The organism is Cellulomonas timonensis (assembly GCF_900046455.1).
Lineage (GTDB): Bacteria > Actinomycetota > Actinomycetes > Actinomycetales > Cellulomonadaceae > Cellulomonas_A > Cellulomonas_A timonensis.
Genome location: NZ_FCOT01000012.1, coordinates 680,552 through 907,318, shown reverse-complemented (window position 1 = coordinate 907,318; position 226,767 = coordinate 680,552). Strand labels below are relative to the sequence as shown.

Genomic DNA, 226,767 nt, shown 5'->3' with positions numbered 1-226,767 from the left:
CCCCAGGTCGTCGGCGGCGGCTGTCGAGAGCACCACCGAGCCGTCGGCGACGTGGCGGTCAGGCGCCAGCGACGACCCGGGCTCGACGCCGAACGCGGCGACGCTCGCGGCCTTGCCGCCGTCCACGGCCGCCCGCGTCATCGTGATGGCGAGGGGCTCCGCCGAGGTCACCCCCGGCACGTCGGCCCACGCCTGCCACGTGGCGGCGTCGACCTGCGAGTCGGTGAACGAGACCTTCTCGCCGTCGGCCGGGGCGGTGAACGCGAGCCGGTCGGCGCGCAGGTCGGTGATGGCGGAGATGTTCTGATGCGCGAGCCCGGCGGTCAGTCCGGAGACGAGCCCGACGAGCACGGTGATGAGGACGACGACCACCCCCATGAGGGCGAAGCGGCCCTTGGCGAACCGCAGGTCTTTCCAGGGGACGAACACAGATGACGGCCTTTCCTACGAGTGGATGCAGGCGCCGGGACCGGGGCCCGGCGACATCCCCCACGCTCCCCGGAACGACCCCCCTCGGGCATCGCGCTCGCGGTGGCACTGTGATGGCCGGAAGGCGCAGGCCCGCTCCGCCTTTTGATCGATGCCGCGGCTCGGGCAGCGACCTAGCCTGGGAGGACGTGAGCGCCCGATCCCTGACCCCCGTGCTGCTGCGCGCCTGCCTGCACCTGCTGGTGGTCGCGCTCCTCGTGCTGGCCGGGGTGCGGGCGGTCGTCGACCAGATGGACGACGCGGGCGCCGTGGCGGCGACGGCCGTCGCGCTCGGGCTCGTCTACCTGGCGGGCCAGCTCGTCCCGGCGGTGCGGCGCTCGCGCGGCGCGGCGACGGTGTGGCTGGGCGTGCTCATCGCCGTGTGGCTGGTGTTGCTCGCGCTGACCCCGGACGGCATCTGGCTCGCGTTCCCGCTGTTCTTCGTCGAGATGCACCTGCTGCGCACCCGCTGGGGCGTGGTCGCCGTCGGGCTGACCACCGTCGCCGCGATCGCGGGCTTCGGCTGGCATCAGCACGTGTTCACCGCCGCGATGGTCATCGGCCCGGTGCTCGGTGCGGCGGTGTCGGTGGCGGTGGTGCTCGGCTACCAGGCGCTGTACCGGGAGAGCGAGGAGCGCCGCCGGCTCATCGAGCAGCTCCAGGAGGCGCGTGACGACCTCACGGCGGCCGAGCGCACCGCGGGAATGCTCGAGGAGCGCGAGCGCGTCGCCCGGGAGATCCACGACACCCTCGCGCAGGGGCTGTCCAGCATCCAGCTGCTGCTCCGCGCTGCCGAGCGGCGCCTGCCCGACAACCCCGACGAGGCGCTGGCGCACGTCGAGCGGGCCCGGGTGGCGGCGGCCGACAACCTCGCCGAGGCGCGGCGCTTCGTGCGTGACTGGTCGCCCCCCGACCTCGAGGCGGGCGACCTGCCCAGCGCGCTGCGGCGCGTGGGCGCCACCACCGCCGACACGGCGGGGATCGCCGTGCACGTGCAGGTCTCCGGCGAGCCGACCCCGCTGCCGTCGGCGCATGAGCTCGCCTTGCTGCGCATCGCGCAGTCGGCGCTCGCCAACGCCGTCCAGCACGCGCATGCCAGCCGCGTCGAGCTCACGCTGAGCTACATGGGACCCGAGGTGGCGCTCGACGTGGTCGACGACGGCCAGGGCTTCGACCCGGACGCCGTCGACGCGCCCGGTCGGGCAGCCGACGGCGCGGGCTTCGGGCTCGCGGCCATGCGGGCGCGCGCCCGGTCGCTCGGCGGCTCCCTCGCGGTGGAGTCCGCGCCCGGCTCCGGCACGGCCGTGGCCGTGACCCTCCCCGTGGAGGCCGGCGCATGAGCGAGCGCGTGCGCCTGCTGCTCGCCGACGACCACCCGGTGGTCCGCGCCGGGCTGCGCGCCGTCCTCGAGACCGAGCCCGGCTTCGAGGTGGTCGCCGAGGCCACCACCGCCGAGCAGGCCGTCGAGCGCGCCGCCCATGGGGACGTGGACGTGGTGCTCATGGACTTGCAGTTCGGCGCGGGCATGCACGGCACGCAGGCGACTGCGCAGATCACCGCCCAGCCCGGCGGGCCCCGGGTGCTGGTGCTGACCACCTACGACACCGACGCCGACATCCTCGCCGCCATCGAGGCGGGCGCCACCGGCTACCTGCTCAAGGACGCCCCGCCCGAGGAGCTCGCAGCAGCCGTCCGCACCGCCGCGGCGGGCCGCTCAGCCCTCGCCCCCGCGATCGCGATGCGGCTCATGGACCGCGTCCGGGCGCCGGGCGGCGTGCTCAGCCCCCGCGAGACCGAGGTGCTGCAACTCGTCGCCGAGGGGCTGTCCAACCAGCAGATCAGCCAGCGGCTGTTCCTGAGCCAGGCCACCGTGAAGTCCCACCTGGTGCACATCTACACCAAGCTCGGCGTCGACTCCCGCACCGCGGCGGTGGCCGTCGCGACTCAGCGCGGCATCATCCGCCGCTAGGCCGCGCCGCCCCGACCTCGCGGGTCTCCGCGCCGGGACCGGTCGGGTGGCTCCCGGGCCGCGCCGGCCCATCCGAGCCCAACCTCTGCGCGCCCAGCGTCGACACCAGCACGATCACGAGCCCGACCCACCCGATCGGGGCGAGCCGGTCGCCAGCCAGCGTGACGCCGACGAGCGCCGCCCACACCGGCTCGGTGCCGAGCAGCAGGCTGACCCGGCTCGGCGACGTGCGACGGACCGCCCACATCTGGACGACGAACGGGAACACGGTGCAGACGATGACCAGGAACACCATCGCCGCCACCTGCCCGGCGTCCATGCGGGGGACGAACGAGGCCACCGACTGAGACGTGAAGAATGAGGCCGCCACGAAGGCGACGCCGCACACCGCCATCTGCACGAACGTCAGGTTGAACGAGTCGAGCGGCCTGCCCCGCGGCAGCCGGTGCATCATCGTGACGTGGACCGCCCGGACGACGGCGGCGCCGAGCACGAGCCAGTCCCCGAGGCCGAAGGTCGTGACCTCGCCGCCCGCGGTGAGCAGCGCGACCCCGAGGATCGACAGGACGCCCGCGACGTAGTAGATCCCCGCCAGCCGGGTCCGGTTCACCACGGACTCGAGGACCGGCGTGAAGATCATCGTGAGGCTGATGATCAGTCCGGCGTTCGTGGCGCTGGGGCCGGCAATGCCGAACGTCTCGAACGCGAAGACCGCCGTCAGGATCACGCCCAGCGTGACGCCGACCGTCAGCTCGCTCCTCGTGACCCGCCGACGGGACAGCAGCAGGCCCGCCCCGAGCAGCACGGTCGTCAGGCCCATCCGCACCCCGAGGACGGCGAGCACCGCGCCGCCGGCGACCAGGTCCTTGGCCACCCAGTAGGTCGCGCCCCAAGCGACGGCCACCGACATGACGAGCAGGTCGACGCGCAGACTGGCCCTTCCGGCAGGGCGGGCCGTCGTCATCTAGGTAACGACCATGGCGTCAACTAATGGCCGTGGCGCTGGAACAAGATGATGACTACGTTCGTCGGCGATCGATTCCCGCTCCCACTGCTCTCGGTCACGCACGTATAACGGTCGGTCGGCCACAATGGATACGGTATCCGCGGAATGAGGTGATAGTTTCCAGCGCACGGTACCTTCAATCGGGTCGAGTAGCTTCGCGAAGAAGTGGTCCAAGCTCTCACGAAGGCCGCGATACCAGCGTCCTTCGAGTGCTTCCGTCACCCACGTCTGCTCGAGAGCCATCTTCTCTCTGACGGCGTTCTCTGGAAGAGTCGCTAGCTCTAGGTGGCGACGGCTCCTCAAGATTATCCAAGCGGCAGGCATCTCCCGTACTTCCAGGACCTTCTGTCCCCCGTCGAGGTGTTCAAGTCCGCTGTACCGACCGAATCCGAATCGCCCGACTCGGCTGTTCAGTTCGCCGATCAATTCGACGAGTCCCATCGGCCGACCATCGACCGCCACAGGGATGCCCTGACTGAACGTGATCGCGACATCATCTGACATTGCTAACGCGTCGGGACGTGTCCATTCGAACGGGGCAAGTCCTAGATCGTGGCTCTCGGGGTCGTCGAGGCCGCCGGACTCGTACTCGCGGCACCAGAGATTGGAATCACCGCTGATAAGGCGGGCTGCCGATCCGGTGATGCCCGCCGCCGCTAGCGCCGCAACCTTCTGGGAGCGGTCTACAGGGTCCAAGTCGTACGGGCTGCCAAACGAGCCGAAATACTCCAGGTCCGAAATTGCCCCGTTAATGCGACGCAGCGTGTTCTGCGAACGGTTCGCCGTGTGGAGCACTGTGGATGCCCCAAGGTCGTTCGCTAGGGCTACTGCTCGCGCCGCAATTAGCGGCCGCGATAGCGACGAACTGATCGGATGCGTGTCGAGGTAAACCGCGTGCGCCAATATCGCTGGACGGACGAACTTCTCGGCGAACTCCGACCTAGCATCGACAAGATGAAGCGTGGCCCCCATCGCTTCCGCAATCTGCTGCTTTGCTTCGGTGCTCTCATGGTCGCCGATGTTGACCGAGAGTGCGTGTACCTCACTCACGCCGTACTGGAGCAGGCGCAGGAGGAGATAGCTGCTGTCTAGACCGCCGCTGAACAGGGTTACCACAGGTCGTCCGCGATCGGCGACCTCAGTGTGGAGTTGGGAGAAGGATCTGATCTTTCGGTTCACGGACCTCAGGCCTTGCCGTGCGACGTAAACATGACGATCAGAACGTCACGGTAGCCAGTGTCTGCAGCGGGCCGAAGGAGAACGGGTGTGACGTCATGGAGAAGGCGATTATCGTCGAGGAAGATGTATTCACCGGAGTCCTGAAGCTGGACACTCGCGAGTTTCTGCTCGTCGCGCGTCCAGGTGCTGCTCTCCCCGCCGTCTGCTCCGACGCGAGCGACGAATAGCGTGAGCACAAAATCGACGCCGTCGCGATGACGGCCTTCGGGTGCAGGCCTACCTGACTCATCTGGCGTCGCCACAATCCGATTCTGAAAGCACTGAGCGAGCCAGTGATGTCCGGGTCGTGCCGACTCGAGGAACTGGCTGCATGTGGCGATTATTCGAGCGAAACTCCCGCTCTGGACCATCGCGTTCGTAATCGGCTCATACCAGCGCTCGACCCTCCGTTGAGGTGGTTGACATCCGTGGTTTGCGAGTAAGCAACGTGCGGTCGACGAGTGAATGTTCCCGTAGGTGCTTCCACGTCGAATTCCGAGTATCGCCGATAGCGGTATCGACCTCCATCTGCCATGTACGTGTCTGGGTGCAGATCGTCCCATGTGCGCGTGAAGGTGGTCCAATCGGCAGTCGACTCGTCGATCTCTTTCTGTGTGCTATCTGCAAACTCTAGGTACCCATGGACGAATCCGATATCTGCAAGATCGTTTTTGCGCACGCCAATGTTGGTGTCGGTCACGGTGCAGGCCCCCTGCGGCATCAAGTGGAGATCGAAGATCGGAGCGATTCACTGTCGCTGTGTGTACCAGCAAAACGGTATCTACAGCCCGTGAAAATGGCCACTATGTCCGAATTGTGAGATCCGCGATGTCGAGCCTTCTCTGGGCTGCCCACGTCGCCCTCGGACAAAACATGGGCGGTGGCGCTGAGCGGGGTCGGGGCATGGCAGGTGGGCGACGAGGAGGCTCATGGCGGCCATCGACGGGATCTGGCTCCCGGTGGCTCGTGCGACGTCGAGCGCTCGCGTGTGTGTCGCGGTCTCACGAGGCGGAGCATCGCGGTCGCGGCCCGAGCGCGTGATGCCCTCCACGGCCTCCGGCCCTTCAACGCTAGCCCGACGGTATGACCGCATGACAAGTCCGTCGGGGCGGTGGTGACGCGCCTCGAGCGGCTGACGCCGACATTCTCGCCGCCATCGAGGCGGGCGCCACCGGCTACCTGCTCAAGGACGCCCCGCCCGAGGAGCTCGCAGCAGCCGTCCGCACCGCCGCGGCGGGCCGCTCAGCCCTCGCCCCCGCGATCGCGATGCGGCTCATGGACCGCGTCCGGGCGCCGGGCGGCGTGCTCAGCCCCCGCGAGACCGAGGTGCTGCAACTCGTCGCCGAGGGGCTGTCCAACCAGCAGATCAGCCAGCGGCTGTTCCTGAGCCAGGCCACCGTGAAGTCCCACCTGGTGCACATCTACACCAAGCTCGGTGTCGACTCCCGCACCGCGGCGGTCGCCGTCGCCACCCAACGCGGCATCATCCGCCGCTAGGCCGCGCCTTCAGCGCAGCGGCGACCACCCGAGCGCGACCAGGAGCGGCGCCAGTTCGCTGAGGGCGGCCTTGTAGGTCAACTCGGGCGCTCTGGACCACGCTGAGTTGACGCGGTCCCAGAGGCCGAAGCCCGTGGACGTGAAGACAAGCGCCAACCCAGGTACGCACCCCTCCTCGTATGGCAGGACAAGGTTCGAGACAATCAGCGAGTAGGCATCGATGGCGTAGAGCGCTCCCGGGATATCAGACTCGCTGACCGAGTCGGACCCATAGATGCTCCACCAAGGGTGTCCGCGTTGAGGCGCAAGGGTCAGCACGCGCTGCAGGTCGGCGAGCTTGGCCTCGGCGAGCAGGTGCGGAATGGTCAAAGTCACCGCCACGACCGCCGCGTTGACCTGAGCCCACGGCGACACCCACTCGGCCAGTGCGGCTGCGGCGCCCGTCTGCCATGGCCGCCCCCAATGCCGAGTCATCAGCTCCTCGAAGTACGCGCCAGGCGTCTCGTCAGACCCTTCGGCAGCAATCCAACATGGCGCACCGCGCAGGTTGAACGCCACTTCCCAATGAGAGCTGGCGACCCCCAGCCCGAGGACAGGGCCCTCGACCTCTCGCTCGATCTCCGTGATGGGCGGTAGCAACTCGCCTCCGTAGAACTCCCCTTCGGGCGCAAAGCACTGCCGGCCGTCTGCGCGAGCCCACGAGAACCCCTCATCCGCGCCGAGGTGCTCAAGGGCGGCGTTGGCGCGCAGTTCGGTCAGTGGACGGTCCCACTGGGCAACGACGTAGGTGTTGAACGTTCCCATGCCGGAACTCAACCACGGGACATTTCCGTACGGATTCGTCTGGGCGCCCGACCGCCCTCTGGGCACCCAGCCCGGGCACGCAGTGGACGCCGGTAGCCTGGCCTGGTCTTCCGACGGACCCCGCGGACCCAGCCGTCCGGGCCACCCACTCGAGGGAATCGATGACCAGCGCGCCTCAGCACGACCCCGCCACGCATGCCTCCGACGCCCGGCGTCACTCGGACACGGTGGAGCACGCCGCCGCGACCCCGGATCAGGAGCAGCCCTTCGCGGAGCTGGGCCTCAAGCCCGACGAGTACCAGCGGATCCGCGACATCCTGGGCCGGCGCCCCACGGCCGCCGAGCTGGCGATGTACTCGGTGATGTGGTCTGAGCACTGCTCGTACAAGTCGTCCAAGGTGCACTTGTCGCAGTTCGGCGAGAAGACCACGCCGGAGATGAAGGAGCACCTGCTGGTGGGCATCGGCGAGAACGCGGGCGTCGTGGACATCGGCGACGGCTGGGCTGTCACGTTCAAGGTCGAGTCGCACAACCACCCGTCGTATGTCGAGCCGTACCAGGGCGCGGCGACGGGTGTCGGCGGCATCGTCCGCGACATCATCTCGATGGGCGCGCGCCCGGTGGCGGTCATGGACCAGCTGCGGTTCGGCGCGATCGACCACCCGGACACGGCTCGTGTGGTGCACGGCGTGGTGGCGGGCGTGGGCGGCTACGGCAACTCCCTCGGCCTGCCGAACATCGGCGGCGAGCTGGTGTTCGACGCCTGCTACCAGGGCAACCCGCTGGTCAACGCGCTGTGCGTGGGCGTGCTGCGCCATGAGGACATCCACCTGGCGAACGCGTCGGGCACAGGCAACAAGGTCGTCCTGTTCGGGGCCCGCACGGGCGGCGACGGCATCGGCGGCGCGTCGATCCTCGCAAGCGAGACCTTCGATGACGAGAAGCCCTCGAAGCGCCCGTCGGTGCAGGTGGGCGACCCGTTCATGGAGAAGGTGCTCATCGAGTGCTGCCTCGAGCTGTACGCCGCGCGCGTCGTCGAGGGCATCCAGGACCTGGGCGCCGCGGGCATCTCCTGCGCGACGAGCGAGCTGGCGTCCAACGGCGACGGCGGCATGCACGTCGACCTGGAGAACGTGCTGCTGCGCGACCCGACCCTGACGGCCGGCGAGATCCTCATGTCGGAGTCCCAGGAGCGCATGATGGCGGTCGTCACGCCGGAGAAGCTCGACGAGTTCCTGGCCATCACCGGCAAGTGGGACGTCGAGACGGCCATCATCGGCGAGGTCACCGGCACGGGCCGCCTGACCATCGACCACGACGGCGAGCGCATCGTGGACGTGGACCCCAAGACGGTGGCGCATGACGGCCCCGTCTACCACCGCCCGTTCGCCCGCCCGTCGTGGCAGGACGCGCTGAACGCCGACTCGATCAGCGGTGACGCGGCCGACCGCGCCGCCCGCCCGAGCGCTCCGGAGGAGCTGCGCGCGACGCTGCTGAGCCTGCTCGGCTCCCCGAACCTGGCCTCCCCGGCGTGGGTGACGGACCAGTACGACAGGTTCGTGCAGGGCAACACCGCGCTGGCCCAGCCCGACGACGCCGGGGTCATCCGGGTCGACGAGGAGACGGGCCTGGGCGTGGCGCTCGCCACCGACGCGAACGGCCGCCACACCAAGCTCGACCCCTACACCGGCGCGCAGCTCGCGCTCGCGGAGGCGTACCGCAACGTCGCGACCACGGGCGCCCGCCCGCTCGCGGTGACCGACTGCCTGAACTTCGGCAGCCCCGAGGACCCGGACGCCATGTGGCAGCTCGTCGAGGCCATCCGCGGCCTCGCCGACGGCTGCCAGGTGCTGGGCGTCCCGGTTACCGGCGGCAACGTGAGCCTGTACAACGGCACCGGCGAGCCGGGCAAGATCGACTCGTCGATCCACCCGACTCCCGTCGTCGGCGTGCTCGGCGTGCTGGACGACGTCGCCGACGCGACCCCGTCGGGCTGGACCGCCGCAGGCCAGGCCATCTACCTGCTGGGCACGACGCGTGACGAGCTGGACGGCTCGGCCTGGGCCGATGTCGCGCACCAGCACCTGGGCGGGCTGCCGCCGAAGGTGGACCTGGAGGCCGAGCGCCGTCTCGCCGAGGTGCTGGCCCACGCGAGCCGGGACGACCTGGTCGACGCCGCGCACGACCTCTCCGAGGGCGGCCTCGCCCTGGCGCTCGTCGAGTCGAGCCTGCGGTTCGGCGTGGGCGCCCAGGTGAGCCTCGCGGGGCTGTGCGAGCGGGACGGGGTGACGCCGTTCGCGGCGCTGTTCTCCGAGTCCGGCGCCCGCGCGCTCGTGGCGGTGCCGCGCAGCGAGGAGGTCCGGTTCACGGACCTGTGCACCGCGCGCGGGGTCCCGGCGCTGCGCATCGGGATCACCGCCGAGACCTGCGCCGCAGGCGCCGGCGCGGCGACGGGCGCCCATGACGACCAGCACGCCCACGTGCCGGCCGTCGAGGTGGAGGGGCTGTTCACGCTGCCCCTCGACGAGGCCCGGACGGTCTCCGCCCAGACTCTCCCCGCATACTTCGGGTGATCCAGCCGGGCACGAGAGGCCTGCGGGCGCTGCGGATGCGACGCTCAGAGGGCGGACGTCCCAGGCGGGTGCGGGTCATGAGCCCTAAGGTGCGCAGGGTTTTGTGTGCCGTGGGTACGAACGCTGTGGAGGCATGATCGTGAAGGTTCAGCTCGAGTCGGTCCTGGAGCAGGTGCTGCACCGCAACCCCGGGGAGCTGGAGTTTCACCAGGCTGTCCGCGAGGTGTTCGACAGCCTCGGCCCGGTGCTGCACAAGAACCCGCAGTACGTGGACGCGGCGGTGCTCGAGCGCATCTGCGAGCCTGAGCGGCAGATCATCTTCCGGGTGCCGTGGGTGGACGACAAGGGCCACGTGCAGAGCAACCGCGGGTTCCGCGTGGAGTTCAACTCCGCGCTCGGCCCGTACAAGGGCGGCCTGCGCTTCCACCCGTCGGTGTACCTCGGCATCGTGAAGTTCCTCGGCTTCGAGCAGATCTTCAAGAACTCCCTGACGGGCATGCCCATCGGTGGCGGCAAGGGCGGCTCCGACTTCGACCCGCGCGGCAAGTCCGACGGCGAGGTCATGCGCTTCTGCCAGTCGTTCATGACGGAGCTGTACCGCCACATCGGCGAGTACACGGACGTCCCGGCCGGCGACATCGGCGTGGGCGGCCGCGAGATCGGCTACCTGTTCGGCCAGTACAAGCGCATCACCAACCGCTACGAGTCGGGTGTGCTCACCGGCAAGGGCGTCTCCTGGGGCGGCTCGCTGGTCCGCACCGAGGCCACCGGCTACGGCACCGTGCTCTTCGCGCAGGACATGCTGCGCACCCGCGGTCTGGCGTTCGACGGGCGCCGCGTTGTGGTGTCGGGCTCCGGCAATGTCGCGATCTACGCGATCGACAAGGCCCAGCAGCTCGGCGCGAACGTCGTGGCGTGCTCGGACTCGACCGGCTCGGTCGTGGACGAGAAGGGCATCGACGTCGCGCTGCTCAAGCAGATCAAGGAGGTCGAGCGCCGCCCGATCTCGGTCTACGCCGAGCGCCGTGGCAACGGGGCCGTGTTCCGCCCGGGCGTGCGGGTGTGGGACATCCAGGCCGACGTGGCGCTGCCGTGCGCGACCCAGAACGAGCTCGACGCGAACGACGCGCGCCAGCTGATCGAGTCCGGCGTGCTCGCCGTGGCCGAGGGCGCGAACATGCCGACCACCCCGGACGCGGTGGCGATGTTCCAGGACGCCGGTGTGCTGTTCGCGCCGGGCAAGGCCGCGAACGCCGGCGGTGTCGCGACGTCCGCCCTGGAGATGCAGCAGAACGCCAGCCGTGACGCGTGGTCCTTCGACTACACCGAGGACCGCCTCTCGGCGATCATGTCCGGCATCCACGACCGTTGCGCGTTCACCGCCGACGAGTACGGGCACCCGGGCAACTACGTGATGGGCGCGAACATCGCGGGCTTCACCAAGGTGGCCGACGCGATGCTGGCGCTCGGGGTCATCTGACCCGCACGCCCCCGCAGCCCTCGGAGCCCCCGCCACGACCTCCTGGTCGGCGGGGGCTTCGTCGTCCGCGGTCCGCACGCGCTCTGAATCGTTTAGGGCGGAAGAGAAAGCGCTCACCTTCTGGCGCTGGCGACGCTGACCGGGTTGTGTCGTCCCGACACGAGCGACCCCCGTGCACATCGTCGTCACGTCGGTCGCGCCCTCGAACGATGGAGAGACGCATGTCCCACCGCAGGAAGGCCGCAGCGCTGCTGAGTGCGAGCCTGCTCACCGTGACCGGCATCGGCCTGGCCACAGCCACCACGGCCCAGGCCGCACCCGCCTGTCGCGTCGACTACGCGATCACCAACCAGTGGCCCACCGGCTTCGGCGCCGACGTCACGGTCACCAACCTCGGCGACCCGCTCACGTCCTGGACCGTCGACTGGTCCTACACCGCAGGGCAGAAGATCTCGCAGCTCTGGAACGGCACGCTCACCCAGAGCGGCGCGAACGTGACGGTCGCGAGCCTGCCGTGGAACGGCAAGCTCGCCACAGGCGCCCGCACGAGCTTCGGGTTCAACGGCTCCTGGAGCGGGTCGAACCCGATCCCCACCTCCTTCCGCGTCAACGGCACCACCTGCACCGGCACGACGCCGACGTCGAGCCCGACGACAGTGGCGCCCACCCCGACGGTCAGCCCCACGGTGACGCCCACTGTCACCCCCACGGTGACGCCCACCACCAACCCCACGACGCCGCCGCCCCAGACGGGCGACTTCTACGTCGACACCGACACCCAGGCGTACCGCGCCGCCGCAGCCGCGTCAGGGGACACCAAGACGCTGCTCAACAAGATCGCCCAGACGCCGCAGGCCTACTGGGTCGGCGACTGGGACACCCCGGCGGAGGCGCAGGCGGGTGTCCGCGACTACACCTCGCGGGCCGTGGCCGCGGGCAAGACGCCCGTGCTGGTCATCTACGCGATCCCGGGCCGTGACTGCGGCTCCCACTCGGGCGGCGGCGTCGCCGAGAGCGAGTACGCGCGCTGGATCGACACCGTCGCCGCGGGCATCCAGGGCAACCCGTGGGTGGTCCTGGAGCCGGACGCGCTCGCCCAGCTCGGGGACTGCAGCGGGCAGGGCGACCGCGTCGGGTACCTGAAGTACGCCGCGAAGGCCCTGACCCTCAAGGGCGCCCGCGTGTACCTCGACGTCGGCCACTCGGGCTGGCTCGGCACAGCTGAGGCGGCGCGCCGCCTGAACCTGGTGGGCTTCGAGCACGCGGTGGGCTTCGCGCTCAACACCTCGAACTACCAGACCACCGACGCGTCACGGTCCTACGGCCAGACGATCTCGGGCCTGACGGGTGGCAAGACGTTCGTCATCGACACCTCGCGCAACGGCAACGGCTCCAATGGCGAGTGGTGCAACCCGCGTGGGCGGGCGCTCGGCGAGCGGCCCGTGCGTGTGGGCAGCGGCGGGCTCGACGCCCTGCTCTGGGTGAAGCTGCCCGGCGAGAGCGACGGCGCGTGCAACGGCGGCCCGGCCGCCGGCCAGTGGTGGCAGGAGATCGCGATCGAGATGGCGCGCAACGCCCGCTGGTGAGCGCTGGCGTCAGCCGCTGAGCGAGTACTCCTGACGGGCGTCGGTCGGCCTCTTCCCTGCGGATGAGGCCGGCCGGCGCCTGTCGGTGGTCCCGCCGTGCCGTTGGCCGGCGGCACGGCGGGTCAGCGGAGCCAGCGCGTCAGCGGAGCCAGCGCGTCAGCGGAGCCAGTGCTGGCGGCCCACTAGCGAGCCCCACCAGCGGCCCAAGCCCCACGTGTCGCCTGCGTAGAGCACGGCGCAGACGATCATCACCAGCGCGTAGATGATGTGGTAGTCGACGATCGGGTTGCTGGAGCCCTCCAGCGGCGGCCACTCGGCCGCCCACATGCACAGCATGAGGATGGTGCCCGCCACGGCGGTGATCCGCAGTGCGACGCCTGCCATGAGCCCGATGCCGATGCCCAGCAGCGCCGCCATGAACAGCCAGTCGGTGAAGGTGCCGGCGATCGATGCGAAGAAGTCCTTGAATGGCCCCACCGCCGCGAACTTCATGAAGCCCTGGCTGGGCGTCCCGCCATCGATCCAGGCGACCGACGGCGTGCCCCCCTCGACAGGCGCCCCGGTGCTGTAGTGCAGCCCGAACGTCTTGTCGAGGAACGCCCACAAGAAGATGAACCCTGTCGCGAGCCGCAGCACAGCGAGCCATCGCCGCCCGGACCCTGAGGTGACCACCCGGCTCTGAGCCGACATGGTGGAGCCCGCGGCGCCCGCCACGGGTGGTGTGCTGGCCATGATGCGCCCCCTGATCGCTCGTGGAACCTGCGATTCCCCCAGTTTCCCCCCGTATCGGCCAGAGCGCGCCGCGCCAGCGTGCGTCGCCTCTGTGGCGCCCCGCGGGACAGCGCGCGGGCTCGGGCATGATCGAGCCATGGGTGTGAGACGGCGGACCGATCCGGCGCAGGGGCGCGAGGCCGTGTGGCAGTGGCGCGACGCGGGTGGGGACGTGCCGGTGGCTGTGCGCCGCACCGCTGTGCGGTTCACGCTCGAGGAGCTGGCCGACGTGGCGCCGGGCCGCTCAGTGGAGGTGCGGGTGCCGCCCGACGGCGCCGTGCAGGCCGTCGAAGGGCCGCGCCACACGCGCGGCACCCCGCCCAACGTGGTGGAGACCGACGCGCAGACGTGGCTGGGGCTCGCGACCGGCGAGCTCACATGGGAGGACGCGGTCGCCGCGGGCAGGGTCTCGGCCTCGGGGGAGCGCGCGGACCTGGCGGCTTGGCTGCCGTTGCAGGCGACGCGCCGACGCGCCTGACCGGGTGCCAAGTGGCCAGGGCGTGTCGCCCCGATGACGCGCGGGTCACCGCTCGGTGACGAGTTACCGACCAGTCCGTTCTGGGGGTAGCGGTGGGCGATTCGCCGGGTTTAGCGTGCGAGCACGCCAGGTGCCACCCGCACCGACGGCATGGCTCGGCCAAGGAGGACCGTCCGATGCTCACCCCACGGCGCCACACCAAGCGCCTTCTGCTCCCCGTCTCCACCCTCAGCGCCCTGGCCCTCGTGGTCGGGGCGCTTCCCGCGTCCGCCGATCCGGCGCCGGACGGCTCGGCAGCCGCGTCCGCCGACGAGTCGGCCGTCACGGCGGCCGTCGCCGCCACCCACACCATCGCCGACGTCCAGGGAACCGGCGCCGCGTCGCCGCTGGTCGGCCAGGAGGTGACTGTCGAGGGTGTCGTCACCGCCGACCACCGTGCCTCGGGCTACCGCGGGCTATACGTGCAGACGGCAGGATCGGGCGGCGCGGAAGACGCCACGCCAGGGGCCTCCGACGGCGTCTTCGTCTTCCTGCGCGCGGGCACGACCGACGCGGTGCTCGGCGATGCCGTGAGCGTCACCGGCACGGTCTCCGAGTACTTCGGGCTCACGCAGATCGGCACGTCCACCGTCGGCGCCACCGTCGCCGTCGTCGGGGGCGACGCCACTCCGCCGCAGCCCACCGAGCTGCCCGCGACGCTTCTGGGCGCGGATCGCGAGCAGCTCGAGGGCATGCTCGTCGTCCCGCAGGGCGACTACCGCGTGACGTCCTCCCACCAGCTCCTCAACTTCGGCACGGTGTGGCTCGCGGCGGGCGACGAGCTGCCCGTCAAGGCCACGGACGTGCTGCGGCCCGGCCCCGAGGCGCAGGCGCTCACGGCCCAGAACCTCGCACGCCGGCTGCTGCTCGACGACGGCCGCAACGTCACCCTGAGCGACCCCACGGCCCAGCCGTACGCCACGCCCGACGCGCCGGTCCGCAATGGCGCGGCCGTCGCCTGGCCGCAGGCGCCGTACGTGCTGAGCTACGGCTTCGACGACTGGCGGCTGCACCCGACGCTGCCGATCGACGCCAGCACCCCGGCTGCCCAGAAGGCCGCCTTCACCGGCGCCGAGCGCCCGGCAGCGCCCGAGGCCGTCGGCGGCGACCTGCAGGTGGGCGCCTTCAACGTGCTCAACTACTTCACCACCCTGACATCGGTGGACCCGGACGCCCGAGGGGCCGCCACCGCGGCGCAGTTCGCGGTGCAGCGGTCCAAGATCGTCGCGGCGATCAGCGGGCTCGGCGCCGACGTGGTCGCCCTGCAGGAGATCGAGAACTCCACGCAGTTCGGCGACGGGACGCCCGATGTGGCGCTCGCGGACCTGGTGGCCGGCCTCAACGACGCCGCCGGCGCCGAGGAGTGGGCGTATGTGCCGACCCCCAAGGCGCTCGTCGGGCCGGGAGCGCCCGCCACCGACGTCATCCAGAGCGCGATCATCTACCGCCCCGCGGCGGCGACCCCGGTGGGCGACAGCGCCACCCAGGTCGACGAGACGGTGTGGGGCAACGCGCGCGAGCCCATCGCGCAGACCTTCGTCCCGACGGTCGCGGGCGGCGCGGGGGAGGCCCAGCCGTTCACGGTGATCGCCAACCACTTCAAGTCCAAGAGCGGCTCCGGCACACAGCCCGCCGACGGCCAGGGGTTCTTCAACGCCGACCGGATCGCGCAGGCGCAGGCCGTCGTGGCCTTCGCGGACGCGCTGCGGGCGAACAGCGGCTCCGACGACGTGGTGGTGCTCGGCGACCTGAACTCCTACGGCCAGGAGGACCCTGTGCAGGTCTTCGCCGACGCCGGGTGGGTCGACCTCGTCGCCACGCTGGCGCCAGGGGAGGACACCTACACGTTCGACGGGGAGCTCGGCTCGCTGGACCACGCCATCGGCACGCCGTCCTTCGCCGAGCGGGTCACCGGCTCGGATGTGTGGACCATCAACGCGCCCGAGTGGCTGGGCCTGGAGTACACGCGGCCGTGGGCTGACGCGGCGTCGGTGTACCGATCCTCCGACCACGACCCGGTGCTGCTCGGCCTCGACGCCGGGGGCGGTCCGGCCACCGGCACGGCCACCATCGACCTGCTGACCTTCAACGACTTCCACGGCCGGCTCGAGGCGGGCGGCGGCACCAGCCCGGTGGCGGGCGCCGCCGTCGTCGCGGGCGCCATCGAGGCGTTCCGGGCGCAGAACCCGGCGACGCTGGTGGCCTCGGCGGGCGACTCGATCGGGGCGTCCACGTTCACGTCCTTCGTCCAGCAGGACACCCCGACGCTCGACTTCCTCGACCTGATCGGTGTGGACGCGTCGGCGCTCGGCAACCACGAGCTCGACCAAGGGCGCGCGGACATGGACGATCGCGTCATCCCCAGCACGGACTTCCCGTGGTTGGCGGCCAACCTCTACGACCGGGCCACGGGCGCGCCCGCATTCGATGAGTACGCGCTGAGCGACGTCGACGGCGTGACCGTCGGCTTCATCGGCGCCATCACCGAGGACCTGCCCACACTCGTCACCCCGGCGGGCATCGCGTCGCTCGAGGTGCGCCCGGTGGTCGCCGAGGTCAACCGCGTCGCCGCCGGGCTCACCGACGGCGACCCGGCCAACGGCGAGGCGGACGTCATCGTGCTGCTGGTGCATGAGGGCGCCGCGGGGACGGATCTCGCGGACGTCACCGACGACTCGGCATTCGGCCGGATCGCCACGCAGGTCAGCGGCGAGGTGGACGCCATCGTCGGCGGCCACACCCATCAGCGGTACCTGCACCGGCTTCCCGTCGAGGGCTGGGCGGAGGGCCTGACCCGTCCCGTGATCCAGTCCAGCCAGTACGGCGAGGCGCTGGGCCACCTCACGTTCACCGTGGACCGGGCCACCGGCGAGGTCACCGGCATCGACGCGGAGAACGTCAGCTTGGCCCCGGGCGGGGTGGCGGCGTTCCCGGCCGACCCGGCGGTGGCCGCGCTGGTCGCCGACGCCGTCGCGGCGGCGAGCGAGCTGGGCTCGCGGTCGCTCGGCACGATCGCGGCCGACTTCAACCGGGCCCGTGACACCCCGACCTCCACGAACGCGAACGGGCCGGAGAACCGGGGCGGCGAGTCCACCCTGGGCAACCTGGTGGCCGACGTGCAGCTGTGGTCGACGCGCGAGCTCGGGGCGCAGATCGCCTTCATGAACCCGGGTGGCCTGCGGGCGGACCTGCGCTACGCGTCCACCGGCGCCGGGGACCCTGATGGCAACGTCACCTACCGGGAGGCCGCGACGGTGCAGCCGTTCGCGAACACCCTGGTCACCACGCAGCTCACAGGCGCGCAGGTACGCCAGGTGCTCGAGGAGCAGTGGCAGCCCGCAGGGTCCAGCCGGCCGTTCCTCAAGCTCGGCGTCTCGCAGGGCCTGAAGTACGTGTACGACCCGACGGCCCCCGCCGGGCAGCACGTCACCCAGATCACCCTCGACGGCGTCGCCCTGGACCCGGCGGCGGTCTACACCGTCGTGGTGAACTCGTTCCTCGCGTCGGGCGGCGACAACTTCGCCACCCTGGCGCAGGGCGCGGGCGCACGGGACTCCGGGCGGGTGGACCTGCAGGCGTTCGTGGACTACCTCGCGGCGTCCTCGCCGGTGGGCCCGGACCTCGCCCAGCGGGCTGTGGGCGCACGGGTGACGAGCGCTCCCGCGGGTGGCGTCTACGCGCCGGGCGGCACGGTCACGGCCGAGCTGTCGTCATTGCTGTTCAGTGGCGGCGAGACGCAGGCGCAGACGGTCGACGTGACCGTCGGCGGGGTCGCGGCGGGCGCGTTCCCCGTCGACCCGACGCGCGTCGACGGCACTGACGAGGTCGGCAGGGCGTCGATCTCAGCGACGATCCCCATGACGGCCACCACCGGGCCGCTCGACATCGTCGCGACGGTCCCCGGCACCGGCACGAGCGTCACCCTGACCGTGCAGGTGCAGGCGGCGCCCGTGGCCACGTGCACCGTCGACTACCGGAAGGCGGGGCTGTGGCCGGGCGGGTTCATCGCCCTCGTCACCCTCACCAACGACTCGGCCACCACCCTGAACGGCTGGGAGCTGGGCTGGACGTTCACGAAGGGCGAGCGGGTCTACGACGCCTGGAACGGCCGGCTGACGCAGCACGGCGCCCAGGTGACGGTGCGCAACGAGTCGTGGAACCGCACCGTGCGACCGGGACGCTCGGTGAGCTTCGGCTTCCTCGCGTCGGCGCCGCGCACCGGGCCGGGCACGCCCACCGGGTTCACGCTCGGCGGGACGCCCTGCACGGTGTCCTGAGAGGTTGATGGCGGTCGCGGCCCCGGGTGAGAGTCCGGGGCCGCGGCGCGCTGGCCTACGATCGTCAGGTGTCAGACCAGCAGCCCTCGCACGGCCAGCCGCAGACTCCGCCGCCGTCGCAGCCCGAGCCGCAGACCCGGCCCGAGCCGGATGTCGAGCACCCGAAGCCCGTGCCCAGCGAGGCCGAGCTCCGACGGGTCGCGACGCCCGCCACGGTGCGCCGGGCGCCTAAGGTCAGCGTCTTCATGGCCGTCGGCGCGCTCGTCGGCATCGTCGTGGCGCTCGTGCTCGTGCAGCTGAGCGCGGAGGACGGCACGCGCGGCTCGGACGGCGCCGGCTTCATCTCGTTCCTCGACGGGCTCGGCTCCGTGCGGTTCCTCGTGGGCCTCGCGCTGGGCGTCCTCGGGGCCTTCGTCGGCGGCGCGATCGCCGTCCTCCTCGATCGGCGTAGCGGCCGCACGCGCTGACCCGCGCCTCCCAGGCCCGCCGGGCCGCCCATCCACCCGCCTCCAGGCGGGTTCGAGGCGGTTCGGCGGGCTTTGCGCTGTGCGTCCTCGCAGGTCAGGGCGTTGTCGACGACCTGTGCCCGGGTCGCCCGTCGATGGATTCCGTATGTCACCCGAACGATTCCGTGTCGCGACACGCCGAGCGACTGAATAGTTGATCGGGTGAACATATTGCTGGACGCTTGTCTGAATGTCCGAGTTCTGCGTAGATTCCCAGGTCACTAACCATGTCAGGGTGCGCAAAGGAGCGTCGTCGTGGGTCGGACTCAAGGAACTCGCAGGTTTCTGCGAACCCTCGGAATTAGTTTGGTCATCGGCGGCGTCGCGTCCGCTCAGATGCTGGGGTCCCCCCGCTCCCCGCGAAGGCGGCCGGGCCGGTGGAGGTGCTGTCGGCGAACTTCGACGACGAGACCCTCGGCTCCCTCCAGCAGAGCGGCAGCCCCACGCTCGCGTACGTCACGGAAGGCGCCGGCAAGGCGCTGAGCGTGACCAACCGTGCGAACACCTGGGACTCGGTCGGGTCGGCCGAGGGCGTGCTGGAGCACGGGGTGGCCTACACGCTGTCCGCGCGCGTCAAGCTCGTCGACGCTGACGCCGACGCGATCGGCCGGTTCACGATGTACGACGGCAGCTACACGCCCGTCGGCGCGGCCGCCCTGAGCACCACGGCCTGGACCACCGTGTCCGGCTCCTACACCCTGCCGGCGGCAGCGGACGCGGCGACGGTCAAGTTCGCGCTCGAGGCCGGCTCGTGGGCCGGGTCCAAGCCCGGGTTCCTGCTCGACGACGTGCTCGTCACGAAGGCCGCCACCGGTGGCGGCATCGTGATCGACCCGGCCTTCGTGCCCGGCGGCGCCGTCTCCCCGGTGCTCGCGCCCTCCAAGCTCGCGCGCGGCACCGGCAACGTCTCCGCGCTGACCTTCGACGACGGCCCCAACGGCGCCTACACGACGGACCTGCTGGACTTCCTGGCCGCGAACGACGTCCAGGCCACGTTCTGCGTCATCGGCCAGAACATCCAGGCCACCGGCGGCGGCGACATCCTCAAGCGCATGGTCCGTGAGGGCCACACGCTCTGCAACCACTCCACCGGGTACGCCGACATGGGCTCCATGACGCCGGAGCAGGCCCAGGCCGACCTGATGGCGAACCTCGAGATCATCCGCACCGCGCTCGGCAACCCGAACGCGCAGGTGCCGTACTTCCGGGCGCCCAACGGCAGCTGGGGCCAGACCTCGGCCGTCGCGGTCGCGCTCGGCATGCAGCCGCTGGCTGTCGACAACCTCATCGCCGACTGGGAGACGCAGGACGAGGCCCTGCTCACCACGCGGCTCCGCGCGGCCATGAAGCCGGGCGAGATCGTCCTCGTGCATGACGGTGGCGGCGCCCGCGCCGGCTCCGTCGCCGCCACGAAGGCTGTCGTCGCCGAGCGTCTCGCCGCTGGCTGGACCTTCACGCTGCCCGTCGGAGGCGCCCCGGCGCCCGCGGCCCCGTCGCTGCAGGCTGACTTCGAGGACAACACGCTCCAGGGCTGGGGCCCGCGGGACGACGGCAACGGCGACCCGACGGTGGCCGTTGTCGCCGATGGCCACAACAGCACGTACGCGGCCCGCGTCAGCGACCGCGTGTCCCAGGGCCAGGGCATCTCGTTCGACGTGTCGGGGCTCCTCACCGCGGGGACTGCCTACGAGCTCGAGGCGTGGATCAAGTTCGATTCCGCCCCGGGGGACATGACCTTCAGCTCCGCCACGACGTCGGGCGGAACCACCACGTACTCCAACCTCGTCCAGCTCACGGGCCTGACCACCGGGTGGACCAAGGTCACGGGCACGTTCACGCTGCCGCAGTTCACCGACTCCGCGTCCGTCTACTTCGAGACGAAGTGGGCGAACAACGCCGCGGGCAACACCTCGACGTTCCTCATCGACGACATCACCGTCCGTCAGCCGGCGCCCAGCGTCATCGAGGACCTTCCCGCGCTGATGGACTCGGTCGGGGTGCCCCTCGGTGTCGCGATCGACAGCCGGGAGACCACCGGATCGGCCAGCGACCTCCTGCTGCGCCACTTCAACCAGATCACGCCTGAGAACCACATGAAGCCCGAGGCCTGGTACGCCGCGGACGGCACGTTCAGCCCGCACGTCGAGGCTGACGCGCTGATGAAGTACTCGCAGGACAACGACCTGCGGATGTACGGCCACGTGCTCGTCTGGCACAGCCAGACGCCGGACTGGTTCTTCCAGGACAGCGCCGGGGCCCCGCTCCCCGCGACGCCTGCCGGGCAGCAGATCCTCAAGGACCGGCTGCGCGACCACATCTTCAACGTCGCCGAGTACCTGTCTGACGAGTACGGGGAGTTCGGCTCGGCCACCAACCCGCTCGTCGCCTGGGACGTCGTCAACGAGGTCGTCTCGGACGGCGCGGAGAACGCCGACGGCCTGCGGCGCAGCGAGTGGTTCCGCATCCTCGGCGAGCAGTACATCGACCTCGCGTTCCAGTACGCGGACGAGGCGTTCAACGACGAGTTCGCGTCGGCGAGCGGCCCCGCCCGGCCGGTGGCGCTGTTCATCAACGACTACAACACCGAGCAGAGCGGCAAGCAGCAGCGGTACTTCGACCTCGTCGAGCGCCTGCTCGAGCGGGGCGTGCCGCTGGACGGCGTGGGCCACCAGTTCCATGTGAACCTCGACATGCCGGTCTCCGCGCTCGAGTCCGCGATCACGCGATTCGAGGGAATGGGCGTGACGCAGGCGGTCACCGAGTTCGACGTCACGACCGGCACCCCGGTCACGCAGGCTCGGCTGATCGACCAGGGCTACTACTTCCGCGACGCGTTCGAGATGTTCCGCGCCCACGAGAGCTCGCTGTTCTCGATCACGGTGTGGGGACTCACGGACGGCCGCAGCTGGCGGGACTCCTCGGGCGCGCCCCTGGTGTTCAACGACGCGATGCTGGCCAAGCCCGCCTACTACGGCGCCGCCGGGGCCTCGCTCCCGGCCCGCCTGCGCACGGCGGACGTGTTCGGCGGCGACGTCGCCCTCACCCCGGAGGCGACCAGCTCGCCCGAGTGGGACCGTCTGCGGCTGCGGGCTGTCGACGAGAACTCGGCGTTCCAGCTCCGCTGGGCGCCGGACCACCTCACGGCGTACGTCAAGGTCGCCGACAGCGTCGTGGACGTCGCCGACAAGGTGACGCTCGTCGTCGGAGGCGACACCTTCTCCTTCCACCGCAACGGCAGTGGTGACGTCGACGGCGTCGCGACTGAGGTCGACGGCGGCTGGGTCGCCGTCGTGCACCTGCCCCTCAACGGGGCGGTCGAGGGCAGCACGCTCCAGTTCGACGTCCGCGTCGCCTACGGCTCGTCGACGGGCGCCTGGAACACCCCGGGCGCGATGGGGACGCTCACGCTCCTGGAGCCGATCTCGTACCTCGACGTCGCGCAGGCGTCGGCGGCGCCGGCGATCGACGGCGCGGTCGACGAGGTGTGGGCCGACTCCGGCGTCATAGCCACGGACAAGCAGGTCCAGGGCGCGGGCGGCGCCATCGCGCAGGTCCGCACGCTGTGGAAGGGCGACACCCTGTACGTCCTGGCGGACGTGACCGACCCGATCGTGGACGTCACGGGCTCCGACCCGTGGATCCAGGACTCGGTCGAGCTCTTCGTCGACGCGGGCAACCACAAGAACGGCGGCTACCGCGCCGAGGACACGCAGATCCGGATCAGCGCCGACAACGTGGTCTCGTTCGGGACCGGTGACGAGAGCGCCCAGAGGGCTCGCCTCGAGTCCGCTGTGGTGCGGACCGCCACCGGCTACCGGGTCGAGGCCGCCGTCGACCTGCTCGGCGAGGGTGGCCTGGCCACGTTCCACGGCCTGGACTTCCAGGTCAACGACGCGTCCGCCGGGGCGCGCACCGGGATCACCAACTGGGCCGACCCCACGGGCGCGGGCTACCAGTCCACCGCCCGCTGGGGCGTGGGCCAGCTCGTCGCGGCGATCGACTCGCCCGTCGGCCCGCAGGAGCCCGTGCCGTCGATGTCGCTCAGCGACGTCACGGTCGCGCCCGGCGGGGCGTTCGAGGTGCGGCTGGCCGGCTTCACCCCCGGCGACGAGGTCACGATCCAGCTCATCGACGGGACTGCCGAGAACGCTGGAGCCCAGAGGCGTGCCGCTCGGGCACGCGTCGCTCCGGGGCTGACGATCGGCACGGCAGTGGTCGGCGCCGACGGCAGCGCCGTCGTGGCCGCCCAGGTCCCGGCGGACACCCCGTTCGGGGTGTACCGGATCGGGGCTGCGGTCAACGGCGTGATCTTGGTGGAAGCGAGCCTCACCGTCGCCGCCGCGGACGCCGGCACACCGGGCGCGCCGGGCACGTCGCCGGGCACGACGCCGGGCACGACTCCGGGGGCGACCACCCCCGGCGGCTGGCTCGCGTCGACGGGCATGGGCCTCGGACTCGGGCTGCTGGCCCTCGTCCTGGTCATGGCTGGCGTGGCGTTCGTCGTCGTCTCGCGCCGGCGCGACGCGCTCCAGCCGAGCGGCTCCTCGGGGTCATGACCTCGAGGTGAACCCCGGCTGGGGGCGCCCCACGGCGCCCCCAGCCACCCCGAAGCCCCACGGGTCTGCCCTGGCTCCCGGCCGACCCGTGGGGCTTCGTGCTGCCCGTCGCCGGCCCGCGATCCGCGACCCGGATCGTCGCCCCGGGCAGCCGGGCACGTGTGCAACCATGGTGGCGTGGCCCTTCGCGGAGACGGACTCCTGACCCACGACCTGCTACCGGATGAGAAGGGCCCCCAAGACGCCTGCGGCGTCTTCGGGGTCTGGGCTCCGGGTGAAGAGGTCGCCAAACTCACCTACTTCGGGCTCTACGCGCTGCAGCACCGCGGCCAGGAGTCGGCGGGCATCGCGACGTCCAACGGCGAGCAACTGCTCGTCTACAAGGACATGGGCCTCGTCTCGCAGGTCTTCGACGAGACCGCGCTCAACGCCCTGACCGGCCACCTGGCCATCGGGCACACGCGGTACTCCACGACCGGCGCCAGCACCTGGGAGAACGCGCAGCCCACGCTGGGCGCCACGGCCTCCGGAACCCTCGCCCTGGGCCACAACGGGAACCTCACGAACAGCGCCGAGCTCGTCGACCTGGTCGCCGAGCGGTACGGCCCGCAGCGTCGCGGCGAGCTGGCCCGCGGCAACACCACCGACACCGCGCTCATCACCGCACTGTTCGCGGGCGACCCGGACCACACCCTCGAGGCCACGGCGCTCGAAGTGCTGCCGCGCCTGCGAGGCGCCTTCAGCCTCGTCTTCATGGACGAGCACACCCTGTACGCGGCACGCGACCCGCAGGGGGTGCGCCCGCTCGTCCTCGGCCGCCTGGAGCGCGGCTGGGTCGTCGCCAGCGAGATCCCAGCCCTCGACATCGTGGGCGCGTCCTACGTGCGCGAGGTCGAGCCCGGCGAGTTCATCGCGATCGACTCCGACGGCCTGCGCACGCAGCGCTTCGCCCCCGTGGAGCGCGCGGGCTGCGTGTTCGAGTACGTCTACCTGGCCCGGCCCGACACGACCATCGCGGGCCGCTCCGTGCACGCCGCGCGCGTCGAGATGGGCCGCCGCCTCGCCGCCGAGCACCCCGTCGAGGCAGACCTCGTCATCCCCGTGCCCGAGTCCGGCACCCCGGCCGCCGTCGGCTACGCGGCGGCGTCGGGCATCCCGTTCGGACAAGGGCTGACCAAGAACGCCTACGTGGGCCGCACGTTCATCCAGCCCTCGCAGACCCTGCGCCAGCTGGGCATCCGGCTCAAGCTGAACCCGCTGCGCGAGGTCATCCGCGGCAAGCGCCTCGTGGTGGTGGACGACTCGATCGTCCGCGGCAACACGCAGCGCGCCCTGATCCGGATGCTCCGCGAGGCCGGGGCAGCCGAGGTGCACGTGCGGATCAGCTCGCCCCCGGTGAAGTGGCCCTGCTTCTACGGCATCGACTTCGCCACCCGTGCCGAGCTCATCGCCACCGGCTTGGGCGTCGAGGAGATCGGCGCGTCGCTGGGCGCCGACTCCCTCGGCTACATCTCCCAGGAGGCGATGATCGAGGCGACTGAGCAGCCCGCGTCGCAGCTCTGCACCGCGTGCTTCAGCGGCCACTACCCCATCGAGCTGCCGCCCGAGTCTCGGCTCGGCAAGCAGCTGCTCGAGCAGAACGAGCTCCCACTGGGAGCCCCAGAGGACGGACTGTCGACCTTGATGAGCACCTCGGGTGGCGCGACCGCCCTGGAACACCCGTGAGCGCCGCACAGGGCGCCGGCGTCACCTACGCCGCCGCCGGAGTGGACACGCACGCCGGCGACAAGGCCGTCGAGCTGATGAAGGACGCCGTGCGCGCGACCCACGGGCCGCAGGTGCTGGGCGGCTTCGGCGGGTTCGCCGGGCTCTATGACGCCTCGGCGCTGGTGGGCTACCGCCGTCCGCTGTTGGCCACGTCCACTGACGGGGTCGGCACCAAGGTCGCGATCGCGCAGGCGATGGACATCCACGACACGATCGGCTTCGACCTGGTCGGCATGGTCGTGGACGACATCGTGGTGGTCGGCGCGAAGCCGCTGTTCATGACGGACTACATCGCCTGCGGACGGGTGGTGCCGGAGCGGATCGCGGACATCGTGCGCGGGATCGCGGCGGCCTGCGAGGTCGCGGGGACGGCGCTGGTCGGCGGGGAGACCGCCGAGCACCCGGGCCTGCTCGGGCCGGAGGAGTACGACGTGGCGGGAGCCGCCACCGGAGTGGTCGAGGCTGACGAGGTGCTCGGCCCGGAGCGGGTGCGCTCCGGTGACGTGCTGATCGCGCTGGGGTCCAGCGGCCTGCACTCCAACGGGTATTCGCTGGTGCGCAAGGTGATCGAGGTCGCCGGCTGGGGCCTCGAGCGGCATGTGCCCGATCTGGGCCGCACGCTCGGCGAGGAGCTGCTGGTCCCGACCCGGGTCTACGCCTCCGACTGCCTGGCCCTCGTGGAGCGGGCGGCGGGCGGCGTGCACGCGTTCTCGCACGTCACCGGTGGCGGCCTGGCGGCCAACGTCGCCCGGGTGCTGCCCGCCGGCCTGGTGGCCGAGGTGGCGCGCGGCAGCTGGTTGCTGCCCCCGGTCTTCGACCTGGTCCGGACGCTCGGCGGGGTGCCGTGGAGTGACCTGGAGAACACCCTCAACCTGGGCGTGGGGATGGTCGCGATCGTGGCCCCCGAGGCCGTGGACGGGGTTGTGGCGCACGCTGCGGAGTTGGGCCTGCCCGCCTGGGATCTCGGCACGGTGAGCCCGCTGGAGGCGCTGCGGGACGTGCTGGACGTCGAGCTGGTGTCGGGCACCAAGGGTGTGCAGGCGGGCGCTGTGCGGATGACGGGCGCCTACCGGACGGCCTGAGCCTGCGGGTCGGCGTCACCCCGGGCCTGCGCATGCGGGCTCGGGGGCGATGCCCGAAGTGGGGTGGTGCCCGAAAGTGGGGGCGGTGGCGTCGCGATCCCGTCCAGCACACTCGTGCTCTGGGGATCGCGACGTGCCCTTGCGCTGACGCTGGAGGCGTCAGCGCTCGTCTGCCCACGGGCGGTAGTCGCCCGACCCGTCCGCATCGTCGTCTGTGTCCACAGCACGGCGGCTGTCGGTCACGACATCGTTGTGGCCTCGCGACGTGAGCTCTTGTTCGAGTGCTCTGTAGTTGGTCTCCGGGCTGAAGTACTTCAGCTCCCGGGCGACCTTCGTCTGCTTAGCCTTCTGACGGCCGCGCCCCATGGCATCGACCCCCTCTTACGTGGATGCGGGGCGGCACCGTGCGTACACGTGCGGCCCCGGGGTGCTGAATCGTCTCTTCGTGGGGCAACGGTACATGCTCGGCTGCTATTCCGACCACTCGCGTCCCGAGGGCGCCGGTGTCGATGCCTGGGTGGTGGTCGAGGCGTGGTCTGGGGCTGCACCGACCGGACGGTAGGGATTACTCTAGTTGTGACCGATACGCACCGTCTGCATGAGACGTTCGTGAGAATCAGCCGCGCAGCCCGTGAACCTTATGCGGCTTTCGACCAGGTACGCCATGCTAGACGACAGCGCTGCAGGGGGCAGGGCATCACCTGGCTTCCGCTTGCGGACGCTGCGGTGACGCCTCGGTCGGAAGCACGACACACGAGACTGCACGGCCCACGGGACACACGTTCCGGAACGCGGGCCGTGCGCCACCTGGAGGCAGTCGATGTCCGCACACCCCGCAGAGTCCGAGGCCCTGCTCACCCCATCCGAGGTCGCGACGCTGTTCCGGGTCGACCCGAAGACAGTGACGCGGTGGGCGAAGGCGGGCAAGCTCTCGTCGATCCGCACGCTCGGCGGACACCGCCGATACCGCGAGTCCGAGGTCCGCGAGCTCCTCAACGGCGTTCCGCAGCCGCGTGAGGGCAAGGCCTGACGTTCTCGGCGCCGCACGTCCCGCTGAGCACGATGAGCGCCCGGTCCCGCCATGCGGCGGCCGGAGCGCAACGGTCCACACTCTTCCCCCAGGCCGTCCGCATCATGGACGGTGCGCGGCTCAGGGATCGACCGGTCGTGCTCGCGGTGCGGAACAGGCTGCGGAATGGGCGCCGGCCGGGCGCACGCCCGTCGCTGACGTGACACTGACCACAGCAGACGGCATTCGGCTGCCACTGCCGCACCGGCAGCCGTTCGACGCCGTCGCCTGGTACCGGCACGTCAGCGATCGGGCGATACCTGGCCTCGAGATCGCCGCAAGCAGCGCCTCCACCGACGCCTCGCCCTCACAGGGGCAGCACGCGGTGACACGGCTGCTGACGGGCAGCGCTGGACCAGTGCGGGCGACCGTGGTGCTGGCCGCCGACGGCTCGCACCTCGAGGCCGTGGTGGCTGGCGCCGCCGAGGGGGACATCCCCACGGTGACGGCGCGCCTGCGCCGCTGGCTCGACCTCGACGCCGACCCGGCAGCGATCTCCGCCGCGCTCGGCGACGATCCGCTGATCGGGCCGTTGATCCAGGCCAGGCCCGGGCTCCGGGTGCCCGGAACATCAGACCCGTTCGAGCTGGCCGTGCGTGCGGTGCTCGGCCAGCAGGTCTCCACCTCCGCGGCCCGCACGGTCGCAGGGCGCCTGGTGCGTGCCTTCGGGGAGCCCGGCAGCCACGGGCTGTGGCTGTTCCCCGGGCCGGAGCGGTTGGCGGCCCTGCCCGTCGACGCGCTGCGCGCGCTCGGGCTCAACACGGGGCGAGCCGCCGCCATCGGCGTGCTGGCCCGCGCGGTCGTGGACGGCCTCTCGCTCGAGCCCGGCCCGGACGTGGACGTGGCGCAGGTCAGGGCCCAGTTGGTGGCGCTGCGGGGCATCGGGCCGTGGACCGCTGACTATCTGGCGCTCCGGGCCCTCGGGGCGCCGGACGTGTTCCCTGCCGGCGACCTCGTGCTCCGCCGGGCGCTGGCCGAGCTGCCCGGGGGCGCCGGCGCGGCAGTCGGCGAGCGGACCGCCGAGCGGATCGCTCGTCGCTGGAGCCCGTGGCGGTCCTACGCCGCGCAGCACCTGTGGTCGGCCTGGTCCGCCCGGGCCGTCGAGGCCCGCGCGTCACGGCTGCCGCGCTAGAGCTTGCGGACGATCCCGGCGACGACCAAGCCCACGGCGGCGCCTGCGACTCCGAGGATCACCCGGGCCCGCTGACGGGCGTTCGGGTCGGTGTGCGGGTCATTGCCGACCGCGTCACGCACCAGGCGCCGGCCGTTCTCGACAGCCTCGGAGGCTTGACGGCGCGGGTCCAGCCGCGTCGTCAGCTCGTCCACTGTCGCGGCCAGTTGCGCGCGGGTGGCGCGGAGCTCGGACTCCAGCGCTGTGATCTTCGGGTCGGTCATGACCGGATGCCTCCCTTGACTGCCTCGACGTCGAGCTTCAGGTTCTCCTTGGCGGCCTCCGGCGTGGGCGGCATCCCCGCCTGCAGGCGGTTCTTGCCGAGCAGCCCGAGGATCGCGGTGATGACCAGCAGCGCCACCCCCACGATCAGCGCGGCGAGCCATGCGTCGAGCGCGGTCGCCAGGCCGAGCACCGCTGTGGCGATGAGCGTGGCGAACGCGAAGAAGCCGAACAGCCCTGCGCCGACCAGCAGGCCGATCCCGATGCCCGCCTGCTTCGCTCGGGCCGCCATCTCCGCCTTGGCGAGATCGATCTCCGCGCGCACCAGGCGCGCGCCCTGCTCGCTCAGTTGGCTGACGAGCCGACCGATCGAGTGGCGATCCTCCGTCTCGCGCTGCGATCCCGTGACCATGACCTCACCCTCCGTCCGCACCAGGCTTGCGTGCCATGCCCCAGTCTGCTGGTCACAGGCCCGACATGCGCGTTCAGCGCGCCGTTCGGCCTCAGTCGGCCCAGGGGTGGACCTGCTCCTCGATGACCGGGTCCGGGGCGGGCGGGGCGACACGGGCCGGTTGGGGCAGGTGGCTGCGGCCCCATGCGGCGAATCCCGCGGCGAGCAGGATGACCGCTACGCCGACCAGGATGAACGACAGCCACAGCCACACCACATGCGCGAGGCCCACCACGGCGCCTCCGAGCAGCAGCGCGGCGCCCAGCACCGTGAGGAGCGCGGCTGCGGCGAACGCGAGGGCGCTCGGCCGGACCTCGACGGCCTTCGCCTTGACCGCGCGGGAGACCACGTCGATCTCGGCTTGCACCGAGGCGCGCACCTTGTCCTCGACCTGCCCGATCTTGTCGCGGGCCATCCCCGCGATCGGCTCGGTGAATCGATCGAAGAATCGGCCGGAGCGGGTGCGCTCGGGGCCGGGGGACTCGCTCACGGAAACCTCCGCCATCGGCATGGTGCGCCGGCGTCGTCGCCGCGCGCGCGACAGCCTAGGCCCCGCGTGCGCCCGTTCCCCGTATAGACGTGCAGGTAAGACGCGGAAGTCCACCCGGCGGGACGGCGCCGGCGGGCGATGGGGATGCCCAGGCCCGGTCCAGATCCGCCCGGAGCGCGCCGTGCGGCCGGTTGCAGCCGCCGGTGGCCCGCCTTCAATGGAGTGCAGAGGTGTTGATCCCAGCGCCTCACGACCGCGACGGAGCCACGTCATGCCACTGGACAGCTACGTGATCATCATCAACACCTACGACGACACCGACGCCGCGCTCGCCGACTACGACGCCGCGCGGACGCTCTACGAGGACTGGGACCTGGGGGACACCTACGACGCTGCCGTCGTCACCCGCCGTGATGACGGCAAGGTCAAGATCGTCAAGCGCCACGAGCAGCCGGTGATCCAGGGCGGCGTCGCCGGGCTCGGCATCGGCCTGGCGGTGGGCGCGCTGAGCGCGCTGTTCCCGGCGGTGGTCATCGGCGCGGGGCTGGCCTGGGGCGCCGGCGGGGGCCTGGTGCTGGGCGCCCTGACCGGGCACGTGGTCGGCGGGGTGAGCCGCAAGGACCTCAAGGAGCTCGGCGAGGAGCTCGACAGTGGCCAGAGCGCCGTGCTGATCGTCGCCGCCGAGGACGTCGAGGCCCGAGTCGACGCCGCGTTGTCGCGGGGCAAGAAGATCCTGAAGAAGCAGCTCAAGGCCGACAGCAAGGAGTTGGAGAGGGCGATCGCCGAGGCCAAGGCCGAGGAGAAGGCGGCGGCCTGAGCCTGACGCCGTGACCGGCGCGAGTGGTGGCCGAGACATCGCTGCCGGGACGATCGTCCCGGCAGCGATGCCGTCGATCCCTGGTTGCATCGACGGATGCGACAGACCCCGCTCTACTACTACTCGAGCGCCAGCGGGCTGGTGCGCTCGTTCGCCGAGCGGCTGGAGCGGCCCGTGTTCAACCTCGCGGAGCGCGAGCACCGCCTGAGCGAGGTCGACGGGCCGTGGGTGTTGCTCACGCCGTCCTACAAGACCGGGAACGACAGCAACGACACGATCCCGGAGGCCGTCCGGCGCTTCCTGCGCTCGGAGGCGAACCGCCGGCGGCTCGTCGGGGTGATGGGATCAGGCAACCGGAACTTCGGACAGCACTACCAGATGGCCGCACGGGAGATCGCCCGCCGCTCGGGTCGGCCGATGCTCTTCGAGTTCGAGCTGGCCGGCACCCCCTGGGACGTGGAGGAGGGGCGGGCCATCCTCGAGCAGCTCGACGCCGCCCTCGTCACCGCGCACCAGCCTGTGCAGCCGGACTAGCGGCCGGACGAGCGGCGGGCGACGCGGAGGCGACCCGGGCGAGCCACTCCTGGAGCAGTGCCGCCACGACGGCGGGCTGGTCGAGGTGCACGTTGTGGCCGGCGTCGTCCAAGAGCGCGAACGTCGACCGGGGGTAGTGCGGGAGCAGGGCCAGGGCGTCGCGGTAGCCGACGACCTGATCGTGCCGTGCGGTGACGACCAGGGTGGGGCCGGTGAACGCGTACCCCGCGGGCTCGACGGTGTGAGAGAGCGCGTACTGCGCCCGGATGCGCGCCAGCGTGGGCTGGTCGGCGGCGCGGATGCCCGGCAGGGCGTGGTCCCGGAACAGCGCCCAGGCCTCAGGCGTCTGGCGGACGGCCATCGCTGCGAACTCCGCCGCGTCCGCCGGGTTGAGCCGGGCGAGCAGGGCCGGGTCCGCGTGGGCGACGTGCTTCGGTGGCGCGTCCGGGTCGCCGTCGGTGGCGAGGGGCGCCAGCAGCGCCAGACCGGCCACCTGGTCGCCGAGCCGCGCGGCGAGGGCTCGGGCCATCAGGCCTCCGTACGACGAGCCCAGCACCGCGAACGGCTCGGCGAACTGGACGGCGGCCAGGTCGGTGAGGGCGTCGAGCACGTCGTCGGAGCTGGAGACGGGGTCGGTGCTCAGACCCATGCCCGGCAGGTCCACGTACACCCGGCGCCACGGCCCGGCGGCGGCGACCGCCCCGTCGAGGCTGGTGAGCAGGCGATGGTCGACGCCGAAGCCGTGGATGAGCAGGATCGGGCGGCCCTCGCCACGTGTCACGGTGTGCATGTGCGCACCGTAGTGACGGGCGCCGACATCGCCCGGGTGGACGACGCGCGCCGCAGGCCCTCAGGCCAGCACGACTCCGCCGTCCGCGGTGATCTCGTCGGCGTCGGCGTCGTCGAACCAGAGCCCGTTGTCGCCCAGGTACCGGAACCGCACAGTCGTCCCGACCGGGACCGTCACGGACGTGCTGGCCGTCCCGTTGGAGCGGCGGCGCAGTGGGTGCGCCCCCGGCGTCCAGTCGTTGAACGTGCCGACGACGCTCACGGGCAGCGTGGACGCCGGCAGGGCGAAGGTGAGCGTGCGGGTGGCGGACGCGGCGGAGCGGGACTTCTTGAGCACGGGCGGACCACACTTTCCCTCGGACGAGCGAAGCGGACAAATGCATCGTGGCGTGCCGATGTTTCCGGGGCCACTCGGGCAGATGAGCGCCGTGTGACGGGACGGGGTGGGCGCCGCGCCCGTCGCGGGCCGGCCGCGTGATCCGGAGACGACGAAGCCCCGCACCGGGACTCCGGGCGGGGCTCGTTCTGTGGCCACTGGCAGGGTCGAACTGCCGACCTTTCGATTTTCAGTCGAACGCTCTACCAACTGAGCTAAGTGGCCGAACCGACAACGCCCGGCCAAATGACCGGGCGTATATCGAGCGACCCCGACGGGACTTGAACCCGCGACCTCCGCCGTGACAGGGCGGCGCGCTAACCAACTGCGCTACGGGGCCTTGTGGTGAGACAAGGTTCCTGCAGTACTGCTCGTACCCCCAACGGGATTCGAACCCGTGCTACCGCCGTGAAAGGGCGGGGTCCTAGGCCGCTAGACGATGGGGGCGGGACTGCCCCTGACGTCGAGGCGTCTTCTGACCGGTGATAACCATAAGGTGTGGGAGCCAGGAACACCAAAACCGCAGGTCAGAAGGGGTGTGACCCCCTGTTGCGCCGTGGTTCCGGAGCCCGGTGCGGCGCGGCAGGATGGTCGTCATGGTGGAGATGTCACGCGAGGACTTCGAGGTGGCCGTCGGCGATGCGCTCGACCTGATCCCTCCGGAGCTGGCCGCGCAGATCGACAACGTCGTGGTGCTGGTCGAGGACGACCCGCCCGAGGGCGAGCCCGACCTGCTCGGAGTCTACGACGGGACGCCGCTGACCGAACGTGGGGAGTGGTGGGCCATGGGCTCGCTGCCGGACCGCATCACGATCTTCCGCAACCCGACGCTTGCGATCTGCGAGGACCGCGACGAGGTGGTCGAGGAGGTCGCGGTGACGGTGGTGCACGAGATCGCCCACCACTTCGGCATCGACGACGCGCGCTTGCACGAGCTCGGCTGGGACTGAGCGGCTGGGACTGAGCGGCTGGGGCCGAACGGCGGCGGCGTCCACGGATAGCGTGAGTCCCATGAGCGAACCGTTGCGCCTGGGCGTGGTGCTGCTGCCGCAGGACCGTTGGAGCGAGGCGCGCGAGCGCTGGCGGCGTGTGGAGGAGTACGGCTTCGACCATGCCTGGACCTACGACCACCTTTCGTGGCGGTCGCTGGTCGACGAGCCGTGGTTCGCGACGGTCCCGTTGCTCGCGGCGGCCGCGGCGGTGACCGAGCGGATCGGGCTGGGCACGTGGGTGGCGTCGCCGAACTTCCGGCACCCGGTGCCGTTCGCCAAAGAGGTGATGGGCCTCGACGACATCAGCGGTGGGCGGTTCCTGCTGGGCATCGGCGCCGGCGGGGAGGGTTTCGACGCGTCGGTGCTGGGTCCGCCGCCGACGCGGGGCGTGCGCACTCGGCGGTTCGAGGAGTTCGTGGGGCTGCTGGACCAGCTGCTCACGCAACCCGTCACGGAGCATGTCGGCGAGTTCTACGAGGCGCACGACGCCCGGATGCTGCCCGGGACGCTGGCCCGGCCCCGGACGCCGTTCGTCGTGGCGGCCAACGGTCCGCGGGCGATGCGCGTCGCGGCGCGTCACGGGCAGGGGTGGGCGACCTTCGGCCCGTCGTTCGGCCCCGAGGAGGAGGGCCTGGCGCCCGGGGTGGCGCAGGAGCACTGGTGGGCGGGGCTGGCGGGCATGGTCGCCGACTTCGACGACGTCCTGGCCCAGGAGCGGGAGGCCGCCGGGCCGGACGTGGGGCCCCGCCGGCGCTACCTGAGCCTGGACGGCGCCCCGATGTTCTCGCTGGCCTCCGTCGACCTGCTGATGGAGGGCGTCGAGCGCGCGGTGGCGCTGGGCTTCACGGACGTCGTCGTGCACTGGCCGCGGGCCAGCGGCGTCTATGCCGGGTCGGAGCGGGTGCTGGAGCAGGTGGCCGCGCGGCTCGACGACCTGCGGAAGTAGCCGGTAGCGGGCGCCGCGCCCGGCGGGTCAGCGGGTGTGGGCCCGCCAGGCGGACGCGACCATGTCGGCGAGCGTGTGGCGCATCTTCCAGTCGAGGTCCCGGGCGGCCAGGGCGCCGGACGCGACGATGCGGGCCGGGTCGCCGGGGCGGCGCGGGGCGACGTCGGGGGTGAACTCGATGCCGGTGGCGTCGGCCATCGCCGTCATGATCTGCCGCACTGAGACGCCGTCGCCGCTGCCCAGGTTGTAGACGGGCTCGAGCGCGCGCCCCCCGGCCAGCGCCTGGGCGGCCGCGACGTGCGAGACGGCCAGGTCGGCGACGTGCACGTAGTCGCGCACACAGGTGCCGTCGGGGGTGGGGTAGTCGTCGCCGTTGATGCGGGGGGTGCGGCCTGCGGCGAGCGCGTCGAGCACCAGCGGGAACAGGTTGTGCGGGCTGGAGTCGTACAGCGTGGGGGAGCCGGATCCGACCACGTTGAAGTACCGCAGCGACGTGTGGCGCAGGCCGGTGGCCCGGCCCTGGTCGCGCAGCAGCCACTCGCCGATGAGCTTGGACTCGCCGTAGGGCGACTCGGGCGCGGTGGCCGTCTGCTCGGTCACCAGGTCGGTGTCCGGGGTGCCGTAGACGGCGGCGCTGGACGAGAAGACGATCGCGTCGACACCAGCGGTCGCCATCGCTGCGAGCAGGTGGCTCGTGCCCGTGACGTTCTGCTCGTAGGTGTGCAGCGGCCGGTCGACGGAGACGCCGGCGTACTTGAACCCGGCGAGGTGCACCACGCCGGTGACGTGGTGCTCGGCGAGGGTGCCGGCGACGAGGTCGGTGTCGAGGATCGAGCCGCGGATGAGGGGCACGTCGTCGGGCACGAACTCGGCGTGCCCGCTGGAGAGGTCGTCCAGGACGACAGCGCCGAGGCCGACCTCCCGAAACGCCTGGACGACATGCGATCCGATGTACCCGGCGCCGCCGGTGACCAGCCAGTTCATGCCGCCACCCTACCGCTGGACATTTCGGGCCTGCCGAGGATCGCCGCAGGTGGGAGCCTGGAGCACGGGCTAGCGATCTACGCCATGCTCAGTATGCTGAGCATTCCGATGTGGGGAGAGGGGACCGTGAACGAACAGGTCAGCACCGCCGAGTCCCACACCCGTGTCCACGAGCAGGCCGACCCGGACGGGCTCGCCCGCCGAGTCGACGCCGCGATGGCCGCGACCACAGCCGTGCTCGACAGGTACCTCGCCGGCAGGCTCGAGCGCGCCGCGCACGTGGCCCAGCCCTACGCCCAGCTCTGGTCGGCCGTTGCCGACCAGGTGGGCGGCAAGCTCATGCGCCCCCGGCTCACCGTCGCGGCCTACCTGGGCCTCGGCGGCACGGACCTCGAGGCCGTCGCGCCGGTCGCCGCCGCGCAGGAGCTCGTGCACACCGCGATGCTCACCCATGACGACCTCCTCGACCACGACGAGGTGCGCCGAGGCCAGCCCAACATCGCCGGCGCCCACCGCGCCCGGCTCGCGCAGGCCGGGGTGGCTGGACCCGCAGCGGACGACCAGGTGCTGGCCGCAGGCCTGCTGGGCGGCGACCTGGCCCTGGTGTCCGCATTCGAGCTCGTCGCCGCGGCGCCCGTCGACCCGGCGCTGCGCGTGGCGGTCGTCGCGCTGATGGCCCGCACGCTCGGCGCCACAGTCGCGGGCGAGCTGCTCGACATCGACGCGGAGCTGCGCGACCCGTCCGACGTGGACCCGCTGCGGATTGCCGAGCTGAAGACCGCCGCCTACTCATTCACCGGGCCCCTGTCCGCAGGCGCCCTGCTCGCGCGCGCGCCCGCCGGTGTCCACGGACGGCTCGAGCAGTTCGGCAATGCGCTGGGCGTGGCCTTCCAGCTCGTCGACGACGACCTGGGCGTGTTCGGCGACCCGGCGCGCACCGGCAAGTCCGCCCTCTCCGACCTGCGGGAGGGCAAGCGCACCGAGCTGCTGCGCCTGACGTACCTGCTCGCCGACGACGCCGGACGCGAGCTGCTGGACCACCGCGTGGGCGACCCGGGCCTGGACGAGGACGGCGCGGCCCAGGTGCGCGAGCTGATGACCGCGTGCGGGGCCCGAGACCGGGCGCTCGCCCTGGCCGGCGGCGCGGCGCGGGCCGCGCGCGAGTGCGCGGTGCAGAATCTGCCCGCACCCCTCGCGGGGCGCCTTGTCGCGATGGTGGACGAGCTCGACGGGAGGGGGAGCTGATGCGCGACACCGCCCTGGCCCTCTACGACCGGACCGCGGCCCGCGCCAGCAGCGTGGTGCTCGCCGGCTACTCGACGTCCTTCGGGCTGGGCGCACGCCTGCTCGGGCGCCAGGCACGCCACGACATCGAGGCCGTCTACGCGCTGGTGCGGATCGCCGACGAGGTGGTCGACACGCACCGCGGCGCGGACGCCGGGCCGCTCCTCGACGAGCTCGAGGCGCAGACGGCCCGCGCCCTGGTGTCGGGCTACTCCACGAACCTGGTGGTGCACACGTTCGCCGCCACGGCCGCGCGGACCGGCATCGGGCATGCCGAGCTCGACCCGTTCTTCGCGTCGATGCGCGCCGACCTGACGGTGCGGGTGCACGACCAGGAGAGCTACGAGCGGTACGTCTACGGCTCCGCGGAGGTCGTGGGGCTCATGTGCCTGGCGGTGTTCCTCAACGCCGACCGGGCCCCGGGCGAGCCCGTGCGGCGCCCCGACGCGGGGCTGGTCGCTGGCGCGCGGGCGTTGGGCGCCGCGTTCCAGAAGATCAACTTCCTGCGCGATCTGGGCGTGGACTCCGGCGAGCTTGGCAGGTGCTACTTCCCGGGCGTGCGGCCGGGGGCCCTGGACCGCGCCCAGCTGGACCGCATCCTCGACGAGATCGGCCGGGACCTCCGGGTGGCGCGGGGCGCGCTGCCGCGGCTGCCGCGCCGCGCACGGCTCGCCGTCGCCGCGACGCTCGGGCTCTACGACACGCTGCTGACGCGGCTGGCGGCCACCCCGCCCGACGAGCTGCTGGCGCGCCGGCTACGGGTGCGGGGGCCGCGCAAGGTGGCGGTCGTGCTGTGGTCGGTGGCCGCAGAGGCGCGCGGCGGTGGCGCGGGTCACCGCCTGCCGCAGGACGCGAGGATGGGCGCATGAGCCGGGTGGTGGTGGTCGGAGGCGGCATCGGGGGCCTGGCGACGGCGGCGCTGCTGGCGCGGGGCGGCGCCCAGGTCACGCTGCTGGAGCGGCACGCGAGCGTCGGCGGCCGGGTGGGCGCCGCGTCCTTCGACGGGTTCCGGTTCGACACCGGGCCGTCGTGGTACTTCATGCCCGAGGTCGTCGAGCACCTGTTCGCGCTGCTCGGCGAGCGTGTCGACGACCACCTGGACCTGATGCGGCTCGACCCCGCGTACCGCGTGTTCCCGGAGCCCGTGGGGGCGGGGCCGGCCGCGATGCTGGAGGTCTCCGCCGACGCCGAGCTGAACTGGAAGGCCTTCGACGCGCTCGAGCCCGGCGCCGGCGAGGCCATGCGCGCCTACGCCGCCGAGTCCAGCGAGGCCTACCGGATCGCGCTCGACCACTTCCTCTACACGACGTTCCAACGGCCCGACCGGGCGCTGTCCGCCGACGTGCTCCGCAGGGCCCGGACCCTCGCCGGGCTGCTCACCCGGCCGCTCGCCGACAAGGTGGCCGGCGTCGTCCAGCACCCGGTGCTGCGCCAGGTGCTGGGGTACCACGCGGTCTTCCTGGGCTCGTCGCCATACCGGGTGCCCGCCCTGTACTCGCTGATGAGCCACCTCGACCTGGTGGACGGCGTGCGCTACCCGCGCGGCGGGATGTACACGCTGATCGAGGCGCTGGAGCGCATTGCCCGCGACCAGGGCGTGCGCATCCGCACCGGGGCCGATGTCGCGTCCATCGAGGTGGAGCCCGCCGCGCGCAGCCTGCGGCATCCCCGGCGCACCGGCGTCGCACGCGGCGTGCGGCTCACGTCCGGCGAGCTCGTCGAGGCCGACTTCGTGGTGTCCGGGGCCGATCGGCACCACACCGAGACCGCGCTGCTGGGCCCCCGCCACCGCTCACTGCCGGAGCCGTGGTGGCGGGACCGGGGGCCGGGGATCTCGTCGATGCTGGTGATGGCGGGCGTGCGGGGCGAGCTGCCCGAGCTGGCGCACCACTCGCTGTTCTTCACGCGCGACTGGGCCGGGAACTTCGACGACATCCTGGGCAAGCGCGCCGGCGCGGACCCGTCGACGCTGCGCGTGCCGCAGGTGGCCTCCGCCTACGTCTCGCGGACCACCGCCACCGACCCGAGCGCCGCGCCACCCGGCCACGAGAACCTCTTCCTGCTGGTCCCGTTCCCGGCCGACGCCGCACTCGGCGCCGATCCGGCCTCCCGGGCACAGCTCGAAGCCCACGCCGACCGCTTCCTCGACCAAGTCGGGGCCTGGGCGGGTATCGACGACCTGCGCGGACGTGTCGTCACCCGGCGCGTGGTGGGGCCCGCGGACTTCGCACGGGACTTCTCCGCATGGCGGGGCACGGCCCTCGGCATGGAGCACACGCTGCGGCAGAGCGCCATGTTCCGACCCGGCGACGCGTCGCCGCGCGTCCCCAACCTGCTGCACGTCGGGGCTGGCACGATCCCCGGTGTGGGACTGCCGATGTGCCTGATCAGCGCCGAGCTGGTGGTCAAGCGCCTGCTCGGCGAGACGTCGCCGCGCCCGCTGCCGGCGCCGCTGCGCCGCGGGTTCCTGGACGCGGCGCTGCCCCGCGGCCTGTGGCCCGGCGCCTCGCCGGGAAGGCGCCCGTGATCGGCCTCGCCTACCTCGGCGCCCTGCTGGTGTCCCTCGGCGGCCTCGCGCTGCTGGACCGCGCCCACCGGCTCGCCTTCTGGTCCGACTGGCGACGGTCCGCCCTGTGCGTCGGCATCGGCGTCGCGGGGTTCCTCGCGTGGGACGGCGCCGGGCTGCTGCTCGGCATCTTCGCGCGCGGCGACAGCCCGCATATGACGGGCCTGCTGCTGGCGCCCGAGCTGCCGGTGGAGGAGGCGTTCTTCCTGGCGCTGCTCTGCTACCTGGCGCTGCTCGCGTGGCGCTGGTTCGACAGGTCCGCCGCCGGGCGGGAGCACGGCCAGAGGGCCGAGCCCAGCGAGACGGCGGAGCGCGACCGATGACCAACGCGGTGCTCAACGTCGCAGTGCTCGCCGTGCTGTGCCTGGTGTGCGCGCCGGTGCTGCGCCGTCTGCGCGGCTGGGCGGTGGTCTGGACGGTGGCGCACCTGCTGATGCTCACGCTGATCTTCGACACCCTGATGATCGAGGTGGGCCTGTACACGTACGAGCCCTCGAAGATCTTGGGCGTGTGGGTGTGGGGCGCCCCGCTCGAGGACTTCGCGTACCCGATCGCGGCCGGCATCGCGATGCCCGTGCTGTGGACGGTGCTGGGGCGCCGGCGGCGGGATCGGGCGCCGGACGCGCATGTGTCGGCGCCGGCGCCGGACAGGGCTGACGGGACCGACGGGTGAGGCAGGGGGTCGCCGCCTCACGGCCGTTCTCCTGGATCAACACCGCGTACCCGTTCGCCGCCGGGTACCTCGTCGCCACCGGCGGACGCGTCGACGTGCTGCTCGTCGTCGGCACGCTCTTCTTCCTGGCGCCCTACAACCTGCTGATGTACGGCGTGAACGACGTCTTCGACTACGCCTCCGACCTGCGCAACCCGCGCAAGGGCGGCATCGAGGGGGCGCTCGCGGACCCCGCCGTCGCGCGGACAGTGCACCGGCGCATCCTGTGGGCCTGCGTGGTGACGACGGCGCCGTTCACGGCGTGGCTGCTCGGCCAGGGCTCTGTGGGCGCGGGGATCACGCTGCTGGCGGTGCTGTTCCTGGTGGTCGCGTACTCGGCGCCAGGGTTGCGCTTCAAGGAGCGCCCGGTGCTCGACTCGTTCACCTCGGCGATGCACTTCGTCGGGCCGCTGCTGTACGCGCTGGTGCTGGTGGGCGCGGACCTGGCGGCGCGCCCGGTGTGGCCGGTGCTGGTCGCGTTCACGCTGTGGGGCATGGCCTCCCACGCGTTCGGCGCCGTGCAGGACGTCCGGGCGGACCGCGCGGGTGGCATCGGGTCGGTGGCGACGGTGTTGGGCGCCCACGCCACGGTTGTCGCGGCCACCGTGGCCTACCTGCTGGCGGCCGCCGTGCTCGCCCTGCTGCCGTGGCCGGGCTGGCTGGCGGCGCTGCTGCCACTGCCCTACGCGCTGAACGCCGCGGCGTTCTGGTCGGTGCGCGACGCGGACTGCGAGCGCGCGAACCGCGGGTGGCGCCGCTTCCTGTGGCTCAACCTCGTCACCGGGTTCCTGGTGACGATGCTGCTCATCGCGGACGCGCTCACCTGAGCCACTGGGGCCGCCGGGATCAGCCCGGCAGTGTGACCGGCCCGAGGGGTGAGGTGTCGTCAGACGTGGGCGGGTTGATGAGCGTCAAGGTGGCCCATCCGCGGGCGAGCAGCGCCCAGTCGGTGTCGTCGTCGGGTGACTCGTCAGGGCTGGAGTAGGTCACCACGACCTCGCCGCCGTCCCGCTCCTCCACGTGGGCCTGCGCGGCGCCGAACGCCGCGAGCCGCGCGCGCCGCACACCCCGCAGCCCGGCCAGGGGCAGATCGGGCACGTTGAGGTTGGCAGCCCGGCCGGGGGCCGGGGCGGCGAGCAGCGTGCGCATCGTGGCGATGGCGCACGCCTCGGCGGTGTCCCAGTGCGCGGGGTCGGCGGAGGCCAGCGACACCGCAAGCCCCTCGATGCCATGCGTCGCGCCGGTGAGCACGGCTCCCACAGTGCCCGAGTGCAGCACCGCCCGGCCCGTGTTGGGCCCTCGGTTGACGCCGGAGAGCACCAGATCGGGCGGCAGGCCGAACCTCCCACGGGCGGCGGCGAGCGTGATCAGCCCGGGCGTCGCGTCGACGGCGAGGCACTCCACGCCATCGGGGACGCCTGGCGGCCGGGCCTCCACGGCCTCGACGCGGCCGAAGTGCTCGGCGCCTGTCAACGCCGCGCTCGAGCCGGACGCGTCATGCGCGGGGGCGGCCACCAGCACGTCGCCGCCCAGGGCCTGCGCCACCCGGACCAGCACCGCGAGGCCAGGCGACGCGACCCCGTCGTCATTCGTCACGAGCACACGCACCGCGTGACCTCCCTCCACCATCGCTCCGTCGACCTCACCACGCGCAGCCCGCCCGCGCCCGTGCTGCGCGCCCGTCGCCCAGCGTGCTTACCCTGACCTGGTGACCCTGGCCGCCGCGGTCGACGATCCGAGCGAGGTCTTCGTCCCGGTTCTCGTGCTGGTCGCGTGCGCCATCGGGGCGCTCATCGCGGCTGCGATCGTCTCTGTCATCGCACGCCGGGTGGCGAAGCGGTACGCGATCGCGGCCGACCTGACGAGGAAGTCGCGTGCGCCGCTGCAGGTCACCTTCCTGCTGATCGCCGTGTGGATCGGCGTCTGGCTCTCCACGGACCCGGCGCGCTGGACCCGCATCGTCGGGCACGCGCTGTTCATCTCCCTCGTCGCGTCCGTGTCCTGGCTCATCGGCACGCTCGCGTTCGTGGTCGAGGACGCGATGCTCAGCCGGTACCGCATGGATCTGCCCGACAACCGCCAAGCCCGCCGCATCCGCACCCAGATCACCGTGGTGCGCCGGATCACCGTGGCCGTGCTGGTGATCAGCGCGTTCGCGGGCATCCTCATGACGTTCCCGGAGGCCCGCGGCGTCGGCGCGAGCGTGTTCGCCTCGGCCGGGCTGCTGTCGATCGTCGCGGGGCTCGCGGCGCAGAGCTCGCTGGCGAACTTCTTCGCCGGGGTGCAGCTCGCGTTCACCGACGCGATCCGGGTCGACGACGTGGTGATCGTCCTCAACGAGTGGGGGCGCATCGAGGAGATCACGCTGACGTACGTGGTGGTGCACGTATGGGACGACCGGCGGCTGATCCTGCCGTCGACCTACTTCACCACCACCCCGTTCGAGAACTGGACGCGTCGGGCCGCCGACCTGCTCGGCACCGTCGAGATCGACGTCGACTGGGACGTGCCCGTCGAGGACGTGCGCGCCGAGATGTCGCGGCTGCTCGCCAGCACGCCACTGTGGGACCGCCGGGTGGGCGTGCTGCAGGTGACTGACGCGACGCAGGGCTTCGTGCGGCTGCGCGCCCTGGCGAGCGCCCGGGACGCCGGCACGCTGTTCGACCTGCGCTGCTTCCTGCGCGAGGGGCTCGTCGAATGGCTCCGGAGCGAGGCGCCACAGGCGCTTCCGCGGACCCGGACAGTCGCGCTGGTGAGCGTGGTGGACGAGGACGAGGAGGACACCGGGGCGCGGCCGACGCGTGGCCTGCGCCGATGGGTCCCCGCATCGCGCGCGCCCACCCCGTCGGCGCCCGAGCGGGCCGCCACCCCGCGGGAGGCTGCGCGTGACCAGACCGCCGGCCACGCCCCGCCCGGCATCGTGGGGCGCCGCAGCGCGCGCGTGTCGACCCGCGCGAAGGGCGAGCAGCCCGCTCCGCGCAGCTCGGACGAGACGCAGCGCATCGACCTCACGAGCGACTCGAGCTTGTTCACCGGGAGCATCGAGGCGATCGAGCGCTCGCGGGCTTTCGCCGGCCCGGGCGAGGACGTGATCGCCGAACGCGAGGAGCACGCCGCGCGCGACGAGGCGGCACGGCGTGACGAGGCAGCACGGCGTGACGAGGGCGCCGGGGCGCAGGAGGGCGCCGCGGGGGACGAGGACGCCGACCGTGACGAGGGCGAGGACGAGGGGCGCGACGAGGATCCGGGACGCGACGAGCGGGCCATGGTCGAGGGCCTCCAGTCGCGCCCGGGAAAGCCGCCGGCCGTCCCGCCCTCGGGGCGCCCTGTGCGTCATCCCGCCCTCCCCGAGCGGCGCTCGACGGGCCTGGTGAGGCGACAGGCGACGGGCCGGGGGAGGGGACGGGAGGCTCGGGCGGCCAGGTCTAGCCTTCGGGACGCGGTCTCGCCCAGCGGACACCCGGTTGCGGGGCCTGGCGGGCCTTGTGACCGTGGGACGGTCCGAAGGCGCCTCCCCCCTGCCCGGACCCAGGTGCGTGGCAGGGCGGCGTCCTCACCGGAAACGAGAGGAGCACCCGTGCTCACCCTGACCGAGAACGCCCGCAGTGCAGTCGCCGATCTCACCTCGAAGGCGGGCCTGCCCGACTCGGGCGGTCTGCGGATCGCGGAGTCGCCCGACCAGATCGGCAGCTTCGAGCTCTCGCTCGTCACCGAGCCCGCGCCCGGCGACGACGTGATCACCGAGGGGCCGGCGCACGTGTTCGTCTCCCCGGAGACCTCGACCACGCTCGCTGATCAGGAGCTCGACGTGGAGAGCACGGCGGGCAGCGCAGGGTTCCGACTGAGCCCGCAGGCATAGCCAGCACACGCATCACGAGGGGCGGCGCCCGGTCGGGCGCCGCCCCTCTGCTGTGCGTGGGCGCTGTGCGTGGGCCTCATCAGTCCGGGCTCATGCCGCAGGTGAGGTTCACGATCGCCCCGTTCATGGCGCAGGCGCCCCCCTCGGCGAGGAAGACGGCCATCTGGGCCACGTCGGCGAGGGTGGGCAGCGACTTGCTGCTGGTGAGCGACTCCAGGAACTGGGTGAAGTCCTCGAGAGGCATCGGCAGGTCGGGGGTGTCGCCGATCGTGTCGAGGATGCGCTGCGGCCGCAGGCAGACCACGCGCACACCGGAGGGGCCCACCTCGGCGGCGAAGGTGCGCGTGAGCGCCTCCACGGCAGCGCATGCCGCGGCGAACCCGCCGACTCCGGCGATCGACATCCTCGCGGGGGACGCGGAGAGCGTCAGGATGGTCCCGCTGCCCTGCGGCGCCATGTGACGGGCGGCGGCCTGCGTGGTGAGGAACTGCGTCCGGAGCCAGCTCGTCGCGGGCGCGAGGACGTCGTCGAGGCTGATCTCCAGCAGCGGGACGCCCTGCACCAGCGGGATCCCCACCGCGTTCAGCATCACGTCGAGGCGGTCGGCGGCGTCGACCACCGCGTCGGTGTGCGCGGTCACCGCCGCCTGGTCGTACGCGTCGACCTCGGCGACGTGCACGGGGGCGGTCGTCAGCGCGCGCACGCGGTCCGCTGTCGCGTCGACGGCAGCGGTGTGGCGGCCAGCGAGGAAGAGCTCCGCTCCCCGGCGCGCGAACCCCTCGGCGACGGCGGCGCCGATCGCGCCGCCCGCCCCGTGGATGACGACCTTCTGCGAGGGCGCGCCAGCAGCCATGGGGCCGGTCCTTCCTGGTGGGGATGGTTCAGAGTGGGCCGAGAATCGCCTGGGGCTCCGCGTCGAGCTCCAAGGTGGAGAGGATGTCGAGGAGTTGGCGTTCCTCATAGCGAAAATGGGACTCCATGATCGCGGCGAGCCCGTCCAGGTGCTGCTGGAGCTCTTCCACCGGGGCGGAACGGCCGAGGGCCCGGTCGAGCCGCCCGAGCAGGGACGCGATCGTGTCGTGGTCCTCCCGCAGCCTCGCGATCGTGGGCCGCAGCGCCGGCCAACGCGCGGACAGCTCGGGGAACAGCGCGACGTCCTCGCTGACGTGGTGGGCGCTGAGGGCGGTGCAGAACCCGTGGCAGTACAACAGCAGGTCGGTGCGCGCCGAGCCGGTGTCGCCGGAGTCGAGCGCATCGCGCGTCACGCGCAGCGCGTCGCGCAGCCGCTGATGGGCCGCCGCCAGCTCACGGTTCCAGGCGACGAGCCTGCTCTTCTCCTGCTCGGTCACGTGCCCACCTGCCGGGTCCGACGCCTCCATGCCTGGCGCAGTCCGCCATCGACACGCGACGCTGCGCAAAACGTATCAATCCCACCGGAAGTCGGCACTGGCGGCCTCCCGTCACTGGAATGCTCGCGCCGCTCACCCGTCGCCCTGGCGCCATTCCCGCCCGTGGGCGATGTGGGCCGCGATAAGTTCCGGGCTTTACTCCGACCTCGACCCAGCCGATCCTCGGCCGGCCAGCGGGCATCGGCGCAGAGAGGGCGGTGCTCGTGGGCTGGTTCGGTCGGCGCAAGGGCGAGCAGGAGGGGCCTGCCGACGAGGCCCTGCCGATGTTCACCGTGGAGCAGGCGGCGCGGTTCGCCTCCGCGGCCCAGCGGGCGTTCGCGGAGGCTGGCATGGAGACCGTGCTGGAGGGTGGCGTGTTGCGGGCGTCAGAGGGCGTCCTGCCGCTCCACGGCATCGCCACGAGGGCCGCCGCAGTCCCCGAGCGGGAGTGGCCCGCGCTCCTGGCCCAGCACGCTGGCGTGATGGCGCCTGCCCTGCAGGGCTCGCTCGCCCCGGAGCCCATCCGGGACGAGCAGGTCTACCTGCGGGTCCTCGAGCGCGACGCGATCCCGGGCGGCATGGAGGTGGGCGACGACATCGTCGGCGACCTGGTGGCGGTGCTCGGCATCGACTACCCGGACCATGTGGAGACGCTGAGCGGCGCGAAGGCGATCGACAGGCTCGGCGGGTGGGCGTCGGTCCGCGAGACCGGGCTGCGCAACCTTCGGGCGCTGGCCGCGGAGCAGGTGAAGGTGTACGCCCTCGACAGCGGGGGCGACCTGCACGTCAGCACCGGCGGGTACTTCCACGCCAGCCGGCTCCTGGTGCTCGGGGACGTGCTGGCCGCCGACTTCAAGCTTGAGAGCCCCCGACACGGGGTGCTGGTGGCGGTGCCGAACCGCACCTTGATCATCGTGCACCCCCTCGAGGGCCTCTCGGTGATCGAGGCGATGCGGACGCTGATCGGCATGGCCGCCAACCAGTCCAGCGGTCCCGGCGGGCTCCGCGAGAACGTGTTCTTCTGGCGGGACGGCGGCCTCGAGCAGGTCCCCCGCCGATCCGAGGACGGTGGCGTCACTGTCGCCGCGACGGGGGCGTTCGGGGAGGTCCTCGCCACCTTCGGCTGACGGCGGCGCTCAGGCCTCGGGGATGGGGCGGCCGAACGACTCCAGGGTGATGTCCGGCGGGTCGGGGCCACGGCGTACGCCCTGGTCGAGCGCGTCGACCTCGGCGAGCTCGTCGCCGGTGAGCTCGAAGTCCAGCACGTCGAAGTTCTCCCGGATACGGGCGGGCTTCGTCGACTTGGGGATCGCGGAGCGGCCCTCCTGCAGGTGCCAGCGCAGCATCACCTGGGCGGGGGTCTTACCGTGGGCCTCGGCGATGCGGGTGATCGTCGGGTCGTCGAACGTGCGCGTGCCGGTGTCGCGGTAGGCGGTGATGCCGCCGATCGGCGACCACGCCTGCGTGACGATGCCGCTCGCCGCGTCGGTGGCCTGCACATCGGGCTGCTGGAAGTACGGGTGCACCTCGACCTGGTTGACCGCGGGCGCGACGCTCGCCGACGCCAGCAGCCGGTCCAGGTGCTCGGGCATGAAGTTGCTGACGCCGATGGCGCGCACCCGCCCGTCGGCCAGCAGCGCCTCCAGGGCGCGGTACGCCTCGATGGTGAGGTCGAAGCGGCTCGGCAGCGCCTGATGCAGGATCAGCAGGTCGATCTGGTCGAGCCCCAGCTTGGCCGCTGACTTGTCGAACGCGTGCAGCGTCTGGTCGTAGCCGTAGTCGCTGATCCACACCTTCGTCTCGACGAAGACCTCGGCCCGGTCGATCCCCGACTCGGCGATCGCGAGGCCGACCTCACGCTCGTTGCCGTACGCCGCGGCGGTGTCGATCAGGCGGTAGCCGGTGTCCAGCGCGGTGCGGACGCTGGCGACCGTCTCCTCGGGCGGGGTCTGGAAGACGCCGAAGCCGAGGGCGGGCATGGTGACGCCGCCGTTCAGCGTGAGGGTCGGCATGGAGGTGCTGGTCATGGGTGCTCCGGTGGTCGTTGGTGGTGCTCCAGGACTGAGGCGCGAGCCCCGTCGACATGGGGTGCTCTGTCCAGCACACCAGGTGTGAGGCCCGCCCGCCCGGCGTCCTCACCCGACCACGGCGCCACGACTGGAGGAACGCCCTGCGGATGGGCGTACTCGCAGTGCGTGGCTATGGGCGCCACAGCTCTCGTACCGTCGAGGCATGGGACATTGGGATGAGGTGCGGGACTTCTTGGCCTCCCGTCGCGCACGGCTGACACCTCCCGACGTGGGGCTGCCGACGACCGGGCGGCGGCGGGTGCCGGGGCTGCGGCGCCCCGACGTGGGTGTGCTGGCCCTCGACTACGACGTGATGCAGGTGGTCCAGGAGCCCGGGCTGATGCTTGTCGCCTACAGCGCGGCGCCCGGATCCGCTGATGCGGACGGCCTCGCGCTGCTCGCCTCGCTCGCCGCGACCCGAGACGCGGCAGCAGACGCAGGGGCCACCCCGAACCGCGCGTGAGGCGGGTCGAGGTCACCCGCCGCGACGCCCTGCAGGCCCGAACGGGGCCCACGCCCATGACCACGCCCCCCGGCGGCCGACGCGACCTCGAGGTCGGCGACACCGAGGCGCTCGCGGTGATGATCGCCGGCAGCGCGTTTCGGCGTCACCGCGCGCGTGCGCCCGCTAGCGTCGGCGCCGTGCAGACCATTGCGGCCTCGACCGCGTGTGTGGCCCTCGCGGCGCTGAGCGTCTTCCAGCTTTGCCTGGCGTTCGGCGCCCCCTGGGGGCGGTTCGCCTGGGGCGGCCAGCACGCGCAGGTGCTGCCGACTCGGTTGCGCGTCGGCAGCGCGGTCTCGGTGCTGGTCTACGCGGTGTTCGCGGTGGTGCTGCTCGATCGGGCGGGGATGGCCGACCTGCTGCCGGACGGGTTCGCGCGGCCCGCCGCGTGGGTGCTGACGGCCTATTTCTCGGTCGGCGTGCTGATGAACGGCATCTCGAGGAGCCGGTCGGAGCGCGCCGTCATGACGCCTGCGGTGCTGGTGCTGGCCGTCTGCTCGCTGATTGTGAGCCTCGGGGCCTGACTCCCGGTCACGTCGGGGTCCTGTGTCGGATCCCCGAACCGAGCCCGGCGCGCGCCCGAAACGGGTAGACAGGACAAGGGCCCGAAATGTCCGCCCCCGTGGCCCGCGACGCCCGACGGAGGACCCTCGTGCACATACGGCTCATCCCGCTGGCCCAGGTGACGCAGACCGATGCCGAGGCCTGGCGGCGATTGGCCGACCGGGCGGTGGAGCCCAATGTGTACCTGGACCCGCGGTTCCTCGTCCCCGCCCGCGCGCGCGTCGAGGCCGGTGGCCTCCAGGTCGTCGTGGTCGAGGAGCTCGGGGAGTGGCTCGCGGCGCTCGCGGTCACGACCAAGCCGGTGGCGCGCCGCGCGCCGGGGCGCGCGGCGGCGACGGGCGGGGCGTTCATGACGCTGCACTCCGACCGCCACCACCCGCTCGTGCGCGGTGGCGGGCGGGTGGCCGAGGTGCTCGAGGCCCTGCTGCACGGGATGACGTCGGTGGGCCTGCCCGGGCTCGTCCAGCTCCAGCGGTTCCCGAGCGACGGCGTCCTCGCCGAGGCGCTCGCGACGGCGGTGGGCCGGACCCCGATGCTGATGCATGAGCGGCGCCGGGAGGTCACCGCCTTCGCGCGCCGGAGCAGCACGCCGGTTCCCGCCGACCAGGAGTCCACTGTGTCCGCCGCCGCCGCCGGCGCGCGCGGCGGCTCAGTGGCGGCGTCGATCGTCCGACCGGCTCTCGCCACCGACCACATGCCCACCGACGAGCGACGGAACATGCGCCGCTGCGTGCGCGGGCTGGAACGCGCCACCGGTGGGCCCCTGGAGTTGCACGACCTGAGCGCGGACCCCGCCGCCGACGACGAGTTCCTCGACCTGCAGGCGTCGGGGTGGAAGGGGGATGGCACGCAGGGCGGCGCGGCGCTGCGGCTGGACCCGCCGGGTCTGCGGTGGTTCCGCGAGGTCGTGTCCCAGTTCCGAGAGGACGGTGACCTGCACGTCATCCGGCTCGCCGCAGGCGGCCAGACGCTCTGGATCGGCTACGGCCTGCGCTCCGGAGGCGCGTACTTCGGGTTTCTGGACGCCTACGCCGAGGACCACGCCCGGTACAGCCCGGGGTCCATCGGCCGCATCGCGGCGATGACGCACGTCTTCGGCTCGACGGACGCCCCGTTCTTCGACCCGGCCTTCGAGGCGCGGTACTCCACGGGCGCGCGGATCTTCCCCGACCGGCGCGAACAGGTCGACCTGCTCGTCTCGACCAAGGGGCTCGCCGCCCGCTCGGTGCTGCGCGCGGCGCCCCTGGCCCAGCGGCTGAGCGCGCACGCCTCCAGGGCGCCCGGCCTGCACGGATGACACGTCGGGCGGCCGTCGCCTAGCATCACCCCGGACTCGCTGGACCGGCGCGCGCGCGACCGGGGACGTCGGGGTCAGCGCCCCCATCCCTGGTCGACCACTCCCGCTGCCGTCCATGGCGCCCAGCCACGACCGGGGAAGCACAGTGATCAAGATCGGCATCGTCGAGGACGATGCAGCGAGCGCGGCCCTTCTCGTCGACCACCTGCGTCGGTACGAGGGGGAGCACGGGGAGGCGTTCGACGTCTCGATGTTCACCGACGGCAGCCGGGTGGTGGCCGGCTACCGCCCCGGCTTCGACATCCTGCTGCTCGACGTGCAGATGCCCGAGCTCGATGGGTTCAGCGCCGCGGAGCGCATCCGCCAGGTGGACCAGGACGTGGTCATCATGTTCATCACCAACATGACGCAGCACGCGATCCGCGGCTACGAGGTGGACGCGCTGAGCTACGTGCTCAAGCCCGTGTCGTACTTCGCGTTCTCCCAGGAGATCAAGCGGTCGATCGCCCGCCTGCGCCGCCGCTCGGCGGATTACGTCCTCCTCACCGTCGACGGAGGGCTGGTGCGCGTGGCGACGAGCGACATCGTGTACCTGGAGAGCGCGAAGCACCGCACGATCGTGCACACCGTCGACGGCAGGTACTCGGTGGTGGCGCCGCTCAAGACGATGGAGGCCGAGCTCGAGGGCAAGGACTTCTTCCGCTGCAACAGCGGCTACCTGGTGAACCTGCGGCACGTCCTGGCAGTCCAGCAGAGCAGCGCGGTGATGGTGGGCGGCCACAACCTGCTCATCAGCCGCCCGCGCAAGAAGGCGTTCCTCGCGGCGCTCACCGACTACCTCGGCGGGCGGAACGCATGATCCTGGAGACTCTGCCGGACATCCCCCGGCACCTGACCGGGGTGGCCGAATGGGCGGCCTGCCTGCTGTACGTGGTCATGCGCCGGCACCGGATGCGACGGCCGCGGCTGGCGCTGCTGGCCGTGGGGGCGCTCGTGGCGCAACTGGGAGTGCAGGAGCTCGCGGGCCGGCTCCCCCTGGCCTTCTGGCCCCTGGGGATGGCCGCGGCGGTGGCGTGCATGTACGCGTTCATCCTGGCGGCGACCCAGGTGTCGGTGCGGGACGCCGGGTACTTCTGCGCCCGGGCCCTCGTGCTCGCGGAGCTCGTCGCGGCCCTGCACTGGCAGGTGCACTGCTTCTTCTTCCTGCCCGAGGACCGGCCCGGCGTGGTGTGGCAGAAGGCGTTCTTCGTCGCCGTGTACGCGGCCGCGTTCGGCGTCGCGTACCTCATGGAGTCGCGGCACTTCCGTCGCGCGCAGCCGCTCGACGTGAGCCTGCGTGAGCTCGCCTCCGCGGGGGCGATCGCGCTGGTGACGTTCTTCATGAGCAACATCAGCTTCCTCAACGCGAACACGCCGTTCAGCGGCCGGCTGGGGCTGGAGATCTTCTACATCCGCACCCTGGTGGACCTGTGCGGCTTCGTGGCCCTCTACGCCCAGCAGGGGCACCGGCTGCAGCAGCGCGCACGTGCCGAGGTGAAGTCGATCGACGGGATCCTGCGCATCCAGCACGAGCAGTACCTGCAGTCCAAGCGGAGCATCGACGTCGTCAACCGCAAGTACCACGACCTCAAACACCAGATCAGCGTGATCCGGGCGGAGGGCGACCCGCAGAAGAAGGCGTCGTTCCTGGACGACCTCGAGGCCAGCATCAAGGACTACGGGGCGCAGGCGGACACCGGCAACGGGGTGCTGGACGTCATCCTCACCACCAAGGCCATGGAGTGCGCCGAACGTGGCATCGACCTCACCTACGTGGCCGACGGCTCGATGCTCGACTTCATGTCCGCGATGGACGTCTCGGCGGTGTTCGGCAACGCGCTCGACAACGCGATCGACGGCGCGATGCAGGTGCCGGACCCGGAGCGGCGGCTGATCAAGATGGCGCTGTTCGCACGCGACAGCTTCGTGGTGGTGACGTTCGAGAACTACTTCACCGGCGAGCTGCGGGTGGAGAACGGCGACATCGTGACCCGCAGGCCGGACCGGGACCGGCACGGATACGGGCTCAAGTCGATCCGGTACACCGCGGAGAAGTACGGCGGCTCGATGACCGTCAACACAGAGGACGACTGGTTCGTGCTGCGGATCCTCCTGCCGATGCCGCGGGCGCGCTCAGGCCCCAGACGGCCGCACGGAGCCCAGTCCCTCGGCGCGGCGCCCGCGCCCTGAGCGGCCCACAACCCCCGCCATGACCGTCCCCTGGCTCCAGAGCTGCAACGCCGACGCGATGGCCATGTGCATGTCGAGGTACAGGTAGCTGCCGAGCCGCCCGCCGAAGTGCACGCCAGGCTCGTCCTCCGCGAGCTCGCGGTACTGCCGTAGGCGCTCGCGGTCGGCGGGGGTGCTCACCGGGTAGTACGGCTCGTCGTCGGGCCCGGCGGGGCGGGAGAACTCCCGGGCGATGACCGTCCGGTCCTGCGCGTGCCGGTCCTCGCGCTCGGGGTGGAAGTGCCGGAACTCGTGGATGCGCGTGTACGGCACGTCCAGGTCGGGGTAGTTCATGACGCTCGTGCCCTGGAAGTCGCGCACGGGCAGGGTCTGCGTCTCCAGGTCCAGGGTCCGCCAGGCGAGCGGCCCCGCGCTGTGGTCGAAGTACCTGTCGACGGGCCCGGTGTAGACGATCGGGACTTGCCCGCGCACGCGGTCCTTGCAGAACGGCTGCGCGGGGTCGAAGAAGTCGACGCCGAGTCGCACGTCGATGCGCGGGTGGGACGCCATCGCCTCGAGCCACGGCCCGTAGCCGTGGGCGGGCAGGCCCTCGTAGGTGTCCGAGAAGTAGCGGTTGTCATACGTGTACCGCACAGGCAGCCGGGCGATGACGGACGCCGGGAGTTCCCGCGGGTCCGTCTGCCACTGCTTGTGGGTGTACCCGCGGATGAACGCCTCGTACAGCGGGCGGCCGATCAGCGCGACGGCCTTGTCCTCGAGGTTCGCGGCCGACTCGGCGTCGACCCCGGCCTGGGCGGCCTGCTCGGCGATGAGCGCTTGCGCGGCGGCGGGCCCCATCGCGGCGCCGAAGAACTGGTTGAGCGTGCCCAAATTGATGGGCAGCGGGTACACGGTTCCGGCGTGCGTGCTGTAGACGCGGTGCCGGTAGTCCGTGAACGCCGTGAAGTGCCGCACGTACCGCCACACCCGCTCATTCGACGTGTGGAAGATGTGCGACCCGTAGCGGTGCACCTCGATTCCGGTGGCCTCGTCGACCGAGCTGTAGGCGTTGCCGCCCAGGTGGTCGCGTCGGTCGATGACGACGACGTCGAGCCCCGACTGCGCCGCCTGCTCGGCGATCGTCAAGCCGTACAGGCCCGCGCCGACGACGAGCAGGTCCATCGTGGGGCCTCCGGATCGGTGGGTGGCGGGGTGGGTGCCCGCGCTCGGGCGGCAGCAGTCTAGGTCGCGTCCCGTGGAGCTCCCGCGCCGGCCGAGGGCGACGGCAGAACATGCGCCGGAACTGACAGTTCATGCGCCTCCACGAGGCGCCCCGCGCAGCCTGCTGTGTTCTACTCCCGGCCGCAGCGGCCCCCTGACCCGAACGCCAACGTCGTCGGACCGGGGGACGGTGGAGCCGCGCACCCTCGTCATCCTCCGGGCATTGCTCGCGGACCGGCGGCACATCCAGACAGTGTTCGAAGGAGAGGCTCCTCGTGAGCAGCAACGCGGCGAAGGTGCCGATGTCCAACAAGAAGTTCGTGGCCATCTGGGCCCCGGTGCTCGGGGTCGTCCTAGTCCTCGCGATCACCGCGAACGTCCTCCTGGGAGTCTTCTCCAACTGGGTCGCCTCCCAGCTCGGCACGGGGACCTACACGATCACCAACTCGGACGCCACAGCGGACTGGGACACCACGTACAACGAGCAGGACTTCGCCACCGCCGAGGAGGCCACGGCCGCAGCCGAGGCCCTGGTGGAGTCGATCGAGGCCGAGGGCGTCGTCCTGCTGAAGAACGAGGCGCAGGCCCTCCCGCTCACCGGTGACGGGCTCAAGGTGACCCTGCTGGGCCGCGGCGCGGCGGACCCGGTGTACGGCGGCGCCGGCTCCGGCTCAACCGACACGAGCAAGGCTGTGGACGTGCGCGCGGGCCTGGAGAACGCGGGCCTCGAGGTCAACGGCACGGTCTACGACCTGCTGGCCGACTACGCGGCGGAGACGCCCCGCACCAACATCGTGATGGACAAGCCCGCCGAGTCGATCTTCAACATCGGTGAGATGCCCGCCGCGGACTACACCGACGCGGCCGTCGCGAGCTTCGCGGACTACAACGACGCGGCCGTGGTGGTCATCGGACGCGCCGGCGGCGAGGGCGGCGACCTGGCGACGAGCATGGAGGGCTGGGACGAGAACTACGTCGCCGGCCAGCACCAGCTCGAGCTGAACCTCGACGAGCAGCAGACGATCGCGCTCGCACAGGAGCACTTCGACACCGTCATCGTCGTCGTGAACGCCAGCACCAGCATGGAGCTCGGCCTCGTGCAGGACGACTCGGGTGTCGACGCCGTCCTCCAGGTCGGCTCGCCGGGCCAGAGCGGCTTCAACGCCGTCGGGCAGGTGCTGACGGGCGCGGTCAACCCGTCCGGGCGCACCGTCGACATCTACTCGGCGGACTTCACGCAGGACCCCACGTTCGTCAACTTCGGCGACTTCCAGTACACGGGCCTCGACAGCCCCACCGGCGACGGCTACCTCGTGCAGTACGAGGAGGGCATCTACGTCGGCTACCGCTACTACGAGACCGCCGCCGTCGAGGGCTTCCTCGACTACGACCAGGCTGTCGTGTACCCGTTCGGCTACGGCCTGAGCTACACGTCGTTCGACTGGGATGTCACGGACGTCTCGCTGGGCGAGGTCGACGGCGAGATCACCGTCGACGTCACGGTCACCAACACCGGTGATGTCGCGGGCAAGGACGTCGTCCAGCTCTACTACTCCGCCCCGTACACCCCGGGCGGGATCGAGAAGTCCTCGGTGGTGCTGGGCGCGTTCGAGAAGACCGGCCTGCTGGCACCGGGCGAGTCGCAGACGCTGACCCTGGACCTGGCCGTCGAGGACATGGCGTCCTACGACTACAAGGTGGAGCGGGCGTACGTCCTCGAGGCCGGCGACTACCAGGTCACCGTGCAGAGCGACTCGCACACCGTCGCGGCGGGCGTCGAGCCGATCACGTACACAGTCGGCGAGACGGTCGTCTACAGCGGCGAGAACCACCGGGCCAGCGACGACGTCGAGGTCACCAACCAGTTCGACGACGTCTCCGCGGCGTTCACGGACACCCCGGAAGAGGGCAAGATCCTCAACCTGTCGCGGGCCGACTTCGCCGGCACGTTCCCGACCGCCCCGACAGCCGCCGACCTGGCCGCGTCTGCGGACGTCATCGCCGGATTCGCGGCGTACGACAGCGCGGCGGCCTCGGCGGCCTCGGACGCCGAGATGCCGACGCAGGGCGCCGAGGGCGACCTGGGCCTGATCGACATGCGCGGCCTCGACTACGACGACCCGCAGTGGGAGTCGCTGCTCGACCAGATCACCGTCGCCGAGATGACGAACGTCCTCCTCAACGGCGCGTACAACACCGGGGCGATCAACAGCATCGTCAAGGAGGTCACGGGCGACTTCGACGGCCCCGCCGGATTCAGCTCGTTCATCAGCAACACCATCTCCGGGGTGGCCTACCCGTCCGAGGTCGTCATCGGGCAGACCTGGAACAAGGACCTCGCGTACGAGATGGGCGTCTCGATCGGCAACGAGGGGCTGACCCTCGGCGCCAACGGCTGGTACGCCCCGGCGGTCAACCTGCACCGCTCGCCGTTCGCGGGCCGCAACTTCGAGTACTACTCCGAGGACGCCGTGGTGTCCGGCGAGCTGGCCGCGCAGGTCGTGTCCGGGACGGCGTCGAAGGGCGTCTACTCGTTCGTCAAGCACTTCGCGATGAACGACCAGGAGGCGCGCCGCATCGACAACGGCATCGCCACCTGGGCGAATGAGCAGGCGATCCGCGAGATCTACCTCAAGCCGTTCGAGATCACCCTGAAGGACGCCTCGTCGGAGATCGAGTACATCTCCGACGACGAGGGCACCGTCTCCACCCGTGAGCTCGGCGCCACCGCCGTCATGAGCTCCTTCAACCGCATCGGCAGCACCTGGGCCGGCGGCTCCGAGGCGCTCATGGACACCGTCCTGCGCGACGAGTGGGGCTTCCGCGGCATCGTGATCACGGACTTCAACCTGTACGGGTACATGTACCCCGACCAGGGCATCAAGGCCGGCTCCGACCTGATGCTGACGTTCCAGCCGATGAAGTCGCTCGCCGACACCACGAGCGCCGAGGCCGTCTCGAACATCCGTGAGGCGACGCACAACATCCTGTACGCCGTCGCGAACTCGAACGCCATGAACGGGATCGCGTCTGGCGCGGAGCTCGACTACACGCCGCCGGCGTGGCGCTACTGGCAGATCGCGATCAGCGCTGTCGTCGGGATCCTGCTGGCGCTCGGCACGGTGCTGGTCGTCCGCCGGGTGCGCACGCACCGCGAGCTCGAGGCCGCCGAGGCCGCCGCGCCGCAGGACGGCGCCGCCCCCGAGGCGGAGGAGCAGCAGTCATGATCGACAAGCTGACCCTGCTCGAGAGGGCCGCCCTGCTGACCGGCAAGTCGGTCTGGGAGACGCACGACGTGCCGCGCCTCGGCCTGCGCTCGGTGTGGCTGGCCGATGGCCCGCATGGCGTGCGCAAGCAGGTCGGATCCGCGGACCACCTGGGCCTGCACGGCTCCGAGCCGGCGACCTGCTTCCCCACCGCGGCGACCATCGCGAACAGCTGGGACCCGGTGCTCGCCGAGGAGGTCGGCCAGGCGCTGGGCGCCGAGGCCGCGTGGCAGGGCGTGGACGTGCTGCTGGGGCCGGGGCTGAACATCAAGCGCAGCCCCCTGGGCGGGCGCAGCTTCGAGTACTTCTCCGAGGACCCGCTGCTGGCGGGGAAGCTCGCCGCCGCCTACGTGCGCGGCATCCAGTCCCAGGGCGTCGCGGCGTGCCCCAAGCACTACGCGGCGAACAGCCAGGAGCTGCGCCGCATGGTCAGCGACTCCGTGGTGGACGAGCGCACGCTGCGCGAGATCACGGGCACCATGCCCCCCGCGCCGCGCGACCCCGCGCTGCCGAGCCACCACACGGGCGACATCCGCAGGGTGTCGGATGCGGAGTTCGCCGCGCTGCTCGGCCGGCCCGTCCCGGCCTCCACCTGGAGCGGGCCGCTGGGCGCCAACGACGCGCTCGGCCGGATGGCTACCGCGCGCAGCCCGCTGGCCCGGCTCGCCTACCGGGTGCTCGCCTGGCGCAAGGACCGCAGCGACGCCAAGGGCACGCCCGACCTCAGCATCCTGTTCCTGCTCAACATGCCGTTCCGTGCCATCGGGAAGATGACGAACGGCATGGTCAGCGCCGAGATGGTCGACGGGATCGTCCGCATCGTCAATGGGCGCCACTTCCCCGGGGCGCGCATCGTCGGCGGCGGGTTCCCCCGCAACCGCCGCGCCAACCGTCGCTCCGCCCGCGAGCTGTCCGGCCGCCGCTGACCGGCCGCCACCCGCGAACCCCGCGCCCCGCCGCCGACCGGCGCCGCGCCTCAACGAAGAGAGAGACCGACCCCCCCATGGTCACGCGCATCAAGGAGATCTGGGGCCGCTTCGCCGCCCAGCGTCCCGGCACCGCCCAGTTCGTCGTGTTCCTCGTGCTGAGCAACGGCATCACCGTGCTGCAGCTCGCCCTCATGCCCGCCATCAAGTGGGCTTTCGGCATGACGGCGCTGGTGGACACCAACTTCCAGCTCTGGCAGATCGGGTCGAACCCGGGTGGCTCCCAGTACTTCGTGTTCGACTACGCGGCGGGCGCGCTGCCGGCCGGTGGGGGAGGACTGGCATACTTCTTGGCCGTCCAGATCACCCTGCTGATCGCACAGGTGATCAACTTCTTCGCCCAACGCACCATCACGTTCAAGTCCACCAGCTCCATCGCCAAGGCCGCGTTCTGGTATGCCGTCGCCTACGTCGTCATCACCATCGCCGCCGCCGCGCTCCAGGGCCTGTACAAGGCGCCGGTCTATGACCTGTTCATCGACACCTGGGGCCTGGGCGGCGCCGGCGAGACGCTGGCCGACGTCGTCACCATGATCATCAACGCCGCCATCTCGTTCTGGGTGTTCTTCCCCATCTTCAAGGTCATCTTCAGGTCCGTCCCGGAGACCGCGGCGGTGGTCGAGCCGGCGAGGCCGGCATCGTGACCCCGCTGCTCACCGTCGTCGTCCCGGCGTACAACGCCGAGGCATACCTGCGCCGCAGCCTCGACTCGCTCGTGGGCGCCGGGCCGCTGGTCGAGGTGCTCGTCGTCGACGACGGGTCCACCGACGGCACCGCCGCGCTCGCCCAGGAGTACGTCGACGCGCATCCCGGCGCCGTCCACCTGCTGCGCAAGGCGAACGGCGGCCACGGGTCCGCGATCAACACCGGCCTCGAGCACGCGCGCGGGCACTACCTCAAGGTGGTCGACGCCGACGACTGGGTCGACGCCGACGCGTTCGCCGAGGTGCTCTCCACCCTGGCCGGCTTCGTCGCGGGCGGCCGAGGGGTTGACCTGCTGGTCAGCAACTTCGTCTACGAGAAGCAGGGCAAGAAGAACAAGACCGTGGTGCGGTACCACGGCGCCCTGCCCCGGCGCCGCGAGCTGCGCTGGGCCCAGACCCGGCGGTTCGGCAAGCGGCAATACCTGATGATGCACGCGCTCATCTACCGCACCGAGGTGCTGCGCAGCGCGGGGCTGCGGCTGCCCGAGCACACGTTCTACGTGGACAGCCTCTACGCGCTGGTGCCGCTGCCCCACGTGCGGACCCTGTACTACCTGGATGTCGACCTGTACCGGTACTTCATCGGGCGCGAGGACCAGTCCGTGCATGAGGCCGTGATGCTCCGGCGCCTCGACCAGCAGCTCCGGGTCAACTGGCTGCTGCTCGACCATGTCCGCACCACACCGGTGGCCGACCGGCGGCTGCGCGCGTACCTGCTGCACTACACGGCGATCATCTGCGCCGTGTCGTCCATCCTGCTGATCCGCGCGAACACCCGGCAGAGCCTCGCGGAGAAGGAGCGGCTGTGGCGGGAGCTGCGGGCCGCCGACCTGTGGCTGTACCGCAGGGTGCGGTGGAGCGTGTTCGGCCAGGTCAGCAACCTGCCCGGACCTGCCGGCCGACGGGTGTCGGTGCTGGCGTACCGCGTCGCGCAGCGGATGGTCGGCTTCAGCTAGGCGTCCCTGGATCCATGCCCGGACGCAGCAGCGCCCCCGCACCCGTCACGGGTGCGGGGGCGCTGCCGTCTGCGGTGGTCAGTCGTCGGTGGACGCGTCGATGCGGTGGCGCTCGTCGAGGATGGTCGCGCCCGAGGCGACGAGACCGGGCTCGAACCTGCGGAAGTGGTGGCCGCAGAAGTGGAGCTCCAGGCCGTCGGCGCCCGGGAGCGTCGCCCGGACGTACGCCTGCGCGCCGCAGCGGTCGCAGCGGTCGCGGCGGGTCAGCGTCGCGGGGGCGGACGTCTCGAGAGTCGGAGCAGTCATGGGGACCTCGTTTCGCTGCGGTGATCGGTGCTCGCCGCGGAGCGGTCCGCGGGCGATGCCATTCGAACGGTCGGCCCCGCGCGTCCATTCCGGGTGCGCCGCCCTGTTCGCCGACCGGGGAACCGGGGCCGTGCCCGGTGCGGGCTCAGTCCCGCACGAGCTCGCGCAGCGCCTCGCCCGTCGCGTCCGCGAGGACCGCGGGGTCGGCGACCACGTCCGGGTCGACGACCACCGTCACGACGAGGCGCCCGGCCCACGACAACGCCGCGAACGTGACCGCCACGTTCCCGGGTGAGGACGTCAGTGGGGCGACCTGCCGGACGCGCGCCCCGGCCACGGTGACCGCGTCCACGGGGCCGCGCACGTTCGTGAGGAAGGTGCTCACCAGCCGCTGGTGGTCGATGAGCCACCGGAACGCGCCGACCGCCACCAGCAGCCGGAACACCGGCCCGACGAGCCCAGCGGACGCGCCACGGTCGTCGAGCCGGCGGGCACGGGTGGTCGCGGCGACCTGCGCGAGCCGCTCCGGCAGCGAGCCGCGCACGGGGACCCGGACCCGCATGACGCCAACCTGGTTGCCGAGCCCAGCGGCTCCGACGCGGCCTGTCGTCCCCGACCCTGTGGGCCGCCGGGCGGACACGGGGACGGACACGACCAGCGCGGCGACGTCCTCATCGCGTGCGCGCAGCACGGCGTCCATCGCCGACGTGACGGCGACGAGCAGCAGGTCGTTGACCGTGGCGCCGCGCCGGCGTGCGGCCGTCCGCACCTCCTCCAGGTCGACGTCGACGGTCGCGAGCCGTCGCCGGGCGCCGGTCGGCACGTTGAGCGAGCATCGTGGGGCGCCAGCCCCGCGTCGGTGGCCGCCCAACTCGACGCGCCCGCGCCTCATGCGCGCCAGGCTCGCGGGCAGCGCGGCGGCGGCGCGCGCGAGCCGCCCCGCGCGGTCGGTGAGCAACTCCGACGCGCTCGGCCCAGGCCGCAGCCCGAGCTCACGCGGCGGGAGGTGCGAGGCCGGGGGCGTGCCCGGATCGGCCAACGCAGCGAGCATCGAGAGGCCGCCCACGCCGTCCGACAAGACGTGGTGCATCACCAGCACGACGCCGACGGCGCCGTCCTGCAGCCCGTCGACCACCACGGCCCGCCACAGCGGCCGGTCAGGGGGGAACGGCTGCGTGAGCGCCTCCGCGGCGAGTTCGAGCAGTGCGTCGTGATCGGCGGGCGCAGGGCAGCGCACGCGCGTCACGTGGTCCCGGACGGCGAAGGACGGCTCGTCGAGCCAGTACGGCGGGCCCAGCACCCGCGCGGGCGCCACCAGCCGGTGGCGCAACCGGGTGATGCCCGCGAGCCGGGTGCGGAGGGCCTGCTCGACGGCGGCGGCGTCCGCGTCGTCGAGCACGAGCAACGCGCCGACGTTCTTCGGCGCGGGGCCGACGTCCGAGCGGAGTTCGACCAGGTCGCCCCCGCTCAGCCGCTCGATCATGCCCGGCGTGCTCGCCATCCCGCCTCCCGTCGACACCACCATGGACTCCGGAACTCCGGGCTCCACCCCTGGACGACGGGGCTCCGGGGTGAGTCTGCATGGTCCAGGGCGTGGAGGTGGCGGCTCTCGCTCTGGGCTTCGCCGTTACGCGATGCTCCCGACGCCCGGGCTCGCCTGCTGTGCCGCGCACCACGCGCATGCGACGCCGAGCGCGAGCTCGACCACCCCGGCCACGGCGAGGCCGCCACCTGGCCAGCCGTCGACCACGAGCCCGGAGGTGCGGCCCGCCACGTAGGACAGGTACACCAGCGCCCCGGCGAGCAGCGCGGGCCTGGTCAGGCGGGCGCGAGCAACTGCGGCGAGCAGGAGCAGCCCGGTGGCGAGCACGACGGCCGAGCCCGCGCGCAGTTCGCTCCGCAGGCCGGCGTCATCGCCCGCGACCACGCCCGACGCCTCGTGGAACCCGTCCGGCGCCACGAGCCCGGCGCCGCCCACGACCACCGCGACGGCGCCGGAGGCGACCAGCACGACGAGCGTCGTGGCCCCACGCTGGCGACTCACGGTGGTTCCCGAGCGCCCCACTGCCCCGGGCGGGGGCGCGGGCGAGGTCCGGCGCCCGGCTGTGGCGCTCATTGGTCCCACACCCCCGCGGTCGCCGCGGCACGGCACACGTCGGCGAAGTCCCGGGGCTCGCGGCCCAGGGCGTCCTGCACGCCGTGGGCGAGCGAGGCGTTGCGGCCGTCGAAGACCTCGACGCACAGCCCCGTGATCAGATCGGCGTGCGCGGCTCCCACCTGGTCGGTGAGGGCCTGCCGGAACGTCTCGGGGTCGATCGGCGCGTATGCCAGGGGAGCGCCCGTCACCGCGCTGATCTCCTGGGCCGCCGCGTCGAACGACAGCAGCCGGGGGCCGGTCAGCTCGTAGACGCGCCCGCCGTGATGCGGCTCGGTGAGCGCGGCCACGGCCACGTCGGCGATGTCGTCCGCGTCCACGAACGGCTCGAGGACGTCGCCCGCGGGCAAGGCGACCACGCCGCCGAGGACCGCGTCCAGGAGCTGTCCCTCGGTGAAGTTCTGCGTGAACCAGGACGCCCGCACCACCGTGTGGTCGATCCCCGACGCGCGGACGATGTCCTCGCAGCGCTGCGCGCCCGCCTCGCCACGGCCCGCGAGCAGGACGATCCGCTCGACGCCCGCCTCGCGTGCGGCGGCGGTGAGCGCCTCGATGGCGGCGGGCGCCTCGGGGGCCGCGAGGTCCGGGTAGTACGACACGTACAGCCCGCGCACGCCGGCGAGGGCATCGGGCCAGGTGGCCGGCTCCTCCCAGTCGAACCGCACGGCGGTGCGCCGAGACAGCTGTCGGACGTCGTGGCCGAGGCGGGTGAGCCGCTCGACGATGCGGCGGCCGGTGGTGCCGGTCGCGCCGATGACGGCCAGGTTCGAGTTCTGCATGGGATGCCTCCTGCGTTGGTGGTGGGTCCGGGAAGGACGTCTCCGGCGTCTCTTCCACCGTCGCCGGAGCGGCCGGGGTGGCGCCATCGCCTGGCGTCCGGCGCTGTGTGCCGTTCGTCCACAGGCCTGGATGGCCGGTATATCCACATGCGAAGGTCAGGGAGTGCCTCAGCCGCCGCGCCCGCTGCCCGCCGCCGACCCGCTCGGTGAGTCGCTGCACCTGCTGCGGCTGACCGGCACCCTCTACTGCCGGGCCGAGCTCGGGGCGCCGTGGGGCGTCGAGGTACCGCCCCTCGACTCGTGCATGGTCCTGATCGTCGTCACCGCCGGGCGGTGCCTCCTCGACACCGGCGCGACCGCCCCGCGAACCCTCGAGGCCGGGTCCGTCGCGCTCCTCACGCGTGGCGCCGCCCACACGCTGCGCAGCGCCGCCGGCGACCCCGTGGTCCCGCTGTTCGACATCCCCGTCGACCAGGTGAGCGACCGATACGAGGTCATGCGCGTGGACGGTGGCGGCGCGATCACCCGGGTGACGTACGCGGTGCTGTCCGTCGAGAGCGGCAGCACCCGCAGGCTCGTGGAGCAGCTCCCCGAGGCGATCCAGGTCGACGCCTGGGGCGACGCGAGCGCCGGGGCGTTCCACGACGTGCTCCGCATCGTCGCCGCCGAGGCCGAGACCAGCCGCCCCGGCGGTGAGACCGTCATGACCCGGCTCGCCGACGTGCTCGTCGTGCAGCTCGTGCGCTCCTGGCTCGACCACGCCCCCGAGGCGCGGCTCGGCTGGATCGCCGCGCTGCGCGACCCGCACCTGGGCCGGGTGCTCGGAGCCGTGCACCAAGGCCCCGGGCTCCCGTGGTCGCTCCAGCTGCTCGCCCGCGAGGCGCGCATGTCACGCTCCGCGTTCGCCGCCCGGTTCGCCGAGCTGGTCGGCACACCACCGATGCGCTACGTGACCGCCTGGCGCCTGCAAGTCGCGCATGACCCCCTCACCGCCGGCGCCGACCCGCTCCCCGTCATCGCCCAGCACGTCGGGTACCTGTCCGAGGCCGCGTTCTGCCGGGCCTTCCGCCGCGAGTACGGCGTGTCACCGGGGAGCCTGCGGCGCGCGAAAGACGCCGCCTGACGGGACAGGCATGGACAAGGCCGCCGAGAGGGGAGTACTGAGGGGGCATGCCTCTCATCGGTGAGTACGAGCCCAGCCCCAGCTCCTGGGCCGCCCAGCAGGTCGAGAAGTACGAGAGCTCGGGCGGCACCGAGGGGACGACGATGCGCGGCATGCCCGTCGTCATCCTCACCACCCGCGGCGCCCGCAGCGGCAAGCTCCGCAAGACACCGCTGATGCGCGTGGAGCACAACGGCGAGTACGCCGTCGTGGCCTCCCTCGGCGGCGCCGAGAAGAACCCCGTCTGGTACTACAACGTCGTCGCCGACCCGCACGTCGAGTTGCAGGACGGCCCGCAGAAATGGGACATGATCGCCCGCGAGCTCAAGGGCGACGAGAAAGCCCTGTGGTGGGAGCGCGCCGTCGCGGCATACCCCGACTACGCCGACTACCAGCGCAAGACCGAGCGGGAGATCCCGGTGTTCGTGCTCGAGCGCGCCGAGGGCTGATGCCGCGGCATCGGGCAGACCGGGACGAAAGCCTCATGCGTGCGTCGCTATGGCATCGCTAGCGTGACCGGATGGGCGTCGACGCACAGGCCAGCGCTGGCAGCGCTGACATCGACCTGAGCCGGGCCTGGGCGCCCGCCATGACCGACGCGGCCGCAGTCCGTCTCGTGCTGATCTCCGAGTGCGCCGCCCCCGACCCGCACGACGACTACGACGGCTCACGTGGATCGCTGTTCGACACCACGACCCTCGAGGCGTTCGCCGCCGCAGGCCTACCCGTGCGAACCGCCGCGGACCTGACCGCCCTTGGCATCCACCGCACCGTCGCGGTACGGCACCCCAAGACGGCATCGGGCATCAGCGCGGCCACGGTCCGTGAACACGCCGGCGTCCTGGCCAACGAGCTCGCCAGGATGCCCGCAGCCCGCGCCTACCTGCTCATGGGAGACGTCGCGATCGCCGCCGTCAACCACATCGCCCGGGAACGGACTGGCAAGCGCGCGGTCCCCGCCGGCTCGACGTACAGGATCCGTGGCGGCGCGTACGAGCTGGGCGGCGTTCGCCTGTTCCCGTCCTACCTCCAGGCCGGGCCCGCATGGCGCATCGAGGCCTCCAAGCGGCAGATGATCGCCGAGGACATCGCCGCCGCCCTCGTGGTCGCGGGAATCCCCGCTGCCACCTGATCGGCGCAGAATGGACCCGTGATCGCTCGCCAGCTCGTCGTGCGGGGCGTCGTGCAGGGGGTCGGCTACCGCGCGGCGCTCGTCGCCGAGGCACGGCGGCTCGGGGTGGCCGGCTGGGTGCGCAACCGTCCTGACGGGGCGGTGGAGGCGCATGTGATCGGGGAGGCCGACGCGGTGGAGGCGCTGGTCGGCTGGGCGCGCCTGGGCCCACGGCTCGCGGCGGTGAGCAACGTCGAGGTCAGCGAGACGAAGCCAGACGGCAGCGTCGCGTTCACCGTCGAGCGGTGACCCCAGCGAAGTGCAACATCGCGCAAAGGGCCGAGACCGCGCGCCATCAGCGCCGAAAAGAGGTAGACAAGGGGCAGGGCCCGATTTGTCCGATCCGGCCCTCCACGAAGCCCAATGGAGGACCTCGTGCACATACGGCTCATCCCGCTGTCCCGGGTGACGGAGACCGATGCCCAGGCCTGGCGGCGACTCGCCGACCTGGCAGTCGAGCCCAATCTGTACCTGGACCCGCGCTACCTCATCCCCGCTCGGGCGCGTCCGGAGTCCGACGGCATGCAGATCGTCGTCGTGGAGGAGCGCGGGCAGTGGCTAGCGGCACTGGCCGTCACCACCAAGGAGGTCGCCACCGGGGCGCGGGTGCGCGCGGCGACCACGGGCGGGCCATTCATGACGCCGCACTCCGACCGCCACCACCCGCTCGTGCGGCAGGGCGACGTCGTCGGCGCGCTCACGCTCCTGCTGAGCGGGATGACCTCTGTGGGCCTGCCCGGGCTGGTCCAGCTCCAGCGGTTCCCGGCCGAGGGCGTCCTCGCGGAGGCGCTCGCAGAGGCGGTGAACCAGACCTCCATGCTGGTCCACGAGCGGCGTCGGGAGGTCACCGCCTTCGCGCGCCGGGCCAGCCTGCCAGTCCTGCCGAGCGACGGGCTCGCCACCGTTCCCGTGCTGGTCACCAGCCACCTGACCAAGAACGAGCGGAAGCAGACGGGCCGCTGCGCACGCGGGCTGGAACGCGTCGCCGGCGGGCCGCTCGAGCTACGGGACCGGAGCGCAGACCCCGCCGTCGACGAGGAGTTCCTCGACCTGCAAGCATCCGGCTGGAAAGGCGACCACAGCCGCGGCGGCGCCGCCCTGCGGCTGAACCCACGGAACGAACGGTGGTTCCGTGAGGTCACGTCAAGATTCCGGCGTGACGGCGACCTGCTCGTCACCCAGCTCGCGGCAGCCGGCCAGACCCTGTGGATCGGCTACGTCCTGCGATCCGGTGGCGCATGCTTCGGATTCCTGGACGCCTACGCCCAGGAGCACGCCAAGTACAGCCCCGGGTCGATCGGCCGCAACGCGGAGATGACCCAGGTCTTCCGGGTCACCGACGCGCCGTTCTTCGACCCCGCCTTCGACGCGCGCTACGCCACAGCCACGCGGCTCTTCCCCGACCGGCGCACCCAAGTCGACCTGCTCGTCGCCACCCGGGGACTGGCCGCGCGCACCCTGCTACGTGCGGCGCCCCTGGCTCAACGGTGGAGTGCCGAAGCCGTCAGGCGGCAGGCATCAGCGTCGGCGCCGCGGCCCTGACGGGCCGATGTCCGCGACGACTGAGTGGGCCCCGTGGGGCTCGAACCCACGACCCGCGGATTACACGTCCGAGCAGGTCAGCGACGTCGTGTCCGGCCACTTCCGCCAGCACCACGGCGACGAGTACGAGCGGGCCATCCCCGGCCGCGTCATCCCCGTGCGCTTCCCCCGGCACGCCGGCGAGCCGACGCCGGCGGTCGTCTGATGTCCCGCCGCGTGCAGCTGCCGGCGCTCGTCGCCGCGCCCGCGAGCGCCGGCGTCGTCGACGTCCTGACCGGCGCCGCGCCGCTCGTGCCGCCGGTCGCGCCCGGGCCGCTGTCGGAGCAGGACGCGCGGGCCCTCACCGAGCGGATCCGCCAGACGGCCCGCGACGTGAACGACCGCGTCACGCGGCTGCTGCAGCTCGTCGAGCAGGCACTGACGGGGGAGGCGTGGAGCGCCCTCGGGTACGCGTCCTGGACCGCGTACCTGGCCGACACGCTCGAGCCGATGCGCCTGCCACTCGAGGAGCGCCGCGAGGTCGTCGGCTGGCTGACCGGCCGGGGGATGAGCACGCGGGCGATCGCCCCGATCGTCTCCGTCGACCAGAAGACGATCTCCAACGACCGGCGGGCGATCGCCGCGGCGACCGCAGGTGAGGAGGATTCCTCACCTGCGCCGCTCGTCGTGACCGGCGTCGACGGGAAGACATACACGACCGCCCCGACGCGGCACCTCGCCGTCGTGCCCGTCGTCGAGGCGGTGCCCGCGCTCGGGATGCCCGTGGCCGACGACGAGCGCGACGCGTTCCTCGAGCTGCTGCGCGCGCGCCTCGGGGAGCGCGGGACGCTGGTCGCGGCCGACTGGACCGCGCTGCTCGCCGAGGTGCGTGCGATCGAGCACCGCGCGCAGGCCTGACGGCGTCTCTCCCGTGACCCGCACCACCCCGCCGGCGGCGGGGGCCCAGCCCTTGCGCCTGGTCGGGGCCGATGACCGTCCCATGACCTGGGAACAAGCCATCATCCTGTACGTGAAGTCGCTCCGCGCGGCTGGCAAGAGCAACGCGACGATCGTGCTGTACCGGCACTACCTGCACGTGGCCGCGGACGCGCTGCCGGGCTCGCCGTGGGACGTCGACGCCGTCGCGCTCGAGGACCTGCTCGGCTCGGTGGAGTGGGGCCCGTCCGCGCGCAAGTCGCTGCGGACCTCCGTCGGCGGGCTGTACCGGTGGGGTCGGCGGCGTGGCTACGTCGCGGTCGACCCCGCCGTCGACCTGCCGACCGTGCGCGTCCCGAAGGGGCGGCCCCGGCCCGCCCCCGAGGCGGTCATCGCTGACGCGCTGGTGCGCGCCGACGACCGCGAGCGCCGCATGATCGAGCTCGGCGCCCTCGCCGGCCTGCGCGCCGGGGAGATCTCACGCGTGCACCGCCTCGACCTCGACGGCGACATGCTCCTCGTGCACGGCAAGGGCGGCAAGGAGAGGCTCGTGCCGCTCGCGCACGGCGACCTGCTCGCCGCGATCGCCGCGAGCGACGACTGGCTGTTCCCAAACCGGCTCGGGGGGCACCTGACACCGAACCACGTGTCCAAGCTGCTCTCGCGGCTCCTGCCATCCCCGTGGACGGCGCACACCCTCCGTCACCGGTTCGGGACCAAGGCCTACGCCGGCACCCGGGACCTGCTCGCCGTCTCGCAGCTGCTCGGCCACGCCAGCACCGACACGACCCTGATCTACGTCCAGATGCCCGACGACCACCTGCGCAGCGCCGTGCTGGCGGCCGCCACGATCGGCGGCGTGGCACCGCCAGGCGCCAACGACCTCGAGGAAGCCACGACACCGCTCGCCGCGTGAGCGCCAAGAGCGCCGCGGCGGCGGTCCGGCCGGCGGCGACGTTCCTCGAGGCGTGGGCGGTGTGGATGCGCGCACAGTCCATGTCCGAGCGCACCGTCGACTCGCGGCTCGGGCTAGTCGCCCGGGTCGCCCGCCGGGCCGGCGTACAGCCGACCGAGCTGTCCGGCCTGGACATCGCCGAGCACCTGGCCGACCCGGCGCTCTCGCCCGGCACCCGCCAGACGTACTTCGCGGCGATGCGCGCATGGGTGGGATACCTGCAGCTCGTCGGCGTGCGCACCGACGACCCCATGCGCACCCTGCGCCCACCGCGAGCCCCCGCGTGGGAGCCGCGCCCGATCGAGACCGAGCACCTCGCGGCCCTGCTCGCCCAGCCGCTCCGCCGGCGCACCCGGATGATGGTGCTGCTCGCCGCCTACCAGGGCATGCGCGTGTCCGAGGTGGCCCGGGTGCGCGGCCAGGACGTCGACCGCCTCGCCGGGTTCATCACCGTGGTCGGCAAGGGGCGCCGCGTGCGCCGCCCACCGCTGCACGACGTCGTGCTCGAGGCGGCCGCCACGTGGCCCCGGGAGGGCCCCTGGTTCCCCGGGCGCGGCACCGGCGAGCACGTGCGCGCCGGGTCGGTCTCGGACACCATCTCCGACCTCATGACCCGCGCGCAGGTCCCCGGCACGCCACACGCCCTGCGCCACTGGTACGCCACCACGCTCGTCGAGCAAGGCACCGACCTGCGCACCGTGCAGGTCCTCATGGGCCACTCCTCCCTCGCCACCACCCAGGTCTACGTCCGCGCGTCCACGGCCCTCGCCCGCGCGGCGGTGGCACGGCTGCCCCGGGTCGCGTGACCCCGGACGCACGAACGCCCCCGCCCGGCCGTGTGGCCGAGCGGGGGCGTCGTCGGTGATGCGTCAGCTGAGGATGCGGTCGAGCGCGGCTCGGCCGGGGTCGCCCTCGTCGAGCGCGTCGCGCAGGCTCGCGAGGTTGGTGCGCTCGGCGTCGGCGAGCACGTCGGGCACCCAGGTCGCGCCGTTGAGGTTGGGGGCGACGCGCGCACTGCCCGTGCCGTCGAGGACGAGATGAACCGGGTCGCCGTTCGACCAGTGCCCAGGTCCGGGGCGGGTGACGCTGGGCAGCACCGAAGTGATGACCGCGACGCCGTCGGCGGTGACCGGCGCGGACGACAGCCGGAGCCGGTCGAGCCAGGCGTCGACGGCAGGGATCGCCATGATGCGGGCGATCACCGACGCGATCGCCGTGATGAGCGCGGCCGCGGCGAGCAGCCAGGCGCGCACGCCCGGGGGCAGAGCCTCGCCGAGCTCGTCGAGGAGGATCTGGACGACCACCGGCAGGACCAGGCAGAGCGTGATCAGTGCCGGGATGCCGACCTGGACGGCGGTGCGCAGGGTCGCGCGCCACGGGTGGGACTGCTGAGTGGGGACCACGGTCAGGCTCCAATCAAGGGCGAGAGGACGAGACGGACGGGATAGAGCAGGAGCCACACGACGGCGGCGAGGACGAGCCAGCTAGCGGCCGCGGTGACGAGAACCGCGGCCGCTAGCGTGAGGACCCGGCGGGTCACAGCGGGCGGGTGTAGAGCGCGGTCCAGGTCTGCGGGCCGCCGTCACCGTCGACCGTCAAGCCCTTCTCGGCCTGGAAGGCCTTGAGCACCTTGTCGGTCCCGCCGCCGTGCCAGTCGTCGACGGTGATCCGCCAGCCACGGTCGGCGAGGCGCTGCTGGTACGGCTCGGTGCGGCCCGTGTGGCGGGTGCCGAGCACCGTCACCCCGGGGTAGTCCGGCACGCCGGCGGCCGCGGCCCGGGACTCATCGCCCCACACCCCGTCGCGAGCGATGCCGGCAGCCAGCTGCAGCGCGCGGATCGCGGTCTCGGTCTGCGGGCCGGCAGCGTCGTCGAGCTCGCCCTGGTAGAAGCCGAGCCGGGCGAGCTCGCGCTGAGCGTCGCCCACACCGGGCCCGTAGTCCCCGCGCTGCACGTACTCGCCAGAGACCCGGTAGGACGAGCGGGTCGCCGTCGACGGGGCCGGCACCACCGGGTTGCCGACTGGAGCGGCGCCGCCGAGCAGTGCCCGCGCGCGCGCGTTCATCGCCTCGAGCGGCAGGAGGTAGACCCGGTTACCCGGGCAGCTCGTGGCCTTGATGTCGCGGTGGCCACCGAGGATCAGGCCCGTCCACCACCCCGCGAGCTTGCCGTGCGCGAGCAGTTGCGCGGCCGTCTCCACAGCCGCTGCGCTGGGCTCGGTGGCCTGGTAGTTGCCGGCGAAGCAGATCGACCGCACGACGGAGTTGCGGCCGTCAGTGTGCGCGCCGCGGCGGTGCATCGACACACCTTCGTAGGCCCGCCCCGAGGGGAACACCACGAGGTTGTAGCTGATGCCCTGCCCGAAGGCGCCAAACCGCGAGTAGCCGATCGACTCGAGCTTGCGCATCTCGGCGCACTCCTGCTCGACCGTGGCGTCCTCAGGCAGGTGCGTCGTCACCGAGTGGTGCACGAACACCCCGGCGGCGGCACCGCTGAGGTTCTTGTCGCCGTTCGGGCGGCGAGCGCCCCACACGTCACGCGAGATGACCTCGACGGTCATGGCTGCCTCCTGGCATGGGTCGGGCCCCGACGCCAGGCGGCGCGGGGTGGGTGTGCTGGTGGTCAGGTGCGCGTGCGTGGGCGGCGCTCGAGCGCGCCGACCCTGCCCGCGAGGTCCAGGCGCTCGTCGCGCTCGGTGCGGATCTCCTCGCGTAGGCCGCCGATGTCCCTGCTGGCCTGGCCCTGCGCGGTCTCCACCCGCACGAGCGCACGCCCTTGCTCGCTCTGCTGCGCCTCGATCCGCGAGAGCTGGTCTTTGACGGACGAGCCGTGGTTGGGCGTGAGCTCTGCGACGGCCTTGTCCGTGCGGTCCGCCACCGACTGCACCTCACGGCGAGTGCGCTGCTGCAGGAACACCATCACGGCGGGCCCGATCACCGAGGTGATGAGCGCGATCAGGACCTGTGACGTCATCGAGCTGATACCTCCGCGAGAGTGCCGATCGGGTGAAACGCTCGACCACCCCGCGACGCGTGGGCGCGCACGGCTACGGTGACGAGCATGGAACTCAGGGGTGCACTGATCGGGGCCGGCGCAACACTGCTCGTGATCGCAGGCGGGGTCACCGCCGCGGCGATCGCCAACGCAGACGACGACGCGCCGAAGCCCGTCGCGACCGAGTCCGCGAGCGCGGCGCCCACGGTGACGTCGTCCCCGACCGTGAGCCCCGAGCCGACCCAGGAGGCACCCATGCCCGCGCCGTCACCCACCACACCGCCGGCCGCCCCACCAGCCGACGTGGCGCCGGGAGCGTCGCAGCCCGTCGTGCCGCAGCCCGGGACTCCCGCGGTCGAGACCCCCGTGGATGTCGTCCCTGACACCGGGACCCCGGGGCAGATGCCCCCGCTGACCGACCTGCCGCCGGCCCCGGACCTCCCGCCGCCGCCGCAGGTCGAGCTGCCGCCCGCGCTGAGCGGCAACGCCGGCGACCCGGTGCCCGCGCCCTAGCCTCGGAAGTACAAGGCGACCGAGCGCGTGTAGGCGAGGTTGTCGGCCCTGGGGGCGAGCGGAGTCGACTGCACCTGAATGCGCACAGCTGTGGTGAGCGTCTGCCCGCCGGTGATCCCTGTCAGCGGGATGACGCCGAGCATCTCGTGGGCCGAGTACCCGGCGGGGAGGGGCTCGGGCATGCCGCCGCTGAGCGCGCCGGCTATGCCGCACTCGATGTTCAGCCAGTCGGCGGTGGCGTTGGGGTTGAAGATCCGGACCTTCCCGAAGACGAGCAGGGCCGCCGAGGTGAACCCGGGGGGCACGACGAAGCTCGCCGGAGCCAGCGATGAGAACGCAGTCCCAACGCCGAAGCCATCCTGAGCGTCCGTCGCGTAGCCCCAGCCGACTGGCGTTGCGAGCGCCTCGTTGCCGATGATCCCGGCGGGCAGCGCGAGGGTGCCCTGCACCAGCATGTTGCCGGTGACCGCGAGCGATGAGGCGATCGTCATGCCCTCGAGGTCGACGCCGATCCCGGCCGGCGACAGGATGTTCGCGCCAGTCAGGGCGCGCAGCTGCAGCTCGATCGTCTCGAGCCGCTGGAACAGCGCCTCGAGGCCGCGGGCGGTGGGCGCGAACTGGGACGCCTGGGGGGCGCCGGACCACTGGCTCATCGGACATCCATCGTGGGTGCGAGGTCGATTCTGACGGCAGTGCCGAGGCCTCCGGAGAACCCGACGATCCGGGTCCGGTAGAAGTCGGCCTGTAGGTACTGGGAGAGGTACAGGTGGTCGTCCGGGACCCAGATCTTGGCCCAGTCACCAGCCCGGTAGGACCCCAGGGGAGGGGTCCGGTCGGTGCGCGCGGACAGCGACCAGGTCGTCCACGGGCGCATGTGCGAGATGAGGTCCGAGGTCGCGTGCATGTCCAGGACCCAGGGCGTCTCGACCGTCTGGTGCGCCGACGTCGACTCGAGCAGCGGGTACCCGTGCGCCAGGAGCTCGGTGTCGTCGGCCATCGCCATGAGCAGCGCCTCACCCATGCCCTGCCCTGTCGCCCAGGATCGGTACGCCATGCGGCCTGCGTCACGCGTGACGTCGAGCGAGCGGATCCCGGACCTCGGCGCACGGTTGTCCCAGATCCAGTCTGCGTCGCCCCACGACGTCGACGAGCCCGGCTGGTGCAGCAGCGGATCGAGCGCCGTGCCCGTACGCATCTCCCACACGATGCCCTGCCGGTCGTCACTGAGCCGCGGCTGCAGCGCGATGTCTGGGCCGTCGAGCACCCCGGTCAGCTGACGCAGCCGCTCACCCACCAGGCCCAGCTCGTGGCCCGCGTACGTGCGGGTCTGCGCGCCTCCCTCGTCGACCCCGACGATGATCGGCAGCCCACCACCCACATGCGAGAGCGCCAGGCGCACGAGCTTGCGGGCGATGTCCGCGAACGAGCCCGTGTACGTGATCGCCGTGCCCGCGGGGTTCTCACCCGCTGCGAGGATCTTCATCACGACGCGGTGGTCGAAGACGCTGCGCATCCCGGCCGCGCGGACTGTGAGGGTCCGCTTCGTGTCGTTGTACGAGTGCGACCAGATCGGACCAGCCTCGATCACGTCGTCACCCGCGAGCACCGCGAGGAACGACCGCGCCGGCTCGAGCGCGAGCAGCAGCTCCTTGCGTGCCCGGACCCGCTCGTCGTCCAGCTTGATCGTCGCCTCGATCGTGCCGGCCTCGTTCAGGCCCACCGACCACGGCGCCGACAGCACCGGCAGCTGCGTCAGCCGCCGACCGGTCGTCAGCTGTCCACACATCACGGTCTGCGCCACGAGGCCTCCCTGCTGTCGGAACGGAATGCCGGGAGTGGATGGGACTGGCTCGCGGGTGGGGAGCCCGTGACCCTCGGGACAGCGATACCGACGTCGCAGGCTGTCTCGTCGACCGCCGAGGTGGTCCTGACCGGGTCGGAGTGGATCATCACGCCGTCGCGGGGTGGGGTGCTGACGGCGCGGGCAGAGCTCGACGTGGCCCAGGTGACGGCGGGGTTCGGCCTCTTCGGGTACACGATCGAGCTCGACGGCGTCCCCGTCGGCATCGGCCAGTTCTTCGAGTCGGGCATCACCCGGCTCGGGACCGTGCTGGATTCCTGGCCGGTGCGGGTTCGCGCAGGGGTACCCCGCACGCTGCGGATACGCGGCCGGGTGTTCTCGTCCTCGGGCGCCGCACGCATCAATGCCTCGACCTGGCGCGCCACCATCTCCTGATCTGGAACGGAATGCCGGGAGTGGATGGGTGCCCACCATGACCACGCCGTGGGTGACCTACAACGCCGCCCCGCTCGGGTTTGCCGTCGGCTCGGGGGGGCTCGCCCTCGCGTCAACCGAGTGGCGCCGCGAGAGCGACCTGATTCACCTGCGCAACCTGTGGGTCTTCGGGACCTCAGGAGCGACGTTCCCGACAACGCCGCGGTTCTCGCTGCCCGTCGGTTCCACCTGGACCGGCGCGGGGACGATCACCTACCGGATCACGGGCTGGGGCAGCCTCGTCAGCGGGTCCTCGGGCCAGGTGTACCCGGCCTACCCCGTCATGACGTCCTCCGGCAACATCCAGATCCTCTACGGATCACCGGTGGTGGGGATCAGCCCGACGACCCCCTGGGTGTGGGCCCCAGGCGACAGCATGTTCGTGGACGTCACGTACCGCCCGTCGTGAACCGGCCGAATCCGGGCGAATGACTAGGCCGCCTTGAAGCTCGCACCGAGCAGGGCGATGTAGCCACCCGTCGCCCAGGTGGTCAGACTCCCGTCGGGAAGTTGAGCGGTGATCGACCCATCGACGCCGAAGTTGACCCGGTACAACCCCGAGATGGTGAAGTGCCCCAGCGCTGCGCCGAACAGCGTGCCACCCCCTGGACCCGCCTTCGGGCGCATCCCCGGCGGAAGCATGGCGATGAGGCCCGACGTGGCTTGCCCTGCGAGAGGGGGACCGAGCCGTGAGGCGACGCCCTGCACCGTCACGTCCCCATCGGCTGACCGCGTCGCGGCCAGCGCACCGAACCCTCCCGTAGTCGACAGGTCGCCCCATCCCGGCTCGTAGGTGGGTGCCACGGTGAGCGCCTGGCCCCCAACCCCGACCCACCCACTCCCGGCATTCCGTTCCAACGTCCCGGTATCGAGCCGCTCGACCGTGATCGGGAAGGACGCCGACGCCAGTGACGTCAGCTCGTTCCGCTCGCCCTCGTTCCGGACCCAGATCGGCGAGCCCGCGAGCGCGGTGTATCGCCAGGTCTGGGTGATCGTGTTGCCGGACGAGGCGGTGCTGGTGGCAGCGGAGGTCATGGTGTTGCGCATGAGCTCGTAGGCGCCGGCGGGGATGGTCGGGGGCATAGGGCTGCCCGTGGTGACGGGGGCCCCGTTCGCGACCCCGAACACGGGGTAGGAGTTGGCGTCGCCGTTCTCGGTCTTGGACGGCTGGTGCACGTACACGATGTCGATGCGGGACGCGCCGGCCGTGCCGGGTGCGGCGATCGTGGGGACGGTGTCGCCACCGACGCCGCGGAACACGTGCGCGCCGTCGGTGGCACCGCGGGAGGTGGCGTAGGACGCGGGGGCGACGTTGTACGCCCAGCCAGGGCCGGCCGTGCCGGTCACCAGGGCGGCGGGAGCCCCGGGGAAAACGCCGGAGCGGATGGCCCCGGCCCCGGCTGAGGCGAGCAGCGCCGCCCAGTCGTGCCGGGTGTCCAGGGTCGTGGTGCCGATCGAGTCACTGTCAGGCCGGGCACCCATAGAGCGGGAGAGGGTCATGTGGTCACCACCATCCGGGAGGAGAGGAGATGCGCAGCTGCGCGGTGGAGTGGGCACCGAGGCTGACGAACGCGACCTCGTAGGACTCGCCGGGGGCTGAGAGCCACCAGTCGCGGTACGTGAGGCGCCCGCCGCGGTCGCCGCCACCGGAGATCGTGGCGGTGCCGTCGGCCGAGTCGATCGTGACTGTGGCGCCGGTCGCGATCGGGTCGGCGAACCTGATCCGCTGCTGGGTGTCGGTGCGCACGAGGTCGAACCCCTGAGGGGGGACCGGCCCGGTGATCGCAAACACGGGGGCGACGTCTGCGGTGCCGGGGTTCGACACGGTCAGGCGCCCGGTGGCGGACGGTGGCCCGTAGTCGAGGACGCCTGAGACGACGCCGGCGCCGTTGGTGTAGAGCGGGAACCGCAGCCCGCCGGCGGGCTGCGCGAAGCCGGTCACCAACACGTCCGTGGTGTCCGGGCCGTAGAGCACCGGGTCGGGGGCGCGCAGCTGCAGGTCTGCGGTGGCCAGGCCCATCTCGTACTCGCGGTCGGTGGGGATGTCGAACCGCCGGACCTTCACGCGCGCCCGGCGCGGGGTGTCCCACGTCGGCAGCCGGAACCACGCGTCGACGACCCGCTTGGGCCGGCACGCCCACCGCAGAGCCGTGAGCGCGTCCCGGTAGGTGACACCCATGTCGGCCATCACCTCGAGCTGCAGGGTGATCGTGCGTGCGGACATGGTGTCGTCGCCAGAGAACTCCCCGTCGGACGTCGGGTACGGCTCGTCGTCAGAGAGCACCGGCGGGTGCCCGTCGGGTCCGGCCAGCTCGACGATCTGGTATGGGGTGCCGTCGCCGATGAGCAGCCCGTCGATCTGGCCCTGCCAGTCGCTCAGGGTGGGTGTGCTCATCAGCGCCGGGCCCTCCACTCGATCTCGTCCCACATCTCCGCGGGATCGGCGCCTGTGTTAAGGGTGCCGATCCGCACGTCGACGCGCTTCCCGTTGCCGGCGCCTGCCGACTCCGACCCGTTGGCGGTGCCCTTGCCGGAGAGCGGGATGACCTCGGCGCCCACAGGCAGGCTCAGCAGCTCGGGTCCGGCCTCGCCGACGATGGCCAGGCCAGCGGCGGTGATCTCCCCACCGGAGGCGAGCATCGGGATCCGGGGCACGGAGAACTTCCTGCCTCCGACGCCGGGAACCCAGTCAGGGACGGTGAACCCGACCTTGCCCACAGAGTCGTTCCAGAACCCCGCCACCGCGTTGAACGAGCCCTTGAAGGTCCGGGAGATCGCGGAGCCGATGCCCGAGAAGAAGCCCCCGGCATCCGACCACGCGCCCTTGATCCACTCCCACGCGGAGGCCCCGGCCGCCTTGACGGTGTCCCAGTTCTTGACCAGGAGCACGATGCCGGCGATCAGGGCGGCGATGCCGACGATGATCAACCCGATCGGGTTGGCGGTGATGGCCACGTTCCACGCCCACTGGGCCGCGGTCGCCACCCCCGACGCCACGGCGCCGGCGGTCTTGGCCACGTTCATGGACTGCATCGCGACGACCGCCATGCCGACCGAGCCGACCAAATTGAGGGTGTCCCCGCCGAAGGCCTGCGTCGCCAGTGCCGCGTCGCCCATCGGGCCGGGCAGGTTCACCAGGTCCTGCACCCAGCCCTCGACCGAGCGGCGCATCGACTCCACCGACGACTGCGGGTTGCCGTTGAGCTGCTCGCCCATCGCGGCCGCCGCGCCGGCCGTGTCCCCGAGGCCGGTCTCCGCGGCCGACAGCGAGGCGAGGAACTCGGGGATCTTGTCGGTGCCGATGTCCTCGATCGGCGTGCCGAACAGCGCGATCGCCGCGTTCGCCTGAGCCGCCGGGTCCGTGATGCCCTGCAGCCCGCCGACGAGCTGGGAGAGCGCCTCGGCGCCGACGTCGCCGCCAGCGAGGAACTTCGCGGCCATGTCGGAGGCGGACAGTCCAGCGGCCTCGTACGCCTCGACGCTGGCCTTGGACATGTCGGTCCCACGGATGGTGAGCTCCTTGAGCGCATCACCCGTCTTGTCGATCGCGATGGTCCCGTTCGCCGACGCAGCGACAAGGAGCCCCATCGCCTGGTCGCCATCGAGACCGAGCTGGGCGAAGTACGTCGAGTACTCCTTGGTCGCCTCCAGGACATCGCCACGCAGCGCGACCGGGACCTTCTGCAGTCCAGCAGTGATCAGGTCCAGGGCCTCGGTCGCGTTCCCCGCCAACCCCGACTTGACCAGCAAGCCGGCGGTCGTGGCGGCATCGGCGACGTCCACCTTGAAGGCCTTCGCCACGTCGAGGGCCTGGCCCGTGACGTCGGCGAGGTCCTGCTCAGAGGCCTCGCGCATGCCGTCGATCGAGGACACCACGGTCTCGACCGCGGCCGACACCTCACCCAGGTTCTCCCCGTAGGCATCCCGGTACAGCGCCCCCGCCGCGGCGCCCCACGCCTCGGCCTGGGCAGGGGTCGCACCGAGCGAGGCCGTCAGCTCGTCGTTGATCCGCTCCGCGTCCAGGTTCGCCGCGAGCGCGTTGCCGATCTGCTGACCGGCGAACGCCGCCGCGGCGCCGGCGGCCGCCTTGCCGGCGTTGTCCTGGAACAGCTTGAAGGTCTTGTCGACCCCCTCGCTGTCGCCGAGGATGTTGACCACGAAGTCCTTGGCGCCGCTTGCCGCCACGATTACCTCCTACCGGTGCGGCCGACGCGCTCGGCCTGCTCATGCAGGCGTCGCGTCTCGGCGCGGTACTCGTCGACGGAGAGGGCCATGTACGACCAGGTCAGCCACTCCAGGTCGTGCACCGACTCGGGGGTGACCCCGGGGAACAGGCGCAGGACGGTCAGGAGCCGGCCGCGGACTTGCCCCTCGAGCCACGGCTCTTTGGCGTTGAGGCGGACGACCTCGAGGTCTTCCGCGCCGGGGCGGGCTCGGCGCTGGTGTCGGGCGCCGGGATGTCCGTCCCGGCTGGCGTAGGGACCTCCGCCGCGCCGGCCTCCTCGATTCGCCGCTGCTCGTCGGCGTCCAGGACGTACAGGGGCAGCGGCCGGTCCCAGATCTGCTCGAGGGTGAGCAGGTTGCCGCGGGCCTGCTCGGACAGGAACTCGGTGACCTTCAGCGACCAGGTCTCGGAGTCCGCGTCCTTGCTCTTGGCCCGGTCGACGAGCTCCTGGAGCTTCATGCCGGTCTCGCGCTGCAGCGCCGCCACGGCCCGCCCAGGGGCCGTGAACAGGGTGTGCGCGCGCATCTCCACGCCGTTGGCGGTGATCCTCGCCACAGGGGTCCTCCTCGTGTCTAGGTGGCCTCGCCGAGCGCGTCGGCGATCGCCTTCTCGATCTCGGCCTTGGCCGCCTCCCGGCCGGCCACGGCGGGCCCCCAGAAGTACGGCTGGCCCTTCTGGTCGACGAACTCCTCGCCGCCGAAGACGGGGTGGCGGAACCGGCGGGCCTGCCACTGGATCGCCATGACGCCGGCGACGCGGGTCTCGGCGCGCACGTTCACGCCCTGGCGGCTCGTGCCGGCCACCACCCGCGTCTTGAGCGAGGCCTTGATCGACTCGCGCATGCCGCGCGAGCGGGTGCGCTTGGTGGCCACGTCCTTGTAGACATTGACCCTGCGCAGGTACGCCTTGCGGTTGTCGGACGCGGCGACGAGCTTGAGGCGAGTGCCGGACTTCGCCGCGTTGCCCGGCAGGGGGCCGTCGAGGATGGCCCGCTGGGCAGCGATGATCGCCTCGCCCGACCCGCGCAGCCGCTTGCGCAGCTGGCGGGCCAGGGCGGGCGAGACGTCCTTGGCCGCCTGCAGGACCTCCCGCAAGTTCTTCGCCTCGAGGGTGATCTCCGGCGCGTCGCCGAACTGGGCACGCTGCGTCGGCTGCCGCGACCACCGGACGAACGAGCGGCGTGCCATGGCTAGGGCGCGGTGTCGAGCGAGCGGTACACCGCGTACACCGGCTGCCCCGCCTCGGGGGTGTACCCCTTGAACGGGTGGGACACGGTGATGACGTCCCCGCCGTTGCCGGTCGGCAGGTCCCCGTCGAGGCGGGCCAGGGGCACCGCGATCTGCAGCAGCGCGCGGACGTCCGTCGCGATCGTGGGCCCCTCGAACGTCAGGACCAGGGACAGGTCCTCCTGGTCGAGGTACGCGTCGACGAAGTCCCGGCCCGTGTACTCAGCGGTGAACGAGCCCGTGACCGCGTCGTCCTTCCCGCCCGCGAGCGCCGCCGGCCGGGAGCGCCGGCCAGCGCCGCCGAGGTTGAACCCGCCGGCGTCGAGGTTGTTCTTCAGGGACACGCTCACGTCGCGGATCTCCGCGAGCGCGGGCCCGGCCGATGCGATCGCCGTCGTGGTCGGCGCGGTGAACGCGGCGCCGCCGATCGCGACCCGGCCGTGCACGAATGTGAACAGGTCCACGTCCGCGGGGTAGGACGGGGCTGCGTACGCCTGCTCGAGGGACAGGGAACGCGCGATCCACGAGGTCTTCACCGACACGATCGAGTCGGCCTTGGCCTCGATGTCCAGCGAGCCGCACTGGGCCCCGGCGTAGGTGTAGGCGTCGGTCGTGTCCGAGCCGAGCCGGGGGATGCCCTGCTGGATCGTGTACGAGTCGGCGAAGTCCGTGGCCTTGAGGGTGTGGACCTGCTGCAGGGCGGCGGTGGCCCCGATCGCGGTCGTCGTCGTCGAGCCGAAGAACGCCCCGAGCAGGTACCCCAGCCCGACGGACATGGTGTCCAGGGTGATGTCCCCGGCGGACTCGCGCTTGACGACGGCCCGCCGGGAGGCGCGCGCGACGCGCTGGCCCGGGCGCATGCCCGAGCCCTGCACCGTGGTGATGGACTCCTTGAGGGTGGAGTCCGCCTCGAAGAACCGGGTCGGGGCCACGGGCTGCCCGTAGACCGACTCCTTGCCGAGGCCGACCGTGTAGTCAGACTGGATGCTCACGCGCCCTCACCCTCTCCCTGCGTCGTGGTGGCGCCGTCTGCGGCGTCCTGCGGGCCTGGGACTTCGGCCGGGTCCTGGGTGCCCGGGGCGCCCTTGACGGGCTGCCACGCGTCCGTCTGCCCTGCCAGGTGGCGCGCCTGGGTGGTGGTCACCGTGATGACCTCGCCGCGCTCGACGACCCTCCCGATCAGGGGGAGCTCGAGCGCGCCCAGCGGCGAGATGTTCTTGTACTTCGGCATGGCTGCTCCTCAGCTGCTCACGATGATGCGGGCCTCGTAGGTCGCGGCGATCTCGGTCACACGGCCCTCGCCGGCGTCGTCCTCCGCGGTCGCCCCGTCGGACTGGACCTCACCGCAGAAGCACCACAGGGCCACGCCCCCGAGGGTGGGTTCGGCGCGCATCGCCTGGTCGACGACGTCGAGCAGGCCGAACGCCCGGTCGTGGGTGACCTTCTCGTCGTCGGTCACCCGGTACGACACGATGTTCACGTCGACCTGCACGTCCACCTGACGGCGCCGCTGCGGGCCGAGCGTGTCCTCCTGCGGGGTGGCACGCACCGCGGTGACCGCGATCGTGTCGTCCCACTGCGCCGGCCACCGGAAACCGAACGCGGCGTCGACCTCGTCCTCGCCGGCGGCCGCGAGCGCCGCCACGATCCGGGTGTGCAAGGCGGTCTTGACCGCGTTCACCCCGGCGCCCGCGGTCTTGTGCGTGCCGGTGCCGGCGCTCATCCGAACCCCCCGGACGGGACCTCAGGGCGGATCATCTCCGAGACCCGGCGGGGCATCGCGAACCCCTGCAGCACGTCGCTGCCGTCAGGCTCGGTGCCCCTCGAGCGAGCTGTCGGCGGTCCGACCTTGGACTGCTTGACCCAGGTCGCCGCCAGGACGCGCGCGGCCAGCTCGACGAACTCCGGCACACCGTCGTTCGGTGCGGTCGCGGTGACGACGATCGCGCCCCGGCCGAACCGTCCGTAGACGATGCCTGCCGGTCCGTCCAGGTCGAACAGGCCCACGTCCAGCTCGACGCCTCCGACCGTGACGGAGACCAGAGTGGCGGCCGGCCACGGCAGTACCACTGCCGAGGCCGGCCCCCGGGACCGTCTGAGGACGGGGTGCCCCGACCGTGGGCCGATCTCCGCCTCGATGCGCGCGCATGCCCCGGTGGCGAAAATCGCCACCGGGTCCGGGCCCTCACCCGTGTGGGCTGGCCACTTGAGCTCGGTCCGGACATCGTCTGCGGAGATCGGCCACGGCACGGCTACTCCTTCCCGGCGTCCGCCGGACCACCATTGGCGGCCGTGGCGGCGGCGTCCTTGGCGGCCTGCTCGGCAGCCAGTGCGTCGGCAGCCGCTGTGGCCGCGAGGTCCTCGGCCGCCTTCTTTGCCGCGGCCTCGGCCTTCTCCGCGGCCTTGACCGCCGGGCGCGGTGCGCGCGCCTTGCCGGTCTCGGCACCCACCGGGTCGGAGATCGCGGCCGTGGCCGGGCCCTCGATCGGGGCGGGGGTGATGTAGCCGGCGTTGAGGTAGTCCAGCGCCTCGGCGTCCGGCAGCTCGATCCGCTCGCCGCGGTCGGGCCACGGCTCGCCGTTGCGGGTCCCGGAGATCGGGTACCTGACCAGGTAGTCGCCCATGCTCAGGCGGCCTTGCCCTGGAAGGCCTTCACGGAGTCCGGGATGACCAGGTCCCCGCCGACCCGCACCAGGCCGCGGAACGTCGCCTGGTCCTTGTCGAACGCGAACTCGTCCGAGCGGGCGAACGAGATCGCGTTGCCGGTGAGCTGGTAGTACCCGGAGAAGTCCCCGAACAGGACCGACTTGGCGCCCGCGGCCGGGGCCGCGACGTTGGAGTCGGAGTACAGGGGGTTGCCGTCGAAGACGTCGGGCTGGGTGACGGTCACCGCCGGGTTGTACAGGAACCGGCCCGAGGCGTCCTTGAGGGCGCGGAGCTGGCCCAGGTACGTGCGGTTCACGAGCCAGGCCGCGTCGGGGGCGTTGGCGAAGTGCTCGGCCACCGAGTACTTCAGCGCAAGCAACTCCTCGGCGGTGGCCGCGTTCCCGGCGCCGGTGACCCCGGTCGTGACCCGTCCGACGATCCCGAACGGCTTTCCGGTGCCGTTGCCCGAGACCATCGCCGACCCGACCGCGCGCTGCAGCGCGTTGGCGATTGCCTCGGCCAGGTAGGTCAGCAGGTCCGTCGCGTCGTCGTTGAGCAGCTCGTTGGCGACCTGCAGCAGGATGCCGGCCTTGTGCAGCTCGATCGACTTCGTGTCGAACGTGGGGGCGGTGCCGCCGATGGTGGTGTTCTCCTCGACCCACACGGCGGTGGGGTCGGTGATCACCCGGGGGGCGGTCCACTTGTCCCGCGAGGTCGTGATCGTCGTGACCCCGGCCTTGAAGATGCCCAGGGACTCGGTGAGCTTGCGGATCAGGATGGCGGCGAAGTCCACGGGGACGAGCTCGCGCCCGCCGCCGGTGACGTCCACGCCCAGCGCGCGGACGCGCGAACCGGGCGCGGTGATCCGGGCCCGCAGCTCGGTCTCCGTGCTCTTGCCGGCCGCGACCGCGCGCAGGTTCGCCGCGAACTCCTGCGCGAGGGAGAGCCCGCGCATGTTCTCCGACGGGAGAGCGCCGAGCTCGTCGAGGACCTTGCGGGTCTCCTCGAGGAGCTGGTGGTGGCGGGTGACCTCGTCGGCCTGGTCCTTGATCTGCGCGCGCTCGGTCGACAGGCCGTCGACCTTGAGCCGCTCCTCGGCCGAGAGCTCGCGCTTGCCGTTGACGGCCCGCTCGAGGATCTCGGTGATCTCGGTGTTGACGGTGCGGAATCGCTCGTCGAGCGACCGCACCAGGGTGTCCTGCTCCGGCATGTGCCAGGTCCTTTCAGTGGGTGGTGATGCGATCGCCCAGGGCGTGTGCCCAGGCGAGCTCGGTCCGCAGCCGGTCAGCGGCGGACGTGTCGGTGGGGGCTGGCGCGGTCAGCGTCGAGCGGATCTGCCCGACGTCGATCGAGCGGGTCATCCCTGCGCTGGACGCCCAGTAGGCGGGGTCCGCCACGGGCGCCACGTCGATGAGCGACATGGCCAGCACGCGGCACACGAGCCGGTCCTCGGCGTCGATGTACCAGCGCTCGCCCCCGGGCATCACCCGGAACGCGAACGATGAGTAGGCGACGTCGCCGCGCTCGGCGAGCACCGCGACGTCACGGCCCAGGCTCGTGCCGGGCAGGTCGTTCTCGTAGGCCAGACCCTCGCCGTCGACGAGCAGCCGAAGCGTGCCGGCGTCGGTGGTCCCCAGGAGGCCGGACGAGTCGTGGTTCCACCGGCACAGCACCCGGCCTGTGGTGGCCAGGTCAACGGCCGCGGGGTCGATCTCCTCGAACCAGCCCCCCAGGTCACGCGAGAGCTGGTTGAACCGCAGGGCGTACCCAGCCAGCACTCCGGGCGAGCCCGACCCCTCGGGTGCTGCGCGCAGGCGTACGGGCTGCTCGAACCCCCGCCGGCGCACCGCCTCGATGTCAGTCACGGGGACCTCCGATCTGCCCCGGCTGGGGCGCCTTGGCGTAGCGGCTGAGCCACGCGGCGATCTGCTCGTCGTCCAGCGGTGGGCGGTCCTCGGCGGCTCGGGCTTCCTCGAGCGTCTCGACGCCGGTGCGCAGCTGGACCTCGTGGGCCTGCATGCGGGTCAGCAGGTCAGGGCGCGAGAGGGCGTCCATGTTGAACTTCACGTACTGCGGGCGCGCCAGCAGCGACGTGATCGCGGCCTCGAACCGCACGATCCACGGCAACAGCGCGCGGACGTTGTAGCGGGCTTGGTCCTGCTCGCGGTTCGAGTACGTCTTGGACGAGCCCGACTCCCCGCCCACGTCTTCCGGGGCGACCTTGTAGATCGCAGCGATCTGCGTCGAGGTCGCCTTGATCGTCTCGAGGAACTGCGCCTCGCCGGGCTTGATCGACAGCTCGGTCCACGACCAGTTCTGGTCGAGCACCACCGGCTCGTGCGCCCTCACCGACGCGAGGTACTGGTCCTTGGTCTCGGCCACCTGCCGTTTGGTCAGGCTCGCCTTGAGGTTCTGCAGCACACCCGACGGCCGGGCATTCGACTTGAACCAGTCGTGCCCGTACCCCGCCGACATCGCCCAGGTCTCGAACCGCAGCATGAACAACTCGAGCGGCGACAGCCCTTTCCACGACCCGGCCACCGTGAACGCCGGCACATGCAAGATCGGGCCGTGCGGCCACCGCCGAGCGGGCTTGCCCTGTCCAGGGACTCCCAGGTGGTAGAGCGGCTCCACGCCCGTCTCGTCGACGTACACCCGGTCCGGGTGCAACCAGGTCACCGACGTGGGGTTGGGCCACACCCCGGTCACCAGGCCGAAGGCGTTCCCGCGCAGCAGTGCTGATCCGGCGCCCTGGTGTAGCCAGTCGACCCGCTCCCGGGTGGGGTCGGGCTTGACGACGATCGGCGAGGGCGTGGCGACCTCCCGCCGGGTGGCCCCTGGGCCGCCCTCGTACTGCCCGATCGGCATCGTCGACAGCGAGTCCGCGATCTGCGAGATCGCGGAGTACACGGGGATGACCTGATAGGCGCGGTCGCCGCGCACGTCCTCCGCGCTCGGCCCACCCCCGCCCCACACGTCCTGCCATGTCAGCGCCCGGTTGCGTGGCCCGAACAGCAGGCTCATGCGGCCAGCCGCCAGGAGAAGACCAGCGCCGCGGCGCCGGCCACGATCAGCGCGAGCGCACCGCTCAGCATCGCGACGCCAGCGATGACCAGCACGGCCCCACCCACCTCGAGCGCGGTTGTCAGGGTCCGCATGCCCACCACCTCCGTTCAGCCGATGCCGTCCATCGGGTCGTAGTCCAGGTCGCCGGCGACCTTGACCCACACGTGGCGGGCGACGGTCGCGGCATAGAGCGGGGTGATGTCGTCCAGCGAGCGGCCGCGTGTCCACACGAAGCCGCCCTCCTGCGTCATGAATCGCTTCGTCGCGGCTGCGAGCGCGGCCGTCAGGTGCTCGTCCTGCACGTGCCGGAGGCGGTGGTCGAACGCGTCGTCGTAGAAGGCGCCGCATGCGTCCATCCGGTCCTGCGCGCCGAGCAGGTGGACGGTGAAGCCCTCGGACTCGAGGTCCACCTGCAGGGACCGGGCTGAGTCGATGAGGCCGACGTGGTTGCCGCCCCACCGCTCGCGCAGCTCGACGAGCCGCTCGACGCACCACACGGGAGGGCCCACCCGGCGGTCCGGGACATCCACGAAGCACCGGCCCTCGAGGCCGCGGCCGGCCTGCCCGATGGACGCGACGTCGCGTTGGGGTGCGACGTCGATCGACCAGACCGGCTCACCGGAGTAGGCAAGCTCGTCCGGCTCGACGCTGTTGGCCATCCAGGTCGTCTCGGGGATGACCCACTCGGCGGCCTTGCGCTGGGGCCACCAGCCCAAGTACGGGCGGTTGAACTCGTCGGGCTCGGCGGCGTAGGCCTCGAGCTCGGCGCGCAGGAAGGCCTCGTCGATCGTGTAGCCGAGCGCCGGGTGGCATGCCCACCAGGTCGCCGGGTCCTCCCGGTCGGAGCCCTCGGGTGCGGCGTACTCGAGGTACATCGTCCGGGACTGGCGGAGGTGCAGCGGGCGGGTGCGCTCGACCGTGATCCGCGAGCGCTCCTCGTCGACCTTGCGCTTGAGGTACGTGCTCGCGTAGTTCCCGGCAGCCGATGCGATCCATAGTTGCGCGTGCCTGCGCGGGCCGGTGGCCGGCGACATCGACTGCTCGAGGCGCGCGTCAGGGTGGGCGAACGCCTCGTCGATCACGCCGTTGTCGATCGTTGGGCCGTGACCGGAGGAGAGCTTGACGGCGCCGACGCCCCAGCGGGAGCCGTTCGCGAACACGATCGACTCGCTGCCGGACTTCGCGTAGAAGCCTGGCTTCCCCTTCTTGCGGGACCCGACCCGAAGGTCGAGGAAAGCCGCCAGTGGGGTCTGTGAGATCGGGTCGTAGAAGTCGTGCTCGAGGCGGGTGATGGCGTCGCCCTTGGTCTGGGCGGTGTACCGGACGGTGGCGTTGGGGTGGAACAGGCAGGTGTCGAGCTGCACCGTGCGCACGACAGTGGTCTTGCCGGCCTGGCGCTGGACGATGACGACGACGCGCTTGTACCAGGGGCCGCCGTCGGCGGGGTCGATCTCGTACGCGATGTCGATCGCGTCGCGCTGCCAGGGCATGAACGGCGTGCCCTGCAACTCGGCGATCTTCGCGACGCGCGGCCCGAGGGTCGCCCGTGTCGGGTTGCGCTCGGTCGCGTAGAGAGGGACCGCCTCCGGTCTGCCCCCGGCCCTACTGGTCCACGGGTGCATCTGGCTGCACCCCGGGCTGCGTCAGGCCCGCCAGCTGGGCGAGCATCGCCGCGGCCGCGGCTGCCACGCCGTCGCCGTCCCCGGCTCCCTGCTCGCCGCCTGCAGGGCTGGGCCCGTCGGCGAACCCGGCGAAGCCGAGCAGGCCGATGCGCTGCAGCACGTCTAGCAGGCGGATCTGCACAGGCGAGATGAGGTCCATGCGCCCGTGCAGCGGGACCTGGTCCAGCACGCGGGCGTTGTACCGGGCGACACCGACCAGGGTGCGCGCGAAGGCGACCCTGCTGTCGGGCTCCTTGAGGTCCAGGTCGAAGGCCGCCTCGAGCGTGCCGGCGGTCGCGTCGAAGTCGATCGTCGGCACGGACTGCAGGTCCGCCGGCGGGGCGGGCGGGACGAGCGGCACCAGCGGCTCGGCGTCCGCGAGCGCCTCGTCGGTCTCGCGTCGGCGCTTGGCCGCGCGCCAGGCGCGGTTGTGCTCGGCGTGACCGGCGCGGCAGATCGAGCACCGGCACTTGCGCCGGTACCCGGGCTGGCCGGGGGTGTCGCCGTGCAGGATCACCGCGCCGGTGGTGGGTTCGATCAGCACGTGGCTCACCTCCTACCCGGACCACACGCGTGGTTCCCCCACCGGGGCGCCCCAGGTGGGTGAGAAAAAATGGACATGCGCGGGTCGCCACGCAGGCCGTTTCTCAGAAAATCGGCCCTGACCTGCGGAGACGTCACCACTCCCAGCCGCGCAGGTTGGTCTGTGTGGGTACTCGGTCGCGCTTGCCGGCGTTGCATCCGTAGTGCGCCGGCTGCAGGTTGGCCGGGTCCCAGACGTCGCCGCCCAGGCTGCGCGGGCGGATGTGATCGAGGCTGCGACCCAGCGGGTGGCGCGGTCGGACGTCGAACAGGATCGGCCCGCGCGCGCCCTTGCAGATCCCGCACACCGAGCCCGGCGGGCAGAGCTCGTCGACGAGCTTCTTCCACCGGCGGCTGCCCAGGATGTTCGGGTCGTCGTCGTCCACTGCTGGCCCCCAGCCCTACGCGGTCTCGGCGCAGTGCAGCTCATGGCCGCTCGGGTGTGTCCGATCCGGCGCGCGGGCTGGGGTGTTGAGGAGGGCTGACGGCGTCGGGTCGCGCGACGCTCGATGACCCCGACCCCCGAGGCCCGTCAGCCCAGCACCCGCCGGAGCGGGGCGACCTGCGCCCGAGGTGCACGACCCCGGACAGCACGAAGGCCCAGCCTCCCGGCCGGGCCTCTCGTGGGCATGACGAACCCACTGGTGGGGACAGTACGCCTAACCGGCTCCCGTGCGCAACGACGGGCGTCGACGGCGAGTCACGGGCGCCACTCCTCACGGAATCCGGGACGGTCGGCGTAGGGGATGGCGAGGAGGCGGAGGGTCGGGCATAGGTCGTCGATGTTGTCGTCGAACGGCGAGTAGTGCTCGCACCAACCGAAACCGCGGCTGATGTGCAACTCCACGATCCGCCGCTTCGCCTCACACTCGAGGTGCCTGCGATCACTCTGCTCTGCGCAGCGCTGATACTCGCCAGCGCCGTCGCAGTACGGGTCAGCCTCGTCCGCCGCGATCTCCGCGAGCAGGAACATCACCAGGTCGCTCACGTCGCTGCTCCTGCCATCTCGAGGTCGTCATCGCCGGTGCAGTCCGCACCCAGCTGGGGATCGGGGATAGCTTCGGTCAGGGCGAGGCGCATGTGCTCGCCGAGCTCGTCGGCGGTCATCCCGTCCCAGGTGCTGCTGCACTCGAGGCAGACCATCGCAAGGGGCTGGTCGACGACCTGCAGGCGCCCGCGCACCCGGCAGGCCGGGCAGGCGACGTAGGGCTTGAGGGGCGGCGAGTCCCAGGTGGTGACGACGCGGGCGTGCGCCCACCAGCCGCGCACCGCGGCGTCGACGTCGGCCAGCGACTCGCGGTCGAGCTGGTCGACGTACCGGTGGATCACGGCCAGGGAGTCGCCCAGCCGCCGGGGCTTCACGCTGACCCGCAGTCCGGGCAGCGCCTGGGCCGCGTACAGCGCGAGCACCCGGCCGGCGAGGTAGGCCGCCTCACGGGTGATGGTCCGCAGCGTGTCTGTCCCCTCGAGCGAGCCTGGCGGCCGGCTCTTGGTGCCCGACGAGCCGTGACCGCTGGTGCTGCCGGCGACGGACTGTGCGAGCTGCACGAGCAGCGGGGGCAGCGTCACGGTCACCTCGCGTCGCACGAGATGGTCGACGCCGGCCTCACGCACCCACCGCTGCGTCGTCGTCGTGCGGGGCTGGGTCAGGTCTTCGATCCGGGAGCGGACCCGTGCGGCGATGACGTCGGAGGTCGGGGCAGGTCGGGGCAGGGTGGGGGCGGTCATCGGGTCTCTCCTCGCCCGTCGCGTGCGCATCGATCGCACGGGGCGTGCTGGTGGTGGATCGGGCAGACGTTCTCGTCGGAGAGCGGGGAGCCGGGGCCAGTCCAGCCACGCCAGGGTGACCCCCCGGTGGGTGCGGGCCAGGCCAGTGGTGCTGCTCCTGCGTCTACCGGCTGACGGTCAGGCTGTGCGGGCTGGGGTCGTCCACCACGTCCGCGTCGACGTCGAGGTCTGCGGGGGGCAGGCTGGGCGTGCGCCCGCCTCGAGGTGGTGCGGGTGGGCTGGGAGCGTCGGCGGTCACGGGTCGGGCGCGCAGGTCGGGTGGGTGGTGTAGGTGGGGTCGCGGCCGGCGAGGACGGCGTCGAGGCGCTCACCGCACGCGGTGCAGCGCGGTGCCTCGCGGACCCTCTTCGTCGACGTCGCGGGGCACGAGCGCGAGTGCTGCCGGTAGAGCGGCTCGGCGTCGGGCGGTGTCTGGTGCCCGGCGAGGATCACCGCGACCGGGCCCTTGCCCCGGGCTGACTGGCGCCACACGGTGCCGTCCTGACGGGGCAGCGGGTCGATCGCCAGGGTGCGGCCCGCCGCGGTCGTCATGAGGCGCACAGGCCACCCGCACCCGTCCGGGCACGGCACCACTCCCGCGAGCGCCCAGCACCGCACCTCGAGGGCGCGGACGGCCTCGACGCGGGTCTCGACGGATGGTGCGTGCTGCCAGCCCAGGTGCGTGCGCCAGACCCGGTGCCACCTGTCGGCGTCAGCGGCCGTGCCACCCACGACGGTGAGCTCGTACGGCATCAGGCCGATCAGCTCGGCGGTCGACGCGAGCGCGCGCACCTGACGTGCGCGGTCCTGGTCTGCGGCGTGCGTGGGGCGTCGGGCCGTCGTGCGGGCGGTCACGCCTCGACCTCCCGCCGGCGGGAGCGCGGCGCCAAGCGGCGCGCCTCGGCGGTGTTGTGGTGGTCGAGGATCTTGCGGGCGTAGGCGGCGGCCTCGTCGTCGCTCGACGCCCACACCCTGCCGTACATAACCGGTGGCGGCGGGGGGGGGGGGGGGGGGGGGGGCCCGGCTGGGGGTCAACGAGTGTGCGGGGGGCGGGACGCAGGGTCATGCCGGCCTCGCTGAGGGGCTTGGACCCCTTGGCACGGTTGCAGGGGCCGCAGGCGACGACGAGGTTGCTGGCGCCGGCGGCGATGGTGGGGTCGACGTGGTCGAGCTGGGGACCGTCGGGGGTGCGGTCGGACCTCTTGGTGAGCTTGCCGCAGTAGCGGCAGTGGGCGGCCATGCGGCGGGTCTCGGCGGTGGGGTCGACGCAGTCGCGGAGCCAGACGGCATTGACGACCTCGGGCCGCTTGTTCTCCTTGCTCTTGGCCTGGGCGACCTTGAGCACGGCGTCGGGCTTGTAGCGCATGTCCCACCAGTCGTGGTAGCGCCAAGAGCGTTCGGGGACGGGGTCGCAGCGGGGGCAGTCGTGCCCGTGCTCGTGCCACAGCCCAGCGACCACCAGGAGGTGGGCGAGCTGCTCGGCGATCGCGCGGTCGGGGACGACGCGCACGAGGTTGGCCAGTCCCATCAGGCCGTCGGTGCCTGCGTGCTGGGACGCCGCGCCCGCGAGCGCCCACATGCCGATGGCGGCCAGGCCGGTGATGTCGCCCTCGAGGAGCACGGGGGCGGTCAGACCGAGGATCTTGCCCTTCTGGGGGGCCTGGTCGTCGAGCATCCAGTACGGCACGGGGGCGGGGCCTGGCCCGTATACCTAGCACCGGACCAGCGGTCGACTCACCGCGGGAGTGCAGTCGTCGGGAGGGCACAACACCCAGAATGTACACGCTAGGGGCCGCCGGCAGCGTCAGATGTGTATAAGAGCCGGGTACTCGTACAGCGACGTGCGCCGCCACGGGGGCCCCACGCGACGCTCATTGCCCGTTGGCTCCATGGCCGCCCGGACGAACGCGCCCGCCGACGCGACGGGCAGGGCGTTCGGCACGGTCCGCTCCGAGCGCGGGGTCACCGGACACCGCCCTCGTGGCACCCGCACGCGCACCGTGTCGCGGTGTCGGCCGTCTCGTCCCACGCGTCACCCGCGCACGACCTGTGCTTGCCACCCTTGCAGTCCGGGTTCACCGGGCGGGCGTCGATCGCCTCGATCCACTGCACCGCGACTGCGGCGACCTGCACGAGCTCGGCCCGCAGCTCGGCCGCGGTGTCCTCAGCGAGGGCCTCGGCGACCTCCTCGGCCAGGATGTGCGCGAACGTCACCGCGCCGGCCGCCGCTGCGGTCTGGCAGTCGGACCGAGCCATGCCCGCGAGCGCCTGGGCCTGCGAGCCGCCGGTGCCGTCGGGCAGGTGCGCCTGGTTGCCGTGCTTGGCGTACTGGCGGCCCCGCTCGACGGCCAGCTCGGCCAGGATGCTCGTGCGCGTCATCGCTGGACCTCCCCAGCACGGGTGGCGAGGAAGGCCGCGCGTGCCTCGTCCCACGTGTCGCCGTACGCGTCTGGCCCGGAGCCTCGGCCGAAGTCGCTGTCGCTGATCGGCTCAAGTCCGGCACGTGCTCGCCGGACGTCGTAGATCGCTCGGACGGCGCGGCGGACCCCCTCCCGGTCCTCGACAGCCGGGGCGGGGGTCGGCTGGGTGGCGAGGTGCGTGCGCAGCCTGTCGGACGCATCGGCAGGCGTGTGCCCGTCGTACTCCGGCGGCAGTTCCACCTCCGGCACCGAGAACAGGTCCCAGGACTCAGCCTTGTAGTGGTTGCTCACCTGCCCCGTGGGCAAGGTTGCCGTGACGATGAACCACCCGCCGCCGAAGCACGGCTCGCCGTCACTGTGGCGCCACGACTTCACGACCGGGATGCCCGCCGCGAGCCACCCGCGAGCGGCGTGGGCGTTGTAGAGCATCCGGTAGTCGTAGAGCTCGTCGAACGTGTGGTAGCCGTCCGAGGTCGCGCCCGTCGCACCCGCCGGAGGTGCGGCCGGCGGGGCGTCGGGGCGGTGGAGGAGCGTCAGGGGGCCGAACTCGTCGACGACCTCGCTGGCCGTCAGCCCTTGGGTGCTCTCGCCACCGCTGACGTCGTACATCACCTGGCCATCACCGAGGTCGAATGTCACCACGTAGGACGGGCCGTAGCCGGGCTTGGAGGTTCGCAGCAGCCGCTCCGGCGCCACAGCGTCGAGCTGGGCCGCTGTCGTGATGACGTCGCCCACCGTGGGGCTGGGCGGGATGGTGGGGGTCACAGGTGCACCCCCAGCACCTTCACGCGCCCACGACCCGGCTTGGCGTCGAGCCCGGTGGGGTACATGCGCGAGCCGCCCCCCCGCTCCCGCCTGTAGACCGGGATGGGCACGATCACGGGCTCGACGGTCACGGTGTCGAGGAACGCGCGGACCTGCTCGACGTCGGTGGCGTCAATGGGGGCGTCGTGGTCCTCGCTGTGCTCCTCAACCACGGCGCGGACGTCATACGCGTCGGGGTGTGTGGCGATGATGCTCGCCATGTCGTCCAGGCTGTCGGCGCCCACGACGCCGAGGTAGGGGTCCTCAGTGGCCCACGCGCGGGGCTTCGTCTTACTGCTCATCGTTCGTGCCTTCCGGTCGTGGGGCGGGGGGTCGGGCAGACGTGTCGTGCGGGTCGGGCGCGGCCGGCGACCTTGCTCCGCCCTCCGTCACCGGGCTGGGGGTGCATGCGCCACCCGCCGCACCGGGGGCATCGGTCGATCCGGGCCTCGCGGCGCGCCTGGGCCTGACGGTGGCTCTCCTCGGCCGCGGCGCGGAACGCGTCCGCGGCGCGGTACCGGCCACGCCGGCTGGCCCGGAGGCTGGGCGACTCGGTCGTCATCACGCGTCCTCATCGGGGAGAGCGGGCACGACACGCAGCCCGACGTCGTGTCCGGCTGTGCGCAGGAGCTCGGTGGCCTGCCGGGTGAGGTCGTCGGTCGCCGCGGTCGACAGGCGCACAGGCAGGGGCCTGCGCAGCGGGCCGAGCAGGTCCGACCACCACTGGTGCTGCGCGGTCTCCTCGATCAGCACGTCCGCCGGCGACTGGCGGACGTCCGGGTACGCGGGCGCCGACCCGATGACCGACTGCCCGATCCGGACCAGCACCTGGTGCGTCGCGAACCCGGGCAGCACCGTCAGGATCGGGACCGCCCCGGAGTACCCACGCGCCGCCGCGACGAACCGCGAGAGGGCGTCCGGGTCCACGCGGGCACGCACCCCCGGATCGGGCTTCACCGCGTCCGCGAGCGCGAGCAGTGCGCGTGGGACGTCGGGGTAGCGGTCCTCGCCGGCGGGCATGATGCGGGTGACGGTGAGGGACTGGCCATCGATGAGCGACCCGACCTCGGTCAGGGTGGTCTTGGCGTCGGTGACCTCGATCCGCATGGGCTGGTCGGCCCACATCGCCCGGGCGTCGGCGTTGGTGGGCGCCTTGAACACCTTCAACGCCTTGGCGACGGCGTCGACGGGCAGGTCCCAGGTCGCGAGCTCGTCGGTGATGAAGTCGGGGTCCTCGACGCGGGCGAGGGCTGCGGTGCGGTGGTCGGTGGCCCAGATGAGGAGCGCGTCGCCCGTCAGGTGCAGGCGAACGCGGCCCAGGACGGGGGTGTCCTCGGTCTCGCGGCCGGCGTGCGGGAGGACAGCGGCGAGGGCCGCGCGGATCTCCCCGCGCGCGACCTCGAACGCCGGCCCGCTCGCGAGAGGCATGGCGGCGGTCGGGTGCGTGGGGGTCATGAGCGGGTCTCCTCTGGGGTCGTCAGGAGGGCGTAGGCGTCGATCGGGAGCACGGGGACCTCGAGTGCGTGGGCGACGTGCACCTCGAGACGGGCGCCGCGGGATGCCTCCCACCCGGGGAGGACCGCGAGCTGGTCGGCGGTCAGGACGTCGCCGAGGTCCAGGCGCAGGTAGTCGGCCCACGTCGGCTGCTCGGGGTTCCGGGCCGGGTTGAGCGGCACGTGCCCCGCGGCGCGCAGCAGGTCCTCGGCGGCGAAGAACGCGGGGTAGTTGTGCTGCGGGTACCCACTCATCGGGCCGGAGATGTAGACCCGAAGCGCGGCGCCACGCTCCGGCTCCGGCGCGGAGGGAAGGAGGGGTGCAGTCAGCGCTGCGCCCTGTAGCCGCACGGCCTCAAGCGCTGCCGACAGGCGCTCACCGTGCGCCACGAGGTCGATCGCCGGGGGCGCGGCCACGAGCATGGCGTCGAGTGCCGGGCCCTCGGACCCCGGTGCTGCCGGGTCGACCTCGGGTGCGGCCGCGGCGTGCTTGCGCAGCCACCGGGACACGGTCGGCTGCGAGTAGCCGACCTGCTCCCCGATCGCGGCATCGGACAGGCCCTCGGCCTTGAGTCGCAGGACCTCGTCGAGCACCTCGGGAGGCGTGGTCGAGATGTGCGCCGCTGGGCGGATCGCCACGCCCGCCCGGACCAGGATGCCGCGCGCGTGCTTGGCCGTGCCGACGCCCTCGACCGTCTCTGCGACCTGCTCGATCGTCAGGCCGCCCGTGTACGCGGCAGTGACCGCCTCGACGAGCGCCGGGTCGTCGACCTTGGGGCGGACCGTGCGGCCCGCGCGGTCGTCGCGCATCTCAACGCCGGCCGCGCGCAGCGCCTTGCGGACGCCGCTGGCGGTGCGGCCCTGCCTGGCGGCGATCGCGGGGACCGTGTCGCCGGCGTTGTACGCAGCCACCACCACCGCACGCTCTGCGGCGTCGATCATCCGGGTCCGCCCGGCGCCGCCGACCGCGACCCCGGACTCGCGCAGCGCCCGGGACACCGCCCGCTCGGACGCCCCGTGCTCGGCCGCGAGCGCCTCGATCGTCTCGCCGCCTGTGTAGGCGGTGGTCCCGTGACGGCCGCGGGCGGGCGCGGCCCCCGCGGGGACGGGGCCGGTGCCGTATGGCGCGGGGGCGTGGGGCGAGGGCGAGCGGGCGGGGCGGCTGGGGCGCTGGCGGCGGATATGGACGCCTCGATCCGGCTCAGCTGGTCCTTCACGCTCGAGCCGTGATTGGGCGCGAGCGGCGCCGATGGCTGCTGGTGCTTCCTGGCAGCGGCGACTGCGTTCGCCGCTGCCGCGCGCCGCTCGGTGAACCCGCGCAGCGTCGCGGCCTTCGCGGCCATCCGGTCCCGGTGCTCCTGGACCGTCTCGACGCGCCGCGGCTCGATCGGCAGGTCAGGGGCGCCAGCGTTCGCGTGGTTGGACCCGGACCCGTGGGGGGCTCCGACGCACCCCATCACTCGGCCTCGCCGTCGGCCGGCGGCGGGGTGAGCAGGGCACGCTCGGCGTCGGAGACCGGGTACCCGAGGTCCTCGAGCAGCCCGTACCAAGCCATCAATCCCGATGAGTCGGGCCCGGCCCGCCACCACCGGGGCGGGACCGGCTCGATCGATGCCGCGAGCGCGAGCAGCAGGCGCTGGGGCCCGGGCAGCGGCCGCGTCGCCTCGACGAGCTCGGGCAGAAGGCTGGGCCGCTGCCAGGACTGCATCGCCTCCCATCCCTCAGGCACCGCCACCCGCGCCCAGGCGACAAGGTCCGACTCGCCCAGGCCGATGTCGAGGTCCGTGGGGGCACTGGACGGCGTGTAGATGACCGCGTCGGCCGCGAGCGCCGCGATGCGCGCCGGGGCGCTGGCCGGCAGGGCCTTGCGGTCGTGGATCAGGCGACCCAGGAACTCCGCGCGCAACGCGGCGGTCGTCTCCGCGAGCTCAGTCAGCACCGCCCTAGCCGCAGCGTCGGCCGCAAGCGCCGCGTCGCGGGCCTCGTCGGCCGCGGTCCGTGCGGCCTCCCGGTCGGCGGCCTCCTGCGCCTCCTCGAGGGTGTGGGGGCGGTACACGTACAGCGACCCGTACGACCAGCGGAACGACCAGCCCGGGGCGACCTGCGCGGCGAGCGCCTCGGCGGTCTCCGTGGCCGTGTACCGCGGGCTGAAGGACTCGACCATGACGGAACCCGCCGGGGCGCCGTACGCGTCGCGCTTGTGCTCGACCGCGCCGACCGCGTCCAGCGCGGCTAGCAGCGGTGCCGCCAGCGCCCGCTCCTCCTGTCGGTCACGCGCCTTGCGCAGCGCCAACGGGAAGTTCAGACCGCCCAAAGCGGCCGCGAGCCGCTCACGCTCGACGTCGTCGGTGATGTCCGCGAGCGCGGCGGCGTCCTCGAGGGTCGCGGTGTGCTCGTGGATCGCGGTGCGGGCCTGCTCGGGCAGGCGGGCGAGGCGCAAGCGCGAGCGGACGGTGGTCTCGGAGCGGGAGACGGCGGTGGCGACCTGGTCGACGGTCAGGCCGTCGATGTCGAGCATGGCCTGGTACGCGTCGGCCTCCTCCACAGCGGTGAGGTCGGCGCGGTGGACGTTCTCGCGGACCATCATCTGGCGCTGCTCGGCCGGGGGAAGGTCCTCGCGGATGCGGCACGTCGCGGCGGGCAGGCCCGCGAGCTCGCAGGCGGCGCGGCGCCGGGGGCCGATGACGACGCGGTACTCGCCGGGCAGATCGGGGTGGGGGACGACGACGAGCTGGCTCTTATACACCTCTGACGCCTGCGGCCATCCTACCCGGGGCGATCGCGGGGTAGCGGGGGTGGTCATCGGGGGCGTCCGTTCTGCTGGGGCATCGAGGCCAGTTGGTCTGCGTTGACCTGCAGCGGGCAGGTCGCGAAGTGGGTCTCGTGGCGGCGTTCGTTGAGGTCGAGGGGCTCGTCGGCGTCCAGTCGCCGGCACGTGCGCCCGGCCCCGAACACCGCGTACCGGGCGGCGGGGTCGTCCGTTGGGGTGGCGTCGAGCGGCAGGCGCTTGCGCCGCTCGGTCGGGTCGAGGCGCTCGGGCGCTGGGATGTACAGCGGCCAGATCAGCCCGGCCCCGCACACGCACACCGGCGTGCTGCCCCACGACGTGGCGCGAGCGCCCTTGCGGCGGGTCACGTCGTGTCCCGCTCGGCGGCCCGCACGTCGTCGAGGGGCGGCAGCCCGATCGCCTGCGTCACCGACGAGACCAGCGAGCCGGTGGCCAGGCCCGTGCCCGCCTCGACGGCCGCGACGATCAGCAGCGCCTCGGCCGTCGGGCGCCACGTGTGCGGGGCGGCGTGCGCCTTGATGTGCGTGACAGCGTGCGCGGCGCGGGCGGGGATCGTCGTCAGCGCCCGGATCGGCGCGGTGATGTCCTGCACCCTGCGTGCGTCGGCGATCAGCGCGGGCACGTCGAGCGGCTCGCGGGTCATCGCCGCCTCCGCTCGATCGCGTCGAGCACGGCCACCGCGGCGACGCCGAGGATCCCTAGCACGGCGGTGCCGATCAGGATGGCGTGGGCGACGGCGCTGGGGCCGGTGTCCGTTGCGGTCGTCTCGGCGGCCGCCGCGGGGGGGCGCCCACCAGGAGAGCAGCACGACGGCCACGAGCACCGAGGCGACGACCATCACGAGCACGTTCGCGGCCGAGAACACCGCCTGGCCGATGCGGGCCCGGCGGGCACGGCGGGCGGCGTCCCGGTCCGCGGCGTCGAGGAGCGCGAAGGCCGCGGCGACCGCGCCCTCGTCGAAGGCGCCCGCCGGCCGGGCGTGGTGCTCGTCGACCAGCAGGCCGACCGCATCGGCGACGTGCGCCTCGAACTCCGCGTCGGCGGCGGCCTGCGCGAGGTGGGCGCGCCACCCCGCGAGCTGCGCCCGCGTGGGGGGGGCCAGCGGGCGCGAGCCGACGCCGGGCACCGGGACCCCACCAGGACCGTGCGGACGGCCCGCTGGGCGCCCGCGCCGTACTGGCGGGCGACGGTCGGCGAGGAGACCCAGGCGCAGACCTGGTCGGGGGTGTGCCCCGAGGCGAGGCGCGAGGCCGCGACCCGGGCAAGGAGGTTGGTCACCATCGGGGTGTCGCGCGGGGCGTGCGGGCGCTTGTACATGGCGTGCCTTCCGGTCATCGAGGACGGAGACGAGCAAGGGGTCAGGCGGTGGGGGTCGGCCCGAGGGGGAGACGGGCCGACCCCGGTCAGATGGGGTGGTGCGCCGGCGTTGGCGGCGGCGGGCCACCCGGGGCCGCGAGCGCGGCGTCGAAGTCGTCCAGAGCGGCCCGGACCCGGGTCATGCGGCGGCGCACGATCTCCAGGTGCAGGTCGAGCTCGTGTTCACGGCTGTCGGAGCGCAGCGCCGCGAAGGCCTTGGCGAGCGCGTCGACGGCGGCTGCCGCGTCGTTCCGGGCGTCCGTGCGGCGGCGCGCGGGTGACCCCAGGGGCGTGCGGTACGTGTCGAAGAACGGCGGCGGGAAGCGAGGGTCGAATCGCACCTCGGCGGGCGTGGGGCGGCTCACAGCGCGTACCGCTCGGGGTGCACGATCGGGTCGAGCAGGGCCCGACGAATCGCGCGCTGCTGGTGGACCGTGACCGTGTCATCGAGCAGGTCCAGCGCGATCAGCACACCCGTCATGAGCTCCTCGCGGGTGGCCCCGGAGATCCGCTCACGACCCTCGCCCAGAGCCACGGTCGAGGGCGACGCAGGGGGCGCGCCACCCCCGACCGGGCCATCCACCGACACGACACCCGGAAGGGGGACGGGCGGGCTGTCGGTGGGCCCCCCTACGGTCGGGTCACTGGCACCAGGCGTAACCAGCGCCCGGACCCCGACGACGTCAGCGTGAGAAGACGCTGGACGTCCGACCGAAGGAGACGTTTCATGGCCACCCTCATGTACGACGGGCGAGAGATCACCGTCGACGACTACAGCGCCGGGCAGATCGTCGCCCACGCGATGCGCGCCGGACACGGCGGCCGTACCGAGGCCGTGCTGCTCGAGGGGGACGGGGCCACACCGCCACTCGTCCTGACCGTGGGAGCGGGCATCTCGCTCGGCGTCGTCTTCGAGGGCTCGGTCCCGACCACCGTCCGTGACGCGGCCGGGCTCGTCGTCCAGGGGTACAACGTCCGCGCCGATGCGTAGCGTGAGGAGCCGCGGTCCGTGGTCTGTGGGGTCACAGGAGGCCCACCAGGCGTTCTCATCGACGAGACCGAGGTGGGTCGCCCCGCGGCCACGGGGCCGTGCTGGTGCGACAGGTGAGGAGGTTTCCTCACCTGCCCGCACCGGGCACGTGTCGCCATCGCGCTTGAGAACCGCAGCACGGAGCGCGCGATCCGGGCCATTTACCGCTGTGTGGTCCAGGCGGGCGTTGAGTTCGGTCAGCGCGTCGCGGACACTGCGGGCGTAGGGCCGGCTCGGGTCGGCCGGCGCGGGCAGGTCGCGGCGGCGGTAGCTGCCGTACTGGTCGTGATCCACGGCCGCGGCCCGGTACGAGCGACGCAGCTCGGCCTCGGCGGCCGCGCCGCGTGCTGCGGTGCCGACGGGCAGCCAGCGGCGCAGGGTCGCGGGGGTGCACTGGTCGCCGTGATCGACATCGTGGTCGACGGTCACATCGGCCCACCCGGCGACTGGCGTGGGCGTGACACGCACACCCGTGATCGAGTCGACGTCGACGCCGAGGTGCTCGATGCAGGCCGCGAGCGCGGCGCCCGCGGCGAAGTCGCCGGATACCCGTGCGGCCTGGTCCGTCTGGGCAGGTGAGGAGGTTTCCTCACCTGCGCTGTCCGGGCCGCCGATGTCCTCGTGGGTGTGCGCGTCGTCCTCGAGGAGGGCGACCTGGGCCCGGAGCTGCGCGACGAGCGCGGACAGGATGAACACGGCGACGACCGCCAGGAGCGCGAGGGCGAGTGCGAGGGCGCTCATGGTTGGCTCGGCTCGGGGAGGGGGGCCACAGGGGAGGTGCGGGCCGCCGCGAGAAGGTCCTCAGGCGACATGCCGAGCAACTCGGCGACTGCCGCCAGCTCGGGGACGGTGAGGGGGACGTCCCCGCGCAGCCGACGACTCACGGCGGGCTGCGAGAGGCCGAGGTGCAGGGCCAGGGCGGACTGCCCGACGCTGCGACGCGCGCACTCCGCGCGGAGGGTGGCCGCCAGCGACGCCTGAGTGAGTCGCTGAGTGACTAGGTTCGTCTGCATGGGGATGAGTTCTACACGACGAACCGCGTCGCTGCAAGCATTGGTAAGTCGGTGGGCGACTAGGGCGCCCTCTGGGGGTCCGGATCGGCGCACGTTTGCGTGTGTATAGACACATAGGCGTTGCCGTTATACGCTCGGCGCATGAGTTCACTCATCGAGATGCCGGATCGCAGTTCTGCACGTGGGCGCGTCGCGGGTGAGGTTCGGGCCGAGCTGGCCCGAGCCCGCATCAGCGGCAACAAGCTCGCTGCCCTGCTCGGGCAGTCGCAGCCGTACTGGTCCCGGCGTTTGTCGGGCAAGGTCGCGTTCGACGTCGACGACCTCGAGGCCCTGTCCGGGCTGCTCGGCGTCCCGATCGCGCGGTTCTTCATCGCGCCCGGGATGCCCGGCCCTTCCGGGCCGGACGGCGGGTGGGCCCCGTGGGGCTCGAACCCACGACCCGCGGATTAAAAGTCCGCTGCTCTGCCAACTGAGCTAGAGGCCCGGGTGGTGAGTGGATTCACTCGTGGAACCCACCGGAGAACACCCGTGTCGTTCGCCGGGGCGGTGGGGCCGCCCTGGTGCCGACGGGATCCAAGGTACCGCCTCGTCAGGGGACTGTTCTGCTGGCGTGGGCGCGCTCGCAGGCGTGCGGTGGTGGGTCGGTGGAACCCTCCGGATAACTGTCGTGTAGTTCTGGCCCGGTGGCCGGGGTGGTGAGTCGCGGCGCGGTCGGTTCAGCGTGGGGCGGGACGCTAGCGCAGCGGGATCGCCGCTCCTTCGTCGGCGAGCAGGATCTCCCCGCTGTACACCTGCTGGGCCGCTGCCAGCGACAGCGCCCTGTCATGGTCCGGCCAGAAGTGCGTGAGCAGCAGCCGTCGCGCGCCGCACACCTCCGCGACCTCGCCCGCCTCCCGGGCGCTGAGGTGCACGGGGTCCACCGCCGTGGGGGCCCCGAGCGGGCGGTCTGTGGCATCGACGATGAACAGATCCGCGTCGCGGCCGAGATCGACCAGGTCAGGGGAGGGGCCGCTGTCCCCGGTGAAGGCGACCACGAGGCCGTCGGCGGTGGTCAGGCGGACCCCGGCGTTCGGCACTTGGTGGGGGAGCAGCCAGCTCTCGAGGCGGAACGGTCCGACCTGGTACGCCTGGGCGGGGAGCGGGTGCCAGTCGAAGACCTGGTCGACGGCTCCCGTGTCGTGCTCCTCGAGTCCCAGCACCCGCTCGCGGACGCCCTCGGCGGCGTAGGTCGGCAGGGCAGGGGCCTCGGCCGCGGGCCAGCCGAGCCAGCGAGCCCGGAACAGCCCGTGCAGGTCGTTCATGTGATCAGGGTGCCGGTGCGTGATGATGACGGCGTCGAGCCCGCGAGCGGTCGTCGAGCCCAGATTCTCCAGCAAGCGCGCAAGGGTGTCGTAGCCCAGGTCGATGACCACGCGGAAGCCCTCGTGCTCGAACAGGAACCCGGTGCAGGCCCGGCGCGGCTCGGGCCATGCGCCACAACTTCCCAGCACGACCACGCGACTGCTCATCACCACACCGTCGCCCGGTCGCCGTCTTGGCGCAACAAGTCGACGACGCAGATCGGTCACGCGGTGTGTCCCCGAGCCTCGACGGTGCAGCCCTAGGTTCCGGAGACGTGGCGGGGCGGACATTTCGCTGTTCGACCAGCTCAGAAGCCGCTCGGCCGTGCGCGCGAGGTAGCCTCCCTCTCCGTGACGACGTGCGCTTTCACCTCCGATGACCGCGGTGTGCTCGCCGCGTCGGCCAAGCAGCGCTGAGCGATGCGCGACTCGGATCGGCGCGCCCGGCGGCGGCTCCTGGGGGCGCTGTCCGGCGGTGTCGGGCTCCTCGCGCTGCTCACGCTCGCGGACTTCGTCCCGCCCGGGGCGGACTGGTACGCCGCACACCCCATGACGGCCAGCACCGTGACCACCGTCGTCACGTTCGTCGCGGTCAGTCTGCTGGTGGAGCAGTGGCTCAAGGAGCGGTCGGCCGCGCAGCTGCGGCTGGTCTCGAGCGTGGCCTACCGCAGCCTCGCGCAGGTGGTGAACGACGCTGGAAGGTCGTTGCTGGCACCCCTGGTCGGAGCCGACCTGCACGCTCTGGCTATCCCGGCCGGCAGCGACGACGTGGCGACGGCGCGCGCCCGCTTGCTCCGGCACGGCCTGGAGCCGACCTTCGACCAGTCGACGGGATCGTGGCGCGGGATCGGCGCCGCCAGTCACGACCAGGTCCTGCGCGCGCTGTGCACCGAGCCCGCGTACGTGCAGATGCTGTTCCGCACGGCCGCGAACGGGAGGCGGCGGCTGCATGACGGCACCGCGATGTGGGCGCCCGTGATGCTGGGCGCCCGCTCCACGTCGGACGACCTGGGCGCCCTGCGCCAGCTCACGGACGCGATGGAGCTGCTGCAGGAACGGTGCCGGCTCGGCGGCGTCATCGGCCGGGACCTCCCCGGCTGGGTGCCCGACCCCGGCTGGCTGGACGCCCTCTCGCGCGACTTCTGGGCGGCTGTCTCGACGTACGAGAGCCTGCGCGACGACTTCGCGGAGCTGGCCGAGCTTCCCAGCGACGAGATCGTGCTCCGACGTGCGTGAGGAGCGCCCGCGGGCCGTGCTGTTCGACATCGACGGGACCCTGGCCGTCGGGTCGAGTGCTCACCTGGCCGCGCTCGTCGCGACGGCGTGGGATGTGCTGCGTCTGCGGGTGGACATCCAGATGGTGGGGGAGCGCCCTCACCTCGACGACCAGGACGTCACCGGATGGATCGACTCCCAGGTGCTGCGCCTGCTCCGGGACCGTGCGCAGGCCGAGGGTCGGGCGCCGCTCGACGCTCTCGTCGAGCGCTACGTCGCGACCTACGCGGACGCGCTCGCGGACGGGACCGCCCTCGTCGGACGACCGGTCCCCGGAGCGGCGCACGTCCTCGACGCGCTCCGGTCGCGCGGGACGCCACTGGGCCTCGTGACGGGCAACGTGCACGGCGTGGCGCGGCTCAAGCTCACCGGTCTGGGCCTGGATCGCGGGTTCTCCTTTCACCGGGACGGGGGCTTCGGGGACTGGCGGGCGGGCCGTGCGGAACTGCCCGCGGCCGCGGGCCAGAGGCTGGGCATCGCCCTCGGACCGGAGGTCTGGCTCGTCGGCGACACCTGCGCCGACATGGCCGGCGCCAAGGGAGCGGGGCTGACGGCCGTGGGCGTGCTCACGGGCGGCGACGACGAGGAGGAGCTCCGGGCTGCCGGCGCCGACGTCGTGCTGCGCTCGGTCGCTGATCTGCCCTGACGGTCCACCGCGTCGACGCGCCGCTCCCCTAGGCATTCATGTATGGTCCTTGACCGTTTCTTGACCGCCAAAGAAGGGTCACCCCATGGTGAGCGACCGTCGTACGGGATCGACCGAAGGCGAGGCCGGCCATTCTCTGGTCCCACAACGGGCACGCGCAGCACGCATTCTGAAGGAGGTCACCTCTCCCAAGACGGTCGGCAGCCCCCATCCCGCACTGCTGCCAGGCATCGGCGTCGAGCAGACCCATCGGTCGTTCGGCGTGGACCGGATCGTGTTCGGGGTGGCGGCGGCCTTCGTGGTCGGGGTCATCGCCTGGGGTGTGCTGTCGCCGGATGGGCTGGCGGACTTCGCAGCTGCCGGGTTCGTTTTCGTCACCACGGATTTCGGGTGGCTCTTCGGCGTCCTGACGGTCGTCGTCTTCCTGTTCATGATGTGGCTGGGATTCGGCCGGCACCGCGTCGTCCGGCTGGGACAGGACGACGAGAAGCCCGAGTTCTCGACGATCTCGTGGGTCGCGATGCTGTTCTCCGCGGGCATCGGCATCGGGCTGCTGTTCTACGGCCCGCTCGAGCCGATGACGTTCTTCCTCGACCTGCCGCCGGCGTTCGCGGACACCACACCCGGCAGCGACGGCGCCATGCACATCGCGCTCGCGCAGACGTTGTTCCACTGGGGGCCGGTCGCGTGGGCGTACTACGCGCTAGTCGGCGGGGCCGTCGCGTACGCGGCCTACCGCAAGGGCCGCACACCGCTGATGTCCGCGTTGCTCGAGCCGATCTTCGGGCAGCGAAGCCACGGCGTGCTCGGCAAGGTCGTCGACGTGTTCGCGATCGTCGTCACGCTGTTCGGAACTGCCGTCTCGCTTGGCATCGGCGCGCTGCAGATCGGTCGCGGGATCGAGATCGTCGGCGGTGTCGGCCCGCTCGGCAACGCCGTGATCGTGGGCGTCATCGCCGTGCTCTCCGTGGCGTTCATCCTCTCCGCGGTCTCTGGGTTGAAGCGCGGCATCCGCGCGCTCTCGAACATCAATATGGCCCTCGCTGGAGTGCTGGCACTCTTCGTCCTCGTGGTGGGGCCGACCGTCCTGCTGTTGAACCTCATCCCCGGTGTGCTCATGACCTTCGTGGGCGAGCTGCCGGCACTGATGGCGCAGTCCGCCGCGACATCCCCGGATGCCCAGGGGTTCATGAGCGCCTGGACCACCTACTACTGGGCGTGGTGGGTGTCGTGGACGCCGTTCGTCGGGATGTTCATCGCGAAGATCAGCCGCGGACGCACGCTCCGTGAGTTCGTCACCACGGTCATCGTGGTGCCGAGCGTCGTATGCCTGATCTGGTTCACGATCGTCGGTGGCACCACCATGTGGCTCGAGCAGACCGGGGCGGCGATCAGCGAGGCGGCGTCAGGCCAGGACATGTTGTTCACGGTGCTGAACGAGCTCCCGTTCGGGGCCGTGACGTCTGTGCTCGCGATGGTCTCCATCGTGATCTTCTTCGTCACCAGCGCCGACTCGGCGTCCATCGTCATGGCGAGCCTGTCGGAGCAGGGCAACCCGACCCCGCGCCGGTGGACCGTCGTGGTGTGGGGTGTCGCCCTGGCCTCGATCGCAGCGGTGCTGCTCGTCGGTGGCGGGCAGGTCGCGCTCTCCGGCCTGCAGAGCCTCATGATCGTCTCGGCGTTGCCCTTCGCTCTGGTGGTGATCCTCGTCATGCTCGCGTGGGCCAAGGACCTGGCGCGAGACCCGTTGACCATCCGGCGCCGGTACGCGCGCGAGGCGCTGGACCAAGGCGTGCGTGCCGGGATCGAGGAGCACGGCGACGACTTCGTCCTCGGGGTGGTCGCGACCGCGCCAGACGAGGGCGCGGGCGCGTGGCTCGACACAGACGACCCGGTCCTCAGCGACTGGTACCGGCCGGACGTGAGCGAGGTCGAACCCGACTCGGGTGCCACGCCTGCGAAGGTGGCTGGGTCTGAGACATCGGCTCCGACGGTCTCGGCGGCCGATCGCGCATGACGTCGACGGCGGCGCGGGTGGGTGCCCGTGCCGCCGTCGACCGTTCCCGTAGAGTTGTGGGCTGGTGTGCCGGGAAGTCTGGTCGGCGTCTTCGTCGGCGACCCGTCCCGAAGGCCGAGGCCCTCCCCGGGAGCACCGATGACCCACGAGCACCACCACGCGCCCGCCCCATCCTCGTTGCGCCGCTGGGCGTCCCGTGAGACCACTGGCGGCGCACTCCTCATCGGCGCCGCCGTCGTGGCGCTCGTGTGGGCGAACTCGCCGTGGCGCTCCGCCTACGACACCCTCGCGCACATCGTGGTGGGACCCAGCGCTCTGCATCTCGACCTCGACCTGGCGACCTGGGCTGCGGATGGGCTGCTCGCGGTGTTCTTCCTCACCGTGGGGCTGGAGCTGAAGCGGGAGATCGTCGTCGGCGCGCTGAGGGATCCGCAACGAGCCGCCGTCCCTGTCATCGCAGCGGTCGGCGGCATGCTGGCGCCAGCGGCGGTCTACATCGGGGTGCTGGCCATCGCCGGCGATCCGGCCGCACGTTCTGGCTGGGCCATCCCGACGGCCACCGACATCGCGTTCGCGCTGGCGGTCCTCGCGATCTTCGGACGCGGACTTCCGGTGGCGATCAGGACGTTCCTCCTGACGCTCGCCGTGGTCGACGACCTCCTGGCGATCGTGGTGATCGCCGTGTTCTACACGGACGCCGTGTCTGTCGGGATGCTGGCGCTCGCCCTCGTCGCGGTGGCGGCGTTCGCCGCGCTCGCGCGGTCGCCCTACGTGCACCCGTGGTTACTGGCGCCCCTCGCCGTGATCGCCTGGGGATTCATGCACGCCTCGGGGGTGCATGCCACGATCGCTGGCGTCCTGCTCGGGCTGAGCGTGCCGGCCCGCCCGGTGAACGGCGAGCTGGATGACCGGGCGCATCGCTACGAGCAGGCCGTGCGCCCGTGGTCGACCGTCGTCGCCCTGCCGCTGTTCGCGTTCCTGTCCGCCGGCGTCACGCTGACGGGCGGCGGCGGGTCTGCGTCCCCACTGGCCCAGGCAGTGGTGCCGGCGGTCGTGCTGGGCCTGGTCGTCGGAAAGATCACGGGGATCTTGGGATCGGTGGCGCTGGTGACCCGGTGGTCGCCGCTTCGCCTGCCCGAGGGGGTCGGGGTTCGCGATCTGGTCCCCGTCGGACTCCTCGCCGGCATCGGATTCACGGTGTCCTTGCTGATCGCCGAGCTGTCGTTCACGGACGGGACGACCGCGGCAGGGGCCAAGATCGCGGTCTTGGCGGGCACCACGATCTCCGCGGTCGCGGCCGCCGTCTTGCTGCGCTGGGACAGCAGCAAGGCGCGACGTGCCGACATGAACGACGACGGCGAGCCTGACGCGCCGCAACCGACGGTCGGCGAAGCAGCGTCGGAAGGCGCGACGGGCGCGTCGGACTAGCTGCTCCGCGGGCCAACCGCAGCGTCGGACGGGGCCTCCATCGAAGGGTGGAACCCTCGCAGGCCCTCCTTCTGGGGCTCGATGGGCGCCTGTCCCGGTTCCTAAGTTCGAGATCGACAGCACGATCTCGATCAGGGGAGCAGATCATGGCCACGCCCATCACGGTTGAGGCGACCGGCACCGCGGTCCGCCTCGTCGACATCCACAAGACCTACCCGGCCCGCGAGCCCGTCCACGCGCTGCGCGGGGTGTCCCTGGAGTTGCTCGCGGGCTCCGTGACCGCCGTTGTCGGCCAGTCCGGCTCCGGCAAGTCCACCTTGCTGAACTGCGCCGCCGGGCTCGACACTCCCAGCCGCGGCTCGGTCGTCGTCGGGGGGCACGACCTCACGACCCTGCGACCCGACGACCTCACCCGGTTCCGCCGCGAGCACGTCGGCTTCGTCTTCCAGGCGTACAACCTCATCGGCCACCTGACGGCCGGCGAGAACGTGCGGCTGCCGCTCGTGCTCGCCGGCCGCCCGGTCGACCCGGCGTGGGAGTCGGCGCTGCTGGAGTTCCTCGGCGTGCCGCACCTCATGGACCGGCTGCCGGGCGAGTTGTCCGGCGGGCAGGCGCAGCGGGTCGCGATCGCCCGGGCGCTCGTCACGCGGCCCGCCGTCGTCTTCGCCGATGAGCCCACGGGCGCGCTGGACTCCCGGACTGGGGCCGCGGTGCTCCAGGTGCTGCGCGACACGGCCCGCGAGCTCGGGCAGACCGTTGTCATCGTGACGCACGACGCGGGGGTCGCCGCAGCGGCAGAGCGCGTCGTCGTCCTCGCGGACGGGTTGGTCGTCGACCAGCTCGAGCACCCCACCGCTGAGCGGGTCACCGCCAGCCTCCTCCTCACGAAGGGCCGGTGAGCACGATGTGGCAGCTCGCGTCCTCGGGCGTCCGCGCCCACCGCGGGGCCTTCGCCGGCACCGCTGTCGTCCTCGCCGTCGCAGCGGCGGTCCTCGCGATCACCGGGGTCCTCTTCGAGTCCGGCATGCGCACGCAGTCGGCCGGGGACCGGGCCTCTGGCGGGCTGCTCGTGTCCCTCGCCTCGTCCTACGCCGGCACGCTGATCGTCGTCGTGGTGATGGTCGTCGCGGCGACCGTCAGCCTCGCGCTGCGCAGCCGTCGCCGTGAGTTCGCGCTGCTGCGTGCGGTGGGCGCCACCCCGTCGCAGGTGCGGCGTTCCGTCACCCTCGAGGTGGCCGTCGTGTCGCTCGTCGCCGCCCCGCTGGGCGCGGTCGCCGGGCTGTTCGGCGCCCGGCTCCTCGACCCGGTGCTCGTCCGCAGCGGGATGGTCGCGCCCGACTTCGCGTCGCACCTCTCGCCGCTGCCCGTCCTGGCCGCCGTCGCGCTGATCGCGGTCACCGCGGTGCCCGTGGGCCGGCTCGGCGCCCGGGAGGCGGCACGCATCGCACCGACCGCGGCGCTCCAGCAGAGCGCCGTCGAGGACCGCCACGTGGGGCTCGGCCGCCGGATCACCGCCCTGGTGATGACCCTCGGCGGCCTGGCCATGGCGTTCAGCCCGCTGTGGATCCCCGGCACGACCGGGAGCGCGGCGGCGTCCCTGTCGGCGTTCCTGCTCATCGGCGCCGCGGCGCTCGCGGGCCCCGTCCTCGTCGGCTGGATCTTCGACCGCGTGGCTCGGGCGCACCCGTCCGGTGGCCGCCCGGCCACGATGCTCGCGGTCCGCAACGTGCGCGGCTTCTCCCGGCGGCTCACGACGGTCGTCGTGCCGCTCGCGCTGGTCGTCTCCGCGGCCACCATCCAGACCAGCGTGGACCGGGCCATGACGACCGCCATCGAGCAGGAGTTCGTCGCGGCCGTCGCCACGGACCTCGTCGTCACACCGACCGAGGACGCCACGCAGGACCTGGCCGCGCAGGTCGCCGCGGCGCCCGGCGTCGAGGCGGCCGTCCCGCTCGGGACCCTCCCGGGAGAGGTCCGCAGCGTGGACGACGGCGCGGAGACCTGGGAGGCGGCTGCTCTGCGGGTGGTGCCCGCCGACACCGCTGCGCTCGACCCCGACGTGGTGAAGGGCTCGCTCGCCGACATCGACGCCCCGGACACGGTGGCCGTCAGCAGCGACACGGCGTACACGAGCGGCGCCGGCCTGGGCGAGACGCTCACGATCCGGCTCGGCGACGACGTCGTCGACGCCACCGTCGTCGCGGTGTACTCCCGTGGCCTCGGCATCGGGGGGATCGTCACCGGTGCGGCGACGGCCGAGGCGCACGGGCTGCCCGTGATGGCCGACACCCTGCTGGTCGACGTGGCCGACGGCACGGACGTGGCGGACGCCACAGCCGCGATCACCGCTCTGGGCGCCACCGCGGCCGACCCGAGGACCCACATCGCCGCGACGGTCCAGGCTGGGGGCGACAACGCGGTCGGGAACGCGCTCCTCATGCTGCTCCTCGCCGTCGTCGCGGTCGGCGCGGCGAGCACCCTGGCCATGACCACGGTGGCGCGCCGCGACGAGCTCGCGCTGCTGCACCGCACCGGCACCACCCGCCGCCAGCTCCTGGGCATGACCACCGTCGAGGCCGCGATCACCGGCGTGACGGCATGGGTGGTGGGAACGGTGGCGGTGGCGCCCGCGGTGATCGGCGTGAGCGCGGGGATGCTCGAGGGGCTGCCCGTGGTGGCCGTGCCGGCGTACGTCATCGTCAGTGCGGCTGTGGTCGCCTTCGCCCTCGCCGCGACCGCGCTCGCGGCACGCCCGACGACCCGGGTGGCGACTGCCGTCGCGTAGGCCGGTCGCCCGGCGAGCAGTGCACAGCACTCGACCCCGCACCCACGGTGCGGGGTCGAATGCTGCGGGAGGCCCCGCTCGTCGTCGGAAGTCGGCATTCCGGGCGGAATTCCCGGTGGGCGCCGGAGAAATGCGGTGCTCGTTACCCGAATGGGATGACCGCGTGACCATCACGTGCTGGTGCCCGCCCACTCCTGCCGCGAGGCTTCAGCCCTCGACAATGGAGGCAGCTCATGCGCATTCGGACATTAGGCATCGCCCTTGATGCGCCCGCCCGCGCGAAGACGCGAAACCGCGCGATCGCCGCTGTGGCTGTGGTCGCCGTTGTCGGATTGGTCGGCTCCTGCACCGCCGGCGGCATGTCGGACGGCTCCGCGGCGCATGACATGGCCTACGAGGACTCCGTCGCGTCCGAGGCGTGGCGTGACGCCCCGATGGACGCGCAGGAGGAGTACGACGACTCGCCGGAGCAGCCGTTCCAGGACGTCACGACGAGCCCGTTGTCGACGTTCGCGTCCGACGTCGACACCGCGTCGTACAGCAACCTGCGCCGCCAGCTGCTCCACGGCGTCGCGCCGGAGGGGGTGCGGATCGAGGAGCTGGTCAACTACTTCGACTATGACTACCCGGCCCCCGAGCCGGACGCGGTGGACCCGTTCACCGTCACCACCCAGATCGCGGACGCGCCCTGGGCTCCCGACCACCAGCTCGCCATGATCGGCGTGCAGGCCACCGCCGCGGTTCCCACCAGCCGCGGCAACAACATCGTCTTCCTGCTCGACGTGTCCGGCTCGATGGGCGAGCCGAACAAGCTGCCCCTCCTGGCCGACTCGTTCGAGCTCCTCGTGGACCAGCTCGACGAGGACGACACCGTCTCCATCGTGACCTACGCGGGCAGCGAGCAGGTGGTCGCCGACTCGGTGCCCGGTGACCAGCGCAGCCACCTGGTCAGGGCCCTGCGCGAGCTGCGGGCCGGAGGATCGACCGGCGGCGCTGCGGGACTGCAGACGGCGTACGAGCTGGCGTCCAAGAACTTCGTCGAGGGCGGGAACAACCGGGTCGTCCTGGCGACCGACGGCGACTTCAACGTGGGCCCGTCCACCCCTGAGCAGCTCACCGACCTGATCGAGGAGCACGCCCGGACAGGGGTGTACATCTCGGTGCTCGGATTCGGGATGGGGAACCTCAAGGACAACACCATGGAGGCCATCGCCGACCACGGGAACGGCAACTACGCCTACATCGACACCATCGACGAGGCGCGCAAGGTCCTGGTGGACGAGTTCGACTCGACGATGTTCGTCGTCGCCCAAGACCTCAAAGTCCAGGTCGAGTTCAACCCCGCGACCGTCGCCCAGTACCGGCTGTTGGGCTACGACAACCGGCGGCTGGAGGACGAGGAGTTCGACGACGACACCAAGGACGCCGGCGACGTCGGCGCCGGGCACTCGGTCACCGCGTTCTACGAGCTCGTCCCCGCTCGAGGCGAGGCACGCGGCGACGACCTCGACTACCAGACCGTCCAGGCTGGCGCCTCCACCGACTTCCTGACCGTGCACGTGCGCTACAAGCAGCCGGGCGCCACCACCAGCACCGAGGTCGTGCACCCCGCCACAGCCAGCGCCTACACCCGGACGCCCTCGACCGACTTCAGGTTCGCGTCCGCGGTGGTCGAGTTCGGCCTCTCGGTGACGGGATCACGGCACGCTGCCGACGCCGACCCGAGCCGGGCGCGCGAACGCGCCGACGCCGCGTCCGGCGAGGACGACTACGGGCTGCGGTCAGAATTCGTCACCCTGATCGACGCCTATCTGCGCCTCACCGAATGAGCACCGGCCCACGTGGGTTCTGATATCCGCGATACGAGAAAGCGCGCGAATGAAGGAATGTCCCTGTGCGTCGCGGGTGAGGGGGCGCGAGTTGGACGGGCGTCGGCGGCCCCGTAGCCTCCGGCCATGAGCACCCTTGACGAGGTCGGCACGCGTGACGGTTGGCGATGCTGGCTGTGCGACGAGCCGGTGGACCCCGACGCGTCCGTCAACTCCGACCGCGGCCCGAGCATCGACGGCGGCGCGACGCCCAAGGGCAAGAAGCCGGCGCCGGGCTCCGAGCGGCTCGCGCATCGGGCCTGCAACACCCGCAAGGGGGCCGTCAAGCCCGTCGTGGCCTGGTCGTCATCGCTGTTCGTCGTGGAGCCGGCGCCCATCGTGGCGACCGTCGAGCGGCTGACCCGCAAGGGCGGGCGCGAGGTCGTGGGCCGCTGCCCGACCAAGGCGGACGGCGAGACGGCAGCAGCCTGGCTCGTGGACCGGCTCTCGCGGTTCGCCCCCGACCTTCGCGTGACCGCCGCCGTCGAGCCGGGCGGCGGGCAGTTCCTCCTCGTGCTCCGCGCAGGTTGACCGCGCCGCATGCCTGAGCGGCGCCCGGGAGGCACGGGCCGTCGCGCAGGGTCTCTCGACGCGCTCATCCGGTGGGCCGTCCCCACTGTGGTAGCGACAGGGGGGCCCATGGACCGGTCGATCAGCATCCTCTTCCGCGCTATCCCGCTGGCCATGGGCGCGGTGTGCCTCGCGTTCGGGTTGTTCGTCCTCTCGGGCGGTGACGACGCGGACCATTTCGTGGCAGGCCACGTCAACGTGGCGCTGACGGCCATCTGCATCGCGCTGTTCTCGACGGCTGCGACGATCATCCGTCAGCTCGTGCACGGATACGGCAGGGTCTGGGAGATCGTGCTGCCCGCCCTGGGATACACGGTCGCGGTGGCCACGATGGTCTGGGGCGTCGTCACGGTCCTGCGTGGTGACGAGCCAGAGTTCGTCGTCGCCGGGCACGTGATGCTCGGCATCGGGTTCATCGCCGCGAGCGTGAGCACCGTGGCCACGGCCTCGACCAGGTTCACCCTCATCCAAGCGAGCGCCGCGCGCGACGTCGCCAGCGGTCCGCCGCCAGAGGCGTACTCGGAGCGTGTCCGGGCACTGCTCATCGCGGTCCCCGCGGTGCTCGCGGTGGTCGGCTTGGTGATCGCGGGAACGCTGCTGGGGCGCGGCACGACGCCCGAGGTCGTCGCCGGGCACGTGATGATCGGGCTGTCCTTGGTCTGCTCCGCTCTCGTCGCGCTGGTCGCCAGCATCGTGCGCCAGGTCCGCAACGAGTTCGGTGAGGCCGAGCGTTTCCGCTGGACGTGGTGGGTCGTGGCGATGGGGACCATCAATGTGGTTCTCGGGCTCGGGGTGCTCCTGGCCTCGGACAACCCGGCGCGGCTCGCCCCTGGCGTGGTGCTGATCGGGCTCGGGCTCATCTGCTTCAGCATCGTGTCCAAGGTCGTGCTGCTCGCGCTCGTGTGGCGCCAGGTCTTCGCGCTCGCCAACCGCATCCCGATCATCCCGGTGAGCACTGCGCTCACGTGCTTGTTCTTCGCGGCGTTCCTGTTCGAGGCGACCACGCGGCAGCCCGGCTTCTTCGTCGGCGCCCACGTCCTGGTGGGTCTCGGGGCGGTCTGCTTCACGTTGTTCTCGATCGTGTCCGTCCTCGAGGCCGGCACGTCGACGTCGTAGTCGCACGGAGGATGGCGAGAGACCGGCGGACACTTGCCGCAGGTTCGTCAGGGACACTAGGGAGATCATCCGTAGGTCTTTCGACGAGGAGTCACACGTGCCCCAGGGGACTGTCCGCTGGTTCGACGCCGATCGGGGTTTCGGGTTCATCGCCCCCGAGGACGAGGCCGAGGACCTGTTCGTGCATGCGTCCGAGATCCTCGGCGAGGACGGGCCGAAGGTGCTCCGCGAGGGGCAGACGGTCGAGTTCGAGATCGGCGAGGGGGACCGCGGCCCGCAGGCGCGCCGCGTCCGGGTCACGGGCGACCAGCCCGCTGGCGCGCCGGTCGGGGTGCTCGGCACCGTCACCTGGTACGAGCCGACCAAGGGGTACGGGTTCATCACGCCGGACGGTCGTGGCGCGGAGATCTTCGTGCACAGCTCGGCCATCGTGGGCGGTGGCGTCATCTCCGAGGGCCAGCGCGTGGCCTTCATGGTCGTCGACGGTGACAAGGGGCCGCAGGCGGATCACCTGCTGCCGCTCGGGGCGGACGCCGCCCCGCAGGGAGGCGCTGACGGGGCGGACGGCACCGTGTCCTGGTACGACCCGGAGAAGGGCTTCGGCTTCGTCACCCCCGATTCCGGCGGCGCGGACGTCTTCGTCCACCACCGCGCCCTGGCCGGCGGGCTCACCGAGCTGTACGAGGGCGACCGGGTGGCGTACGAGGTCGCCGAGAGTGAGCGGGGCCTGCAAGCACGCAACCTGCACCTCGTGGGCGAGGCGGCTCCTCAGGACGCGCCCGCCGGGCCGCCCCCGGGTCGGCCAGGGCGACAGTCGGCCTCCGACGCTCCCGTGCGCGGCGGCGAGGGCGTGGTCGCCCGCTACGACGCGGAGCGCGGATTCGGCTTCATCACCCCGGACGCGGGGGGCACCGACCTGTTCGTGCACGTGTCGGTCCTGCGGGGCGCCGAGGCGCTGCAGGAGGGCGACCGGGTCCAGTACAAGGTGCGCCAGGGCGACCGGGGGCCACAGGCCGACCACGTCGAGCGGCTCTGACCGGACGGGCCTTCCTCGTCTCAGCGGGTCGTGGGGAGCTGGGTCGCCTCCGCGGCCTCGCTGAGCGAGCCGAGATCGGTGACGTCGGTCAGCCCTGCGTCGTGCATGAGCTCGACGGCTTGGGCAGACCGGTTGCCGGACCTGCAGTAGACGAGGTACTCGGCATCCGGGTCGAGGGTGGGGATCGCATCGGCGAGCTGGCCACCGCTGAGGTCCAGCAGCGTGGCGCCCTCGAGGTGGCCCTGGGCGTACTCGTCTGCGGTTCGCACGTCGACGATGATCGTGTGGTCAGTGACGGTCACGGGCTCGGCTGCCGTGCCCGCGCAGCCGACGAGCGTGGTGGCGACCAGCGTGGCGCCGGCCGCGGAGATGATGCGGTGCATGAGGTCTCCTGGAAAGGTCAGCTCGGGGTGGCGCACGTGTCGCCGGGGCAGTGCCGTGGGGGCGTCGCGCTGAACGCGCGCTGCAGGGCGCACCCGACGCAGATGCCGAACGCGGTCTCGGCGAACAGCAGCGACAGGCACAGGGCGCACAGGGCGAGCGTCAGCCACAGGGGCGCGGCCAGCAGCCCCATGCTGGCGCACGAGACGGTGGCCAGCCCGAACCCGAGCCACCAGGCGAACGTCTTCTGCGGCGCCCCGACCCACTCGGGCGCCTGCCGTCGGACGACCAACCGCCCGACGGCGAGGGTCGGCGACCAGCGATCGCTGACGGTCACGCGCAACGCCATGTCGAGCATGAAGAACATGCCGAAGGGCTGAAGCGGACGGGCCGTCCCCGTCGCCGCCGCGAACCCGAACGCGATCGCCCCGGCGAGGAAGAGGATCCCTGCGGCGGCGCGGACGGCCCGCTCGTCGATCACCGGCACGTCGAAGCCCGGCTTCGCGACGCCGACGCGCGGCGCCGATGTCTGGGAGATCACGAGGCGTGGGCCGTCGATCACGCGTGCGGCGTGCTGGCGTCGCGCTCCGCGAGCTGGCGTCGGACGTCGTCCATGTCGAGCGCCCTGGCGCCGTCGACGAGCTGCTCCAGCTGCGGGGCGCGCAGCGCGCCGGGCTGGGAGAAGACGAGGACGCCGTCGCGGAAGACCATGAGGGTCGGGATCGACGTGATGCCGAACCCCGCGGCGAGGCCCTGCTCGGCCTCGGTGTCGACCTTGCCGAACACGATGTCCGGGTTCCGTGCCGCGATGTCCTCGAAGACGGGCGCGAACGCCCTGCAGGGCCCGCACCATGCTGCCCAGAAGTCGACGAGAACGATGCCGTCGCCTGAGACGGTCTGCTCGAAGGTCTCGGAGGTGAGAGTGGTCGTGCTCACGGTTCCCCGCCTCCTAGCGACCGAACAGCCGGGAGAAGAAGCCCCGGTGGTTTGCTGCCGCGGCCTCGGTCTGCGCTGCGGTGTGCTTGCCGTTGCACCACTCCGATGGCGGGACGGTCTGCTTCACCGATCCCACGTGCTGCCCGCAGCCAGCCCATGTCGTCTTGCCGCACACACGGCACTTCACTGCTCGGCACATCATGCGTTCCCTTGGTCGGTCGGATCTCGATACCCCTGGGGGCATGACGTGACGATACCCCCCGGGGTATTGCCATGGTCAAGTCGACCGGCCTCGGGGCGCGCGGACGCCCGATGCCTCCGATCACGGCATGCGTCGCGCCCGGCAGCCGTGAAGGCTGCCGGGCGCGACGTCCGTGCTGGTCAGGCGGTGGCGCAGGATAGTGCGGGGCTCGGGGCGGAGCCGCTGCCGATGAACCCGAACGTCGTCGTCCCATTGGCCGGGAGCGTTCCGTTCCAGGCCGCGTTGCGGACCACCACGAGGTCGCCCTGGGGCGCCAGCGTGCCGCCCCACACCTGCTCGACGCGCTCGCCCGACGTGCGCCAGCTCACGCTCCAGCCGCTGGTCGCGGCGCCGGCGCGCACGGTCACCTCGCCCTGGAACCCGCCGGGCCAGCTGTTGACCGTGGTGTACGTCGCGGTGCACGCGCCCACGGGAGGCGGGGTGGTGGGTCCTGTCGTCGGCGTGGCTAGGGTGATACAGCAGTCGGACACGTCGTCCAGGTGTGACGGCGAAAACGCAGCGTTCAGTCATTGAGGTGAGACACGAGTGTCGCACACGGAGTTCGTCAGCGAAGGGGGCGGCGGCGGGATCAGCAGGCGTGAAGACGTCGGCAGCGTCGGGTGTGTATAAGAGGCAGCGGTCGGCGTCGGGGTCACGGTGGGGGTGGGCGTAGGTGTCGGCGTTGGCGACGTCAGCGACGTGAAGAACTGCCAGATCTCGCCGGGGACGAACGACTGCTGCTGGTTGCGATCCCGGGCCGCCCACTGGTGGCCGCTGTCGGAGGCGATCCACACCACCGGGAAGCCGTCACGGCACCGGTAGGTGGTCTTCGTGTGCTGCCCGCTGCCTGCGGCGGGCTCGGGGGCCTGCTGAGCCTGGCAGCCGTTGTTCTGCAGCGCGCGGTCGCGCAGGGCGCGCCCCTGCGAGATGTTGAGGACGTCGTCGACGACGCCGTGCGAGCCGAGGTAGGCGATGGGCTGTGTGCCGCCGGCGCACCCCGAGAGCTGGGCCCCGTTGAGGACGGCCACGGCGCGGAACACGTCGGCCCGGGCGCACGCCAGGGCGTTGCTCATGCCGCCGCCGTAGCTGAAGCCGGTGGCGAACCGCTGTGTCGTGTCGACGCAGAGTGCGGCTTCGACGGTGCGCAGCACGTCGTCGATGAACGTGATGTCGCGCCCGTTGTTGTTGGGCCACGCGTTGTCGATGCCCTGCGGGGCCACGAAGATCGTGCTGTTGCCCGCGAGCGGCTTGAGCCCGTAGTGGTTCTCGTTGACGACGTCCTGGGACGTGCCATGCCACCAGTGCAGTCCGACCACGAGGCGGTACGTCTTGTTCGAGTCGTAGCCGGCGGGGACGTCGAGCCGGAACTGGCGGGACTGGCCGCCGCTGGTGATCGTGTGGTTGCCGGTGGCGAGTGCCGGCGCCCGGCCGCAACCGGCCGTGACAGCCGTGGTCGCGAGGTCGGCTGAGAGTGCCGGCGCCGGCGCTGTGACGCCGCCCAGGACGAGTGCCGCGGCAGCGGCCGCCAGCACCACCCTCGGGTGTCGTCGTGGGGTTCGCAGTCGCATGGGTTCCTCCTTGCCGGTGCGTCCGGGCGTCGTCGCCGGGACGCAGGTGTGCCGTGACCGGGAGGTGGTGAGCGTTCACGGGTGGGCGCGAATTTAGCGATAAAGCAGCGGGCCTCGAAGGGGCTGAAACGCTTCGGCCGCGCTGGGGGTCGCCGTGGGGACGGGTGGCGACGTGGGCCGCGGCTCGGCGCGCGTGGGCGGCCCGACGCGCCGATCCCGCGGGCCGTCCCTAGTGTGGGGAACTACTGGGGGCACGAATGAATCGGTCGATCAGCATCCTCTTCCGTGCGATTCCGCTGGTCATGGGCGCGGTATGCCTCGCGTTCGGGTTGTACGTCCTGTCGGGCGGCGACGACGCGAACCACTTCGTGGCCGGCCACGTCAATGTGGCGCTCACGGCGATCTGCATCGCGCTGTTCTCGACGGCCGCGACGATCATCCGCCAGCTGGTGCACGGGTACGGCAGGGTCTGGGAGATCGCGTTGCCCGCGCTGGGCTACGCGGTCGCGGTGGCCACGATGATCTGGGGCGTCACGATCGTGCGGCGTGGCGACGAGCCGCAGTTCATCGTCGCCGGGTACGTGATGCTCGGCATCGGGTTCATCGCCGCGAGCGTGAGCACCGTGGCCACGGCCTCGACCAGGTTCACGCTCATCCAAGCGAGCGCCGCGCGTGACGTCGGCAGCGGTCCGCCGCCTGAGGCGTACTCGGAGCGCGTCCGCGCCCTGCTCATCGCCATCCCCGCGGTTCTCGCGGTGGTCGGCCTGGTGATCGCGGGCACGCTGTACGCGCGCGGCACGACGCCCGAGGTCGTCGCCGGGCACGTGGTGACCGGGCTCTCCCTGGTCTGCTCCGCTCTCGTCGCGCTGGTCGCCAGCATCGTGCGCCAGGTCCGCAACGAGTTCGGCGAGGTCGAGCGCTTCCGCTGGACGTGGTGGGTCGCGGCGATGGGGACCATCAACGTCGTCCTCGGCCTCGGGGTGCTCCTGGCCTCGGACAACCCGGCGCGGCTCGCCCCTGGCGTGGTGCTGATCGGGCTTGGGCTCATCTGCTTCAGCATCGTGTCCAAGGTGGTGCTGCTCGCGCTCGTGTGGCGCCAGGTGTTCGCACTGGCCAACCGCATCCCGATCATTCCCGTGGGCACAGCGCTCACGTGCTTGTTCTTCGCGGCGTTCTTGTTCGAGGCGACCACCCGACAACCTGGGTTCTTCGTCGGCGCACACGTCCTCGTCGGGCTCGGGGCGGTCTGCTTCACGTTGTTCTCGATCGTGTCCATTCTCGAGGCAGGGACGTCGTCGTCGTAGCCCGCAGGACACGCGAGCGTCGGAGTGCGCCTACAGCGAGAGTCCCCAGGTATATCCGACAGCGGCCAGCGCGACGGTCACGACGAGGATCCCGATCCCGTAGGCCAGCGCGACGCCGTACTTCTTCTTCCGGATCAGCTGGACGGTCTCGTAGCTCGCGGTGCTGAACGTCGTGTAGCCGCCGAGGAACCCGATACCGACCGTTGCGCTGACCACGGGCGAGGCGACGTTGGCGGCGACCAGCCCCGTGAGCAGCCCCAGGACGAATGAGCCGGTCAGGTTGATGATCGCGGTGGGCCAGGGGAAGGACGAGGTGACGCGGCTGCGGATGAGGGCGTCCACGACGTAGCGCGTGCAGGCGCCGAGGCCGCCCGCGAGGACCACGAGGACGAAGACTCCGGGCGTCATGACTTACCCCCTGGAGCCGCAGGTGTCGCCTTCTGGGCGTGCCCCTCGATGTGACGCAACTCGTCCTCGTCCGGTTCGTGCGGGTGCAGTCGCGTGCCTAGGGCGATGCCCGCGAGCGTCGCGAGCGCGCCGATCAGCACCGTGCCGAGCGCGTACGGGACCGCGACGTTGGCGCGATCATCGTGCAGCAGGACGGCCGTGTCGGTGGCGAGCGAGCTGTACGTGCTCAGGCCGCCGCAGAATCCCGTACCGATCAGCAGCTTGAGCCGGCCGGTCAGCGCGGTGCCGGGCGCGGTGCGGGCGAGTGCCTCGTACAGGTAGCCCAGGGCGAATGCGGCGAGCAGGTTGACCACCGGCACGACCACCGGCACCTGGTCGACGTTCGGGATGGCCTGCATCAGGCCTTCGCGCGCTGCGACGCCCAGGATGCCGCCGACCATGACCAGGCCGAGCCCGGACCAGCGCAGCGGTGTTCGGTGAGGCTGTGGGGTGCCGGGTGCGCACGCCCGTGTTCGTGGCGACTGTCGGCTGCCATGTCTTTGACGCTAAGCCGGAATTCCATCGCGCGCACGACGGAGAACGGACCAGCGTCGAAACGGTTCATTTGTACAGCCGTTCAGAAAGCCCGGGCATGGCGAATCCACCGCTCACCTGCGGATATGTCCACGAGTTGTCGTCAATGGGGTTCGGCGTATCGTCGAAACGAGCACAACGAGCACACAAGTCACAGTCGAGGGGCAACGTCGTCACGAAAGGTCCCAGGACATGGATCTGACTCCGCGTGAAGTGGATAAGTTGTACGTCTACCAGGTCGCGGACCTCGCCCGTCGCCGACGTGCGCGCGGCACCAAGCTCAACGTGAGCGAGGTCCAGGCGCTGGTCTCCGAGGCCATTCTCGAGGCCGCCCGGGATGGCAAGTCGGTCGCCGAGTGCATGGAGCTGGGCAAGCACGTCGTCTCGGAGCACGACTGCATGCCGGGCGTTCGCCAGCGGATTGCCCTGCTGCAGGTGGAGGCCACGTTCCCGGACGGAAGCAAGCTCGTCTCGTGTCACGACCCCGTCTCGGTCTGACCATGTCGACGCCCCAGGCCCGGACGGTGCTGGTGGGCGGCCATGAGAGCCGACAGGGGGCGGACCTGGGCCGTCTGCTCGCCCTCCTGCCCGGGGCCCTCGTGACCGTGCCCGGCAGGCCCCTGCACGACCGGGTGCGCGCCCTGGTGGAGTCCGGCGCCGGGCCGGTCGCGGTGCTGCCGATGACGTGGGGACGGGACCCGGTGGCGGTCGCCGACACCGCCCGCACCCTGCACTGGCTGAGCACGGGCGCCACCCGCGGACGGCTCGTCCTGTGCGAGCAGTTCGGCACGATCGACCACCTCGTCGCGCTGCTGCGAATCGCGGCGACACGGACGGCGGCCGCGCAGCCCGGCGCCGCCCTCGTGGTCGCGGCCCCTGGGGCCGACCCGTTCGACGACGCCGAGCTGCACCGCGTCGCCCACCTGGTGCGCGCCCACGGCGCTGGCCTGGAGGTGGCCGTCGCGTGCGTCGGCGCCGATGCCGATCTCGCGCGCGCCGTCGGGCGCGAACGGCTCCTGGGGGCCGACGGCGTGGTGGTGGTCCCGGCGGGGTTCGCCGCGTCGAGTCCCGGGCCCTCGGCCCTCGACGGCGCGTCGTTCTACGGTCCGCTGCTGTCGGACGGCGCGATGGCGCGGATCGTGGGGGAGCGCGTGGCCGCGGCCGTGCACGGCCTCGACCATGGCCGTGACGGCATCGCCGACGGGCTGGAGGCCGACCACGGACACGGCTACGCCCACTCGCACGCCGATGAGCCAGTGCCGGGCGGTCATCCGCACACCCATGGGCACACGCACCAGCACCGGCACGACGACGTCGCGGCGCCCGCGCCGACGCCGGCACATCTGTGACACCGCAAGCCCGACCCCAACCACGACGTGGAGGGACACGATGCTAGGCAGCCCCAAGTACCACCACACCAACGAGGACATCGAGATCAACGCCGGCCGCGCGAAGGTCACGCTGCAGGTCGCGAACACCGGGGACCGCGCCGTCCAGATCGGCTCGCACTTCCACTTCTTCGAGGTCAACCGGGCGCTGCTATTCGACCGCGAGAAGGCGTATGGCATGCACCTGGACATGCCCGCCGGCACCGGGGTGCGGCTCGAGGCGGGCGACACCCGCGAGGTCACGCTGGCCGCCTACGGGGGCGGACGCCGCCTCATCGGGTTCAACAACCTCGTCGACGGCGGTCTCGACGCCCGCCAGACGCGGCTCGACGCGCTGCGCCGCCTGGCGGAGTGCGAGTTCAAGGACGGCACGCCGACCACGACGGCGCCCGACGCGACCCCTGGGGGGGACCACTGATGGCGATCCTGTCCCGCAAGCAGTACACCGACATGTTCGGCCCCACGCGGGGCGACAGGGTGCATCTGGCCGACTCGAACCTCGTCGTCGAGATCGAGAAGGACTTCAACGAGGGGTTCTACGGCGACGAGATCGTCTACGGCGGCGGCAAGACGGCACGCGACGGCATGGGCGCGGACCCGAACGTGACGGGCCCGCAGGGCGTGCTCGACCTGGTCATCACCAACGCGATCATCATCGACCCGGTGCTCGGCGTGGTGAAAGGCGACATCGGCGTCAAGGACGGCAAGATCGCGGCTGTCGGCAAGTCCGGCAACCCGCACCTGCAGGACGGCGTCGATCCGCGCCTCGTGGTGGGCACCGGGACGGAGTTCATCGCCGGCGAGCACCTCATTGCGACCGCTGGCGCCATCGACCCGCACGTGCACTACATCTCGCCGCAGCAGGCCGAGGCCGCCATCAGCAATGGCATCACCACGCTGTTCGGCGGCGGGACCGGCCCCAGCGACGCGACCAACGGCGTGACGACGACGCCCGGCGCCTGGTACTTGCACCGCATGATCGAGGCCGCCGAGGACATCCCGGTGAGCATGGGCTTCTACGGCAAGGGCAACGGGTCGCTGCCCCAGGCGTTGATCGAGCAGATCCAGGCGGGCGCCGCCGGGCTGAAGGTGCATGAGGACTTCGGCGCCACGCCCGCAGCCCTGAGCGACGCGCTGTCAGTGGCCGACGAGTACGACGTGCAGGTGGCGGTCCACACCGACAGCCTCAACGAGGCGGGCTTCGTCGAGGACACGGTCTCGGCGATCAACGGGCGCACGATCCACACCTTCCACACGGAGGGCGCGGGCGGTGGGCACGCCCCCGACATCATGAAGCTCGCGAGCTACCCCAACGTGCTGCCGTCGTCCACCAACCCGACGCTGCCGTACACGGTCAACTCGGTCGACGAGCTGCTCGACATGGTGATGGTGTGCCACCACCTGTCGCATGACATCCCCGAGGACGTCGCGTTCGCGGACTCGCGGGTGCGCGCCGAGACGATCTCCGCGGAGACCGTGCTGCAAGACGAGGGTGTCATCTCGATGTTCTCGTCCGACTCGCAGGCGATGGGCCGCATCGGCGAGACGGTGACGCGGTGTTTCCAGACGGCGCACCACAACAAGGACAAGCGCGGCCGGCTCGCGGAGGACACCGAGCGGCACGACAACTTCCGCGTGCTGCGCTACCTGGCGAAGGTGACGATCAACCCCGCGATCACCTGCGGCATCTCCGACTACCTCGGGTCGCTCGAGGCGGGGAAGCTCGCCGACATCGTGCTCTGGCCGGTGGACTCGTTCGCGGCCAAGCCGAAGATGGTGATCAAGGGCGGCGTCATCAAGTGGGCGAAGATGGGCGATCCGAACGCGTCGCTGCCGACCCCGCAGCCCGTCCTCTACCGCCCGATGTTCGGGGCGTTCGGCCGGGCGCAGCAGAGCACGCGTGTGACGTTCATGTCGCAGGCCGCGATCGACGCCGGGGTCCCCGACATGCTGGGACTGCGCAGCACGGTGCTGCCGGTGCGCCGCACCCGCCAGCTCGGCAAGGCGCACATGGTCCGCAACGACCGGGCGCCCGTCGTCGACGTCGACCCGGAGACCTACAAGGTGACGCTCGACGGCGTCCCGGCGCACATCGAGCCCGCGAAGTCGCTGCCCATGACCCAGCTGTTCTTCCTGGCCTGAGGAGCGCCGTGCCCACCGCCGACCTGCGCGCGCTGCTCGTCAGCCTGCAGCTGTCGGACTCCGCGTTCCCGAGCGGCTTCTACACGATGTCGCATGGGCTGGAGGGCTTCAGCCAGGCGCGGCTGGTCGACCAGGGTGGCGTCGAGGGCCTGCTGCGGGGGCTGCTGCTGCACTCCGTGGGGCCGGGGGACGCGACAGCGCTCGCCCGGGCCCATGAGGCGGCGGCCGTGGGCGACTGGGACCGCGTCCGGCGGGTGGACCACCTGCTGCACGCCACCAAGCTCAACGCCGAGATGCGGCGGGCGTCGGTGCGCAGCGGACACCAGCTGACCGACGTGGCGGGCGCCGCGCTCGGGGGGCCGGTGCTCGCGGAGTGGGCGCGGATCGTGGCGGCCAAGGAGTCGCCGGGGTGCCAGCCGGTCGCCATGGCGGTGGCGTACGCCGCCGCGGGGGTCGGGACGGCCCAGGCCGTCGCGTCCGACCTGTCGGCGTTCACCGTCAGCGTCCTCGGCGCCGCCCTGCGACTCCGGCTCGCCGACCACCGGCAGGTCCAGGTCACGTTGCACGCCATGAGCCCGGTCATCGCGCAGGCGGCCGAGGAGGCCGTCGCACGCGACCTCGCCGATCTGGGGGGCTGTGCCCCGATGGCGGACGTCATGTCGGCCCAGCATGAGCGCGCCGAGGCGCGCCTGTTCACGAGCTAGCACGCTCTGGCGGTGACGTGCCGCCGGGGGAGAGGGGGAGAGCGATGAGCGAGAACGTGCTGCGGATCGGCATCGGGGGACCGGTGGGATCAGGCAAGACGGCGCTGGTGGAGGCCCTGGTGCCCCGGCTGCTGGCCGCTGGCAGGCGCCCGGCGGTGATCACGAACGACATCTACACGCAGGAGGACGCCCACCACGTGCGCCGTGAGCTGGCCGGTGTGCTGGACCCCGACCGCGTGATCGGGGTGGAGACTGGCGCATGCCCGCACACGGCCGTGCGCGACGACCCGACGATGAACCTGGCGGTGGGCGCCGAGATGCTCGAGCGATTCCCCGACGTCGACACGCTCCTGTACGAGTCGGGCGGCGACAACCTCACCCTCACGTTCTCCCCGGCGCTGGTCGACGTGTTCGTCTTCGTCCTGGACACGTCCGAGGGCGAGAAGATGCCACGCAAGCGCGGCCCCGGCATCACCGACTCCGACATCCTCGTGATCAACAAGATCGACATCGCGCAGTACGTGCGCACGGACCTGGGCGTCATGGAGTCCGACGCGCACCGCGTGCGCGACGGCAAGCCCGTGGTGCTGACCAACTCGCTGACCGGCGTGGGGGTCGACGCGCTGCAGGATCAGATCCTCGCCCTGTGGGACGGCCGCACGCGCGTCCTGGTCCCGTGATCGCGACCCCCGTGAGCGCCGACGTCGTGACGGAGCCGGTGGTCCCGGCCGCCCGCGCGGCCGGACCGCCCGACGCGCCACCGGAAGCCGGGCAGGAGGCGCCCGCGTACGGCGGGCGCCGGCTCCAGCCGGCGTACTACGAGCCGGACCGCGTCCCGGCGGAGGTGGCCCGGTTCGCCGGCGTGCCCGACATGCTGCCCACGGGAAGCCCGGGGAAGGTCGGCATCCTCGAGCTGGCGTTCGCGCGGACCGTCCACGGCACGGAGCTGGTGGCGCACTACCAGAAGTCGCCGTTGCAGATCATGCGGCCGCTGTACTACGACCCGCTGCGCCAGGACATGCCGTACGTCTACCTGATGTCGACGGGCGCCGGCATCCTGCAGGGCGACCGGCTGCGGACCGACCTGGGCTTCGGCCCCGGCGCATGCGCGCACGTCACCACGACGGCCTACACGCGCGCGCTGCGGATGGAGCAGGACTACGCGGTGGCGCAGGTCTTCCTCGACGCCGCCGAGCACGCGTACGTGGAGTACCTGCCGGACCCCGTCGTCCTCTTCGCCGACTCGCGCCTGTACCAGCGCACGCGCCTGACGGTGGCGGAGTCCGCCACGGTGATCGCGGGCGAGACGATCGTCGCCGGGCGGCTGGCCCGCGGCGAGCGGCACCGGTACGCGGCGCTCGCCGCCGACCTCGAGATCCGCCGGCCGGACGGCACATGCCTCGCGGTGGACCGCGTGCGGCTCACCCCGGCGGACGGCGGCACGGGCGGCCTCGCGGTGCTCGCGGACCACGACGTGCTGGCGATGTTGTACGTCGTCACCCCGCTCGCGTCGGCCGCGGATCTCGCCGACCTGCTGCACGCCGAGGTGGCCGGCGCCGAGGGCGTCGTGCTGGGCGTCAGCGCCCTGCCGGGGGACGTCGGCGCCTGGGTGCGCATCCTCGGTGACGCGACAGCACCCGTCGCGCACGCCACCGCCCTCGCGTGGCGGGCACTGCGCCTGCGGCTCACGGGCCGGCCGGCGCCGGTCGTGCGCAAGACCTGAGCCGGGCGCCGCGCACGGTGAATCCCGCCAGCACCACCAGCACGGGCAGGAGGGCTCGATGACAGCGACGAACGCCCCACCGCCGGCCGCAGGGGTCGGCGCGGCCCTGGACGTGCGCTCGCTCTCCGACGGGCTCTCGCAGATCTTCTTCCAGCGCAACGTGTGGACGGGCCTGCTCATCCTGGCCGCGTTCCTGGTGGCGGACTGGCGGATGGCGCTGCTGGTGGCGATCGGCGCCGTCGCGAACACCCTCACGGGCGCGCTCCTGGGGGCGCAGGACGTGCGCCTGGGGATGCAGGGGTTCTGCGGCGCGCTGCTCGGCGCCGCCGTCTACTCCGCGTTGGGCTCGCAGGGCTGGGCCTATCCGATCGCCGCGCTCGGCGGGATCTTGTGCGCGCCCGTGACGAGGTTCTTCGTGTGGCTGTTCGCCACCCGCCCCCTCGCCCGGTTCGCGCTGCCGGCCACCACGGCGCCGTTCTGCGTGGTGGCTGGCGTGATGCACGCGACCACGGCGGGGCTGCAGGTCAGGTCCCCGGCCGTGCACGTGGTGGAGGGCGCCGGCGCGACGTACCTGGAGTCGCTGCTGACGAACGTGTCCGAGGTCGTCCTGATCAGCAGCGTGTGGTCCGGCGCGCTGATCCTGCTGGGCCTGTTCGTCGCGTCGTGGAAGGTGGGCCTCGCGGCGGCGATGGGCAGCGCGGTCGGCAGCCTGTGCGCGCTCGCCCTGGGCTGGGCCGACGCGGACGTCGCCGAGGGGTTGGCCGGCTACTCCGGCGTGCTGACCGCGATCGCGCTGTCCGTTGTCTTCCTGCGCAGCAGCGTCGCGTCCTGGCTGTACGCGGTGCTCGGCACGGCGGTGACGGCGGTCGTCACACTGGCGCTGAACGACGCGACCGACGCACCGCACTACACCTGGCCCTACATCCTGACGACGTGGCTGCTGCTGGTCGTCGCAGCGGGCATCGGCGCATTGCGGAGGCCGTGATCATGAGCACCGGGCGGACATCATCACGGCTGTCAGCAGCAGCATCGGCGGTGCTGGTGCTGGTGGTCGCAGCCGCCTGCACCAACCCAACGCCCGACAACGGGGGAGCGGACGCGGGGCAGGTGACGGTCCGCCTCGCGGAGTACGCGGAGTACGCGACGCTCAACCCGCTGGACGCCATGTTCGGCATCACCTCGAAGATCTATGACGGCCTCTACGCCGTCGCCGCAGACGGCGCTATGGAGCCCGACCTCGCCACCGGCGAGCCGGAGCCCGACCAGTCCCTGACGCGGTGGACCGTGCGGATCCAGGACGGCGTCGGGTTCTCCGACGGGACCGCCCTCGACAGCGCAGACGTCGTCGCGACGTACCGGACGCTGATCGACCCTGCGTACGCGTCACCGCTCGCGTCGTCGTTCGAGTTCCTCACCGACGTCTCGGCGCCGGACGCCACGACCGTCGAGTTCGTGCTGTCGGAGCCGTATGCGCCCTTCCCCAGCACCCTGACTGTCGGCATCGCGCCGTCCGAGCTGCTGACCGGCACCGTCCTGGACTCGACGCTGAACCGCGAGCCCGTGGGGTCCGGCCCGTACCGGCTGACCGAGTGGCGCGCGGGGGAATCGCTGACCCTGGAGGCCTCTGACACGTACCGCGGCGAGCGCCCGGACGTCGACAGGCTCGTCATCGCGTTCGTGCCCGACGAGAACGTCCGGGCGCAGCGGCTGCGTGCCGGGGACTTCGACGGGGCCCAGCTGCCGCCGCGGGCTGCTGCCGAGCTCGAGGGCGTTGACGACCTCACCGTGTTCACCAACACGTCGGCGGACTACCGCGCCGTCACCCTGCCGCAGGGCGTGCCGGCGTTCCAAGATCCCGCCGTCCGGCTCGCCCTCAACCTCGCGGTGGACCGCGAGGCGCTCGTCGAGGGCATCCTGCGGGGTTACGGGCGGGCCGCCGCGACGCCGTTCACCCCCGCGCAGGGCGCGGCGTACGACGCCGACGCGCAGTTCGCCCACGACCCCGCCGAGGCGGAGGCGCTGCTCGACGCGGCGGGGTGGACGGCTGGCGCCGACGGGACGCGCGCCCAGGACGGCGTGCCCTTGCAGTTCACGATCATGTACTTCGCCGAGGACACCCTGCGCCGCGACCTCGCCTTGGCGGTGGCCTCGGACCTGTCGGAGATCGGCGCGGACGTCGAGGTGGAGGCCGTCGACCGGCCCGCCGCGGCGGCGGGCATGAACACCAAGGCGTTCGTGCTCGGCGGCGGCGACCGGCCCTACGACCCCGACACGCAGGTGTACACGGCGTTGCACTCGTCCTTCGCGCCCTACGACCCCGAGGACGCCTACACCAACCCGTCCGGGTACTCCGACCCGCGCGCTGACGCGCTGCTCGACACCGCGCGGCGCAGCGCGGACCCGGACGTGCGCACACAGGCCTACCTGGACCTGCAGGAGGTGCTCATGGCGAACCCGCCGATGATCACCCTGGTCACGCTCGAGCACACGTACGCGGCGCGCGGCCTCGACGAGTACTCGGGCGTCGAGCACGTCGTCGAGCCCCACGAGCACGGCGTCGCGTGGGGGCCGTGGTGGAACGTCGAGGAGTGGAAGGCCGTCCCGTGACCGTGCCGTCCGCGGCGCGCTCGTCGTCCCGGGCGCATGCCGTGCGGAGAGTCGTCCTGCGGCGTGCCCTGTGGGCAGTGCCGTTGCTGCTCGGCGTCAGCGCCCTGGTCTTCCTGCTGGCGTCGCTCACCCCGGCGGATGGCACGAGCGGGTTCCTCGGCGCCCGCGGGGAGTTCACGAACACACAGACCCGCGCCGCCGTCGGGGAGCTGCTCGACCAGGGCAACTGGTGGCAGGCGTGCCTCGCCTGGTGGCAGGGCGCGCTCACCGGCGACTGGGGCACGTCCACGATCCTGCGGGCTCCGGTCGCCGACACGCTCGCCGCGCGCATCCCGTGGACGGCGCTGGTGATGACGGCGGGGCTGCTGCTCGGCGCGTTGCTCGCCGTGCCGCTCGCCGTCGCGGCCGCGCGCCGGCCCGAAAGCCTCGCCGCGCGAGTGCTGACGGGCGTCGCGTGGGCGTTGTCCGCCGCCCCCGCCTACATCGTGGGCCTCGGGCTGCTCCTCGTGTTCGCCCTCGGCCTGGGGTGGCTGCCGGCGGGCGGCCTGGCTCCACCCGGCGAGCCCCTGACCGTCGCGACCGTCGCGTCGCACGCGCTCCTGCCGGCGCTCGCCGTCGCCCTGTCACAGGTGCCGTGGATCGCGCTGCACCTGCACGCCGCGCTCATCGGCGCCCGCTCGTCGGACGCCGTGCTCGCGGCTCGGCTGCGCGGGCTGCCGCCGCGGACCGTCACGTCCCGGCACGTGCTCCCCGTCGCAGTCGTGCCGCTGCTGGCACTGCTCGGCACCCGGCTGCCCGAGCTGGTCGTGGGCGCCGCGCTCGTCGAGACGGTCTTCTCCTGGCCAGGGCTGGGGCAGGCGATGGTGGACGCCGCGGTGGGCCGCGACCTCGCGCTGCTCGCCGGCACGACCGTGTGCCTGACGGTCCTGGTGCTGCTGGGCAACCTGCTCGCCGACGCCGCGCTCGTGCTCGTCGACCCGAGGGTGCGCGCCGATGACCTCTGAGCAGCGCATGACCGCCGGCCTGGTCGCCGCCCCGCCGTGGCGGGCGCCAGCCACCATGGCGGGGCTGTCCTCCGTCACGCACCCGCCGCGCACCCCCCGATGGCCGTACGCCGCCGGGGCCGTCATCATCCTGTACGCACTGGCCGTGCCGATCGTCGCGAGCGCCACCGGCTGGTGGGGTGGCGCCGACACAGGCGCCGTCGACTACGTCGCGGGCGTCACCGCGCCCTCGTGGGCGCACCCGTTCGGCACGGACGTCGCGGGGCGCGACCTGTTCGTGCGGTGCGCGCGGGCGCTGCAAGTCTCCCTGCTGGCGGCCGCAGTGGGCGCGGCGGTGGCGGCGCTCCTCGGCACGGCCCTGGGCGCGGCGAGCGCGATGCTCGGCGGCCGCGCGGACCGCATCCTCATGCGCGGCGTCGACGGGGTCGCCGCAGTGCCGCATCTGCTGCTCGGCATCATCATCGCGACCGTGTACCGGGGAAGCCTGTGGACTGTCGTGCTCGTCGTGGCGCTCACGCACTGGACCGGCACCACGCGCTTGGTGCGGGGCGAGGTCCTGTCGCTGCGCGAGCGGGCCTGGGTGCGCGCCGCCACGTCGCAGGGATACACGCGCCGCCAGGTGCTGCGCCACCACGTCCTGCCGCATGTGGGCGCCCAGGTCGGCGTCGCGACGGCGCTGCTCGTGCCGCATGCGGTGTGGCATGAGACGACGCTGACGTTCCTGGGCCTCGGGATGCCGCCGCACCAGGCGTCCCTCGGCTCGCTCATCGAGCTCGCGCAGCAGTCGGTCGTGTCCGGCGCCTGGTGGACGCTCGCCGCGCCCGCGGGGCTGCTCGTCGCCGCGACCGTATGCCTCGGCGCCGCCCTGCACCGGGGGGCCCGTCATGCCGTCTGAGCACATCGCGGTGCTCCGCGCCCGCGCGCTGCACGTCGGCATCGACGGGCGCCACCTGCTGCGGGGAGTCGACCTCGACCTCGTCCCGGGCGACCTCCACGTCGTCGTCGGCCGGTCGGGGGCCGGCAAGACCCTGCTGATCCGGGCGCTGACCGGCGCCCTGCCGCGCGGCAGCCAGGTGGCGGGCGCCGCTCGGCTCGGTGTCGACCACGGCGCCGTCGACCTGCTCGGCGCGGACGCCGCGACGTTCGCCGGGACGGTCTACGGACGGCTCGTCGGCGTGGTGCCCCAGTCAGCGGCCACGTCGTTCACCCCCGTCCGCACGCTGCGCGTGCAGCTCACCGAGGCGGTCGTGGCGCTCGGCGCCGCGTCGGGCCGGCTGCTGCCCGGGCACCCGCACCTGACGCGCGAGACCGTCCGGCGGCACGTGGACGAGCTGGCCGCGACCGCCGGGCTCGACGTGGACCTGCTCGACCGCTACCCGCACCAGGTCTCCGGCGGGCAGATCCGCCGCGCCGCCGTCGCCGCCGCGCTCGCCGGGCACCCCCCGCTGCTGCTCGCGGACGAGCCCGCGAGCGGCCTCGACGAGGACGCCGGGGCGCTGCTCGCACAGATGCTGCGCACCTACACCCGCTCAGGGCACGCGGCCCTGCTGGTGACCCATGACGTCGAGCTCGCCCGCGCGTACGGCGACACGCTGAGCGTCATGGCCGACGGGCAGGTCGTCGAGCGCGGACCGGCCCGTGCCGTGCTGGACGATCCCGTGCACGCCGTCACGCGGGCATTGGTGCGGGCGCGCCGCGGCGGGCTCCGACCCGGGCCCCGCGCCGCGTCCGACGCGGTGGATGTGCCGGACGCGGTGCGGCTGCGGGGCGTCGCTGCTGGCTACGGGCGCGTGCCCGTGCTCACGGACGTCGACCTGACGGTGCGGCCCGGCGAGGTCGTCGGCGTCGCGGGGCCGTCCGGGTCCGGCAAGTCGACGCTCGCGGCGGTGGCGGCGCTCATGCACCCTCCCGACGCCGGGAGCGTGCAGATCGCAGGCCAGGACGTGCGGGCCGTCGGCGCGCGCGTGCCAGCGGCGCTCCGCCGCAGCGTGGGCTGGGTGCAGCAGGAGCCGCGCGCCGCGATGGACCCACGGCTGACGCTCCGCCGGTCGATCACGCTGCCGCAGCGCCTGGCCGACTGGCCGCACGGCAGCTCGCCCGATCCCGTCGCGGACCTCGCCGCCGCCGTCGGCCTCGCCGCCGACCTGCTGGACCGCCGCCCGGCGCAGGTCTCCGGCGGCGAGCTGCAGCGCGCGGCCGTCGCCCGGGCGCTCGGGCTGCGTCCCGCGCTGCTCGTCTGCGACGAGATCACCGCGATGCTCGACGCGGCGGCCGCCGCCGAGCTCGTGGCACTCGTCGCCCGACTCGCGCGGGAGCGCGGGGTCGGGGTCCTGCTCGTCTCGCATGACGTGACGCTGCTGCGCGCGCATGCCGACGTCGTCGCCGTGGTGCGCGACGGCCGGGTGACCGCGCCGGAGACGTCTGGGGTGGGCACGTAGGCAGGTGTCAGCGCTGGTGTCCGTCGGGATATGGGCAGGAGCCCACGCCTGACACGGTGTGAGAGTCCAGCGGCGGGGCCGACGGGCCTTGGCAGCTCTCGGGCGACAGCCCCGGCCCATAACTCGTGATCTCGGTACGGTGCCAAGGGCGCGCCAAGGCGGGCGCGACGCCGGACGAGAGGCAGCACGTCATGGGCGATGCCGGGACTGCACACACCTCACCGCAGGGCCGTCGTCCGTGGCTGCCGCCGCGGTGGTTCATCCGCACCGCCTGGGTGGTCCACCGGGCGATCCTGCGGGTGTCCCGCGGCAGGTGGGGGCTGTGGCCGCCCCGCGACGACCGCTACGGGACGATGGTGTTGCACACCGTCGGCCGCCGCACGGGCCGCCCGCACGACGTCATCGTCGGCTACGCGCAGGAGGGCCCCGACGTCGTCACGGTCGCGATGAACGGCTGGGGAGAGGGGCACCCGGCGTGGTGGCTCAACCTGCAGGCCCACCCCGAGACCACCGTCGACCTGCCGGAGGGGCCGCGGGCGGTGCGGGCCCGCGCCGCCCGCAGTGAGGAGCGGGACCGGCTGTGGCGCACGTGGACGCGATTCGATCCGAAGTTCGACGCGTACGCGTCGCACCGCCGCACCGAGACGGTCCTCGTCGTGCTCGAGCCGCGGGCGACCGCTGCCTGACGGGCGCCCGCGGGGTATCCGATGCTCGGTCGGACGCGCGAGTCCGCCCGCTCGGGCTTAGGCCTCGGCGCGGCGCGTGATCCGCACGTGCCAGGCGTCGGGGCCCTCGACGAGGTACTCGACGTCCACGGGCGCGCGCTCGGCGAGCTGGGCGAGCAGCGGCAGCGGGGCGTGCGGGGCGACGATCACGAGCGACGCGCCGGGTGCGATCGCGTCGAACGCGCCGAAGACCGTGGCGTGCCGGATCGCGTGCGGGATCGTGCGCACGTCGAGCACGGGGTCAGCGTCGTCGGGACCTCCGCAACCGCGGGTGTGCCCGGCGGGCTCGGGGGCAGTGGGCAGGATCTCGACGGGCTGGCTCATGGCTCTCCTTCGATGGTCGCGCGCCGGGCGGCGCACTCGGGGCCGGGGGGCCGGGGCGCCGGCGGCGCCGACCCCCGACAGATGCGGCGCGCGATGCCGCGGAACGTGCGGCGAGGGAGCGGCGGACTCTGGCGTCGAGGTCGGCCGTCACGCCTCACCTCTTCCTGGTCGCACGCCGCGGGACCCGCGAGTCCTTCGTCGCCATTACACACAGAAGTGCCGTGGAAAAGGTGGGACCAGGGTCCCGTGGCCTCCGCCAGGACCCGCATGCGCGAGCTGAGGCCCGCCTTCGCGGCCTAGAGGGCGATGCCCCTCATGATCGCCTGACACTCGGCCAACCTCGCCGCTCTGGAGTCGTTGATGCCCGTGGAGCCGTAGCGGACGTTCGTGGGGGGATTTCGCGAAGGCGGGATCATGGGGTCGATTCCCAGTTCGGTGGGGGAGTGCACACCGAGTAGATCGGGTTGTCGACCGTTCCGGGCGGGCACACCTTCGGCGGTGCGGGGGGCGGCGGGACGTACGCCCCGCCGCACGTGATGAAGGATCCGTCAGGCTGTCGGGTGTTGCAGACCACGTCGTCGTCCGCTGCGGGGGCCGGGGCGGGAGCAGGAGCTGCGGAGCCAGCCGCGGGCGCGGCGGCGTCCTGCCGGGTCGTTGTCGATGGCTTCGAAGAACCGGATGCACCGGTGCTCGCCTTCGCGCCGCCGCCTGACACTGCACCCTGCGCGGTCGCGGCGGCCTGCGCTGCAGCCTCATCGGCGGCGGCTTGCGCTGCTGCCGCGTCAGCCGCGGCCTGGAGTTCGGCGGCAGCGGCTGCCGCCTCGAAGGCGCTGACGGCGACGTCCGCTGCCGCAGTGGCGTCCGCGAGGGCGGCTGTAGCAGTTTCGATCCCTGTGACGTCACGCTGGGCGGCGGCTGCCCGCAGCGCGTCAACTGCCGTGCTGTACGCGCTCAGCGTCGCCTCGTCGAGCTTTGCGGAGACCTCGGCCAGGTGTGCCTCGGCTGCGGCCACGGTGGTCTTGGCCTCAGCCACGACGCTGTCCGTGAGATCCTCCAGCGCTTCGCGTGCTTCCTCAGCGGCGAGTTCCTCCTGAGCGCGTAATTCGGCCGCGCGCTCGTTGTTCTGCGTGGTGATGATCGCGTACGCCACCCCTCCGCCCAGTGCGAGTGTGGCAAGGAGGATCGCGACGATGAGCTGGCGTTTGGCCAGCCGGTGACGGAACATGCCGAGGAGTCTGATGTTGCTTCGACCAATGGCGGCGGCGAATCGCCGTGCGCGCCCACACCCGCCTGTCGGTTGCGGGCATTTGCGTGCATCCAGCGGAGGGTGAAGTGCTGCCCGCCGCGACGAGTGCATTGCGGCGAGGCGAGCCGCTGAGGCCGTGCTCGGTCAAACCGAACACCCGAGCGCGGGTGAAGAACCGACCAGGCGGTAAGTGTGAGCGCGTCGAACACTCATAGGACGATTTGCTATGCCGATGTCGAGAGGGGGCCCAGGTCTCGACATCCCCGTCGCGAGCCGACATCTCCCTTGGAGGATCCCCCTGAACATCACCACGCCCCGAACCGCGCGCGGATATCTGGCGGCTGCTGGACTCACCATCGCGACACTCGTCCTCTCCGGGTGCGGGGGTGCTCAGGGATCCCTTGGATACAACGTCTTCGTGCACGCCCATGATTCCGAGATGCTCGCAATCTGCGAAGGGTTCTTCGGCGATGCGGAGTCCATTGGCAAGCGTCTCGGTCTGACGCTCTACGACGCTCAGCGTGGTGGCGAATGCCGGTACGAGACCAACACCGATGGCGAGCTCTGGCTACGCGTCGCCGCCGAGAAGCCCACCGACGTCTCCATGTTCGCGCGGGGCGACGAGTACTTCGTGGCCATCGAGCTCCTGGATGCCAACGGCAACGACCTGGAGGTCGCGGCGGACAAGCAGGAGTCCGTGGCGAAGTGGCTTCAGGATCGCGCGAACGCGGTCGAGGACGACTATGACGAGTGGCTCACGACCTTGCCGGCGGTCAGCTCAGGATTTGCCGCCATCGGCGACGACTTCCGCATGGGCGATGACAACTCGTTCGACGAGGCGGAGGTGAATCAGGCTCTGCACACCCCGTCAGCCGTGGTGAGGGTGCACAGCCTCCTCACCCCTCGGCATGTGGTCGTCAACGGGGAGGAGATGGTCGCCAGCGAGAACAGGAGGATCATCGTCCCGGTCTTCGACGTCGGCGCAACCCACTCCGACGCCAGCCAGACGTATGCCTTGTACTTCGATGACGTGCCAGCCGGTGCCGAGGCCGCGCAGGCGCTCGAGGAAGTCATCTACGGCGCCGCGGACAAGATCGCGCTCTCGGTGCCGAAGGATGTCAAGGATGTGACATTCGTGGTGACCACGGGGGAGATTGCCCAGTCAGTCTCTCTGCTCACTGGCGAGGTCAAGGACAATGGCGAGAGTGCCCGCCTCGCGACGACGGCCTCCGGAGACTCCGCCGCGCCGAAGCTCATTCAGCCTATTGTTCTGGACCCGGAGGGCGACCCTGTTCCGGGATTTGATCACAACTGGGATGGGACGTACTTCGGGCAGACCGCCTGGACGATGACGCCGTGGTCCGACCAGGACGAGTGGGCCCCAGCAGGTCAGAGCTACCTGATCCTCGACCTGGAACCATGGCAACGCAGTTTCCAGTACATGTTGCCGCCCACGACGGCTGACGCGACGGTCGCGGTGGGAGGCAAGGATTATCCTGCCGTCGCGGTTGAAACGGACGCTGACTCCCACGTGTGGACCTTCCTCGTCCCTGAGGGGGCCCAGCAGTTGAACGTGTCGATTGCCTTGAAGCTCGACACCGCGCGGCTCGCCTCAAGGCCGCCTTCGGCATACAAGTCGTGGGGCGAGGGATTCTCCATCTCTCAAAATGAGACACACCTGTGGGAAATCCTCTCGAACCGCGCTAAGTGACCATGAGCGACCGTCATTGGAGGAGCCCCTCACCTGTGCGCGGGGCTGGTTAGCGCTGGCCGTTGTGCGAGTACGGGCCAGGGCCGTGCCCGTACGGTCCGGGATGACCGTGCGGGTACGGCGCCGGCACGGCGGGCTGGCGTCGCCAGTGCTGGGTGAGCTTCAGGGCGCCGAATCCCATGCCGGTGATGAGGAGCCCGAACACCACTGCCACCACCCCTGCTGACGTGCGGGTCGCTGAGGACATGCCCTTGTCCTCGGTGATGGCGAACGTCTCGACTCCGGTCCCGCGGCACGTCACGTAGTCGATGCCCAGCCAGCCCGAGCCCCCCGCGGTGGTCATGGCCGGGCGGTACTCGACACCGCTGCGGGTGTCGGTGACCACGGGCTCCACACCTTCGACGGCCACGGGCTCGAGGGTCCCCGACTCCTGCTCACCGGTGCTGTACACCCGGCTCTTCCACTCGCACGTCACAGCGGACGGGTCCACGGTGGCGGGGCGGGTCAGGATCATGAACTCTCCCGGGCGGAGGCCGACGGCATCCTCTCCACGGACCTTGACCTCCTCGCCCGGTGCGAACTGCGCGCGGACGGACGCGGTGCTGTGCGGGGCGAAGGGGCCGAACGCGGTGAAGGCGGCCGCTGCCACGAGGAGCGTGAACGGCCCCCCGATCAAGCCGATGAAGATCCACATCGCCACGACGATGCGCAAGCGTTCTCTGAGGTTCACCAGCGGGCCTTCTCTCGTCGCGGCGGCGTCGCCCCCTTCGGGCTGGGCCCTGCGGGCAGCACTCTAGGCCGCCGCTGACGTGGGCAGATGGCGAGCGCTCAGCCAGCTGGGCTCTGTGACCGGCCGCAGGGCGCTCGCCGACGTGAAGCGTTTCGAGGCAGTGCGTGGCCTGGGCCACGCGCTGCACCCCGTGCCACAGTGGCTGGCGCTCGGCCCGCGACGGTGCGGCGCCGGCGTCCCCGGGAACGGGCGGCTGGAAGGCGACACGGCTGTTGCCTCGGTCCCATCCCGTCTCTCGAGTCCTGTCCGATCGACCGGAGGGCCAGCATGTTGCTCCGCACCCGCACCCGCCGCCACGCGCGGCGGTCCCAACGCGCCGCGATCGCCGCAGGGACGGTGCTGGTGCTCGCGAGCATCGTCATCCCGCCGCAGGTCGCGTCCGCGGCCCCCGACCCGGGATCGCCCGTCAGGGTCAACCAGGTCGCCTACGTCCCGGGGCAGGCCAAGCGGGCGACCCTGGTGAGCAGCGCGACGAGCCCTGTCGCGTGGACGCTGCGCAGCGCGTCCGGCAGCACCGTCGCCTCGGGCCAGACAACGGTCAAGGGGGCGGACGCGCTCTCGGGCGATCGCACGCACCTCATCGACTTCTCGTCCTTCGACACCACCGGCAGCGGATACGTGCTGTCGGCCGACGGCTCGAATAGCTACCCGTTCGACGTCTCGGCCACCCCGGTCAAGAAGCTCCGTGACGACTCGCTCGCGTTCTTCTACCACCAGCGCAGCGGCATCGCGATCGAGGCGCAGTACGTCGGCAGCCAGTACGCCCGCGCGGCCGGACACCTCAACGTCGCCCCGAACCAGGGCGACAACGCCGTGCCCTGCCGGCAGTCGTGCGGCTACACGCTGGACGTGCGCGGCGGCTGGTACGACGCGGGCGACCACGGCAAGTACGTGGTCAACGGCGGGATCGCGACCTGGCAGCTGCTCAACGCCTATGAGCGCACGCTCCACGTCACGGGGGCCGACAAGGCGGCTCTCGGTGACGGCACACTGGCCATCCCCGAGCGCTCGAACGGCGTGCCGGACATCCTGGACGAGGCGCGCTGGGAGGTCGACTTCCTGCTGAAGATGCAGGTGCCGACGGGCCGGACAGACGCCGGAATGGTGCACCACAAGATCCACGACGAGAACTGGACAGGCATCCCCACCATCCCGGCGAACGACAGCCAGCGTCGCCTGCTCTCGCCCGTGAGCACCGCCGCGACGCTGAACATGGCCGCCGTGGCGGCGCAGGCCGCGCGGCTGTGGCGCCCGTACGACTCGGCGTTCGCCGACCGCGCGCTCGCTGCTGCTGTGCGTGCGTACACGGCCGCGAAGGCGAGCCCGAACCGGCTCGCCCCGGCGAGCGACTCGACGGGCGGCGGCTCGTACGAGGACCCCTCGGTGGCTGACGAGTTCTACTGGGCCGCTGCCGAGCTCTACGCCACCACCGGCTCCGCGACGTATCGCGCCGACGTGACCGGGTCGTCGCTGTACAAGGGCGCGAGCTTCGCGCAGCGCGGCTACGACTGGGGCTGGGTCGGCGGGCTGGGGGACACGACCCTCGCGATCGTGCCCACCGGGCTGCCCGCGGCCGATGTCACGGCCACCCGCGCCGCGATCACCGCGTTCGCGGACGCCACGCTCACCCGCTCGGAGAGCCAGGCCTACCCTGCGCCGAACAACAGCACGCCGGGCGTCTACTACTGGGGGTCCAACGGGCAGATCGCCAACAACGCGAACGTCATCGCGCTCGCCCACGACTTCACCGGCCAGGCGAAGTACCGCGCGGGGGTCTACTCCGCACTCGACTACCTGCAGGGCCGCAACCCGCTGAACCAGTCCTACATCTCCGGCTACGGGGAGAAGGCGGTGCGCAACGTGCACCACCGGTTCTGGGCGAACCAGGCAAGCTCGTCGCTGCCGATCGCCCCTCCGGGCGTGCTCTCCGGTGGCCCGAACAGCGAGCTGCAGGACCCGTACGCGGCCGCCCAGCTCGCGGGGTGCTCCGCGCAGAAGTGCTTCGTCGACCACATCGAGGCGTACTCGGTGAACGAGGTGACGGTCAACTGGAACTCGGCGCTCGCGTGGCTTGCGATCTGGGCGGCAGAGCACGCCACCGGCACGGTCGAACCGACGCCGACGCCGACCGCCACGCCCACACCGACGACGTCGCCGACGGCGCCGGCCGGGACCTGCAAGGTCACTTATTCGGCGAACTCGTGGACATCGGGCTTCACCGGGTCGGTCAACGTCACCAACACCGGATCAACGCCGTGGACGGCGTGGCGGTTGACGTTCACGTTCCCGGGTGATCAGAAGGTGACGCAGGGCTGGGGTGGCACGTTCAGCCAGACCGGCTCCACCGTGACAGTCACGAACGCGGCGTGGAACGGCGCCGTTCCCGCGGGGGGCTCGGTGGGCAGCGTCGGGTTCAACGGCTCGTACTCGGGCGCCAACACCAACCCGACGGTGTTCGCGGTCAACGGCGTCGCCTGCGGCTGACATCGCCGAAGCCCGGCCGTTAGGCGGAGTCGCCTGGCGGCCGGGCTTCGGCGAGGTCTACTTCAACCCGTTGGACAGCGCGCTGATCAGCTCGCCGTTGGCGGTGTCACCGGACAGCTCCCAGAAGAAGGCGCCGCCGAGTCCCTTGTTCTTGGCCCAGGACGTCTTCCCGGCGAGCGTGCTGGGGGTGTCGTAGCCCCACCACTCGGAGCCGCACTTGGCGTACGCGGTGCCGCCGACTGTGCCCGTCACCGGGCACTTCGTCTTCAGCACCTTGTAGTCCTCGATGCCGGCCTCGTAGGTGCCTGGCGCGGCGCCCGTCGCCGAGCCGCCGGGGGCTGTCTGCGTGACCCCGGTCCATCCGCGACCGTAGAAGCCGACGCCCAGCAGGATCTTGTTGGCCGGGATGCCCTTGCCGATGAGCTTGTCCACCGCTGCCTCGGTGTTGAAGCCCGCCTGCGGGATGCCCGCGTAGGAGGTGAGCGGCGAGTGCGGCGCCGTGGGGCCCGTCGGGTTGAACGCCCCGAAGTAGTCGTAGGACATCGGCATGATCCAGTCGAGTTTCTGCGCCCCACCGGCGTAGTCGGCGGCGTCGATCTTGCCCCCGCTGCTGCCGTCTGCGGTGATGGCAGCGGTGATCAGCTTGCTGCTGCCGAACTTGCTGCGCAGCGCGGTGATCACGTTGTTGAAGGCCGCGGGACCGCTGGAGTCGCATGTCAGGCCGCACGCGTTCGGGTACTCCCAGTCGATGTCGATGCCGTCGAACAGCCCGGCCCAGCGCGGGTCGTTGAGCAGTTGGTAGCAGGAATCGGCGAACGCGGTGGGGTTGGCCGCGGCCTGCGTGAAGCCGGACGACCATGTCCAGCCGCCGAATGACCAGATGACCTTGAGGCCTGGGTTCATCGCCTTGAGCTTCTTGAGCTGGTTGAAGTTGCCGCGCAGCGGTTGGTCCCACGTGTCGGCGACGCCGTCGACCGAGTCGGCCGCGGTGTACGCCTTGTCGTAGGCCGCGTAGGCGTCGCCGATCGAGCACTTGCCGCCGGTGGTGTTGCCGAACGCGTAGAGGATGTGGGTCAGCTTCGATGCCGATCCGCTCGTCGCGACGTTCTTCGCGTGGTAGTTGCGGCCGTACACGCCCCACTCGGTGAAGTAGCCGACGAGCTTCTTGCCGCCTGGCTGTGGCGTGGTGGTCGGCGTCGGCGTCGGCGTCGGGGTGGGCGTGGTCGTCGGTGTCGGTGTTGGTGTGGGCGAGGTGGTGGGGGTGCCGCCGGCACAGGCCACGCCGTTGATGCTGCACGCTGTCGGCGAAGCGAACGGCCCGGTGGCCACGTAGCCCCAGGTGAACGAGGCTCCGGGCGTCAGCGTGGCGGCCCAGCCCTTGTTCTTCGCCGTGTAGTGGTTGCCGGCCCGGGTGACGTCGGCGTCCCACGAGCTGCCGAGGGCGTTCCCGGCGGGGAGGTCGAACTCGAGGGTCCAGCCGTTCACGGGGGTGGTTCCGGAGTTGGTGACCTTGACGTTGACCTGGTGGCCGGTGCCCCAGTCGCCGGCGGAGGTGAAGGTGGCGCTGATCGATCCTGCCGCGAACGCGGGCTGGGTCACGGCCAGTGCGGCGAGCAGTGCGGCCACCGCGGCCAGTGCTGTGGTGATCAGGACAGGACGTCGTCGTCCCGTCGGTGAGTGGTGGGAGTGTCGGATGAAAGCCATTGTGCGTTCCCCTGTCCATCGTCGGACGAATATGTAAGGAAGGTGTACGAATGGTTCATAAGCGACACTAACAAAAGTCACAGAACGTGGTCAACGGTCTGTCGGCGAACTCGAAGCGTTCAGGAATCACGCTGACGCGACGAGCTCCACCTCGAATCCGTCGCGATTCTCGAGGGCGGCGTAGTGGTGTGGGCCCCCTGCCTGTGAGGTGGGATGAGATTGCCGCGAGGACGTTGACCCTGCTCGAGCGCCCTGGGCTCGAGGCGGATGTCGTCGTCCGCACGGAGGATGGCGACGCCGAGGTCACGGTGATGGTCCAGCGCGACGGATCCGAGTGGCTGCGTGTGGCCGCGGGCGCGATGGCCGGGGCAGGCCTGGCCGTCGTCGTCGGCGTGGTGCGCAGGCCCAGGACCGTGCCGTCCTGATCCCTCCCATGTGCGCTTGACCCCTCGCCGTCACGGGGTGCACGGCGGGCTCAGGCGAGGTGCGCCACCAAGCGGGCGGTGGCTGGCGCGGGCACGCCGTGCGACTGCGCCGCGCGCAACACGGCGCCGCCGATCGCGTCCAGCTCGATCGGCCGCCCGGCCTCGGCGTCGCGTTGCATGGAGGACCGGGCCTCGGGTGGGAACCCCTCGGAGAACGACAGGGCGGCCTCGGGGGTGACAGTGCCGCCACTCGCGCGTCCCACCGCCGCCACCTCGGTGACAAGCTCGACGAGCTCGTCGCGGTGGGCGGTCCGCACCTCGCCGATGGGAGTCCCGTACCGGGTGGTGAGCAGCGCGAACGGGGCGAGGACCGTCAACTTGTCCCAGAGCATCGCCTGCTCGTCGTCGAGGGTCCGTGTGGTGAGGCCGGCCCCGCGCAGGATCGCCGTCGCCGAATCGACCCGGGCCGGTGGCGCCGTGCGGCTGGCGAGGTCCACCCGCGCGAACGGGCTGCCGTGCATGATGCGCCCGGGCGCCGTCCGAGTGGACTCCACCCGGATGACCCCTGCGGCGACCGACGCGGGGCCGAACACCTGCCGCAGGGCGTCGACGTGCTCGACGCCGTTGAGCAGCGGGAGCACGAGCCCGTCGGACACCAGCTCGGCGGGCACGCGGTCGAGGGCGGCGGGGAGTGCCGTGTGCTTGACGGCGACGACGCACAGGTCCACCGGTTCGCGGAGCACGGTGTCCGCCTCGACGGGCACGGTGAAGTCTCCGAACATCGTGCTGGTGACGCCCACCCCGTCGGCGCGGAGGGCCTCGGCGGTGGACGGGCTGGCGAGGAACACCACGCGGTGCCCGGCCCGGGCCGCCAGGGCGCCGACGAGCCCGCCCACGCCCCCTGGTCCGAGGATCGCGACGGTCTTCGGCGGCGTTGTCGGCTGCATCTCCATCATTGGCCCATCCTCGCTGTTCTCAGCGCCGTCACAGGGCGGCGGTTCCGAACCACGTGCCCAGCACACGGGGGAGCTCGGGGTCTGCGAGGTCGCCCGCCCAGGCGACGTGCCCGTCGGGCCGGATCAGCACGGCCATCGGCGCGGGAACCTGGCCGATCACCGGCAGCTCCCATTCGCCGTCGTGCGTGGCGTCGACCCACTGGACCCGGTCCGGCCAGGGGGAGATCTCAAGGCCGCCGGGCTCTCCGAGGTTGAGGAGGACCGGCTGCGCGTCGTGCAGCAGCGTGAACACGCGGGTGGGGCCGTCGGCAGTGCCCAGGTCGAGGTCGGGCATCCGCCGCCCGATGAGCGGGTGCCCCTCGCCGAGGTCGTAGCGGATGTCGAGCCCGGTGAGCTGCGCGGCGATCCGGCGGCGTGGCTCGTCCATCGACAGCAGGCCGGCCAGGGTGTCGCGGAGCGCGTCGTGGCGGTCGTCGGGGGTGCTGAGCGCGACCTGCGCCATCGTGCTGCGCAGCACCTGGGCGCCGACGGGGTGGCGTTCGGCGTGGTAGCTGTCTAGGAGGCTCTCGGGGGAGCCGCCCTGGACCACCTGGGCGAGCTTCCAGCCAAGGTTCACGGCGTCTTGCACGCCGGTGTTGAGGCCCTGGCCGCCCTGGGGCGGGTGCACGTGGGCGGCGTCGCCGGCGAGCAGCACGCGTCCGGCGCGATAGGACGCCGCCTGGCGGGTGGCGTCGGTGAAGCGCGAGACCCAGTTCGGGCTGTGCGCTCCGTAGTCGGTCCCGTAGGCGGCGGCCAACGCCTCGCGGACATGCTGCAGGGTGGGCTCGGCGGGCTGGTCGACGAGCGGCTCCTTCAGCACCACTCGGTACGGCCCGCCGCCCGCCTCCCGGTTGACGGGCCCGATGCCCCCGCCCTCGCGGCGCATGCCGATCTCGGGCTGCTGCTCCATCTCGACCTCGGCGATCAGCCAGGAGGTCGTGGGGTCCCAGCCGGGGAAGTCGATGCCGGCCGCCTTGCGGACGGCACTGCGCCCGCCGTCGCATCCGACGAGGTAGGACGCCCGCAGGATGTGGCCGTCGGACAGGCGCACATCGACCCCGGTGTCGTCCTGGACGAAGCCCGCCACCTCGCGTTCCCTGAGGTTCGGGACGCCGAGCTCGCCGACCCAGTCGGCGAGGAGTCGCTCGATGTGGCCCTGCCAGAGCGCCAGCCCGTAGTTGTGGCGGGTGGGGAAGTCGCTGATGTCGAGGGGGATCCCGGCGAAGCCCTGGATCTGCATCGCCTGCCCGGCCGCGAGGAACCGGTCGGCGATGCCGCGCTGGTCCAGCACCTCGAGTGTGCGGGAGTGCAGCCCGCCCGCCCGCGACCCGTTGACGTCCTGGCTGGCACGGCGCTCGACGACGACGACGTCGATGCCCGCCAACGCCAGCTCGCCCGCGAGCATCAGGCCTGTCGGGCCGGCGCCCGCGATCACCACCGCGTGGTGGGGATGTGGCCTCCCGGGGGTCTCACGCATTCCATGCCTCCTGAGATCGCGGCCACGGCTGGTGGATGCTCGGGGGCTCTCGGGCGCGAGGGCCACGGTGTTCGGCAGCGTAGGCGGTCTGGAGCCCGATCGGGGGTCGAGTCGAAACGCATCGACAGAAGGCCGAAACTATCGACGCGTTCTGCATGCGGTGACGGTCAATAGCGCATTGCCCGTCGCCCTCGGTCGCAGATCGACCACTGAAACGTTTCGCCACCCGAAAGGTTCGATTCACACGCCTTGTCGAGGGGTATCGAGCGCAGCAAAGTGGGCGGCACGGCTCCGCGCGGCGACGCCCCACGATGGGCGGCCGGTTGTGCCGGGCCCCAGGCATCGAGCCATCAGGCGCGATGAGTTTCGCAAGTTTCGACACCGATTCGCACAAAGGGGTGCCCCATGTCCGACCGACTAGTCCTCGACCGAGCGATGCCCAGGCGTCGCCGGCTGGCACGAGCGCTGCTGAGCATCGGCGCAGCCGCCGCCATGGCAGCCAGCGGCCTGGTGGCTGCTGGACCCGCCACCGCCGCCGTCACGTCGAACCAGACAGGCAACAACGGCGGGTACTTCTACTCGTTCTGGACCGACGCGCCCGGAACCGTCTCCATGGAGTTGGGAGCCAGTGGCAACTACAGCACCCAATGGAGCAACACCGGCAACTTCGTCGCCGGCAAGGGCTGGAGCACCGGCGGCCGCAAGACGGTCAACTACTCCGGCTCCTTCAACCCGTCCGGCAACGCGTACCTGACCCTCTACGGGTGGAGCACCAACCCGCTCGTCGAGTACTACATCGTCGACAACTGGGGCACCTACCGGCCCACCGGCACCTTCAAGGGCACCGTCACCAGCGACGGCGGCACCTACGACATCTACGAGACCACCCGCACCAACCAGCCCTCGATCGAGGGCACCGCGACGTTCAAGCAGTTCTGGAGCGTGCGGCAGTCGAAGCGCACCGGCGGCACCATCACCACCGGCAACCACTTCGACGCGTGGGCCAGCAAGGGCATGAACCTCGGCACCCACAACTACATGATCATGGCCACCGAGGGGTACCAGAGCAGCGGCAACTCCAACATCACCGTCAGCGAGGGCTCAGGCGGCGGCAACCCGACGCCCACCCCGACGAGCGGCGGCGGGGGCAGCAGCGGCTGCACCGTCACTGCCACGCGCGGCGACGAGTGGTCCGACCGGTTCAACGTCTCCTACGCGGTCAGCGGCAGCAGCAGCTGGACCGTCAACCTGGGCCTCAACGGCAGCCAGAGCATCCAGAACAGCTGGAACGCCAACGTCTCCGGCAGCGGCTCCACCCGGACCGTGACGCCCAACGGCAACGGCAACACCTTCGGCGTGACGATCATGAAGAACGGCAACAGCTCCACGCCGTCCGCCACCTGCGCAGGCGGGGGCGGGGGCGGCAGCACGCCGACGCCGACGACACAGCCGACCACGACGCCGACCACCCCCAGCACCGGCGGATGGACGGGAAGCTGCTCGGCCGGATACGTCGGGCTGACCTTCGACGACGGGCCCACCTCGGGCACGTCGAGCCAGCTCATCAACACCCTCAAGCAGAACGGCGCCACGGCGACGGTCTTCCCGACGGGCCAGAACGCCCAGAACAACGCCTCGCTCATGCGGGCGTACGCGGATGCCGGCCTGCAGATCGGCAACCACAGCTGGGACCACCCGCATCTGATCAACATGAGCAGCAGCGAGATCCAGTCGCAGCTCTCGCGGACCCAGACGGCGATCCAGCAGACGTCCGGCGTCACGCCGAAGCTGTTCCGGCCGCCGTACGGCGAGACCAACGCGACGCTCAAGCAGGTCGAGTCCTCGCTGGGCCTGCGGGAGATCATCTGGGACGTCGACTCGCAGGACTACAACAACGGCAGCGCCGACCAGATCCGCCAGGCTGCCCAGCGGCTGACCAACGGCCAGATCATCCTCATGCACGACTGGCCGGCCAACACGATCGCGGCCCTGCCGAACATCCTGCAGGACCTCAAGTCGCGCAACCTGTGCCCGGGCGTCATCTCCGCTGACACCGGGCGCGCGGTCGCCCCGGGCACGAGCACAGGCGGCGGCACGGGCGGCGGGGGCAGCACCGGCTCATGCGCCGTCACCGCGACCCGCGGCGACGAGTGGTCCGACAGGTTCAACGTCACGTACTCGGTGAGCGGGAGCTCCGCCTGGACCGTCAACCTGGCGCTCAACGGCAGCCAGAGCATCCAGAGCAGCTGGAACGCGACGGTGTCCGGCAGCGGCTCCACCCGGACCGTGAAGCCCAACGGCAATGGCAACTCCTTCGGCGTCACCGTCATGAAGAACGGGAACAGCACGACGCCGGGCGCCACCTGCACCACCGGCTGACCCCGGGCACGTCGCCAGGGGCAGGCTGCCGATCCTCGTCGGCAGCCTGCCCCGCAGCCTGTTCGCAGGGTGAATTCGCAGGCAGGGGCGTGTCTTCACCCCGGGGTCCCATCGAAACGGGGCAGGCGCCGCCGAACAGGCAGGTGTGTCTGGGCTGATCGATCCTTCTGCTCCGGCGGGGACCCGCCCGCACTCCTCAGGCGACCGGGGAGCGCCGGTCCCAGAGATCCCCCCGAACTCCCTGGCCCAGATCTTCGAGCTCGACGGCCTCACCGACACCACCGCGCCGGCCCCTTCCGCCGGGCGGCGGCTCTATGTCCCGGTCGCCACCAAGTTCCTGTTCGCTGTGCTGGGGACCGTGTTGTGGGTGGGCCTGTCGGTGTGGATCTCCCAGGCCTGGATCAACGAGCTCACCGACGTGGTCGGAGTGCTGTTCGCCTGGGTCGTCGTCGGCCTCGTCGCGTATCTGCCGGGCGCCGTCGTGGCGTTCATGACGTTCTCCCTCGCGATGGACCGTCAGCCGCCGCTGCGGGTCGCGGAGCCCATCACCCCGCTCACCGTGATCATCGCGGCGCGGAACGAGGAGCAGGGCATCGGGCCGACGATCGCCGCCGTGCACCGCACCGACTACGCGGGCCCTGTGCACGTGATCCTCGCGGACAACGGCTCCACGGACGGCACCGCCGAGGCCGCCCGCCGCACGGCCGACGAGCTGGGGGTGAGCCTGTCGGTGGTGCGCGAAGAGCGCCCCGGCAAGGCGAATGCCCTCAACACCGCCTTGGAGACGGTCGCCACCGAGTACGTGGTGACCGTGGACGCGGACACGCTGCTGCACGTCGAGTCGCTGCGCCGGCTCGTGTCCCGGCTGGAATCGGCGCCTGACGACACCGTCGCGGTGGCTGGCGCGGTGCTGGTCCGCAACTCCCGGGAGAACCTGCTGGCGCGGATGCAGGAGTGGGACTACTACCTGGGCATCGCCGCGGTGAAGCGCATGCAGGGGCTGTACCAGGCGACGCTCGTCGCGCAGGGCGCGTTCTCCATCTACCTCACGGCCGACTTGCGCCGCATCGGCGGCTGGCCGGACGCGATCGGCGAGGACATCGTGGTCACCTGGCGGCTCATGGAGCACGGCCAGCGGGTGTACTTCGAGCCGACTGCCGTCGCGTTCACCGACGTGCCGACGAAGGTCCGGCACTTCATGCGCCAACGGGCCCGCTGGGCGCGGGGGATGTTCGAGGGGCTCGCGGCGGTGCCGCCGTGGCGCCAGCGGCGGCCGATGACCAGGTTCGTGGCCGGCATCGACCTGCTGATCCCCGGGCTGGACATCGGGTACGCGCTGATCTGGATGCCGGGCATCGTGCTGTTCCTGCTGGGCTACCCGTGGGTGGTGTCGGCCTGGACGCTCGTGGTGCTGCCGCTCACCGTGCTGGTGTACGGCAGCCTGCGCCGCTACCAGTCGCGGAACGTGTTCGGGCCGCTGAACCTGCGGGTGCGCCGCAACCGCGGCGGCTACCTCGCGTTCCTGCTGCTGTACCAGGCGCTGTGCTCCTGGGCGTCGCTCGCGGGCTACGCGCAGCACCTGTTCGGGGCCAGGCGCCGCTGGAAGTGAGCGGCCAGCCGCGTCAGGCCGTCAGGCGACGGTGCTGCTGCTCGACTCCTCATGGTCGCGCACGGCCTGCGCGGCCTGGCGGCCCGACGGCGTGAGCATCGCGAGCACGGTGACCACGAGGATCACGGCGCCGGTGGCGATCAGCAGCGACTCGACGCTGAACCGGTCGGCGAGCGGCCCCAGCACCGCCATGCCGAGCGGCATCGCGAGCGCCATGACGATGCCCATGATCCCGAAGACCCGGCCCTGGCGCTCCGGCTCGACGGTCTCCTGCAGGAGCGTCATGGAGGTGGTGGAGAAGAACGGCACCGCGAGGCCGAAGCCGAACATGATCGCGAAGAAGACCCACATGTTCGTGGAGAAGCCCATGCCGATGGACAGGGCGCCGAAGATGAGGGTGGTCCCCACGATCATCGTCATGCGGTTCTTCAGACCGCCCCACGTCGCCAGCAGCACGCCGCCGAGCGTCATCCCGACGGAGAACGCGAGCTCGGTCACCGTGAGCTTCCACACCTCGTCGCCGAAGGTGCGGACCACCATGAGCGGGGTCAGGTTGGACGGCGCGACGACGAGCACGAAGACGACCGCGAACAGGCCCAGCAGCCAGCGGACGAACCCGTGGCGGTGCACGTACCGCAGCCCGCCGACCAGGTCCTCGAAGTAGCCGGCCTTCTCACCGTCGGCCAGGTCGGCGCGCACCACCCGGCCGACGCGCAGCAGGGCCAGCAGTGCGATCCCGATCGCGGCGGTCACCACGTCGATGAAGAAGATCGCGACGATGGAGGCGCTCGCGTAGACGGCCGCCGCGACGGCCGGGGTGACCAGCACCATCGCGGACTGGATGGAGCCGTTGATCCCGTTGACCCGCATGAGCTTGCTGGTCGGCACGAGCTGCGGCAGGAGCGCGGCCACCGCGGGCATCTGGACCCCGGCCCCGACGGAGCGGATGGCCAGCGCCGCGTAGATGAGCCACAGGTCGTCGCTGCCCCCGACCATCAGCAGCGCCAGGACCAGCGTGGTCACCGCGATGGAGGCGTCCGCCGCGATGATCATCACCTTGCGGTTGAGCCGGTCCGCCCAGACGCCCGCGAAGACCGACACGATCGCCTGCGGCAGGAAGCCGAACACCGCGGCCAGGGCGAGCACGCCACCGGACTTCGTCTCGAGGGTGAGGTGCCACATGATCGCGTACTGCACGAGCATCGAGCCGAACAGCGAGACGGTCTGGCCGCCCAGGAACAGGGTGGCGTCGCGTCGCCAGGTCGGCTTCTCGGCCTCGTCAGCCGGGGCATCGGGGCCGCTGGGCTGGTGGCCTCCGACCTCCACGTCCACGGCAGTCGCGGCGTCGGGGAGCACTCCACCCGCGGTCGGCGTCGGGTCGGCGTCGGCGTGGGGTGGGGTCACTCGACCATCCTGGGGGTAGCGCGGGGCGGCGTCACGCTTTTTGGGCCGCGCCCTAGGGCGCTCTCGACGCCTGACGGTGCGAGGGTGGGACGGAGCGTCTTCCCCGCCCGCGTCGGAGGCCAGACATGAGCACCTCGACCTACCCGCTGCACCTCGAAGGCCAGATCGATCCCGGCCTCAACCGGTGGCTGTGGCTGCTGAAGTGGCTGCTCGTCATCCCGCACGTCATCGTGCTCTTCGTGCTGTGGCTCGTCTTCCTCGTCCTGACGTTCATCGCCGGGGTGATGATCCTGTTCACGGCCCGCTATCCCCGTCCGCTCTTCGACTTCAACGTCGGCGTGCTGCGCTGGGGATGGCGCGTGTCCTTCTACTCCTACGGGGCGCTCGGCACCGACAGGTACCCGCCCTTCACGTTGGAGGACGTGCCCGACTACCCGGCCCGGCTCACGGTCGACTACCCAGAGCGGCTGTCCCGCGGGCTCGTGCTGGTGAAGTGGTGGCTGCTGGTGTTCCCGCAGCTCCTGGTGGTCGGCATCCTCACCGGCGCTCCGTGGGGCGGCACGTGGGATGGCGACAACTCGTGGGACGACGGCGGCGGCGCCTGGCAGTCGGGTGGCGGGCTGATCAGCCTGCTCGTGCTGTTCGCGGCCATCGCGCTGCTGTTCAGCGGCCGCTACCCGCGCTCGCTGTTCGACCTGGTCATCGGGCTGCAGCGCTGGGTGCAGCGCGTGGCGGCGTACTCCGCCCTGATGACCGACGAGTACCCGCCGTTCCGCCTCGACCAGGGCGGGGCGGATCCCGGCCTCGGCCAGGAGCCGCCCCGCGAGCCCGCGCCCGGTCGGGCTTAGGGCGCGATCGCCGACAGCCTGTCGCCCGTCACCGTGCGGCGCTCGCGGTCACATGCGCGTCGAGCTCATCGAGCGCGCTGTCCCAGCCGTCGTAGACGTTGCCGTCCCCGCGTGCCGCGTCGAACCCGCGCAGGTCGAATGTCATGCGGGTGCCGGCGTCGGTCGGCTCCAGGGTGACGGTGATGAGCGGCGCGTCGTCGGGGTCGCCGTCCGGGAGGCCCCAGGTGAAGACGAGCCGCTCGGGCTCGACGACCTCCCGGTAGACGCCGCCAGTCGGGTACTGCTCGCCGGTCGCGTCGTTCACCATCGTGTAGGCGTACCGGCCGCCGACGCGGGCGTCGATGGCGACGGTCTCGCGCGGGGTGTGCACGCCGCTGGGGTGCCACCACACGGCGGCCTCGTCGGGGTCGGTCCACGCGCGCCACAGGTCCTGCGGGGTGGCGTCGAAGTCGCGCACGAGCGTGAAGCCCTTGGCCATGTCGATCATCGCTGGTCCTTTCTGCGGGAGCGGAGGTGCTCCTCGAGGGTGTCGAAGCGCTCGGTCCAGTCGGCGCGGCGCCGTGCGATCCACTCGGAGGCGTCGTCGAGCCCCTCCTCGCGGACGGTGCACAGCCGCCACTGCGCGTCCACCGTGCGGGTGAGCAGCCCGGCGGCCTCGAGGACCGCCAGATGCTGGGAGACCGCGGGGCGGCTGATCGGGTAGTGCCCGGCCAGCTCGCCCACGGTGCGTGGCCCGTCGGCCAGTCGCGTGAGGATGTCTCTGCGGGTGGGGTCCGCCAGTGCGCTGAACACCCGGCTGAGTGGGTCGTCCGCCGCCCGCACTGCACCGCCTCCTTATGTAAGTGATTACTTACACACGCTACGCCGTCGAGGTGGTGTTGGCCAGGGGTGGCGACCGGGCGATTCGCCGCTCGATCCCGCGCGGGGAGCAGCCCCGGGCTGGTCGCGAGCGCTGGCGGGGCAGGGGCGTCGTCCCAGGTGGCCGCAGATCCGCCGGTAGTATCCGAAGCCGTCCCTCGCGGGGTGCGCTGCCACAGGTGTGCAGCGGGAGTACAGGGACAGCGACGACGGTGATGTCGGGACGGACGGGGGCGCGGGCCGATGGGCGCGGATTCTGGGGCGTGGGAGCGGCCCGGGCGTTCGGTCGGTGTGCGAGACGTCGCCGCGCTCGCCGGAGTGTCGCTCGGCACCGTCTCCAACGTCATGAACCACCCCGAGCGGGTCGGGCCGGAGACGCGCGACCGCGTCGAGGCGGCGATGCGCTCCCTCGGATTCGTCCCGTCGCGCGCGGCCGGACAGCTCCGCAGCCGCCGGTCGGAGCTCATCGGCCTGGTGGTCCCGGATGTGGGCAACCCGTTCTGGGCGACGATGCTGCGCGGCGTCGAGACGGTGGCGGACGCCGCCGGGCTGACCATGGTGGTGGGCTCCACGCATCAGGACCCGGAGCGGCAGCGGCACGTGCTGCGCGTGCTGGAGAGCCAGGGCGTGGACGGGCTGGTGATCGCCCCGATCGTGGACCGGGCCGCTGACTGGGCCTCGTTCGAGGACCGCCGGTTCGGCGTGGTGACGCTCGAGCGGCAGGCGGCCGGCTCCACCGGCGCGTGGGTGAGCCTGGACAACGTCGAGGGCGCCCGGCTGGCGATGGGCCACCTGGTCGACCTGGGGCATCGGCGCATCGCGCTGGTGAACGGCCCGCCGTCGGTGTCGTGGTGCGCCGAACGGCGCGAGGGGGCCGTGCTGGCGATCTCCGAGCGCGGGCTGAACGCCGAGGACGTGCTGGTCGACGTGGTGGTGGACGACCTCACCGTCGCGGAGGGCGCCGCGTCGATCGCGCCGCTGCTGGACGACCGGAGCGTCACTGCCGTGATGTGCGTGAACGACATGCTGGCGCTCGGCGCGCTGCTGGAGATGCAGGAGCGCGGGCTCCGGGTGCCGCAGGACATGGCCCTCGTCGGCTACGACGACGCCGACTTCGCGCCGGCCCTGAACCCGCCGCTGACCACCGTCCGGCAGCCCGCCTTCGATATGGGCGTCGCCGCGGCCGGGCTGCTGCTGCGCGCCGACGAGCGCGCCCCGGGCGAGCACGTGCGGTTCGAGCCGAAACTCGTGGTGCGCGGATCGAGCGGCCCCCCGCCCGGGTGATTCCTCCCGCCTGATCCGTTCTCGCGACGCCTCTCGCGCGTCGTCACCGAACTGTGACCTGGGCTCATTTGACTTCCGACGGGACGCGAGGGAGTCTTGAACCGGTTCAGCGTGAACCGGTTCAATCGACCACGCCGGGCCGCTCCACCGTGCCGATGGCGTCACTCGCCGAGGCACCCGCACGATCCAACGGAGGATTCTGTGACCCGGGACCACGTGACCCGTCGCGAGTACGACGAGTGGCTCAACGAGGCGGCCAGCCTCGCCCGCGCGCTGCGCTACCCCATCACCCCCGAGATGGTGAACGACAGCGCGGGCATCGTCTTCGGCGACGACCAGTACGAGGCGTTCGCGAACGGCCTCTGGTCGCGTGAGCCCTACGAGCTCATGGTGATCTTCGAAGCCCTCAACGAGGCGGCCGTCGACGGCCTGCCCGCCGCGGGCGCCGCGCACGCCGAGTACAGCGGCCTCTGCGACAAGCTGATGATCGTGCACCCGGGCAAGTTCTGCCCGCCGCACTTCCACCAGCGCAAGACCGAGAGCTACGAAGTCGTGCTCGGCGAGATGGAGGTCTTCTACTCGCCGACCCCCGTCGCCGTCGACGACGAGGAAGTCCTCTCGTTCCGCCCGATGCCCGTCGGCCAGCCCTGGCCCGAGGGCGTCGCCCTCGCCGCCGGCCGCGAGGAGTCCTACGCCGAGCTCACCAGCTACGTGCGGCTCAGCGCGGGCGACCCCAAGTTCGTCATGCACCGCAAGCACCTCCACGCGTTCCGCTGCCCCGCGGACTCGCCGGTGCCGCTCGTCGTGCGCGAGGTCTCGACCTACAGCCACGAGCCCACCGAGCACGCGCATGACAAGCCGGCGCCGCTGCCGTCCTGGGCGGGCCTGCACGACAACGCGTTCGTGTCCCCGGCGGCCAACTCCGGCCGCCTCACGACCGCGATCCGCTGACCTCACCCGATTCACCACCACCCGTCAAAGGAGACACCGTGCGTTCCACTCTCAAGGTCGTCGCGCTCACCGCGGCCGCCGGCCTCATGCTCACCGCCTGCGCCAGTGGCGCCGACGAGCCCGCTGGCGGCGCCAGCACCGGCGACTCGAACCGCGCCGAGGTGCAGTTCGAGGCCAAGGACCCGCTGACCATCGGCTACTCGGTCTACGACCTGCAGAACCCCTACTGGCAGTCGTACACCGCCGGGGTCAAGGCCGGCGCTGAGGCCGCAGGCGTCGAGGTCGTCGTCGTCGACCAGAAGTCCGACCAGAGCCAGCAGGTCTCGGGCAGCCTCGACCTGATCAACCAGGACATCTCTGGCCTCATCGTCACGCCGGTGCAGCCGTCCGCGCTGCCGTCCACGATCGACGCCGCGCACGACGCCAAGATCCCGGTGGTCATCGCCGACATCGGTGTCGCAGGCGACTACGACGCCTACATCCAGTCGAACAACCTCAACGGCGGCGCCCTCGCGGCCGAGTACGTCATCGAGCAGCTCGGCGAGGTCCCCGGCCCGCACAAGGTCGGCGTCATCGAGCTGCACGCCGGCTCGGTCGTCGGCGAGGAGCGCGTCGCCGAGTTCGTCACGATCCTCGAGGCGAACGACAACTTCGAGATCGTCTCGAGCCTGGACGGCAACGACACCGTCGACGGCGGCTTCGCCGCGGCGCAGGACATGCTCTCGGCCAACCCCGACCTCGAGGTCATCTACGCGGCCAATGACGACTCGGCCATCGGCGCCCAGCGCGCCATGGAGACGGCCGGCAAGTCCGTCGCCGACGGCTTCATCCTCATCGGCTTCGACGGCGCCGACGGCGCGCTCGACCTCATCGAGCAGGGCCTCATGAGCGCCACGGTGGCGCAGGACCCGTACGGCCAGGGCATCAAGGCCGTCGAGACCATCCTCGCGCTGCTCGAGGGCGAGGACGCCGGCTACGACGACGCCGACACCCGCACGGTCTTCTTCCCGGTGGAGATCGTCACGAACGACAGCCTCGCGGACTTCCGCGCGGCGCTCGCCAAGAAGAACTGATCCACGGCGGGGAGCGGGGACGGCAGGACCGTCCCCGCTCCCCGCTCCCATATCGGAGGAAGGACACGTCGATGGCTGCGGTGCTGCAGGTCGTGGACGTAGTGCAGGAGTACCCGGGGGTCCGGGCGCTCAAGGGAGTGTCGATCGAGCTCGCCGCCGGACAGGTGCTGGGGCTCGTCGGCGAGAACGGCGCGGGCAAGAGCACGCTCATCCGCATCCTCGGAGGTATCGAGCAGCCGGTGCGCGGTGAGGTGCAGGTGCACGGCGCCCCGCACACCTTCCGCAGCTCGGCGGACTCGCAGGCCGCCGGGATCAGCGTGGTGAGCCAGGAGTTCCGGCTCGTCGCGCAGCTGTCCGTGGCGGACAACGTGTTCCTCGGCCACGAGATGACCGGTGGCGGCGTGGTCAACCGCGCCCGCACCCGCAAGCGCACCGCCGAGCTGCTCGACCAGCTCGGCCTGGACCTCGACCCGGACCGCCCGGTCTCCTCGCTCACCGTGGGCGACCGGCAGATGGTCGAGATCGCGCGGGCGCTGTCCCGCGAGTTCGACGTGCTGATCATGGACGAGCCGACGGCGGCGCTGAACGGCGCCGAGATCACCCGGCTGCACGGCATCGTCAACCGCCTCGCCGCGCAGGGCAAGGCCATCGTCTACGTCTCGCACCACCTCGACGAGATCTTCGAGATCTGCCACGACGTGGCAGTGCTGCGCGACGGCGAGCTCGTCGCGCACGCCCCCACCGCCGAGTTGGACGAGCCGCGCCTCGTCGAGCACATGCTGGGCCGCAAGCCGCAGGCCTACGAGCGTGGCGCCGCCGCGACCGTGGGCGCCGAGGTGCGCCTCCAGGTCACCGACCTCGAGGTGCCCGGTGTGTCCACGCCGTTCGACCTGACCGTGCGCGGCGGGGAGATCGTCGGGCTCGCCGGGCTGGTGGGCTCGGGTCGCACCGAGCTGACCCGCGCGCTGTTCGGCGACCTGACCGCCCTGGGCGGCGAGGTCCGCGTCGATGGCAAGCCGGTGCGGCTGCGCAACAGCCGCGAGGCGGTGCGCAACGGCGTGTTCATGCTCAGCGAGGACCGCAAGGGCGAGGGCATCCTGCCGCACCTGGACGTCACCGAGAACGCGATGGTCTCGCGCGACAAGTCGAAGCTCCCGCTGCTGCAGCGGCTGCTGCCGATGGCCCGCGACGAGCGCGCCCAGTTCTCCAAGCTCCGTGAGGACATGCGCATCCGCGTGCCGCACGGCCGCCAGCTCATCGGCAACCTCTCGGGCGGCAACCAGCAGAAGGTGCTGCTCGGCCGCGCCCTGCTGTCGGGCTGCTCGGTGCTGCTGCTCAACGAGCCCACCCGAGGGGTGGACGTCGGCGCGAGGGTCGACATCTACCAGCTCGTCAAGCAGCTCGCCGACGCCGGGGTCGCCGTCGTCGTGTCGAGCTCCGACGCCCCCGAGCTCGCCGCCATCGCCGACCGTTGCGCCGTGTACTTCGCGGGCCGCCAGGTCGCCGAGCTCCACGGGGCCGACGTCACGGAGGACAACATCGTCGGCGCGTCCGTCGGGCAGACCGCGCAGGAGGCCACCCATGTCTGACACCATCGCCAACCCGAGCGCCACCGAGGCGCTCGTCGCGGACGAGCGGGCCAGGTCCGCTGAGCGCGCCCGCCGCGCGGACAGCCGGCGGCGGCTCATGCAGAACGCCGGCGTGCTCATCCCGTTCCTGATCGTGCTCATCGCCGGGCTCGCAGCGGTGCCGAACTTCGCGTCCTCGTCGAACGTGACGAACATGCTGGTCAACGCCGCGATCCTCGCGATCGTCGGCTACGGCATGACGCTGGTCATCGCGGTGCGCGGCATCGACCTGTCGGTCGGCTCGGCCCAGGCCCTCGCCGCGTGCGTGGCCGCAGCGGCCGTGAACTCGATGGGCCCCGTCGTCGGGGCGCTGGTCGGCATCGCCGTCGGCGCCGCGCTCGGCCTGGCCAACGGGCTGCTCGTCACCCAGCTCCGGGTGCCCGGCTTCGTCGCGACCCTCAGCACCATGAGCGTGTTCCGTGGGCTCGTGCTGCTGTTCACCGGCGGCGCGCCGATCATGATCGCGTCCGTCGGGTTCAAGTCCGTGGCCACCGCCAAGGTGCTGGGCATCCCCGTGCCGTTCCTCGTCGCCGCGGCCCTCGGCGTCGCCGCGTGGTTCGTGCTGGACCGCATGCGGTTCGGCAAGCACGTGGTCGCGGTGGGCGGCAGCCCGGAGGCTGCTGTCGACACCGGCATCAGCGTGAACCGCGTGCTGCTGCTCGCGTACCTCGTCGCGGGGGCCACCGCCGGCATCGGCGGTGTGCTGCTCGCCAGCCAGCTCGGCGTGGTCAACGGCTCGGTCGCCGCGGGCCTCGAGCTGCAGGCCATCGCGATCGTCGTCCTCGGCGGCACCTCCATGGCCGGTGGCCGGCCGCGCATCGTCGGCACGTTCATCGCGGCGCTGCTGCTGACGATGATCAACTCCGGCCTCAACCTGCTCAACGTCCCGTCGTTCTACCAGTACGTCGCCCTCGGAGCCCTGCTCGTGTTCGCGCTGAGCATCGACGGCGCACAGCGTGCCGCAGTCCGCCGCATGCTCGAAGGGAGGCACTCGTGACCACCATCGACACCGTCACCCCGACGCCCGGTCGGACCCGCCGGGGGGCGAATGGCGCCCCGGATGAGAACGGCCCCGGCCTGCGCCAGGCGCTCCTGCAGTTCGCGTCGAAGCAGTACCTCGTCGCGGTGCTCATCGTGCTGTGCGTGGCAGTCGGGCTCGCCAAGCCCTCGTTCTGGGGCACTGGCAACCTGTCGAACGTGCTGTTCCAGGCGTCGTTCGTGGGCCTGGCGGCCTGCGGCATGACGCTGCTCATCGCGGGCGGGCTGCTCGACCTGTCGGTCGGCGGCGTCATCGCGGTCAGCTCGATCGCGGTGGCCACGGTGCTCCCGCACACCACGATCGGCGGGGCCATCGTGCTCGCGCTGGTCATCGGCGCAGTGCTGGGCCTGATCAACGGGCTGCTCGTCACGTACGTGAAGATCGCGCCATTCATCGCGACGCTCGGCACGCAGTACCTGTTCCTGGGGCTGGCGTTCATTTGGACGTCGGGCAAGGTCGTGCCGATCACGTCGAGCCACTTCCGGGACGCCACCACCGGCAAGCTCGGCTGGCTGCCCGTGCCGTTCCTGGTGTTCGTCGTCCTGGCGGTGCTCACCTTCCTGTTGCTGCAGCGCACGTACTTCGGCCGCACCGTGCGGGCCTTCGGCTCGAATGAGCGCGCGGCGGTCCTCGCGGGGATGCCGGTCAACCGCTCCAAGGTGATCGTGTTCATCGTGGCGGGCGTGTGCTTCGCGCTGGCCGGGGTGTTCATGGCCGGGCGGCTCTCGTCCGCCGAGGGCAACATGGCCACCGGCTTCGAGATGAACGTCATCGCGGCGGTCGTCGTGGGCGGCACGGCGCTGCGCGGCGGACGGGGCACGATGTTCGGCACCGTCGTCGGCTCGGTGCTGTTCGCGGTGCTCGCGAACGCGCTCAACCTGCTCGGCGTGGCGTCGTACTGGCAGTACGTCCTCACCGGCGCGGTGCTCATCGCGGCTATCGCCGTCGGAGCCCGGCGGTCCTCGGCCGCCGAGGTGCGCGGGGCCGGCTGATGGGTTTCGGAGCGGACTCTGCCCCGGTCGGCGACGCTGTGCGCCGACTCGTGGGCGCCCCCGACCAGCTCGTCTCGGTGGACCGCATGGTCCGCGACGAGGGAGCTGGCCGGGGGGCCCCGGTCCTCGTGGTGCGCAACCCCCGGGGGATCTCCTTCGAGGTGCTGCTCGACCGTGCGCTGGACGTCGGCTGGGCCGACGCGCCGGGCCTGCCGCTCGCGTGGCGCTCGGCGCGGGGCCCTGTCGAGTCCTCGCGTTATGAGCCCGAGGGCGCCGGCTGGACCCGGACGTTCGGCGGCGGCCTGCTCACCACGTGCGGGCTCAGCGCGACGGGGGCGCCGTCCACGGTGGACGGCGCGCACCACGGCCTGCACGGGCGGGTGGGGCACGTCCCCGCCGAGAACGTCCGCTGGGGCCTGGTCGAGGATGGCGACGACGGCCTGGCCGTCGAGATCACGGGCGACGTGGTCGAGACCGCGTTGGGCTCGTCCACGCTGCGGCTGCGGCGGCGCATCGTCGCCAGCACGACCCGCCCCGAGCTGCGCGTCGAGGACATCGTCACCAACGACGGCTTCGCCCCCGCCGGGCACATGTTCCGGCACCACCTCAACCTCGGGTACCCGCTGGTGGGCCCCGGCACCGTCGTGGCGGCGACGGCCGAGCCGCTCGCCGAGCGCGACCGCCCCGGCGAGGAGCCACGCGCGCTGCCGTGGACGCTGGACCTGGGCGAGGACGGCTCCACGCCCGAGGTCGTCCTGTACTGCGCCCCCGAGCCCGGGCCGACGGCCACCGTCATGGTCATGGCCACCGACGGCGCCTGGGCGCAGATCGAGCAGGCCGTCGACGGGTGGCCGCTGCTGGTGCTGTGGCGCGACGCGAAGCCGGGCGTGAACGTCCTGGGCGTCGAGCCCTCGACCTCCCGCGACGGCGGCCGCGCGCAGGCCGAACGGGACGGCGAGGTCATCTGGCTCGCGCCGGGGGAGTCCCGCCACTACACGACTGTGGTGCGCGCCGGCAGCTGACGCCGCCTGCCCTCACCGCCTGCCCTCACCGCCTGCCCTCACCGCCTGCCCTCATCACCCTGGGTGAACGGCCTGTCCGCCGCCCGGGTGAAGGCCTCGCCATGCCCACGGGTGGTTGGACCAAGGTCCCATTGACGCACTGTCAATGGGGCCTTGGATGATCCATGACGGCACCCGCCCCCGGCTCCTCGGGGACGCGGCGTAGCCGGCGGTGAGGGTGGTGGATCGTGGCACGCACGGGCGGATCAGGCGCCACACGGACGGTGATGGACCCGGACGACAGGCGCGAGGCGATCATCGCCGCCGCGCGGCAGCTGTTCGCCGAGCAGGGCGTCGGCCGCACGTCCATCGCGGACGTCGCGGCCCGGGCCGGCATCACCCGCGGGCTCGTCTACCACTACCTGACCGACAAGGACACCTTGGTCGAGGTCGTCCTCGAACAGCACATCGACGAGTTCGTCGAGGACGTGCGGCGCTGGGACGCCGCGCGCGAGGTCGGCAACATCGACAAGGCCCTCGCCGACTGCGTCGCGCTGTTCCGCCGCCACCTGGGCCCCGTCGCCCAGCCGGGCGCCCTGCCGCGCATCGAGGACACCCGCCTGTACAGCAGGTTCGTCGACCGTGCCGTGCGCGCCCTCGTCGACTGCCTGCAGGACACCACCGTGGCCGCCTACGCCCAGCGGCACCGCATCGCGATCGACCACGTCCCCGAGACGTTCTACGTGCTCATCCACGGCCTGATCGGGCTGGCGGCCTCTGAGCGCAAGGTCGACGACCGCGTCCTGATGGACATCATCCGGCAGACGCTGCACCTCGATCCCAGCGACGGCCCTCTGTCTTCTGAAGGCCTGCCCTCTGAAGCCCCGCCGTCTGAGCAGCAAGCGCCCCGGCAGCAGCCGGACGCGCCCAGTCCCCTCCACCCCGAAGGCGAGTGACGAGATGTTCCTCTTCGAGTCCATCCCCTGGTACTCGGCGCTCATGTGGGTCGCGGTCGTCGCGGCCCTCATGCTCGCCAACGAGATCGCGCGCTCCAGCAAGCGCGCGGCGATCGTGCTGTTCATCGTGCTGCCGATCGTCCTGACGATCTTCGTCTGGCCGAACACCGCAGGCGAGGGGTCCAGCACCGGCAGCTGGTTCCACTGGGTCAAGGTGTACTCGGCCCTGGCCGGGTGCATCGGGTTCATGCTGCTGCGGTACTACCCGCGCATCGCCCGCAACAAGTACGCGCTGATGTTCCCCGCCGCGATCCTGGCGCTCAACATCCTCGAGGCGGTCATCCGCGACTTCCAGGTCACGTCGATGAACGGCATGGTCGACGGCGTCATGATGGTCGGCGGCCCCTGGAACGTCATGAACGGCATCGCCGGGCTGCTCAACCTGCTGACCATCTGCGGGTGGGCCGGCATCGTCATCAGCCAGGACAAGAAGCGCGACATGGTGTGGCCGGACATGGTCTGGTTCTGGATCATCGCGTACGACCTGTGGAACTTCGCGTACGTCTACAACTGCGTCGGCGACCACGCGTTCTACGCCGGCGCCGCGCTGCTGGTCTCGTGCACCATCCCCGCGTTCTTCATCAAGCGCGGCGCCTGGTTGCAGCACCGTGCCCAGACGCTCGCGTTCTGGATGATGTTCACGATGGCCGTGCCGGCGTTCGTCTCCGACTCGAAGTTCGCCGTCGACTCCTCACACGACCCGAAGGCGCTGTTCATCGTCAGCGCGCTGGCCCTCGTCGCGAACGTCGCGGTGGCCGTGTACCAGGTGCGCCGCATCATCGTCCGGCGGCTCAACCCGCTCAAGGACGAGCTCTGGACGGACCTGCCCGATTACCAGAAGGTCGCCGCGGCGAACCCGCAGCCCCGCGCGGAGGCCGTCACCGCGGACGTCTGACCTGGCAGTGCATCGCAGTAGATGAACGGGAAGGGGCTTGCCATGCGGCGGGCCCCTTCCTCGTGGCATGCCGGCGTGGCCAGCCGGCGCGGCCACGCCGACGCGGTCAGTCGTCGGGCTGGAGCTCCTGGGCGGTCGGCAGGCGCAGCGCGGGGTCGGGCACGGGAAGTCGCGACCTCGCGGGGCTGCGCATCCCGCGCAGCACGATCGCCAGGGCCAGCTCGACAGGGGCGTCCTCGGGCAGGCGGGTGTGCGCCGAGACGGCGCCGTCGAGCATGGCGATGGCGAGCATCACCTCGGGGAGGGTGAGGTCCTCGCGCACCAGGCGGGCGGCGTGGGCGCGGTCGAGCGCGGCGGAGAGCAGGCCCCGGGTCTGCTCGAACATGGCGCCGAGTGGCTCGTCGGATCCGGCGGTGCGGATGGCGGTGGCGAGCCCGGGCGCGTCGAGCTGGAGGGCGAGGATCTCGGCGAGGAGGTGCTCGAGGAGGTCGTCGCCGGGGTAGTCGGCCGCGTAGTGCTCGAGGGCGTCCATGCGCATCTTGAGGACGGCGGCGATGAGGGCCCCGCGGTCGGGGAAGTGGCGGTAGAGGGTTCCACGCCCGACGTCGGCGCGTCGGGCGACGAGGTCGAGGGGCGCGGCGGCCCCGTCCTCGCGGAAGACCTCGGCGGCGGCGGCGATGAGCCGGGCCCGGTTGCGCTGGGCGTCGCGCCGTTGGCTCACCCGTCGAGCCTAGCCGAGCAGGCCCGAGGCCTTCTGTCCCTGGCGGGCCGCGCGCGACCCCGGTACCTTGAAGTGGACGCCGGTGTCCGGTTGGCTGGCGTGTCCGACTTCGAAGGGGAAGTGCGATGGGCAAGTTCGACAAGGTCGTCGACGTCGTGGTCGTCGGCACGGGCTCAGCGGCGATGACCACAGCGCTCGCGGTCAAGGAGTCTGGCAAGGAGCCTCTCGTCCTCGAGAGCACGGAACTGTACGGCGGGTCCTCGGCGATGTCCGGCGGGGGCCTCTGGGTCCCGAACAACCCCGTCATGCGCGACGCTGGCGTCTCCGACTCCTACGAGGCCGCGCGCACCTATCTCGACGAGGTGATCGGCGACGTCGGACCCGCGAGCTCCCCCGAGCGGCGGCACGCGTTCCTCACCGAGGGGCCCGCGATGGTCGAGTTCCTGCGCGGCCTGGGCTTCCGCTTCGTCTACGGACGCGGCTACGCCGACTACTACCCCGAGAAGCCGGGTGGCATGGCCATCGGACGCGGCATCGAGGGCGACCGCTGGGACATGCGCAAGCTGGGGGCCTGGGGCGCGAAGCTCCGCGGGCTGATCCCCATGCCGGTGCACACCTACGAGGTGGCGTCCATGAACCTGTCGCTGCGCACCGTCAAGGGCTTCCTCACCGCCGCCAACGTGGTCGGCTTCCAGACCATCGGCAGCCGCCTGCTCGGCAAGAAGCTCGTCGGGCTCGGCAACAGTCTCATGGGCCAGATGCTGCACCTCGCGCTCCAGCGCGACATCCCCATCTGGCTCGAGTCTCCGCTGGTCGAGCTGATCATCGAGGACGGCGCGGTGGTCGGCGTCGTCGTCGACCACGAGGGCAAGCGGATGCGGATCGGCGCCCGCCACGGCGTCATGCTCGCCGCCGGCGGCTTCGCCCACAACGACGAGATGCGGCAGAAGCACCACCCGCACCCCATCACCACCGAGTGGACCAGCGCCAACCCCGGCGACACCGGCGAGGTCATCCAGGCCGGGATCGCCGCCGGCGCGGCCCTCGCGCTGATGGACGACGCCTGGTGGGGGCCGTCGGTGCTCAAGCCCGACGGCGCGGCGCAGTTCCTGCTCGCCGAGCGCTCGCTGCCGCACGGGTTCATCGTCGACGCGGGCGGCGAGCGGTTCATGAACGAGTCCGAGTCGTACGTGGACGCCGGACACCACCAGTACGAGCGGAACGCCACGATCGCGGCGATCCCCGCCTACCTGATCATCGACTCGCGGCACCGCTCCCGGTACCCGTTCGGCATGGCCCTGCCCGGCATGACGCCCAAGAAGCTCATCGAGTCCGGGTTCATGACCAAGGCCGACTCCCTGGAGGAGCTCGCCGAGAAGATGGGCATCGACAAGGACGGCCTGCGGCGCACCGCCGGCCGGTTCGCGCAGTTCGCCGCCACCGGCGTGGACGAGGACTTCCACCGTGGGGACAGCGCCTATGACCGCGTCTACAGCGACCCGCGGGTCAAGCCCAACCCGAACCTGGGCTCGGTGAGCAGGCCGCCGTTCTACGCCATCAAGATCTACCCGGGCGACCTCGGCACCAAGGGCGGGCTGCTGACCGACGAGCACGCGCGCGTGCTCCGCGAGGACGGCTCCGTCATCGAAGGGCTGTACGCGGCGGGCAACACGTCCGCCTCGGTGATGGGCAACACGTACCCGGGTCCCGGCTCGACCATCGGCCCCGCGATGACCTTCGGGTACATCGGCGGGCGCCGCGCCGCCGCCAAGGAGGCGACCGCGGCGCTGTAGGGGGTGCGCGCTCGGGCCCCCGGCAGGCGATCGGCCCGCGGGGGGCCCGAGTCATGCTTAACCGGCCGGGGTCAGCCGACGATGCGGCGGAGCTCCGCGCGGCACTGCCGGTAGACCTCCACGGGGTCGGCCGCGCGGCCCTCGAGCGCGAGCTCGCCCCAGCGCTCCCATGAGGCGCGCCACACCGCCACGACGATCTCGGCGATGAGCAGCACGGTGGCGGGGTCCCCGCCCTGCAGCTGCTCGGCGAGCCGGGCGCGCAGGCGCGCGGTCAGGGCCTGCTCCTGGGCGGCGGCCAGGGCCTGGAGGTCGGGCTCCCGGGTGAGCAGCCGCGCGACGCGGCGGTGCTCGTCGAGCTCGGGGTCGTTCTCGCCGGCCATCGCCGACTCGGTGGCGGCCTCGACCTTCTGCAGCACCGAGGCGATCGGGTCGTCTGCCGAGACGTCGATCGCGTCGATGGCCCGGAGCAGGCGCCGCTGGCCGGGCAGGGCGGCTTGCTCCTTCGAGGTGAAGTACCGGAAGAAGGTGCGCGACGAGACGCCGGCGCGGTCGGCGATCTGCTGGACGGTGGTCTCCCGGACGCCCTGCTCCTCGAAGAGCTCCAGTGCGGCCTGGTGGATCTCGGCGTGGGTGTCGAGACGGCGCCGGGCGCGCAGGTCGGAGGGGGTGTCGTCCATGCGGTCCTTCCTAGCACGAGCGCACGTGTGACCAGCGGCACTCCTCTGGCAGTCGCTGCCATGGTGTCACACCGTGACAGAATCGCCTGGCTTGTTTTCCAGGAAGAAGGTCCCATGTCTGACGTTCAGCTCCGCGAGGAGACCCCGGCGCTCCCGCCGGCCATCGAGACGGAGAAGGCCACCGGCCGCGTCGGCCCGGTGATCACCGTCCTCGTGCTCTCCGCACTGATCATGATCCTCAACGAGACAGTGCTCAGCGTCGCGCTGCCCAGCATCATGGGCGACTTCGAGGTCACAGCCGGCACTGCCCAATGGCTCACCACCGGCTTCATGCTCACCATGGCCGTGGTCATCCCCACCACCGGCTACCTGCTCCAGCGGTTCACCACCCGCACCCTGTTCACGGCGGCGCTGGTGCTCTTCCTAGTGGGCACCGTGCTGGCCGGCATCGCGCCTGCCTTTGCCGTCATCCTGCTCGGCCGCGTCGTCCAGGCCTGCGGCACCGCGATCATCCTGCCGCTGCTGATGACCACCACCCTCACGTCGGTCCCCGTCGAGAAGCGCGGCGCGGTCATGGGGCTCAACTCCGTGGTCATCTCCGTGGCGCCGGCCATCGGGCCCACCATCTCGGGCGTCGTCGTCGACACGCTCGGCTGGCGGTGGGTCTTCGGGCTCATGCTGCCGCTCGCCGCGATCGCGTTCGTCGTCGGCCTCCTGCTCATCAAGGCCACCCACGACGTCACGCGCCCGCGCCTGGACGTCGGGTCGGTCGTGCTGTCCGTCTTCGCCTTCGGCGGCATCGTCTACGGGCTCGCCTCCATCGAGGCGCTGCTCGACGGCGGCCTGGCGCCCCTCGCATCCCTGGTGATCGGCGTCCTCGCGCTCGTGGTGTTCGTCCGGCGCCAGACGCGCCTGCAGCGCACCGGCTCCGTGCTGCTGGACCTGCGCCCGTTCACCGTCCCCACCTTCCGGGTCTCGGTGATCATCGTGATGGTCGCCATGGCCACAATGCTCGGCACCGTCGTGGTGCTGCCCATCTACCTGCAGGCGGGCCTCGGCGTGAGCGTCCTCACGACCGGGCTGCTCATGCTGCCGGGCGGGCTCATCCAGGGCTTGTTGTCGCCGTTCGTCGGGCGCCTCTACGACAAGGTCGGCCCGCGCCCCATCGTCATCCCCGGCGCGATCCTGCTGTGCGGCGGGCAGTGGCTGCTCAGCACCATCGGCGCCCACACGTCACCGGGCGTCGTCGTGGCCTGGCACGTCATCTTCTGCATCGGGATGTCCATGCTCATGACGCCGCTGATGACCGTCTCGCTCAGCGCCCTGCCGCGTGAGCTCTACGCGCACGGCTCCGCGATCATGAACACCCTGCAGCAGCTCGCCGGCGCGGCCGGCACCGCGCTGCTCGTGGCCGCGATGACCATCGGGGCAGCCGCCGCGAGCGGATCCGGAGCGCAGGCGCAGGCCGTCGGCACGCAGAAGGCGTTCCTCCTGGGCGGATGCCTCGGGCTGATCGCCGTGGTCGCCGCGCCGTTCGTCAAGCGGCTCCGCGCGCACGACTGACCTGCGGAGAGGCTGCCCGCGTGGGGCCGATCGAGGTGCGCTCCGATCGGCCCTACGAGGTGGTCGCGTAGGTGAGCTCGACCCGGCGGTTCAGGGCCCTGCCCGCCGGGTTGTCGCCGCCCTCGCCGGTGTTCGAGGCCACGGGGACGGTGCTGCCGTGGCCGGTGACTGTCAGCACCAGGTCGGGGCGCGTCGCCGCCAGCACGTCGGCCACCGCCTGGGCTCGGGCCTGGGACAGCGGCACATTGACGGCGTCCCCGCCGATCGAGTCGGTGTGCCCGTCGACGGCCACGGCAGCGCCCTGGCCGATCGCCTGGGCGATCTCGGCGAGCGCCGCGCTCGCCGCCGGAGTCAGCGTCGACTCGCCGAAGTCGAAGAGCAGGTCCGACGTGAGGGTCACGACGGCGGCGCCCGCCTCCTTCTTCGTCTGCTCGAGCCCTCGCACAGCGGCCGACCGCGACAGGTCCAACACCGCCGACGCGGCGTCCAGGTCCAGGACGGCGTCCGCGAGCATCGCCGGGGTGATGACGGCCTGCTCCAGGCGGGCCAGGTCGGCGTCCTGATCGGCGGCGGCCGGGGTGGCCCACGACATGAGCAGCGCTGCCGCGAGCGTGGGCACGACGACGCGGCGGTGCGGCATGCGGTTCATCGGGCTCATGGCGCGGGGGTCGGCTGGACGCCCGAGAACGCCGGCCAGCCATCGGCCACCAGCACCTCGAAGACGGCATCATCGTCCTCGGGGGCCGGGAGCACCGCCCACGCCTCGACGGTGGTGTGGTTGGGGATGTTGAGGAACAACGAGTCGGACGGCGACACGAGTGCCGTGCGCGCGCAGGTCTCCTGGCCAGCCCTGTCGCCCTGCCAGGAGCCCTCGGTGCACAGCGAGCGGTACTGCTTGAGGTTCACCGGGTCGGTGAGGACGGGCGAGTTGGACTGGGCGAGCCCCAACTTGAAGAGGCTGACAGCCTCATCGTCGGGCGCGTCGTCGTTATCCCACCGCAGCGCCCAGCGCAGCGTCATCGCGTCGCCCTTGACCTCGAGCGCGCGCAGCGTGGTGGTGATCGTTCCGCCGACGTCGTCGCTTCGCGTCGTCACGTCGAACGTCTGCTCGGCGAGCACCGCCGACGTCGTGAAGGCCGCGCTGTCCGCGCTCGAGGCCGCCTCCGGGCTCTGCTCCTGGCCAGCGGAGGGGGAGCCGTCCGCGTCCGCCGGTGCTGTGGGCTCATCCGAGGACGTGCACCCGGTCAGGAGCAGCAGGGTGATGAGCGCGGCGGGCGCGAGCAGGCGGCGGGGGTGGGTCGGCATGTGGTTCTCGGGCTCCATAGCGCAGAGGCCGGAGGGCCGACCGGGGAAGGGGTATCGAGGGACGATAACCCGCAAGTCGGCAGGTTGGGCCGTGAATCGCCCATCCGTGGGCCTCGGTCACACGATGGTGTCGATCGTCCCCGTCGCGGCCGCCTGCGCGATGGCGATCTGGTCGGCTGTGACCGCCGCCTGCGCCGCGGCGATGACGGCGGCGTCGGCGCCCTCGCGCTGGTGCCGGGCCAGCGTGCGCTGATCGGCGGCGAGCTGGCGCTGCAGCTCGGTGGTCGTGGCGGAGGTGCTGGCGGCGGAGGCGCTGGTGGCGCTGGTGATCTGCACGGCGGTCTTCTTCCAGGTGGCGGTGCGGCGCATGTCGGCCGTGCTCATCCCATCGGCCAGGTCGCGGCGCCCATGACCTCGACCCGCCTGAGAGGAGCCTGTGAGTGCGGGGACTTACCCGGGCGACGTCAGGTCACACCTCATCGCGGACGGCGCCGCGTGGGCAAGGCGTTGTACCGCCAGGGCGGACGTGCGGAGAGCGGCGGCGCGCAAGCACGAGGTGGAGGTCTTCTGCCGGAACTGGCCGGCACGGCTGACGCCGGCCACCGACGAGATCGTCGCGCGGGTTCAAGAGGGCACGCCGCGGATGGGGCTTCGCGGGTTCGCGCACATCAAGGTCAACGGACGCAAGGGGCGCCAGCGCTGCCTACCGGAGCACCGCGGTCATGCTGCTCGACCACGTCTTCGACGTGATCTAGCCCGGTCGGCGCCGCACGATCTCAGCTGGCCTCCCCCGCTCCTCGAGCGAGCTCGTAGACGATCTTGCGGGCCATCGAGGTGAAGAACGTCGTGGTGTCGGAGTCCTTGAAGACGCGGTCGATCAGGCCGGCGTTCGCGTCGTGCCGGTCCAGGACGAGGCCTTCGAACTGCTTGTCGAAGACGTAGCCGAAGTTCTCCTCGGTGTTGGCCCTGGCTGTCTGCTGGATGTGGGGGTCCTCGGCGGCGTACTCGAAGGTCTGCTGGACCCAGACCTTGTCGGCGTCGGTGAGATTGCCGCCGAGTCGGTCGTTGATGGCGGCGATGACCTGGTCGATGAGCGCGAGCTCGGCAGTCGACTGCGATCCGCGGCCGCCACCAGTGAATCCGGGCAGGATCTGCTCGCCCAGCCCGGCAACGAGTGAGACGTCGTCGTCGCCGGTCTTGACGATGCGCAGGTGGGAGAGGTCGACGGCTCCGACGTCCACGGCGGCGTCGTGGCTGCGGGGGAGACGCTGAAGCAGAGCCTTGCCGTAGAGGTGCAGCCTCTCGAGGTCGGCGTCGTGGAACGGGATCACCTGGGCGAGGAACGCGTAGGCGCGGGTGTAGTTGCGCAACGTTGACCGGAACTCCTCGGCCGTCTCGCGATCGTCTTCGAGCAGGTGCACGTACCGTTCCAGGGCCGGGTCGGTGAAGTGGTAGAGCTTCGCGTGGGCGGCAGAGTCGCCTCCGGCGGCCAAGAGCGCGCCAACGTAGGAGTCCATCTCGGACTCGACCAGCAGGCCGAAGCCCATGACCTCGGTCTGCGACGCATAGAGCAGGTTCGGGTCGGTGGGCTCGGTGATCGTGGTCTCGTAGAACGGGGCGAACGACTCGGCGATGTCGGCGGCCTCGTTGGCGAAGTCGAGCACGAAGACGTCGTCCTGCGACTTCACAGGATGGGTGCGGTTCAGGCGTGAGAGGGTCTGCACGGCCTTGACGCCCTCAAGCTTCTTGTCCACGTACATCGTGGTCAGCAACGGCTGGTCGAAGCCGGTCTGGTACTTCTCAGCGACGACCAGCACGTGGTAATCGCGATCCTGACCTGCGCCTTCGCGCCCAGCGAGGGGGTCGTCTGCGGACGTGTAGGTGAAGCGTTCGGGGAGGGAGCTCTCACCGAATCCGTTGACCATCGGCTCCGTGTAGGCGACCCCGTTGTCGTCGACCACGCCGGAGAACGCGACGAGTGCGTGGAGGCCTTGGTAGCCCTTGCGCTGGATGTAGGCAGCAATGGCGGCGTGGGTGCGCACGGCGTGCAAGCGGGACCGGGTCACCACCATCGCCTTCGCGCGGCCGCCCAGCCGGTGCGCGGTGTGGGCGCGGAAGTGCTCGACGATGATCTCCGCGCGCTGCGCCATGTTGGACGGGTGCAGGGACGCGAACCTGGCCAGTTCAGCGGCCGCCTTCCGCTTGTCGACCTCGCGATCCGAGGTGTCGGATGACGACGCCCCGTGCGGCCCGGTCCTGGTCAACTTGTAGTACGTCGCATACGTGACGTAGTTGCGCAGCACATCGAGGATGAAGCCCTCTTCGATGGCTTGCTTCATCGAGTACACGTGGAACGGGCGGTACTTGTGGTCGTCGCCCAGCGTGCCGAAGAGCTCCAGCGTCTTGGCCTTGGGGGTCGCGGTGAACGCGAAGAACGACAGGTTCGCGTGTCGCCCTCGCGCCAGCGCCGAGGACACCAAAGGGTCAGACGCGTCCTCGGCCGCCTCAGCGATCGCGTCGGCCACCTCGGCAGCGACGAGGATCGCGTCGCCATCGCTGGACACCGTCGCGTCGACGCCCTGGGCGAGGACTTGCTTGAGGGCCTTGGCCGTCTCCCCGGTTTGCGAGGAGTGCGCTTCGTCGACGATGACCGCGAACCGTGACCCTGCGAGCGTGCTTGCCGACTCCAGAACAAAGGGGAACTTCTGCAGGGTCGTGATGATGACCTGCGCGGTCTCGCCGGTCAGCGCCTTGGCGAGTTGGGCGGACGTCTTGTCGACCTTCTCCACGACCCCGACGGTGTGGTCGAACTGGAAGATCGTGTCCTGCAGCTGGCGGTCCAGGACCACCCGGTCGGTGATGACGATGACCTTGTGGAACACCTTGGAGTTCTCTGTGTCATGGAGCGACGAGAGCCGGTGGGCGAGCCAGGCGATCGTGTTCGACTTGCCGGACCCGGCCGAGTGCTGCACCAGGTAGTTCTGCCCAGCGCCGTGCTCTGCGGCGTGTGCGGACAGGCTGCGCACCGCGTGCCACTGATGCAGACGCGGGAAGATCAGCGTCCGTGCGTGCCACGGCTTCTTGCCGACGGGCTTGCCCTTGCCAGGCGCGACGGGGTCCTCGACGTGCAGGAAGCGCCGTAGCAGGTCGAGCCAGTTGTCCGGGCTCCATACCTGTTCCCAGAGATAGGCCGTCTTGTAGCCGCCATCAGGGGTCGGGTTGCCCGCCCCGCCCTCGTTGCCGGCGCCGCCGGTGCCCAGGTTGAACGGGAGGAACCGGGTGGATGGTCCGGTGAGGCGCGTCGTGAGGAACACCAGGTCGGGGTCGACGGCGAAGTGAACGAGAGCCCGCCGAGCGAACAGCAGCTCCTTGGGCGAGCGGTCCCGGCGGTACTGTGCCTTCGCGTGCTCGACGTCCTGGCCGGTCAGGGGGTTCTTGAGCTCGGCAGTCGCGGTAGGGATGCCGTTGACGAACAGCGCCAGATCCAGCTCGCCGGTGGTGGTCGCCGAGTAGCGGAGCTGCCGCGTCACACTCAGGCGGTTTGCCGCGTGCAGGCTCACGAGCTCGTGGGAGAGCGTGGAGGCCGGGGCGAAGAACGCCAGGGAGACCTTGACTCCGTGGTCCTTCATTCCGTGGCGGAGCACGTCCAGGGGGCCTCGCTGATCCAATTCAGCGGCCAGGTGCTCGGCGAACTTCGTCCGCCCGACGGCCTCGTCACCGCCGTAGTAGCCGAGGATCTTCTTCCAGGCCCGAGGCTGGGTATCCGTGAGGAATGCGAAGAGCTGTTCGACGTCGAGCCCCCAGGCGGGCCGATAGCCCTGCGTCGAGCCGCGATGCCAGCCGGCGGCCAGCATCGACGCCTCGATCGCGTCTTCGAACTTCTCCTCGAGGTGGACCTGAGTCATCGTGATCCTTCCGTGGACGTCGCGGCGGCTCCGCCGACGAGAGTCCATGCGTTCAGCGGGCTTCTGCGGCTGGCCGCCGTCGGGCGGACGATCCCGGCGTCCTCCAGGATCCGGAGGTGGCGCAGCACTGCTTGAGGGGACAGGCCAAGCGTCGTGGCGAGGTCGGAGGTGGAGCGCGGGCCACCTCTGAGGAGGGCTACGACCTGCTCACGTCGGCTCGAGGTGCCGGGGCGGGCTCCGCTGAGGGTGGGCAGGTTGAGAGTGAGCGGGGAGTGCGTGGATGCCGCGAACGCGGGGGTCAGGTGCCAGGTCGTCCATCGTCCTGAGCTCGTCCGGTCGATGAATCCGCTGGCGGCCAGCGCCGACAGCTCGCGAGTGGCCGTGAGGGAGTCGCAGCCGGTGAGGCTCCGGTACCCGGCGTTGGAGAGCTGCTCGTGACGCCGCAGGTAGGCGAGGCCGAGGCGCTGGCGGTCGTTGAGCGACATCGTGTCGAGCGTGGAGAGCCAGGCCGTGGCGTCGTCGTCCAGCAGTCCGTGATTGCGCAGTTCGACGCGGAACGACCGGACGTCCGAGGTGAGGATGGGCGGCTCCATCCCGGCAGAGCGCAGCATCGCTGCGGTCGCGAGCAGGCCGGAGCCCCGGTTCTCGCAGACGGTCCGGGCAGTGCCCGGGATCTGCACGTCTTCGAGGAGTTTGGCGAGGACGGCGTTGCGTGATGACGAGACGCTCTCGGAGAGGAGGTCCTCGGTGGCGATCGGACCATGGAGCCCACCGGGGCTCGTCACCACAAGCCGGTCCGGGTAGAGCTCGATCCTGACCTGCGTGCCGTGCGCGAGCGGGTGGTAGTCCCGGTGCATGAGCGCGTTGGCGATGATCTCCCGCAGCGCCTCCGTCGGGTACTCCCATCGGTCCTCGCGCCCCAGTCCGACGACGATGGAACGCCGTCGCATGTTCCGCATCAACGCATCGACTGCCGACGAGACCTGGTGGGGGATCGGGCCGTCGATCGACTGGTTGTCGAGGAACCGCGTGCCGTCGCTCAGAGGCGCGCCATCGTTCGTGGGATAGACCACGAACGTCGTGTCGAGCTGCGGGACGTACTGCTGGGGGTAGACGCCCAGGGCGAGCAGGCCAGCCAGCGTCACCTTCTCGTGGCTGCCGTCGGTGGTGAGCACCCCGACCATGCGGAGGATCTCGTCATCGCTGGCCCGGGTGAACACGGGGCCGCGTGTGCTGCGAAGCCGACGCACCAGCGCCGACACCAGCTCGGGGTCCAGGTCGGCGCGGCTCGCTCCCTCGACGGGAGCCATGTCGTCCCGGGGTTGACCGTGCGACGCGTGGAGGACGTGCACCTCGTAGGTCGTGAGGCGGCGGTCGCCGTCATGCGTGCGGAGGTACGAGCCGCGTTCGATGCCCCGGGTCTTGACGTAGCAGGGCTTGCGGTCTGCGGGGAGTTCTTCGATGCGGGCCGCCACGACGGGCTGGCCGTCCACCGCGACGATGTCGACGTGCGCGCGGATCGGTGGTTCGACGGCATCCGCGCACGTCTGCGCGATGCCATCCGCGAGGCGTCGTGGGTCGATGCCGACGGGAGTGAACCCAGCGGCCTCGTCGAGGCCGAGCAGGATCAATCCGCCCCCCGCGTTGGCGAAGGCTGACACCGTCTCGGCGAGGCTCTGCGGGGGGCCGTGCTCAGCGCGTTTCGCCTCGACCCACTGCAGATCCGTCGTCGCGAGCCGGAGGCGCGCCACGGCGTCGTCGGCCTCGCTCTGCAACCCCGGCATCGCAGCTCCCCACATCAGCGTTGCCGACACCGTACTTGCATGTTGTGAGTCGTGTTGTGAGTTTGGGTGATGAGTTGTGAGGCGGCGCGATCTGCGCCTGATTCGCGAGAGTTCACGGTGCGGGGCGGCGCGCGACGAGATCCTTGAGCAACCCTGAGAAGGCGTGCTCGGTGACGATCGGGATACCGTAGTCGGCAGCCTTGCGCGCCTTCCCCGACAGGCTGTCCGGGTCGGCGGCGACGACGAGGGCGACCTTCTTGGTGACGCTCGGGTGGGCCACGACCCCGGCGCGGGAGGCGCGTCCGACCCAGGTGTCACGGGGCTCGACCATGTCCCCAGTGAAGACCACCAGGTCACCGACGCGAAGTCGGAACTGGGCCGGGGAGATGAACTCGGCGTCCGTGCCCGGAACCACGGGACCCGTGGACGCGGACGACAGCGCCCGGTCGACGTCGTCGGCCGAGAGGCTGAGCAGGGTGGCGACGGCACACAGGTCCTCAACCTCGTCGTCGGTGACGACACCGTCTGCCCATGCAGTGCGGGCGAGCGCGTCGAGGTAGGTGCGGTGGAGTTGCAGTGCCGTGGGCCGGTCGATCCCCAGCTCGACGGACGCACGCGCCAGGCCCTCCTGCTCGCGGACGGACACGACCCGGTCCAGCAGCGCACGGTCCACCAGCGCGAGGTACTGCTCGCACTCCCACGTCTCGGCCGTCCGAGGCAGGTGGTCGACGAGCCGGGCGAGGAACGGAGTCTGTCGTTCGGCGGCTGACCCGCGCCGCACGCACGCGATGTCCTTTGCGGGGATCCTCGGCCACAGGGCGGTCTTGGCGAGCTCCACGGTGTCTGCCCATGGGGGCTGCCACACCGGCATGCTGCTGCCCAGAAGGCTGCGTCCTCGTGCCCCGGAGGGCATCCCGGCCTTGTGCAGGTAGTGCCGCAGCAGCGAGGCGGTCACTGTTGCGTCGGCGAGCGCCTCATGCGCGTCGGTGAGCGTGATGCCGGCCGTCGCGCAGCACCCGGCGAGGGAGCGCGGCGCGTGCGGCAGCAGCCGAGAAGACCACTGCATGGTGCACAGCGTGGTCTCGGCGACGAGCGGCACGTCGTGCCCGAGGGTGCTGAACTCGTGTTGGACGAACCGCCTGTCGAACGACGCGTTGTGGGCGACGAACACGCGCCCGACGAGCAGTGCCGACAGCGTGCCGGCGATCTGCGCGAACGTCGGCGCGGTCAGCACGTCGGAGGCGCGGATCCCGTGGATGTGCTGCGGCCCGAGGTCGCGCTGGGGGTTGACCAGGGTCGCCCACGACGCCTCGACCTCGCCGCCTGGCGAGACCTGCACGACGGCGATCTCCACGATGCGGTCGCGGCCACCCGGGAACAGCCCGGTGGTCTCGACGTCCACAACGGCGTACCCGCTCACGACCTGTCCTCTCGTCCGGCGACATCTCGCGTCAGTTATCGGCACCCGGCGAATGAAGGTTGATTGCCCCTGCCGACGTCCGGGCGATCGAGTCCTTGCCCGTCCTCCAGGCCACGACATCGAAGACTCGGAGCGGCGAGATGTCCTCGCCGATGCCCGACTCTTCGCGGAGGTCGACGAGGTGCCGCTGCAGGGCGCGGTCGTCGGCGCGCAGAGCCGCGTTCAGTGACGCCCAGAACCCGCCGATGGGCTGGACGAGCTCCTGGACCACGGAGTCGTAGACCGGGATGAGGCGGGGGCGCTTGCGGGGGAGGAGCTTGCTGACCGTCGTCGGGCCCAGGCCGGGGATCGACCGCAGCTCGGTCTCGAGCCGCCAGGGCGCCCACTCAGGTCTGATCGCGTCAGGCTCGACATCGACGAGGTCCAGGTCGGTGGGGATCTGACGAAGCAGCTCGTGCAGCCGTGAGCGGCGGCGCTCGAGGATCTCGAGTGCTGCGCGGCCAGGCACCTCGACCGAGAGCAGCGTCACGGCGACGAGGTCTTCGGGCGTGAATTGGTACGCGACGGCCGGCCGGTCGCCACCGCCACCGAGCCGCTCGAACCGAGAACCTGTGTACCCGGCCGCCGAGGTGACCGGCGCGAAGTAGTCCCGCAGATACGGAACAGCGTGAGTGCGGCCGGAGGGTGTGAGCGTCGACGGGATCGCGAGCCCTGCTGCAGTCACGGTGTCGCGTTCCCGGCGGTGGTCACATCGATCTGACCCGTGACGGCAGCAGTGATAAGCGCTTGGCGGCGCATCGATATGAGCGACGCTTGCCTGGCATTCGCCGAAAGCAGTTCGTCGCGCACCTTGACTGCAGTGGCAGCTTCCGTTGTGAGCGAATCGCGCGACGAGCGTTCTGTCGGCAGTGCAATCACGAAGTTGCCGAGGTCGCCGACATTCAATGTCGGTTGAGCAGTGTCCCCTTCGGTAGCGAGCTCCACCTGGCGCTTGAAATCCGCCGACTGCGTCCACAGCCAAAGGACTCTCGACCCGATGGTGTGTGCGGGCTGGAGGCGGGCTACGGCCCTGGCAATGTTCGAGCCGGCCACTACGGATGGCACGACGGCGGATCGGCCGACAGTGCCAACCACTGACACGAGGAGATCGCCTTCTGCCACGACGGTGCGGGCATACTCGAGAGATTGTCGCCGGTCTATCTGAGCCAGTTGCTCCGCTCGCGCAGGGAGGTCTACGAGATCGTTCACTCGAATCAGCCGGACGCCACCGTCGTCGATGAAGCGAGGAACGAGGACTCCGTAGGACAGTCGTTGCCTCAGAAGGTGCTTGAGCCGCGTTGTCGGTAATTGAGGCCTGATGAACAGGTCGTCGAGCGCGCGTTGGGTTCGGTCGACCACTGCTGCTGCCTGGCGCCTTCGGAGGGCAAGGAGACGATCCATCTGCCCGGTCTCGGCGTCGAGGAAGTCGGCGATGCGGCGCTGCTCGTCGAGGTCTAGGTCGGCTACAGGAAAGGATCGGAGATACTCGTCAGGCACACGCTGTAGGCCCGCAACCCCTTGAAATGCGGAGACGCCCTCAGATAGAAACGGGGCCGAGCGGCACACGTATCCAAGGAAGCGTGGATCGCTGAGACCGGGTCGAGCGCGAATGATATGAAGTTCGGTTGTGCCTGCGCCTGCGGGTGTGTCGAGATCGGCAATCGCTACTCGGCCTGCTTGAAACGTGGGGGTAACTTTGGGCACGAGCACATCGCCTGTTCGAAACCGTGTATACCCGGTCGAGACGTCGGTCTTGGGGCGACGCCGGGAGAAGTCCGCATGGCCGTCGGCCCAGACTGTCTCTAGCGGCAAGAAGGTCACTTCATCGTCGTCGGAAAGCCGATCGAATTCCACTGTGCGCGGGTTGACTTCCGCTAGGTGACGGAGGGGGATGGTCTCCATCACGCCGTCACCTCGCCCAGCAGCCGCTGGATCTCGGCCTCGAGGGCCTTGAGCTCCGCGTCGATCTCCGCGAGCGGACGCGGTGGCGTGTACACGTAGAAGTGCCGGGTGAAGGGGATCTCGTACCCGGTCTTGGTCTTGGTGTGATCGATCCAGGCGTCGGGGACGTGGGGCAGGACCTCGCGGGCGAGGTAGTCGTCGACGTCCTCGCCGAGAGGGACGTTCTCGTTGTCCCGCAGATCGGGGTCGGGCAACGGGTGGCCGTGGCGGTCGGTCTGCAGCTCGCCCTCAGGGTCGGGCGTGGACACTGCGGCCCACAGGACCTTGTCGAGCGCGGCGAACGTCGGTGCGCCGTGTGAGACGAGCGCGGCCTTGAGCCCTGCCTGGAAGGTCTTGCGGGTGCTGCCGTCGACCTCGGCTCCACCATCGGGAAGGAGCAGGCCCAGCGCCGCGGTCAGTCGCTCCTGGTCGGCCGGCGCGAGCGCCCGGAACGGCTTGCTCGCGCGCACCGTCTCGATGGCGTCGTCGGTCACCTCGAAACGCAGGCGCAACGGACGTTCAACGGTGATGCGCTGGTACCCGAACGCCGTCGTCGGGAGCACCTTGACGCGTGCGTGGTCGGGGCTCTCGGGGTCGGCGGCGGTGTCGAGGGCGTCGGCGTACCAGCGGGTGATCTGCGCGATCTGATCGGGCGAGGTCTCCTTGCGCTTGTCGCCGAGGGACTTGCGCATCTTGGTGAACTGGTCGCGTGCGTCAAGCAGGACGACCTGGCCCTTGTGCTCGGGGCGTTTGCGGTTGGAGAGGATCCAAAAGTAGGTGGAGATCCCGGTGTTGTAGAAAAGCTGGTCAGGCAGGGCGACGATGCCCTCGAGCCAGTCGTTCTCCAAGATCCAGCGGCGGATCTCCGACTCCCCGGAGCCGGCGGCGCCGGTGAACAGCGGCGAGCCGTTGAAGACGATCGCCAGGCGGGAGCCACCCTCGGAGAGCGGCTTCATCTTGGCGATCATGTGCTGCAGGAACAGCAGGGAGCCGTCGTTGATGCGCGGGGTGCCGGCGCCGAACCGGCCGGCGTAGCCGCGGGCGGCCTCGTCCTCGACAAACGTCTGGACCTTCTTCCACTCGACCCCGAACGGTGGATTGGCGAGCATGTAGTCGAAGGACTTGTCTGCGTGTGCGTCGTGCGAGAACGAGTTGCCGAGGGCGATGTTCTGGGCGTTGTGGCCCTTGAGCATCATGTCCGAACGGCAGACGGCGTAGGTCTCGGGGTTGAGCTCCTGGCCGAACAGCTCGAGGTTCGCGGCGGGGTTGTGCTCGCGGATCCAGTCCTCGGCGGTGGAGAGCATGCCGCCGGTCCCGCAGGCGGGGTCGTAGATGGTCTTGACGATGCCGGGGGTTGCGAGGGTCGAGTCGTCGTCATCCAGCAGCAGGTTGACCATGAGGCGGATGACCTCGCGCGGGGTGAAGTGCTCCCCGGCGGTCTCGTTGCCCGCCTCGCTGAACTTGCGGATCAGCTCCTCGAAGAGGTAGCCCATCTGCAGGTTGGTGACCTTGTCCGGGTGCAGGTCGACATCCGCGAACCGCGCGACTACTTGGTACAGCAGCCCGGCCTCGTCCAGCTTCGTGATCTGGGCGTCGAACCCGTACTTGTCCAGCACCTCGACGGCGCCAGGCGAGAACGCGTCGATGTACAGGCGGAGCGAGCGGGCGATGTGCTCCGGGTCGGCGAGCAGCCCACGGAAGTCCAGCGGCGAGACGTTGTAGAACGGCTGCCCCGCCGCGCGGCGCAGGATCGGGTCGACGTTGCCGACACCCTCGCCGAGGGCCTTCACCTTGGCCAGGACAGCGGGCTTGGTGGGCTCCAGCACGCAGTCCAGTCGCCGCAGGACGGTGAGCGGCAGGATGACCTTGCCGTACTCCGCCTGCTTGTAGTCCCCGCGGAGCAGGTCGGCGACCGACCAGATGAACCCGACCATGTCGTTGTAGCCGTTCACCGGGCGTGCCTCCACTGCTGAGCTGTGCGGGGTTGTTGTGGAGCAGTCTGCCTCAGACCGCCGCCCTTCCCGTGACGCGCGCGTCGTCGTACCCGTCTCGGCTGGCGCCTCTCCGCTACGCCATTCGGGCGATAGTCCGTCGAGCGGTCGCGCAGCGCTGAGAGGCTGTCTCACCGCGCGGTGCGACGCCCTCGATCGCACGCGGCGACACACAGGAGTGAAGGACTGATGAAGCTCACCCAGAAGGAACGCCAAGGGCGCGGGCTGGACGTACTGGCGGCAGGACTGATGGCCTTCGTCGACGTCCGGATGCAGCAGTCCGTCGCGGGTGCTCCCTGGCTTCCGCTGTACGAGGCGAAGGAGTCCGAGCGGCGTGGGCGCGCCTTCCGTGCGGACCTGGACGACCCGCGACTTCTGCTGCGCATCGTGCGGTTCGAGCGGGGTGTGTTCACTGAGATCGACGCCACGCAGCGAGCGTGGATCGACGAGCTGATCCAGGCGTCGAACCGCGCGGCGCACACCATCAGCCTTGAGCAGGCGCAAGTGGACCGCGCGCTGGACACGATGACGCTGCTCGCCCGGTCGTTGGGGTTCGCGGAGGCGGCCACTGAACTGGTCGAGCTAAGGGTTCTCGGCACCGCTGACGAGAACGCTGTCGCCGCTGCGAGTGCGGATGAGGGCACTGCCGCCGGAGAGCCCATATCCGCTGCGGCGCTTGTCGATCCCACGTCCACGGTGCAGACCGCTGTCCGCGTGCCGGAAATGGACGGACCGCGGGGCACCGTCGTGCTCTCCGCCCGCGTTGGCGATCTCGACGTGGTGGTCCTCGCACACGAGTCGTTGAATTACGCGCTGGTGCACAACGGCGCAAGCCCGGTGGTGCGGCTCGCGGTGCACAACCGTGGTGAGGTGGTGGCCGAGGATGTCCGCGTCGGGGTCAGCCTCCGGCTGCCGGACGACGTCTCACGCTCGGCGATTGCCGTCCCGCTCTCGGTACACCTCGGCGACGTGCGCCCGGGGCAGCGCGTGGAGGCCCCGCATGCGGCCCTGGCGTGGCAGTTGAGTCCCTCGGCATTCCTCGAAATCGACGAGAGTGCCGTCGCGGTAGCCACGCTCGAGGTGGAGCGCGGTGGCGTTGTGCACCGCGACGAGGTCACAGTGCGCGTCCTCTCCGCCGACGAGTGGTGGGCACGCAGCTCTGCGGACTCTCTGGTCTCGTTCGTCCGTCCGAACGAGCCGGCCATCGCCGAACTGCTCGGTGAGGCGAGCGTGCTGCTCCAGGAGCGGACAGGCAGTCCATCGCTTCAGGGCTACCAGGCGGGCCCCGAGCGGGCGCACCGCATCGCGCGGGCCGTGTACGACGCGATGGCTGCTCGTCAGATCACGTATGTGGAACCGCCAGCCTCGTTCGAGGGGACCGGACAGAGGATCCGTAGCCACCGCGAGGTGCTTGACGACCGCATCGGCACGTGTCTCGACCTTGCCTGCACCTATGCCGCTGCTCTCGAGCAAGCTGGCCTCGCCCCCGTGCTGGTGGTCACCCGGAATCATGCGTTCTGCGGGTATCTCACCGAGGACACGCAACTGCCAGAGGCCCTAGTCGAGGAGCGGGGCGGCATCGTCACCATCGCCGACTCGGAGTCGTTCGAAGCGATCGAGACCACAGCGCTGACCGCCGGTGACAGCCAGCGGGACTTCGATGCCGCACGGGCTGAGACCCGCCGGTGGTGGACGTCGCGGCTCGACGAGGTGCAAGCGCTCATCGATGTCCGGGCGGCCCACCGTTGGTATCGTCCGCTGCCCACGATCCGACGCGAGGGTGACGTCCGCATCGTCGAGACGGTGCGGGAGATCGCCGTTGCCCAGGCGCTCCGCATGCCCTCGGGGGATACAGCGCGCACGCCGTCTGTGGCGGAATCGGCACCCGCCCGGATCGCGCGATGGCGACGATCTCTGCTGGACATGACCTACGCGAACCCGCTGCTCAAGCTCAAAGCGGCGTCGACATCGACGCTCCACATCCCCTCGGCGGCATTGGGCGCCCTCGAAGACCTGATTGCCGGCGGAATCTCGATCGAGCTCTCTCCCAGTGACCAAGTTGCCGCGATCCACCACCTGCACGGCTCTCGAACCGCTGCCGACGTCGACGCGGACACTCTGCGCTCCGAGCTCCAGGCCGGGCACCGCGTGTTCGTTGCTCACACCGCGACGGAGTACGCGACCAAGCTGAAGGCGCTCCTCCGGCGAGCAGCCACTGCGCGCGAGGAGACGGGCACCGACAGCCTGTACCTCGCGCTCGGCTCCTTGCGGTGGACCGAGCAGCGCAAGGAGGGACACGCCCCTTTGTTCCTCCTCCCGGTCCGGCTCGTCGGGGGCCGCGGCTCCACGGCGTTTCGCATCGAGCGGGACGACACGCGCGATATGGAGCCGAACTACTGCCTGCAGGAGAAACTCCGGGTCAGCTTCGGGCTCGAGTTGCCTGAGCTGGTGGATCCGGGGACCGACGATTCGGGAATCGACCTCGATGGCGCGTTCCGCAGCATCCGCTCGACTCTCCTCCGCGCGAAGGCGACTTCGTTCTATGTGGAGGAGACGGCGCACCTGGCAACCTTCCAGTTCTCCACCCTCGGCATGTGGCGCGACCTGGACCAGAGTTGGGAGGCCCTAGTGCGCCGCCCGGCAGTGCGGCACATCGTCGAGACGCCAGGCAGGCCATTCGATGACGGTGTGGAGACCCCCGCAAACGACGACGCGGCCGAGGCGACGACGTATCTCCCCATCCCCGCCGACGGGTCCCAGATCAAAGCAGTGCGCTGGGCCGCCGCAGGGAAGTCCTTCATCCTTGAAGGGCCTCCGGGTACGGGGAAGTCGCAGACCATCACCAATCTCATCGCACACTGCCTCGCCGAGGGCAAGAAGGTGCTCTTCGTGGCCGAGAAGCAGGCGGCGCTCGAGGTGGTCCAGCGCCGACTTGACGCTGTCGGTCTCGCGCCGTTCAGCCTCGACGTCCATGGCGCCAACCAGACGGTGTCGGCAGTGCGGAGCCAGCTCCAGAATGCGCTCGAGTCCTCGGCGCAGGGCGATGCGAGTTGGAGCACGCTCCGCTCGACGTATCGAAGCCTCGTCGAGTCCCTGTCGCACTATCCCCGCCACCTGCACGACGAGGGCCCCGCCGGGCTGTCGGCCTGGACTGCACGCCAGATCGTGCTCGAAGTGACCGAGTTGGCGTCGGATGGTGTTCCCCAGCTGACGGTTCCGCGGTCCTTGGTGATGGGCGGCCAGCCGCTCGATGACGTGTACGAGCTTGCTCATGACCTCGGTGACGCCTTGCAGGGCCTCGGGGTCGCCCCGGCGGACTCGCCGTGGCGTTTGGCCGGGCCGCTCGCTGCGGGGGAGCGGCTAGACCGGCCTGCGATCGAGAATGCTCTGGCTTCCCTTCGCGCCGCAGAAACAGCCCTGACGGGAACGCCCGCAGTGAATTGGCTCGCTGGCCTCGCCAACACGTCAGCCCAGGCGCTCGTCCTCGCCGAATGGCTCGATGCCGAGCGGGCGGGCGTCGCGCGTGGTCTGCGTGAGGCCTCGACCGTGGTGACGCCAGAATGGCGTCGGCTGGCCGGGGATGTGCTCGGCGGTGTCGAGCACTGCCGCGCGACCTTTGGCGCGCAGGTCACCGGCTTCGCGCCCGAGGTGCTCGAGCGAGACATCGACGCCCTCCTTGCCCGATCCATCGCCGCAGACAAAAAGTTCTTCGGGAAGAAGAAGGCGCGCGCAGCCGTCCTCGCGGAGCTGCAGCCCTTCCTGGCGAGCGCCGACTCTGTCGAGTTGTCGCGGCTGACTCCCGTCTTGCAGGGCCTGACAGCAGCACGGCATGAGTTGGCCCGGCTGGTTCCGTACGTTCGGACGCTGTCTGGCCTCGACCTGCCGCCGTCGTTCAACCCGTTCCGGGAGGCAGACCTCACACGGCTGACCGGCAGGGTGCGTGGATGGGAGGCGTCCGCCGCACTCGGGGCGGCGCTCGGCGCCAGCGAGGACCTCGACCGTGCGACTGCCGACGTCTTGACGTCTGGTGGTCCCGGCGGGGCGCTGCTCCGAGGATGGGCGCAGGCGCGTGAGGCATTGATCGCCACACTGCGCGCCGAGCCCGCCGACCTGGCGGCGTGGACACGCGACTCTGGTTGGCGTGGTGCGCGCGAGCGCACGGCCGCGAGCTGGCAGGCAGACGCCGTGGATGGGGCATTTGTGCAGTTGGAGCGCTGGGTGAGGTCAGCGAGCGCCCTACGGCGTTTGCGCGAACTCGGCCTCGAGGACCTCGAGACGAGGGTGCTCAACGGCGAGCTGCGCGGGCCCGACATCGAGAGCTCGGTCCGCCTGGCGGTTTCCCTGGAGATCCTCGCAGAGCGGCTTGAGACGACGAATCTCGTCGGATTCGACTCCGCCCAGCACTCCGGCGTCGTCAGGCGCTTTGTCGAGACCGGCGGCGATGTTCGGCGTCGCCTGGTCGAGGAGTTGCCCGCGCGCATCGTGGCTTCTCGGACGTTCGATGCCCAGCAGCAGCGCGGAGATGTGGGCGAGCTCCGGCAGCAGATCAGCCGGCGCCGTGGAGGATTGACGATCCGGCAGCTCATGCAGCGCTACGCGCCGATCATCACGGAGGTCACGCCCTGCTTCCTGATGAGCCCGAGCTCTGTCGCTAGATTCCTGCCGGCGGACTCCGTGGAATTCGACGTGGTCGTCTTCGATGAGGCGTCGCAGATCAGGGTGCCCGAGGCGATCGGGGCAATGGGCCGCGGCAAGGCAGTGGTGGTGGTCGGCGACTCGCAGCAGATGCCGCCATCGTCGATGTTCGCCGCCTCCGGCTCGGGTGGAGATGACGAGGAAGTGCTCGGAGACGACGAGCTGCCCGTCCCGGTCGACATGGACTCGATCCTCAGCGAGACGGTGGAGTCCAACCTCCCGCGCCTGATGCTCTCGTGGCACTACCGCTCCCGAGACGAATCCTTGATCGCCTTCTCCAACGAGCACAGTTATGAGGGTCGACTCGCCAGTTTCCCGACGCCGCCCCGGGAGGGAGGCGCACCAGCGGTGCAGCTGCGCCGCGTGGACGGAGCATGGGAGGGCGGCTCGGCACGCGCAGCCCGGGTGAACCGTGCCGAGGCGCAGGCTGTGGTCGACGAGGTAGCACGACTTCTGGGTGACGACCCATCACGCAGCATCGGTGTGGTGACCTTCAACACCCAGCAGCGCAATCTGATCCTGGACATGTTGGAGCAGCGGGCAGACACGGATCCGGTGATCGCAAAGGCGCTTGGCCAGGCCGATGAGCCGTTGTTCGTTAAGAACCTGGAGAACGTGCAGGGTGACGAGCGAGACGTCGTGCTCTTCACGCTGGCGTTCGCGAAGGATGCCAAGGGGAAGGTGCCACTCAACTGGGGACCGCTAACCCGGGCAGGAGGAGAGAAGCGGCTCAATGTCGCAGTGACGCGGGCCAAGGAACAGGTTGTTGTGTTCGCGTCCTTCGACCCGCATGAGCTCGACCTGTCGTCGTCCCGATCGATCGGCCTTGCCCACCTGAAGGACTACCTGCTGCTCGCCCGTGACGGCGCCCAGCATGCGCTTACCCGCAGAGCCCCCGTTCGTGACAAGCACCTGCAGCAGGTTCGCGAACGTCTCGAAGCCGCAGGACTGGAGACTCGGGCAGGTGTGGGCCTCTCTGATTTCACTATCGACCTCGCAGTCCGCAGTGGCCTCGATGCGCCATGGCTCGCCGTGCTTCTCGACGGCCCACGATGGGCCGCCAGGGAGAGCGCCGGGGATCGCGACGGGTTGCCGCGCACAGTGCTCACCGAACAGATGGGCTGGGCAGACGTCGCCCGGATCTGGCTTCCTGAGTGGCTGCGCGACGCTGATGCGGTCGTTCAGTCGATCGTCACGACGGCGGAGGGACTGTCACATGACGGCAATCGGCTCGCGCCAGCGATCAGAACTACCGGTACGTCGGCCTCCGATGCCCCGACAGCTCAGGCCTCGCCGGGCGTGCAGAGCGACTCGAGGATCGGCGGATCGCCCCACGCCCCGGCGGCTGCCGTCAACGCACTCCGTGCCTCGGGATCTGGATCCTCGGCGCTGCCGCCAGCAGCTCTCGAGCGGGCTGGCCTCGAGGCGCCGCTGCAACTCGAGCCCGACCACACGGAGTTCCTCGCTGCCGCTGTGGATGTGCGGCACACGCGCGACGTTCTCGACGCGACAACAAGGCGCGCTGCTCTGCTCATCACCGCGGAGATGATGGACGTCGTGAACGCGGAAGGGCCGATCCTGGTGGACCGGCTCGCTCGAGTGACGGCGCGACGATTCGAGCTGGCCCGCGTGCGGGGGAGTCGAGCCGAACAGATGCTCCGGATGCTGCCCGGCGGGGTCGTGGTGCGGAGCGCGAACGGCGATCTCGTCGCCTGGCCGCGAGCCCTCGAGCCGAACTCGTACGCCGGGTACCGCGTACCGGGGGAGTCTCGCGACGCTTCGGACGTTCCTTACGAAGAGCTTCGGAACGGGATGGTGGCGGTTGTGCGCGGTGCGTTCCGCATCGACGAGGAGGAACTGCTGCGGGAGACGGCCCGTCTCTTCGGATGGTCGCGGCTCGGCAGCAACGTTCGAGACCGTCTGGCCGGCGTGGTTGTCGCCGCTGTCACCGAGGGCTTCCTTGTTCATGATGGCGGTCGGCTGAGAGGGGCGGCAGGGCGTCTCTGAACATGACTGCTAGGCGCCTTCGCAGCGCCCGGGGAAATCCGACCAAGGCATTGGCGAGGGGAATCTCGGGCGTGGCGCTGAGCGAACGCGCGGCCCGCCGCCACCCGACCTACGCTGCGAAGAGTCGGCCCAGCCGCACCCGGGCGGCCCGGCCCTGCGTTGAGGAGACGAGATGGCACACGGCGACATCACGCACATCGACATCCCCGTCGAGGACTTCGCGCGGGCCAAGGCGTTCTACGGCCCACTGTTCGGCTGGGACATCCAGGCGCCCCCGGGCTTCGAGGAGTACCCGATGTGGCAGGCGCCGAACAAGATCAGCGGTGGCGGCCTGGCCCCGCGGGACGCTGACTTCACCGCTCCTCGCAGCTACGTCGAGGTGGACTCGATCGACGACCTGCTGGGGCAGGTGGTGGCGCTGGGCGGCGAGGTGCGGGCGCCGAAGTCGCAGATCGACGCGACGAGCTGGTGGGCTGTCGTCGCGGACCCGGACGGCAACGTGATCGGGCTCTACGAGGGCTCGACGGCCACGCCCGACAGCACGACCTGAGCCCTCACCTGTGCGCGGGTGCGCCCATCACCCCGCGCCGGGACCGCCAGGACATCACCGACCACAGCGAGGCGGCCGACAGCAGCGAGCCGACGCAGAGCGCCGAGCCGATCGACAGCACCGACGCCGCCGAGCCGATGGAGCCCACGGACAGCACCGACCCGACGGAGCCGATTGACAGCACGGACCTCCGGGACCCGATGCTGAGCAGCGAGTCCTCGGAGCGGATGGACCAGCGGGACGTGGAGTGCGCCATGCAGCCGATGATGCCGCCAGCCGGGGGACGCCGCCAGGCCGGGCGGGATGCTCAGCGGGACTGGAGGGCGTCCAGCGCCACGGCCATCGCGGCGGCCACCCGCCCGTCGAGCCGCCCGCCGGGCACGTCGATGACGTACCTGTCGCGCAGCGAGCGCCGCCGCACGGACGACATCACGAGCTGGCCGCCCGCGTCGCGGAAGTCGAAGTGGAACGTGAAGGGCGCGGGGAACTCGCTGATCACGGGGAGGACCTCCCACAGGCGGCGCCAGATGGCCACGCCCTGGCTGCGCTCCTGGCCCATGGCGCTGACACCCGCCGCGTCGAGGTGCCACGTGGAACGGAGCAGCGACTTGCCGAAGTCCTTGCGGAACGAGCCGATGGGCGTGCCCTGGGCGTCGGTCACGTCGTAGGTGGCGCCGAGGTCCATGCGCTGCCGGGCCTTGAACCCGAAGACCGGGGTCTGGCGCGACTCGTCCGTGTAGAAGGTGACCTGCTCCTTGAAGGCCATCCGCTTCTGCTGTGCGACGGCCAGCACGGCGCCGGGGTTGCCGTCCACGTCGAGGGCGCGGATCTCGTAGCGGTTCACCATCATCGTGATCTTCTGCTCGACGGCGAAGCGCTCGATGCGAACCAGGTCATGGACGTCTGCGACCACGGGATGCTCCTGAATTGTCGGGGCGGGCGGCATAGCGTCCCACAGGCCGCCCGGTCAGAGGCCCAGAACAGCGGTGGCGATACGGACGGCGGCGGCCTCGTCGAGCCCGCCCGCCTGCCCGTCCCAGCCCGCGCCCACGACGGCGATCTGGGCGTCGGGCACCTGGATGGTCACGGCGAGCGCGCTGACCACCTCGCCGAGCCGCATCGAGTAGGCGATGCCACCGGCCTGCTCGAGGGTCGCGTCGGGGATCTGGGTCAGCACGCCGCCGGCGGCGATGTCCGCGGGCGTGGTCATCGACTCACGGAGGTCGAAGGGCTGGCCGGTGACTTCGATGGAGCGAACCTCGGCGAGGTTGTCGGCTTCCGACGACTCCCAGAGGCACCCGAATCCCCATTCATCGACGGTTGGGTCGATGAGCGCGAGCCCATCGGTGAGGCCGCCGGTGAGCGCGGCGACCTGGTCGCAGCTCGTGATGTGGGCCAGGGCGTCGGTGGGTCCGTCGTCGGTGGTGTCGGGCGCGCCGATGGAGGTGTCGACGTCGTCGACTGGCGCGTGGGACGTGTCGACGGGGGGGGCCTCGGGGTCGGGGCCGCTGCACGCCGTGAGCGCGAGGGCGACGAGCAGGGCAGCGGTGAACGTTGATCGGCGCGGCATCCGGGGAGGTTATCCACGGGGAGCGCAGGAGTCCACGCCTCGATCAAAATTCATCCGATGGATGACACGCACGCCTCTGACAGGCTGCGACGCCGCCTGGGGCGACCCTGAGGGCGCCGCCCGCCGACCGCGCTCAGGAGCTGCTGCAGCTCGCGACTGTCTGTCCGTCGCGGATCTGGCCGGCCTCGAGGGTCCATCCGGCGACACCGGGTCCGCCGAGGGTCTCCCAGGGGATGGTCGCGGTCACCGTGTCCCCCGTGTACGCGGCGCCGAACATGCCGTCCACCGCTTGTGCGGAGTTCACACTCACTGTCCAGCGCACTGTGCCTCTCGCGTCGCGCACCGTGGCCCACCAGGTGTCCTGTAGCGCGGCGAACGTCGCGTCATCCGTCCCGTCGTCATTCGTGATCTGCCAGGTCACGTCCAGTCGGGGGTTCGAGTGGTCCCCGCGGGTCACCCCGAGCCGGGTCCACTCGGTCGATGGCTGCCCGGTGGCCCACACCTCCTCCAAGACAGGGCCGGCGGCGCCGTCGGGGGTGTCTGAGGGCCAGCACTGGAGGTTGATCCCGCCGCTCGTCGTCCCGGACGTCGGCGCGCACGAGAAGGCGACGCCGAGCACGCCTGCCGCCATGACGGCCGCGCCCACCCCACGGCGCCAGCGGGGCTGGGCGGGTTCCTCCCACGGCGGCGGCGGCTCGATCCGCCCACCCCTCTGGTCCATAAGCGGCGACACCCACGGCAGCGGGCGCCTCGTGGCCAGCACATATGTGCCCGCGATGCTGTCGGCGAAGGTCCGGCGCTCGCGGTTGACCAGGGGGCGCAGGTACCCGATCAGCAGGATCGAGTCGAGCAGGTGCGACACCGTGCGCAGGACGGTGAGCAGCGCGCCGGCGGGCCGCCCGGTGGCCGTCCGCACCACGGCGATGCCCATGATCCACTTGCCCGGCGTCGCCCCGAGGTAGGCCTGCAACAGCGCCATCGACACGAGCGTCGCGACGACCCAACCCGACGCGACGGACGTCCCCGACGCGTCCTGGCTGAAGTTCGTCACGCCTGGGTGCAGTGTCGGGCCCTCGTATCCGACGTTCCCGGCGAGGAAGGCCACGCCCGCGACCAGCGCCTGGTCGAGCAGCGCCGCGATCAGCCGCATCGGCCAACTCGCGAAGGGCACGAGGCTCGCGATGCCGTCGTCCGTCGGCGGATCCCACGGCTGCGCTGGCGTGGTGTCGGGCGCCGGCTCGCTCATCTGGACATCCTGGCGCGCGGAGCCTGTGCCGCGCAGCGGTTCGGGGCATGCCCTGGCCTGCCGCTCAGGGGCGCGCGCCGTGGGCCCGACGATCGTGTGCGACGCCACATCGGCCGTCGGGAACGGGCGGAGGCATTCGATCGTTGGGTCCTCGTCAGCCTGCCCCCTACCTGGAGACCGATGGACAGCGACAGTAGGCGCCCCCATGAGCCGCGCGAGAGCGCAGTGCCGAAGGGGGGCGGGTGGTGATGTGGGTGTTGACGCTGCTTCTCGGCATCCTGGTGGTGCTGGCGATCACGGCGGTCACGGGGTATTTCGTGGCCCAGGAGTTCGCCTACATGGCGGTGGACCGCTCGCGGCTGGGCGCGCGTGCGGCGGCCGGTGACGCGGGGGCCCAGCGCGCGCTGGCGGTGACCCGCCGGACATCCTTCATGCTCTCGGGCGCGCAGCTCGGGATCACCGTGACTGGCCTGCTGGTCGGGTATGTGGCCGAGCCGTTGATCGGGGCCTCGCTCGGCGAGGCGCTCGGCGGGGTGGGCGTGCCCACCGGCGTGGGCGGCGCGATCGGCACCGTGCTGGCGCTGCTGTTCTCCACGTTCGTGCAGATGATCGTGGGGGAGCTGTTCCCCAAGAACCTGGCCATCGCGCGCCCCGAGCCCGTCGCCCTGTGGCTGGCGACCTCCACCACCGCGTACCTGGCGGTGTTCGGGTGGCTCATCCGGATCTTCGACCAGGCGTCGAACCTGCTGCTGCGCGCGCTGCGCATCGAGCCGGTGCATGACGTGGAGCACTCGGCCACAGTGCGCGACCTCGAGCACATCGTCGCGGACTCCCGGGAGAGCGGTGACCTGCCCGCCGAGCTGTCGGTGCTGCTGGACCGGATCCTGGACTTCCCGGAGCAGGACGTGGAGCACGCGATGATCTCGCGCTCGCGGGTGGATGTGGTGCGGGCGGACGACACCCTCAGCCACGTGCGCGCCCTGATGAGCACCGGGCACTCGCGCTACCCCGTCCTGGACCACGACGACCAGGTGGTCGGCGTGGTGCATTTGCAGGACGTGCTGGCGATCGACGGCCGGGACGCTGACGACGCCGCGTCGATCATGCGCCCGGCCCTGATGCTCGCCACGTCGATGCCGCTGCCGGACGCGCTGCGGGTGCTGACCGGCGCCGGCAACCAGCTCGCCTGCGTCGTCGACGAGTACGGCGGCTTCGCCGGGGTGCTGACCCTGGAGGACCTCGCGGAGGAGCTCGTCGGGGAGATCACCGACGAGCATGACGCCGACGTGCCGCTGGGCGCGCCGCAGGACGAGGACGGCATCTGGCTGATGGCCGGTGACGTGCATGTCGACGAGGTGGAGCGCGCCGTCGGGCATGACCTGCCGCGCGGCGACTACGAGACCATCTCCGGCCTGGTGATCGCGGTCCATGGCGGCCTGCCCGACGTGGGCACGGTGGTGGACGTGGAGCTCCCGCCGGATCCCGCCCACCTGGCCTTGGCCGATGCGCCCCCGCCCGTCGTGATGCGCGTCGAGGTGGAGGAGGTCGAGCGTCACGTGCCCGCCAGGGTGCGGGTCACGTTCCCCGACCTCGCACCCGGCGGCATCATCACCACTGAGAACGAGGAGGGGGACCGATGAGCGCCCCGTGGGCAGTCATCGCAGTGACAGTGCTCCTGATCGCGCTCAGCGCGTTCTTCGTGGCGATCGAGTTCGCCCTGCTCGCCGCCAAGCGGCACCGGCTGGAGGACGCGGCGGCGACGAGCCGGTCAGCGCGTGCCGCACTGCGCAGCTCCTCGGAGCTGACCCTGCTGCTGGCCGGGTCGCAACTGGGCATCACGGCGTGCACGCTGGCGCTCGGCGCCATCACGAAGCCCGCGGTGCACCACTGGCTCACGCCGCTGTTCGAGGCATGGGGCGCGCCACTGGTCCTCGCCGACGTGGCGGGGTTCATCCTGGCGCTGCTCATCGTGACGTTCCTGCACCTGGTGGTGGGGGAGATGGCGCCGAAGTCCTGGGCCATCGCCCACCCGGAGGCGTCGGCGACGATGCTGGCCCTGCCGATGCGGGGCTTCATGGTGCTGACCCGCCCCCTGCTGGTGGCCCTCAACGGGATGGCCAACTGGTGCCTGCGCAAGGTGGGCGTGGAGCCCACCGGGCAGGTGGCGGCGGGGCAGAACCCCGACGACCTGCGGCATCTGGTGGAGCACTCGGTGAACGTCGGCGCGCTGGACGCGGGGTTCTCTGCGCAGCTCGCGGGGGCGTTGGACCTGCAGCGGCTCACGGTGGCCGACCTGCTGCGGCCTGACGTCCGCCCGACGTCCGTGCCGAGGGACGCCACCGTCGCGGACGTGCGCGAGGCCAGCCTCACCTCGGGGCACCTGCGGGTGCTCGTGGCGGACGCCGGCGCCCTGGTGGGCGTGGTCCATGTGCGCGACACCCTGACCGAGCGGGAGGACCTTCCCGTGGTGGAGCTCATGCGGCCGGTGCTCATGCTCCCCGTCGCGACGCCGGTGTCGAGCGCGCTCGCGGCGATGCGGGAGGGGCGCCAGCACCTCGCGGTGGTCGAGGGGCCGGACGGGCTCATCGGGGTGATCACCCTCGCGGACGTGCTGAGCCGGCTCTTCCCGCCGCCGCAGCCCGCGTTGGCGGCCGTCGCGCCCTGACCTGTCGCGTCAGGGGCGCAAGTGACGGGCGGGGCTGGCGGATTCGTCCACCAGCCCCGCCCGTGTGTGCGGCGCTTGCCTCGAGCCCCGGGCCTCATGCCCGGGCGCTTGAGGCGTCGCGCGTCAGGCCGCCTTGTCCCAGTGCCCCGGGGCGCCGTGGCCCTTGCCCGGCTTCCACGGCTTGCCGGGCTTCCCGGGCTTCGGCTTGACCGGCTGGTCGCCAGGACCGGAGACGCCGTTGATGGCCGAAGTGTCCTGCGCGAGCGAGTACGTCGCGAACGCGATCGCCTTGCTCATGATGCCCAGCGCCTCGGCGTTGATGTTCGTCAGGTCGTCGCCCGGCGAGTGGTAGTTCGGGTCGTGGGTGATACCGGCGGTGCCGCCGAACAGGGCGACCTCCTCGTCGGTCTTCACGTCGTCCGCCCCGGTGAACAGGCCGGAGGCGGGGATGCCGTTGAGGATGAACGCCTGGTAATCGGAGCGGCCGGAGAACTCGGTGTCCACCCACGCCTGGCCGATGCTGTCGAAGTAGCCGGTGAGCACGTCCTCGGTGGCCGCGGACCCCTCGGGCACCGCCACCGGCGCCTCGTACGTCGACTCGTCCGCGTCGTACACGCCGATGATGTAGTTCGGCGAGCCCACCATGTCGAAGTTCAGGTAGGTGGCGATGCGGTCGAGCTCGCCCGCCTGGGTGGCGAGGTCCGCGACGTACCGGGTGGAGCCGATCAGGCCGAGCTCCTCGGCGCCCCACCAGGCGAATCGGACCGTGTTGTTGAGCTTCTTGGCGTCGGCGAGCTGGACCGCGACCTCGAGCAGCGCGGCAGAGCCGGAGCCGTTGTCGTTGATGCCGGGGCCGTCCTCCACGCCGTCGAGGTGGGCGCCGAGCATCACGACGTTGTCGTCGCGGCCCTTCTTCGTCTCGGCGATCACGTTGAAGCTCTCAGTCGTCTCGGTGTGCGACCGCACGTCCAGCGTGAGGGCGAGCGGGCCGGAGGCGGCCGCGGCGACGAGGGCCTGGCCGTCGGCCAGTGAGATGCCCGCCACGGCGATGCCGACGCCGTTCCCCTCGCCGAGGGTGCCGTTGAGGAGGCCGTCGGTGTTGTTGTAGATCACCGCGGCCGCGGCGCCTGCCGCCTCGGCGGTGGCGCCCTTGATCGCGAACGAGCAGCCGCCCCGGCTGACCAGCGCGATCTTGCCCGTGACGTCGACGCCCTCCCAGGTCTCGGGGGTGCAGCCGAACGTGTCGGTGGGGCTGGCCACGTCAGCGGTGACGCCGCCCTCGGGTGTGCTCGCGGAGTACGCCATCTGGTCGACCACGTAGCTGACCGGCTCGCCGGCGGCGGGGGTCAGGGTGAGGGTCTGCGCGTCGAGGATCTCCCGGTCGAACGTGAAGTAGTCCCGCTCGGTGGTGTACCCGGCCTTCTTGAGGGTCTTCTCCACGTACCGGGCGCTGGCCTCGTAGCCGGGGGTCGCCGCCGCGCGGTTCCCGCCGTTCTGGTCGGCGATCTTCTGGAGCTGCCCGAGGTGGCGCAGGACGTTCTTGGCGGTGACCTTCTTGGCGAAGGCTGCTGCGGTCGACGACTGGGGGTGGGCCGCGACGGGCGAGGCGACCCCTGCCCCCACAGTCATCGCGCCGGCGATGACGAGCCCGGCGACGGTTCGGCGCATTCTCACGATGAGGACCTCCTGGTCGAGGAGCGGCGCCAGGGCCGGGCTGGCCCACGGCGATCCTGCAGATCGATCTGATGGCGACAACGTAGGGGCCGAGTGACCGCGAATGCGACGAATGTGGAGATTTCGACGTCGGCGTGTCCGGGGCGCGGGCTGGCAGCCCATGCCCCGGACACGTTCGAGTCAGCGCTTGCGCAGCGCCCCATAAATGAGGAACACGACGACCGAGCCGAGGATCGCGAGCAGCCAGGTCTGGATCGAGAAGAACTCCTCGAGCCCGCGGTTGAACAGGACGCTCCCAAGCCAGCCGCCCAGGACGGCGCCGAGCACGCCCAGCACGAGCGTGAGCAGCCAGCCGGTGCTCTGACGGCCGGGCAGGAGCGCCTTGGCGATGACGCCGGCCAGCAGGCCGAGGAGGAGGAAGCCGAAGAAGCCCATGAGGTGTGTCTCCCTGTGATGGATCGATGGCTGACGTGGAAGAACTTCTCATCCGCACTCGAATCCCGCATGTCGAACCGGACAGGCGTCCAGGTCTGCGGGCGGCCGCGAGGCGCCGTTTCGAGGTGTTGACCGCGCAGATCAGCCGTAGCGTCGCCATGACGCGCGTCCGCGTGCCACTGACCCTGGCTCAGGAGGACACATGCACATCCATCTCATCCCGCTGCGACTGGCGGCAGGCGCCTACATCCTCAACTCAGGGCTGAGCAAGAGGGGCGTCGACGAGGAGGCCGCGCGGGGGATGCAGGCCATGGCGGCCGCCGCGTACCCGCAGTTCAAGGACATGGAGCCGCAGAAGTTCGCGAACCTGCTGTCCGGCTCCGAGATCGCGCTCGGCTCGGCGCTCATCGTGCCGGTGCTGCCCAGGACGGTGGTGGCGGCGGGCTTCACGGCGTTCTCCGGGATGCTCCTCGGCATGTACCTCAAGACGCCGTCGCTGCACCGCGGCCCGGGGGACCCGCGTCCCAACGCGCAGGGCGAGGGGTACGCCAAGGACGTCATCCTGTTCGGCGCGGCACTGACATTCCTGCTCGACGCGCTGCGGTTGGACGTCCGCTCGGCGGCCCGCAAGACCACCAAGAAGGCGGCCAAGGGCGCCGCGAAGGTCGGCCGGAAGACCGCCGAGGCGGGCGCGAAGGCGGCAGCGGTCGGCGTCGCCGCGGAGAAGATCCGGCACCGCAAGCACTGACGGCGCCGGGGCGGGGTCAGACGGTCGTCGGCGCCTTGCTCTTGACGTCGATGCCGCCCATGAGCGCGATCGCCCGCACCACGAGGACCGGCGCCATCGGGTCGGCTGGCGCCTTGGTGCGGTTCTCCCAGCCGCCGAGCAGCGGCAGCCCGGTGATCTCGACGCGCCACGACGGCGGCACCTTGATGTCGATGCCGCCCCACATCGCGAACGCGCGCACGGTGGCGCGCTCGACGATCTGCGCGTTGCGGAGGTCCAGGTCGACGCCGCCCATGAGCACGCTGAGCTGCGCGCCACGGAAATCCTGGGTCAGCGGGCGGTGCTGGGAGCCCCACCAGATGGCCGTCGCGGTGATGTTGCGCTCGTCCTTGCGGGTCGAGGCAGCCCGGGTGAGGAACGACAGCCCGACGACGATGATCGCCACCGGCCAGGCCAGCGCCCACAGGCCGCCGTCGACCGCGCCGAGGTTCCCGGCCAGCAGGAGGCCACCGGCGGTGGCGACCGCTGCCGGAGCCGGCCAGGCGCGCGGCACATTGGCCAGCCCCATCCCGCCGATCAGCACGATCACGATCGGCCACCAGGTGCTGAGCAGCTCGCCGAGGCCCACGTCGATCACGTCGAGCTGGTTGAGCAGCGCCACCGCCCCGATCGCGACAATGAGGATCCCGATGAGCGCCTGCGCGGTGGGGTGACGTTCCATGCCGCTCAATGTACGAGGTCAGAGGCCTGCCGGGCGGCGCTTCTGAGGGGTGGGCGTCTCGCCTCGGGAGAGTCGGCTGACGGCCTCGGCGATCTTGCGCGCCCGCGTCTCGGGCCGTTTCACGGAGTCGATCCGGTACAGCACCGCGAACCTGTTGGCCGACGTCAGCGCCTCGAACCATGCCAGTGCGGACGGCTCGGCGGCGAGCGCGGCCACTAGGTCGTCGGGCGCCCGCACCGTCGCGCTGCCCGGGTACGCGGCCTCCCAGCGGCCGTCCGCCTGCGCGGCGCGCACCTGCGCCCACCCAGCCTCGTGCATGCGGCCCTCGGCCTCGAGCCGCGCGATGTGCTCCACATTGCGCGCCGACCACCTGCTGCGCGGGCGGCGCTGCGTCATGCGTCGCAGCGCCGTCTCGGCGTCGCGCGAGCGGGCCTGCCCGTCGATCCAACCGAAGCACAGCGCCTCGTCGAGGGCCGCCGCGTACGTGAGCGCGGTCTGCGTGCCTCCCGCCTTGTGCAGCACGAGCCACACGCCCGGCGAGCTGTCGTGGTGGGCGAGCAGCCAGGCGCGCCAGGCGTCGGCGTCGGGCACGAGCAGCACGGGCAGGTCATCGGGCACGGGCAGGTCATCGGGCACGGGCAGGTCATCGGGCATGCGCCCATCCTGACGTGTGCCACCGACGCTCACGCCGTGGCCGCGTCCGGCTCTCTCCCCGCCTGACCGGTCTCAGCCTCGGCTGCCTTGCCCCTCGGCGGCGCCCTGCCGGGTTTCGGGGGCTGCCCGGGCGCCGTGCGCGGCAGACGGCCCGTGAAGAACAACGCCGCGATCGCGATGAGCGCCGCGACGGACAGCGCGGAGCGCAGCGCGTTGATCCGGGCGTCGTCGTTCACGTCGATGATCTGCGTGGCCGTGGCCTGGTCCACCCCCGCGTCGTCGAGGGCCGTGGTGAGCTGCGCCGTCGAGACGAACGGGACCCCGCTCGCCCACTGCGTGGTGGCCTGGCTTTTGACCGAGTCGGGGATGTCGGGGTTGTTCTGCACGCCCGAGAGCGCCGCCGAGGTGAGTGTCGCGATGAGCACCGAGCCCACCAGCGCGGTGCCCAGGGACGCCCCGAGGTTCGTCGCGGTGTTCTGCAGGCCGCCGACCTCGGCGCTCTGCGAGTCCGGCACCGCGGAGACGGTCACCGCGCCGAGCTGCGAGGACAACGACCCGAGGCCCAGGCCCATGAGCACCATGGGGATCGCGACGACGCTCGCGCTCGCGGCAGGGCTGAGGCCGCCCACGAGCACGAGGATGCCCGCCGTCATGGTGAGCAGCCCGAACCGCACCACGCGGCGCGGGTTGGCGTGCGGCCAGATCCGCGGGATGCCCCCTGCGGCGACGAGCAGGGCGATCGACAGCGGGAACACCCGCAGGCCGGTCTCCACCGCCGAGAGCCCGAGGGCGACCGACAGGAACAGGGGGACGCAGAAGAACACCCCGGCCTGCACGGTGAATTGCGCGAAGAACATGCTCAGGCCGCCGACGAGCTGCGAGTTCCGCAGCATCTTCGGGTCGAGCAGCGGCTCGCCGCCGGTGCGCTCGAGGTGGCTCTGCCAGCGGATGAACAGGTACGTCACGAGCGAGCCGATGACGATGAGCCAGATGACGGGCGAGCCGCCGAGGATCGTCGGCGTGCCCGGGGTCGCGATCACCCACCCCCAGTCGCCCGAGCGCAGCACCCCGAAGACCACGAGCCCCAGGCCCACGATCGACAGCGCCGAGCCCACCAGGTCGAGCTTGAGGGGGTGCGGGGCGACGTCGGCGATGTGCCGCAGCAGCAGCAGGATGACCACGACGATCACCGCCTCGCCAGCGAACACGTACCGCCACGACGCGTAGGTCGTCACGGCGCCGCCGATCAGCGGCCCGGCGGCCACCGCCATGGCGCCCGAGGCCGCGATGAGCCCGTAGGCGTAGGCCCGGCGCTCGGGCGGGAAGTTCGCGGCGACGAGCGCGACGATCGCCGGCATGATCAGCGCGGCGCCCATCCCCTCGAGCAGCGACCAGCCCAGCAGTAGCACCCCCAGGTTCGGGGCGAGCGACGTCACCGTCGAGCCGCACGCGTAGACGACCAGCCCGATCGCGAACGCCCGGCGCCGCCCCAGGATGCTCCCCACCTTGCCGCCGGTGATCATCAGGGTGGCCATGACGAGCGTGTAGAGCGTGATCGCCGTCTGGATGCCGGTGATGGTGGTGCCGACGTCGGCGGCGACGGTGGCCATCGACACGTTCATGACCGAGCTGTCGAGGGTCATGAGGAACTGGCTCGCGCCCAGCACCCCCAGGACGAGGCTCCCCTTGCGTGACTTCGTGGTCGTCTGCGGTGCCGTCGCCATGGGCCGCCCTTCCGCCTAGACGCCGCGTCGCACGGTGATGCGGCCGTCGCGCTCGGCTTGCGCGAGCGCCGCGTGGTCGCGTTCGGCCTGCTCCGCGTAGGTGGCGGCGAAGTCGGCCATGGCGCGGTCGAGCACGTCTGACGATCCGAGGTAGGCGCCGAGGGCCACCCGGTCACCGGACCGGGCATGGGCCCGGGCGAGGGTCCAGCCGCACACCTGTCCCAGGATCGCGAGGGTCGCGGGCGTCTGGTGGGCGATGTCGGTGGAGAACTTCCAGTCCCAGAGTTGGCGCACGTAGTAGTCGCGGTCGGCGCCGTCCGTCCCCTGCCCATGCGTCCAGCCCAGGAAGATGTCCGAGCTGGACTGCATGAGGCGTTGCCCGGCGACGACGCGCTGCCCCTGGTTGGCGTACACGCTGCGCCCCGCGGCCGAGGCGAGCACCGACTCGGCCGCCTCCTTGATCTGCAGCACGAGCGGGTCGGAGCCGTCGCTGCCGTGCATGAGCAGCACCCAGGCGCGGGTGCCCACGCTGCCCACGCCCACCACCTTGCGGGCCATGTCGACGTAGTGGAACTGCGCGAGCAGATCGCGCCGGTCGGTGGGCAGGGTGCGCCGGTAGCGCCGGAACGCCGCGCCCACCCCCTGGACGAGCTCGTCGCGCTCGGCGTCGTCGAACAGCTCCCCGACGGGCACCAGCAGCGGCGGGTCGGACACGAGCCGGACGGTGTCCCCGTCCTGGCGGGTGAGCCGGGCCGAGGCGAGCGTGCTGTCCTTGCGCAGCGCCTTGTCGACTCGGCGCTCCAGGGTGCGGATGGCCTTGCCGCCCGCGTCGGGTCCCCAGCGGGCGAGGACCGCCCCGGCCGTCATCCGGGCGTACCAGACCTCGAGGTTGCTCTGATCGGCGAAGGCCCGCACGGCATGGCGGTACGCCCGGGCGGTCGCCAGGTCGACCCTCCGGCGCTCGCGGCCGGTGAAGCCCAGCTCCCGGCCCGCGAGCTCGAAGCTCACCACGAGGCGCGCCAGATCCCACTCCCACGGGCCGGGCAGGGTCTCGTCGAAGTCGTTGAGGTCGAAGACCATCTCCCGCTCGGCCGAGGCGTAGCCCCCAAAGTTGGACAGGTGGGCGTCGCCGCACAATTGGACGCGCTCGCCCGATGTCCGCGTCTTGGCCAGGTCCCAGGCCATGAGCGCGGCGGCGCCGCGGTAGAAGGCGAACGGCGAGGCGAGCATCCGGCCGAAGTGGATCGGCACGAGCTCCGGCACCCGGGTGTGGGTCCGCTCGACGAGCAGGCCCACCGGGTCGGGCCGGTCTGCCTCGGGCTGCCACTGCGCGAGGCTCGAGCGCGGCGCCTCGGATCGCGCCTTGCGGCCCTTCGCGATGCGCTCCGCGCGGCTGAGACGGCCCACGCCCACGGTTCCGAGCAGCGTGCTGCTGTCCCGGCGGGGCGGGGCTGGGATGGGTGGTGCGCTGACATCGACCACCTGGCTCATGTTCCGCGTGGTCCTCGGGCTCCGCAACCGGATCTGCTCGGCACGTGGCGTCCCAAAGGTCCCAGGTCTGAGATGTCATGGAGTCGTAATCTCCGGGTAAAGAGTGCAGTGCGCGCGACCGCTGCCCCCGCAGCCCCCGACAGCGTCTGTCTCCCCGCGAGAGCACCCGACGAAGGAGTAGCCGTGAGTCGACCCCTGGACATCGTGACCTTGCCCCCCGACGTGCGGGCCGCCCTCGACGCGTGTGCCAGCGTCGTCGTGCCGAGCACGCGCGACGAGCTTTACCAGTTGGCGCTCGGCCCCGAGGGTGGCCCCCGATTCTCGGTGGACTACGACGTCAACGGCTCCCCGGTCACCGAGGCCACCGTGGTCCGGGGCAAGAACGGCATCGCCGTGAACTACCCCGAGGACTACATGCGCCGCCGCGACCCGGACTGCATGCGCATCGCCGACGACCTTCCGACCGACAAGCCGCGCTACCGCGACGTCTTCGGCTCAGAGTTCGCCCCCGTCAAGGCCGAGACGCTCGAGTGGCTCTCGCAGCAGGAGCTCGCCGTCGTGCCGTTCAAGGCCGGCGGCCTGACCCACGGCTACCCCTCGCTCGCGATCTGCCCGGTCAACTCGGCGTTCTTCGCGCTGACCCTCGTGGACCTGCAGGGCTGGGTGACGCTCGACGAGATCGGGCCGTTCACGCCGCGCAGCATCGTGTACGTCGCGCCGCCGTTCCGGCACACCCACTTCGACGGCCGCCAGGTCGTCGTGCACGATCGCACGGACTCGCTGCACGAGGTGTTCGCGTACAACCTGTACCCGGGTCCCAGCGCCAAGAAGGGCGTGTTCTCGGTGCTGCTCGACATCGGCGAGCACGAGGGCTGGGTCACCGCCCACGCGTCGTCGGTGCGCGTCACCACTCCGTATGAGAACGAGACCGTCGTGATGCACGAGGGCGCCTCGGGCGGCGGCAAGTCGGAGATGTACCAGGAGATCCGCCGCCAGGAGGACGGCCGCATCCTGCTGGGCACCAACGTCGTGACGAAGGAGCCGTACGTCATCACGCTCGGCGAGACCAGCGCGCTGGCGCCCGTGACCGACGACATGACGCTGTGCCACAAGGACCTCCAGCGTGGCGACGGCAAGCTCGTGGTCGCCGACGCCGAGGACGGCTGGTTCGTGCGCGTCGACAACCTCACCGAGTACGGCCAGGACGTGGCGTTCGAACGGGCCTGCATCCACCCCGAGCAGCCGCTGGTGTTCTTCAACATCGAGGGCATGCCCGACTCGACGGTGCTCCCCTGGGAGCACACGCTCGACTCCAACGGCAAGCGGTGCCCCAACCCGCGCGTGGTCATCCCGCGCAGCCAGATCCGCCACGTGGTCAGCGAGCCCGCCGACGTGGACGTCCGCACCTTCGGCGTGCGGATGCCCGCGTGCACCCGTGAGACGCCGTCCTACGGGATCATGGGCATGACCCACGTGGTCCCGGCCTCGCTCGCCTGGCTGTGGCGGCTCATCGCCCCGCGCGGCGACAAGAACCCGTCGATCGGCGAGAGCAAGGCCGCCACCGACAAGCTCGCGCACGGCGGGATGGTCGCGGAGGGCGTCGGCTCGTACTGGCCGTTCTCCACCGGCACCAAGGTCGCGGCCGCGAACCTGCTGCTGAAGCAGCTCGTCGAGGCGAACCGCACCCGCTACGTGCTGACCCCCAACCAGCACATCGGCGCCTACAAGGTGGGCTTCTCCGCCGAGTGGTTGACCCGCGAGTACCTGGCCCGCCGAGGCGGCGGCCGCGTGCGGGAGAGCGAGCTGGTCCCCGCGCGCTGCTCGCTGTTCGGCTACACGCTCAAGGAGATGAAGATCGACGGGCAGCTCGTGCGGCCCACGTTCCTGCGCCCCGAGCAGCAGTCGCAGGTGGGCGTGGAGGCGTACGACGCCGGCGCGAAGATCCTCACGGACTTCTTCAAGAGCGAGCTCGCGGAGTTCCTCACCGACGACCTCGACCCGCTGGGCCGCAAGATCATCGAGGTCTGCCTGCGCGACGGGTCGATCGAGGAGTACGTGGAGCTGACGCCGCTGTACCTGTGAGCCGTACTCGCTGAGCGGCTCTAGCGGCCCGGACCTCGCCTGGTGCGAGGTCCGGGCCGCTGCGCGTTCAGCTCAGGACGCCGGGCAGCATCGGGATGATCGCGATGCCGGCGAACACCGCCGACGGCGCCTGGAGCACCGCTCGGGCATATGGTCGGCAACTCCATCGTCATGGCCCTGGCCGTGGCAGTCGCGGGGTCGCTCGTCACCCAGCGGTTCGCCGGCCGCGAGAAGCTGTTCATGCTCGTGAACTCGGTGCTGTCCGCGGTATTCATCGTGGGCCTGATCTACGCGCCCAGCCTGCCGCTCAAGCTCGTCGCGCTGTACCTGACGACCGCGAGCCTCATGTTCGCCTTCACGAGCATGCTGACGCTGCCGTACCGGCTCATCCCGCTCCGGATGATCGCCTCGGCCTTCGCGGTCATCAACATCGGCGCGTTCGTGGGCGGCATCTTCCAGGGCACGCTGGTCGGCACCCTGACCGACGCGTTCGACGGCTCGTACGCCCGGCCTTCATGGTCCTGGCGGTCTGCTCCGTGATCGCGGGCCTGGTGCCGTACCTGCTGCGGGAGCCCGCCTCGGCCGACGCCGGGCCGCGCCTCACCCGCCGCAGCCAGCTCCTGACCTCAGCCAGCGCCTGACCTCAGCCAGCCCGTGGTCCCGGGCCGTCCCGCTCGCGCGGCGGCCCGGGACTTGCTGCACTGGGGGAGGGCGTCTGCCCTGAGCGGGGGTTGTCATGTGTCGAATGTTCGGCATGCACGCGGGCAAGAATCCGGCCCGTGCGACGTTCTGGCTGGTCAGCGCACCTGACAGCCTCGCGCAGCAGAGCCGCAAGGAGCCCGACGGCACAGGGGTGGGGGTGTTCGGGCCGGGTGGCCAGGCCATCGTCGACAAGCAGCCCATCGCCGCGTACGAGGACACGCAGTTCGCGTCAGAGGCCCGAGAGCTCGAGAGCCGCACATTCGTAGCGCATGTGCGCTACGCCAGCACCGGCGAGAACTCGCTGGTCAACACCCACCCGTTCGAGCAGGACCAGCGGCTCCTCGTGCACAACGGGGTGCTGGAGGGCCTCGACGTGCTCGACGCGCGGCTGGCCGAGCTCGGCGCCACGAGCCTGGTGCACGGGCAGACCGACAGCGAGCGGATGTTCGCGCTGATCACCGTCGAGGCCCGCCGCAACGGGGGTGACGTGGGAGCCGCGATCGTCGCGGCGCTGACCTGGATCGCGCAGAACATCCCGGTGTACGCGGCCAACATCGTGCTCACCACGGCCACCGAGCTGTGGGCGCTGCGCTACCCGGAGACCCACCCGCTCTACGTGCTGCGACGCGACCCGGGAGGCAACGAGGGATCCACGCGCCTCGAGGCGCGCACCCATCGGATCAGCGTGCACAGCGACGCGATGGGTGAGCGCCCGTCGGTGATCATCGCCACGCAGCCGATGGACTCCGACCCTGGCTGGCGCCTGATGGGCGCTGGCGAGCTGCTCCACGTGGGCGAGGACCTGGTGGTCCACAGCAGCGCCCCGCTGCCGCCGCAGCCGGCCCACCCGCTCACCCTCAAGGACCTCTCGCCGCACGCGGCGAGGTCGCAGCACCCTGCCGCCGCCCCCGCCTCCCCATGACCACCGCCAGCGGGAGAGGCAGGCCGGTCCGGATGCGTCACTCGACGTCGGTGGCCGCCATCCGGACCGTCTCCCGCGACATGCTCGGCGCCAGCGGGTACAGGTCCTCGGACCAGTCGGTCAGCACCACCGAGCCGTCGTCGGGGAAGTCCGGGATCGCGGTGAGCCGGGAGACCAGCTCGGCGATCCGCTCGACGCCGCCGTCCATGCTGATCGCCTCGCCCCCGGCGAGCAGGTCGACCACGAGCGGCGGGTCGCCGTCGTCCCCGCCGATCACGGCCTGGCCCAGCGACGGGTCCACCATCCCGACGGGTGTGGGCGTCCAGACGGCCTCCGGCCACGCCTCGCGGATCACGCCGAGGACTGTGTGGGCGTCGAACGTGTATGGGCCGTCGACGACGGCCACCATCACCTCTGCCATGAGCACCGCCCCGTCGCCAAGAGCCCTGTCCCGGTGGCCGGACCAGCCTCTGGGGCCGGCCGCGCGGGACCTCGTCTCCCCAGTCTCAACCCGCGGCAGGCGTCGGGCGCGCGCGACTGCCTCACGCCGCTCGCGGGGCGGGGGTGGGGTCTGCCACCCGCACGGGTGAATGTGACGGTTCGAGGTCTTCGCACCGGCCTCTGCTGCTGCCACACTGCTGAGACGGTTTCAGGGGGCAAAGGGGGCCTAACGTGACAGATCATGCAGGCACGAGATATCGACCATCGTTGCGCTGGGACATCCCGGCGCCGCTGAGCCTGGGCACCCGCGAGATGCTCGCCGAGAGCCTCGACGCGGTCTTCACGGATGAGGACACGCCACGCGCGCGTCCGACCATCCGCACCGACGTGCAGGTCGTCGTCGTGGACCTCGCGACGTCATTCGCGATGATCGCCCACTTCAGCGCCGCCCCGGCGGCGGAGCGGACCCGGGTGGCGGACGTCATCTTCGACGTGAACGACGCGCTCGCGTTCGCCGGGCTGCCGGCCGCGACGGGCCCGTGGGAGATCGTCGTGGGATCGGCGGAGGTGCGGCAGGGCTACAAGGCACTCGACCTCGACGACCCGTGCTGGTCGGCGGTCGACTGAGAGCGGGCACGGGCGCGGGGGCATGCGCCGGCAGGGCCTAACGCCGGGGGCGGCTGCCCTCAGTGGCGCTCGGTGCGGGGGTGGGCGCCAGTCCGGCCCCGGGTGGCGTGCCTGAGCCCGTGCTCGTGCCTGTGCTCGCGGGGGTCGGCGTCGGGGCGTGGGCCACGGCGTCGACACGTGCGGGGGCTTCGGGCTCGACGCCGGGCGCGGTGGCACGGGGCGCGGAGAAATCTGGCGCCGTGGAGAACGACGCGGACGCGGACTCGTCGTCGATGAAGACCGCCGACGTCAGGCCGAGGGCCACGGGGGTCGCGAGCGCGGCGGCGAGCAGCCCCACCGCCACGAGCCGGGCCGCCCGGCCCCGCCCGCCGCGCCGCGGGTCAGTCGAGGAGCAGGTCACGGTCGCCTCCGTCAGCCGGGCGCGCGCGTCGCGCGTCGCCGTCCACCCCGGGCAGCCCTCGGGCGAGCGCCCGCTCGCGCAGCACGGACATCAACTCCATCGTGGCGAGCGCGAGCAGCGGCGGGGTGAGCATCGTCAACCGACCCGTGGCCGAGCGGGCCCACTCGAGCACCCATCCCCAGCGCGGGTACACGTCCAGCACCACGCCGCGCACCCGGGAGAAGGGCGTCGCGTCCGGGTCGGGCTCGGCGTTCGCGTCGCCCTTCGTCATGATGTACGGCCGCAGCACGGGCTCGCCCGTGCGCTGGTCGAGCGTCGTGACCATCTGCCCGGTCGTCTCGTCCTGGCTCATCACCGGCAGGTAGTGCATCGAGACGATGCGGTGCGTGACGAGGTGGTCGGAGCCCTGCGGCCAGAACGACACGACCTGCCCCACCTTGAGCTGGGACGGGTCCGTGAGCCGGCGCATCACCACCGCGTCGCCTGCGTCGAAACCGCCGGACTTGCCACCCGACATCGACCCCGACGTCACCACCAGGACCTGCTGCTGGTGCAGCTCGAACCAGAGCGGCACCGCCAGCGACGTCGCGTAGGCGGTGGAGAACAGCGCCACCACCCCCCACAGGACGCCCGTCACGACCCGTCGCCAGCGCGAGGCCGGCACGGCGCTCGCGGCCCGGGCCGCCGCCTCGGCGCGGCTGGCGGACCAGCGCTCGTCGGCCGCGCCAGCGGACCACCGGGTGGACTCTCCACCCGGTGGCCCGGTGCGCGCGGCGAGCGCCAGGTACTCGGGCAGGTCCGTGGGCTCGGGCTCCACGTGCCTGCGCCGGGCGCTGCGCCGGGCGAGCTCGATCTGGATCATGCGTGCTACTGCCTGCTCACGGGTTGTTGGTCGTCTGCTCCGCGTCCAGGCGCAGCGTGAGGTTCGCGGACGTGGCCTGCGCCTCGTTCGGCGTGTCGATCGGCAGGTCGACGCGCACGCAGAGCTGCTCGGAGGCGTCGGCCGCGATCAGCACCCGGTCGCCCGGCTGCTGGCCTGTCGCCACGTCGCCCACCAGCGCGGCCGGCTCGGCGGCGGTGCTCAGCGGGCCGCTGCCCACCTGCGAGCCGGCGGCGCCGATGAGCTGGGCGCCCATCGAGTCCGTGGCCCCCCGGGTGCAGGTGTCGACCGCGTACACGCGCAGCTGCAGCCACTCGGTCAGCGGCGCGGAGCCGCCGTCGGCCGCCGTGGTGTCCTCGGCGCTGTAGCTGACCGCGTAGCGGTACGCGAGCGTTCCCGAGTTCGTGACGGTCAGCGGCGCCACCAGCGCGTCGCCCGGCGCCAGGCCCTCGCTCGGCACGGTGAACGTGAGGTCGCCCGTGGCGAGGTCGACGGTGCCCGTGGTGATCTCACCGCTATTCACCGTGCTGTTATCGGTGAACACCGCGGCGGTGGCCATCGCCGCGATGCCGGTGCCGGCCAGGGTGAGGATCGCGACGGTCGTCACGAGGCGACGGCGTCGTGCGACGTCGTGCTGTGGCGGGACCGGGTCGATCATCTCCTGGAGAAGCTCGTCCATCTGTGAACCCTTCGGGTGTGGGTGGTGTGTCGGTATTCGGGTGATCGGCACGTCAATCGGGGGACTTGAGCCCTGCCGTCATGTTCGTCCGGAAATTCGAGCCGCCATCCGGCCATCGGCTGCGAGGTCGCTGGGGGGACGCGCCGCGGAGTACCAGAAGCCCTGCGCCTGGTCGACCTGCAGGCCGCGGAGCAGTGCGGCCGTCTCCTCGTCCTCGACGCCCTCGGCCACGACGGACAGCCCGAACGAGTGCGCCAGGTCCACCATCGCCTTGACCACCAGTGCCGACCCCCCGCCGGTGGCGAGGTCCGTGACGAAGAGCCGGTCGATCTTCAGCACGGCCACCGGCAGGTCCAGGAGCTGGGAGATGGACGTGTTGCCGATGCCGAAGTCGTCGATCGCGACCCGCACCCCCGCGTCGGCGAGGCGGCGCAGCACCGGCACCACGCGTGAGGGGTCCGCGACCAGGGCTGTCTCCGTGATCTCCACCTCGAGCAGCTCGGGCGGCACCGAGTGCTCCTCGAGGAGGCTCTCGATCAGCTCCACGACCGTCACCTCGGTGAGGTCGTGCGCGGACAGGTTGACGGCCACTGGCAGGCAGGGGCCGTGGGTCCGCCATCGCGCGATCTGCTCCACGCACGCGCGCAGCGCGAACCCGGTGAGGTCGTGGATCAGGCCGGATTGCTCGGCGAGGGGCACGAACAGGTCGGGCGGCAGCAGGCCCCGCGTCGGATGCCGCCAGCGCATCAGCGCCTCCAGGCCGACGGTCTCCCCGGTGAGCAGGTCGACCTTCGGCTGGTAGTGCATCTCGAGCTCGGCGCTGGCCGCGAGCGCGCGGTGCAGATCCCCGAGCAGCACGAGCCGCGCGGGGGAGGAGTCGTCCTCGTCGGGGGAGTACAGCGCGACGCCCAGCCGGTGCGTCTTGGCGGTGTACATCGCGACGTCGGCCATCCGCATCAGAGTGGTGCCGTCCTGCGCGTGGTCGGGCAGCACCGCGACGCCGATGGACGTGTCCACGTGCAGGGGCAGGTCGCCGAGCGGGAACGGGGCGGCGAACACGCCGCGCACCCGGTGGGCGAGCTGCTCGGCGTCGGCGGGGGAGCGCACCCCGGGCAGCAGCACCGCGAACTCGTCGCCGCCGAGCCGGGCCACCAGGTCGCCGTCGCGCAGGCACTCGCGTAGCCGCGTCGCGACCTGCTCGAGGAGCTCGTCGCCGCGGTCGTGGCCCAGCGAGTCGTTGATGTCCTTGAACCTGTCGACGTCCAGCAGCACCAGGCCGACGCGGGTGCCGTCCGCGTGGGCGGTCTCGATCGCCCGGTGCAGCCGGTCGGCGAGCATCCGCCGGTTCGGCAGGCCCGTGAGGGAGTCGAGCAGCGCGAGCCGGGCGTTGTCGAGCGCAGAGGACTGCAGGCGCTTCGACGTGGTGCGCACCGTGCGGAACAACAGGATCCACAGCAGCGCGAGGCCGCCCACCACCACGTAGGTGACCAGGCGGCTCGCCGAGGCCAGGGCCTGCGCCGTCCCGGTGTAGTCCAGCCTGACCTCGGCGGCGCCGGCCACCACCCCGTCGACGCGGCTGGGCACGTACACGTTCAGCACCTCGCGCTCCGTGCCGCCGAGCGCGTCGCCGTGCACCTCGGTGATGACGCGCGCGTCCCCCGTGCCCCGCAGCGCCGCGTCGAGGCGCTCCCAGTCGGGGAAGCCGGTGGCGGCGGCGTCGGAGTCGTACAGCACGCCGCCGTCGCGGGTCCACAGCCGCAGCCCCACGAGCCGGTCGGAGAACCCGGTGACGGACTGCGCGACGAGCTCGTGCTGCTCGGGCGCCAGCAGGCCCAGGGTGTAGACGTCCTGGGGGAGGGAGGCCCCGGCGTACTGGGCCACGGACTGCGCGGCCGCCGCGCCCTCGCGCAGGGCCTGCTGCCGCATCACGGTGCCGGTTGTCAGGATGAGGGCGCAGCCGAGCACGAGCATGGCGATGGTGCTGACCACGGCGAAGTAACGGGTCAGCGGCCACCGGCGGCGGGGGGACGGCACCTAGACCTCACGGGACGGATCAGGACGGATCACAAGGGAACGGTCGCCCGAGGGTACGGCGCTCCACGGTCCTGTGGGCGCAATCGCCCCGGCGCGTCGGTTTCACCCGACCGGGTCCCAGAGGTGGACGCAGGCGCCCGGTAGCCTCGGGATCTCCTATCGCCCCTGCGTGAGCCGTGTGCGCGCGCAGCAACACGGACGGGGCCGCCATGCACGAGCTGGCCACCTGCACGGTCAACGTCGACGGTGCCGCCGCCGTGACCGGGTTCGTCCGCGTCTTCGACAGCGGCATGATGATGATCGGCGTCGAGGTCCCCCCGCGCGGGCTCGAGCCCGGGAATGACGTCACCGTCGAGGTGCTCGACGAGGTGCGCGGCGAGTGCCTCTACGCGGGGTACCTCTCCCGGGTGGGCCCCGACGGGATGGACATCGCCGACGTCGCGCTGGTCTCCACATTGCAGAAGCGCGAGGTGGTGCGCGTCAGCACGCATGTGGCGTGCACGGGCACGGCGATCGCCCGATGGTCCGACCCGCTCGACGCGCCGCCCGCCCCTCCGGCGCCGGTGGAGCCGTCCGCGGACGAGCAGGCGTCGGATGGAGCGGAGCAGGAGTCGTCCGAGGCGTCCGTGGCCTACGAGGGCAACCTCGCGTTCACGATGCTCGACATCAGCGCCCACGGCATGCGGATCCTGTCGCAGGCCACCCTCAAGGCAGGCCAGCGCATCCGGTTCCTGTTCGAGGAGCTCCCGGAGCCCATCCTCATCGAGGCCGTCGTCGTGCGCGCCCAGCCCTCACGCACAGGCACCCACTACGGCTGCCGGTTCCTCGGGCTCACCAGCCGCGAGACGGACGCGCTGTTCCGGCACGTGCTGCACACGCAAGGGGCCCAGCGCCGCGAGCGCATGCGCATCTGACGCGCCGCCGGCGCCGTGCGGACGCGATCCGCACGACGCCGACGACACCCCGGGCTCAGGCTCCGGGCAGCTCTGCCGGCGACATCGCGGGAGACGTCGCCGGGAGGACGCACGCCAGCGCCTCGAACGAGTGCCCCAGCAGCTCCGCCGCGCGATCGCCGGGCACCGCCCGGTCGAAGAGGAACCCCTGGCCGACGCCGCAGCCGACCTCGCGCAGCACCGCGAGCTGCTCAGGCGTCTCGATGCCCTCCGCGATGACCTCCAAGCCGAGCGCCGTCCCCATCGCGACGATGGCGCGCACGAGCTCGCGGTTCTGCCCGCCGGCCGCGAGCTCCTGCACGAACGACCTGTCGATCTTGAGCGCCTCCACCGGGTATCGGTGCAGCGTCTGCAGCGACGAGTGGCCCGCGCCGAAGTCGTCGATGTGCAGCCGCAGCCCCGCGGCGCGCATGCGGGACATGAGCTGCTGCGCGAGCTCGGGCCGGCGCATGATGACGCCCTCGGTGACCTCCAACGTCAGGCACGACGCGTCGAGCCCGTGCTTGGCGAGGTTGGAGCGGACATGGTCGACGAGCCCGGCGTGCCAGAACTCGCGGTCGGACAGGTTCACGCTCACGTTCACGGGCCGGTCGTAGCTGGTCCGCCACGCGGCGAGCTGCTTGCACACGTCCTCGATGACCTGGCGGCCGAGGCGCACCACGAGCCCGGTCTCCTCCATGAGGGGCAGGAACTCCCCGGGCAGGAGGACGCCGCGCTCGGGGTGGTTCCAGCGGACGAGCGCCTCGAAGCGCTCGAGCGGGCCCTCGTCGAGCAGCACGATCGGCTGGTAGTAGACCTCGAACTGGCCCAGGTCGAGCCCGTCCTGCACGGCGCCCTGCAGGCGGACGTGGTGCAGCGCCTCGGCGTGCATCGTCTCGTCGAAGTACGACTGCGTCCCCGGCTCATGCGACTTCGCGTGGTACATCGCGGTGTCCGCGTCCCGCAGGACGTCGTCGGCGTTGTGGTAGTCGACGGCGGAGGACGCGATGCCCAGGCTCGCGGTGACCCACAGGGCGTGCCCCTCGATCTCCACGGGCCGCGCGAGGCTGTCCTGGATGCGCCGCACGATGGTCGGCACTGTGTCGGGGTTCGCGCCGTCGAGCAGCACCGCGAACTCGTCGCCGCCGAATCTCGCAGCAGTGTCCTGCCCCCGCAGCACCGTGCGCAGCCGGTCGCTGACGACCTGCAGCAGCCGGTCTCCGGCCTGGTGGCCCAACGAGTCGTTGACCACCTTGAAGCGGTCCAGGTCGAGGAACACCACGGCGAAGGGCGTGCGCGTCTCCTGCCAGCGGGCGACGCTGCGCTCCAGGCGTTCGAGGAAGAGCCGCCGGTTCGGCAGCCCGGTGGCCGCGTCGTAGAGGGCGTTGCGCCGCAGCTTCTCCTCGAGCCGCTTGCGGTGGTCGATGTCGCTCACCGAGCCGAGGAGCCGCTGGGAGCCGAGTGACCGGTCGCTGAGCGGCATCGTCCGCACCAGCAGCCACCGGTACTCGTCCTCGTGGGGCCCTTGGTAGCGCAGCTCCACCTCCGCGAGGCTCTTGTGCCCGTTGACCACGGACTGCACCTCCCGGGTGAGGTCCGCGATGTCGCCGTCGTGGACGCCCGCGCGCCAGTCCAGCTCGTCGTCCGGGGACAACCCGAGCAGGGATCGGCACCGACCGGTCATGGTGATGCCGCCGCCGGTGCGCCACTCCCACAGGCCCTCGTTCATGGCGCGGGCGAGCAGGCCGTAGCGCTCCTCGCCGCTGCGCACCGTCTCGGCGAGCGACTCCTGCGAGAACGCCGCGCAGAGCAGCGCTGCCCAGTGGTTGTACGTCTGCCGCTCGGAGACCGTGTCCACGGGGCCGATGACGGCGAACCAGCCCCAGTCGTCGTCGGCGGTGCGCACGGGCACGACGAACACGACCAGGCTCGCGGACGGGTCGGAGGCGGCGACGAACTCCGGCGGGGGGAACGCCCCCACCGGCACCACCCTGCCCTGCAAGTCGCCCAGGAGCCCATGCGGGTCGTGCACGCCCTCGATGACCAGCTCGTCCATCGTCTCGCGGTCGCGCCACGTCCCCAGGATGCCCGCGCGCAGGTGCGATCCGGCCAGCCAGTTGAGCCGGCGGGGGTCGGATGTGCCGTGGCCCAGCAGCTCCACGCCGACGCCGTACTGCTCGTGCAGGGAGTCCTGGAGGTCATGTGAGCGGTCCAGGTACAGCCCGGACTGCCGGTGCCAGAGCACAACTGACGCGCGCGCCCCGACGCTGACCAGCAGCGCCTCCAGGGCGGGGTCCGCGTCGATGGACGTCGCCAGCTCGCGCACGAACTGGGAGACCGCCGTGTCGATGTTCTGCAGCACCTCGGGGACGGTGACGTGCTGGATGAGCGGTTCGAGCATCCGTTGCAGGTCCTCTGCCGCGGGCTCGCGCCGCGTGGCCACGATGTCGTGCGCGTAGTCGACCAGCGCCTGGTGGGCCGTGGGCACGGCCTGCTCGTCCGGCGGGACCACGAACCTGTCGCACAGCGCCGCCTCGATCCGCTCGAGGAGGGCGCCTTCGATGTCGGCGGCGGAGGCGTCGTGGACACCCTCGGTGAGCAGCGGCTCGCACCCGCAGGAGGACCGCAGGGCGAGGCGCGCCGGCTCGGTCGACTCGACCTCTGTCGACTCGCCGGCCAGCAGGCTGCGCAGCAGCGCGGAGGCGCGCATGCCGAGGCGGTCGAAGCGCTGGTTCACGCTGGACAGCGGTGGCGTGGTGTACGCGGAGCCCGCTGCGTTGTCGAAGCCGATCACTGCCAGGTCCGAGGGCACGGCGATTCCGGCGGGTGGGAGCAGGGGCAGGAGCCCCATGGCGTTGCGGTCGGTCGCCACGATCATCGCGGTGGGCCGGTCTGCTGGCTTCTGGCGCACAAGCGCGTGGGCGATCTCCGCGCCGCCGAGCTCCACGTTGTCGCTGGCCGGGTAGTAGTGGCTGGGCTCGGGGGTGATCCCGTGGGCCAGGAGCGTGTCGTGGTACGCCGCGTACCGCTCGCGGATATCCGATTGGCCGAGGTTGCCTCCGAACCCGATGCGGGTGTGCCCGTGCTCGATCAGGTGCTCGACGGCGGCCGCGATGCCGCCCTCGTTGGCCGGCATGGCGACGGGCGCGTCGAGGCCGGCGAAGCGGTTGCTCGCGATCACCAGCGGCGTGCCCGTGGCGAGCACCGCCTCCATGTGGCTTCGGCGGGTCGCGGTGGAGACCGCGATCACACCCCGCGCGGCGTCCATGCCGACGTGGCTGTGGAACGGCGGCGGGTCCACCGACGTCTCGGTGATGCTGCCCGCGTCGAGCGTCTGCACGACGATCAGGCGATCGTCGTGGGCGGCCGCGTCGCGCGTGACGCCAGCGATGATCGAGCCGTGATAAGAGCCGGCTGTCCAGGGGGTCAGCACAAGGACTGTGCTCGGGGGAGCCACGGTGATGTCCTTCCGGTCCGCAGAGCTCCGGCCGGGGCGCCGGTGCTCGCCCTCCTATCGGTGGGGGTCGTGCGGAGTTGACAGGAGCGGCGCCCAAACGGCTGCTTCTCACCCGCCTTCTCACCCGCTCGTGGAGCGGCGCCCGGGAGGTCCGTGGGGGCCTGTGGCGAATCGATTTGCGCTAGTGAGGCACAATGGACATGTAGATGCGCGTCTTCCTGCGCGTCCGACGTCGTGGAGCACCGGCGGGGCCAACCCGCAAGCCGCCGCGAGCCCCGACCGTTCCCAACCGCCGGAAAGGCGCCTCTCTTCATGTCTTCCTTCTCTGCCCTCGGTGTGCCCGAGACCCTGGCCGCCGCGCTCACAGCGCAGGGCATCACCGCACCGTTCCCCATCCAGACGGCCACGCTGCCCGACACCCTCGCGGGTCGGGACGTGCTCGGACGGGGCCGCACCGGCTCCGGCAAGACCCTCGCGTTCTCGCTGCCGATGGTGGCTCGACTGGCCGCCTCCACCGGCGCCCGTCGCCCGGCCCGGCCGCGTGGCCTGGTGCTGGCCCCCACCCGTGAGCTGGCCACCCAGATCGCCGCGACGCTGGAGCCGCTGGCCCGCGCCGAGCGCCTGAGCCTGACCACCGTGTTCGGCGGCGTCTCGCAGAACCGCCAGGTCAGCGCCCTCAACGGCGGCATCGACATCCTCGTGGCCTGCCCCGGCCGCCTGGAGGACCTCATCAAGCAGCGTCTCGTCTCCCTCGAGGGCGTCGAGATCACGGTGCTCGACGAGGCCGACCACATGGCCGACCTGGGCTTCCTGCCCGGCGTCAAGCGCCTGATGGACCAGACGCCGAAGAACGGCCAGCGGATGCTGTTCTCCGCGACGCTGGACAACGGCGTCGACCAGATCGTCAAGCGCTACCTGCACAACCCGCTGACGCACTCGGTGGACTCCGCCGAGTCACCCGTCGCGAAGATGACCCACCACGTGCTGGCGGTGTCCGACGCCGAGTCCAAGCGCCTCGTGATCAACGAGCTCGCCTCCGGCACCGGCCGCCGGGTGCTGTTCACGCGCACCAAGCACCAGGCCAAGAAGCTCGCCAAGGCGCTGACCGCGACGGGCATCCCCGCGGTGGACCTGCACGGCAACCTCAGCCAGCCGGCGCGTGAGCGCAACCTCGAGGCGTTCTCCTCGGGCTCGGTCAAGGTGCTCGTCGCCACGGACATCGCGGCGCGCGGCATCCACGTCGACCACATCGAGCTCGTGGTGCACGTGGACCCGCCGGCCGAGCACAAGGCGTACCTGCACCGCTCGGGCCGCACGGCCCGCGCCGGCGAGGGCGGCGACGTCGTCACGGTCATGCTCCCCGAGCAGGCCGGTGACGTCCGCACGCTGACCCGCCTGGCGAAGATCACCGTCCAGCCGCAGCAGGTCCGTCCCGGCTCGGCCCTCGTGGCCCGCCTGGTCGGCGAGGTGGCGCCGCACGTCCAGCCCGCGCCGGTCGCAGCGGCCGAGCCCGGTCGTCGGGGCGGCGCGCCGTCGCGCGACGGCGCGGAGGGCGGCCCGTCGCGGCGCCGTGGCGGCCGTGGCCGTTCCGGTGGCTCCGGTCAGGGCGGCGGCCAGCAGGGCGCCGGCTCCGGCTCGGGCGGCCAGGGTGGCGCCCGCGGCCGTGGACGTGGCCCCTCGGCCGCTCCGCAGCGGTCCGCGACGGGCGGCTCGCGTCCCGTGCACTCCACCGCGACGCCGGGCAGTGGCTCGACGGGCCGTGGCGGCGCCGTGGCCATGTCGATGAGCCCGTCGTCGGGCCGTCGCCGCTCGCGCTGACATCCTCCGAGAGCCTGCCGTGGCAGGGGCCGTGAAGCCCCGCCGAGGCAGGCTCTCGTGCGTCCGGGGTCGGTGGGACGCCGGGGCGTCGCCCGGAATGCGTGGGCCACGCACACGGTTGGACCGGACATGGCGAACCACACGGGCAAGGTCTACGAGGTCAGCAAGGACGACGCGCAGTGGAGGGCTGAGCTGGATCCGGCCGAGTTCCAGGTGCTGCGCCTGGCGGGCACCGAGCGGCCGTGGACCGGTGAGCTGCTCGACGAGAAGCGCGAGGGCGTCTACCGCTGTCGCGCGTGCGGCCAGGAGCTGTTCCGCTCCGACACGAAGTTCGACTCGCACTGCGGGTGGCCCAGCTTCTTCTCCCCGCTCGCGGGCGACAAGGTCGAGCTCATCGAGGACCGCAGCCTGGGCATGACTCGCACCGAGGTCCGCTGCGCGCGATGCGGCTCGCATCTGGGCCACGTCTTCGACGACGCGCCGCAGACGCCCACAGGCGACCGCTACTGCATGAACTCGGTGAGCCTGAGCTTCGAGCCGTCGGCTGACACCGCGGGCTGAGGCCTGTCGGCGGGGCTTGCACACCGCTTGGTGCACATCGCCGTGCACAGCATCTGGGGCGCGCCCGCGCGCCCGGTCCGCCGTCCTCCGGCGCGCCGTGCGGAGACACGCCGGTGGACGCGGCGCCCACCATGCGAGAGTGGCCGAGTTGGTTCAGTCCGGGCCTGGGCGTGCCGATAATGATCGGGTGAACGAGGCCCTGATCGTGCGGCGATGGCGGCGCTATGGCGCCGACCGCCTCTACGTCACGGCCGAGTCCGGCGCGCGGGTCGGCTGCGTCGACCTGCAGTCGGGCGAGGTGATCGTCGACGAGCCCGTCCTCGAGGAGGGCGTGCGCCGCGCCGCGCAGGCCTACCTGCGCTCGGACGTCACGGAGCTCGTCCTTCCGTACCAGCTCGAAGGCGCGCTGGAAGACCTGGAGGACCTGCGCCGGCTGGACGGCGATGTCTACGAGCCCGGCGTGCGGACCCGTGCCAGCTCGGTCCGCGCCCGGCTCGACGGCCTCGCCACCGCCGGGTGGCATGTGGTGCACGGGGTGCCGCTGGGCCGCCAGGGCACCATGGTCGACCACCTGCTGATCGGCCCCGGTGGGATCTTCACGGTGACCGAGCGGGCCCACCCCGGCGAGCAGATCGAGGTCCGCCGGCGGACCATGACCGTGCAGGGCGAGCCGGTGGCCTACCAACGCGACGCGCGGCTCGAGGCGGCGCGGGTGCAGGCGCTGCTCCGCGCGGCCGTCGGGTCGCAGCTCACCGTCCGGGCCGTGCTGGTGCTGCAGGGCATCATCGACATGGCGCCGGGCCAGCGCCCGGACGATGTGCTGGTGATGGCCCGCAGTGACGTGCCAGGCGCGTTCCTCAACCTGCTGGAGCGGCTCGAGCCGCCCCGGGTCGACGCCATCGCCGCGATCGCCCGGCAGCGCACCACCTGGTCGCGCTGACCCCGCCGCCACGGCGGGCCGGTCAGTCCTGACCGGCTCAGTCCCGGCCGCGCCGCGCCTCGTCCAGGCTGCTGTTCAACCGGGCGAGCTGCTCGGCGAGGTGGTCGAGGTCGGGGGCCGTCCAATCCCGCAGCGCGTGCTCGAAGAAGTCCCGCCGCGCCACCCGGGCCCGTGCGAGCCGCTCGGCGCCCGCGTCGGTGAGCTGGATGAGCTGGCCGCGTGAGTCGTCGGGGTCGGTGCTCCGCTCGATCAGGCCGAGCTCGGACAGGCGGGCGAGCTGGCGGGACATGGTGCCCCGGCCCACGCCGATGTGCTCGGCGAGCTCGCTGCCGCGCACGCCCGGCACCTGCGCGATCCGGGCCAGGATCGGGTACGCGGCCGGCTCCAGGTCGGGGTGCACGCGCTGGGCGATCCGCGGTGCCGCGGCGTTCGCACGGCGCAGCAGCAGGGCGAGCTCACGCTCCACGCGCTGCACGTTGTCGGTGTCCACGGCACACATCCTTGCCTGTCGGTTGAGACGCCGAGGGCGTCTGCCCGGCTGGCAGACGCCCTCGGCTCAATCTCGCTTCAATCTCGCTGGGATTCGCTCAGGCCCGCGGGGCCCGCTGACCGTCCGCGGACGTCGGCGTGGCGCTGGCCACGGCCATGGCCGAGACCTCCGCGCCGGCGGCCAGCTCGGCCTCGGCCTGCTCGGCGAGCCGCAGCTCCATGCCGGAGCGCTCGCCCAGCGGGACCTCCCTGAGGAAGCACACCGCGATGAGGGCGATGACGGCCAGCGGCACGGCGAGCATGAACAGGAAGGCGACGCCCTCGCCGTAGGAGGACTCGACCACCGTCTTGATCGGCTCGGGGATCGTGGCGACGTTCGGGATGGACGATGTGCTGCCGCCCAGCGCCGAGACGTCGACGCCGATCGCGGCGAGGCCATCGGTCAGCAGCGAGGTGATCTTGTTCCCGAGCACCGCGCCCAGCACCGAGACCCCCATCGCGCCGCCGAGCGTCCGGAAGAACGCGACGGTGGAGGTGCCGGAGCCGACCTCGTCGATGGCCAGGGTGTTCTGCGTCGCGAGCACCAGGTTCTGCATGAGCATGCCCAGGCCGCTGCCGAGCACGAACATGTAGACGCACACGAGCACGAAGTTGGTGTCGTGTCGGATGGTGCCCATCAGGGCCAAGCCAGTGGTCAGCAGCACCGCGCCGGCGATCATGTAGCGCTTGTACTTGCCGGTCACGCTGATGATGCGCCCGCTGATCGTGGAGGCGAGGAACAGCCCGAAGATCTGCGGGATGGTGATGAGGCCGGACGCGGTGGCCGACATGCCGCGGGCGACCTGCATGTACTGGCTGAGGAACACCGAGGTGCCGAACATCGCGATGCCCACGGCGATCGAGGCGACGACGGCGAGCACGAGGGTGCGGTTGCGGAACAGGTGCAGCGGGATGATCGGCTCGGCGGCGCGGGACTCGACCCACACGGCGAGCGCGAGGGCCAGGACCGACCCGATCACGAAGGCCGCCGTCTGCCAGGACATCCAGTCGAACTTGCTGCCGGCGAAGGTGACCCACAGCAGCAGGCCGCCGATGCCGATGGAGAGCAGGGTGGCGCCCGCGTAGTCGATGTTCAGCTTGCGCCGGGGCATCGGGGGGAGCTTGAGGGTGCGCTGCAGCACGATGATCGCGGCGATCGCGAACGGCAGGCCGATGAAGAAGTTCCAGCGCCAGCCCGGGCCGTCGGTGATGACGCCGCCGAGCAGCGGGCCGCCGACCATGCCGAGGCCCATGATGCCGCCCATCAGGCCCATGTACTTGCCGCGCTCGCGCGGGGAGATGATGTCGGCGATCAGCACGGTGCCCAGGGCGGTGAGGCCGCCGGCGCCGATGCCCTGGAACGCGCGCATCGTGATGAGCATGCCGGTGCTCTGCGAGAGGCCGGCGACCGCAGAGGAGAGCACGGAGATGGCCAGCGCGAGCTGGATCAGCATCTTGCGGTCGACCAGGTCGGAGAGCTTGCCCCAGATGGGCGTGGTGATCGTGGTGGTGAGCAGGGTCGCGGTGACGACCCAGGTGTAGGACGACTGCGAGCCGTTCAGGTCGCTGATGACGCGGGGCAGCGACGTCGAGACGACGCTGGTCGCGAGCACCGAGACGAACATGCCCAGGAGGATCCCGGACAGCGCCTCGAGGACCTGGCGCGGCGTCATCGCGGGCGCGGCGCCGGGTTGTGGGAGGGCAGTCGTCTCGGGCGCCGTGGAGGGCTGTGAGGTCATCTGTGGGTGCTCTCGGTTCTGTCGTGGGAATCAGTGTGGTGCGGCGCGCGGGAGTCGCCGTCGTGCGCGGTGGTGACGGCCGCTGTGAGCCGGCGGATCTGCGCGGCTGCCGAGGCGAGCTCGTCGGGCGTCCAGTCCGCGAAGACCGCGGCGGCCTTCAGGTCGACTGCTCGCGCGCTCGCCGCCGCTTTCGCGTGGCCCGCCGGGGTGAGCCGGACGGTGCGGAGCCTGCGGTCGAGGCCGGGCGTGCAGGGGGTGGAACGCTCGGCCAGGCCGTCGGTGACCAGCGCGGTGACGTGCCGGCTGGCGACGGACAGGTCCACGCGCAGGTGGCAGGCGATCTCGCCGATGGGCAGTTCGCCGTGCCGTTCGAGGATCCGGACGACCGACAGCGCTGCGCGGTGCAGCCCGGTCTCGCGGGCGAGCTGGGCGCCGAACTCGCGCTGGGCGCGGGCGAGCTGCTCGATCGCGGTGACCAGGGGGCGGTGCGGCGGCGCGGTGGGGCGGGGGTCGTGCATCAGTCGGTCAGGCGCCTCTCAGATTGTTGCAGAAGGCAACCTAACACCGATGCTTGTAGAGGGCAACTGTCGCCGAAGGCAACTTGTTGATGTCGTGAGACCTTCGTCACGCCTGGGCGGGACGGGTCAGCGCACCCCGTCGAAGTCGCGCTGCCGCCACGCCTCATACGTCGCGATCGACGCGGCATTCGCCAGGTTCAGCGATCGGCGCCCCGCGAGCATCGGGATCCGCACCTGCCCGGTGATCCGCGGATGCGCGAGCACCTCCGGGGGCAGGCCCGTCGGCTCCGGGCCGAACAGCAGGACGTCGTCCTCGAGGTACTCCACATCGGTGTGCCGCGACGTGGCATGGGTCGTGAAGGCGAACACGCGGGACTGCGGCGCCGCCGCCAGGAACGCGCCCAGGCCGGGGTGCACCACCACATGCGCGAGGTCGTGGTAGTCGAGCCCCGCCCGGCGCAGTTTGGGCTCGGAGAGGTCGAATCCCAGCGGCTCGATCAGGTGCAGGGTCGCCCCGGTCGCCGCGGCCAGCCGGATCGCGCTGCCGGTGTTCCCCGCGATGCGGGGCTCGAAGAATGCCAGATGCGTCACCCGGAGATCCTCGCACCCGCACTAGGGTGGCCCTCCGCCAGTCGTAAGGTGGAAGCGCCCGCAGAGCAGCGGTCGCGCCCCCGAGAGGAACCCGATGTCCACGCAGTCCCCGTACCGCGCCGCCGACGAGCGCTACGACTCGATGGCCTACCGGCGTGCCGGCCGCAGCGGGCTCGACCTGCCCGCGCTGTCGCTCGGCCTGTGGCACAACTTCGGGGATGGCACGCCGCTCGAGACCCAGCGCGACGTGCTGCTGCGCGCTTTCGACCTCGGGATCACGCACTTCGACCTCGCCAACAACTACGGCCCGCCCTACGGCTCCGCCGAGCAGAACTTCGGCCTGCACCTGGCGCGCGACTTGCGGCCGTACCGTGACGAGCTGGTGATCTCCTCCAAGGCCGGCTACGACATGTGGCCCGGGCCCTACGGCGACGGCGGCTCCCGCAAGTACCTGCTGGCCTCCCTCGACCAGTCCCTGGCGCGGCTCGGGCTCGACTACGTGGACGTCTTCTACTCCCACCGCCCTGACCCCACGACCCCGGTCGAGGAGACGATGGGCGCCCTGCACACCGCCGTCACCAGCGGCAAGGCCCTGTACGCCGGCATCTCCAACTACAGCCCGTCGCAGACCCGCGAGGCCCAGCGGGTGCTCGCGGAGATGGGCACCCCGCTGCTCATCCACCAGCCCAGCTACTCGATGCTCAACCGGCACGTCGAGCAGCCCGAGGGCGGCGACGGCGAGACGCTGCTCGACGTGGTGGGGGAGCTCTGCATCGGCATGATCGTGTTCTCCCCGCTGGCCCAGGGCCTGCTCACCGGCCGCTACCTCAGCGGCGAGGTGCCGGGCGACTCCCGGGCCGCGCAGGGCCGGTTCCTCAAGCCCGAGCGGATCAACGCGACCTACCTCGCGCGGGCTCGCGCGCTCGACGACCTCGCGCGCGGTCGCGGCCAGACGCTGGCCCAGCTCGCGCTGTCCTGGGTGCTGCGGGACCAGCGGGTCACGTCCGCGCTGATCGGCGCCAGCTCAGTGGCCCAGCTCGAGGACAACGTCGCGGCACTGCGGGCCCCTGCGCTCACCGACGCGGAGCTCGCCGCCATCGAGCCCCTCGCCGTGGACGGGACCGCACGATGAACCGGGGGCCGACCACCGCCTACGGCCGCCTGGGGGACATCTCCTGGTCCACCTACGGCTCACACGGCCAGGACGCCACACCGGTGCTGCTGCTGCACAGCGTCACCGACTCCAGCGAGGTGTTCGCGCCGCTGCTCGACCCGCTGGCCGCCGACCGGCTGGTCGTCACCCTCGACGCCCGCGGGCACGGCAACACCCCGCTGTCCCCGGCGCCGTTCACCGTGGGCGCCCTCGCCTCCGACGTGATCGCCGTGCTGCGCGAGGTGGTGCGCCGCCCCGTCGTGGTGGTCGGCCACGGGCTCGGCGCGCTCATCGCCGAGGAGGTCGCGCTCTCCGAGCCGAGCCTGCTCGTCGCGCTCGTGCTCGAGGACCCGGCCTGGCGCGTCGAGGCCACGACCCCCGACGGCGTCCCGGCGTTCCTGCCGTCCTACCTGGAGTCCTTCGCGGGCGCCGACGAGGCGGCCCTGCTCGAACGGGCCCGCGCCGAGCACCCGACCTGGCCCGAGGACGAGCTGCTGCCCTGGGTGCACGCCAAGCAGCGCGTCGACCAGAAGCTCGCCGCCCGTGCGCAGAAGTGGTACGGCCGGGACTGGGTGGGCGCGCTCGGCTCGATCCGGGTGCCGGTGACGGTGCTGGCCGGCGAGCCGCGGCTCGGCTCGCTGGTGGAGCCCGAGGACCTGGCGCGCGCGGAGTCGCTGTTGGGCGCCCAGCTCACCTGCGTGCAGGTGCCCGGGGCGGGCCGCAGCGTCCGCCGGGAGGCGAGGGAGACGTACCTCACGGTGCTGCGCTCCGTGCTCTCCGCCGCCGACGCCGTCGCCCAGGACTGACTGGGGCATCGGCGCAGGTCAGACGGCTGATCGGCGCATTGCCGGCCGCCCTGAACGGGCCTGAGGCCACGCCCGTCCGTCCGGCGCGCGCTGGGGGCGCGGGCCGGGGCTCCCGGTGACCCGGCGTACCGTCGCATTCACCGGCGCACGCCGGGGAAAACAGCGTCACGCCGTCAAGGAGTCACCATGCGCACCATCGTCGTCACCGGTTCCGCCTCGGGGATCGGCAAGGCCACCAAGGCCCTTCTCGAGTCCCGCGGTGACAAGGTGATCGGGGTCGACTTGCGTGACGCCGACGTCCAGGTCGACCTCAGCACCGCCGCCGGCCGCACGGCGCTCGTCGAGGGCGTCGGGGACCTGACCGGTGGCCGGATCGACGGGATCGTGGCCAACGCCGGCCTCTCGCACGAGATCCCGCTGACCATGGCCGTCAACTACTTCGGCGCCGTGGCCACCCTCGAGGGCCTGCGCCCGTTCCTCGCCGGCTCCGACGCGCCGCGCGCCGTGACCACCAGCTCGATGGCCAGCCTGCGCGAGCCCGACGCGCAGCTCGTCGAGGCCGCGCTCGCCGGCGACGAGGCCACCGCGATGGCGCGCGCCACCGAGCTCGTCGAGGGCGGGCCGCAGCACTTCATCTACCCGAGCAGCAAGAACGCGCTCAGCCGGTGGCTGCGCCGCAACGCGCCGACCCCCGAGTGGGCCGGCGCCGGCATCCCGCTCAACGCGATCGCCCCCGGGGTGGTCCTCACCGCCATGACCGCCGACATGCTCGGCACCGAGCAGGGCCGCGAGTCCGTCTCGTCGCATGTGCCCATGCCCCTCAACGGCTACATGCCCGCCGAGTCCGCGGCGTCGCTGTTCGCGTGGCTGGTCAGCCCGGAGAACACGCACCTGTGCGGCCAGGTGATCTTCATCGACGGCGGCACCGACGTGGTGATGCGCGGCGACAGCACCTGGTGACCGCGCCTGGAACTTCCCCGGGGTTTTCCGGGACAAAGGTCCAGGGCGGCCCGACGGGGTGCTCCGTAGCGTGAGGAGCGACGGCCCGGCAACGGCGCCGGGCCCCCGTCGAGGGAGTTCAGATGCGCACCGTCGTCATCACCGGATCGGCCTCCGGCATTGGCCAGGCCACCCGACAGGTCCTCGAAGCGCGCGGTGAGCGCGTGATCGGGGTCGACCTCCACGACGCCGACGTCGAGGTCGACCTCACCACCGTCGCGGGTCGCGCCGACCTGGTCGAGCAGGTGAGCGCCCTCAGCGACGGCCGGATCGACGCGATCGTGGCGAATGCCGGGCTGGCGCTCCCGTTGCCGGCCGCCGTCGCCGTCAACTACTTCGGCGCCCTGGCGACGCTCGACGGGCTGCGTCCGCTGCTCGCGGGGTCGCCGGCGCCCCGCGCGGCCGCCACGAGCTCGATGGCGAGCCTGCACCCCTGCGACACGGTGCTCGTCGACGCGATGCTCGCGGGTGACGAGGCGAAGGCGCTCGCCCGCGCCGCCGACCTGGTGAGCGCCGACCAGGGGCACCTCGTGTACGCGAGCTCGAAGGTCGCGCTGTGCCGCTGGCTGCGCCGCAACGCGCCGACCCCCGAGTGGGCCGGCGCCGGGATCCCGCTCAACGCGATCGGCCCGGGGATCGTCGTCACGCCGATGACGCAGGACCTGCTCACCACCGAGGCGGCCCGTGAGGCGCTCGCGGCCCAGGTGCCCATGCCGCTCGGCGGGTACATGACGCCCGACGTCCCGGCCAGGCTGCTCGCCTGGCTGGTGGGCGAGGAGAACACCCACTTGTGCGGTCAGGTCGTGTTCGTGGACGGCGGCTCGGACGTGGTCATCCGCTCGGACACCACCTGGTGAGGCGGGCTCGCTGGTGAGGCGGGGCTCGGCGCCCGGCGCGGTCAGCCCGCGTCGGCGCCGAGCGTCGCGATGACCTGCTCGCCGTACTTGTCGAGCTTCGCGGCGCCGACGCCCGAGACGGAGCCCAGCTCGGCGGTCGTCGTCGGGCGTCGGGTGGCGATCTCGCGGAGCGTCGCGTCGTGGAAGATCACGTACGCGGGGACACCGGCCTCCTTCGCGGCGCCCGCACGCCAGGCGCGCAGCTTCTCGAAGGTCTCGACGTCCTCGGGGGCCAGATCCACGGTGGCGGCGGACTTGCCCCGGCGGGTGCTCTGCCGGGGGGCCTTGGCGCGGGCTGTCTCCCGGCGCAGCCGCACCTGGCGCTGCCCGCCCAGGACCTCGGCGCTCGCGTCGGTGAGCACCAGGGTGCCGTAGCCGTCGCTGGTGACCCCGAGCAGGCCCTGGGCCAGGACCTGGCGCACCACGCCGCGCCACTCGGCCTCGGAGAGCTCCGTGCCGACGCCGAACACGCTCAGCTGGTCGTGGCCGTGCTGGGCAGTGCGGGGGGTCTGCTTGCCGAGCAGGATGTCGATGACGTGCCCGGCGCCGAACCGCTGCCGGCGCTCGCGGTCCAGGCGCAGCACGGTGGAAAGGACCATCTGGGCGGCGCGGGTGCCGTCCCAGCCCTCCGGCGGCGTCAGGCAGGTGTCGCAGTTGCCACAGGGCTCGCTGGCCTGGCCGAAGTACGCGAGGAGCTGCACGCGGCGGCACTCCACCGTCTCGCAGAGCGCGAGCATCGCGTCCAGGTGCTGGCTGAGGCGGCGGCGGTGTGCGGCATCGCCCTCGGACGTGTCGATCATGCGGCGCTGCTGAACCACGTCCTGCAGGCCGTAGGCGAGCCACGCGGTGGCGGGCAGCCCGTCGCGCCCGGCACGGCCCGTCTCCTGGTAGTAGCCCTCGACGGACTTCGGCAGGTCGAGGTGGGCCACGAACCGCACGTCCGGCTTGTCGATGCCCATGCCGAACGCGATGGTCGCGACCATCACCAGGCCGTCCTCGCGCAGGAACCGGGACTGGTTGCGGGCCCGCACCCGGGCGTCGAGGCCCGCGTGGTACGGCAGCGCGGGGATGCCCTGCTTGACCAGGAAGTCGGCGGTCTTCTCCACCGACGCCCGGGACAGGCAGTAGACGATGCCCGCGTCGCCCGCGTGCTCGGTGCGCAGCAGCTCCAGGAGCTGCTGCTGGGGGCTCGCCTTGGACACGATCCGGTACTGGATGTTCGGGCGGTCGAAGGACGCGACGAAGTGGCGCGCGTCCTCGAGCTGCAGGCGCTGGGCGATCTCGGCGTGCGTGGCGCGGGTGGCGGTGGCCGTCAGCGCGATGCGGGGGACCGACGGCCACCGCTCGTGCAGGATCGACAGCTGCAGGTAGTCGGGCCGGAAGTCGTGGCCCCACTGCGCCACACAGTGCGCCTCGTCGATGGCGAACAGGCTGATCTCGCCGCGGTCCAGCAGGTCCAGGGTCGAGGGGACCTTGAGCCGCTCGGGGGCGAGGTACAGCAGGTCGAGCTCGCCCGCGAGGAACGCGTCCTCGACCGCGCGGCGCTGCGCCGCGTCCTGCGTCGAGTTGAGGAACCCGGCGCGGGCGCCCAGCGCGGACAGCGCGTCGACCTGGTCCTGCATGAGTGCGATGAGCGGGGAGACGACCACGCCGACGCCCGGGCGCACCAGCGCGGGCACCTGGTAGCACAGCGACTTGCCGCCGCCGGTGGGCATCAGCACCAGGGCGTCGCCGCCCTGCACCACGGTGTCGATGATCTCGGCCTGGTCGCCGCGGAACGCGTCGTAGCCGAAGACGGTGTGCAGCACGTCGAGCGGCGCGGGCGGCGGGCCCGTGGGCGCCGTGCGGGCGGCGGCCGCACGGGCGGCGGGAGCCGCCGCGTCCGGGCGGGCCGCGCTCGGCGGGGTGACGAACGTCGGGGCGCGGTGGTCGTGCGGCGGGCCGTCGAACGGCTCGTACGGGGGCTCGTCCTCCGAGGGCGGCTCCTCGTCGAAGAACGGGTAGTCCTCGGGAGCCGGCCACTCCTCGCGGGAGCCCGCGTCGACGGAGGGGACAGCGTGGGGGGACGTCATGCCACCACTCTAGAAGCCGTCGCCCATGCGCCATCGACGAGCCCCCGAATCCGTGGATGGGCGCGAGATCGTGCGGCGCCGCTCGGCCTGGGGCCACCGTGTCGCGCTCCCCAGGACGCCGTGGCCGGGTGCACCATGGGTCGGAGCCGGATGCGAGGGAGGGTGAGGAAGATGCCGAGAGCTGGACATGGGCATGGGCGTGGACATGGGCGCGGGGTGATGCTCGCCGCCGTCGCACTCGCGATGGCGCTGCTGGCGGCCGGGTGCGCGCCCGACGACGACGCCGTGGACGTCGGCGCGGGGCCGAGTGCCGCCCCGAAGCCGACGAGCCCTGCGCCAGGGGCCGCGTCGTCGGACCCGGCGCCTTCGGAGGCCGCGCCCGCCCCGGTGACGATCGCCGAGTCCTGGGCCCAGGACGACGCCGCCGTCAACCTCGTGCTGCGGGCCGATCAGCCCGGCAAGCTGCTCGTCACCACCTTCGGCAGCTCCACCTGCCCTCTCCTCCCGGTCGCGGCCACCTGGGACGAGCGCCGGACCACGCTGCAGATCTCCGCCGTGTACGAGCCAGGCGAGGCGCCGCGACCCTGCACCCGCGACCTGGCGCCGACCACCAGCGTCGTCCCGATCGACGGTCTGCCGGACTACCAGTTCACCGCGACGGTCAACGGCGAAGCCGTCACGGTGCCCGAGGTCGGCTGACCCGCGCACGGCGCTGACCTGCATGTCCGGCGAGCGACCCGTCGCTCGCTGGATAGCATCGGCCCATGCGCGCCCACTCCGTCCCCGCCACGTCCCTCCGGTGAGGCGTCGCGCCGACCGGCCCCTGACCTACACGTCGACCCGCCGCGCCTGCTACACGGGCTTCGTCACCCAGGCGATCGTCAACAATCTCGCGCCGCTGCTGTTCATCGTCTTCCAGACCTCCTACGACGTGCCGGTGGAGATGCTGGGCCGGCTGGTGCTGCTGAACTTCGGCGTCCAGCTGCTCACCGACCTCGCCGCCGTGCGGTTCGCCGATCGGATCGGCTACCGCATCCCCCTCGTGCTGGCCCACGCGCTGGCCGTCCTCGGCCTGGTGCTGCTGTCGGTGGCGCCGGGCATCGCCCCGACGCCGTACATCGGCCTGTGCGTCGCGGTGGTCGTGTACGCCATCGGCGGCGGACTGCTCGAGGTGATGATCAGCCCCGTCGTCGACGCGCTGCCCAGCCCGCAGGAGGGCAAGGCCGCCGCGATGAGCCTGCTGCACTCGTTCTACTGCTGGGGGCAGGTGGCAGTGGTCGGCGGCACCACCGCCGTGCTCGCGATGACCGGCTTCGGCTCGTGGCAGGTGCTGCCGCTGATCTGGGCCGTGGTGCCCGCGATCAACTTCGTCATGTTCCTCCGGGTGCCGCTGCCCGCCACGGTGCCCGAGGAGCACCGCATGTCGCTGCGCTCGCTGTTCGGCGCCCCCGCGTTCGTGTGCGCCCTGGTGCTGATGATGACGGCTGGCGCCGCCGAGCTCACCATGTCGCAGTGGTCCTCATTCTTCGCGGAGACGTCGCTGGGGGTCACGAAGGCCTGGGGCGACCTGGCCGGTCCGGGGCTGTTCGCCGTGCTCATGGGCATCGGGCGGATCGTCTACGGGCTGTGGGGCGCGCGCATCCCGCTGGCGCCCACGATGATCGGCGCGGGCTCGCTGTCGGTGGTCTGCTACCTCGTCGCCACGCTGTCGCCGAATGCCGTGGTGAGCCTCGCGGCCTGCGCGCTGTGCGGGCTCGCCGTGAGCATCATGTGGCCGGGCACGTTCAGCCTGGCCGCCGCGCGGTTCCCGCTCGGGGGCGCCGCGATGTTCGCGGTGCTGGCCGTGATGGGCGACCTCGGCGGCGCCGTCGGCCCGTGGCTCACCGGCGCGGTCGCCGACCTGAGCGCCACGTCCACCGGGATGCTCGGCTCGCTGGCCGGCGCCCTGCCCGGCGACGGCGGCTCGGGCCTGCGGGTGGGTCTGCTGGGCGCCGCGGTCTTCCCGTTGGTGCTGGTGGTGTGCGCGGCCGTGTGGGCGGTGCTGGCACGGCGGGCAGCGGCGCCGGGGGTCGAGCCTGACGCCGATCGGGTGGCGGTGGCGCCGGAGCACTGAGCGCGGCCGCCGCGACTTCCGTCCGCTGAGCGAAATCAGCGTGTCCGCTGGTCACCGGCTGGATACGTTGCGCGGATGCCCTCACCCGCGCCCGCTGACACCGTCGAGCCCATCGAGCTGAGCCTCCGGCACGCGCGCTGGAGCGTGACGTTCCTGTTCACGCTCGCGGGACTCGTGATCGGCGGGTGGGCGTCGCGGGTGCCCGACGTGAAGGCCGCGCTGGCCGCCGACGACGCGACCTGGGGGACGATCAACATCGCCTCGGCCGTCGGGGTGCTCGGCTCGATGCTGCTCGTCGCGGTGCTCATCGTGCGGGCCGGTCCGCGCCGGCTCTCGCTGGTCGCCGCGCCGTTCGTGGTGGTGGCGCCAGTCGTCAACGCGCTGGCCGGCCACCCCTGGCAGCTCGCCGCGGGCTTGTTGGTGCAAGGCGCCGCGATCGGGATGCTGCAGGCGCCGATGAACGCGCAGGCCGTCGCCGTCGAGAAGGCCTACGGCCGGCCGATCCTCACGTCCTTCCACGCCTGCTTCAGCATCGGCGCGCTCGGTGGCGCGCTCCTCGGCGCTGGCGCCGCCGCCGCCGACGTGTCCCCGTTCCACCAGTTCGCCCTCACCTCCACGTTGCTGGCCGTGGGCCTCGGGTTCGCCGCCCGGCGGCTGCCTGCCGAGCCAGCCGGGGAATCGTCGGCGGGGAGCGCCCGCCCGCGCCCCACGCAGGGCCTGGCCCTGCTGGCCCGGATGGCGTTCCTGGCCCTCTTCGCCGAGGGCGTCTCGGCGAACTGGAGCGCGATCTACACGCGCGAGTCGGTGGGGGCCCTCGGCGCCTGGCCCGCCGCCACGTATGCCGGCTTCGCGCTGGCGATGGTCGTGGGCCGGTTGTTCGGTGACCGGGTGCGGTTCCGGGTCGGCACCGTGCGCATGCTGGTCGGCAGCGGGGTCGTCGCGGCCACCGGAGTGGGCCTCGCCCTGGCGACCCACACCACCGCGGGCGCCATCGCCGGGTTCGCGATCGCTGGGCTGGGGCTGTCGTCAATCGTCCCGACGATCTACAGCCTGGCGGGCGGACTCCCCGGGCTGCCGCCGGGCCGCGGGGTCGCGCTGGTGGCGCTCGGGGCATGGCCCGCCCAGCTCATCGCGCCGCCGTTCATCGGCGGCGTCGCCCATGCGGTCAGCCTGCGCGCGTCTCTGCTCGTGGTGGTCGCCTGCGCGCTCGCGGTCGCCGTGGTGGTGGCCGTGCTGCGGGGCCGGCTCGTGCCCACAGCCGTCCACGCCGACGAGCAGGCGGCCGCCCCAACGCGGTGACCGCCGGGCTCGCCTGCGGCGTCGGTCGGCGGCATCGGGCCAACCGGTGGATGTCGTTTCCGGTGGATACGCTCGCTGGGACGATCCCCGCAGCGCCCGGAGGAGAAGCGCATGAGCCCAGCGATCCGCAGCCTTGTGGTCCCGGTGTCCGACCTGGACGCCGCGAAATCCGTCTACGGCGCGCTGCTCGGCACGCCGCACACCGATCAGCCGTACTACGTCGGCTACAACGTGGGCGGCTTCGAGGTCAGCCTGGCGCCGGGCGACCCCACCGGGGGGCCGGTGGCGTACGTCGACGTCGAGGACCTCGACGCCGCGCGCGCGGCACTGCTCGCCGCCGGCGCCACCGAGCGCAGCGCCCCGACGCAGGTGGCGCCCGAGGCCAGGGTCTGTGTGCTGGCGGACTCCGACGGCAACCCGATCGGGCTGCGCGGCAAATAGCACGCCAGGCCCGGGCTAGGGGGTGGTGTCGCGCCCGGTCGTCGCGCTGGGGCCAGTGGCGTCGGGATCGGCTGCGTCGGGCTCCGGCTCCGGCTCCGGCTGGGGCGCGGGCCTGCGCCCGAACCAGCCGAGCACCATGT

Annotated in this window: 220 protein-coding genes, 4 tRNA genes and 2 pseudogenes (2 of these 226 only partly in view); 112 read left to right on the top strand and 114 right to left on the bottom strand. The window is 71.7% G+C overall.

The genetic code is table 11. From position 1 onward, the window contains the following. Nucleotides 1–429, bottom strand: the start of a protein-coding gene (locus BN3788_RS12650) for an ABC transporter permease (RefSeq protein WP_066586503.1). It extends 654 nt beyond the left edge of the window; the window shows 429 of its 1,083 coding nt (coding positions 1–429); the start codon lies at nt 427–429; its stop codon lies beyond the left edge, outside the window. Between the two features lie 188 nt (nt 430–617). On the opposite strand from BN3788_RS12650, the gene BN3788_RS12645 reads away from it, so the two are divergent. Then, on the top strand, nt 618–1,808 hold the full coding sequence (locus tag BN3788_RS12645; RefSeq protein ID WP_066586501.1) for a sensor histidine kinase: 1,191 nt from the start codon (nt 618–620) through the stop codon (nt 1,806–1,808). After that, complete coding sequence (locus BN3788_RS12640) at nt 1,805–2,437, top strand: response regulator (protein ID WP_066586498.1); 633 nt, start codon at nt 1,805–1,807, stop codon at nt 2,435–2,437. Before BN3788_RS12645 ends, BN3788_RS12640 begins: the two co-directional genes overlap by 4 nt. Here the strand turns inward: BN3788_RS12640 and BN3788_RS12635 are convergent. From BN3788_RS12635 to BN3788_RS18705, 3 genes and pseudogenes are all read right to left on the bottom strand, one after another. Beyond that, nucleotides 2,424–3,401, bottom strand: coding sequence for a DMT family transporter (locus tag BN3788_RS12635; RefSeq protein WP_082812854.1), 978 nt, complete (start codon nt 3,399–3,401; stop codon nt 2,424–2,426). The genes BN3788_RS12640 and BN3788_RS12635 overlap by 14 nt on opposite strands. After that, nucleotides 3,402–4,622 carry an argininosuccinate synthase-related protein gene (locus tag BN3788_RS18710; RefSeq protein ID WP_199824777.1) on the bottom strand — a complete coding sequence of 407 codons (1,221 nt, stop codon included), beginning with the start codon at nt 4,620–4,622 and terminating at the stop codon, nt 3,402–3,404. 5 nt (nt 4,623–4,627) lie between these two features. Next, nucleotides 4,628–5,196, bottom strand: a pseudogene (locus BN3788_RS18705) (2OG-Fe dioxygenase family protein). A 599-nt stretch (nt 5,197–5,795) separates the two neighbouring features. Between BN3788_RS18705 and BN3788_RS12620 the strand changes: the two are divergent. Beyond that, nucleotides 5,796–6,158 (top strand): annotated as a pseudogene (locus BN3788_RS12620) (response regulator transcription factor); the annotation flags it as partial. A 9-nt stretch (nt 6,159–6,167) separates the two neighbouring features. Here BN3788_RS12620 and BN3788_RS12615 read toward each other — a convergent pair. After that, the gene (locus BN3788_RS12615; RefSeq protein WP_066586482.1) at nt 6,168–6,962 is read right to left on the bottom strand and encodes a hypothetical protein; all 795 of its coding nucleotides are present in this window, start codon (nt 6,960–6,962) and stop codon (nt 6,168–6,170) included. Nucleotides 6,963–7,123: 161 nt separating this feature from the next. Here BN3788_RS12615 and purL point away from each other — a divergent pair, with 161 nt between their 5' ends. The 3 genes from purL to BN3788_RS12600 all read left to right on the top strand — a co-directional run bounded on the left by purL (nt 7,124) and on the right by BN3788_RS12600 (nt 12,601). After that, nucleotides 7,124–9,535: a phosphoribosylformylglycinamidine synthase subunit PurL gene (gene purL, locus BN3788_RS12610; protein ID WP_066586479.1), complete on the top strand. Its 2,412-nt coding sequence runs from the start codon at nt 7,124–7,126 to the stop codon at nt 9,533–9,535. 133 nt (nt 9,536–9,668) lie between these two features. Further along, on the top strand, nt 9,669–11,015 hold the full coding sequence (gdhA, locus tag BN3788_RS12605; RefSeq protein ID WP_066586475.1) for an NADP-specific glutamate dehydrogenase: 1,347 nt from the start codon (nt 9,669–9,671) through the stop codon (nt 11,013–11,015). 221 nt (nt 11,016–11,236) lie between these two features. After that, nucleotides 11,237–12,601 carry a glycoside hydrolase family 6 protein gene (locus tag BN3788_RS12600; protein ID WP_066586473.1) on the top strand — a complete coding sequence of 455 codons (1,365 nt, stop codon included), beginning with the start codon at nt 11,237–11,239 and terminating at the stop codon, nt 12,599–12,601. 156 nt (nt 12,602–12,757) lie between these two features. On the opposite strand, the gene BN3788_RS12595 is transcribed toward BN3788_RS12600, so the two are convergent. After that, a complete protein-coding gene (locus BN3788_RS12595) occupies nt 12,758–13,333 on the bottom strand; it encodes a DoxX family protein (RefSeq protein WP_066586471.1) in 576 nt (191 codons plus the stop codon). Nucleotides 13,334–13,469: 136 nt separating this feature from the next. Here BN3788_RS12595 and BN3788_RS12590 point away from each other — a divergent pair, with 136 nt between their 5' ends. The 6 genes from BN3788_RS12590 (at nt 13,470) to purM (ending at nt 26,077) form a co-directional block, all read left to right on the top strand. Further along, nucleotides 13,470–13,850, top strand: coding sequence for a sterol carrier family protein (locus tag BN3788_RS12590; protein ID WP_066586470.1), 381 nt, complete (start codon nt 13,470–13,472; stop codon nt 13,848–13,850). A 176-nt stretch (nt 13,851–14,026) separates the two neighbouring features. Next, entirely contained in the window at nt 14,027–18,166 is a 4,140-nt protein-coding gene (locus tag BN3788_RS12585; RefSeq protein WP_066586469.1) for an ExeM/NucH family extracellular endonuclease, read from the top strand. A gap of 68 nt (nt 18,167–18,234) precedes the next feature. After that, a complete protein-coding gene (locus tag BN3788_RS12580; RefSeq protein WP_147525128.1) occupies nt 18,235–18,633 on the top strand; it encodes a histidine kinase in 399 nt (132 codons plus the stop codon). Nucleotides 18,634–19,049: 416 nt separating this feature from the next. Further along, on the top strand, nt 19,050–23,228 hold the full coding sequence (locus BN3788_RS12575) for an endo-1,4-beta-xylanase (protein WP_066586467.1): 4,179 nt from the start codon (nt 19,050–19,052) through the stop codon (nt 23,226–23,228). A gap of 177 nt (nt 23,229–23,405) precedes the next feature. Then, on the top strand, nt 23,406–24,953 hold the full coding sequence (gene purF, locus BN3788_RS12570) for an amidophosphoribosyltransferase (protein ID WP_066586459.1): 1,548 nt from the start codon (nt 23,406–23,408) through the stop codon (nt 24,951–24,953). Next, nucleotides 24,950–26,077, top strand: coding sequence for a phosphoribosylformylglycinamidine cyclo-ligase (gene purM, locus BN3788_RS12565; RefSeq protein WP_066586456.1), 1,128 nt, complete (start codon nt 24,950–24,952; stop codon nt 26,075–26,077). Before purF ends, purM begins: the two co-directional genes overlap by 4 nt. A gap of 159 nt (nt 26,078–26,236) precedes the next feature. Here the strand turns inward: purM and BN3788_RS12560 are convergent, their stop codons facing one another. Further along, the gene (locus tag BN3788_RS12560) at nt 26,237–26,443 is read right to left on the bottom strand and encodes a DUF3073 domain-containing protein (protein ID WP_066586455.1); all 207 of its coding nucleotides are present in this window, start codon (nt 26,441–26,443) and stop codon (nt 26,237–26,239) included. 454 nt (nt 26,444–26,897) lie between these two features. On the opposite strand from BN3788_RS12560, the gene BN3788_RS12555 reads away from it, so the two are divergent. Together BN3788_RS12555 and BN3788_RS12550 are read left to right on the top strand one after the other, a co-directional pair. Then, entirely contained in the window at nt 26,898–27,107 is a 210-nt protein-coding gene (locus tag BN3788_RS12555) for a BldC family transcriptional regulator (RefSeq protein WP_066586452.1), read from the top strand. A 199-nt stretch (nt 27,108–27,306) separates the two neighbouring features. After that, nucleotides 27,307–28,278, top strand: a complete 972-nt coding sequence (locus BN3788_RS12550) for a DNA-3-methyladenine glycosylase 2 (protein ID WP_066586449.1) — start codon at nt 27,307–27,309, stop codon at nt 28,276–28,278. Here the strand turns inward: BN3788_RS12550 and BN3788_RS12545 are convergent. From BN3788_RS12545 to BN3788_RS12535, 3 genes are all read right to left on the bottom strand, one after another. Continuing rightward, nucleotides 28,275–28,541, bottom strand: a complete 267-nt coding sequence (locus BN3788_RS12545) for a DUF3618 domain-containing protein (RefSeq protein WP_066586446.1) — start codon at nt 28,539–28,541, stop codon at nt 28,275–28,277. The genes BN3788_RS12550 and BN3788_RS12545 overlap by 4 nt on opposite strands. Continuing rightward, entirely contained in the window at nt 28,538–28,951 is a 414-nt protein-coding gene (locus BN3788_RS12540; protein ID WP_066586443.1) for a phage holin family protein, read from the bottom strand. Before BN3788_RS12540 ends, BN3788_RS12545 begins: the two co-directional genes overlap by 4 nt. A gap of 91 nt (nt 28,952–29,042) precedes the next feature. Next, complete coding sequence (locus BN3788_RS12535; RefSeq protein ID WP_066587200.1) at nt 29,043–29,480, bottom strand: phage holin family protein; 438 nt, start codon at nt 29,478–29,480, stop codon at nt 29,043–29,045. 271 nt (nt 29,481–29,751) lie between these two features. On the opposite strand from BN3788_RS12535, the gene BN3788_RS12530 reads away from it, so the two are divergent. Both BN3788_RS12530 and nrdI read left to right on the top strand, forming a co-directional pair. Continuing rightward, nucleotides 29,752–30,297 (top strand): DUF1269 domain-containing protein, encoded by a 546-nt coding sequence (locus BN3788_RS12530; RefSeq protein ID WP_066586441.1) that lies wholly within the window; start codon nt 29,752–29,754, stop codon nt 30,295–30,297. A gap of 96 nt (nt 30,298–30,393) precedes the next feature. Next, the gene (gene nrdI, locus BN3788_RS12525; protein WP_066586439.1) at nt 30,394–30,831 is read left to right on the top strand and encodes a class Ib ribonucleoside-diphosphate reductase assembly flavoprotein NrdI; all 438 of its coding nucleotides are present in this window, start codon (nt 30,394–30,396) and stop codon (nt 30,829–30,831) included. On the opposite strand, the gene BN3788_RS12520 is transcribed toward nrdI, so the two are convergent. The 5 genes from BN3788_RS12520 to BN3788_RS12500 form a co-directional block, all read right to left on the bottom strand. Next, complete coding sequence (locus tag BN3788_RS12520; protein WP_066586437.1) at nt 30,800–31,621, bottom strand: alpha/beta fold hydrolase; 822 nt, start codon at nt 31,619–31,621, stop codon at nt 30,800–30,802. The two genes, nrdI and BN3788_RS12520, sit on opposite strands and share 32 nt — an antisense overlap. Nucleotides 31,622–31,681: 60 nt before the next feature. After that, on the bottom strand, nt 31,682–31,957 hold the full coding sequence (locus tag BN3788_RS12515) for an isoamylase early set domain-containing protein (RefSeq protein ID WP_066586434.1): 276 nt from the start codon (nt 31,955–31,957) through the stop codon (nt 31,682–31,684). Nucleotides 31,958–32,148: 191 nt separating this feature from the next. Next, nucleotides 32,149–32,221, bottom strand: a tRNA-Phe gene (locus BN3788_RS12510). A 41-nt stretch (nt 32,222–32,262) separates the two neighbouring features. Further along, nucleotides 32,263–32,336, bottom strand: a tRNA-Asp gene (locus tag BN3788_RS12505). A gap of 34 nt (nt 32,337–32,370) precedes the next feature. Continuing rightward, nucleotides 32,371–32,443, bottom strand: a tRNA-Glu gene (locus BN3788_RS12500). Between the two features lie 149 nt (nt 32,444–32,592). On the opposite strand from BN3788_RS12500, the gene BN3788_RS12495 reads away from it, so the two are divergent. Further along, a complete protein-coding gene (locus tag BN3788_RS12495) occupies nt 32,593–32,946 on the top strand; it encodes a metallopeptidase family protein (protein ID WP_066587198.1) in 354 nt (117 codons plus the stop codon). Between the two features lie 61 nt (nt 32,947–33,007). Continuing rightward, complete coding sequence (locus BN3788_RS12490; protein WP_082812849.1) at nt 33,008–33,934, top strand: LLM class flavin-dependent oxidoreductase; 927 nt, start codon at nt 33,008–33,010, stop codon at nt 33,932–33,934. A 27-nt stretch (nt 33,935–33,961) separates the two neighbouring features. Here BN3788_RS12490 and galE read toward each other — a convergent pair whose 3' ends face one another. Further along, complete coding sequence (gene galE / locus BN3788_RS12485) at nt 33,962–34,918, bottom strand: UDP-glucose 4-epimerase GalE (protein WP_066586429.1); 957 nt, start codon at nt 34,916–34,918, stop codon at nt 33,962–33,964. A gap of 126 nt (nt 34,919–35,044) precedes the next feature. Between galE and BN3788_RS12480 the strand changes: the two genes are divergently transcribed. From BN3788_RS12480 to BN3788_RS12455, 6 genes are read left to right on the top strand one after another with little or no spacing between them, the layout of a single operon-like run. Continuing rightward, nucleotides 35,045–36,163 carry a polyprenyl synthetase family protein gene (locus BN3788_RS12480; RefSeq protein ID WP_147525127.1) on the top strand — a complete coding sequence of 373 codons (1,119 nt, stop codon included), beginning with the start codon at nt 35,045–35,047 and terminating at the stop codon, nt 36,161–36,163. After that, nucleotides 36,163–37,071, top strand: coding sequence for a phytoene/squalene synthase family protein (locus BN3788_RS12475; RefSeq protein ID WP_066586425.1), 909 nt, complete (start codon nt 36,163–36,165; stop codon nt 37,069–37,071). Before BN3788_RS12480 ends, BN3788_RS12475 begins: the two co-directional genes overlap by 1 nt. Further along, nucleotides 37,068–38,729 (top strand): phytoene desaturase family protein, encoded by a 1,662-nt coding sequence (gene crtI / locus BN3788_RS12470; RefSeq protein WP_066586423.1) that lies wholly within the window; start codon nt 37,068–37,070, stop codon nt 38,727–38,729. Before BN3788_RS12475 ends, crtI begins: the two co-directional genes overlap by 4 nt. Beyond that, nucleotides 38,726–39,091 (top strand): lycopene cyclase domain-containing protein, encoded by a 366-nt coding sequence (locus BN3788_RS12465; RefSeq protein WP_066587196.1) that lies wholly within the window; start codon nt 38,726–38,728, stop codon nt 39,089–39,091. Before crtI ends, BN3788_RS12465 begins: the two co-directional genes overlap by 4 nt. Next, nucleotides 39,088–39,441, top strand: coding sequence for a lycopene cyclase domain-containing protein (locus BN3788_RS12460; protein WP_066586415.1), 354 nt, complete (start codon nt 39,088–39,090; stop codon nt 39,439–39,441). The genes BN3788_RS12465 and BN3788_RS12460 overlap by 4 nt, the downstream gene beginning before the upstream one ends. After that, complete coding sequence (locus BN3788_RS12455) at nt 39,438–40,307, top strand: prenyltransferase (RefSeq protein WP_066586413.1); 870 nt, start codon at nt 39,438–39,440, stop codon at nt 40,305–40,307. The genes BN3788_RS12460 and BN3788_RS12455 overlap by 4 nt, the downstream gene beginning before the upstream one ends. A gap of 19 nt (nt 40,308–40,326) precedes the next feature. Here BN3788_RS12455 and surE read toward each other — a convergent pair whose 3' ends face one another. Then, the gene (surE, locus tag BN3788_RS12450; RefSeq protein ID WP_108723851.1) at nt 40,327–41,088 is read right to left on the bottom strand and encodes a 5'/3'-nucleotidase SurE; all 762 of its coding nucleotides are present in this window, start codon (nt 41,086–41,088) and stop codon (nt 40,327–40,329) included. A gap of 100 nt (nt 41,089–41,188) precedes the next feature. Here surE and BN3788_RS19855 point away from each other — a divergent pair, with 100 nt between their 5' ends. Further along, nucleotides 41,189–43,339 carry a mechanosensitive ion channel domain-containing protein gene (locus BN3788_RS19855; RefSeq protein WP_234346634.1) on the top strand — a complete coding sequence of 717 codons (2,151 nt, stop codon included), beginning with the start codon at nt 41,189–41,191 and terminating at the stop codon, nt 43,337–43,339. A gap of 79 nt (nt 43,340–43,418) precedes the next feature. On the opposite strand, the gene BN3788_RS12440 is transcribed toward BN3788_RS19855, so the two are convergent. Both BN3788_RS12440 and BN3788_RS12435 read right to left on the bottom strand, forming a co-directional pair. Next, nucleotides 43,419–44,192, bottom strand: a complete 774-nt coding sequence (locus tag BN3788_RS12440) for an SDR family NAD(P)-dependent oxidoreductase (protein WP_066586410.1) — start codon at nt 44,190–44,192, stop codon at nt 43,419–43,421. 28 nt (nt 44,193–44,220) lie between these two features. Then, a complete protein-coding gene (locus tag BN3788_RS12435) occupies nt 44,221–44,688 on the bottom strand; it encodes a hemerythrin domain-containing protein (RefSeq protein ID WP_066587193.1) in 468 nt (155 codons plus the stop codon). A 263-nt stretch (nt 44,689–44,951) separates the two neighbouring features. Here BN3788_RS12435 and BN3788_RS12430 point away from each other — a divergent pair, with 263 nt between their 5' ends. Further along, on the top strand, nt 44,952–45,854 hold the full coding sequence (locus BN3788_RS12430; RefSeq protein WP_147525126.1) for a hypothetical protein: 903 nt from the start codon (nt 44,952–44,954) through the stop codon (nt 45,852–45,854). A 9-nt stretch (nt 45,855–45,863) separates the two neighbouring features. Here BN3788_RS12430 and BN3788_RS12425 read toward each other — a convergent pair whose 3' ends face one another. Continuing rightward, nucleotides 45,864–46,754: an aldo/keto reductase gene (locus tag BN3788_RS12425; RefSeq protein ID WP_234346633.1), complete on the bottom strand. Its 891-nt coding sequence runs from the start codon at nt 46,752–46,754 to the stop codon at nt 45,864–45,866. A gap of 205 nt (nt 46,755–46,959) precedes the next feature. On the opposite strand from BN3788_RS12425, the gene BN3788_RS19335 reads away from it, so the two are divergent. The 5 genes from BN3788_RS19335 (at nt 46,960) to BN3788_RS12400 (ending at nt 51,388) form a co-directional block, all read left to right on the top strand. Beyond that, entirely contained in the window at nt 46,960–47,259 is a 300-nt protein-coding gene (locus BN3788_RS19335) for an MmyB family transcriptional regulator (RefSeq protein ID WP_082812845.1), read from the top strand. A 56-nt stretch (nt 47,260–47,315) separates the two neighbouring features. Next, nucleotides 47,316–47,822, top strand: a complete 507-nt coding sequence (locus BN3788_RS12415) for a hypothetical protein (protein ID WP_315969762.1) — start codon at nt 47,316–47,318, stop codon at nt 47,820–47,822. A gap of 128 nt (nt 47,823–47,950) precedes the next feature. Then, nucleotides 47,951–49,159 carry a GNAT family N-acetyltransferase gene (locus tag BN3788_RS12410; RefSeq protein ID WP_147525125.1) on the top strand — a complete coding sequence of 403 codons (1,209 nt, stop codon included), beginning with the start codon at nt 47,951–47,953 and terminating at the stop codon, nt 49,157–49,159. Nucleotides 49,160–49,274: 115 nt separating this feature from the next. Then, the gene (locus tag BN3788_RS12405) at nt 49,275–50,018 is read left to right on the top strand and encodes a LytR/AlgR family response regulator transcription factor (protein WP_066586398.1); all 744 of its coding nucleotides are present in this window, start codon (nt 49,275–49,277) and stop codon (nt 50,016–50,018) included. After that, nucleotides 50,015–51,388, top strand: coding sequence for an ATP-binding protein (locus tag BN3788_RS12400; RefSeq protein WP_066586394.1), 1,374 nt, complete (start codon nt 50,015–50,017; stop codon nt 51,386–51,388). Before BN3788_RS12405 ends, BN3788_RS12400 begins: the two co-directional genes overlap by 4 nt. Here the strand turns inward: BN3788_RS12400 and glf are convergent. Further along, the gene (gene glf, locus BN3788_RS12395) at nt 51,332–52,549 is read right to left on the bottom strand and encodes a UDP-galactopyranose mutase (protein WP_082812844.1); all 1,218 of its coding nucleotides are present in this window, start codon (nt 52,547–52,549) and stop codon (nt 51,332–51,334) included. The genes BN3788_RS12400 and glf overlap by 57 nt on opposite strands. A gap of 314 nt (nt 52,550–52,863) precedes the next feature. Here glf and BN3788_RS12390 point away from each other — a divergent pair, with 314 nt between their 5' ends. From BN3788_RS12390 to BN3788_RS12375, 4 genes are all read left to right on the top strand, one after another. After that, nucleotides 52,864–55,815, top strand: coding sequence for a glycoside hydrolase family 3 C-terminal domain-containing protein (locus BN3788_RS12390; RefSeq protein WP_066586391.1), 2,952 nt, complete (start codon nt 52,864–52,866; stop codon nt 55,813–55,815). After that, complete coding sequence (locus BN3788_RS12385; RefSeq protein WP_066586389.1) at nt 55,812–56,780, top strand: glycoside hydrolase family 3 N-terminal domain-containing protein; 969 nt, start codon at nt 55,812–55,814, stop codon at nt 56,778–56,780. The genes BN3788_RS12390 and BN3788_RS12385 overlap by 4 nt, the downstream gene beginning before the upstream one ends. A gap of 77 nt (nt 56,781–56,857) precedes the next feature. Next, nucleotides 56,858–57,484 carry a hypothetical protein gene (locus BN3788_RS12380; protein WP_066586387.1) on the top strand — a complete coding sequence of 209 codons (627 nt, stop codon included), beginning with the start codon at nt 56,858–56,860 and terminating at the stop codon, nt 57,482–57,484. Further along, nucleotides 57,481–58,500, top strand: coding sequence for a glycosyltransferase family 2 protein (locus BN3788_RS12375; RefSeq protein ID WP_108723836.1), 1,020 nt, complete (start codon nt 57,481–57,483; stop codon nt 58,498–58,500). Before BN3788_RS12380 ends, BN3788_RS12375 begins: the two co-directional genes overlap by 4 nt. 78 nt (nt 58,501–58,578) lie before the next feature. Here BN3788_RS12375 and BN3788_RS12370 read toward each other — a convergent pair whose 3' ends face one another. The 4 genes from BN3788_RS12370 to BN3788_RS12355 all read right to left on the bottom strand — a co-directional run bounded on the left by BN3788_RS12370 (nt 58,579) and on the right by BN3788_RS12355 (nt 61,740). Then, a complete protein-coding gene (locus BN3788_RS12370; RefSeq protein ID WP_066586384.1) occupies nt 58,579–58,806 on the bottom strand; it encodes a DUF7455 domain-containing protein in 228 nt (75 codons plus the stop codon). 145 nt (nt 58,807–58,951) lie between these two features. Then, complete coding sequence (locus BN3788_RS12365; protein ID WP_082812843.1) at nt 58,952–60,307, bottom strand: wax ester/triacylglycerol synthase domain-containing protein; 1,356 nt, start codon at nt 60,305–60,307, stop codon at nt 58,952–58,954. Between the two features lie 126 nt (nt 60,308–60,433). Further along, on the bottom strand, nt 60,434–60,850 hold the full coding sequence (locus tag BN3788_RS12360) for a DUF4345 family protein (protein WP_159066897.1): 417 nt from the start codon (nt 60,848–60,850) through the stop codon (nt 60,434–60,436). Between the two features lie 68 nt (nt 60,851–60,918). After that, complete coding sequence (locus BN3788_RS12355; RefSeq protein WP_066586379.1) at nt 60,919–61,740, bottom strand: NmrA family NAD(P)-binding protein; 822 nt, start codon at nt 61,738–61,740, stop codon at nt 60,919–60,921. A 163-nt stretch (nt 61,741–61,903) separates the two neighbouring features. On the opposite strand from BN3788_RS12355, the gene BN3788_RS12350 reads away from it, so the two are divergent. The 9 genes from BN3788_RS12350 (at nt 61,904) to BN3788_RS12310 (ending at nt 68,291) form a co-directional block, all read left to right on the top strand. Beyond that, entirely contained in the window at nt 61,904–62,863 is a 960-nt protein-coding gene (locus BN3788_RS12350) for an AraC family transcriptional regulator (RefSeq protein ID WP_066586377.1), read from the top strand. A 47-nt stretch (nt 62,864–62,910) separates the two neighbouring features. Then, nucleotides 62,911–63,351, top strand: a complete 441-nt coding sequence (locus tag BN3788_RS12345; protein ID WP_066586372.1) for a nitroreductase family deazaflavin-dependent oxidoreductase — start codon at nt 62,911–62,913, stop codon at nt 63,349–63,351. Between the two features lie 71 nt (nt 63,352–63,422). Next, nucleotides 63,423–64,034: a hypothetical protein gene (locus BN3788_RS12340; RefSeq protein WP_066586369.1), complete on the top strand. Its 612-nt coding sequence runs from the start codon at nt 63,423–63,425 to the stop codon at nt 64,032–64,034. A gap of 18 nt (nt 64,035–64,052) precedes the next feature. Then, nucleotides 64,053–64,322, top strand: a complete 270-nt coding sequence (locus BN3788_RS12335) for an acylphosphatase (RefSeq protein ID WP_066586367.1) — start codon at nt 64,053–64,055, stop codon at nt 64,320–64,322. Nucleotides 64,323–64,448: 126 nt separating this feature from the next. Beyond that, on the top strand, nt 64,449–65,615 hold the full coding sequence (locus BN3788_RS12330; protein WP_159066896.1) for a GNAT family N-acetyltransferase: 1,167 nt from the start codon (nt 64,449–64,451) through the stop codon (nt 65,613–65,615). 7 nt (nt 65,616–65,622) lie between these two features. Further along, nucleotides 65,623–65,820, top strand: a complete 198-nt coding sequence (locus BN3788_RS12325; RefSeq protein WP_066586362.1) for a hypothetical protein — start codon at nt 65,623–65,625, stop codon at nt 65,818–65,820. After that, nucleotides 65,820–66,512: a hypothetical protein gene (locus tag BN3788_RS12320; protein ID WP_066586359.1), complete on the top strand. Its 693-nt coding sequence runs from the start codon at nt 65,820–65,822 to the stop codon at nt 66,510–66,512. Before BN3788_RS12325 ends, BN3788_RS12320 begins: the two co-directional genes overlap by 1 nt. Before the next feature lie 82 nt (nt 66,513–66,594). Next, entirely contained in the window at nt 66,595–67,446 is an 852-nt protein-coding gene (locus BN3788_RS12315) for a tyrosine-type recombinase/integrase (protein WP_082812840.1), read from the top strand. Beyond that, on the top strand, nt 67,443–68,291 hold the full coding sequence (locus tag BN3788_RS12310; RefSeq protein ID WP_066586351.1) for a tyrosine-type recombinase/integrase: 849 nt from the start codon (nt 67,443–67,445) through the stop codon (nt 68,289–68,291). The genes BN3788_RS12315 and BN3788_RS12310 overlap by 4 nt, the downstream gene beginning before the upstream one ends. Before the next feature lie 63 nt (nt 68,292–68,354). Here BN3788_RS12310 and BN3788_RS12305 read toward each other — a convergent pair whose 3' ends face one another. From BN3788_RS12305 to BN3788_RS12295, 3 genes are all read right to left on the bottom strand, one after another. Then, on the bottom strand, nt 68,355–68,888 hold the full coding sequence (locus tag BN3788_RS12305) for a hypothetical protein (RefSeq protein ID WP_066586349.1): 534 nt from the start codon (nt 68,886–68,888) through the stop codon (nt 68,355–68,357). Between the two features lie 133 nt (nt 68,889–69,021). Next, nucleotides 69,022–70,044, bottom strand: coding sequence for a peptidoglycan recognition protein family protein (locus BN3788_RS12300; protein ID WP_066586346.1), 1,023 nt, complete (start codon nt 70,042–70,044; stop codon nt 69,022–69,024). A 62-nt stretch (nt 70,045–70,106) separates the two neighbouring features. Beyond that, nucleotides 70,107–70,457: a hypothetical protein gene (locus BN3788_RS12295; RefSeq protein ID WP_066586343.1), complete on the bottom strand. Its 351-nt coding sequence runs from the start codon at nt 70,455–70,457 to the stop codon at nt 70,107–70,109. An 87-nt stretch (nt 70,458–70,544) separates the two neighbouring features. Here BN3788_RS12295 and BN3788_RS12290 point away from each other — a divergent pair, with 87 nt between their 5' ends. After that, nucleotides 70,545–70,991, top strand: a complete 447-nt coding sequence (locus BN3788_RS12290) for a hypothetical protein (protein ID WP_066586340.1) — start codon at nt 70,545–70,547, stop codon at nt 70,989–70,991. Here the strand turns inward: BN3788_RS12290 and BN3788_RS12285 are convergent. Both BN3788_RS12285 and BN3788_RS12280 read right to left on the bottom strand, forming a co-directional pair. Further along, the gene (locus BN3788_RS12285; protein WP_066586338.1) at nt 70,988–71,644 is read right to left on the bottom strand and encodes a hypothetical protein; all 657 of its coding nucleotides are present in this window, start codon (nt 71,642–71,644) and stop codon (nt 70,988–70,990) included. The two genes, BN3788_RS12290 and BN3788_RS12285, sit on opposite strands and share 4 nt — an antisense overlap. Next, on the bottom strand, nt 71,641–72,792 hold the full coding sequence (locus tag BN3788_RS12280) for a hypothetical protein (protein ID WP_066586332.1): 1,152 nt from the start codon (nt 72,790–72,792) through the stop codon (nt 71,641–71,643). The genes BN3788_RS12285 and BN3788_RS12280 overlap by 4 nt, the downstream gene beginning before the upstream one ends. A 66-nt stretch (nt 72,793–72,858) precedes the next feature. On the opposite strand from BN3788_RS12280, the gene BN3788_RS12275 reads away from it, so the two are divergent. Together BN3788_RS12275 and BN3788_RS12270 are read left to right on the top strand one after the other, a co-directional pair. Continuing rightward, nucleotides 72,859–73,227: a hypothetical protein gene (locus tag BN3788_RS12275; protein ID WP_066586329.1), complete on the top strand. Its 369-nt coding sequence runs from the start codon at nt 72,859–72,861 to the stop codon at nt 73,225–73,227. 37 nt (nt 73,228–73,264) lie between these two features. After that, a complete protein-coding gene (locus BN3788_RS12270; RefSeq protein ID WP_066586326.1) occupies nt 73,265–73,675 on the top strand; it encodes a hypothetical protein in 411 nt (136 codons plus the stop codon). Nucleotides 73,676–73,698: 23 nt separating this feature from the next. Here the strand turns inward: BN3788_RS12270 and BN3788_RS12265 are convergent, their stop codons facing one another. The 32 genes from BN3788_RS12265 to BN3788_RS19315 form a co-directional block, all read right to left on the bottom strand. Continuing rightward, nucleotides 73,699–74,748 carry a hypothetical protein gene (locus BN3788_RS12265; protein ID WP_066586323.1) on the bottom strand — a complete coding sequence of 350 codons (1,050 nt, stop codon included), beginning with the start codon at nt 74,746–74,748 and terminating at the stop codon, nt 73,699–73,701. A 22-nt stretch (nt 74,749–74,770) separates the two neighbouring features. Next, a complete protein-coding gene (locus tag BN3788_RS12260) occupies nt 74,771–75,661 on the bottom strand; it encodes a phage tail family protein (RefSeq protein ID WP_147525124.1) in 891 nt (296 codons plus the stop codon). After that, nucleotides 75,661–77,451: a phage tail tape measure protein gene (locus tag BN3788_RS12255; RefSeq protein ID WP_066586317.1), complete on the bottom strand. Its 1,791-nt coding sequence runs from the start codon at nt 77,449–77,451 to the stop codon at nt 75,661–75,663. Before BN3788_RS12255 ends, BN3788_RS12260 begins: the two co-directional genes overlap by 1 nt. A 160-nt stretch (nt 77,452–77,611) precedes the next feature. Next, entirely contained in the window at nt 77,612–78,046 is a 435-nt protein-coding gene (locus BN3788_RS12250; RefSeq protein WP_066586313.1) for a hypothetical protein, read from the bottom strand. Nucleotides 78,047–78,063: 17 nt separating this feature from the next. Next, the gene (locus tag BN3788_RS12245) at nt 78,064–78,678 is read right to left on the bottom strand and encodes a hypothetical protein (RefSeq protein WP_066586310.1); all 615 of its coding nucleotides are present in this window, start codon (nt 78,676–78,678) and stop codon (nt 78,064–78,066) included. A gap of 2 nt (nt 78,679–78,680) precedes the next feature. After that, nucleotides 78,681–79,709, bottom strand: a complete 1,029-nt coding sequence (locus tag BN3788_RS12240; protein ID WP_066586308.1) for a phage tail tube protein — start codon at nt 79,707–79,709, stop codon at nt 78,681–78,683. Beyond that, on the bottom strand, nt 79,706–79,948 hold the full coding sequence (locus BN3788_RS12235; protein ID WP_066586307.1) for a hypothetical protein: 243 nt from the start codon (nt 79,946–79,948) through the stop codon (nt 79,706–79,708). Before BN3788_RS12235 ends, BN3788_RS12240 begins: the two co-directional genes overlap by 4 nt. A 9-nt stretch (nt 79,949–79,957) precedes the next feature. Beyond that, entirely contained in the window at nt 79,958–80,440 is a 483-nt protein-coding gene (locus BN3788_RS12230; protein ID WP_066586301.1) for a S8/S53 family peptidase, read from the bottom strand. Next, complete coding sequence (locus BN3788_RS12225; RefSeq protein WP_066586298.1) at nt 80,437–80,967, bottom strand: hypothetical protein; 531 nt, start codon at nt 80,965–80,967, stop codon at nt 80,437–80,439. The genes BN3788_RS12230 and BN3788_RS12225 overlap by 4 nt, the downstream gene beginning before the upstream one ends. Before the next feature lie 2 nt (nt 80,968–80,969). Then, nucleotides 80,970–81,341: a hypothetical protein gene (locus BN3788_RS12220; RefSeq protein ID WP_066586294.1), complete on the bottom strand. Its 372-nt coding sequence runs from the start codon at nt 81,339–81,341 to the stop codon at nt 80,970–80,972. Nucleotides 81,342–81,343: 2 nt separating this feature from the next. Further along, complete coding sequence (locus BN3788_RS12215) at nt 81,344–82,573, bottom strand: phage major capsid protein (RefSeq protein ID WP_066586291.1); 1,230 nt, start codon at nt 82,571–82,573, stop codon at nt 81,344–81,346. A 13-nt stretch (nt 82,574–82,586) separates the two neighbouring features. Further along, nucleotides 82,587–83,228: an HK97 family phage prohead protease gene (locus BN3788_RS12210; RefSeq protein ID WP_066586288.1), complete on the bottom strand. Its 642-nt coding sequence runs from the start codon at nt 83,226–83,228 to the stop codon at nt 82,587–82,589. Next, nucleotides 83,221–84,387: a phage portal protein gene (locus tag BN3788_RS12205; RefSeq protein WP_066586285.1), complete on the bottom strand. Its 1,167-nt coding sequence runs from the start codon at nt 84,385–84,387 to the stop codon at nt 83,221–83,223. Before BN3788_RS12205 ends, BN3788_RS12210 begins: the two co-directional genes overlap by 8 nt. Beyond that, a complete protein-coding gene (locus BN3788_RS19330; RefSeq protein WP_159066895.1) occupies nt 84,384–84,521 on the bottom strand; it encodes a hypothetical protein in 138 nt (45 codons plus the stop codon). The genes BN3788_RS12205 and BN3788_RS19330 overlap by 4 nt, the downstream gene beginning before the upstream one ends. A 15-nt stretch (nt 84,522–84,536) precedes the next feature. After that, on the bottom strand, nt 84,537–86,051 hold the full coding sequence (locus tag BN3788_RS19325; RefSeq protein WP_066586283.1) for a hypothetical protein: 1,515 nt from the start codon (nt 86,049–86,051) through the stop codon (nt 84,537–84,539). Continuing rightward, the gene (locus BN3788_RS12195) at nt 86,032–86,634 is read right to left on the bottom strand and encodes a hypothetical protein (protein WP_066586282.1); all 603 of its coding nucleotides are present in this window, start codon (nt 86,632–86,634) and stop codon (nt 86,032–86,034) included. Before BN3788_RS12195 ends, BN3788_RS19325 begins: the two co-directional genes overlap by 20 nt. A 133-nt stretch (nt 86,635–86,767) precedes the next feature. Next, the gene (locus tag BN3788_RS12190; protein ID WP_066586280.1) at nt 86,768–87,058 is read right to left on the bottom strand and encodes an HNH endonuclease signature motif containing protein; all 291 of its coding nucleotides are present in this window, start codon (nt 87,056–87,058) and stop codon (nt 86,768–86,770) included. A gap of 314 nt (nt 87,059–87,372) precedes the next feature. Beyond that, complete coding sequence (locus tag BN3788_RS12185) at nt 87,373–87,660, bottom strand: DUF6221 family protein (protein ID WP_066586278.1); 288 nt, start codon at nt 87,658–87,660, stop codon at nt 87,373–87,375. Further along, nucleotides 87,657–88,400, bottom strand: coding sequence for a DUF7341 domain-containing protein (locus tag BN3788_RS12180; RefSeq protein ID WP_066586276.1), 744 nt, complete (start codon nt 88,398–88,400; stop codon nt 87,657–87,659). Before BN3788_RS12180 ends, BN3788_RS12185 begins: the two co-directional genes overlap by 4 nt. Before the next feature lie 294 nt (nt 88,401–88,694). After that, nucleotides 88,695–89,294, bottom strand: a complete 600-nt coding sequence (locus tag BN3788_RS12175) for a hypothetical protein (protein WP_066586274.1) — start codon at nt 89,292–89,294, stop codon at nt 88,695–88,697. After that, entirely contained in the window at nt 89,291–89,422 is a 132-nt protein-coding gene (locus tag BN3788_RS19995) for a hypothetical protein (protein ID WP_261797915.1), read from the bottom strand. The genes BN3788_RS12175 and BN3788_RS19995 overlap by 4 nt, the downstream gene beginning before the upstream one ends. Before the next feature lie 821 nt (nt 89,423–90,243). After that, nucleotides 90,244–90,405: a hypothetical protein gene (locus BN3788_RS19320; RefSeq protein ID WP_159066894.1), complete on the bottom strand. Its 162-nt coding sequence runs from the start codon at nt 90,403–90,405 to the stop codon at nt 90,244–90,246. After that, nucleotides 90,402–90,818, bottom strand: coding sequence for a hypothetical protein (locus BN3788_RS12170; RefSeq protein ID WP_187138379.1), 417 nt, complete (start codon nt 90,816–90,818; stop codon nt 90,402–90,404). Before BN3788_RS12170 ends, BN3788_RS19320 begins: the two co-directional genes overlap by 4 nt. Beyond that, complete coding sequence (locus tag BN3788_RS19065; RefSeq protein ID WP_066586272.1) at nt 90,815–91,624, bottom strand: WDGH domain-containing protein; 810 nt, start codon at nt 91,622–91,624, stop codon at nt 90,815–90,817. Before BN3788_RS19065 ends, BN3788_RS12170 begins: the two co-directional genes overlap by 4 nt. Next, entirely contained in the window at nt 91,621–91,965 is a 345-nt protein-coding gene (locus tag BN3788_RS12160) for a hypothetical protein (RefSeq protein ID WP_066586270.1), read from the bottom strand. The genes BN3788_RS19065 and BN3788_RS12160 overlap by 4 nt, the downstream gene beginning before the upstream one ends. Nucleotides 91,966–92,224: 259 nt before the next feature. Next, nucleotides 92,225–93,118, bottom strand: a complete 894-nt coding sequence (locus BN3788_RS12155; protein WP_066586267.1) for a hypothetical protein — start codon at nt 93,116–93,118, stop codon at nt 92,225–92,227. Continuing rightward, nucleotides 93,115–94,155, bottom strand: a complete 1,041-nt coding sequence (locus tag BN3788_RS19060; protein WP_108723834.1) for a DUF4406 domain-containing protein — start codon at nt 94,153–94,155, stop codon at nt 93,115–93,117. The genes BN3788_RS12155 and BN3788_RS19060 overlap by 4 nt, the downstream gene beginning before the upstream one ends. A gap of 457 nt (nt 94,156–94,612) precedes the next feature. Continuing rightward, on the bottom strand, nt 94,613–95,902 hold the full coding sequence (locus tag BN3788_RS12145) for a ParB/RepB/Spo0J family partition protein (protein ID WP_066586264.1): 1,290 nt from the start codon (nt 95,900–95,902) through the stop codon (nt 94,613–94,615). Between the two features lie 53 nt (nt 95,903–95,955). Further along, the gene (locus tag BN3788_RS12140) at nt 95,956–96,291 is read right to left on the bottom strand and encodes a hypothetical protein (protein WP_066586260.1); all 336 of its coding nucleotides are present in this window, start codon (nt 96,289–96,291) and stop codon (nt 95,956–95,958) included. Next, nucleotides 96,288–97,070 carry a hypothetical protein gene (locus BN3788_RS12135; protein WP_066586258.1) on the bottom strand — a complete coding sequence of 261 codons (783 nt, stop codon included), beginning with the start codon at nt 97,068–97,070 and terminating at the stop codon, nt 96,288–96,290. Before BN3788_RS12135 ends, BN3788_RS12140 begins: the two co-directional genes overlap by 4 nt. Before the next feature lie 277 nt (nt 97,071–97,347). Next, nucleotides 97,348–97,641 carry a hypothetical protein gene (locus tag BN3788_RS12130; protein WP_159066893.1) on the bottom strand — a complete coding sequence of 98 codons (294 nt, stop codon included), beginning with the start codon at nt 97,639–97,641 and terminating at the stop codon, nt 97,348–97,350. Between the two features lie 20 nt (nt 97,642–97,661). After that, a complete protein-coding gene (locus BN3788_RS19315; RefSeq protein ID WP_159066892.1) occupies nt 97,662–97,835 on the bottom strand; it encodes a hypothetical protein in 174 nt (57 codons plus the stop codon). A 192-nt stretch (nt 97,836–98,027) separates the two neighbouring features. Between BN3788_RS19315 and BN3788_RS12125 the strand changes: the two genes are divergently transcribed. Continuing rightward, complete coding sequence (locus BN3788_RS12125; protein ID WP_066586252.1) at nt 98,028–98,291, top strand: hypothetical protein; 264 nt, start codon at nt 98,028–98,030, stop codon at nt 98,289–98,291. A 441-nt stretch (nt 98,292–98,732) separates the two neighbouring features. Next, nucleotides 98,733–98,909, top strand: a complete 177-nt coding sequence (locus BN3788_RS19310; RefSeq protein ID WP_159066891.1) for a hypothetical protein — start codon at nt 98,733–98,735, stop codon at nt 98,907–98,909. A 158-nt stretch (nt 98,910–99,067) separates the two neighbouring features. On the opposite strand, the gene BN3788_RS12115 is transcribed toward BN3788_RS19310, so the two are convergent. The 3 genes from BN3788_RS12115 to BN3788_RS12105 form a co-directional block, all read right to left on the bottom strand. Next, the gene (locus tag BN3788_RS12115; RefSeq protein ID WP_066586247.1) at nt 99,068–99,343 is read right to left on the bottom strand and encodes a helix-turn-helix domain-containing protein; all 276 of its coding nucleotides are present in this window, start codon (nt 99,341–99,343) and stop codon (nt 99,068–99,070) included. A gap of 411 nt (nt 99,344–99,754) precedes the next feature. Beyond that, nucleotides 99,755–99,827 (bottom strand) — tRNA-Lys (locus BN3788_RS12110). A gap of 250 nt (nt 99,828–100,077) precedes the next feature. Next, a complete protein-coding gene (locus BN3788_RS12105; protein WP_066587179.1) occupies nt 100,078–100,851 on the bottom strand; it encodes an MBL fold metallo-hydrolase in 774 nt (257 codons plus the stop codon). A gap of 252 nt (nt 100,852–101,103) precedes the next feature. On the opposite strand from BN3788_RS12105, the gene BN3788_RS12100 reads away from it, so the two are divergent. The 10 genes from BN3788_RS12100 (at nt 101,104) to BN3788_RS19990 (ending at nt 113,424) form a co-directional block, all read left to right on the top strand. After that, the gene (locus tag BN3788_RS12100) at nt 101,104–101,919 is read left to right on the top strand and encodes a hypothetical protein (RefSeq protein ID WP_066586235.1); all 816 of its coding nucleotides are present in this window, start codon (nt 101,104–101,106) and stop codon (nt 101,917–101,919) included. Beyond that, on the top strand, nt 101,912–102,604 hold the full coding sequence (locus tag BN3788_RS12095; RefSeq protein ID WP_066586233.1) for an HAD family hydrolase: 693 nt from the start codon (nt 101,912–101,914) through the stop codon (nt 102,602–102,604). Before BN3788_RS12100 ends, BN3788_RS12095 begins: the two co-directional genes overlap by 8 nt. 262 nt (nt 102,605–102,866) lie before the next feature. Continuing rightward, a complete protein-coding gene (locus BN3788_RS12090; protein WP_234346632.1) occupies nt 102,867–104,621 on the top strand; it encodes a BCCT family transporter in 1,755 nt (584 codons plus the stop codon). Nucleotides 104,622–104,759: 138 nt separating this feature from the next. Then, a complete protein-coding gene (gene nhaA, locus BN3788_RS12085; RefSeq protein ID WP_066586230.1) occupies nt 104,760–106,049 on the top strand; it encodes a Na+/H+ antiporter NhaA in 1,290 nt (429 codons plus the stop codon). Between the two features lie 146 nt (nt 106,050–106,195). Then, nucleotides 106,196–106,948 carry an ABC transporter ATP-binding protein gene (locus BN3788_RS12080; protein WP_066586227.1) on the top strand — a complete coding sequence of 251 codons (753 nt, stop codon included), beginning with the start codon at nt 106,196–106,198 and terminating at the stop codon, nt 106,946–106,948. A 5-nt stretch (nt 106,949–106,953) separates the two neighbouring features. Next, a complete protein-coding gene (locus tag BN3788_RS12075) occupies nt 106,954–108,834 on the top strand; it encodes an FtsX-like permease family protein (RefSeq protein WP_234346649.1) in 1,881 nt (626 codons plus the stop codon). A 314-nt stretch (nt 108,835–109,148) separates the two neighbouring features. Beyond that, nucleotides 109,149–110,663: a vWA domain-containing protein gene (locus tag BN3788_RS12070; RefSeq protein WP_234346630.1), complete on the top strand. Its 1,515-nt coding sequence runs from the start codon at nt 109,149–109,151 to the stop codon at nt 110,661–110,663. Nucleotides 110,664–110,789: 126 nt separating this feature from the next. Further along, entirely contained in the window at nt 110,790–111,233 is a 444-nt protein-coding gene (locus BN3788_RS12065; protein ID WP_066586219.1) for a hypothetical protein, read from the top strand. A 108-nt stretch (nt 111,234–111,341) separates the two neighbouring features. Continuing rightward, nucleotides 111,342–112,388 carry a DUF2776 family protein gene (locus BN3788_RS12060; RefSeq protein ID WP_066586210.1) on the top strand — a complete coding sequence of 349 codons (1,047 nt, stop codon included), beginning with the start codon at nt 111,342–111,344 and terminating at the stop codon, nt 112,386–112,388. 97 nt (nt 112,389–112,485) lie between these two features. Then, nucleotides 112,486–113,424, top strand: coding sequence for a cold shock domain-containing protein (locus tag BN3788_RS19990; RefSeq protein WP_066586207.1), 939 nt, complete (start codon nt 112,486–112,488; stop codon nt 113,422–113,424). Nucleotides 113,425–113,444: 20 nt separating this feature from the next. Here the strand turns inward: BN3788_RS19990 and BN3788_RS12050 are convergent, their stop codons facing one another. The 5 genes from BN3788_RS12050 to BN3788_RS19525 all read right to left on the bottom strand — a co-directional run bounded on the left by BN3788_RS12050 (nt 113,445) and on the right by BN3788_RS19525 (nt 116,550). After that, a complete protein-coding gene (locus BN3788_RS12050; RefSeq protein ID WP_066586202.1) occupies nt 113,445–113,807 on the bottom strand; it encodes a rhodanese-like domain-containing protein in 363 nt (120 codons plus the stop codon). Nucleotides 113,808–113,824: 17 nt separating this feature from the next. Further along, entirely contained in the window at nt 113,825–114,367 is a 543-nt protein-coding gene (locus BN3788_RS12045) for a DUF4395 domain-containing protein (protein ID WP_234346628.1), read from the bottom strand. Beyond that, nucleotides 114,364–114,741, bottom strand: coding sequence for a thioredoxin (gene trxA / locus BN3788_RS12040; protein ID WP_066586200.1), 378 nt, complete (start codon nt 114,739–114,741; stop codon nt 114,364–114,366). Before trxA ends, BN3788_RS12045 begins: the two co-directional genes overlap by 4 nt. Before the next feature lie 381 nt (nt 114,742–115,122). Further along, on the bottom strand, nt 115,123–115,413 hold the full coding sequence (locus tag BN3788_RS19830; RefSeq protein ID WP_234346627.1) for a cellulose binding domain-containing protein: 291 nt from the start codon (nt 115,411–115,413) through the stop codon (nt 115,123–115,125). A gap of 96 nt (nt 115,414–115,509) precedes the next feature. After that, nucleotides 115,510–116,550, bottom strand: coding sequence for an alpha/beta hydrolase family esterase (locus BN3788_RS19525; RefSeq protein WP_187138378.1), 1,041 nt, complete (start codon nt 116,548–116,550; stop codon nt 115,510–115,512). Between the two features lie 257 nt (nt 116,551–116,807). Between BN3788_RS19525 and BN3788_RS12030 the strand changes: the two genes are divergently transcribed. Next, nucleotides 116,808–117,854, top strand: coding sequence for a DUF2776 family protein (locus BN3788_RS12030; RefSeq protein ID WP_066586198.1), 1,047 nt, complete (start codon nt 116,808–116,810; stop codon nt 117,852–117,854). Nucleotides 117,855–117,884: 30 nt separating this feature from the next. On the opposite strand, the gene crcB is transcribed toward BN3788_RS12030, so the two are convergent. Together crcB and BN3788_RS12020 are read right to left on the bottom strand one after the other, a co-directional pair. Then, nucleotides 117,885–118,262: a fluoride efflux transporter CrcB gene (crcB, locus tag BN3788_RS12025; protein ID WP_066586196.1), complete on the bottom strand. Its 378-nt coding sequence runs from the start codon at nt 118,260–118,262 to the stop codon at nt 117,885–117,887. Continuing rightward, on the bottom strand, nt 118,259–118,702 hold the full coding sequence (locus BN3788_RS12020) for a fluoride efflux transporter FluC (RefSeq protein WP_082812834.1): 444 nt from the start codon (nt 118,700–118,702) through the stop codon (nt 118,259–118,261). The genes crcB and BN3788_RS12020 overlap by 4 nt, the downstream gene beginning before the upstream one ends. Before the next feature lie 325 nt (nt 118,703–119,027). Between BN3788_RS12020 and BN3788_RS12015 the strand changes: the two genes are divergently transcribed. The 13 genes from BN3788_RS12015 to BN3788_RS11955 all read left to right on the top strand — a co-directional run bounded on the left by BN3788_RS12015 (nt 119,028) and on the right by BN3788_RS11955 (nt 131,527). Continuing rightward, a complete protein-coding gene (locus tag BN3788_RS12015) occupies nt 119,028–119,333 on the top strand; it encodes an urease subunit gamma (RefSeq protein WP_066586194.1) in 306 nt (101 codons plus the stop codon). A 2-nt stretch (nt 119,334–119,335) separates the two neighbouring features. Continuing rightward, on the top strand, nt 119,336–120,184 hold the full coding sequence (locus BN3788_RS19825) for a sirohydrochlorin chelatase (protein ID WP_066586189.1): 849 nt from the start codon (nt 119,336–119,338) through the stop codon (nt 120,182–120,184). Between the two features lie 40 nt (nt 120,185–120,224). Next, nucleotides 120,225–120,641, top strand: a complete 417-nt coding sequence (ureB, locus tag BN3788_RS20130) for an urease subunit beta (RefSeq protein WP_066586187.1) — start codon at nt 120,225–120,227, stop codon at nt 120,639–120,641. Then, nucleotides 120,641–122,365 carry an urease subunit alpha gene (gene ureC / locus BN3788_RS12000; protein WP_066586185.1) on the top strand — a complete coding sequence of 575 codons (1,725 nt, stop codon included), beginning with the start codon at nt 120,641–120,643 and terminating at the stop codon, nt 122,363–122,365. The genes ureB and ureC overlap by 1 nt, the downstream gene beginning before the upstream one ends. 8 nt (nt 122,366–122,373) lie before the next feature. Then, nucleotides 122,374–123,069 carry an urease accessory protein UreF gene (locus tag BN3788_RS11995; RefSeq protein ID WP_066586182.1) on the top strand — a complete coding sequence of 232 codons (696 nt, stop codon included), beginning with the start codon at nt 122,374–122,376 and terminating at the stop codon, nt 123,067–123,069. A gap of 44 nt (nt 123,070–123,113) precedes the next feature. Continuing rightward, a complete protein-coding gene (ureG, locus tag BN3788_RS11990) occupies nt 123,114–123,749 on the top strand; it encodes an urease accessory protein UreG (protein ID WP_066586181.1) in 636 nt (211 codons plus the stop codon). After that, nucleotides 123,746–124,792: an urease accessory protein UreD gene (locus tag BN3788_RS11985; protein WP_199824776.1), complete on the top strand. Its 1,047-nt coding sequence runs from the start codon at nt 123,746–123,748 to the stop codon at nt 124,790–124,792. Before ureG ends, BN3788_RS11985 begins: the two co-directional genes overlap by 4 nt. A 58-nt stretch (nt 124,793–124,850) precedes the next feature. After that, a complete protein-coding gene (locus BN3788_RS11980) occupies nt 124,851–125,777 on the top strand; it encodes an urea transporter (RefSeq protein WP_066586179.1) in 927 nt (308 codons plus the stop codon). A gap of 2 nt (nt 125,778–125,779) precedes the next feature. Continuing rightward, nucleotides 125,780–127,399 carry an ABC transporter substrate-binding protein gene (locus tag BN3788_RS11975; protein ID WP_082812833.1) on the top strand — a complete coding sequence of 540 codons (1,620 nt, stop codon included), beginning with the start codon at nt 125,780–125,782 and terminating at the stop codon, nt 127,397–127,399. After that, complete coding sequence (locus BN3788_RS11970; protein ID WP_199824775.1) at nt 127,396–128,403, top strand: ABC transporter permease; 1,008 nt, start codon at nt 127,396–127,398, stop codon at nt 128,401–128,403. Before BN3788_RS11975 ends, BN3788_RS11970 begins: the two co-directional genes overlap by 4 nt. After that, nucleotides 128,393–129,298 carry an ABC transporter permease gene (locus BN3788_RS11965; protein ID WP_234346626.1) on the top strand — a complete coding sequence of 302 codons (906 nt, stop codon included), beginning with the start codon at nt 128,393–128,395 and terminating at the stop codon, nt 129,296–129,298. Before BN3788_RS11970 ends, BN3788_RS11965 begins: the two co-directional genes overlap by 11 nt. Further along, complete coding sequence (locus tag BN3788_RS11960; protein WP_066586178.1) at nt 129,288–130,841, top strand: ABC transporter ATP-binding protein; 1,554 nt, start codon at nt 129,288–129,290, stop codon at nt 130,839–130,841. The genes BN3788_RS11965 and BN3788_RS11960 overlap by 11 nt, the downstream gene beginning before the upstream one ends. Nucleotides 130,842–131,032: 191 nt before the next feature. Continuing rightward, nucleotides 131,033–131,527 carry a nitroreductase/quinone reductase family protein gene (locus BN3788_RS11955; protein WP_066586176.1) on the top strand — a complete coding sequence of 165 codons (495 nt, stop codon included), beginning with the start codon at nt 131,033–131,035 and terminating at the stop codon, nt 131,525–131,527. Between the two features lie 57 nt (nt 131,528–131,584). Here the strand turns inward: BN3788_RS11955 and BN3788_RS11950 are convergent, their stop codons facing one another. Both BN3788_RS11950 and BN3788_RS11945 read right to left on the bottom strand, forming a co-directional pair. Beyond that, nucleotides 131,585–131,890 carry a DUF2249 domain-containing protein gene (locus tag BN3788_RS11950; RefSeq protein WP_066586174.1) on the bottom strand — a complete coding sequence of 102 codons (306 nt, stop codon included), beginning with the start codon at nt 131,888–131,890 and terminating at the stop codon, nt 131,585–131,587. A 412-nt stretch (nt 131,891–132,302) separates the two neighbouring features. Next, nucleotides 132,303–133,115, bottom strand: coding sequence for a hypothetical protein (locus BN3788_RS11945; protein ID WP_066586173.1), 813 nt, complete (start codon nt 133,113–133,115; stop codon nt 132,303–132,305). A 439-nt stretch (nt 133,116–133,554) separates the two neighbouring features. Here BN3788_RS11945 and BN3788_RS11940 point away from each other — a divergent pair, with 439 nt between their 5' ends. Then, entirely contained in the window at nt 133,555–134,847 is a 1,293-nt protein-coding gene (locus BN3788_RS11940) for a hypothetical protein (protein WP_147525123.1), read from the top strand. 49 nt (nt 134,848–134,896) lie between these two features. Here BN3788_RS11940 and BN3788_RS11935 read toward each other — a convergent pair whose 3' ends face one another. Further along, on the bottom strand, nt 134,897–135,577 hold the full coding sequence (locus tag BN3788_RS11935) for a hypothetical protein (RefSeq protein WP_147525122.1): 681 nt from the start codon (nt 135,575–135,577) through the stop codon (nt 134,897–134,899). Nucleotides 135,578–135,904: 327 nt separating this feature from the next. Here BN3788_RS11935 and BN3788_RS11930 point away from each other — a divergent pair, with 327 nt between their 5' ends. Next, nucleotides 135,905–138,121, top strand: a complete 2,217-nt coding sequence (locus BN3788_RS11930; RefSeq protein WP_066586168.1) for a glycoside hydrolase family 9 protein — start codon at nt 135,905–135,907, stop codon at nt 138,119–138,121. A gap of 57 nt (nt 138,122–138,178) precedes the next feature. Here the strand turns inward: BN3788_RS11930 and BN3788_RS11925 are convergent, their stop codons facing one another. After that, the gene (locus tag BN3788_RS11925; RefSeq protein WP_066586166.1) at nt 138,179–139,825 is read right to left on the bottom strand and encodes a glycosyl hydrolase family 18 protein; all 1,647 of its coding nucleotides are present in this window, start codon (nt 139,823–139,825) and stop codon (nt 138,179–138,181) included. A gap of 233 nt (nt 139,826–140,058) precedes the next feature. On the opposite strand from BN3788_RS11925, the gene BN3788_RS11920 reads away from it, so the two are divergent. Beyond that, a complete protein-coding gene (locus tag BN3788_RS11920) occupies nt 140,059–140,250 on the top strand; it encodes a hypothetical protein (protein ID WP_066586164.1) in 192 nt (63 codons plus the stop codon). A gap of 50 nt (nt 140,251–140,300) precedes the next feature. On the opposite strand, the gene BN3788_RS11915 is transcribed toward BN3788_RS11920, so the two are convergent. Both BN3788_RS11915 and BN3788_RS11910 read right to left on the bottom strand, forming a co-directional pair. Then, nucleotides 140,301–141,206 (bottom strand): ketopantoate reductase family protein, encoded by a 906-nt coding sequence (locus tag BN3788_RS11915; RefSeq protein WP_082812832.1) that lies wholly within the window; start codon nt 141,204–141,206, stop codon nt 140,301–140,303. A gap of 28 nt (nt 141,207–141,234) precedes the next feature. After that, nucleotides 141,235–142,722: an FAD-dependent monooxygenase gene (locus BN3788_RS11910; protein WP_066586159.1), complete on the bottom strand. Its 1,488-nt coding sequence runs from the start codon at nt 142,720–142,722 to the stop codon at nt 141,235–141,237. Nucleotides 142,723–143,127: 405 nt separating this feature from the next. Here BN3788_RS11910 and BN3788_RS20125 point away from each other — a divergent pair, with 405 nt between their 5' ends. Both BN3788_RS20125 and BN3788_RS11900 read left to right on the top strand, forming a co-directional pair. After that, nucleotides 143,128–145,101, top strand: coding sequence for a glycoside hydrolase family 11 protein (locus BN3788_RS20125; RefSeq protein ID WP_066586157.1), 1,974 nt, complete (start codon nt 143,128–143,130; stop codon nt 145,099–145,101). 145 nt (nt 145,102–145,246) lie between these two features. Then, on the top strand, nt 145,247–146,710 hold the full coding sequence (locus BN3788_RS11900; protein WP_199824774.1) for a glycosyltransferase family 2 protein: 1,464 nt from the start codon (nt 145,247–145,249) through the stop codon (nt 146,708–146,710). 21 nt (nt 146,711–146,731) lie between these two features. Here the strand turns inward: BN3788_RS11900 and BN3788_RS11895 are convergent, their stop codons facing one another. Continuing rightward, nucleotides 146,732–148,114, bottom strand: coding sequence for an MFS transporter (locus tag BN3788_RS11895; protein WP_234346625.1), 1,383 nt, complete (start codon nt 148,112–148,114; stop codon nt 146,732–146,734). Between the two features lie 125 nt (nt 148,115–148,239). On the opposite strand from BN3788_RS11895, the gene BN3788_RS11890 reads away from it, so the two are divergent. After that, nucleotides 148,240–148,962 (top strand): DUF4389 domain-containing protein, encoded by a 723-nt coding sequence (locus BN3788_RS11890; RefSeq protein ID WP_066586156.1) that lies wholly within the window; start codon nt 148,240–148,242, stop codon nt 148,960–148,962. A 28-nt stretch (nt 148,963–148,990) separates the two neighbouring features. On the opposite strand, the gene BN3788_RS11885 is transcribed toward BN3788_RS11890, so the two are convergent. Further along, on the bottom strand, nt 148,991–149,449 hold the full coding sequence (locus tag BN3788_RS11885; protein ID WP_066586154.1) for an SRPBCC family protein: 459 nt from the start codon (nt 149,447–149,449) through the stop codon (nt 148,991–148,993). After that, the gene (locus BN3788_RS11880; RefSeq protein WP_234346624.1) at nt 149,446–149,754 is read right to left on the bottom strand and encodes an ArsR/SmtB family transcription factor; all 309 of its coding nucleotides are present in this window, start codon (nt 149,752–149,754) and stop codon (nt 149,446–149,448) included. Before BN3788_RS11880 ends, BN3788_RS11885 begins: the two co-directional genes overlap by 4 nt. Before the next feature lie 357 nt (nt 149,755–150,111). Between BN3788_RS11880 and BN3788_RS11875 the strand changes: the two genes are divergently transcribed. The 9 genes from BN3788_RS11875 to BN3788_RS11835 all read left to right on the top strand — a co-directional run bounded on the left by BN3788_RS11875 (nt 150,112) and on the right by BN3788_RS11835 (nt 159,699). After that, on the top strand, nt 150,112–151,104 hold the full coding sequence (locus BN3788_RS11875) for a LacI family DNA-binding transcriptional regulator (protein WP_159066890.1): 993 nt from the start codon (nt 150,112–150,114) through the stop codon (nt 151,102–151,104). Nucleotides 151,105–151,305: 201 nt separating this feature from the next. Then, a complete protein-coding gene (locus BN3788_RS11870) occupies nt 151,306–152,055 on the top strand; it encodes a cupin domain-containing protein (RefSeq protein WP_066586149.1) in 750 nt (249 codons plus the stop codon). A gap of 38 nt (nt 152,056–152,093) precedes the next feature. Further along, the gene (locus tag BN3788_RS11865; RefSeq protein ID WP_066586146.1) at nt 152,094–153,128 is read left to right on the top strand and encodes a substrate-binding domain-containing protein; all 1,035 of its coding nucleotides are present in this window, start codon (nt 152,094–152,096) and stop codon (nt 153,126–153,128) included. Nucleotides 153,129–153,199: 71 nt separating this feature from the next. Further along, entirely contained in the window at nt 153,200–154,717 is a 1,518-nt protein-coding gene (locus BN3788_RS11860) for a sugar ABC transporter ATP-binding protein (RefSeq protein ID WP_066586145.1), read from the top strand. Then, nucleotides 154,710–155,753, top strand: coding sequence for an ABC transporter permease (locus tag BN3788_RS11855; RefSeq protein WP_066586143.1), 1,044 nt, complete (start codon nt 154,710–154,712; stop codon nt 155,751–155,753). Before BN3788_RS11860 ends, BN3788_RS11855 begins: the two co-directional genes overlap by 8 nt. Then, the gene (locus BN3788_RS11850; RefSeq protein WP_066586141.1) at nt 155,750–156,787 is read left to right on the top strand and encodes an ABC transporter permease; all 1,038 of its coding nucleotides are present in this window, start codon (nt 155,750–155,752) and stop codon (nt 156,785–156,787) included. The genes BN3788_RS11855 and BN3788_RS11850 overlap by 4 nt, the downstream gene beginning before the upstream one ends. Then, nucleotides 156,787–157,809: a DUF4432 family protein gene (locus tag BN3788_RS11845; RefSeq protein WP_066586139.1), complete on the top strand. Its 1,023-nt coding sequence runs from the start codon at nt 156,787–156,789 to the stop codon at nt 157,807–157,809. Before BN3788_RS11850 ends, BN3788_RS11845 begins: the two co-directional genes overlap by 1 nt. 227 nt (nt 157,810–158,036) lie before the next feature. Beyond that, nucleotides 158,037–158,744, top strand: a complete 708-nt coding sequence (locus BN3788_RS11840) for a TetR/AcrR family transcriptional regulator (RefSeq protein ID WP_147525121.1) — start codon at nt 158,037–158,039, stop codon at nt 158,742–158,744. A gap of 4 nt (nt 158,745–158,748) precedes the next feature. After that, on the top strand, nt 158,749–159,699 hold the full coding sequence (locus tag BN3788_RS11835) for a DUF5692 family protein (protein ID WP_066586136.1): 951 nt from the start codon (nt 158,749–158,751) through the stop codon (nt 159,697–159,699). A 106-nt stretch (nt 159,700–159,805) separates the two neighbouring features. Here BN3788_RS11835 and BN3788_RS11830 read toward each other — a convergent pair whose 3' ends face one another. Then, nucleotides 159,806–160,420, bottom strand: coding sequence for a TetR/AcrR family transcriptional regulator (locus tag BN3788_RS11830; protein ID WP_066586133.1), 615 nt, complete (start codon nt 160,418–160,420; stop codon nt 159,806–159,808). Nucleotides 160,421–160,545: 125 nt separating this feature from the next. On the opposite strand from BN3788_RS11830, the gene BN3788_RS11825 reads away from it, so the two are divergent. Further along, nucleotides 160,546–162,213, top strand: a complete 1,668-nt coding sequence (locus tag BN3788_RS11825; protein WP_066586130.1) for an FAD-binding protein — start codon at nt 160,546–160,548, stop codon at nt 162,211–162,213. Nucleotides 162,214–162,284: 71 nt separating this feature from the next. Here the strand turns inward: BN3788_RS11825 and BN3788_RS11820 are convergent, their stop codons facing one another. Then, the gene (locus BN3788_RS11820) at nt 162,285–162,890 is read right to left on the bottom strand and encodes a TetR family transcriptional regulator (RefSeq protein ID WP_066586127.1); all 606 of its coding nucleotides are present in this window, start codon (nt 162,888–162,890) and stop codon (nt 162,285–162,287) included. Nucleotides 162,891–163,004: 114 nt separating this feature from the next. On the opposite strand from BN3788_RS11820, the gene BN3788_RS11815 reads away from it, so the two are divergent. Then, nucleotides 163,005–164,453, top strand: a complete 1,449-nt coding sequence (locus BN3788_RS11815) for an MDR family MFS transporter (protein WP_082812831.1) — start codon at nt 163,005–163,007, stop codon at nt 164,451–164,453. A 52-nt stretch (nt 164,454–164,505) separates the two neighbouring features. Here the strand turns inward: BN3788_RS11815 and BN3788_RS11810 are convergent, their stop codons facing one another. From BN3788_RS11810 to BN3788_RS11770, 9 genes are all read right to left on the bottom strand, one after another. Further along, nucleotides 164,506–165,111: an OmpA family protein gene (locus tag BN3788_RS11810; protein ID WP_082812830.1), complete on the bottom strand. Its 606-nt coding sequence runs from the start codon at nt 165,109–165,111 to the stop codon at nt 164,506–164,508. Beyond that, nucleotides 165,108–165,758, bottom strand: a complete 651-nt coding sequence (locus BN3788_RS11805; protein WP_147525120.1) for a hypothetical protein — start codon at nt 165,756–165,758, stop codon at nt 165,108–165,110. The genes BN3788_RS11810 and BN3788_RS11805 overlap by 4 nt, the downstream gene beginning before the upstream one ends. A gap of 117 nt (nt 165,759–165,875) precedes the next feature. Then, nucleotides 165,876–166,142 carry a hypothetical protein gene (locus BN3788_RS11800; protein WP_066586122.1) on the bottom strand — a complete coding sequence of 89 codons (267 nt, stop codon included), beginning with the start codon at nt 166,140–166,142 and terminating at the stop codon, nt 165,876–165,878. A 392-nt stretch (nt 166,143–166,534) separates the two neighbouring features. Further along, complete coding sequence (locus BN3788_RS11795) at nt 166,535–169,663, bottom strand: type I restriction endonuclease subunit R (protein WP_066586120.1); 3,129 nt, start codon at nt 169,661–169,663, stop codon at nt 166,535–166,537. After that, nucleotides 169,660–171,447, bottom strand: coding sequence for an ATP-binding protein (locus tag BN3788_RS11790; RefSeq protein ID WP_066586118.1), 1,788 nt, complete (start codon nt 171,445–171,447; stop codon nt 169,660–169,662). Before BN3788_RS11790 ends, BN3788_RS11795 begins: the two co-directional genes overlap by 4 nt. Before the next feature lie 112 nt (nt 171,448–171,559). Next, nucleotides 171,560–172,867 carry an exonuclease domain-containing protein gene (locus BN3788_RS11785; protein ID WP_066586116.1) on the bottom strand — a complete coding sequence of 436 codons (1,308 nt, stop codon included), beginning with the start codon at nt 172,865–172,867 and terminating at the stop codon, nt 171,560–171,562. A 31-nt stretch (nt 172,868–172,898) separates the two neighbouring features. Continuing rightward, on the bottom strand, nt 172,899–173,591 hold the full coding sequence (locus tag BN3788_RS19305; protein ID WP_147525118.1) for a DUF6308 family protein: 693 nt from the start codon (nt 173,589–173,591) through the stop codon (nt 172,899–172,901). Then, nucleotides 173,588–174,811, bottom strand: coding sequence for a restriction endonuclease subunit S (locus BN3788_RS11775; RefSeq protein WP_199824772.1), 1,224 nt, complete (start codon nt 174,809–174,811; stop codon nt 173,588–173,590). Before BN3788_RS11775 ends, BN3788_RS19305 begins: the two co-directional genes overlap by 4 nt. Then, nucleotides 174,808–176,814 carry a type I restriction-modification system subunit M gene (locus BN3788_RS11770; protein WP_315969761.1) on the bottom strand — a complete coding sequence of 669 codons (2,007 nt, stop codon included), beginning with the start codon at nt 176,812–176,814 and terminating at the stop codon, nt 174,808–174,810. The genes BN3788_RS11775 and BN3788_RS11770 overlap by 4 nt, the downstream gene beginning before the upstream one ends. Before the next feature lie 213 nt (nt 176,815–177,027). On the opposite strand from BN3788_RS11770, the gene BN3788_RS11765 reads away from it, so the two are divergent. Together BN3788_RS11765 and BN3788_RS11760 are read left to right on the top strand one after the other, a co-directional pair. Next, nucleotides 177,028–183,540 carry a DUF4011 domain-containing protein gene (locus tag BN3788_RS11765; RefSeq protein ID WP_066586114.1) on the top strand — a complete coding sequence of 2,171 codons (6,513 nt, stop codon included), beginning with the start codon at nt 177,028–177,030 and terminating at the stop codon, nt 183,538–183,540. Between the two features lie 172 nt (nt 183,541–183,712). Then, a complete protein-coding gene (locus BN3788_RS11760; protein ID WP_066586111.1) occupies nt 183,713–184,090 on the top strand; it encodes a VOC family protein in 378 nt (125 codons plus the stop codon). Nucleotides 184,091–184,094: 4 nt separating this feature from the next. Here BN3788_RS11760 and BN3788_RS11755 read toward each other — a convergent pair whose 3' ends face one another. The 4 genes from BN3788_RS11755 to BN3788_RS11740 all read right to left on the bottom strand — a co-directional run bounded on the left by BN3788_RS11755 (nt 184,095) and on the right by BN3788_RS11740 (nt 186,906). Further along, the gene (locus BN3788_RS11755) at nt 184,095–184,346 is read right to left on the bottom strand and encodes a hypothetical protein (protein WP_066586108.1); all 252 of its coding nucleotides are present in this window, start codon (nt 184,344–184,346) and stop codon (nt 184,095–184,097) included. Between the two features lie 51 nt (nt 184,347–184,397). Then, the gene (locus BN3788_RS11750) at nt 184,398–185,003 is read right to left on the bottom strand and encodes an LURP-one-related/scramblase family protein (protein ID WP_199824771.1); all 606 of its coding nucleotides are present in this window, start codon (nt 185,001–185,003) and stop codon (nt 184,398–184,400) included. Between the two features lie 54 nt (nt 185,004–185,057). Further along, nucleotides 185,058–185,660, bottom strand: a complete 603-nt coding sequence (locus BN3788_RS11745; protein ID WP_066586102.1) for a hypothetical protein — start codon at nt 185,658–185,660, stop codon at nt 185,058–185,060. Between the two features lie 133 nt (nt 185,661–185,793). Beyond that, nucleotides 185,794–186,906 carry an RDD family protein gene (locus BN3788_RS11740; protein WP_066586100.1) on the bottom strand — a complete coding sequence of 371 codons (1,113 nt, stop codon included), beginning with the start codon at nt 186,904–186,906 and terminating at the stop codon, nt 185,794–185,796. Nucleotides 186,907–187,154: 248 nt separating this feature from the next. Between BN3788_RS11740 and BN3788_RS11735 the strand changes: the two genes are divergently transcribed. Together BN3788_RS11735 and BN3788_RS11730 are read left to right on the top strand one after the other, a co-directional pair. After that, complete coding sequence (locus tag BN3788_RS11735) at nt 187,155–188,546, top strand: hemolysin family protein (protein WP_066587152.1); 1,392 nt, start codon at nt 187,155–187,157, stop codon at nt 188,544–188,546. Beyond that, on the top strand, nt 188,543–189,571 hold the full coding sequence (locus BN3788_RS11730; protein WP_066586097.1) for a hemolysin family protein: 1,029 nt from the start codon (nt 188,543–188,545) through the stop codon (nt 189,569–189,571). The genes BN3788_RS11735 and BN3788_RS11730 overlap by 4 nt, the downstream gene beginning before the upstream one ends. Before the next feature lie 123 nt (nt 189,572–189,694). Here the strand turns inward: BN3788_RS11730 and BN3788_RS11725 are convergent, their stop codons facing one another. Continuing rightward, a complete protein-coding gene (locus tag BN3788_RS11725; RefSeq protein ID WP_066586094.1) occupies nt 189,695–191,239 on the bottom strand; it encodes a M20/M25/M40 family metallo-hydrolase in 1,545 nt (514 codons plus the stop codon). A 186-nt stretch (nt 191,240–191,425) separates the two neighbouring features. Further along, entirely contained in the window at nt 191,426–191,680 is a 255-nt protein-coding gene (locus BN3788_RS11720) for a GlsB/YeaQ/YmgE family stress response membrane protein (protein ID WP_066586091.1), read from the bottom strand. Between the two features lie 202 nt (nt 191,681–191,882). Between BN3788_RS11720 and BN3788_RS11715 the strand changes: the two genes are divergently transcribed. Next, a complete protein-coding gene (locus BN3788_RS11715; protein WP_199824770.1) occupies nt 191,883–192,428 on the top strand; it encodes a hypothetical protein in 546 nt (181 codons plus the stop codon). Nucleotides 192,429–192,444: 16 nt separating this feature from the next. On the opposite strand, the gene BN3788_RS11710 is transcribed toward BN3788_RS11715, so the two are convergent. The 4 genes from BN3788_RS11710 to BN3788_RS11695 are packed head-to-tail and all read right to left on the bottom strand — an operon-like array spanning nt 192,445 to nt 196,997. Further along, nucleotides 192,445–193,128 carry a LiaF transmembrane domain-containing protein gene (locus BN3788_RS11710; RefSeq protein WP_066586089.1) on the bottom strand — a complete coding sequence of 228 codons (684 nt, stop codon included), beginning with the start codon at nt 193,126–193,128 and terminating at the stop codon, nt 192,445–192,447. A gap of 18 nt (nt 193,129–193,146) precedes the next feature. After that, nucleotides 193,147–193,782 (bottom strand): YdeI/OmpD-associated family protein, encoded by a 636-nt coding sequence (locus BN3788_RS11705; RefSeq protein WP_390620029.1) that lies wholly within the window; start codon nt 193,780–193,782, stop codon nt 193,147–193,149. A gap of 29 nt (nt 193,783–193,811) precedes the next feature. Continuing rightward, nucleotides 193,812–195,506 (bottom strand): MFS transporter, encoded by a 1,695-nt coding sequence (locus BN3788_RS11700; RefSeq protein ID WP_082812826.1) that lies wholly within the window; start codon nt 195,504–195,506, stop codon nt 193,812–193,814. Nucleotides 195,507–195,521: 15 nt separating this feature from the next. Then, on the bottom strand, nt 195,522–196,997 hold the full coding sequence (locus BN3788_RS11695; protein ID WP_082812825.1) for a DUF2252 domain-containing protein: 1,476 nt from the start codon (nt 196,995–196,997) through the stop codon (nt 195,522–195,524). Between the two features lie 183 nt (nt 196,998–197,180). Between BN3788_RS11695 and BN3788_RS11690 the strand changes: the two genes are divergently transcribed. The 4 genes from BN3788_RS11690 to BN3788_RS11680 all read left to right on the top strand — a co-directional run bounded on the left by BN3788_RS11690 (nt 197,181) and on the right by BN3788_RS11680 (nt 200,703). Further along, nucleotides 197,181–199,079, top strand: a complete 1,899-nt coding sequence (locus BN3788_RS11690) for a DUF4914 family protein (RefSeq protein ID WP_066586087.1) — start codon at nt 197,181–197,183, stop codon at nt 199,077–199,079. A 150-nt stretch (nt 199,080–199,229) separates the two neighbouring features. Continuing rightward, nucleotides 199,230–199,619 carry an MFS transporter gene (locus BN3788_RS11685; RefSeq protein WP_066586085.1) on the top strand — a complete coding sequence of 130 codons (390 nt, stop codon included), beginning with the start codon at nt 199,230–199,232 and terminating at the stop codon, nt 199,617–199,619. Next, on the top strand, nt 199,595–199,720 hold the full coding sequence (locus BN3788_RS19985; RefSeq protein ID WP_261797914.1) for a hypothetical protein: 126 nt from the start codon (nt 199,595–199,597) through the stop codon (nt 199,718–199,720). The genes BN3788_RS11685 and BN3788_RS19985 overlap by 25 nt, the downstream gene beginning before the upstream one ends. 104 nt (nt 199,721–199,824) lie before the next feature. Next, nucleotides 199,825–200,703, top strand: coding sequence for a class II glutamine amidotransferase (locus BN3788_RS11680; protein WP_234346623.1), 879 nt, complete (start codon nt 199,825–199,827; stop codon nt 200,701–200,703). Between the two features lie 37 nt (nt 200,704–200,740). On the opposite strand, the gene BN3788_RS11675 is transcribed toward BN3788_RS11680, so the two are convergent. Further along, nucleotides 200,741–201,124, bottom strand: coding sequence for a hypothetical protein (locus tag BN3788_RS11675; protein ID WP_147525117.1), 384 nt, complete (start codon nt 201,122–201,124; stop codon nt 200,741–200,743). A gap of 287 nt (nt 201,125–201,411) precedes the next feature. Between BN3788_RS11675 and BN3788_RS11670 the strand changes: the two genes are divergently transcribed. Then, nucleotides 201,412–201,771, top strand: a complete 360-nt coding sequence (locus BN3788_RS11670) for a hypothetical protein (protein WP_066586077.1) — start codon at nt 201,412–201,414, stop codon at nt 201,769–201,771. Nucleotides 201,772–201,808: 37 nt separating this feature from the next. On the opposite strand, the gene BN3788_RS11665 is transcribed toward BN3788_RS11670, so the two are convergent. The 4 genes from BN3788_RS11665 to BN3788_RS11650 form a co-directional block, all read right to left on the bottom strand. Beyond that, nucleotides 201,809–202,171 (bottom strand): hypothetical protein, encoded by a 363-nt coding sequence (locus BN3788_RS11665; protein ID WP_066586074.1) that lies wholly within the window; start codon nt 202,169–202,171, stop codon nt 201,809–201,811. Then, nucleotides 202,152–203,033: a S24/S26 family peptidase gene (locus BN3788_RS11660; protein ID WP_066586072.1), complete on the bottom strand. Its 882-nt coding sequence runs from the start codon at nt 203,031–203,033 to the stop codon at nt 202,152–202,154. Before BN3788_RS11660 ends, BN3788_RS11665 begins: the two co-directional genes overlap by 20 nt. A gap of 16 nt (nt 203,034–203,049) precedes the next feature. Continuing rightward, nucleotides 203,050–203,730: a TasA family protein gene (locus BN3788_RS11655; RefSeq protein ID WP_066586069.1), complete on the bottom strand. Its 681-nt coding sequence runs from the start codon at nt 203,728–203,730 to the stop codon at nt 203,050–203,052. A gap of 78 nt (nt 203,731–203,808) precedes the next feature. After that, nucleotides 203,809–205,764: a putative bifunctional diguanylate cyclase/phosphodiesterase gene (locus BN3788_RS11650; RefSeq protein WP_234346622.1), complete on the bottom strand. Its 1,956-nt coding sequence runs from the start codon at nt 205,762–205,764 to the stop codon at nt 203,809–203,811. A gap of 209 nt (nt 205,765–205,973) precedes the next feature. Here BN3788_RS11650 and BN3788_RS11645 point away from each other — a divergent pair, with 209 nt between their 5' ends. After that, the gene (locus tag BN3788_RS11645; protein WP_147525116.1) at nt 205,974–206,678 is read left to right on the top strand and encodes a PilZ domain-containing protein; all 705 of its coding nucleotides are present in this window, start codon (nt 205,974–205,976) and stop codon (nt 206,676–206,678) included. Nucleotides 206,679–206,733: 55 nt separating this feature from the next. On the opposite strand, the gene BN3788_RS11640 is transcribed toward BN3788_RS11645, so the two are convergent. After that, entirely contained in the window at nt 206,734–210,153 is a 3,420-nt protein-coding gene (locus tag BN3788_RS11640) for an EAL domain-containing protein (RefSeq protein ID WP_147525115.1), read from the bottom strand. A 312-nt stretch (nt 210,154–210,465) separates the two neighbouring features. Between BN3788_RS11640 and BN3788_RS11635 the strand changes: the two genes are divergently transcribed. The 3 genes from BN3788_RS11635 to BN3788_RS11625 all read left to right on the top strand — a co-directional run bounded on the left by BN3788_RS11635 (nt 210,466) and on the right by BN3788_RS11625 (nt 213,472). Next, complete coding sequence (locus tag BN3788_RS11635; RefSeq protein ID WP_082812823.1) at nt 210,466–211,971, top strand: DEAD/DEAH box helicase; 1,506 nt, start codon at nt 210,466–210,468, stop codon at nt 211,969–211,971. Between the two features lie 129 nt (nt 211,972–212,100). Next, complete coding sequence (msrB, locus tag BN3788_RS11630) at nt 212,101–212,532, top strand: peptide-methionine (R)-S-oxide reductase MsrB (protein WP_066586061.1); 432 nt, start codon at nt 212,101–212,103, stop codon at nt 212,530–212,532. A gap of 187 nt (nt 212,533–212,719) precedes the next feature. Further along, on the top strand, nt 212,720–213,472 hold the full coding sequence (locus BN3788_RS11625; RefSeq protein WP_066586060.1) for a nuclease-related domain-containing protein: 753 nt from the start codon (nt 212,720–212,722) through the stop codon (nt 213,470–213,472). A 37-nt stretch (nt 213,473–213,509) separates the two neighbouring features. On the opposite strand, the gene BN3788_RS11620 is transcribed toward BN3788_RS11625, so the two are convergent. From BN3788_RS11620 to BN3788_RS11605, 4 genes are all read right to left on the bottom strand, one after another. After that, a complete protein-coding gene (locus BN3788_RS11620; RefSeq protein WP_234346620.1) occupies nt 213,510–213,962 on the bottom strand; it encodes a MarR family winged helix-turn-helix transcriptional regulator in 453 nt (150 codons plus the stop codon). Nucleotides 213,963–214,059: 97 nt separating this feature from the next. Next, nucleotides 214,060–215,739 carry an MFS transporter gene (locus BN3788_RS11615; RefSeq protein WP_066586054.1) on the bottom strand — a complete coding sequence of 560 codons (1,680 nt, stop codon included), beginning with the start codon at nt 215,737–215,739 and terminating at the stop codon, nt 214,060–214,062. Beyond that, a complete protein-coding gene (locus tag BN3788_RS11610) occupies nt 215,736–216,257 on the bottom strand; it encodes a MarR family winged helix-turn-helix transcriptional regulator (protein ID WP_066586052.1) in 522 nt (173 codons plus the stop codon). Before BN3788_RS11610 ends, BN3788_RS11615 begins: the two co-directional genes overlap by 4 nt. A gap of 126 nt (nt 216,258–216,383) precedes the next feature. Continuing rightward, entirely contained in the window at nt 216,384–216,848 is a 465-nt protein-coding gene (locus BN3788_RS11605; RefSeq protein ID WP_066586051.1) for a tRNA (cytidine(34)-2'-O)-methyltransferase, read from the bottom strand. A 94-nt stretch (nt 216,849–216,942) separates the two neighbouring features. Here BN3788_RS11605 and BN3788_RS11600 point away from each other — a divergent pair, with 94 nt between their 5' ends. The 4 genes from BN3788_RS11600 (at nt 216,943) to BN3788_RS11585 (ending at nt 220,663) form a co-directional block, all read left to right on the top strand. Next, nucleotides 216,943–217,980 (top strand): aldo/keto reductase, encoded by a 1,038-nt coding sequence (locus tag BN3788_RS11600; RefSeq protein ID WP_066586049.1) that lies wholly within the window; start codon nt 216,943–216,945, stop codon nt 217,978–217,980. Next, nucleotides 217,977–218,807, top strand: a complete 831-nt coding sequence (locus BN3788_RS11595; RefSeq protein WP_066586047.1) for an alpha/beta fold hydrolase — start codon at nt 217,977–217,979, stop codon at nt 218,805–218,807. The genes BN3788_RS11600 and BN3788_RS11595 overlap by 4 nt, the downstream gene beginning before the upstream one ends. Before the next feature lie 186 nt (nt 218,808–218,993). Then, a complete protein-coding gene (locus BN3788_RS11590) occupies nt 218,994–219,767 on the top strand; it encodes an SDR family oxidoreductase (protein ID WP_066586045.1) in 774 nt (257 codons plus the stop codon). Between the two features lie 122 nt (nt 219,768–219,889). Next, nucleotides 219,890–220,663, top strand: coding sequence for an SDR family oxidoreductase (locus tag BN3788_RS11585; RefSeq protein WP_066586043.1), 774 nt, complete (start codon nt 219,890–219,892; stop codon nt 220,661–220,663). Nucleotides 220,664–220,704: 41 nt separating this feature from the next. Here the strand turns inward: BN3788_RS11585 and recQ are convergent, their stop codons facing one another. Continuing rightward, nucleotides 220,705–222,774 (bottom strand): DNA helicase RecQ, encoded by a 2,070-nt coding sequence (gene recQ, locus BN3788_RS11580; protein ID WP_082812822.1) that lies wholly within the window; start codon nt 222,772–222,774, stop codon nt 220,705–220,707. A 171-nt stretch (nt 222,775–222,945) separates the two neighbouring features. Between recQ and BN3788_RS11575 the strand changes: the two genes are divergently transcribed. From BN3788_RS11575 to BN3788_RS11560, 4 genes are all read left to right on the top strand, one after another. Continuing rightward, nucleotides 222,946–223,473, top strand: a complete 528-nt coding sequence (locus BN3788_RS11575; protein ID WP_147525114.1) for a hypothetical protein — start codon at nt 222,946–222,948, stop codon at nt 223,471–223,473. A 100-nt stretch (nt 223,474–223,573) separates the two neighbouring features. After that, nucleotides 223,574–224,887, top strand: coding sequence for an MFS transporter (locus BN3788_RS11570; RefSeq protein ID WP_234346618.1), 1,314 nt, complete (start codon nt 223,574–223,576; stop codon nt 224,885–224,887). Nucleotides 224,888–224,962: 75 nt separating this feature from the next. Then, on the top strand, nt 224,963–226,186 hold the full coding sequence (locus BN3788_RS11565) for an MFS transporter (protein WP_066586037.1): 1,224 nt from the start codon (nt 224,963–224,965) through the stop codon (nt 226,184–226,186). 111 nt (nt 226,187–226,297) lie between these two features. Continuing rightward, nucleotides 226,298–226,627, top strand: a complete 330-nt coding sequence (locus tag BN3788_RS11560) for a VOC family protein (protein WP_066586035.1) — start codon at nt 226,298–226,300, stop codon at nt 226,625–226,627. A gap of 15 nt (nt 226,628–226,642) precedes the next feature. On the opposite strand, the gene BN3788_RS11555 is transcribed toward BN3788_RS11560, so the two are convergent. Continuing rightward, nucleotides 226,643–226,767, bottom strand: partial view of a PGPGW domain-containing protein gene (locus BN3788_RS11555; protein WP_234346617.1) — the end only. It continues 268 nt past the right edge of the window; 125 of the gene's 393 nt are visible here — the last part of the coding sequence; its start codon lies off the right edge, out of view; it ends in the stop codon at nt 226,643–226,645.

Coding starts and splice junctions, on each gene's coding strand:
- BN3788_RS12640 (WP_066586498.1), top strand. CDS start 1,805: ATGAGCGAGCGCGTGCGCCTGCTGCTCGCCGACGACCACCCGGTGGTC.
- BN3788_RS12635 (WP_082812854.1), bottom strand. CDS start 3,401: ATGACGACGGCCCGCCCTGCCGGAAGGGCCAGTCTGCGCGTCGACCTG.
- BN3788_RS12615 (WP_066586482.1), bottom strand. CDS start 6,962: ATGGGAACGTTCAACACCTACGTCGTTGCCCAGTGGGACCGTCCACTG.
- purL (WP_066586479.1), top strand. CDS start 7,124: ATGACCAGCGCGCCTCAGCACGACCCCGCCACGCATGCCTCCGACGCC.
- gdhA (WP_066586475.1), top strand. CDS start 9,669: ATGATCGTGAAGGTTCAGCTCGAGTCGGTCCTGGAGCAGGTGCTGCAC.
- BN3788_RS12600 (WP_066586473.1), top strand. CDS start 11,237: ATGTCCCACCGCAGGAAGGCCGCAGCGCTGCTGAGTGCGAGCCTGCTC.
- BN3788_RS12595 (WP_066586471.1), bottom strand. CDS start 13,333: ATGGCCAGCACACCACCCGTGGCGGGCGCCGCGGGCTCCACCATGTCG.
- BN3788_RS12590 (WP_066586470.1), top strand. CDS start 13,470: ATGGGTGTGAGACGGCGGACCGATCCGGCGCAGGGGCGCGAGGCCGTG.
- BN3788_RS12585 (WP_066586469.1), top strand. CDS start 14,027: ATGCTCACCCCACGGCGCCACACCAAGCGCCTTCTGCTCCCCGTCTCC.
- BN3788_RS12560 (WP_066586455.1), bottom strand. CDS start 26,443: ATGGGGCGCGGCCGTCAGAAGGCTAAGCAGACGAAGGTCGCCCGGGAG.
- BN3788_RS12555 (WP_066586452.1), top strand. CDS start 26,898: ATGTCCGCACACCCCGCAGAGTCCGAGGCCCTGCTCACCCCATCCGAG.
- BN3788_RS12545 (WP_066586446.1), bottom strand. CDS start 28,541: ATGACCGACCCGAAGATCACAGCGCTGGAGTCCGAGCTCCGCGCCACC.
- BN3788_RS12540 (WP_066586443.1), bottom strand. CDS start 28,951: ATGGTCACGGGATCGCAGCGCGAGACGGAGGATCGCCACTCGATCGGT.
- BN3788_RS12530 (WP_066586441.1), top strand. CDS start 29,752: ATGCCACTGGACAGCTACGTGATCATCATCAACACCTACGACGACACC.
- nrdI (WP_066586439.1), top strand. CDS start 30,394: ATGCGACAGACCCCGCTCTACTACTACTCGAGCGCCAGCGGGCTGGTG.
- BN3788_RS12520 (WP_066586437.1), bottom strand. CDS start 31,621: ATGCACACCGTGACACGTGGCGAGGGCCGCCCGATCCTGCTCATCCAC.
- BN3788_RS12495 (WP_066587198.1), top strand. CDS start 32,593: ATGGTGGAGATGTCACGCGAGGACTTCGAGGTGGCCGTCGGCGATGCG.
- BN3788_RS12490 (WP_082812849.1), top strand. CDS start 33,008: ATGAGCGAACCGTTGCGCCTGGGCGTGGTGCTGCTGCCGCAGGACCGT.
- galE (WP_066586429.1), bottom strand. CDS start 34,918: ATGAACTGGCTGGTCACCGGCGGCGCCGGGTACATCGGATCGCATGTC.
- BN3788_RS12475 (WP_066586425.1), top strand. CDS start 36,163: ATGCGCGACACCGCCCTGGCCCTCTACGACCGGACCGCGGCCCGCGCC.
- crtI (WP_066586423.1), top strand. CDS start 37,068: ATGAGCCGGGTGGTGGTGGTCGGAGGCGGCATCGGGGGCCTGGCGACG.
- BN3788_RS12460 (WP_066586415.1), top strand. CDS start 39,088: ATGACCAACGCGGTGCTCAACGTCGCAGTGCTCGCCGTGCTGTGCCTG.
- BN3788_RS12440 (WP_066586410.1), bottom strand. CDS start 44,192: ATGGCTGCTGGCGCGCCCTCGCAGAAGGTCGTCATCCACGGGGCGGGC.
- BN3788_RS12425 (WP_234346633.1), bottom strand. CDS start 46,754: ATGACCAGCACCTCCATGCCGACCCTCACGCTGAACGGCGGCGTCACC.
- BN3788_RS19335 (WP_082812845.1), top strand. CDS start 46,960: ATGGGACATTGGGATGAGGTGCGGGACTTCTTGGCCTCCCGTCGCGCA.
- BN3788_RS12415 (WP_315969762.1), top strand. CDS start 47,316: ATGACCACGCCCCCCGGCGGCCGACGCGACCTCGAGGTCGGCGACACC.
- BN3788_RS12405 (WP_066586398.1), top strand. CDS start 49,275: ATGGCGCCCAGCCACGACCGGGGAAGCACAGTGATCAAGATCGGCATC.
- BN3788_RS12400 (WP_066586394.1), top strand. CDS start 50,015: ATGATCCTGGAGACTCTGCCGGACATCCCCCGGCACCTGACCGGGGTG.
- glf (WP_082812844.1), bottom strand. CDS start 52,549: ATGGACCTGCTCGTCGTCGGCGCGGGCCTGTACGGCTTGACGATCGCC.
- BN3788_RS12385 (WP_066586389.1), top strand. CDS start 55,812: ATGATCGACAAGCTGACCCTGCTCGAGAGGGCCGCCCTGCTGACCGGC.
- BN3788_RS12380 (WP_066586387.1), top strand. CDS start 56,858: ATGGTCACGCGCATCAAGGAGATCTGGGGCCGCTTCGCCGCCCAGCGT.
- BN3788_RS12370 (WP_066586384.1), bottom strand. CDS start 58,806: ATGACTGCTCCGACTCTCGAGACGTCCGCCCCCGCGACGCTGACCCGC.
- BN3788_RS12365 (WP_082812843.1), bottom strand. CDS start 60,307: ATGGCGAGCACGCCGGGCATGATCGAGCGGCTGAGCGGGGGCGACCTG.
- BN3788_RS12355 (WP_066586379.1), bottom strand. CDS start 61,740: ATGCAGAACTCGAACCTGGCCGTCATCGGCGCGACCGGCACCACCGGC.
- BN3788_RS12345 (WP_066586372.1), top strand. CDS start 62,911: ATGCCTCTCATCGGTGAGTACGAGCCCAGCCCCAGCTCCTGGGCCGCC.
- BN3788_RS12340 (WP_066586369.1), top strand. CDS start 63,423: ATGGGCGTCGACGCACAGGCCAGCGCTGGCAGCGCTGACATCGACCTG.
- BN3788_RS12325 (WP_066586362.1), top strand. CDS start 65,623: ATGTCCGCGACGACTGAGTGGGCCCCGTGGGGCTCGAACCCACGACCC.
- BN3788_RS12320 (WP_066586359.1), top strand. CDS start 65,820: ATGTCCCGCCGCGTGCAGCTGCCGGCGCTCGTCGCCGCGCCCGCGAGC.
- BN3788_RS12315 (WP_082812840.1), top strand. CDS start 66,595: ATGACCTGGGAACAAGCCATCATCCTGTACGTGAAGTCGCTCCGCGCG.
- BN3788_RS12300 (WP_066586346.1), bottom strand. CDS start 70,044: ATGACCGTCGAGGTCATCTCGCGTGACGTGTGGGGCGCTCGCCGCCCG.
- BN3788_RS12295 (WP_066586343.1), bottom strand. CDS start 70,457: ATGACGTCACAGGTCCTGATCGCGCTCATCACCTCGGTGATCGGGCCC.
- BN3788_RS12290 (WP_066586340.1), top strand. CDS start 70,545: ATGGAACTCAGGGGTGCACTGATCGGGGCCGGCGCAACACTGCTCGTG.
- BN3788_RS12285 (WP_066586338.1), bottom strand. CDS start 71,644: ATGAGCCAGTGGTCCGGCGCCCCCCAGGCGTCCCAGTTCGCGCCCACC.
- BN3788_RS12270 (WP_066586326.1), top strand. CDS start 73,265: ATGACCACGCCGTGGGTGACCTACAACGCCGCCCCGCTCGGGTTTGCC.
- BN3788_RS12265 (WP_066586323.1), bottom strand. CDS start 74,748: ATGGGTGCCCGGCCTGACAGTGACTCGATCGGCACCACGACCCTGGAC.
- BN3788_RS12260 (WP_147525124.1), bottom strand. CDS start 75,661: ATGAGCACACCCACCCTGAGCGACTGGCAGGGCCAGATCGACGGGCTG.
- BN3788_RS12245 (WP_066586310.1), bottom strand. CDS start 78,678: ATGGCACGCCGCTCGTTCGTCCGGTGGTCGCGGCAGCCGACGCAGCGT.
- BN3788_RS12235 (WP_066586307.1), bottom strand. CDS start 79,948: ATGCCGAAGTACAAGAACATCTCGCCGCTGGGCGCGCTCGAGCTCCCC.
- BN3788_RS12230 (WP_066586301.1), bottom strand. CDS start 80,440: ATGAGCGCCGGCACCGGCACGCACAAGACCGCGGGCGCCGGGGTGAAC.
- BN3788_RS12220 (WP_066586294.1), bottom strand. CDS start 81,341: ATGGGCGACTACCTGGTCAGGTACCCGATCTCCGGGACCCGCAACGGC.
- BN3788_RS12215 (WP_066586291.1), bottom strand. CDS start 82,573: ATGCCGGAGCAGGACACCCTGGTGCGGTCGCTCGACGAGCGATTCCGC.
- BN3788_RS12205 (WP_066586285.1), bottom strand. CDS start 84,387: ATGAGCCTGCTGTTCGGGCCACGCAACCGGGCGCTGACATGGCAGGAC.
- BN3788_RS19330 (WP_159066895.1), bottom strand. CDS start 84,521: ATGCGGACCCTGACAACCGCGCTCGAGGTGGGTGGGGCCGTGCTGGTC.
- BN3788_RS19325 (WP_066586283.1), bottom strand. CDS start 86,051: ATGCACCCGTGGACCAGTAGGGCCGGGGGCAGACCGGAGGCGGTCCCT.
- BN3788_RS12180 (WP_066586276.1), bottom strand. CDS start 88,400: ATGACCGCCCCCACCCTGCCCCGACCTGCCCCGACCTCCGACGTCATC.
- BN3788_RS19995 (WP_261797915.1), bottom strand. CDS start 89,422: ATGTACGGCAGGGTGTGGGCGTCGAGCGACGACGAGGCCGCCGCCTAC.
- BN3788_RS12170 (WP_187138379.1), bottom strand. CDS start 90,818: ATGACGCGCACGAGCATCCTGGCCGAGCTGGCCGTCGAGCGGGGCCGC.
- BN3788_RS12160 (WP_066586270.1), bottom strand. CDS start 91,965: ATGAGCAGTAAGACGAAGCCCCGCGCGTGGGCCACTGAGGACCCCTAC.
- BN3788_RS12155 (WP_066586267.1), bottom strand. CDS start 93,118: ATGACCCCCACGCACCCGACCGCCGCCATGCCTCTCGCGAGCGGGCCG.
- BN3788_RS12125 (WP_066586252.1), top strand. CDS start 98,028: ATGGCCACCCTCATGTACGACGGGCGAGAGATCACCGTCGACGACTAC.
- BN3788_RS12115 (WP_066586247.1), bottom strand. CDS start 99,343: ATGCAGACGAACCTAGTCACTCAGCGACTCACTCAGGCGTCGCTGGCG.
- BN3788_RS12105 (WP_066587179.1), bottom strand. CDS start 100,851: ATGAGCAGTCGCGTGGTCGTGCTGGGAAGTTGTGGCGCATGGCCCGAG.
- BN3788_RS12100 (WP_066586235.1), top strand. CDS start 101,104: ATGCGCGACTCGGATCGGCGCGCCCGGCGGCGGCTCCTGGGGGCGCTG.
- nhaA (WP_066586230.1), top strand. CDS start 104,760: ATGACCCACGAGCACCACCACGCGCCCGCCCCATCCTCGTTGCGCCGC.
- BN3788_RS12080 (WP_066586227.1), top strand. CDS start 106,196: ATGGCCACGCCCATCACGGTTGAGGCGACCGGCACCGCGGTCCGCCTC.
- BN3788_RS12075 (WP_234346649.1), top strand. CDS start 106,954: ATGTGGCAGCTCGCGTCCTCGGGCGTCCGCGCCCACCGCGGGGCCTTC.
- BN3788_RS12065 (WP_066586219.1), top strand. CDS start 110,790: ATGAGCACCCTTGACGAGGTCGGCACGCGTGACGGTTGGCGATGCTGG.
- BN3788_RS12060 (WP_066586210.1), top strand. CDS start 111,342: ATGGACCGGTCGATCAGCATCCTCTTCCGCGCTATCCCGCTGGCCATG.
- BN3788_RS12050 (WP_066586202.1), bottom strand. CDS start 113,807: ATGCACCGCATCATCTCCGCGGCCGGCGCCACGCTGGTCGCCACCACG.
- BN3788_RS19525 (WP_187138378.1), bottom strand. CDS start 116,550: ATGCGACTGCGAACCCCACGACGACACCCGAGGGTGGTGCTGGCGGCC.
- BN3788_RS12030 (WP_066586198.1), top strand. CDS start 116,808: ATGAATCGGTCGATCAGCATCCTCTTCCGTGCGATTCCGCTGGTCATG.
- crcB (WP_066586196.1), bottom strand. CDS start 118,262: ATGACGCCCGGAGTCTTCGTCCTCGTGGTCCTCGCGGGCGGCCTCGGC.
- BN3788_RS12020 (WP_082812834.1), bottom strand. CDS start 118,702: ATGGTCGGCGGCATCCTGGGCGTCGCAGCGCGCGAAGGCCTGATGCAG.
- BN3788_RS12015 (WP_066586194.1), top strand. CDS start 119,028: ATGGATCTGACTCCGCGTGAAGTGGATAAGTTGTACGTCTACCAGGTC.
- BN3788_RS19825 (WP_066586189.1), top strand. CDS start 119,336: ATGTCGACGCCCCAGGCCCGGACGGTGCTGGTGGGCGGCCATGAGAGC.
- ureB (WP_066586187.1), top strand. CDS start 120,225: ATGCTAGGCAGCCCCAAGTACCACCACACCAACGAGGACATCGAGATC.
- ureC (WP_066586185.1), top strand. CDS start 120,641: ATGGCGATCCTGTCCCGCAAGCAGTACACCGACATGTTCGGCCCCACG.
- ureG (WP_066586181.1), top strand. CDS start 123,114: ATGAGCGAGAACGTGCTGCGGATCGGCATCGGGGGACCGGTGGGATCA.
- BN3788_RS11980 (WP_066586179.1), top strand. CDS start 124,851: ATGACAGCGACGAACGCCCCACCGCCGGCCGCAGGGGTCGGCGCGGCC.
- BN3788_RS11975 (WP_082812833.1), top strand. CDS start 125,780: ATGAGCACCGGGCGGACATCATCACGGCTGTCAGCAGCAGCATCGGCG.
- BN3788_RS11965 (WP_234346626.1), top strand. CDS start 128,393: ATGACCTCTGAGCAGCGCATGACCGCCGGCCTGGTCGCCGCCCCGCCG.
- BN3788_RS11960 (WP_066586178.1), top strand. CDS start 129,288: ATGCCGTCTGAGCACATCGCGGTGCTCCGCGCCCGCGCGCTGCACGTC.
- BN3788_RS11955 (WP_066586176.1), top strand. CDS start 131,033: ATGGGCGATGCCGGGACTGCACACACCTCACCGCAGGGCCGTCGTCCG.
- BN3788_RS11950 (WP_066586174.1), bottom strand. CDS start 131,890: ATGAGCCAGCCCGTCGAGATCCTGCCCACTGCCCCCGAGCCCGCCGGG.
- BN3788_RS11945 (WP_066586173.1), bottom strand. CDS start 133,115: ATGTTCCGTCACCGGCTGGCCAAACGCCAGCTCATCGTCGCGATCCTC.
- BN3788_RS11930 (WP_066586168.1), top strand. CDS start 135,905: ATGTTGCTCCGCACCCGCACCCGCCGCCACGCGCGGCGGTCCCAACGC.
- BN3788_RS11925 (WP_066586166.1), bottom strand. CDS start 139,825: ATGGCTTTCATCCGACACTCCCACCACTCACCGACGGGACGACGACGT.
- BN3788_RS11915 (WP_082812832.1), bottom strand. CDS start 141,206: ATGATGGAGATGCAGCCGACAACGCCGCCGAAGACCGTCGCGATCCTC.
- BN3788_RS11910 (WP_066586159.1), bottom strand. CDS start 142,722: ATGCGTGAGACCCCCGGGAGGCCACATCCCCACCACGCGGTGGTGATC.
- BN3788_RS20125 (WP_066586157.1), top strand. CDS start 143,128: ATGTCCGACCGACTAGTCCTCGACCGAGCGATGCCCAGGCGTCGCCGG.
- BN3788_RS11890 (WP_066586156.1), top strand. CDS start 148,240: ATGAGCACCTCGACCTACCCGCTGCACCTCGAAGGCCAGATCGATCCC.
- BN3788_RS11885 (WP_066586154.1), bottom strand. CDS start 149,449: ATGATCGACATGGCCAAGGGCTTCACGCTCGTGCGCGACTTCGACGCC.
- BN3788_RS11860 (WP_066586145.1), top strand. CDS start 153,200: ATGGCTGCGGTGCTGCAGGTCGTGGACGTAGTGCAGGAGTACCCGGGG.
- BN3788_RS11855 (WP_066586143.1), top strand. CDS start 154,710: ATGTCTGACACCATCGCCAACCCGAGCGCCACCGAGGCGCTCGTCGCG.
- BN3788_RS11845 (WP_066586139.1), top strand. CDS start 156,787: ATGGGTTTCGGAGCGGACTCTGCCCCGGTCGGCGACGCTGTGCGCCGA.
- BN3788_RS11835 (WP_066586136.1), top strand. CDS start 158,749: ATGTTCCTCTTCGAGTCCATCCCCTGGTACTCGGCGCTCATGTGGGTC.
- BN3788_RS11825 (WP_066586130.1), top strand. CDS start 160,546: ATGGGCAAGTTCGACAAGGTCGTCGACGTCGTGGTCGTCGGCACGGGC.
- BN3788_RS11820 (WP_066586127.1), bottom strand. CDS start 162,890: ATGGACGACACCCCCTCCGACCTGCGCGCCCGGCGCCGTCTCGACACC.
- BN3788_RS11815 (WP_082812831.1), top strand. CDS start 163,005: ATGTCTGACGTTCAGCTCCGCGAGGAGACCCCGGCGCTCCCGCCGGCC.
- BN3788_RS11810 (WP_082812830.1), bottom strand. CDS start 165,111: ATGAGCCCGATGAACCGCATGCCGCACCGCCGCGTCGTCGTGCCCACG.
- BN3788_RS11805 (WP_147525120.1), bottom strand. CDS start 165,758: ATGCCGACCCACCCCCGCCGCCTGCTCGCGCCCGCCGCGCTCATCACC.
- BN3788_RS11800 (WP_066586122.1), bottom strand. CDS start 166,142: ATGAGCACGGCCGACATGCGCCGCACCGCCACCTGGAAGAAGACCGCC.
- BN3788_RS11795 (WP_066586120.1), bottom strand. CDS start 169,663: ATGACTCAGGTCCACCTCGAGGAGAAGTTCGAAGACGCGATCGAGGCG.
- BN3788_RS11790 (WP_066586118.1), bottom strand. CDS start 171,447: ATGCCGGGGTTGCAGAGCGAGGCCGACGACGCCGTGGCGCGCCTCCGG.
- BN3788_RS11765 (WP_066586114.1), top strand. CDS start 177,028: ATGAAGCTCACCCAGAAGGAACGCCAAGGGCGCGGGCTGGACGTACTG.
- BN3788_RS11760 (WP_066586111.1), top strand. CDS start 183,713: ATGGCACACGGCGACATCACGCACATCGACATCCCCGTCGAGGACTTC.
- BN3788_RS11755 (WP_066586108.1), bottom strand. CDS start 184,346: ATGGCGCACTCCACGTCCCGCTGGTCCATCCGCTCCGAGGACTCGCTG.
- BN3788_RS11745 (WP_066586102.1), bottom strand. CDS start 185,660: ATGCCGCGCCGATCAACGTTCACCGCTGCCCTGCTCGTCGCCCTCGCG.
- BN3788_RS11740 (WP_066586100.1), bottom strand. CDS start 186,906: ATGAGCGAGCCGGCGCCCGACACCACGCCAGCGCAGCCGTGGGATCCG.
- BN3788_RS11735 (WP_066587152.1), top strand. CDS start 187,155: ATGTGGGTGTTGACGCTGCTTCTCGGCATCCTGGTGGTGCTGGCGATC.
- BN3788_RS11730 (WP_066586097.1), top strand. CDS start 188,543: ATGAGCGCCCCGTGGGCAGTCATCGCAGTGACAGTGCTCCTGATCGCG.
- BN3788_RS11725 (WP_066586094.1), bottom strand. CDS start 191,239: ATGCGCCGAACCGTCGCCGGGCTCGTCATCGCCGGCGCGATGACTGTG.
- BN3788_RS11720 (WP_066586091.1), bottom strand. CDS start 191,680: ATGGGCTTCTTCGGCTTCCTCCTCCTCGGCCTGCTGGCCGGCGTCATC.
- BN3788_RS11715 (WP_199824770.1), top strand. CDS start 191,883: ATGCACATCCATCTCATCCCGCTGCGACTGGCGGCAGGCGCCTACATC.
- BN3788_RS11710 (WP_066586089.1), bottom strand. CDS start 193,128: ATGGAACGTCACCCCACCGCGCAGGCGCTCATCGGGATCCTCATTGTC.
- BN3788_RS11705 (WP_390620029.1), bottom strand. CDS start 193,782: ATGCCCGATGACCTGCCCGTGCCCGATGACCTGCCCGTGCCCGATGAC.
- BN3788_RS11700 (WP_082812826.1), bottom strand. CDS start 195,506: ATGGCGACGGCACCGCAGACGACCACGAAGTCACGCAAGGGGAGCCTC.
- BN3788_RS11695 (WP_082812825.1), bottom strand. CDS start 196,997: ATGAGCCAGGTGGTCGATGTCAGCGCACCACCCATCCCAGCCCCGCCC.
- BN3788_RS11685 (WP_066586085.1), top strand. CDS start 199,230: ATGGTCGGCAACTCCATCGTCATGGCCCTGGCCGTGGCAGTCGCGGGG.
- BN3788_RS19985 (WP_261797914.1), top strand. CDS start 199,595: ATGGTCCTGGCGGTCTGCTCCGTGATCGCGGGCCTGGTGCCGTACCTG.
- BN3788_RS11680 (WP_234346623.1), top strand. CDS start 199,825: ATGTTCGGCATGCACGCGGGCAAGAATCCGGCCCGTGCGACGTTCTGG.
- BN3788_RS11675 (WP_147525117.1), bottom strand. CDS start 201,124: ATGGCAGAGGTGATGGTGGCCGTCGTCGACGGCCCATACACGTTCGAC.
- BN3788_RS11660 (WP_066586072.1), bottom strand. CDS start 203,033: ATGATCCAGATCGAGCTCGCCCGGCGCAGCGCCCGGCGCAGGCACGTG.
- BN3788_RS11655 (WP_066586069.1), bottom strand. CDS start 203,730: ATGGACGAGCTTCTCCAGGAGATGATCGACCCGGTCCCGCCACAGCAC.
- BN3788_RS11645 (WP_147525116.1), top strand. CDS start 205,974: ATGCACGAGCTGGCCACCTGCACGGTCAACGTCGACGGTGCCGCCGCC.
- BN3788_RS11635 (WP_082812823.1), top strand. CDS start 210,466: ATGTCTTCCTTCTCTGCCCTCGGTGTGCCCGAGACCCTGGCCGCCGCG.
- msrB (WP_066586061.1), top strand. CDS start 212,101: ATGGCGAACCACACGGGCAAGGTCTACGAGGTCAGCAAGGACGACGCG.
- BN3788_RS11615 (WP_066586054.1), bottom strand. CDS start 215,739: ATGACCTCACAGCCCTCCACGGCGCCCGAGACGACTGCCCTCCCACAA.
- BN3788_RS11610 (WP_066586052.1), bottom strand. CDS start 216,257: ATGCACGACCCCCGCCCCACCGCGCCGCCGCACCGCCCCCTGGTCACC.
- BN3788_RS11600 (WP_066586049.1), top strand. CDS start 216,943: ATGTCCACGCAGTCCCCGTACCGCGCCGCCGACGAGCGCTACGACTCG.
- BN3788_RS11595 (WP_066586047.1), top strand. CDS start 217,977: ATGAACCGGGGGCCGACCACCGCCTACGGCCGCCTGGGGGACATCTCC.
- BN3788_RS11590 (WP_066586045.1), top strand. CDS start 218,994: ATGCGCACCATCGTCGTCACCGGTTCCGCCTCGGGGATCGGCAAGGCC.
- BN3788_RS11585 (WP_066586043.1), top strand. CDS start 219,890: ATGCGCACCGTCGTCATCACCGGATCGGCCTCCGGCATTGGCCAGGCC.
- recQ (WP_082812822.1), bottom strand. CDS start 222,774: ATGACGTCCCCCCACGCTGTCCCCTCCGTCGACGCGGGCTCCCGCGAG.
- BN3788_RS11575 (WP_147525114.1), top strand. CDS start 222,946: ATGCCGAGAGCTGGACATGGGCATGGGCGTGGACATGGGCGCGGGGTG.
- BN3788_RS11565 (WP_066586037.1), top strand. CDS start 224,963: ATGCCCTCACCCGCGCCCGCTGACACCGTCGAGCCCATCGAGCTGAGC.
- BN3788_RS11560 (WP_066586035.1), top strand. CDS start 226,298: ATGAGCCCAGCGATCCGCAGCCTTGTGGTCCCGGTGTCCGACCTGGAC.